Genomic DNA, 230,686 nt, shown 5'->3' on the forward strand with positions numbered 1-230,686 from the left:
CAGGCAAAAGCTTTGCCATAATTTGATACCTGCATTAGTATTTATTTAACATTTATACTAATATATATAACTTTACTACTATTAAAATTTTCTGTAAATTAAAGTTAAAAAACAAGATGCCAAATATTAATAATACGGTTAATTATGAAATTAATGTTAAACAAAAATACAGGGAATGTTCAAAAAGGACAAACAAAGGTTCAAAAGCCAGATGCAGAGAGTTGTATGGGCACAGTTTCAAAAACCACTAACAGGATAAAAGGCATACCTAATTCCTTGATAAATTCCTCCGTATCTGTTCAGCAGAGTGGCAAAATAAGGTAGACGAGAAAAGACAACTATAGGAAGAAATGGGTGTCATTTCAGTGCGTGACACTGGTTTCCATCCAAAAGGGTGTCATCCCAGTGCCCAGACACTGGGATCCAGAAAATTTGATTGTGTACTATACAACATTTTCGATCAAAAGCTGGATTCCAGTGTCAAGCACTGGAATGACATCACAGGGGCACTGGAATTTTTGTTTCAATATTTGACATTAGCCATGCATCTGAACAGATACATTCCTCCTATATTGCACAAGCATACATCAAACCGCCAGAAAATAGTTAAAGTAGGCTCTTAGCATAAAGCACCAGCTCCTCTTTTGTTAAAGTGTAGGAGCTGTCTTCCCAATGTTGTTTTAGCAACTCCAAGCTCCTACCTAAACTTTTTCCTGGCTGGTGACCTATACTTATTAAATCATCGCCAGATAAAGGAAATTTTGGAATATTGAATGTGTTAGCAAACGAAATGTATTTATCAACATTTTCTCCAGACTCAACACCACAAATTTTTACCAAATCACAATATAATTCTCTACCAAATAAAGATATGTATTTTTTTTGCTCTTTTTCTGAGAGTTCTGTTTTGATATCGTTGGATAATAAAAATAACAGCTTTTTCTTTTGCTTGTTTGAAAGACGTAGAAACTTACTTACATATTCTCCAAGACTTAGCCTGTCATTTTTGGTGGTCCTAAGGAGTAACGCTAATTTTACTAGTGCATCAGTGCCGAAAAGAAGTGACGAAGACAGAATTTCGCATTTTACTTCTTTCGGGATAATCTTTTGCAAAACATCAGATTCTTGCATGCTCTTAAGTGTTGGAAAAGGATCATTGCACTCCAGCAATTTAAGTATTTCATCTCTTATTCTCTCTCCAGAGAGGTTGTAAATCTTGTGCGAATGCTTTTTGCATATGCTTAGTATTTCATCACTCAAATCTCCGATACATATTTTTGCATGAAAACGAAATGCTCTTAAAATACGTAGATAGTCTTCTTTAATTCTATCTTCAGCGTTGCCTATAAAGCTTAACCTTCGCGCCTTTAAATCCTCTATACCACCAAAGTAGTCATATATATGGCCATGCTTATTTGCATATAGAGCGTTAAATGTAAAGTCACGCCTTGAAGCATCTGTTTGCCAATTATTAGTAAATTCTACTTTCGCATGCCTGCCATCACATTTCACATCATGTCTTAGTGTTGTAATTTCAAAAGACCTCTGATTTAAGATTGCAGTGATAGTTCCATGTTTTAAGCCAGTTGGAATAGTTTTTATATTACGGAGTTTTAGCGCTTCAATCGCTTGATTAGGAAGTAGATTGGTAGCGAGGTCAATGTCGTGAATGTCACGCTGCAGAATTGAGTCCCTTACACACCCACCGACAAGCCTTGCCTCACCACCAAATTTCTCTATAGCATCAATAATTACACTAATTTCGTGATCAATTTCCATATACATACTGCAAATCATATTACATGAAATGCGAAATTTTTGCAAAAAGTCCCATATAAAAATATATAGGTATCCGTTCAGGAGAGTGGTAAAATAAGGTAGGCAAAGTGATAGAGTAAAAGTAAGTTTACAACAAACGGTGTCATCCCAGTGCCCAGACACTGGGATCCAGGAATTTTATTAAATTTGCAAGTATAAAAGTAGCTGCTTTATGTTAAAATACAACGTTTCTGATGACTGATGGAAAAATGGATCCCAGTGTCAAGCACTGGGATGACACTATTGTATCGTATAAAAACATCTAAGCTTAAGTATTAGATAGAGAAGAAAAAAACTTTGAATAACTCCACCTTTACTTAAATCTTTGCACATTAACCATGCTTCTGAATAGAGCTATTATTTTACGAATATTTGTTGCTGCTGATCTTCTATTTTTACTTCTTCCATACCACATCTTGGGTTAAGAGACTGTGCATACTCTCGATCTTGAAGTTGCCTTGCAAACTTTTTCTCCTGATCTTGCAGTTGCTTTGCATAGATAAGATCTTCTTGCTCTTGAACTTCTCTTGCAAGCAAAGAATCTTTTTGTTCTTGCTCTTGAAGTCCCATTGCTAGCGAATAATCTTCTCTTTCTTGAAGTTGTTTTGCAAGTAAGAAATCCTGTTGCTCTTGTGTTTGTTTTGTCAAGATTTTATTCTTATCAAGTAGCGGTTCAAAATGATCATGGCCCCTATTTATTATATGTAAGACACTATTGTCATTATAATCTATCCTATTATACTCACCTGCATTTTTTGAACCTGAACTATCTATTAATTGATGCAAGAACGGATCTTGTTGCTTATCAATAGTATGCAATGGATTACTCTCCGCAGTGTGCAATTTTACACCATACTTTCCGCAAAGTATAAAAATCTCACTCCAGTCATATCTACCTTCTAACCCTAGCTTCTTGCTTTCCTTCTCTGCTACATTAGCTAAGTCTTTTTTGGAAACATCCTGCTTACTTTCAAATAACTTGTATAAAGCTTTGAAAAGTGATATCAAAGCAGTTCTGAAATCAAAGTTTTTTTCTTTTTTAATCGTATTGACTTCAATGTCATGTAAATCTATTATTGATTGTTGATTTAAGTTCATAATTTTAACCCTCAAAATATTAAGCTATATATTACTATACTAGTAAAAGTAATAATAAATCATTAATTAGGGCTAAGAAAACCTCACATTCTTATTTACAGAATGCCCCATATAGAAATATACAGGGCTATGAAGATTTACTTTACAAGTATTGGTTGCTGCTGATGAAATGCTTCTACCCTCGTTTCCTCCATACCACATCTTGGTAAACTTGAAGGGTTTTGCTTCTCAGAGCGCTCTATGCGCTGCTTTATATCACTAACGCACTGCTCTACAACATCACAAATTTTTCCATCAGCATTTTCTGCCAATAACTCATCAAATCTCTTCTCAACCTCTGCTCTCTCAGAGATATCCTTTGAAAGGTTGCAATACTCTAAGATCTCGTCTAGCTGAAGTTTTTTTGCTAATTGGAAATCTTCTTGTTCTTGAATTTCCTTAGTGATAACTTTAGCCCTAGAGTAATGATACCCTTCAAGATATATTGTTTCTTGCGCTTTACCACCCCATAATTCTTGATTTTTTTCATAGCTAACATTTACCATGTGTGGATCTGGTTGAATTTCTTGAACATAAGCAAGATCCGGAGAATGAATATCAATTTTAACATTAGCCAAAGATGCTAAAATAGGAACTTCCTCAACATAAACAAAGTAACCTTGTTTACTCATCTCATTCAAGTATCTTTTATATAAATTACTGGTATAGAAATGTAATTCTTCTGTTGGAAATACATTGTGAAACACTAATAATAACCTTTCTTTAAGGACTTTTGGCATTTTCGAATCGTTCAATGATTTAAACTGACTTAAAAATTTGTGCCATTCCATTCTCATATCTTGCGCTCTTTCAGCTTTATATGGACCAGAGCTATTATCACCAAACACAGCATGGAAAAAGCAATTGCCATCTCCTGCAGTACTATACTTAACTATTTGACTGCTAGAAAGTTTTTGTTCCACACCATTAACGGACTGCCCTACAACATCACTAAGTTTACCTTCAAAGAAATCATCAGGGTAAGAGTTACTATTTAAAGAAGTTACTTCACTCTCAACATTGTAAAAATTACTTAGTAGCTTCCGTTCCTTAGCTGTAGTCATGACCTTTACCTTAATTTTAGCTATATATTACTATACTAATAAAATTATTAATAAGTAACTAATTAAGTATAGCAAAAATTCTTAAACTGTGCAACAATTATAATTTTACTAGTAAATATGAGCTTTAACTGTGGCATAGTAGGGTTACCAAACATAGGAAAATCAACCTTATTTAATGCACTTACAGAGTCAAGTGCAGCCGAAGCTGCAAATTATCCTTTCTGCACAATTGAGCCAAATATAGGCAAGATTTCGATAAAAGATCAGCGTTTGAAACAAATCGCAGCAATTGCCGGTTCAGAGAAGGTAATCTACAACCAATTAGAAGTTGTGGATATTGCAGGCCTGGTAAAGGGCGCAAGCAAGGGTGAAGGGCTCGGCAATAAATTTTTAAGCCATATCAGAGAAGTTGATGCTATCGTTCATCTGCTCAGGTGCTTTACGGATGACGATATTAGCCACGTACACAGTAAAATAGATCCAATATCAGATGCTGAAGTGGTAGAAATGGAATTAATCCTAGCTGATATTGATAGCATAGAAAAAAGGCTTCCTCAATTGGAAAAGAAAGCAAAGCAAGGTGATAAAGAGCTAAAGAGACAACTTGAATTAATGCAAGAGGTATTAGCTACTTTAAAATTGGGTAAACCTGCAAGAAGCTTGGAGAATATCGATGGAGATGAGATGAAGTTGCTTCAATTGCTGACAACAAAGCCCGTTATGTACGTTTGCAATGTTGAAGATACGAATGTTATAACTGGCAATGAATTATCTAAAAAGGTAGAGAGAATGGCGGAGGAAAATAAAAGCAAATTTTATTGCATTTCAGCAAAACTTGAAGCAGATATTGCAAATCTTGATAGTGAAGAGGAAAAACAGAGTTTCTTGTCAGAATTTGGCTTACAAGAATCAGGCCTTGATGGAGTAGCGCGTATTATGTATGAAGTGCTGAGTATGATAACTTTCTTTACTGTGGGCCCCAAAGAAGCACGGGCATGGCCAGTAAAAATAGGATCAACAGCTGATAAGGCAGCAGGTGTAATCCACACTGATTTTGAGAAAGGCTTTATAAAAGCAGAGACAATAAGCTTTGCAGACTATATAAAATATGGAAGTGAATCAGCTTGCAAAGACGCAGGCAAAATCCGCTTCGAAGGCAGAGATTATATCGTGCAAGATGGCGATATAATGCACTTTAGGTTTAATGTGTAGTTTATTATGCAGCCACTTATTTAAAGTTAAGTTTTCTGGATCACAGTGTCTGGGCACTGGGATGACAAGAAAGGGAGCACTGGAATTTTTGTTTCAATATTTGTACATGAGCCATGCATCTGAACAGATACCTCCCCTAAACGGATACACTGTAGAAGGAGAGTTTCTTCTCCCCAGTAAAGACTAGATTCCAGACTGGAATGACAGCAGTCCTACGTCATACCGCGATTCATTCCATAGCTGTACGAACATTCATTTTTGAAGGTAAATTGCACAGCAAATGGTCAGTGCTTGGCACTGGAATAACGTCCTCCTTTGTCATCCCAGCGCCTAGACACTGGGATCCAGTTTTCCATATAATCTCATCGAAAATGTTGTAACCACTTTCTATGCTAGTTTGCTTGCTTACAAGCAAACTTTTCTGGATCCAAGTAGTCTGGGCACTGGGATGACAGGAGAAGGAGGCTATTTGCATGACACCATTCTTTTTTCTGGATCCCAGTGTCTGAGCACTGGGATGACGAGAAAGGAGCACTGTGATGACATCCTCCCTAGCGGAGATTGCTCTCAAATCACAATGTTCGTACAGTAAGCACTGACCACTTTGCTTCAATATTTGCGATGCCCCTGAACAGATACAAAAAATCTATTGTTTTTTTATAAATTAAATCCTAAGGCATTTTTTACTGTAGATTAATCATTTGATTATAGTATCATTTTAATTAAGCTTATGCTTGGGATATTTATGAAAAATATTTTATATTTTATATTATTAGCTGTTGTATTTGGATCACTGAGCCTATTTGCTGTAGAGCAATTTGAAGAAAAGAAAATTGAATCAGTTCAAAAAAACGAAAATGTAGGTGTAAGGAAGCAAGATAGCACAAATCAAAAAGATGAGTTAAAAAGCAACGTCGATGCTAAACAAACACAAGAGGCTGAGAGCAAAAGATTAGACGGCACTACCGATAAAGAGAAACTGCAACACAACGAGGACAAAGCTTCCGTGGTTGAAAAAACTATAAGTGAAGGTGAAAGGATTGATAAAGATTTGCCAAATGACCAGCTAGAAGGAAGCACAGACAAATTTGCTCAAAATTTACCAAATGTGGCCAATAAAGAAGTGAATAAAGATTTGAAACCAGAGCCTTTGCCTTTAAGTGCTGATTTAAATGAGAATACAACTGACCCGCAAAAAAATCTACAAGCTGATCAGAAGATTGATATAAAAGATAATGAACTTTCAAAAAGTGATGCGAGTCAATTATTAGAGGGAAAAAAAGAAAAAGTAGAGAATCAGTTTGAAGAAAAAAAAGTGAAAGAAACAAACAATAATTCTAAGGACCGCAATAGAGTAAAACCTATAACTAAAAAAGATGAAGAAGAGCAAAGTGAAAAGAAAAATTTACAAAAATGGACAAAGCTAAACAGAGAACCAATAAAAGAATGGGGTCATAAAGATATACAAAGCAAGTCAATATATAAACGACAATATGATAGCCTTAATGAGCATCTTCCTACAACTGTATTTATTGATGATTACAGTAAGCAATTTTTTTACTGTATTAAGAAAAATAACTTACCTTGCTTAAGAGGAATAATAAGTAAGCTAGAAAAAATTGGATTAACAACTCAAGAGATACTAAGGTTTAGAAATAAATTGGGTGATACTCCTCTCATTTATTCAGTTAAACAAGGTGAGGTAGACATAGTGCGCTTTCTCTTATTACAAGGCGCTGATCTTAGAGTAGTTAATAATAATTTTCAATCCCCAATTGATATAGCAATCGAAAAAAAGCAGATCAATATAATAAATGCGATTGCCGAAATGATGCCACACCTTTTGGAGGATAGAAAAATAGACAATAAAGAAAGCTCAGCAATGTACGATTGGGCTGTGAAAACGAAAGAAAACAATGAGTCGCAGTGCGATAAGCAAGATGATTAGATTTTTGATATTAATTTTAGTTGGTCATTTATGTTATGGAAACGAAACAAATGATGAAAAAAATCAGATTAGTGATTTTTTAAACGCTCTGCATGATGTAAAATACGTATCTTACAGCAAAAAAGACTTTGCTGAATTTTTGGTGCGGTGCCACAAAAATGGCGTGCCAGAAGATTTTAAGAAAGGTTTTGGCTCTAACTTAAATGGAGCTAATTTTAGCCAATTGTACCTAAGTGGATCTGTTTTTGATGGAGTAAGTCTGATTGGTGCTGATTTTTCTAATACTGATTTATCCGACGTGTCTTTCATTGATGTTGATTTACGTGGTGCTAATTTCTCCAATGCTAATTTACATGGCATTAAAATAAAAGGTACAAATTTGAGTTTTACAAAATTTGTTTCTGCAAACTTAACAGATATCGTATTTGATCAGTCTAATGTTAGTTATGCTGATTTTATCAGTTCCGATCTCAAAAAAGTAAGTATGCACAACGTAATTGGTTTGCATACTAATTTCTCGAATGTGAAAATGAATCTCTCCAACTTATCAAACTCGAATGTTGGCCACGTAAATTTTAGTGATAGTGAAATAAACGATACTGTTATGCAGAAAAACAACCTTGATAATGCAAGTTTCTTTGGATTGGATGCATATAAATTAAAGATACAATTTTCTTCATTAAAAAATGCTAACATATATGGTGCAGAGTTAAAAGAATCAGACTTTACAGGTAGCAATCTTTCCGATGCCTGCCTTAATTCTTCTATCATAATTAACAGTAACTTCGACGAAACTAATTTAAGCAACACACAAATTTCCTATGTGAATGACGATAATTCAAGTTTTGTTCAATCTATACTAAATGGTTCCAAGATAAAGCATACATATGTTTCTGAAGCAAATCTTCAGGATGCTGATTTATCCAATATTGATTTTAGTTTTAGTGAACTGCATCAAGTTAATGTCTCTAATGCTGACATTCGTCACGGAAAGTTTCATAATACTAAAGTTGCGAATTCTAACATGAATGGCTCATTTTTTGACCATTCACTATTCACCTCTGCGAAGATAGAAGATTCAGACCTTTCTACAACTTCAATGTATAAGATAAAAATCCAAGACTCTCAAGTTTATAACAGCACGCTTTCTCACCATAATATTGATTCCAGTGAAATAGAAAATTCAACATTCTTTAATTTATTAGCTAATAATTCAAGCTGGTCCAATTTAAAAGTAACTAATTCAAATTTTGTTGAAAGCGACTTCAGATCTTCTTTGCTTTACGCTAATGCCTTTAGGAAAACTAGCTTTTTTCTTAGCAATTTGAGCAATTCAACAATTAGTGATATGTCTTTTCACTCTTCAAGCATATATAAAAGTTCAGTTGCTGATGTTCACTTAACAGGTTGCAAATTTGATAATTCAATTTTGATTGACAATCAAGGGCAGGAGAAACTCACAGGTTCAGAAAATGCTATAACTTCAATTGGAGATTTGCAAGAGAAAATATCACAGGGTGAAAAATTTGATGTAAATTATTCTTACTTTGAATTTAAGAATATGAATTTAGAAAATGCTGATTTTTCTAATTCAACATTGAGTAGAGCAAAGTTTGTAAACGTTAATTTGAATAAGGCAAATCTTGAAAAAACCGATTTGCGCTATACTGTCTTTGATAACTCTTCTCTTATTGGCACCAACTTATCAAATTCTAATTTAGAAGGTTCTAGCTTTTTAAACTCTGATTCAAAAAGCACCATGTTAAAAAATGCAAAGAAAAATGACCGTAAAAAGTGAGGGCGTATTGTTGGTTCTATCCTCCCCTTCTGGAGCTGGAAAAACTACTATATCAGCAAAATTACTTGAGCGATCAACCAATTTAGTTAGGTCTGTTTCTATGACTACGCGCAAGCCTCGCTCCGGCGAAATAAATGGAAAAGACTATTTTTTCGTTACCGAAGAAAAATTTCACGAGTTATGCAAAGCTGGCCAAATGCTTGAATACGCCAAAGTTTTTGAGAATTTTTATGGTATACCAAAAGATTTTATAGAGCAAAACTTAAGCAGTGGAATAAGCGTTTTACTAAGCATAGACTGGCAAGGAGCATTTCACTTATTCAAGCTCATGAGAAAAAAAGTTGTGAGTGTTTTTATACTTCCCCCTTCAATGGAAGAGCTTAGGTTGCGTTTGCAAAAGCGTAATAGTGATGATGCGAGCGAAATAGAGCGCAGATTAGCCGAAGCTCAAAAAGAGATAAGCAAACGTGATAAATATGATTATGTAATAATCAATGATGATATTGATAAAAGTGTAGAAGAGATAAGCTCCATACTAAATAAAGAAAGACTTAAAAAACTAAAAGAAAAACCAAGCCTGGAAGACTGATAAAAACATCAATTTGCAGCTATAGTTTCTTATCCTATTTTAGCCAGTAGCACGTTTTGCAGTTTAGCTATATTTATTATTTTTTAAGATTAAATGGTTAAAATAGTAGACAACTGTTCAAGTGAGGTTTAACTATGACGGCAAACTTTCTTACAGAAATTAATTTTCTGCCTTCTTACCTGCCTTTCTATCTGTATTTCAACTACATATAGCTAAAAGTAACTTAGGTTTACCGAAATATGTTTATGGTTAATTATAGGTGATATCTTAAGGTGTCATTCCAGCGCTTGACGCTGGAATCCAGATCTTTTTAGACTGGATCCTATGGTCAAGCCATAGGATGACAGAAGCGGGCTTTGTTAGCTATATACAACGTTTGACTTAATTAAAAAAATTGAATCTTAGCTGACAACTTAAATAGCTTTTAATATTGAGGTTTTAGTATGAGTATAGATCTAAGTGCACTAGCTACTAATGCAAAAAAATTAGATGAATACATAGATAAAAATGAAAAGCGAGAGCAGGATAGAAAAGACGAGCAATTGTATGGCACTATAGAGAGAAAGGTAAAAAAAGAAGAACACAAGCGTGAAAAACCAAGAGGTCAAGATGGAACCCTCAAGAAGTGTAAAAGGTTATTCAAGGAAGGTGCTAGTCCTGAAGTATTAACTAAATTAGAAGAATCACTTAGAGAACAAGAAAAATATTATAGGTATTATGTCCAGTGCTTTCTTCCAGTGCTAGATGGAGCAATAGAACAATCGAAAAAAATACCAAATGAAACAAAAAAGCAAGTAATTTCTAAAATTACTGACAATAGCAGATATTGTTTTACCCACAACCGTAGGGACAGCGAAACAGAGAGTGGCTACGGCAGTGATGTTGAAGATGATCATAAAGTAGAAATAAGCAACGTAACAACGCATAATAATGTTCAATTACTAAAAGCGATCAAAAATGGAAATAACAGGAAATTAAAAAAATATCTCAAAGATTGCACGGATATTAGCAGCATAAAAGATGAAAAAGGAAATAATATTTTACACCTCATTGCGTCGCTCAAAAAGAAACAGAAATGCAAGTTTCTGGGTACCCTAATAAAAACGGTCACCAAGGAGGATCTAGCACAACTCATTAATAGTGAAAATCAGGACGCTTTTCAGGTAGCACTAATTAACAAGATAACAAAAGAAAAACATGAGTCTCATACGATCCAAAATAATGATAACACACTTAAGTTTCTTACAAAATTGTTAGAGCATGGAGCCAGCTCTGATAATTTAGGATTATCTACAGAAGAATTGCAAGACTTAAAAGAAGAGCAAAAGACATACTACCGTAATTTCTTAGAAAAATTAGCAGAGCAAGGAAAGAAATCTAAATTAAAGCCAGAAATAAAAATCAATACAGAAGCAAAAATTAAAGAAATCATACCACGTACCATAAATACTCCAGATAGTAATGATAATTATCAATTACATTTAGCAATTAAAGATAATGATAAAGAACTTTTTGGAGAGTTATTGCAAAAAGGGGCAGATATTAGCCTTAAAGACACAGATGGTAATAATGCTTTACACTTGATTGTTAAACCTAAAACAAAACAAAAACTTAAACTTCTCGATATATTGCTAGAAGCAAGCCAAAAAGAACAATTTATAAAAGCTGTAAATGATAAAAAAGAAGGGCAAACACCGCTCCATCTGGTACTCCAGCGCATACAAGAAAAGAATAAAGAACCTTCATTGAAAAATAAAATAAAAAATGTAGTAAAAAAAGAATTTAAGGATACTGGCAGGTATAAAGCCTTAGAGTTATTTCTACAAAATGGTGCAGATATTACTGTGCAAGATAAAGATGGAAAAAATGCTCTGCACTATATTGCTTCATTCAAAGGAGAACAAAAAGTTACATGTTTGGAATTGATTTTAGGTTTAGTAAAAAATGGAACAATATCTAAAGATAAATTAGGTAAAGCTATAAATGCTAAGAATGGAGAAGGGAACACACCCCTAGAATTGGCATTAAAGAAAAAAGCAGAAAAAAGAAGTATCGAATACCTACCGCAAGGAACAATTTTTGATACAGCAACTGCTTATGACAATACAACAAAATTTTGTACAATGCTGCTAGAAATAGGCGCTGATCCCTGTTCTCTGGAGCTGAAAGATCCAAAATTCCATACTAAAAAGTACTATTTAACTTTACGAGATCTAAAAGATTATTCAGGGACTCCACAGAAAGCACAGGAGAAAGCTAAAGAACTAAAAGAGAAGCTTGAAGAAAAATACCACTGTAAAACTGCTTCAAAAAAATGCAAGTCTGGCATTAAAGAAGCAGGTTCTGGTATAAAAAAAGGAGTATCTGCTGTAGCAGGATTCATAGATCCAGCAAAAAGGACCTGCGAACTGTTAGCAATCACGATAACGATTACTGTTATTGCAATGGTAACATTTGCTTTCTTTCAGGGTCAAATGGCAATTGGAGCAGCCATTCCTATCATAGCTGTTGCTGGAGTTATATGCCTTACTTTAACTTTAGGATTTAGTGGTATTAAGAAACTTTTTGAAAAATCAACCAACAAAGCACAGGACACATTTAACGACAAAAACCGCTCTAATTCAACAACAGAGCAGAATCAAGCTTCGAAGAACCTTGTTAATAATGATCAACAGAATTTAAGAAATGAGACTAAAAATCAAGCAGTACAAGAGTCACCAAATCAATCAGAGCATATAGAAAATCCAGCTACTAAAATGAGCGATATATCAATACTACGCCAATTTATAAATAAGCTAGTAGGGAACGTTCTATAGCTAGCTACAATTTGATATGCCGTCATTCTGCTACTCGTTAGCGCTGCGGTATAGCACATTTTGCACCTGTTCACTTAGCTATATACCAATATTTATCCTTTCTTAAAACTAAACATTTAAAATAGTAGATAATCGTTGAAGTGAGGTTTAACTATGATACTAGCAGAAACGCTCTTCTGCCTGTATTTCGATTACATATACAACATTTTAAAATTTAAATCTAACTTTTTAGTTGTTAGTTCTCAATCTCAAATTGTTAACACCTACAACTACAAGGATACATAAATAGTTAATTTTTAGCGAGGCTTTGATATGACAAAAAAAAATTCTACATCCGATGAGTTAGTATACAACAGTAAATTATTGAATATTATAATGGAAAAAGTAACAAAAGGAAAGCACAAACACCTAAACCCAGAAGTTGGGAAAGACGGGACTCTCACAGAATGCAAGAGGTTGTTCAAAAAAGGGGCTAGTCCTGAGGTATTAACTGAGGTATTAATTAAATTAAAAAAATCGCCAGAATATTATGAGTATTATACCCAACGCTTCCTTCCAGCATTGAAAGAAGAAATCAAACAGTCAAAAGAACTAGAGAAAATAAAGAAAGAGAAGATAGAACAAGTAATTTCAGAAGCTATTAACAAGGGCAGCAAAAAAGATCATCCTGATAACGTTGATCAAAATGAAACTGGTCGTAGAGGGAGTATGGAGAGTAAAGACAGTGGAATTGAAAGCGGCAACAGTAGTGAAGCTGAAGATGATCATGACGCTAGTAATACCAATTCCCATTACACGGCAAACAGATAGACAATAATAGAAGACAAGCCATAATGAAATAAGTGAAATAGTCGAGGTATAAATGGCACTAAGATCAAAATTATTGGATGAAGAAGTAGTAAAATCAGCAAAAAAAATGCTGAAGAAAGTAAGGAACAATGCATATGTTGCAAAAAAACTAAATGCTGTAATTGCAGCAAAAAAGCATAGTATAACGGCTGCAGCAAAAATATATTGCATTTCAAGAAGCGCACTAACTTCGTGGATAAAACTCTTGAAATTAGGCAGAGAAGAAAAATTGTTTGCTCCTCCACAACGGCGTAGAAAAACTAAATTAAATCAGGCTCAACTACAGCAAGTTGAAGCATGGGTAGGAGAAAATCCTAATATTACCATTAAAGAAATGAGAATAAGAATCCAGGAAAAGTTCGGCTTAAATATTAGCAAATCTACAGTACACCGCTATATGCAAAAGATGAAATTCTCTTATATTACACCAAGACCAGTACACAATGTACAAGATAAAAGAAAATAAGAGGAATTCAAAAAAAAATCTCAACGAAGTTATTGGCAAGTATCCTGAAAAAGAGCTGTTTTTCTTCGATGAATCGCGGTTTGGCACACATTCAAAGACCGGGCATGGATGGTTTAAAAAAGGCGTCAGAACAAAAGTTAAGGTAAAATTAGGTAGGGAAAATTTTTATCTCTACAGTGCAGTTAATCCTAGAAATGGGGAGAATTCTAGCTTGTTTGCACCGAATGTCAACACTGATTGTATGAATATATTTCTTGAGCAAATGTCTCAATATTTGGGACCACGAGAAGCCTTTCTTGTTATGGATTGTGCTAGTTGGCATAAGTCGAAAAGTTTAAAGGTACCTAAAAATATTGAGATTATATACCTACCACCATACTCACCTGAACTCAATCCAGTTGAGAGGCTTTGGTTGTATGTAAAACAGAACATTTTGCGCAATAAAATATACGATACTATTGCTTTGCTTGAGAGTGCTTTGTGTAAATTTATTACTTCTCTTACCTACTCCACAATTAAACAACTCTGCTATGTATCCTATTTGAATGACCAACAATGAGAATTGGTATAAGAAGCATTCAATCAGTAGTGCTAACACAATAAATGAAGATCAAGAAGTAGAGAACGGGATAACGAGTAACAGTGAAGACAGTGGAATTGAAAGCGGCAACAGTAGCGAAGCTGAAGATGATCATGCTGATGAGAAAGACCACATTTCGGATATACCAATTTCCCACACAGCAAATGAAGATCAAGAAGTAGAGAACGGAATAATGAACAGCAATGTTCAATATACTGATAAGATATTCAAAGTAATCAAAAATGGAGATCAAGGGAAATTTAGAGAATATCTGAAAGGTTGCACGAATATTAGCAGCATAAAAGATGAAAAAGGAAATAATATTTTACACCTAATAGTTACACAATTAGAGAAAAAACAAAAGTTTGATTTTTTAAATACAGTACTAGGCTCTGTGGACAAAATTTTAGAGAAGCCATATGAGAGCTCCAACAAAATTTAGAAATCCCATGTAAACCTCTGCGGTCTTGTCAAATCTGGAAAAAATGCGCCTAAAATTTTTAATTTTACCGAAAAAGCACTCAATCAAATGACGTTCTTTATAAATATGCTCATCATAGTATCTTTGCACTTTTCGATTCCTTTTTGATGGAATTACGATTTCACATTTCCTGTTTTCAAGGCTGACCACAAAAGCATTGCTGTCATAACCCTTATCAGCTACTACAATGGAGTTATAGACATTTTTTGTTAATACTTCAGCTTGTGTAATTTCATTCCTCTGGCCAGGAGTAAGTATAAATTTTAAAGGATTTCCCAATGCATCAACAAGTGCATGAATTTTAGTCGTAAAGCCACCTTTACTTCGCCCTAAAGCCTCTTGATCCTTCGAATCTTTTGTATATCCAGCCGAACATGGATGGGCTCTAATGATCGTACCGTCGATTATGACGGCTTCTAAATCTGGCTCTTGTTTTGTGTACTCCAATAAATTTTTCCAAATACCCCTTTCGCACCATCTCTTAAATCGTTTGTGTATACTTCTGTAATTGCCATAGATTTTCGGCAAAAGTCGCTATTGGCAACCACTTTGCGCCATATACCACACTGCTTCTATGAATATTCTTAAACGTTTTTCGTCTTTACTATGCATTCCTTTTATGCCTTTTATGAATTCTAAAATTTGTTTCCAATTTCTTTCTTTTATATAATATTCCATTCGGTAGTTTCTCCATTTTTATGTTCATTTGGTTAAACTACCACTTTTTTTCTCCCTCTTCATATTTTTTGTCCACAGAGCCTAGATGTGAGTAAGAAGGAAGAACTTAAAGCACAACTTGAAAAAGCTGTAAACGATAAAAATGGCAACGGTCAAACACCACTGCAAGCATTGTTACTTAGTAAAGTAACAAGAGAAAAACATAGTTTTGGGACTACACCTAGAAAAACTTTAACACCTTTAAAAAAACTTATACCACACTACGACAATACAATAGTATCTGCTATACAATTGCTCAAATTAGGAGCAAATATTGATGATTTGCAGTTGTCTAAAGAAGAATTACAGAAGTTAAGCGAAAAACAAAAAATATATTATCTTAACTTCTTAGAAAAATTGGCAGAGTCAGTAGAGAAGTCTGAATTAGAACCAGAAATAAAAACCAATACAGAAACAAAAATTAAAGAAATTATAGAGTATACCATGAGTACTCCAGGTAGTAATCTATTACATTCAGCAATTGAAAATAATGGTAAAAAACTTTTTGAGGAGTTATTGCAAAAAGGGGCGGATATTAGCCTAAAAGACACAAATGGCAACAATGCTTTACATCATATTGCTTTACTTAAAGGAGAGCAAAAAGTTGCATATTTGGAGTTGATTTTAAATTTAGTAGAAAAAGGAGTGATATCTCAAGATAAATTAAGAGAAGCTATAGATGCTACCAACCAGAAAAAAAACACGCCTCTACAAGTGGCGCTAAAAACAAAAGCGAGGAAAGGAGGAACTAAATATCTAAAGAAAGGAAAAATTTTTGATCCAACAGTTAGTTATAGCAATACAACGAAGTTTTGTGCAATGCTGCTAGAAATGGGCGCTGATCCCCGTTCTCTGGAGTTGGAAGATCAAGCATTTGATACTAGAAAGTATTATCTAACTTTATGTGGTTTAAAAGATTATCCGAAGACTCCGCATAAAGCACAAGAAAAAGCTAGAGAATTGAAAGAGGAGCTTGAGGAAGAATACCACTGTAAAACTCCTTTAAAAAAATGTCAGTCTGGTGTTAAAAGAACAGGTTCTTCTATAGGGAAGGCAGCATCTACGATAATCCATAAAGGGCCAGCATTAGCAATAATGTTTGCTGTTATTGGAATAGCAACTGCTGCTGCCTTTAATGGGGTAATGGCACCTGTAGCGGCCATTTGTATCATAGTTGCTGCTATATCTGCATATTTTATTTTCACTTCACGGAGTCGTATTAAGGAATTTCTTAAAAAATCAAGTAATGAAACAAAGGACCATGTTGACAATAAACAACAGAGAAAACGTGCAAGAAGACCAAAAAGTGAAGTAAAAGATACATCTATTAAAGAGCAACACACAAATGTGTTGAAGGTTTCCTAGTTATAAGCTAGTATACTCTCTTCTCTGGAGCGATGAAGTCAATTTCATCGCTCAGAGTTTTTTCAGCCACTTTTTTATAATCAATTTTTACATTGATCTGCCCTTTCTTTTCTTCAAGCCACACTATGGTGTGTTTCATCCAGTTTTTGTCATCACGCTCAGGAAAATCTTCACGAGCATGAGCACCTCTACTCTCCTCTCGATTGGCTGCGCATTCCATGGTAATAACCGCTTGTGGGATCATGTTAGCAAGCTCCAGTGCTTCAACTAAATCACTGTTCCATATCATACTGCGATCCTCAAGTGAAATATCAGGCATCATTTTTGCTACCTTTTTTATAGCTTTTTTACCTTCTTCTAAAACTTCAGCAACACGGAACACTGATGCGTACTTTTGCATAGTGTTCTGCATTTCGCTGCGTATTTTTGCTACTTTTAGCCCACCGGAAGCAAATCGCATTTTATTAAACCTATCTATTATCCAATCTGTACAATCTGAGCTCAATTTTTTATGTGGTGTACCGGATTTTAGCTTCTCTTTTGCTCTGAGCGCTGCAGCTCTACCAAAAACCACAAGATCAAGAAGCGAGTTAGAACCAAGTCGATTTGCACCGTGCACAGAGACACACGCAGCTTCTCCAATTGCAAATAGTCCATCTACCACTTCTTCCTTACCTTGCTTCAGCGTGATCACTTCTCCATGATAATTGGTTGGAATGCCACCCATGTTATAGTGAACAGTCGGAATGACCGGTATTGGATCTTTAGTGACATCAACTCCAGCAAAAGTTCTTGCGGTTTCGCTGATGCCCGGCAATCTGAGTTTTATTACTTCCGGATCAAGATGCGCTATAGTTAAATACATATGATCTTTTTTCGGTCCAACTCCCCTTCCCTCTCTAATTTCAATTGTTATTGCACGACTTACCACATCACGGGAAGCTAAATCTTTTGCTTTTGGTGCGTAACGTTCCATAAACTTTTCGCCCTGAGAATTAACGAGATACCCCCCTTCTCCACGGCACCCTTCTGTCATCAAGCACCCTGAGCCATATATTCCTGTTGGATGAAATTGTACAAATTCCATATCTTCAAGTGGTAACCCAGCTCTCACCACCATGCCATTACCATCACCTGTGCAGGTATGCGCACTTGTTGCAGAGAAATAAACACGTCCATATCCACCTGTTGCTAGCACCACCGAATGTGCGCGAAATTTATGTAATGTACCGTTGCATAGCGACCAAGCAAGAACTCCGCAGCATGCTCCGGTTTCGCTATCCATAATTAAATCAATCACAAAGTATTCAACAAAAAATTCAGCGTTGAATTTAAGACACTGCTGATATAGAGTGTGAAGGATTGCGTGCCCAGTTTTATCTGCTGCTGCACAAGTGCGTTGAGCTGATTTTCCTTTACCAAAGTGAGTTGTCATTCCACCAAAAGAGCGCTGGTATATTTTGCCATCTTCTGTACGAGAAAAAGGTACGCCAAAATTTTCAAGTTCAATAACAGCTTTAGCAGCGTTTTTACACATATATTCTATTGCATCTTGATCACCAAGCCAGTCTGAACCTTTTATTGTGTCATATGCATGCCAGCGCCAATCGTCTTCACCAATATTACCTAAAGCTGCACTAATTCCGCCTTGTGCTGCAACTGTATGACTTCGTGTAGGGAAAATTTTAGAAATGCAGGCAACTGAAAAATTAGTTGCAGCCATCCCAAGCGTTGCTCTGAGCCCTGCTCCACCTGCACCTATTACTACCACATCATACTCATGTTCTATGATCTCATACGCTGACTTATCCATATTTGCTTATTTTATTATTACAGGCTTATGATATCACAGAAGTAGAAAAAATCTATACAAGTTTTCTATAGCTTATATTTCATTAAAGTCATTTATCTTGAAACATAAGCAGGATTTTGTATAGTTGTTTCAATTTGGGTCTGTATATTGAAACAATGCGTGAAAATGACAGGTCATTGTACAAGAGGTACCTAATTTGCCGACAAGAATGCTAGATAAAGAAACTTACATTTCAATTATTTCATAATTTCTGTATAATCTTACAAGCTCAATTGGTACATTATGAAGATAATAATAGGTAATGCTAGTAAAGAATTAGGGGAATCAGTAGTTAACCGGCTAGATGTTCAACCATCCTCTGCTTGGATATCAAAGTTTACCGATGGCGAGGTAAATGTAGAAGTAGCAAATGATCTATATAATCAAAAAGTATATATAATACAATCTCTTTCTCCCCCTGTGAATGATAACCTTATGGAGCTTCTGCTTATAATTGATGGAGTAAATAGATTAGGAGCCAAAAGGATAGTAGTAATTATTCCTTATTATGGATATAGCAGGCAAGATAGAATTATCAAGAACAATAATGTGCAGTCTGCTTTAAGTGCCAAATTAGTTGCAAATCTTATTCAAACTGCAGGTGCAAGTAGTGTTGCAGTGATTGATTTGCACTCAAGTCAAATTGAAGGATTCTTTGATGTACCGATAACTAATTTGAACTGCTTTGAAGCATTTGTTGACTGTATACACACGGAAAATTTGGCAATTGTTGCACCTGATGTTGGAGCAATTGGCAGAGCACGTGCTTTTGCAAAGACTTTAGAGGAAAAGTACAAGATAGGGTTAAGTGATAAGATTATTGTAGTAGATAAATATAGGGAGAAAGCAGGCACATCTCAGGTAATGAACATAATAGGAGAAGTTGCGAATAAAAATTGTGTCATTGTTGATGATATAGTCGATTCTGGTGGAACATTGTGTAATGCAGCTCTTGCTTTAAAAAATTGCGGAGCAAAGTCCGTAATTTCATGCATCACACATGGCGTGCTTTCAGGAAGTGCAGTTGAAAAAATTTCTTCCTCTTCTTTAGATAAATTAGTGATTACGGATACTATACTTCACAAACTTGAAAAAACTGGTAAAATAAAAGTTGTTTCGGTCGTAGATATTTTAACTCACTTCATCCAAGGAGGTAAAGATGCCAGCTAAGTCAACAGAAGACGTTATTACTTCACTAATAGAATTTGCAAATAAGAGAAAAATAACAATTACCAGAGAAGAAATGCTTAAAATTGCACAGCTTGTAAGGATCAAGTTATCGGATGACGAGATTAAGCACTACTCTAAAGAACTGACAATGCTCGATTGGATACATGATACTTTATTGCAAGTTAATACTAAAGGCGTTTCTCCTATGCGTTATGGCAGTATAGACAAGGATATTCATGTACGCGATGATGTTATAAATTCTCAAAACATTAAAGAAGAGATATTGTCCAATACAAAACCTGAGCATGGGTATTTCGTAGTGCCAAAGGTTATAAACGATTAGGGTGAAATAAGGCTCATATCAATTCTATAATAGATCTACTTTCAAAGTATCCGTTCAGCAGAGTGGCAAAACAGGTATAGCTAACCCAGGAAGGTTTCCCTACGTCATACCGCCGCGGCGCTAACAAGTAGCGGAATAACGAATTTGTTGTTTTTCAAATTGTAGGTAAACCTAAGTCACTTTAGCTATAGTTTACTTGCCACATGATTTTCTTTATTATCAAACATTGCTTTAAATAATATGGAGGAGCACATTGTCAGCAATTGCCATTATTGATTTTGGTTCACGTACGATATCGGTAGTTAACATTAGCTACCTGAGGGTCAGAGTCGCCTTTCTTAAAGATATTTTAAGTATACTAGATGTATTATTGATACGTGATAATAAAACTGGAGGGTTTTATGGAAACATCTGAATTAACTTTACTCGACTTGCAGGACTTTTTTGAAAAATTAAAAGGGCATGTACGTAGTGAAGTAGAAAAATATGTAGATGAGGAGGCAAAAGAAATTAAGGACAAGGACAAAGCAGCAACATATATAACAAACAAAGTGTTAAATAATATGGTGGGTAATAAACCAAATAGATGTAGTAGGACGCAAAATGAAGAGGTTATCAAAGCTCTATTTATAGGTAAAACGCTTATTGGGGAACGTAAAAGAAGAGGGGAAAGGTATGAAGTTGTAGTTAGCAACGAAGGTAAGTTTATCTATAATGGGAAAAAGTATAATGCCCCTTCCACGGTTAGTGAAGAAATTACTGGTAAAAGCTCCGATGGTTGGGAATTTTTCAAGGTATGTCTTGACTCTGAAGAAGGGCTGAGAAAGTTGAGCTATCACCGTAAAAAGTTCTTCTTAGATAAAAATAGATCATAGCTAACGTTTAAGTCATATGTTAAAGCTTTTAAAGAGGTCTTGGTTTACTTGCTCCATTATTTTCTTTATTATGAGATATTGCTTTAAATAATATGGAGGGGTAAGTTGTCAGCAATCGCCATTATTGATTTTGGTTCACGTACGATATCGGTAGTTAACATTAGCTACCTGAGGGTCAGAGTCGCCTTTCTTAAAGATATTTTAAGTATACTAGATGTATTATTGATACGTGATAATAAAACTGGAGGGTTTTATGGAAACATCTGAATTAACTTTACTCGACTTGCAGAACTTTTTTGAAAGGTTAAAAGTATATGTGCGTAGTGAAGTAGAAAAATATGTAGATGAAGAGGCAAAAGAAATTAAGGACAAAGCAGCAACATATATAACAAATAAGCCTAAAAAAGTTAGGGTAGCTGAGAATCAATATACTGGAGCGCAAAATAAAGAGGTCATCAAAGCTCTATTTATAGGGGAAATACTTGTATGGAATCGCCCAGAGAGTGGCCAGAAATACGAAATTAAAGTTAAGGGAGTGGAAGAGTTTGTAGATAACAAAACTGGAAAAGTGATTGAGGCTAAGTCTCTATCCGGAGTGTGTAAAGCATTGGTTGGTGGTGGAAGTTATAGTGGTTGGGAAGAATTGGAAGTATATCTTAACCCTGAAGAGGGGCTGCAACTTCTGAAGTACCACCGTAAAAAGTTCTTTTTAGATAAAAATAGATCATAGCCAACCCACGCCGTCCGTTAAAGCTTTTAAAGAGGTCTTAGTTTACTTACTCCATTATTTTCTTTATTATGAGATATTGCTTTAAATAATATGGAGGAGCACATTGTCAGCAATTGCCATTATTGATTTTGGTTCACAGTTTACACAGCTTATCGCAAGACAAGTAAGAGGAATGGGCGTTTATTGTGAGATATTTCCAAGCAACGTCAGTTTTGAAACAATATCAAAATTCAATGGGTTTATTCTCTCTGGAGGACCACAATCTGTAAATGATGATTGTTCTGAAACAAGTAGAGTAGTACATGAAATTATAAAACTTAATGAGGCAACAAACGTTCCTATACTTGGAATATGCTATGGACAGCAACTCATTTGTCATTATTTTGGAGCAAAAGTAAAAGAGAGTTTCAAACAGGAGTTTGGTAGAACTAAAATCAAGATACTAAAAGAATCCCCCATTATAAAGGATACCTGGGATGTTAATTCTGAAGTGGATGTATTAATGAATCATGCAGACAGTGTTGATACTATACCACAGGGATTTACTGTTATCGCATCAGGTGTGATAAATCAAACAATTGCAATGATTGTTAGCGAACAGCGGAAGATTTACTGTACTCAATTCCATCCTGAAGTGAGGCCCACAACAAATGGCAGTAAATTGCTCTCTAACTTCTTGGATATTGCAAGTTGCGAGAGAGACTGGACAATGAAATCGTTTATTGAAAAGCAGAAGGAAAAAATCAAAAATGTAGTAGGAGAGAAAAAAGTAATCGCTGCAGTAAGTGGTGGGGTTGATTCAAGTGTTGCAGCGGCTCTCACACATAAAGCTATAGGAAAACAATTGAACTGTATTTTTATCGATACTGGGTTGTTACGCAAGAACCAGACTATTGCTATGTTGAAAGAGATTCCGATAAACTACGTTGATAAATCAAATTTATTTTTGAGTAGGTTAAAGGGAATAACTGATCCAGAAGAAAAGCGAAAAATTATCGGTAACACTTTCATTGAAGTGTTTGAAGAAGAAGCAAAAAAAATAGGTGATGTGGATTTTTTGATGCAAGGTACCATCTACTCTGATGTAGTTGAGTCAGGGCATGCCTCAGACAACACTAGTACAATTAAGTCTCACCATAATGTTGGTGGGTTACCAGAAAAGATGAACCTGAAGCTAGTAGAGCCTTTACGCTACCTCTTTAAAGATGAGGTAAGGCTACTTGGAAAAGAAATTGGGCTTTCAGACGAGATAATATTTCAACATCCATTTCCTGGACCCGGACTTGCAGTAAGGATTATAAGTGAAGTCGATGAAGAGAAGGTGCGAATATTGCAAGAAGTAGATGAAATATATATTAATACGATGAAAAATTACGATCTATACGATAAGATATGGCAAGCTTTTGCTGTATTATTACCAATAAAAACTGTAGGCGTCATGGGAGATGGTCGTACATACGGATATGTTTGTGCTTTAAGGGCTGTAACATCGTCCGATGGTATGACGGCTGATGCATTTCCATTTGAAGATAAGGATCAGCATTCGCTAGTGTTTTGGGACTTTTTACAGAATGTCGGCAGTATAATTGTTAATAACGTTTCCGGAGTAAATAGAGTTGTCTATGACTTAACTTCTAAACCACCAGCAACCATTGAGTGGGAGTAAATCAAAAAATCTAGTCATACCGCCGCGGTATCTCTTAGCCGCTAACAAGTAGCGGAATGACGATTGTCAGGGTGTCATCCCAGTGCCCAGACTACTTGGATCCAGGAAACTTAACTCTACATCAAGTAAATGTACAATAAGAACTAGATTCCAGCGTCAAGCACTGGAATCTCGGCAAACCCTACGTCATACCGCCGCGGTATCCCTTAGATGTACAGTCCCAGAGTGTGATGGTATGATAAAATGTAAGAAAAAAATACCATCGAAGGAGGAATTATGGTTACATGGGTGCGCCCGGACAACAGCGTAGAGCAATACAAAATAGTAAAGAGAGCATAAACTATCTCTGTTTTATCATGCTTCTTAAGTTCATCTTTAGACAAGCCTGTTGTTTGGAGAGTGATATCAACAGAAATACCCGCTTTAAGTAGATTCTTTGCTACTTCTGCTTTTTTACCTTCTTCTTCCCCCATCTGGATAGATTTATTTAATGCAGAGGCTATCTTATACCAATTCCCATTACACGGCAAACAGATAGACAATAATAGAAGACAAGCCATAATGAAATAAGTGAAATAGTCGAGGTATAAATGGCACTAAGATCAAAATTATTGGATGAAGAAGTAGTAAAATCAGCAAAAAAAATGCTGAAGAAAGTAAGGAACAATGCATATGTTGCAAAAAAACTAAATGCTGTAATTGCAGCAAAAAAGCATAGTATAACGGCTGTAGCAAAAATATATTGCATTTCAAGAAGCGCACTAACTTCGTGGATAAAACTCTTGAAATTAGGCAGAGAAGAAAAATTGTTTGCTCCTCCACAACGGCGTAGAAAAACTAAATTAAATCAGGCTCAACTACAGCAAGTTGAAGCATGGGTAGGAGAAAATCCTAATATTACCATTAAAGAAATGAGAATAAGAATCCAGGAAAAGTTCGGCTTAAATATTAGCAAATCTACAGTACACCGCTATATGCAAAAGATGAAATTCTCTTATATTACACCAAGACCAGTACACAATGTACAAGATAAAAGAAAACAAGAGGAATTCAAAAAAAAATCTCAACGAAGTTATTGGCAAGTATCCTGAAAAAGAGCTGTTTTTCTTCGATGAATCGCGGTTTGGCACACATTCAAAGACCGGGCATGGATGGTTTAAAAAAGGCGTCAGAACAAAAGTTAAGGTAAAATTAGGTAGGGAAAATTTTTATCTCTACAGTGCAGTTAATCCTAGAAATGGGGAGAATTCTAGCTTGTTTGCACCGAATGTCAACACTGATTGTATGAATATATTTCTTGAGCAAATGTCTCAATATTTGGGACCACGAGAAGCCTTTCTTGTTATGGATTGTGCTAGTTGGCATAAGTCGAAAAGTTTAAAGGTACCTAAAAATATTGAGATTATATACCTACCACCATACTCACCTGAACTCAATCCAGTTGAGAGGCTTTGGTTGTATGTAAAACAGAACATTTTGCGCAATAAAATATACGATACTATTGCTTTGCTTGAGAGTGCTTTGTGTAAATTTATTACTTCTCTTACCTACTCCACAATTAAACAACTCTGCTATGTATCCTATTTGAATGACCAACAATGAGAATTGGTATTACATAATTCCTGGTTCCTAAATTTTTTACATTCTCTAACTAGGCTCTGTGGACAAAAAATATGAAGAGGGAGAAAAAAAGTGGTAGTTTAACCAAATGAACATAAAAATGGAGAAACTACCGAATGGAATATTATATAAAAGAAAGAAATTGGAAACAAATTTTAGAATTCATAAAAGGCATAAAAGGAATGCATAGTAAAGACGAAAAACGTTTAAGAATATTCATAGAAGCAGTGTGGTATATGGCGCAAAGTGGTTGCCAATGGCAACTTTTGCCGAAAATCTATGGCAATTACAGAAGTATACACAAACGATTTAAGAGATGGTGCGAAAGGGGTATTTGGAAAAATTTATTGGAGTACACAAAACAAGAGCCAGATTTAGAAGCCGTCATAATCGACGGTACGATCATTAGAGCCCATCCATGTTCGGCTGGATATACAAAAGATTCGAAGGATCAAGAGGCTTTAGGGCGAAGTAAAGGTGGCTTTACGACTAAAATTCATGCACTTGTTGATGCATTGGGAAATCCTTTAAAATTTATACTTACTCCTGGCCAGAGGAATGAAATTACACAAGCTGAAGTATTAACAAAAAATGTCTATAACTCCATTGTAGTAGCTGATAAGGGTTATGACAGCAATGCTTTTGTGGTCAGCCTTGAAAACAGGAAATGTGAAATCGTAATTCCATCAAAAAGGAATCGAAAAGTGCAAAGATACTATGATGAGCATATTTATAAAGAACGTCATTTGATTGAGTGCTTTTTCGGTAAAATTAAAAATTTTAGGCGCATTTTTTCCAGATTTGACAAGACCGCAGAGGTTTACATGGGATTTCTAAATTTTGTTGGAGCTCTCATATGGCTTCTCTAAAATTTTGTCCACAGAGCCTAGATTTAATGTTTTTTCTACCTCACCTTTCTCTGATGCTGTCGATTCAGGCAGTAATTTTGCCATATCAATCATTAGTTCCACTACTATCATACAGAATGTAATGATCGAAATCGGATTTTCCCCTCGCTCATATCTGGACATTTGCTTCTCTAATACTCCGACTTTACTCCCTAGACCTGCCTGATTTGCTTTTCCCTCTCATGTTTTAATTTTTTCCCTACTTCGTAGTCTGTTAACTTTGTGTCAGTAGCCATTCATAGGGTTCTCTCTACTTTTTCTGGGTAAGGTCAGAATTTCCTCTTAAGCCTTTAGCTCCTCAAATACTTCATTTGCTCTATTTAAAACAGAATCAGGAAAACCAGCAAGTTTTGCTACATGTATTCCATATGACTCATCTGCAATGCCTTCAATTACTTCATGTAGAAAAATAACCTCTCCGTTCCACTCTCTTATTTTTACACAAAAACATTTCACGTTCTTCAAGTATTTGCTTACTTTAGTTAATTCATGATAATGAGTTGCAAAAATGGCGCGGCACTTATTTATGTTGTGAATGTGTTCAATTACTGCCTGAGCAATAGACAGGCCATCATACACTCCTGTGCCCCTGCCAATTTCATCAAGTATCACCAAGGAACGATCTGTTGCCTGATTTACTATCGTTGCTGTTTCGATCATCTCTACCATGAAGGTAGAATAACCAGCTGTTATATTATCCGTTGCGCCAACCCTGCTAAATATCTTGTCAATCACTCCAATATGCGCACTCTCTGCTGGCACAAATGACCCCATGTGAGCTAAAATTGCAATGAGAGCGTTTTGCCTCAAAAAAGTGCTTTTTCCCGCCATATTAGGCCCAGTAATTAGATGTATACCAGCTAAATTGATGCTATTTGCAATGAATTTATCGTTAACTTCAACCACTGGATGTCTTCCGCTACAGATATTGAACTCTTTGCTGTCATCAATAATGGGTTTTACGTAATTATTTTGCACTGCAAGCTCCGCAAACGTGGCTCTAATATCAAGTTTTGCCAAAGCATTTGCAGCAAGAGCAATTTTTTCAGATTCTTTAGCGACTTCACTACACAGTTCGCTAAAAATTTTCACTTCTAAGCCGATTGCAGCATCACGTGCCGTAAGAATTTTATTTTCTAGTTCTTTCAATTCATTAGTAGTATAGCGCATGCTATTTGCTAAGCTTTGCCTATGAATAAATATGTCCGAAGTTATTTTGTGATTTGCTGACACTTCAACGTAATAACCAAGTATGTTGTTGTGTAATATTTTGAGTGCGGCAATGCCAGTTAGGTCGCGATAAGATTCACGGAGTTTGGTTATTAGTTTATTACTATTATTTAATATGTAGGATAACTCAGATAATTCTGAGTTGTATTTTGGATTGATAAATCCTCCTTCTTTTACGGAACTGAGGTTGTTATCAAGTATAGCGCTGTTTAGAAGCTCGAATAGATCTTTATGATTACCAAGACTTTTATGTATTGTGCTTAGTTCACTCTCGTCACTACTTATCACCTGAGTAGTAAACACTGGTTCCTTTTCTCTGGTTAAGCACTGGAATGATATCTGAGAGTTAATTGCTGGTTTTTCACTTAAACAATAATTATGCAAGGTAGACAGAAACTCAGATAACTCTAAAGTTTTTCCTAGGCCTATTTTTAATAGGTTCATATCCTTTGGTGAACCACGTCCTAGTATTAAGCGCGATAAAGACCTCTCAATATCCGGAATGTTAGATAATATCTCTCGTATTTTTCTGCGTGGCTCATGATTATTTACAAAAAATTGAGCGGTGCTGAGCCTCAAATTGATTGCCTTGGAGCAAGCAAGGGGTGAAGCGAGCATTTGTTTGAGCAGGCGTCCACCAGAGGCTGTAACTGTGTGATCAATAACTGAAATTAGTGAACCTTTCTTTTCACCAAATTGAGTTGAAAACAACTCAAGATTTCTCCTTGCTGAAGCATCAATAAGCATGAAATTTTGTTGCTTATAGGTTTTTGGGAATTCAAGCCTTGGAATGGAGCCCCTTTGTGTTACTCTGACATATTCAAGCAGTGCACCGCACGCTATGATTTCTACTTTGCTGAAATTTCCTATACTCCCAAGTTCCCTGATTTTATAAAACTCGCACAACGTTCTGTGAGATTTACTATACTCAAAAAAACTCTGTGCGTGTTGTGTAATTGATATTTTATAATTTTTTAAAATCGATCTAATTTTTTCGTCCTCAATGAATTTTTCAGAAATTAATAATTCTCTTGGTGATATACGCAATAAATCACTATCTAGAGCTTTCAAACTCGTTAAAGTGTGAAAAAATTTTCCCGTTGATAATTCAAGCCAACTAATAGCATATTCGTCATTTTGTTCAACTATGGACGCGAGATAATTATTGCTTTTATCCTCCAGTAGCGAATCTTCTATAATTGTACCTGGAGTTACAACTCGTACTACATCACGTTTTACTATGGATTTATAGCCCCTCTTTTTTGCTTCATCAGCAGTTTCTAATTGGTCACAGATTGCTACTTTGAATCCTAAATCTATTAGCTTGTGTAGGTAAGATTCGCTACTGTGTGCTGGCACTCCACACATTGGTATGTCCTGCCCACACGAATTACCTCTCTTGGTTAGCACTATATTCAGCAATTTCGCAGCTTTAATAGCATCATCGAAAAACAATTCATAAAAATCTCCTAGCCTATAAAATAGCAGATGATCCTTGTATTGAGCTTTCAGGTTCAAATACTGCTCCATCACAGGGGTGTTTTTTCCTTTCACGAAGCTCATAATATTTTTTAATATATTGTATTGATAAACGTTATTATAGATTATATTGCACATACATAAATTTTAAATAGGTGTATAGAGGGAAAAATTTAAAACAATTAAATTTCTTGGATCCAAGTAGTCAGGACACTTGGATGACATAAAGAGTAGGAGTATTTGATGACAAAAAAACAAAAAACGCAGTTGTCATTCCAGCGCGTGACGCTGGAATCCAGCTTCTATGCAACCTCATCAAAAACATTCATTTAGTGTAAGATCAGCTACTTTCCATGCTAGTTTACAAGCAAACTTTTCTGGATCCCAGACTGGGATGACATCATAGGGGCGCTGGGATGACACCCTCCTTGTGTGTATTATAGCTAAAGTGACTTACGACAATTTGAAAAACGACACATTCGTCATTCCGCTACTAGTTAGCGGAATCTATACCGCGAATGAATCGCGGTATGACGTGTTGCTTGGGTCAGCTATATGTAGGTTGTGGCCCTTCTTTATCATTTGCGGCAGTTGTATCATCAACAGATATTTCAGAGCTAACAGTGCTAATAGTTTTTTCTATCGCTTTAGCCTGTTCATAGTCTTGACTCAAAAAATACATGGCCAGTCCAATAGCTATACTAGCAACAAGAGAAGATGCTATCATTACACCTAGTATCATACCACCAGAAAGACTTACTGCAACACACACACCAGCTCCAAATGTAACACCAAGAAAACCACCAATTATTACGCCAGGCACTAAACTGCCTATCATAGCGCTTTCTTTTTTCGTATTAGCTTGTTTTTTCATACTTTTAATAAGCACTTCTTTTGTTTCTCCTTGAGCTAAATCTAAAGGAATTTTATTATCCGCGTTTTGTATCAAAGGGTTTGCACTATATGTAACAAGAAGGGTAGTTATTTCTTCAGTTTTATTACCTATAACTGCATGATGTAGTAATGTATTTCCCTTTTCATCTTTAAAGTTTATATGAGTACGAAATTCTTCATCTAGATTTCTTATTGGGTTGTTTTTTGCATATATCCTAGATTGTATTGCTCTATCTAAGCATTGTATCACTTGTTCTAGTGATTGATTGCCAGTATTTTGTATAAAATGAAGCAGAATTTCGTGTACTATCGCTTCCTTTGTAGTTTTTGGGCATCGTAAAGCACATGCAAATGTGTCTTTATTAATAGTTATTTCTTTGTTTTGTTTAAGGAAATCTTTTAACTTTCCAACTCTATTTATACTGTTATTTTCGCTAGTAATTATCGATTGTAAAGTTTTTCTGTTATCGTCACCAGTCATGCTATCCTCCTTGGTTTGATTGCATTACTCATTAATAAATAATATAATAAATCCTGCTAAAAGTCAAGCAATTGATTAATAAGTTAATATAATCCTCCGAAAGGAGCTCCTTACTTTTTGTTCAGCATGTCCATTGGATCAGACTCTTTAAGCTTGCTGTTTGCTGAATTTATTCATCACAATAGCTACAATGTGCTATCGAAGTTCTCTGTAATCTTAGTTGGTTCTTCTAGAATATTCAAAATATCTTACGATTGCTCTTTGGGCTGTTGTAAATACGACACCTAAGTTTTCAACCACTTTCCTTATAGTAAAGTAAGGGTTTAAAGACTATTAACTAAATCATTGTCCCATTCAAATTTTGGTGGCAAGGGGCTTGATATAAATGCCTGATAACCAGCGACCTGATGGTGATCCTTTAATATACATTCATTCAACCTAGCACACTATTTTTATAGTATATATTATTTTCAAATAAAGTCAAAAATGAAAATAAGGCTTTATCTTATTTGCGTGCATGAAAATAAGAAACTCTCTTATTATTGATTTTGCTCAAAAACGAAAATAGAAGAAGCTGCTGAACTTTATATATCCTGTTTTTCTGGAGAACTGCTATAAAACTTCTGAGTGAAGTCACTTAATTTTTACACATCTATTGTAGAGTAAGAAGAACCGAATTTGAAACAAAAATGCTAACTGATGCTTGGACTTTACTGACACTTACACTACTTGAAACTATACTTAGTGTAGACAATTTAATCTTTATTTCCCTAGCAATAGATAAGGTACCAAATGTGCTGAGAGAAAGAGTGCGCCTTATGGGCCTTGGATTAGCGCTATTAATGCGTTTTGTAATACTATTTTTTACATCATCTATATTGTTAATGCAAAAACCTATATTTCACACTGCATCAGCAAGGGATTTACTTATGATTGCAGGGGGATTATTCCTTATTATTAAAAGCTCTATGGAGTTACGAGATGACATCTTTGTATGTAAGAAAAATAAAAAGAAAGCAAACGTTAAATCAAAATTTTTTTTAGTTGTGCTACAAATTATATTAATAGATTTAGTTTTTTCAGTTGATTCGATATTAACTGCTATAGCACTAACTTATAACATGATAATAATTGCCACAGCGTTTACATTTTCCATGCTAGCAATGCTGTTTTTATCAAGTTATACCGCCCAGTTAATCAAATCTAATCCAGGTTTAAAAGTAATTGCTATCTTATTTATTTTACTTGTCGGTGTGTACCTCATACTTCATGGATTTCATATAGAATTACCAAAAGGATATTTGTATTCTTCATTTATGTTTGCACTGCTTGTGGAAGTTATAAGCAAAATAAAGAAAACGTAGTGTGTACTCACTCAAGCGAGGTTTTCCTATGGATTTAAGGTGATAAGAGGAAGTAGTAATGTTTTTTCGGGGTGAAAGTGACCTCTTGTACAGGTTCTAAGAGGGACAACTGTGAAAACTAATATTGATGAGCCATGTGCGGGAAATCTGCAAGCACGGTTCTTTAGGGGGAGTTGTAGTAATAAAACTCAAACGAGAGGAGTAAAGCTACAGCTTCTACCAAAAAAATTGCTCACCTTAATAGCTATGTTACCTGCTATTTCTTTGTCAGGGGCGTGTTTTGGAGTTGATTCTATTGAAGAAGATAAAATCTTTATACTGTATGGCAGCACCAGATTTTTAAGCTTTGCTTATGCTCTTGGCTATCACTATACAAACAGCACCCAAGTTTCAATTGGGCCTAGTTGACTATTACTTAGAGAGAGGTCTGTTAAGCCGTAGTTACCTTCATGGGCCGGAAGTGGGAGTAAATTTTAACTTTTAAGGATTTAACATGTATGAAAACCTGTATGCAGTCTAAAAGACATGGTAGAGTAGGTATAATTTATATAGAAAATATGTGCGTAAGTCCATATTATAACTTAAAATGCAGACGTTAACATAAAAATTATATAGAATGCTCATGATTCCAACTATAGCAATTTTAAGTGGTGGATTTTCTTGCGAAAGAGAAATATCGCTTATGAGTGGAAAAGCAGTAAAGAAAGCGCTTGATAGCCTTTCGTATAATGCAATAGAAATAGATGTTGACAGCAACATTGCTGAAAAGCTTAAAAAAATCAATCCCCACCTTGCTTTTATCGCTCTGCATGGACCTTATGGTGAAGATGGCTGCATTCAAGGTTTATTGGAGATTTTAGGTATAAAATATACACACTCAGGAGTTATGGCTTCTGCTGTTGCTATGAATAAAGTGATGTCAAAACATATATTTCGATCCCTTAGTATTGACACTCCAAAAGGTTATGTAATTAGCCGAGAAGATCTACTAAAAAATAATATTAAAATCGATTATCCGTACGTTTTAAAACCAATTAACGAAGGTTCTAGCATTGGAGTACATATGATTTTCTCGCATGAGGATTACTTGAAGCTAAAAGATGGCAATTCTACCATCATGGAAAGAATGATCATAGAAGAATACATTCCAGGTGTAGAGTTACACACTGCTGTATTGCTAGATGAAGCAATTGGCACTATGGAAATACGACCAAAAAATAAATTCTATGATTATGAAGCAAAGTATACAGATGGATTTGCAGAACATATATTTCCTGCTGAAATTCCTGACAATATATATAAAATGACCTTGGAACACGCACTGAAAGTTCATCGATTTTTAGGATGCAAAACTATTTCCCGCTCAGATTTCCGTTATAATCCCAAAAATAACACTTTAAAAATGCTTGAGATTAATACACATCCTGGCTTTACTGAGTTATCGTTAGTGCCAGAAATTGCAAGATTGGCAAAAGGAATCAATTTTAATGAATTAGTTAAAATTATTATTGAAGATAGTTTGCAGCACAAAAATATTAGGGATTTAAGTCATGTTGAGCAGTATTACTAGAAGCCAAAGGAGTTTTTTGCGTAAGTGTGCCTTGGTTATTATCACAGCACTTTTTCTTACGCTAATACTCTACAGCTCACTTGATAAAATAATAAATCGATTTAATTACTACTTTACTTGGTATAATGACTGCCTATCCAGTTTATTACTCAGTAGTGGATTTTCAATCGACGAAGTAGTCGTGAGCGGCAATAAATTTACAAACAAAAAGGATATTCTAAGTTTGACAGATAGAACGCAACCTATCATGTATATATCACTTTCAAAGCTTGCCGGTAACATACAATCCGTAAGCAGATGGATAAAATACGTAAGAGTTCACAGAATTTTGCCCAATACCCTACATATTAATATAGATGAGCATAAACCATTTGCTCTCTGGAAAGATAATAACAAAACCTCGGTAATTGATTTCGAAGGCAAAGTGATCGTAGATGACTATCCAGTAGATGATCTTGTTGTAATTACAGGACAAAACTCGTTATCAAACCTAGAATTTGTTAGAGATGTGTTAGAGAGTAAAACTCAATTAAGTGACCACATTTCTTCTTTTGCTTATATAGGGAATAGAAGATGGAATATTATACTTGATAACGATTCCACAGTGAAACTGCCTGAAGATAACCCTTCTAGTGCATGGGACTATTTAAACCACTTACACAATACAACTGATTTTACTTTCAGCGATTGGAGTATTATTGATATGCGTATTACTGATAAAATTTTTGTGAAGAGGTGATCTGCTGTCATCCAAGTAGCCTCCTTCTCCTGTCATCCCAGTAGCCTCCTTTTTTTGTCATCCCAGTGCCCAGACTACTTGGACCCAGGAAACTTAATTGCAAGTAATGCATTGGGTTTGGTGAATATGGGTTTTGCGTTATAAAATGAAGCACTTTTTGTGAATTTGTAAAGAAAGCTGGATCCCAGTGTCTGGGCACTGGGATGACACCTGTAGCCCTACGTCATACCGCCGCGGTATCTCATCCGCTAACAAGAGATCCCGCTAACACGTAGCGGGATACTTGACCTTTACAGGGATGACGGTTGTCGTTTAGCTACAAACATTAAAAAATTTACCAAACGAAAAAAAAGGCAAAAGAAGCCCCGTGGTGCGAGTTTTGACCCTATATTACTGTAAGTGGCGCTATAATAATGTGCTAACGCTTAAAATAAGCGCGATTTGGCTGAATGTAGAAAAAATAAAAAAGACATGCAGCCGCTATAATTTTATGTAATCCGCCAATAAATACTCTGAGTTTTTTACTGAATTTTGCCATTGAGCCTGCAGGTCAAAAACAAGTTTTGAGTCATAAATACCCTTATTATCATAATAAGGGGGCTGGCGAGGCTTGTCAAGTAGTTTTTCGTTTAATCCGTTTCTATAAATCTGGATTTCAGCGTTATGCGCTGGAATAACAACGTAAGGTAAATTTTTCAACATCCCAAAATTACAGAATTTAGTCTGTTTAATTAAGTGTGAAAGGTTACGATCATGCTGAGTCATTAGGAAAGATTAGAATATACAGAAGCTATAAAAACTGTCTAATAGCGCTACCCAAAACCCTTATCTCCCACTCAAGTTCAACATTAAATTTATCCTTCACTGCATCTTTTACTCTGTTGCCAAGGTTTTCCAAGTCAGATGCAGTTGCATTATCGTAATTGAGCAAGAAGTTACAATGTTTCTTAGAGATTCTAGCTCCACCAATATTTAACCCTAGGCAGCCAGATTTATCAATTAACTCCCATGCTCGGTAGTTTTTTGGATTTTTGAATATGCACCCAGCAGTTTTTCCTCTTATTGGCTGGCTTTTATTTTTTTTCTCAACAATTTCCTTTAACCTTTGCAATATAAGCTCATACTCTGAGTTTACTCCTTTAAACTCAGCTTCAACAAAAATCCAATTTCCTTTTAGGCTATGTCCACGGTAAAAATACCCCATTTCTTCGCTGGAGAACTCATATAGGTTTCCATCCTCTAGATTCACTGCTTTTATGGATTGTACAACGCTTGCGATGTCACTACCATACGCACCTGCATTCATTTCTATTCCGCCACCAACTGTTCCTGGAATTCCAACTAGAAACTCGAGTCCACTAATTTGTTGCTCTCCTGCAAAGTAAGCAAGGTTCCTGAGCAGCGCAGCTCCCCCAGCTACAATAGAGTTGTTACCCTTACTTTTAATATATGCAAACTCCTTACCTAATTTTACTGTTATTCCTCGAATGCCACTATCTCGTACTATTATGTTGGATGTTGCACCAATAACACTAACTGGCAGTTCAGTATTTTTAATCAAGTATGTTAAATCTTCAATATCACATGGTTTAAATAACACATCAGCTCGTCCACCGACGTTTAACCACGTCGCTTTAGACATTAAGATGTCATAACGATAGACTCCACGTACTTTAGGTAAGCTTATAAGCATTTTGATTTCAACTCTAGTCCTGCATCCATACCCATTTTCTCCGCATCTTCTATAAATGAAGTGCGCTCAGTGAAGTATATATTTTTTCCACTTGCTAACATACAACAAAGGTATAGCATATTTTCGTTTACATATTCAGCCAAAGCTGCAAGTGGTGTAAAACATGAACCATTCACTGTCTTCATAAAACTGCGCTCTGATTTCACTCTTATAAAAGACATATTATTATTAATTTTCTCTAAAAGATCGATAATTTTTACATCATTCCTTCTACATTGAATACAAATCGCTCCCTGTCCCACCGCACTTAACATAACTTTTGGTGGCAATACCTCTGTAATTAAGTGATGCTTTTCTAATCTTATGAGTCCAGCTTCAGCTAAAATTATTCCATCAAAACTTTGATTTTGCAATCTAGTTGTTACATTTCCACGTAGCGGTACTATATTTAAATCTGGTCTAACATTTAACAACTGAACTTTTCTTCTTATTGAAGAAGTGGCAATAGTAGCCTGCTGTGGCAAAGACTCAAGGCTATTGTGTTTATGAGAAATAAACGCATCGCATGGACTTAGCCTTTCTAAAACACAAGGAATTGTTAAATCCCCTGAGAAAAACGCAGGCACATCCTTTAGCGAATGAACTGCCATATCTATATTATTTTCGAGCAATTCAGTCTCAATTTCTTTAATGAATAATCCTTTGCCTCCCATTTCAGCAAGATTTGCGTTTGCATACTTATCTCCGGAAGTTTTTATTTTAATGATCTGAGTAGATAAGTTAGGGAAAGAGTCCAGCAACTTTTGTTTTACTTCTAAAGCTTGAGCAATTGCAAGGCTGCTTCCTCTGGTACCTATTTTGACTAGCATGTGTAGGATTGTTTGTCTAATGTCATTCAAGTAGCTGACTACTTGGATCCAGTTTAATTCATTATATAAACCTTTGCATTTATTGTACTTTAACTTAAAACCAAAAGCAACTTTGACTTTACAAAATAATAATCTTTTATATGCATAAATAAGCTTACTGGATTCTAGTGCCCCCTATCCAAGTAGCTGACACTGGTTCCTTTATGACAGCAGCGCCCCTATCCAGTGTCAGCTACTCGGATGACAAAAAAAGGGGCACTGGCTGTAGCCCTACGTCATACCGCCGCGGTATCTCTTAACATAGATCCCGCTAACACGTAGCGGGATGACGAATATACCGCCACGAACCGTCATACCGCCGCGGTATCTCCTTAGCATAGATCCCGCTAACACGTAGCGGGATGACGATTGTCATGGTGTCATCCCAGCGCCTCCTTCTCCTGTCATTCCAGTGCTCCTTTTTTTGTCATCCGAGTAGCCCCTATGATGTCATTCCAGTGCTCCTTTCTCGTCATCCCAGTGCCCAGACACTGGGATCCAGAAAAGTTTGCTTGTAAGCAAGCAAACTAGCATAGAAAAACGTTTTCGATGAGATTATATGGAAAACTGGATTCCAGCGTCACGCGCTGGAATGACACCTTTTATGGGCTCTTAAATTGCAACTATAAATACTTAAGAAATTCACCAAACGAAAAAAAAGGCAAAAGAAGCCCTAGTCATTGTCTATTTTCAGTATTGGCGTTTTTTAAGTCTTAAACGCTGCAATTTAGCTGCTTTTAAACGGCAACTAACCTTAGCTTTAATATTTAAGAAATTTACTAGGCAGAAAAAAAAGGCATAGAAAACCCGTGGTAGCTAGTTATTACACTCTCTATTTTAAAATTTGACGTTGGGTGATGTCTTGAACGCTTTATAAGCGCGTTTCAGCTTATGTAGGTAAAAACCTAGAAATTTTATAAAGACATACGGTGCACATAGTGCAAAAAATTAAGCATGATTTACGCCAAATACATTAAGTTTTTTGTCATTAATCCACTGCAGAGATTGCGAAGATAAATAAATAGCTTCACTTTCATGATAAGGGGGCTGGCGGAGTTTGTCAAGGAAGTTTTTTCGTTTCTATAGCTACTTGGATAGGTTATTTGGACAATAGAGAATTTTACAAAAATCTATTTTTAACTTACAATCAATTATTACAATTTTAAACCTACACCTTATGTACAACAGGCTTATAGTCAAATCTTTTTCAGTATTATGCATCTGTTTACTTGCTTTATACATAACACTGCCAAATTTCTTTGATAATAAGCTTTTTATTTCGAAAAAAAGAATAAACTTAGGCCTTGACCTGAAAGGAGGGGCATCTTTGCTTTTAAACATAGACTTAGACTTCTATTTTAAGGAAAAGCTAAGCATGTTAGCAGGTGAGATAAAAGAGACATTGCTAACAAAAAATATTGAATCTAACGTACAAAATAGCGTTGTAACTTTAAATAATATTGATGATTATAAAAAAGCATCTGTGTTGATTAATGCGATAAATCCAAATTTAGAGCTAAATAGAAAAGATTCTTCAATTCTCATTTCGTATAAACCCCATTATAAAAATTCTTTGATCAGTGAAGTAGTTGCAGAATCAATAAACAATGTCCAGCGCCGTTTGGACAAACTTGGCACAAAGGAAGTCAGTGTTCAAAAACAAGGGCAGAATAAAATATTAGTGCAGGTGCCTGGAGTAGAAGACACCAAGCAGATAAAATCTCTGCTTGGCAAAACTGCTAAGCTAGCTTTCCATTTAGCAAACACCAGCGTGGCTAAAATGCAGGATGTAGATCACGAAACTACTGTCATGCTCAAGGATTCTTTAGGTAATTCTTATCCAATATTCCGCAAAACTGAAATAGGTGGTGATTCGCTGGTTAACGCATCAGTTAGATTTGGTCACTTAGGTAAACCAACAGTGCATTTTAAATTTGACAGCATAGCGAGTAAAAGATTCGCGAAAATCACTAAAGAAAATGTGGGAAAACCTTTTGCAATTGTTCTGGATAACACAGTCTTAACAGTACCTACAATACGTGAGCCAATTTTAAATGGAGAGGGAGAAATTAGCGGTAATTTCACTGAAAAACAAGCAAGCGAACTTGCAATACTTTTAAAATCTGGAGCACTGCCAGCACCACTTAAAATAATTGAAGAAAAAAACATTGGCCCAAGCCTTGGAGAAGAATCAATAAAGGCAGGGGAAATGGCAGCAACAATCTCTATTATAGCCGTGGCTTTATTTATAATTATCACTTACGGCAAATTAGGTATATTAGCTTCTGTTGCGCTTTTTTCTAATGTAATTCTTATATTATCAATTCTCACTCTGCTTGAAGCAACTCTAACTTTACCTGGAATTGCAGGTATTGCACTCACTGTCGGTATGGCGGTGGATGCAAATGTTTTAATATTTGAGCGAATTCGTGAGGAAATCAAATCTGGCAAGAGAGTGGAACGTGCTATTGAAGAAGGGTTTAAAAACGCTATAAAGACAATACTGGATTCAAATATCACAACACTCATTGCTGCAGGAATAATGTTCATTATTGGCAGCGGAGCAATTAGAGGCTTTTCTGTCACTCTATCAATAGGAATTTTATGTTCGATGTTTTCTGCAATCACAGTCACAAAACTCCTGATAGAGTTGTGTATGAACCCGAAGAAACTAGCGCTTTGTTAGTCAACCACCTTCATTCCCACAACATTATATCCTGAATCGACGTGCAAAATTTCTCCAGTAGTGCCACTACTTAAGTCGCTTAATAAGTATAGCGCTGCCTTGCCAACATCTTCTATTGTGACGTTGCGTCTAAGTGGAGAATTATTTCTATTCCATTCTGATATGAAGTGAAAATCGCTTATTCCAGAAGATGCTAAAGTTCTGATTGGACCGGCGGAAATTGCATTTACTCTGATATTTTGTGGCCCGAGATCACATGCTATATATTTTACACTTGCTTCAAGTGCTGCTTTACATAAACCCATAACGTTATAATTTGGCATAACTTTTTCAGCGCCATAATAAGATAAAGTAAGTAAACTACCACCACCTGACATCATTTTTTCAGCTCTTTGCGCTAAAGCAGTGAAAGAATAGCACGATATATGCATTGCATTGAGGAAGTTATTCAGTGAAGTATTGACATATTTACCATCTAACTCATTTTTATCGGAGAATGCTATTGCATGCACCAAAAAGTCAAGAGTACCCCATTTTTTCTCTATTATTTCAAAAGCGTTATCTACGATTTTTTCATTTGAAACGTCACAGTGTAATATTAGCTCCACATTTAATTCATCTGCTATTGGTGATAGTTTTTCTTTTATTATTTCATTCTGGTAGGTGATTGCAAGTTCTGCTCCGTGCTCTGAGAGAGTTTTTGCTATACCGTATGCTATCGATCTCTTATTTATTATTCCGGTTATTAATCCCTTTTTGCCTTGTAATAGACTTGCCGTCATAGAACTATCTGCTTTTTTATAATTTGAAGTATTAACTAGATAAAGTCAATTATGTTTTAAAACATTTTTTGCAGTAACTTGAAGTCTAATACCACTGTTAACAAAAAGGCAGCGATGAGATTTTCTAGCAGATGTCTATCTTAGATTGCTTCTTATTAAAAAAAATAAAGCTTTATTAATTAAATATTATAGTTAATAATTACACTTTCTTGACAAGTAATTAAAATAGTGTTAAACTACGTGTATAAAATAATCAGTGAGGTTTCAATATTAAGCAGTATTATAAAAGTAAAATTAGAGAAAAACTGTTGTCCTTTTGAGAAATTAGAAAACTTCTTTGTTGCAAAGGTATTTCATATAGATGATCGAAAAGGATTCAAAGATTCTTCAGTAAAGTTAGTTATCAAGAATCCCTACGATTCAACTTTAACTCTACCAAGAGAAGCAATACCTAATTCTTTCGCTTTAGAGCTTTTGTCTTCACTTTATAAAGAAAATGCGCTAGTTCTATTTGCCATATTTTGAAAAAACGTTTTATTTTACTCCAAAAACGTCTTAACTTTCTCTCTACTTTTTCTGGGTAAGGTCACTAGACACTTATGCAGATGTGCATAGAATGACAGAAGAGACTTGCGTTAGATATTGTTTATTTACTTTCGATCTTTTCTATCAATTTTTTAACTAAGCCTCTTAGTTTTTTACTGGATTCATCAAGCTCTTGAATCTGCGAGCTATGCTCTTTCATTAGTTCCTTATAGTTACCTCTTATGTAGTCAATCATTTCCTTCATCTGAGCAATCATCTTGTTAACATCCATACTGCCCAAATCAGGTATCATGCCAGGCATAGCCCCTTCTAACATACCGCCAGCCATAAGCTGCTGAGACATTTGCATAAATGGTTTTAAAGTCTGATTAAGCAATTCAGGATCCTTGGCTAATTTTTCTATTTGCTCTTTGCAAGTATCCATATACTGCTTCATAAATTCATCTTCTTGCCCTTTGTCTATCATAATTATAACCTACCTAAAAATACGTGTTCTTTATTATATATTATTTTAAAATTAAAAACAATACAAAATACCTGTCACAATTGCATTAATACTTTTTAAATAATAAAAAATGCTCCTTTGCTTATAAAGGGTCACATACCTTCTTTAACCATTCCTTATCTTTTACGCTATTTTCTAAGTTTTTATAGACAAATTGATGGTAGCCATTTATCCATTCAATTTCATCCTTAGTAAGCATTTGCACATTTATTAGTCTTCTATCATATGGAATAGAGGTCAGTTGTTTAAAGTTTAAGAAGCCATTCTCTTGCCTGTCAACATATATCAGATTTTCAATTCTTATTCCATACTCTCCCGGAATGTAATAGCCAGGTTCGTTGGAAAGTATCATCCCTGGCGTGAGTTTCACTTTATTACTTTTTGATATTGCTTGTGGTCCTTCGTGTACTGATAGGTAACTTCCTACTCCATGCCCTGTACCATGCATATAGTCCATTCCAAATTTCCATAAATGCGTACGTGCCAATATATCCAATTCTCCACCAGTAGTGCCGGGGGGAAAGACGACACTTGCTATAGAAATGTGAGCTTTCAACATTATTGTATAGTGGGTTATTTGCTCATTAGTTGGACTGCCAATTGCTACAGTTCTTGTCACATCAGTTGTGCCGTCAAGGTATTGGCCACCAGAGTCAATCAAATATAGTCCACTTTTCTGAATTACCTTATTCGTCTTACTGCTTGCACGATAGTGAATTATTGCTCCATTCTCATTAAATGCTGAAATTGTTGGAAAACTTAGTTGCTTAAACAAATTCTGCTCTTTTCTGTATTCTAAGAGTTTCTCTTCAGCTTCAAGCTCTGTACCAACATTATTTTCAAGCCAATGTAGAAAGTTTGTAACTGCCACTCCATCTCTGATGTGCGCATTTATAGCCCCAGCTATTTCAGTTTGATTTTTTACTGCTTTATGAATTAAACAAGGATCCTCTCTTTCAGCTACCTGTTTATCTTTTATTACAGCCATGATACTCATTGGAGTTGTGCTTGGATCTATAACTATTGAATTTAGCTTGTGCAGCGAATTTTCTAGCCCACTAATATCAAAAATATTTATATGGTTGCCTAAATTTGCTTCTATAGTTGAATGTTCTTTATCTTGAATAAACAAATCAACATTACCGCTTTTATACAATATAGCACGGCCCAATATACATGGAGTATATTTAGCATTTTCATTTCTTAAATTTAATAACCATGAAATTGAATTTGGATCAGTTAAAAGCACTGCTTCAGCTTCTTTATCTATACTTTTAGCGACTTTTTCACATTTGTCCTTACTACTTTCACCAGCATATTCAATAGAATGTAAAACCACTGCTTGTTTTCGATAGTCACTTTTTTTTCCAGCTAAACAGGGTATTAATTTACAGATATTCTCATACTTTCTTATATCTTCTATGGTAAAATATTGCAAATAATAACCTAGTGAGGCAGTCGATGTTAAGTTTGCTTTTATCCATTCGCGTGGATCCTCTTCTTGTATATTATATACTTGAAAATTGCCCCGATCGAGCTGATTGCGAGCTTGTGTGATATAGCGTCCATCCGTAAAAAATGGGCACTTGTTGTCTTTTGTAACGATAAGTAGCCCATTTGTTCCTGTAAAGCCACACAGCTTTGTTAGCTCCTCTGAATACTCATTTAAATATTCATCTTTAGTATGCAACATAAATGCATCAACGTTTATCTCGTGCATAAAAGAACGAAATTCTTCGATTTTTGACATAGAACACCTCATACAAAATTAGCAGCCACTTTCGTTTTCCTGTTTCTCAAATACACTAATATGCTCACTATCGCTGCAGGAGTGATGCCTTGTATTTGCTTTGCAATGCCAATCGTCGCTGGTTTTATCGTCTGCAACTTTTCTATTACTTCACTTGACAGGCCTTTAACTTGTGAATAGTTGAAATCAATTGGAATTTGAGTGTTAATTTCCTCTCGTAAAAACTTCATATCCGCTTCTTGTCTTATTAGATAAGGTTTGTATTTTGCTTCAATTTCAACCGCTTCGCATATTTCATTCTTAGCTCTATTATCCGCTTTGGTGTGTCCCATTTTGTCATTCCAGCGCGTGACGCTGCTTAACTCCGGCCATATTTCTTGTAATTTATTCCAGTCGATGTTTGGATAGCTGAGTAAATCTAGTGCCGTTTTTCTTATCCCATCATAAGATATTTTGATACCATAAGACCTAAGCTGCTCAGGAGTAATCGTCAGACTCCCTAACTTCTCTTCAAGTTGCTTAATGGATTTAAGTTTATTCTGTAAAACAGAGTATCTCTCATGCGAAACAAGGGAAATATCATAACCTTTTTGTGTTAATCTTCTATCTGCATTGTCTGACCTGATAGCTAGCCTATATTCTGCACGTGAGGTAAATAATCTATAAGGCTCGATCACCCCTTTGGTGACCAAATCATCTATCATTACACCGATATATGAATCTGTGCGGTGAAGAACAAAGCTTTCTTTTTTTTCAGATGCAGAGAGTGCTGCATTAATTCCGGCGATAATTCCTTGCCCTGCTGCTTCTTCATATCCAGTGGTGCCATTAATTTGGCCAGCAAAATATAGACCTTTAATTTTCTTAGTTTCAAGAGTATGGCTTAGTTCTCGTGGATCAATATAGTCATACTCAACTGCATATCCAGACCTCAATATTTCTGCGTTTTCAAGTCCTTTGATACTCTTTATCATTTTATTTTGCACTTCAACAGGCAATGAATTTGAAATTCCGTTTGGGTATACAGTATCATCGTCCAGCCCTTCTGGTTCTAAAAATATTTGGTGACTACTTTTTTCTGCAAATTTATTAACTTTAACTTCAATGGATGGGCAGTATCTTGGTGCAACAATGTCATCCAAATACGAAGAAGCTGACCTATGAAGATTTTCCCTAATTATTTTATGCGTATTTTCATTAGTATGGGTAATAAAGCATGATACCTGAGGTTGGTTAATTTTTTCTGTGAGATAAGAAAACGGCACAGGTGGGTTATCACCTACTTGTTCTTGCAATATTGACCAGTTTATAGTATTACGATCAAGCCTTGGTGGAGTTCCGGTACGCAGTCTACCTAATCTAAAATCATATCTCTTGAGCGTATTTGCAAGTTCTACTGCAGACTTATCTCCCATTCTTCCTGAAGGAGTTGTTTGCTTTCCTATATGAATCACACCCCGCAGAAAAGTCCCTGTAGTTAGAACAACTTTACTTGTTGGTATACATTCACCTGAGCTTATCATTACAGCTTTAATGCACGGTTCTCCATTGCCATTACTTTCTATAAGAAAATTGTCAACTGACTCTTCTTTTACCGTCAAATTGTTATAATTTAGAATAATTTCCTGTATTGCTTGCTTGTATAATTTTCGGTCTGCCTGTGCACGTGGACCCCATACCGCTGCACCTCTGCTGCTATTTAAAATGACTGAGTGTATGCTTGCTTGATCGATTGCTCTTCCCATTATTCCATCAAGAGCATCGACTTCTCTGACTACAACGCCCTTTGCAACTCCTCCAATTGCTGGATTGCAGGACATTTCTCCTATAGTTGAAATTTTATGAGTTATAAGCAGTGTGTTTGCACCAAGGCGAGCTGCCGAAGCAGCAGCTTCGCACCCTGCATGACCACCACCTACCACCACTACGTCATATTTATGCATGCTTTTTAAGTAATTCGTACCCTACTAATATTCCGATTATCAACGGTTAATGTCAAATCTTGTTATTCCAATGTTAGATGTACAGTCCCAGAGTGTGATGGTATGATAAAATGTAAGAAAAAGATACCATCGAAGGAGGAATTGTGGTTACATGGGTGCGCCCGGACAACAGCGTAGAGCAATACAAAATAGTATAGCAAAGCTTTCCAAACCTTAATCCAAAAACTATTGTCGAAAACGCTCATTCACTAAAGACGCTCAAAACATCCAAGATCAACTGTTCTAACTTTAGAAGAAGAAGGTCGCATTTCGGAAGCATACACTTCTACCACTAGATGATTGCCTTGCAGTCTACAATTCCGCACTTCTAGCCTGCATCGCTGTTATAACATTAGCAAACTGCCAGATGTTGATTAAACCAAAAAAGAAATTTAAAAAATATCCTATAGCATATTGATATTGCAGAAGTCAGAACAGAGGAGGGAAAACTATATCTATATATGGCCTACAATTATGCAAAGAGACTCAAAACTCTTAATGGTCTTATACCAATTCTCATTGTTGGTCATTCAAATAGGATACATAGCAGAGTTGTTTAATTGTGGAGTAGGTAAGAGAAGTAATAAATTTACACAAAGCACTCTCAAGCAAAGCAATAGTATCGTATATTTTATTGCGCAAAATGTTCTGTTTTACATACAACCAAAGCCTCTCAACTGGATTGAGTTCAGGTGAGTATGGTGGTAGGTATATAATCTCAATATTTTTAGGTACCTTTAAACTTTTCGACTTATGCCAACTAGCACAATCCATAACAAGAAAGGCTTCTCGTGGTCCCAAATATTGAGACATTTGCTCAAGAAATATATTCATACAATCAGTGTTGACATTCGGTGCAAACAAGCTAGAATTCTCCCCATTTCTAGGATTAACTGCACTGTAGAGATAAAAATTTTCCCTACCTAATTTTACCTTAACTTTTGTTCTGACGCCTTTTTTAAACCATCCATGCCCGGTCTTTGAATGTGTGCCAAACCGCGATTCATCGAAGAAAAACAGCTCTTTTTCAGAATACTTGCCAATAACTTCGTTGAGATTTTTTTTTGAATTCCTCTTGTTTTCTTTTATCTTGTACATTGTGTACTGGTCTTGGTGTAATATAAGAGAATTTCATCTTTTGCATATAGCGGTGTACTGTAGATTTGCTAATATTTAAGCCGAACTTTTCCTGGATTCTTATTCTCATTTCTTTAATGGTAATATTAGGATTTTCTCCTACCCATGCTTCAACTTGCTGTAGTTGAGCCTGATTTAATTTAGTTTTTCTACGCCGTTGTGGAGGAGCAAACAATTTTTCTTCTCTGCCTAATTTCAAGAGTTTTATCCACGAAGTTAGTGCGCTTCTTGAAATGCAATATATTTTTGCTACAGCCGTTATACTATGCTTTTTTGCTGCAATTACAGCATTTAGTTTTTTTGCAACATATGCATTGTTCCTTACTTTCTTCAGCATTTTTTTTGCTGATTTTACTACTTCTTCATCCAATAATTTTGATCTTAGTGCCATTTATACCTCGACTATTTCACTTATTTCATTATGGCTTGTCTTCTATTATTGTCTATCTGTTTGCCGTGTAATGGGAATTGGTATAAGTACACAACGTGGACGTGAGATAGTTATGGATTTAATCGATAAGGCTTTAGAGGGTAAAGATATTATGGATACTATGGAGGATCTTAGACGAACTGGGCTTTTTAAAACAAATGAAGAGCAATTTACACAAATAGCAGAGGCTCTATTAAAAGGAGATGCGGGTGTTGATGTACAAGATAAAGACGGAAGAACTCCTTTATATTATGCTGTTTATTACACTCATGGTGAACATCCAATAGCTAAATTATCAACATCCAAAAGTAGCAAAACTTCTACTAAATTATGGTGCAGATCCATCATGTATCCATAAACCTAAAGCTATAACAGCAGGAATTACTGTGGGTATATTAGCTGCCATTGTTGCTCCATTAGCACTCGTTTACGCTACTGCATTACCTGCACTAGCAATAATTGGAATTACTGTAGCATCTGCACTGATAGTTGGTGGTATTGCCTATGGAGTTGCATATAAGGTATCAGAACATTCGTTAAATAGCGAATTAAGTGAGGTTAGCTGCAGTAATATAGGTGAACATTCCCGCTGCTAATTCACCACAATAACCGCGCCGTGGCAGTGTTTGTACTTCTTCTTGGAGAAACAACTTCTAGATTGACATGATCCACTTCATATGCCATAATAAAGCTTTAAGATTTGGAGAGAAAAAATGCAGGAGTTAAGTAAAATACTAATGGCAGTCAATTTTAGCCAAGATCTGAATAAGGAAAATATAGCTGATAAAATAAAAGCTAAAATAGAAGCTAAGCTAGAAGAAAATTTAGATGAGCAAACTAAGGAAGATTTAGAAAAATATCTTGAGAGGTGGGAAAAAGATAATTTTGATTTAAAGAAATTTCCATATGGTGATTTACTAAAATTAGCAGCTGAGTTTAATTGTGAAAAACTAGCAAAGCCTTTGTTGGCAAATGGTTTTGATATTAATGATGGCTTTCCTTTGCATTGTGCTGCTAGAAAGAAAAGTCAAGAAGTATTGGTATTTCTGATACAAGAGGGAGCAAAGGTTAATCTACAAGGTAAAGATGGAAAAACTCCTTTGCATTATGCTGCTGAGAACGGGTATACACAAATAGTAAAAATCTTACTTGCAGTAAAAGCAGATGTTAATATACAAGATGAAAGTGGACTCACTGCTTTGCACTATGCTGTTTGTCGCTGGGATGAAGAGATAGAAATGGTGAAATCTCTGTTAAAGGCAGGAGCTACTAATGTACAAAATAAATATGGGAAAACTCCTTTACATTATGCTGCTCAGCTTGGATATGTGCAAATGGTAGAAGCCCTACTAAAAGAAGGAGGTGCAGATGTTAATCTGCAAGATAAAGATGGAAAAACTCCTTTACATCATGCTACTGATAGGGAAGGGGAACATATACAAGTAACAGAAATCCTATTACAAAAAGAAGCAAAGGTTGATGTACAAGATAAAGATGGAAAAACTCCTTTGCATTATGCTGCTGAGAATGAGTACACACAAATAGCAGAGGCTCTATTAAAAGGAGGAGCAGGTGTTGATGTACAAGATAAAGACGGAAGGACTCCTTTATATTATGCTGTTTATTACACTCATGGTGAATATCCAAGACTAAATTATCAACATCCAAAAGTAGCAAAACTTCTGCTAAATTATGGTGCAGATCCATCATGTATCCATAAACCTAAAGCTATAACAGCAGGAATTACTGTGGGTATATTAGCTGCCATTGTTGCTCCATTAGCACTCGTTTACGCTACTGCATTACCTGCACTAGCAATAATTGGAATTACTGTAGCATCTACACTGATAGTTGGTGGTATTGCCTATGGAGTTGCATATAAGGTATCAGAACATTCGTTAAGTAGCAAGTTAAGTGGGGTTAGCTGCAGTAATATAGGTGAGCAGACCACAGCTGCTAATTTACCACAGTAACCACGCCGTGGCAGTGTTTGTACTTCTTCCCAGAGTTGCAAGGACATTTGTCGTTTCTTGAGACTTTGGGAAGTCTGCTATTTCTAGCAGAGTGTAACCTATTGCCTATTTCTTGGTTATCTACCAACTTAAAGTGTGCTAAGCGGTGAATGGTGAGTTCCTTCCATTTTTCAAGCATTGACTCAAACATCAAGAAAGCTTCGCGTTTAAATTCATTCAGTGGATCTTTCTGCCCCATGGCACGTAAGCTTATGCTTTGTCTTAGGCTCTCTAGAACTGAAAGGTGTTCCCTCCATAAATGATCAAGTGTCATTATCATCACTTGCTTCACTATCGTATTCCACAAATCTGTAGTGTGCTGACTGTTGAAATATTTTTCTTTCTCAGTAAAAAATTCTTGTATCTTATCATTTATATAATTCAAAGCTTCTTGTTTATTCAAAAACTTTGCTAAATCTTCTTTATCAAGCGTTATTCCATACCTTGTATGGAATTCTTTGACTATATCTTCAATATAATCCTCATAATAGCCACTTTGGACTATACCTTCTATTACGCTCTCATTTACTTCGCTATATACTTCAAGTAAATCATTAATTTCGTTGCCTAAGATATTGTTTCTCTGTTTAAAAATAACTTTACGTTGGTTGTTGATTACGTCATCAAACTTAAGCAAAGACTTCCGCACATCATAATTTCTAGCTTCAACTTTCTTCTGCGCCTTCTCAAGTGCCTTATTGATCCATGGATGATGAATAGCTTCGTTATTCTTTAACCCTACTTTTTGTAAAAAGCTTCTCATTCTATCAGAACCAAATATTCTCATTAGATCATCTTCAAGTGATAAAAAGAACTTAGAAAGTCCAGGATCACCTTGACGGCCAGAACGGCCACGCAGCTGATCATCTATTCTCCTGCTTTCATGCCTTTCGGTTCCAACCACACATAAACCACCAGCTTTTATAGCAATTTCCTTATCTTTTTTTACTCTTTCGACTATTTCTTGGTATTTTTTTACTCTTTCATCATCATTTTTTATCTTCTTCAGCTCTACCTTTGCAATCATTTCAGCATTTCCACCAAGCTGAATATCAGTTCCACGTCCTGCCATGTTAGTTGCTATAGTAATGCTGCCTGGCACCCCAGCTTGTGCTATTATGTACGCCTCTTGTTCGTGATAACGAGCATTTAGTACTGAATGCTTAAGAGAATGACTTTGCAAAAGCGCAGAAAGTTTCTCAGAGTTTTCAATACTTACCGTGCCAACTAGGACTGGTTGAAGGCGCTTGTGGCATTCTTCTATAAATTTTAATACAGCATTAAACTTTTCCTTTTCTGTACCGTAAATCTCATCATCGATGTCTATTCTTTTTACAGGTACATTAGTTGGAATTTTTACTACATTTAGTCTGTATATATCACGAAACTCTTCTGCCTCTGTTGCTGCTGTTCCAGTCATTCCAGAAAGTTTATTGTACATACGGAAGTAATTCTGAAATGTAACTGAAGCTAAAGTTTGATTCTCATGCTGAATTTCAAGATTTTCCTTCGCTTCAAGTGCCTGATGAAGACCATCGGAATATCTCCTGCCCTCCATCATACGCCCAGTAAATTCATCAATAATCACTACCTTGCCATCCTTTACTATATAATCTTTATCAGCAGTAAACAGCTTATGTGCACGTAATGCTTGGTCTATATAATGAGTCATTATCATGCTGTCAGTATCATAGAGCGAGGAATTTTCAGGAATGAGATTGTATGACCTGAGTAGTTCTTCCACTCGTGAAATACCATCTTCAGTAAGGAACACTACCCTACCCTTCTCATCCACCTCATAATCAGAGTCAACTAATTTGGTTACTATTTTATTGATATGCTTATATATCTGATTGTTTTCCTCAATCTGGCCAGAAATAATAAGCGGAGTGCGAGCTTCATCAATGAGTATTGAGTCTACTTCATCAACTATTCCGTAGTGAAAGCCTCTCTGAACCATGTCTTCTTGAGAAAATTTCATATTGTCTCGCAGGTAATCAAAGGCAAGCTCGTTATTTGTGGAATACACGATATCTGCACTGTAAGCCTCTTTTCTCTCTTCGTCTGTCAAGTTATTCGTAATAAACGCAACAGAAACCCCAAGAGAATTATATAATTTGCTCATCCACTCTGTGTCTCGTTTTGCAAGATAATCGTTAACAGTTACGACATGTACGCCTTTCCCTTCTAAGGAATTTAGATATGCTGCTAAAGTTGCAACGAGTGTCTTTCCCTCTCCTGTTTTCATTTCTGATATCATGCCGTTATGGAGCACCATTCCACCGATCAGTTGAACATCGAAGTGTCTCATGTTAAGAAACCTTCGAGAGGCTTCGCGCACAACCGCAAATGCAGGTACGAGAAGATCATTTAACGTTTTCCCATTTTTCAATTCTCGTTTGAATTCTTCAGTTTTACCAGCAAGCTCCTCATCAGATAAGCTCTGCATTTCTGTTTCTAATGCATTTATTTGCTGAACAATTTTCCTAAAGGATTTTATTATCTTCTTATTTGTTGACCCAAATATCTTTCTTATAAAAAAGAATGACAACGTAAAAATGAAAAATATAAGAATGGCTGTCAAAATTAGCGGAGAATCTAGCATAAACTTAAGTAAAGTCTTATTTAATATGAGATTATATTACTAAATGCAGTCTACAGCAATGACATATTAGATTTGGGGAGTCTTTGGAAAGTCTTTTTTAAATCAAGAATTAAGAGTTTGCCAGGCAATTCCTACCCTCGAAGGCCTTTCTATCAACACATAAAGACTCTATTGCATTATTTTAGGTATTTGATAGACTTCTTTCAAAATTGTCAGAGTGAGTGTAATATGGTTAATCAAAATCTAAATAAAGCAGAGTCTTACTACATGGCTATGTATAACAAAAATTTTGATGAGATGGCTTCATATATTCATCCCCATGTCCTTTTTATAGGTCCTCTTGCAACTTTTAATGGTAAGGAATCTGTAGTTGAAGCTGCCAAGAATTTTTCAATGTTTTTCAAGAACTTTATAATCCGAGAAAGATTTACTTTCGGTGATAAGGTTATGCTAGTGTTAGATTTTGATTGTCCTGATCCTATCGGTACTCTTCGAGGTGCTTCATTTTTATCATTTGATGATGGTCTCATTTCTTGCATAGAATTATTCTACGATGCTCGTCCTTTTGAAAAGAAAAAAGATGAGATTTTTACTCAAAATTGAGCTATCCTTAACTAGTTGTAGCTACCTTATAATAATTCTATCAGTAACCGCAGTTTTTTATTATTATCCAGCAAAGCCACACTATCGACAAGTTTACTCTTTTTCCATTGATGAGATTTAAGGACTAAGCCTCAACCATCAAATTGAAATTGTCAACTTTCAGGAAAATGTGTGTAACTGTATTTGCTCAGCAATTCTTCGGTTTGTTGTCTACAGTGGTTATCTTGATGCAGTATAATACTTTTCTTTGTAAAAGTAAGTATCAAGTTTTATCATTTAGAATTTCATCAATAATTTCCTTTTGTTTTACAACTTCTGGTATAGTCTTATCTTTATTAAGTAGTGTAATTGTAATGAGAGCCTTCCATAAAGCCCAGCCGCTTGCTCTGGCCCACGTGTCTGGATCTAAACATAGATGTGACTTGAAGATTCTCCGACTTTCGCTGTCTAAAAGTGTCCAGGCAATTACCAAGTCACAAGCTGGATCACCGACAGCCATACATCCAAAATCAATTATAGCAGCTACACACGCATCTTTTACCAAGATATTTCCACTTGCAAAGTCACCATGAATCCATACTGGGTTCTTGCTCCATCTTGAGCTTATAGCTTTTTCCCAAAAGGACATTATAGTTCTAGCATCAATAAAACCTTGCAATTCCTTAATGGACGATCTTACCTCTGTGTCATAGACTGATACGTGATCGCCGCGCCAGAAGTTATGGAGTCCAGGACTAGGGCCTCCTTTAACATCAATTTTATGTAACTCATTCAAAAATTGTGCAAGCTGAGAAGCAATAATCTGTAAATCCAGATCATCTATAGACAATGCATTTATGCTTTCCCCTTCGATCCACTTATATATTGACCAATTCCAGGGATAATGCTTTGATGGTTGTCCCATTGCAAGTGGCTTAGGAATAGAAAATGACAAATGTGGTGCAAGTACCTCAAGCCATTTTTGCTCCTTTAGAACTTGTAGCGCATAATCTTCTGCGCTTGGTAGCCTGATCAACATCTCTTCACCCAAGCGAAAAGTTCTATTGTCTATACCACTGAGTTCAACAGGTTTGATCTCTAAGTGAGCCCACTTTGGAAATTGCTGTGCAACAAGTTCGGTAACAAGTAATAACCAAGAGCGACTATCAATTTTTGATGCCATTTGCCGGTTTCTCCTATTTTACCATCCGCCTTAGAAACCTTCTGATTCCAGAAAAACTTGCTTGTCATTTTTAATTGCTGACATTGTTTAAGTTAATACCAATTTACACTTCCAAAACTAATCTATTTGGATCTTCTATATAATTTTTTATTTTAACAAGGAAAGTCACTGCTCCTTTGCCGTCGACTATTCTGTGGTCGTAGGAAAGAGCAATGTACATCATAGGTCTGATCTCAATTGAATTGCCCACGGCAACTGGTCTATTTTGTATTGAATGCATTCCAAGTATTCCAGATTGCGGAGGGTTTATTATGGGAGTAGAAAGGAGCGAGCCGTATACTCCGCCGTTTGAGATAGTAAATGTTGCACCTTCCATTTCTGATACTTGTAATTTACCCTCGCGTGCTTTTTTACCAAGTGCAACTAAGGTCAACTCAATTTCGGCAAATGACATCTGATCGGCACTCCGAATAACTGGCACAACAAGGCCTTTGTCAGTACCAACAGCAACACCTATGTCATAGTAATGTTTATATATGATTTCATCGCCTGAGATCTCAGCGTTAATTTCAGGGATCTCTTTCAGTGCTTGCACCGCTGCCTTTATAAAAAACGACATAAAACCAAGTTTTATTCCATATTTTTTTTCAAAAGTGTCCTTATATTTTGCTCTTAGATCCATGACATTTTTCATGTCAATTTCATTGAACGTGGTCAGTATTGCGGCAGTATTTTGCGACGCCTTCAAACGAGCGGCAATTACTTGCCTTATTTTGCTCATTTTTACTCGTTCCTCTCTTTGCTCTCCACTTACTATACTTTTTGGCAATTCATATTGTTTTATTGCAGGCTGTTCAGCTTTGTTCATGTGGCCTATCACATCTGCCTTTGTTACTCTGCTTCCCATGCCAGTTCCTTTGACACTTTCTGCATTAATTGCATTTTCTTCCATAATTTTCCGAGCTGATGGAGCATCTTTTTTAGCAGAACTTTCGCTTTTATCTTCTTTTCTCGCTTCTTCTTTTACTTCCCCCACAGAAAGCTTCGCTAACAATTGATCAGGACTTATCACATCATCTTCCTTTACAAGAAATTCAGTTATTTGCCCTGAAGCTTCTGCAGTTAATTCGAGTGCTGTTTTGTCAGTCTCAATTTCAAAGATCAAGTCATCTACTTTTACTGCTTCTCCAATACTTTTCTTTATTTTTACTATACCTTCCGTAACTGACTCACCACCAAGAGTCTTTGGCGCTCTGATTTCTATAATTTTGCTCATAAAACAATTTCCGTATAAAACTTTCTATAGATTTATACATGAAAAGAGACATGTAATAAACTAATAAATTCATTGAGGCTCTTATCATTTAGAAGTGACAAACGGATAACATACTCCCAAATGTCATTCCAGCGCGTGATGCCAGGCCATCTTGACACATTTCGCCAACCCCGTCTCTCGGCTATGGTATTGCTAATCAAACAATGACTATGCAAAAGACCTAATAACATGTATAATCCATAAATAATTTTTGAGGTAAATTATGAAACTGGGCGTTAATATTGACCATGTTGCAACTCTTCGCAATGCGCGCGGAACTTCTTATCCAGATCCATTGAAAGCAGCAGAAATAGCTATTGATGCTGGAGCAGACTTTATTACCGTACACTTACGAGAAGATAGAAGGCATATCAGGGATGAGGACGTGTTTAACCTAAAAAAAAGCATTAACACTGAGCTAAATCTTGAAATTGCAGCCACAGAAGAGATGCTTGAAATAGCAAAAAAGGTAAAGCCCTATTCGATTAATATAGTACCAGAAAAAAGAGAAGAATTAACAACCGAAGGCGGTCTGGATATCGTTAATGTGTATAGCAAACTTTCTAGTATAATAGAGGAAATGCATAGCTCTAGCATAAAAGTCTCACTGTTTATCGATCCAAATATTAATCAACTAAAATATCTTGAGAAGCTAGAGATAAAACCTGACATAATAGAAATTCACACAGGAGATTACTGTGATAATCCATCAGAGAAAAAGTTACAGTTAATTACTAATGCTGCAGAGTACGTCAATAAATTAGGAGTAGAATGCCACGCAGGACATGGCATAACTTATAAACACGCTAAGAAAATGACAAGAGTACCTCACATCTCAGCTCTTAACATAGGCCACTATTTAATTAGCGAAGCTGTATTTTACGGCTTACACAGCGTAGTAAAAACAATGAAAATGACAATGTCTAACTAGCTGCTGCTTTTTCCTTCTCATTTAAAATACTTAAAAGAGTTTGGCTTGCTTTAAATTTTACCCTTGTCTTTTCAGGAACAGTCATGATCTCACCATTTTGAGGGTTACGACATTGTTTTTCCTGACTGATAGCAGTAGAAAATGTTCCTATCCCATGCAAACGTATTTCACCTTTCCCATGCAGCTCATCCTTTATTATTTTAATAAACGCATCATGAATCTTGCTCAAATCAGATTTTGTTATATCTATATTCTGATCAGAACAATCTTCCTTTAATTGTTTTATTATATCTTCTTTACTCATAAATTACCTTAATATTGAAAAAATCACACAAATAGCATATTATGTTGACACCGATAGTCAACTAAATTCATCACAAAAATAGAGGATATCATACACTTTTGCAAATATTTGTATAATACTTACAAAAAAACACCACTATGAAATAACTATCTCTTAGAAAATTGACACTTTTTCCGAGCTTTATGTTGACCATATTTCTTACGTTCAACAATACGTGAATCTCTAGTTAAGAATTCACCATTATGTAATATGGAATGCAAATCTTGGCTTACGCTACTTAAAGCTCTGCTTATTCCATGAGCTAGAGCACCTGCTTGACCAGATAGCCCTCCACCTTTTACAGTTGCAAATACATCATATTTGTCTAACGTAGAAGTTGCTATAAATGGCATTTTCACTATTTGGCACACCGATTCTCTTTTAAAATAAGAAATTAGATCGCCTTTTTTATTAACACTAAATTTTCCACTTCCCGGCTTTATCCATACTCTTGCTGCAGATTCTTTTCTTCGGCCTGTAGCATATAAACGACCAAGCGAATCAACTGCTGATTTAATTGTCTTTTCTGACCAGTCATTATTATTTATTGTAGAACTCTTCATTTTTACTCCATTACTTTTTATTTTTACGATTCAAAGAGGCAAAATCTATCTTTTTAGGTTGCTGCCCTTGATGCTTATGCTCTGAACCAGAATAAACATACAAATTTTCAAAGCGTCTACGCGCCATAGGGCCATCATCAAGCATCCTTTTCACTGCCATTTTTATTACACGCTCAGGAAATTTGCCATTTAAAATATTATCTGGAGTAGTTTTCTTCAAACCACCAGAATAACCTGTATGCTTATAGTAAATTTTATCTTTAAGCTTCTTCCCGGTAAAATGCACCTTTTCTGCGTTGATAATAATTACATTATCGCCACAATCCATATGAGGTGTATACTCAGGTTTATGCTTTCCACGCAATAGTGTCGCTACAAATGCTGCAAGCCTTCCTACCACTAATCCTTCTGCATCTATGACAAACCATTTTTTGTCGATTTGTTTCTCTTTTAAGAAAAAAGTTTTCATTGTAATTTAACTAAACAATAGTAAGCTACTATATACTTAATTTCTCAATAGTGTCAACAATATTAGTTATTGATTATTAAAGTAATTTATGTTAGTAATTGAGCTGCGCAACCAATATGCACAGGAAGTAGAATGTTTCGATTGATTATTACACTTGCGATCATTTTTGGTACTATAAGTTGCTATGCAACCGATGTGGGAGAAGTTATAAGCAAAGCGATCAAAAATAGCTCAAAAATAAAGTCTCAATTTTACCAATATAAAAGCGCAGAAAAACAGCTTAAGTCTTCTGGGTTAGCTGGATTTTTACCTGACATTAGTTTGCAGTACAATTTTGATAGTAATTTTAATCTTTATAATCAATCCAATTTACCTGGAAAACGTCTGATATTAAGCCAAAAGATAATAGATGGCGGTGGCACCTTTGCCACATTCAGTCGATCAAGTCATCTTCTCAAAGCAGAAAAAATGCGATTTCAGCAATTAAAACAAGAGGTTGCACTTAATGCTGTGAAAGCATATGTTGGTGTTTTACAAAAGACAGAAATATTAAAGCTCAGAGAACATAAAGAACGCGTTTCTTTGGAACATTTGTCAGCTATGAAAAAACGCTTTTCCCTTGGAGAGGTAACCAATGCTGAAGTTTCGTTAGCAAAAGCAAAATTTTCATCTTCTATATCCGAAAGAGTTGATGCTGAAGGTAAATTAAAATTGGCAAATATTGCTTATTATCATTTGATTGGCGAAGATGCTGATGACCTTTCTGAAGCTAATGATAAACTACCTTCTGTTCCAGAGCTAAATGAATGTTTACAATTAGCAAGAACCAATAATTTATCCCTAAAAGCAGCAATTTATCAAAAAAGAGCAGCCGGAATGGAAGTGATTGCTGAAAGCTCCAAGTGGCTTCCTTCTTTGAATCTTAGTGTAAATAAATATTTCGATGAGAAAGGCATTAACTTAAAAACGCTGTCAAACAATGTTAATGTGGTTTTTACTCTTGATGTTCCAATCTTTAAAAGAGGAGTGAATGCTTTTGGTGTCAGTAGAGCTAAAATGGATGCAAAAAAATCTACCTACGATTATTATGAAACGGTAAAAAATATAGAACAAGCAGTTGTAAATGCTTGGAATAATGTGCTAACAGCAAAAGCCATTATTAAAGCAAGTCAAGAAGCGGAAAAAGCAGCAGCTTTAGCATTGGAAGGAGTTGAGCAAGAGGTAAACTTAAGTTTAAAGAGTACATCTGACCTTTTGGACACTGAGGATGCATTATTTAAAGCACGTTCAGACTTAGTTGAAGCAAAAAGCAATTATGTGATTAGTGTTTATAATTTGCTTTTTATAATAAATAGTATAAATCTCTAAATTTAATGGTATTAGCACTATGCATGATGAACAAGGCAATCAATCTGTAAAAGATATTCTAGAAGATATAAAAAAAGCTATATCGGGTAAAAACGCAAGTAACGATAAAGCAGAAATAAAGGATGAAAATGATGATGTGCTATGCCTTGAAGAAGAGTACCTAGAAGACATGGAAGAAGATGGCAAAAAAGAAAATAGTGAAAAAGAGGACATTGATAATGATGACCAAAGTAAGGAAATGGCTTGCAACAATAACCAATTTAATGGCCATAGCTACAATTCAGAAGAAAAAAAAGATATTTATTTGTACGATAATATCCAAATGAGTAATAATACAGTGAGTAATAGTGGCTTACAAGCGCAAAGTAACGATCATCTAGTTTTAAAAGAGAATATGGAAGAGATCAAAGCGCTGCTTGGAAAAATGCAAAACGAATTGCAGCATAAACAACAAGAAAAAGCGAATCTTACTGTTGAAGAATTAGTTACATCTCTTTTAAAACCTCAGCTCTCAGAATGGCTGAATAAATATCTACATGCACTGGTAAAAGAAGTAGTTGAAAAAGAGCTCAAAGATATAATCAATAATAAGTAGGGTATTAGCAATAAAAACTAGAGTAAAGACGGCTAGAGGCAGAAAACTATCTTCAACAAGGTGGCTACATCGTCATTTGAATGATCAGTATGTGCGAAAAACTAGCAAGGATGGTTATAGGTCACGCTCAGCATATAAGCTGGTAGAAATGGATAATAAATTTAAATTATTCCAAGAAGGGCAAAAAATTATTGATCTTGGTGCTTCTCCTGGTGGATGGTCACAAGTTGCGTCTCAGAAAGGTGCAAATGTGGTTGCTCTTGACATAAAACCAATGAACGCAATTAATGGAGTAGAGTTTATACAATGCGATATTATCAATGGGCTTGAAATTTTAAGAGAAAAATTCAAGGATCAAAAATTTGATGTAATTTTATCTGACATGGCGCCCGAATCTTGTGGTTTAAAATCGTTGGATCATATCAGAATTATGCTTTTATGTGAGGCAGCGCTCAATTTTGCAAAGCATTTCTTGAGCCATGGTGGCACGTTTGTAGTAAAAATTTTCCAAGGAGAATCTGATAAAGATTTTTGTAACGAGCTAAAAAAAATATTTAAAACAGTAAAATACTTTAAACCAAAGTCAAGTAGATCTGAATCTACAGAAATGTATTTGGTAAGTTTAGGCTTTATTGGCAGCAGACCTCCTATATAATATTAACCCAGGTAGCCCGCAGAAACGAAAAAACTTACTTGACAAACTCCGCCAGCCCCCTTATCATGAAACTGAAGGTATTCAGTTATCTTCATCTGTGCAGATTAAACAGCAAGAAAACAACGTAGTTGGCGTCTTATTTTTAATTTTTTGCACTATGTGCACCTCATGTCTTTATAAAACTTTTAGGTTTCTACCTATACAAGCCGAAACGCGCTTATAAAGCGTTTAAGACATCACCCAACGTCAAATTTTAAAATAAAGAGTGGAATAACTAGCTACTCCGGGGGTTCTTTGTCTTTTTTTTCTGCCTGGTAAATTTCTTAAACATTAAAGCTAAGGTTAATTGCCGTTTAAAAGCAGCTAAATTGCAGTGTTTAAGACTTAAAGAACGCCGATACTGAAAATAGACAATGACCAGGGCTTCTTTTGCCTTTTTTTCGTTTGGTAAATTTCTTAATGCTTGTAGGCTCTGTGGACAAAAAATATGAAGAGGGAGAAAAAAAGTGGTAGTTTAACCAAATGAACATAAAAATGGAGAAACTACCGAATGGAATATTATATAAAAGAAAGAAATTGGAAACAAATTTTAGAATTCATAAAAGGCATAAAAGGAATGCATAGTAAAGACGAAAAACGTTTAAGAATATTCATAGAAGCAGTGTGGTATATGGCGCGAAGTGGTTGCCAATGGCGACTTTTGCCGAAAATCTATGGCAATTACAGAAGTATACACAAACGATTTAAGAGATGGTGCGAAAGGGGTATTTGGAAAAATTTATTGGAGTACACAAAACAAGAGCCAGATTTAGAAGCCGTCATAATCGACGGTACGATCATTAGAGCCCATCCATGTTCGGCTGGATATACAAAAGATTCGAAGGATCAAGAGGCTTTAGGGCGAAGTAAAGGTGGCTTTACGACTAAAATTCATGCACTTGTTGATGCATTGGGAAATCCTTTAAAATTTATACTTACTCCTGGCCAGAAGAATGAAATTACACAAGCTGAAGTATTAACAAAAAATGTCTATAACTCCTCATTGTAGTAGCTGATAAGGGTTATGACAGCAATGCTTTTGTGGTCAGCCTTGAAAACAGGAAATGTGAAATCGTAATTCCATCAAAAAGGAATCGAAAAGTGCAAAGATACTATGATGAGCATATTTATAAAGAACGTCATTTGATTGAGTGCTTTTTCGGTAAAATTAAAAATTTTAGGCGCATTTTTTCCAGATTTGACAAGACCGCAGAGGTTTACATGGGATTTCTAAATTTTGTTGGAGCTCTCATATGGCTTCTCTAAAATTTTGTCCACAGAGCCTAGCTAACATGAACAAACATTTGAGAGTAACTTCTGCTAGTAGGGTGTCATCCGAGTAGCTGACACTGGGATCCAGCTTTCTTTATAAATTCACCAAAAGTGCTTCATTCTATAACGCAAAACCCATACTCACCAAACCCAATGCATTACTTGCAACTAAGTTTCCTGGATCCAAGTAGTCAGGGCACTGGGATGACAAAAAAGGGGCTACTCGGATGACACCATTCTTTTTCCTGGATCCAAGTAGTCAGCTACTTGGATGACATCATAGGGGCACTGTGATGTCATCATAGGGGCGCTGGCCTGACAATCGTAATTCCGCTATGTGTTAGCGGCTAAGAGATACCGCGGCAGTATGACGTAGGACTGCTTTGATACCATTATAGAGCAAACCAGTGTCAGCTACTTGCATAGAAAATGTTTATGACTAATTTTTAGATCAAATATAGGATTTAGGTAAATTTAACTTCTTTATGGAACTATGCAGCAATAATAAATAAATTAGGTGTAAAAGTTATGGCAATAAAAAAGGAAAAGTTTTTTGAAATAATACGAGAAGTAAGTAAAAGCAAAGATTTAAGCAGTGATAATGTATTAAAAAAAGTACGAGATAAATTAAAAGAAAAGAGTGATGAGAACGGAATAGATTCTCCATATACAATAGTATATAACATATTTAAATCTAGCAGTTTTTATAAAAACCACGAATTTAAGCTGCAAATGCCAGATGGCACTACAGCACGAGGTACATTATTACATTTTGCTGTAGAATGCGGTAATGCATTAATGGTGAAGCTCCTACTGGAACACAAAGTAAGTGCTACTATGAAAGATCACTCTGGACTGACTCCTTTGGACATTGCTACTTCTAATGGTAATCAAGAGATAGTGCAGCTTTTACTAAGTGCTAACGCAAATCCTCAATTAGAAAAGAATAAAGACAAAACTCCAAGAGATATCATAATAAAAACTCCAGAAGATTTAGTTGTGAACAGAAATAATGCAGCTGCTGCACTAGAAAATGGTAATAAACAGACCTCTTTTAATTCTACTGATGAAAGTAGTGACAGTACAGTAGATGAGCAACGCCAAAGTGTTAAGGATATGATAAAAAATTTTGAGTCACCGCAAAGAAGAAATACTACATGTAGTGGTAAACAGACCTCTATCTCTTTAAATGAAAGTGGTAATAGTGACGACAGTGGAATATGTACTGAATCAGAAGATGGAGAAGACATTGATGCAAAAAATGAAGAATTGAAAAAATTAGAAAAGGAACTAACAGAATTGAGAAATTGTGTCACTGAACATGAGACTATATTGGAAGCACTGAAGAAACAAAACCAAAAAGAGAGTGAATCACTAAAACAAAAAATGCAAGTTCTAGAAAGTGAAAACGCAACGCTTATACCAATTCTCATTGTTGGTCATTCAAATAGGATACATAGCAGAGTTGTTTAATTGTGGAGTAGGTAAGAGAAGTAATAAATTTACACAAAGCACTCTCAAGCAAAGCAATAGTATCGTATATTTTATTGCGCAAAATGTTCTGTTTTACATACAACCAAAGCCTCTCAACTGGATTGAGTTCAGGTGAGTATGGTGGTAGGTATATAATCTCAATATTTTTAGGTACCTTTAAACTTTTCGACTTATGCCAACTAGCACAATCCATAACAAGAAAGGCTTCTCGTGGTCCCAAATATTGAGACATTTGCTCAAGAAATATATTCATACAATCAGTGTTGACATTCGGTGCAAACAAGCTAGAATTCTCCCCATTTCTAGGATTAACTGCACTGTAGAGATAAAAATTTTCCCTACCTAATTTTACCTTAACTTTTGTTCTGACGCCTTTTTTAAACCATCCATGCCCGGTCTTTGAATGTGTGCCAAACCGCGATTCATCGAAGAAAAACAGCTCTTTTTCAGGATACTTGCCAATAACTTCGTTGAGATTTTTTTTTGAATTCCTCTTGTTTTCTTTTATCTTGTACATTGTGTACTGGTCTTGGTGTAATATAAGAGAATTTCATCTTTTGCATATAGCGGTGTACTGTAGATTTGCTAATATTTAAGCCGAACTTTTCCTGGATTCTTATTCTCATTTCTTTAATGGTAATATTAGGATTTTCTCCTACCCATGCTTCAACTTGCTGTAGTTGAGCCTGATTTAATTTAGTTTTTCTACGCCGTTGTGGAGGAGCAAACAATTTTTCTTCTCTGCCTAATTTCAAGAGTTTTATCCACGAAGTTAGTGCGCTTCTTGAAATGCAATATATTTTTGCTACAGCCGTTATACTATGCTTTTTTGCTGCAATTACAGCATTTAGTTTTTTTGCAACATATGCATTGTTCCTTACTTTCTTCAGCATTTTTTTTGCTGATTTTACTACTTCTTCATCCAATAATTTTGATCTTAGTGCCATTTATACCTCGACTATTTCACTTATTTCATTATGGCTTGTCTTCTATTATTGTCTATCTGTTTGCCGTGTAATGGGAATTGGTATAACTGGAAGCTTCAGCTCAACTGACTTTTCTCGCGCTTTTATTCTTCTTCGAGAGTTGATTTGTGCCCTGACATGTTTGCTATTGGTATTAATTACGTGAGAGCTGCCACGTACGTGAAAGTTATGGAATTTACAGTAAAAAGAAGTTTCCTTGCCTTTTTTTGCTTGACTTTCTTTTCTATTAGAAACTATACTCATATGGCAGTAGTACTTTTCGTCGAAAAAAAAATACTACAAAGTTTTTCTCGTTGTGTAAAGTGTAAGTTTACACTTTACACAATTCTCTCTAAAATTAGCAATTTTAACCCATAGTGAGGTTCCTCTACGATAGGTTTACTACAAATCTTATGCTATGTAAAGCATAATTTTACGTTTTACACGAACTTTTCTGAGAGTTAGTGATTTCAATTTAGTAATGTTGACCTTAGTTTTTCAATCTCGTCGATTGGAAGACCGGTAGATTCGGCTATTAAGTCGACAGATATGCCAGCTTTAAGTAGATTTTCTGCCACTTCGATTTTTCCTTCGATTTTTCCTTCAATTCTACTTTGTTTGAGGCAAGATACATTATCATCCTCGTTTTTCTTAATCCATTCATACATAGCCTGTTCTTCCTTGGTCCAATTATATCCAACCAACTCATTATAAGCTTTACCGATAATTACATCACTTCCCACTATTTTTCTTAGATCCTTTTCACTAGTTTCACTTGCATACTTAAAAAAATAGCACCACTTTTCGACTATGTTTTCTAATTGATCTTCTTTTGTTTTTGGAAATTTCGGTAGCTCTATGAAAGTAAAACTAAAGTCCTTCAGGTCATGTTCGAAGGTTTTCTTATCAAGAATAACGTGATCGGATTTGTAGGCTGATTTATTAGGAAATAGAATAAAATCAGTGATAGCAATGAAGATAACTTCTTTAAGGTTTTGGTATTGGTCACCTACGCCAGCTTGGCTTGAATAAGCTTTAGAAGCATAGAATTGTGCACGTTTTTCAAAACCTCTTGTTCTAGCAACTTGCATCTCGCAAATAAATCGAACACCTGTGGAATCTCTACACAATACATCAACAATACTTTCCTTTTTAGCAGCAATTTCAGGATCTTGAATAGGACTTAGAAAAGCTACATCCTCTATTTTAGCTTCACCAGTGCGACCTAAAATATCATTAAGAAAATGAATGAGGATATCCTTATTTTTCTCAGTGCCAAAGATACGCCTAAAGGCATAATTGTTTTTTGGATCTAGAAATTTTGACAAAGCCATAAGAAATTCACTTCAAAATTATTAATAGTATACACTATTTTCCGCGATTTTTCAACTTAATATTCTCCCTGAGCTGGTAAATCTCTTTCATTAACTTTCTTTAGAAATTTGATTTTATAATGCTCTAATCCCACTTAATGTCTTCAAAATCAACTGTTTCTGCACCTGGAACATTGCGTTGAATGGAGAGCTTGAGCAGCGCCATATCTTCCTCATGTTCAACTGCTTCTTGTACTAACTCCTCTATTAGCTCCTGAACGGGCTGTTTTTTCACTTTAGATAAGCGGGTAAGGTCCTCTAAAGTTTCTTTACTGAGAGCTATACTAGCGTTTGCCATATGTTTTACCTAAAGTCTACTACTGTAATAATTATACAACATTTTTCTGAATTTTTCAATAAGGAAAGGAAGGAGTGGTGTATAAAAATATATACTATCTTTATAGTTTTCTATTATAATCTACTATCGGTTTTATAAATAATTATGGAGTTAACAATAGAAAAATCAGTTTTACATAAACTTGCTTATTTGGGTCGCTTGGATTTGATTAAGTTATTTGTAGAACAACACGGGTACAATGTTGATTTAAGGGATGGACATGGTCGTACTCCTTTGTTTTATGCTATTGCAAGAACTTGCGAAGATGTTGTATATTATCTAGTAGAAAATGGAGCAGATGTGAATGCCTGCGCTAATGATAAGATGACTCCATTAAATTTAGCTGTTTTAGATAGACATATGCGTGAAAAATATATTGAACAAGGTTATTATTGAAGATAGCTATATAAAAATATATTTAATGTTTATAGAACGTACTTATCTTTTGTAAATGTTATCTCTATGTCCTATCTCTGTGATAACCACTATATGTTCTGATTGATTTACTCTGTAAATCACACGATAGTCACCTACTCTTAACCTTCTACGCCCTTTTAGGCTATGATATAATGGTTCACCAAGGTTGATTGGATCAACTGTAAGCCGCTCATTTATTGCATTTATAACCCTTAACCTTACTGTTTTAGGAAGATCTGGAAGATCTTTCTCGAGAACATTGTCTAGGAAGATAATAGTGTATCCCAATCTACGTCCTCACTTTTAGTCATTTTTGCACCTTCAACATCACGCTCATCAGAAATTTTAGATACTAAAAAATCTTCCATTTCAAGCTTAACTGCTTCTTTGAATAGTTTTTCTGCTAGTTCTTGAGCAGGCTGCTTAGTAGATTCAGATAATTCAGTAAGATACTTTGAAGTTTCCGAATCAAGAGCTATATTAATGCCTGAATCTGCCATATGTTTTACCAAAATTTACTACTGTAATCATTTTACAACATTTTTCTGAATTTTTCAATAAAGAAAGTATGTAAAAAAAATTTCGCTACCAGTATTGACAAATAATTAAAGATTTGGCATATACTAAAACTAGCTTTTGCTCAGGAGAAATAGCATGGCACAGAGGTTAATACTAAGCATAGTATTGCAAGATATTATCAAGAATAAGGAAGGTATGCCAGCTAGCGGGTACTGGATGTATTTTTATGATAAAAGAAGTCCAACTACTTTACGCCATGCATACTATAAAAACCAAGAGGGAAATGCCGTACCAGCACCAAATCCGCTTCAGCTTGATGAAAACGGTGCCTTACCTCATAAGTTGTATTATTTTGTTGACGTTGATGATTCTGAAGATCGTTATACCGTAGAACTGAAGTGCAATTACGGCAACGCTGTAGCTCCAGAACTCATCTTTCAGGATTTGCCATATTTTCAAGAACAGCAGAGAGCTGATCCGGTTACTGCAGTGCTTTCTGATAACTTATTTATTGATGGTCAGTTTAATATTGGTCTGCAAATTGATGATAGAGGACAGGGACCTGGTTATGTTTCACCTGAATTTTCGCAAGTGCCAATAGCAGGGCTTTCATGGCAGTTTTTAAAATCTTATGCTGATTCAGTACCGATACAGGATAAAACTGATGTAGATAGGATTTTCATTAAAGATATTACCGAAGCTGAAAGGATTGATGAAGGCAATCCTCGTTTTTATTTGAACGTTATTTGCGAAAAATCCAGCGAAACAACGCCACCTCTGGAGAAAGCTATAGTATTTAAACATTCTAATGCCTTGTGGAATGCTATTGTCGGAAAATTTAAGCTAAAGTTTTATGCTTGGAAAGGTGGTGATGATATAGTAGTTAATTTACTGGCAATTCGTGATTTTGGTTCAAAATCATCAACACCGCCGCAAACTCATATAATAGATCAATTTTTAATTGATTCTGATACTCCGAGTGTTTACTACACTAGTTTAAGTTTAATTGACTTTGTAATACCTGCAGATATTGGCGATGATCAAAGTTTGACGTTGAAGTTTTTGTTACCACCGAATCGAGCATTTAATTTTAAAGCGACAAATTTTTATTGTGCAGAAGTTTCATCGCCAGTGTCAGTTGTTGATTTTAAATATCCAACACAAAATTCTGATTTAGCAAAATCTAATTTATTATTTTCTTCATTTCGAGCAAATAAATATAGCATTGATAACAGTTACAATGAGCTAGTTTTTGCAATTGATGGTCTTAAGTTTGTAGATAATATTGGTGAAATAGTTTACTACCCAAAAGGAGCAAAAGTCGACGAGGAAAAGATAAATCTGCTCAAGTGCGATGGTCGCGCACTTGATTCAACGGGCATTAGTCCAATAGGTATCGAATACAAAAGGCTATATGACAAGCTAGACCATGCTCCAGTGACATTTGATATATTAAAAACCAAGGATATACCAAATTGGTTTAATGCAATATCAAGTGAGTATATTAAGAATTTTGCTCTAAATCATAACGTTAAAGTCAGATTTGATGGAGAGGGAGTAGTAAATCCAAAGCCAGAAGGTGATGATATTGGTCATCTATGGCTAGAAACTACATTCTATGCTAATTCAGATGTTAACTATGATTTTCAATATGTTGCAGCAGCAAGTAACGTAGATCTTACTACTTGTTGTCATACGTTTGATATTAGCACTGATTATTTAAGTAGTAGCATTCTAATGACTAATATTACTTTAAGGGAGAGAAAATTTGCGGATTCTGGTTCTGATTTTCCAGGTTATTTTCGAACTATAACTAAATTAAATTCAATTTATAATTATACAAATAGTGTTGTGCCATACAATAAAGGTATTGATAAAATAACTGAGCAAACTAAAATAAATTACTCTGTTAAAAAGAATTTTTTTTATTTGACAGTAAGTCTTAATTATCAACAATTTCCTTATCCTTCCGGTTTATGTGGATTTTTTAATCCAGTTAATTTTAGTAGTAGAGTTTATGATATTGGTTTTCCTTTAAATATACCATCGGTTAGCGCTACTTTTTTGCAACAAAATAATAATTATACTAGTACTTCACAAAGTTACTTTTTATTTTCACCATGGTTTGTGTACTCAATGGCTTCAGTACATGGTACAGGTATTAGTTCTACTGGTGGAGATTACCCTAGTTTTATTCATGGTGATTCTGTTAATTTATTAATAAAATCATGGGGCAATTACGTTATTTACAAACAATCAGCAACTGAAGAAAGAACACCGGGAAAGCCTAATGTACTGTTTGGTACTAAAAATTCAGTGATAACCTATGCTATGCAGCACAAAGCGCTATTTACACAACGGTGTTTATATGTCTTGAAGTTTAAAGAAGTAAAAGCAGGAGACTTTATAGGTCTTAAAACATCTCATAACACCCAAGCTGGTAACAATTTTAATACAGTAATCTGGTGGAGTGTCGATGGTGATGGAAAAGCACCAACTAATGTTACCGCCAAAGAATTTAGAGAAGTCAAAGCAACAAAAAATACGACTACAGAACAACTTGCAGACATGATTGCCAATGATATTAACAATAAGGGAACAACTATATTCCACATTCCTAATATCACTGACGATAAGTATGACTACTACATAAGGTGCTAAAAATTTAAAAACAGGAGAAAAACATGATTGAACAAAACAGTAAAATCGATGAAATCGATGGAAAAAACATTGAAAAAAATGCTGAAATCGATGATTTTTACGAAGAAAGTGTAGAAAAAACGAAAAATATTATCGATGAGGCGATAGCCAAAGGGTATACGCTCGGTGATGATGATCGTAAAGTTTTAGAGCTGGTAAAGGCTAATGAGCAATTTGCTGAAAAAGTTCTAAGTGGTGAAGACTATCAGGATCTACAAGATTTTTGTGATACGCTCACTGTAAGTAAAGTTCGTTATATTAATGAGCAGATAGCAAGAGGCAAAAATAAAGCATCTTTTGTTAAAAAGATAGCTGATATTGCAAAGGATGATCAATTAGCTCAGGAACTGCGCAATAAGCCATTATCTAAGTTTAAAGAGGAAGTTGGTGGGTTAAAACAAGGGCTACACAAAAGCAGTAAAGCAACTGCCATACCCACTAATTATCAGTACAGCGATGTTCCAAGTAGCTTTGAAGAAGAGTTCAAGCAAGTACAAGATTATTTCAGAACTAGGGGGTATTGATGACTATTAAGACAAGTGCAACATATTACAGAACAACATTATTGTCGCAAAGGCTGATTGAAACTGTTTTGTTTTCAAGTCCACTCTTAGCTTATACTGGCCCTGGTGCTAATGATATTCCCAATCGCTATTCTGGACAGGATCATTTTTTAGTCCAGCCTCCTTTTATTCCTACAGCAGGAGGGTTAATCGATGATGGGGAATTTCTTACACATCATGATGACTTGAAAATTCACAAAGTTAAGCAAAAAACTATGAGAATTGACTATAAGAGAGTTTCTGGCGTGGCTGAAATTTTTGTCGATGACGTCAAATTTTTATTTAACCGCGATCAGTTCCCTAGCAATGTACCAACCAGTTTAACATCATTCATGGAGCGCGGTGAGCGCGTTTATCAGGAATTATTAATGCAGGTGATTAGGTCAATAAATGATTATCAATTTAAGACGATAGCATCACGTGGGTTTATCTGCGCTGGCTCTACTGATAATAATATGTACGACTGTATAGAGGGATATATACGTCAACTTATCGATTATATGATTCGGGTCAATGGTGGCGTACTTAGGACTTCAAGACTTGTGGGTTCAATGCCAAATTCTGCGATGGGACTTTTGCGTACCAAGTCAGGACTGAATTACACTCAGGCACCGAAAAGCGATATGTTTCTTAGCGACACTAAAAACATGCTATCACCACTGACATTTGATTGTGCTGATATTTATATCGATACGTCAACTTATTTTCATAAGGCAGGTCCGGCATCTAAAGGCGAGTTAACAATAAAAGAAATTGTTAAAGAGATGGATGAATATTGTTCTATGACTGTAACTTTTGGTTTTTCTGGGTCAGTAGAGATAGATAATCGTTTCAATCCTGTCTTTAAAAAAGGAGATATCATTCAACTAGAGGGCAAAGAGTGGCTAGCACGAGATAGGGATGAAATACCATCAGGGGTGCCAATAGCATTCACTGTAATGGAGGATAGCACGAATGCTACTGTACGGGTGTCACCAGGTATCACCTATGGTGTTGATGTTCCGGAGAAAGAGTATTTAATAGGCGCTAAAGGAAAAGTTGTCGGAAATCACTGTAAAGCATTCTTCTGGTGGCAACCGGCTTCAATATTTAAGATTGGACCAGTGCCTGCACCTTCAACTAACAAATATCTTTACAAGGAAATATCTGCTTCAAATGCTGCTTTTGGACCGACAAGAAATAATGCAATGTCGTTTTTGGTAGACAGCCAATATGTACTCATGAATACCCCATATGAATATGGTGAACTAATGGCTTACATGTATTCAGATTTCTTTCCGTTTTTTGTTGGCACTTTAATATTGCCACCTAATTCGCCAAAACCTGAAACTTACATTAAAACGATCAAAAATCTTTCTACTGCTGATAAGAAAGACGATAAAAAAGATGATAAGAAGGATGATAAGAAAGATGATAAGAAAGATGATAAGGAAAAGAAAGATGAATGAGATAAGGACTTACGATGACAGTTTTTCTAATTTACTTGTAGAAATACAGGGAATGCTGGGGATTAACTCGCGCCGTGATGCCTCTGAGCATTACGGTACGCTCGATTTAGTTAAGAGGCTATTTTGGGAAGCTTTTGATCAGTTGCATGAAAATTACTATTGGCTGGGTTCTGACGTTGTCCGGGAGTTTGAGTTAGAGCCTGGTCAAACAGTTGGTGGTGGCTATTTGTTTGATGGTTGTAATACCAATTCTCATTGTTGGTCATTCAAATAGGATACATAGCAGAGTTGTTTAATTGTGGAGTAGGTAAGAGAAGTAATAAATTTACACAAAGCACTCTCAAGCAAAGCAATAGTATCGTATATTTTATTGCGCAAAATGTTCTGTTTTACATACAACCAAAGCCTCTCAACTGGATTGAGTTCAGGTGAGTATGGTGGTAGGTATATAATCTTAATATTTTTAGGTACCTTTAAACTTTTCGACTTATGCCAACTAGCACAATCCATAACAAGAAAGGCTTCTCGTGGTCCCAAATATTGAGACATTTGCTCAAGAAATATATTCATACAATCAGTGTTGACATTCGGTGCAAACAAGCTAGAATTCTCCCCATTTCTAGGATTAACTGCACTGTAGAGATAAAAATTTTCCCTACCTAATTTTACCTTAACTTTTGTTCTGACGCCTTTTTTAAACCATCCATGCCCGGTCTTTGAATGTGTGCCAAACCGCGATTCATCGAAGAAAAACAGCTCTTTTTCAGGATACTTGCCAATAACTTCGTTGAGATTTTTTTTTGAATTCCTCTTGTTTTCTTTTATCTTGTACATTGTGTACTGGTCTTGGTGTAATATAAGAGAATTTCATCTTTTGCATATAGCGGTGTACTGTAGATTTGCTAATATTTAAGCCGAACTTTTCCTGGATTCTTATTCTCATTTCTTTAATGGTAATATTAGGATTTTCTCCTACCCATGCTTCAACTTGCTGTAGTTGAGCCTGATTTAATTTAGTTTTTCTACGCCGTTGTGGAGGAGCAAACAATTTTTCTTCTCTGCCTAATTTCAAGAGTTTTATCCACGAAGTTAGTGCGCTTCTTGAAATGCAATATATTTTTGCTACAGCCGTTATACTATGCTTTTTTGCTGCAATTACAGCATTTAGTTTTTTTGCAACATATGCATTGTTCCTTACTTTCTTCAGCATTTTTTTTGCTGATTTTACTACTTCTTCATCCAATAATTTTGATCTTAGTGCCATTTATACCTCGACTATTTCACTTATTTCATTATGGCTTGTCTTCTATTATTGTCTATCTGTTTGCCGTGTAATGGGAATTGGTATCACTATGGTGCATGTAACTTACGCTATACACAGTCGCTACGGATGCCATGGTTACCATCTTACATGTTACTCACGCGTGATACTTGTCGTGAAATTAAAATTTTGCCGGCTGTGAAATCATCTAAAAAATATGTAATTTACTTTAAAGAGGCTGGTTGTGAGAAAACGGGAATGGACGTACCAGTTGGTCTTGATGGATTAAAACGAGAATTTTTGAAATATTCTACAGCTTTTAAATTATCAGTGCGGCTGAATACTCCGCTGCCACAGGGTTTTAATGAACAGTATCATGAAATAAGAAATAGGCTTTGTGCTGGTCACAGTGTAGGAAGTCAAAGTATTAAGGAAACTATTTGGATAGACAATGAATTCTTTTGAAATTCCACTACTTAGAAACATTAAATATGGTCACTGTATTGATGATTTTACAGTAATGAACTTTTTGGCTACTCCTGAAGGTTTGCGACTGCGACCACCACTGTTTCCACTTTTTGATATTCCTTTTGCAATTGGCGATGTCATCGTTGGCTTTTACTACGGTAATGACGATACAATTTATTTAGCTAAGGTGAGTGCTACTTTTTTACTGACAATTTATAAAATTGATCTACCAAAAAGTAAATATAAATCAATATTTACTTTGGCGAGTGTCTCTAGGCTCTGTGGACAAAATTTTAGAGAAGCCATATGAGAGCTCCAACAAAATTTAGAAATCCCATGTAAACCTCTGCGGTCTTGTCAAATCTGGAAAAAATGCGCCTAAAATTTTTAATTTTACCGAAAAAGCACTCAATCAAATGACGTTCTTTATAAATATGCTCATCATAGTATCTTTGCACTTTTCGATTCCTTTTTGATGGAATTACGATTTCACATTTCCTGTTTTCAAGGCTGACCACAAAAGCATTGCTGTCATAACCCTTATCAGCTACTACAATGGAGTTATAGACATTTTTTGTTAATACTTCAGCTTGTGTAATTTCATTCCTCTGGCCAGGAGTAAGTATAAATTTTAAAGGATTTCCCAATGCATCAACAAGTGCATGAATTTTAGTCGTAAAGCCACCTTTACTTCGCCCTAAAGCCTCTTGATCCTTCGAATCTTTTGTATATCCAGCCGAACATGGATGGGCTCTAATGATCGTACCGTCGATTATGACGGCTTCTAAATCTGGCTCTTGTTTTGTGTACTCCAATAAATTTTTCCAAATACCCCTTTCGCACCATCTCTTAAATCGTTTGTGTATACTTCTGTAATTGCCATAGATTTTCGGCAAAAGTTGCCATTGGCAACCACTTTGCGCCATATACCACACTGCTTCTATGAATATTCTTAAACGTTTTTCGTCTTTACTATGCATTCCTTTTATGCCTTTTATGAATTCTAAAATTTGTTTCCAATTTCTTTCTTTTATATAATATTCCATTCGGTAGTTTCTCCATTTTTATGTTCATTTGGTTAAACTACCACTTTTTTTCTCCCTCTTCATATTTTTTGTCCACAGAGCCTAGGGACGATCGTCCTTCTATGTGCAATTGTAATAACTATAAATTTTGGTTGATATCGGGCAAACTTTATAAGCTCGTAGATGATACCTTTACTGAAATTGATATCTCAAAAGGCGATATAAAGCCAAAGGATATTGTAGATTTTGAGGTTATGAACTCAACTCTCTACCTGCTAAGTGGCAGCAAAGGAGAAGTGTTCTATACTAGTGATTTTGCTGAATTTAAAAAGTGGGAAGCATTTACCATTATTTCATATGCTGGCAAAGGAGTAGGTCTTGGTGTAATCAATAATAATCTCTGTATCTTTACCCAAAGTGGAATGGAAGTATGGTACGGACAACCAAGCAGTGATGGATTATTTCCACTTACTAAAAGACGAGAACTAAGTTTTCCCTATAAGCTAATCAGCAAACGTACTTTAGAAAATGATGGCAATTATCTAATTGGTGCATTTCATTTAATCGATGGCAAATTTGTAGTCATTCGTTTTGATGGTCAAGAAATGAAAATACTCGATAATGCTCCACTTTTTGATTATTTTAGGCTAGAGAGAAGCAGTATCGATTTAAGTGACCATGCGGTCAGTAGCATGTTCAATTATAACAATAATACTTATTATGTATTGTTTTTTAATTTGCCAAATGGTGATTTAAATAAAAAATATTATCCGAACGTTGCCTTCTGTCTGCATTTGGATTTAGGTATTTGGACACTGCTTAAAAACCAGAATAGTTTTTCTGCCAATTATCACATCAATGTTAAGCATAAAGTTTATAATTTACTCATCAATGATGGCAGCTCTGATATCACAATCTGCGAAGCTAGCGGTTTGTTAGAGCCCAATGTTGATAATGTTTTTACTTTTGATGGGATAATAATAACAGATTATTTTCCATCATCTAAGCCTTATGTTACTGAACAATTGACGTTCTTGTACTTCTATGAGAACACGATCAGTGAGCAGCTAAATTCCAAGGAAGGAGGCATGTTTATTGATATGTTTATTTCCTACAAGAGAGATTTTCCTCTTGAACCAGATTATCGATTAACAATTCTTGGCACTAAACTTGAAGATAGTAGAGAGAAAGTTATAAAACTTAATTATAATCTTTTTGGCATTGATGGTGGAGTTGTACGTTTTAAGTTCGAATTTAAAAGATACAACAGTTACAAGTTTAATTTTTTATTGAAAGGTATTTATGGAAAGGAAAGAATTTAATTTAGATTTATTAGCACCTAAAGATATTGTTTCGTATACCTACGAGGATAATTACGATACGTATTTTGCAGAAGCAACTAAGCGTTTGAACATTTTGTGGGCAGAATATTTAAAGAGGGGGAAAATGGAAACAGAGAATCAAAAAAGCACGAAAAGCCTTATACGTGAGGCAATCAATAAAGAGCTGCAAAATGTAATTAACTCTGCTGATAAAGAACAGAAAATGAGGCATTTAGAAAATGCTTTAATACTGAAACTTGGTCTTGGAGTTTGCGATGAGATTGATGGTGGTGAGCTGAAGAATCTAGTCTTTGCTCATGATAAGTTAAAAAGTGATAACAACTTATCAAGGAGCCAAGAAATGGTCGACGGCATTGTTGATGAGTATAGGGGAGATTTTGAAGGATGTTAGGGTTACTTAGTGGTCTTGGTAAAGGAGCGCTCGAAGGTAAATATGAGCAAAGACTTTTGGAGCGGAAACGCTTTGAAGAGTGGCAAAAACAATACATGGAGCAGCAGCTTAAAGCTCAGGAGTTGTTACCTGGTGAAAAAGAGTACATTGCAAATGTACCAAGATATCAAAGAGCGATAGATTTAGCTCATGAGAAGCTGAGTGCTGCGGAAGGTGCTTTGCCTGATTCTAGATTTTCCAGACTGCTCCATGGTGATAAAATTAATTCAGTTATGGATCTTGTCAGAGACAAATCCAAAGTCAATGCTCGCAATGAATTTGCCCGCTATTTAGAAGGTGAGCTTTTACCAGCAATTATGCAGATTGAGGGCTTGCCGATGAATGAATATTCAGTGAAGTCTTTCAAAGAAAAGTTTAACGTCAATAAACTCTCGGCTGAGAGTTGGAAAAAGTTTTTTGGTGAAACGAGGGAAAAACTCGATGCTCGAGCTGGAGATATTCAAAAGAAAATTAGAGGGCTAAATGAGACACAGCTTAGTCAGCTAATGCAAGATCCACAGATACAGGCAACCGTAAAGGAAGAAGCTACGAGAAAGCTTGATAGTCAGATTAAGGATTTCAGTGAGGTAGAGATGGATACCTTAATCAAACTATCAGGTAATTCTAAAATAATAGAAGAGCCGAAAGAGGTAAAGAAGAATTTTCTCCGGGAAATGGGACTGCAGATAATTGAAGATGTTCAGGCTGTTGCAATAGGAGCTACGCTTGGGGCACCTTTAGGACCTATTGGGATGTTTATAGGAGGCAGTCTTGGAGGTTTGGTGGGAGCATATGCTGGAACTGCTGCTGAAAGAGGAATAGCAGGTGATCCAAATGCGCTCTCTAATGCGTTTACTGACACACTGGAAGATGCACCGTTGATTGTTGCAGCCCATGGACTAGGTGGAGCGTTAGCTAAAGGTGGAAAAGCAGTAACAGGTCTGTTTAAACAAGGCAGAGAACCTGTACGCAATATAGTTAGTCGTGGTTTTGATGCTGCAATAAAAGACGTACCAAATATTAAAGTAAATGATGTAGGAGAGTTCTTGAAGAGTGCTACTAAGGAAACTAGCAATCCTTTTCAAAGAATTGTTGCTAAGGATTTAGCAAAGAAGTTTTCTAGTAAAGGTGGAAATTATACATCCAAAGAATTTGCCGATATATTATCAGGTCTCAGGGAATCCTCTCGAAATTTAGCCAAAAAGTATGATGTACCAGAAAGTCAGATCAGAGATATTGTAAGCAAACTAGAAGAACGCTTTTTACCGCTACGTGCCAATGTCAGTAAAACAATGGGGCTACTAAGCGGTGCAAGTAGTGCTTTAGAGAAAGGGAACGTTAGAAAAGTGGCTGAGATATTTGGCGAATTGCCAGAGAAGATTGCCATTGATAATGGAGTGTTTACTAAGGAGCAAGTAATCAGAGGTTTTTTACTGGAAAATGCAGATATAATTAGAAATAAGCACATAGCACCTGTTGCTTCAGAGAAATTGATGGAGTTTGTTGATAAATTAGGATCGTTTGGTCAGTTATCTGCAGGAGGTGTGCGATTGCTTTTAGCAAAAATAGGTCTCAATGGCTTTGCTGATGGAAAAATTGCTAAGTTATTTGCTGAGTATTCTTTTGGTTCTGCCAAAGATCCAGTAACACGAGAACTACTATCTGCTTTGCAAGGCAAGATTATTGAAGAACAAAGTGGTTTCATCTTAGAAATGCTTAAAAAAGCAGCGATGAGTGGTGGTAAGGTGGCACTTCGTGGGCAAGTAAAAGAAAATGACTAAGCTCGAGTATTTAACAAGACTGCGAAATAGCTGGTTTGATTATTGGAGTCAAAATGTCGAGCAGGCACGGCGGCAGCATAAGTTTGTGATCATGGGGCAGCAATATACTGAAAATGAACAGCGAGAGCTGCTAAATATTGGTGCAGAACCGATAGTTTTCAACGTCACATTTGCGATGGCTGAGAAGATTTTAAACACTGTTCGTGGTAAAAGATATGACTTGGAACTTAAGGTTAATGGTGAGAGCAGAGATCCGGAGATCATGCAATTGATGCATAATCAGGTTACCGATTTGATCTTCAGTCAAGATCACTATGTGGAATATAGCAAAGCATTAAAAGAAGCAATAATAGGCGGATATTCTGTACTTTATGTTGGTTTTGGTTATAACAACGAAGATATCGAAGATGATGAACTGACATTTAAAATCAGGGCAATAAACGGTACTGAAAGTTTCTTTTTTGATCCACACAGTAATGAGCCGCATAAGGGTGATGGATGTTACTGCGGTATTATTCATCGCTTATATAAAACAAGCCTAGAGAAAATGGGTTATTCCCAAATTGCCAGATTGGAATTTAAAGATAAAGACACTGTTCCTTATATTGAAGTTACTGATTTGTACTTAAAAAAGGATGATGGCATAACTTTTTATCGCTTTACTAATGAGGAGATTCTTGAAACTAAGGAATTGTATGGTCACAGACATTTGCCACTGGTATTTCATGGTGGCTGCTCTCATTATATTGATAATCATGAGGTAACCAGACCACTTGGTGTTATGTGCCATTATGCACAGAAAGCCTATAATCATTGTATGGCAATGATAAATTACGGTGCTAAATACTTTCAAAATCGCTATTTAATGCCACAAGCAAGTGTTAGCAATGATAAAGCTCAGCGCTTTGCTGATCCTCGTGAACTGTTACTAGAATATGCGCCAGTAGATGGTATGCAGCCTATTGTTATACCGCCAACTGGTTCTGATCCAAACCTCGCAATACTGATGCAACAAGCTTTGAGTCTGTTGTCGCAAATTTGGAGTGACACTACGAACATTGTAAAAGACAGCAAATATTCATCTGCTGCTGCTTTACGTGACAAGTTGAGGGAAAATGAAGGTAGCGTCACTTCCTACTATTTTGCTCATCAAATTACGCTGGGTCAAATAGGGAAAGTCCTGCTTTCCCTTTTGCCGTATCAATTAGCGCAAGATGATGAGACTTTGGAAATTTTAATTAATTTTAGTAGACAAACAAATGTAAAAATTAAAATCAGTGAATCTTTGGAAAAACAACGTGAAAAAGATAATGAACTGATGCTAAATGTCATGCAGTACCTTGGTGCGAATGGTCTTGCTAATCAGCAAATAAGTATCGAACTTATAGCGGAAATGTTCCTGAATCAAGATACAGTGAGCAGTAAGATTTTACGTGATAAAGTACTAAACGTTGGTCAACAGTTACAGGAACAAGCGCAGCAGCAGGCACAGCAGTTAGCAGAACAGGATATTAAATTACTTGAGATTCAAACAAAAAAAGAAGCTGCAGAACTGAAAGCCAAAGTTGACTTAATAGCTGAGCAGTTAGCTGTTTTGCGGGAGCAGATGCGTAATGCTCATGAAGAAAAAATGCTAAAGGAGAAGAATGGAGCTTAAAATACGAAAATTTCCATGTCCAAAAAAACTCCCTGAAAATGTTTTAAGCATTGATCTTGGTAAAAATGTCGGTTTTGCCTATGTGAAGGACAATACACTTTATTGTGGTAGCTATGTTTTAAACGTTGAAAAATGGCGGCTTGGTGGAGAGACATTGCGCCGGATTAGTGATGAATATCGGGGGATTATTGATTTATTACTGCATGGAAATCAAGAAATGGATTTAGTACTGCTAGAAGATAATCAGTATTTTTTCAAGCAAAGATACATTAAAGGTAGCCACATGTCGTATTACAAAAAGCTACAAATGGTGGTAGAAGGGTTATTTTGTTTGCACTGGAGAGGCAGAATTAAACGCTATTTTGGTGGTGCACTGAAAAAGAGATGTTTTGGCGCAGCACGTAAGGAGATTGTCAAAGAACGTATTAAGAAAATGCTCAATGTTTCCCGGCTATGTGATCACACAGCAGATAGCATAGCGGGTTTATTTGCTGTTTTAAAAAGGGAGGAATAATGTTTGGAGATTTATTTGATTGGCTCTTTGGTAGTTCTAAAGCTAATCGCCAGTTTGAAAAGAATATTGGAATACAAGAAGGATTATATAATCGATACAACCGCTTCATGGAGAATCTTGGGGGCTTAGGAAAAGGTGGCCAGATCAATCAAATAGCATCGCAATATCAAGGTAATCCTTACCAGCAGTTTATTAGCAATCAGATGAATACTGCGCTTGGCAACAACTTACGTGCCAGTGGACTTGATCAATCAAGCTATGGTTTATCGAAAGTTGCAAGTTTAAACTCTGAACTTGCGTCGCGTGGCTTGAATGACTTTATCGGCTCATCTTTAGGAGGGCTGCAAAGTCTTATTGGCGCTCATGGTCTTGGTGCGCAGATTGGTCAGAACTTAGGCGGTGGCTACACTTCTTACGGGAGGTCGATAAATGATCGCTGGCTTGCTATCAATCAGATGTTAGGTGGACTTGGTCAGGGTATAGGGAGAAATTTAGTTTGATTTTTTATGTTATACTTGGTATTATATTAATATATTAACGAAGTAAAATAATGTTTTTATTCTTTATTTTCATGTTGGGAGTTCTTTGTGGCTGCTCGAAATCTGTTCAGGTTATAATTGCTCATCTGCTGTCTTGGGCGATTGCTGGAGTATTTTGGGTAGTAATTGCGTTAGCAACAGCTGCATTAACGTGTGGGATATTGTTTCTTATAGGTAATTTCTTTACTTATATTTCTTCATTCATTCATATTCCTCTATGGATGGATAATATATTGCCTTTCGTTCCATTTACAATACTATTAAGCTGGTATCCATGGAAGGTGTGGAAAGCATGGAAAACTCAAGACAAAAAGACCTAGATTTATGCCGCAAAGACTTTGGCTTCTTTGCATTTCAAGGCATGCTGCGAGTATTTAATATCAGATTAAATTTAAAGAGATAGGGGGGACTTGGTGGAGCTATAGGTAAGGCTGCGATATAGCCAACTTTAGTTTTTCTTCCTATAAGATTCTTTTCTGTGTTTTATTGAAGTGATAGTTACTTCGCACTCTGCAATGTCTACTGTATAGATAATACGATAATCGCTAACTTGTAGCCTTCTGTGCCCTTTAAGTTCGTAGAGCAATGGTGTACCAACTTTCATTGGTTCATCTGCAATTCGCTCGTCTATAGCTTTTATAATACTTTTCTTGATTGGTGACGATAAAGCAGGCAAGTCTTTCTTAACGACGTTTTCTAAATAAGTAATCTTATATTTCAGTTTGTGCCCTCAATTCTTTTAGCTAATACCGTATCCCAGTTTATATCCTCGCTTCTAATCTTTTTTGCACCTGGAACATCAAGCTCAGCAGCACGCTCGATTAGTATTCTATCTTCCTCAAGTTCAATTGCTTGTTGCATTAACTTCTCTGTTAATTCTTTAACAGATTTGTTTCTTACTTCAGCAAGTCCAGTAAGGCACTTCGAAGTTTCTTTGCTGAAAGTTATACTAAATCTTGAATCTGCCATATATTTTACCAAAATCTACTACTGTAGAAAGTATACAACATTTTTCTGAATTTTTCAATAAATTAGTGTATGCTAAAATTAATTTAAAGGATGAAAAATGCTATCTCAGGAGGATATTGTTTTATGCCGCAAAGACTTTGGTTTCTTTGCGTTTCAAGGCATGCTGCGAGTATTTAATATCAGATTAAATTTAAAAAGAGAAGATGGTAGTAAAAACTATCTATGGGTGTTGTTCAGCAGCATTAATCGATTGGTGTTTGAAAAAGCACACAGTCAATGGTGGAACATACCACCAAGGTGTGCCAAGACAACACTGGGTTTTATATTTCATGTAGCATTTGCCCTCGGTAATAATCCAAGGGCAAAGTTTATGTATATCACGCACCAGAGGGATTTAATGCGTGAAAAAATCAATGAACTACATATCGTGCTTGAGTCTAAATTTTACCGGCAAATTTTTCCAAATGTCAAGGTAGTTGGTCGCAGAAGTACGCGAGTAATTAGAACGAAAGAAGGCGGTTTTGTTAATGGTTTTTCGATATCAGGGCATGTAACCGGTACAGGGGCAGGGGACAGTTCTCTTGATTTTGATGAAGGTCGTAAATATGGTGGTTGCATTATCCTTGATGATTTACATGATGCAAGCTGTGCTTATAGTCGAGTATCGCTGATTAGTGCCTGTCAAAAGTTTGAACAGTGCATAACCTCAAGACGTAATACTGCTGATACGCCGTTTTTAGTGATTGGTCAAAGAATCAGTGTTTATGACATATTTGGTTATTTAGAGAAAAAATCAGAGCGACAGTTTGAGAAGATCATAATACCTGCAGTACTTGAAGATGGCAGGAGTATTGATGAAAACAGACTGCCAATGCAGGAACTGAAAATCAAGGAAAAAGCAGAACCTTATGTTTATCAGTCGCAATATATGCAAGATCCTCCAGAGCCAAAATGGCGAATATTTAATGAAAAATACTTTAAAAAGATTGATTTTGCTTATAAGACAATCGGTGAAAAAGATTTAGTAGCATTTATAGATCTAAATAGCGGTTCAATAAAGACACTAGATAGAACGGCGGTGGGAGTATTTCAGCCGTTTTTTATGAAGAGTGAATTTTCATATGAACCAAAAAGGTGCGGAGTATGGGTAGACTTACTGGCAGCAAAGCTCGATCCTGCTACGGTTGAGCATGATATCCATAAATTCTTAAGAAAGTATGAACATAGGTTGCATGCCATAGTGGTAGAAGAACACGGTATAGGTTTTAAGGTTATAGCAGATTTACGGACGTTATTACCAAATACATTGATCTTATACCAATTCTCATTGTTGGTCATTCAAATAGGATACATAGCAGAGTTGTTTAATTGTGGAGTAGGTAAGAGAAGTAATAAATTTACACAAAGCACTCTCAAGCAAAGCAATAGTATCGTATATTTTATTGCGCAAAATGTTCTGTTTTACATACAACCAAAGCCTCTCAACTGGATTGAGTTCAGGTGAGTATGGTGGTAGGTATATAATCTCAATATTTTTAGGTACCTTTAAACTTTTCGACTTATGCCAACTAGCACAATCCATAACAAGAAAGGCTTCTCGTGGTCCCAAATATTGAGACATTTGCTCAAGAAATATATTCATACAATCAGTGTTGACATTCGGTGCAAACAAGCTAGAATTCTCCCCATTTCTAGGATTAACTGCACTGTAGAGATAAAAATTTTCCCTACCTAATTTTACCTTAACTTTTGTTCTGACGCCTTTTTTAAACCATCCATGCCCGGTCTTTGAATGTGTGCCAAACCGCGATTCATCGAAGAAAAACAGCTCTTTTTCAGGATACTTGCCAATAACTTCGTTGAGATTTTTTTTTGAATTCCTCTTGTTTTCTTTTATCTTGTACATTGTGTACTGGTCTTGGTGTAATATAAGAGAATTTCATCTTTTGCATATAGCGGTGTACTGTAGATTTGCTAATATTTAAGCCGAACTTTTCCTGGATTCTTATTCTCATTTCTTTAATGGTAATATTAGGATTTTCTCCTACCCATGCTTCAACTTGCTGTAGTTGAGCCTGATTTAATTTAGTTTTTCTACGCCGTTGTGGAGGAGCAAACAATTTTTCTTCTCTGCCTAATTTCAAGAGTTTTATCCACGAAGTTAGTGCGCTTCTTGAAATGCAATATATTTTTGCTACAGCCGTTATACTATGCTTTTTTGCTGCAATTACAGCATTTAGTTTTTTTGCAACATATGCATTGTTCCTTACTTTCTTCAGCATTTTTTTTGCTGATTTTACTACTTCTTCATCCAATAATTTTGATCTTAGTGCCATTTATACCTCGACTATTTCACTTATTTCATTATGGCTTGTCTTCTATTATTGTCTATCTGTTTGCCGTGTAATGGGAATTGGTATTAGGCTCAAGAAGAACCAGATCAAAGATGGAAGTGTTTCAGTCATGTAGTCAGTTTGTAGAGCAAAGTCACATCTTTCTTGAGAAAGCGGAACAAAATTTTCATTATTTGATATTTGATGAATTTGAAAAAATACATACTGAAACTGAATTTACCGATGATATAGCTGATGTCTTAAGTGAATTTATCATCTGGTTTCCTGAAAAAAACCGTCTAGGAATAGCTTGTCCTGAAGAGATGTACAATCATGCGGTGTTGAAGAATGACGCTGTAAGTGCCGTTTCTGTTCGAGCACGAGCCCCTTTTTCTTGCTTAAGCGTGTGTGATCATTACTAATGAGACTTTTTGTATTTGACTATTTACATAAAATATGGAATACTTAAATTATATTACTTTAGTGAGAGAAATTATGAACATTGATGATTGGGCAAAAAGATTTGTTGATGATATGGAAAGAAACTTGTTGGAAAAAAAACTGTTAGATAAAAGATTTAATGCGGTAGAAATTGTGAATACTAATGATTGGGAAAAAATATTTGATGCGATAGAAAGTGACAACAGCTTAAGTGAGCATAATGTAATCGATAAAATAAAGGAAAAATTACAAGATACATCTATTGTATACAAATTGTGGGAAATGGATAACTTTAATATAAATTATAAATTCACTATGCAACATATGTACAGTTCTTCAAAAAAAAGCTTGCTGGATATGTCTGCTGTACACGTGTATCCAAAAATATTACGAGCTCTATTGGATAAAGGAGCTAATAACGAAAATGCTTTAGATTCATACATGGGTACAACTTATATTAACTCTGATAGGCCGAACACTTTTTATACTCCTTTATCAGATAGTCGTAAAGAGGTAACAGAGCTCCTAATAACACATGAAATTAAGTTAAAAGCCTCCGAGGCAAAAAAGCCAAATTTCTCTACTCGTGATATTTTTGGAGACAGAATCAATTCTGATTTTGAAGAAGAAATGTCGGAATATTGGGATAGGTGTCTAGATGAAGTAGAAAAAATGAAAAAAGAAAAGATTGGTAATAATGTTACATTCTATGATATTTTGACAGGGAAGAATGATGAATTAGCATCTCACGTACGAAAGGCAAAAGCGTTGGAAGATGACTATAAAAGTAAATTTCCTATATATGCTAACGATCTAGAACGTCAATTCAAAATAGGAAATCAGAGACTGGATGCTTTAAAAGATACACTAGTAACTGAGGTTACAGGTAATGAAGGGTTACAAGAAGCTGTAGTAGGTAATCAAGATTTAAGAACTGCAGTAACAAACACTTTGAAGGATGATGGAAATTTTCAAGCTGCTGTAAAAAGAGATCATGATAAAGAAGCACGTAAGTCTTTAGAAATTGGTATCATTTGTGGTGTTATAGCTGCATTGGCAGTCGGTGTTGGGTGTGGTGTTGCCGGCGTTCAATTATCAGTATTAGCTATAGCTGGCATAGCTGTAGCTGCTGCGTTGGCAGTTGGGATTGTTGCTGGTGGTATTACATATGCAGTATTAAAACCTAGTAATAAACTAGATGAACCAGACTCAAACAAAGCAGCGAGTGTTGCTCATACCAATTCTCATTGTTGGTCATTCAAATAGGATACATAGCAGAGTTGTTTAATTGTGGAGTAGGTAAGAGAAGTAATAAATTTACACAAAGCACTCTCAAGCAAAGCAATAGTATCGTATATTTTATTGCGCAAAATGTTCTGTTTTACATACAACCAAAGCCTCTCAACTGGATTGAGTTCAGGTGAGTATGGTGGTAGGTATATAATCTCAATATTTTTAGGTACCTTTAAACTTTTCGACTTATGCCAACTAGCACAATCCATAACAAGAAAGGCTTCTCGTGGTCCCAAATATTGAGACATTTGCTCAAGAAATATATTCATACAATCAGTGTTGACGTTCGGTGCAAACAAGCTAGAATTCTCCCCATTTCTAGGATTAACTGCACTGTAGAGATAAAAATTTTCCCTACCTAATTTTACCTTAACTTTTGTTCTGACGCCTTTTTTAAACCATCCATGCCCGGTCTTTGAATGTGTGCCAAACCTGGATTCATCAAAGAAAAATAGCTCTTTTTCTGGATACTTACTAATAGCTCCATTGAGATTTTTTTTTGAATTCCTCTTGTTTACCTCTATCTTGTACATTATGAACCGGTCTTGGTGTAATATATGAGAATTTCATCTTTTGCATATGGCGGTGTACTGTTGATTTGCTGATATTTAAGCCGAACTTTTCCTGGATTCTTATTCTCATTTCTTTAATGGTAACATTAGGATTTTCTTCTACCCATGCTTCAATTTGCTGTAGTTGAGCATGATTTAATTTAGTTTTTCTACGACGTTGGGGAGGAGCAAACAGTTTTTCTTCTCTGCCAAATTTCAAGAGTTTTACCCACGAAGTTAGTGCACTTCTTGAAATGCAATATATTTTTGCTACAGCCGTTATACTGTACTTTTTTGCTGCAATTACAGCATTTAATTTTTTCGAAACATATGCATTATTCCTTACTTTCTTCAGCATTTCTTTTGCTCACTTTTTCATCCAATAATTTTGATCTTAATGCCATTTATACCTCAACTATTTTACTTACTTCATTATGGCTTTTCTTCCATTGTTGTCCATCTGTTTGCCCTGTAATGGGAATTGGTATTAGGTATTATTTTAGTAATGTAGGAAGCTACATTGAACTTTTCAATTATTTGAATGTAACAAGAGCTGATATTGTATACGAAGCTGGCTATGACAGTGTTCCTGAGCAGATAAAGCTAGGTATTATGCAGCATGTTTCTGCTCTTTACAAAAATCGTGAATCGGAGGTAAGTAGCCATTTGTCTGAAGTGAAGAAGGTGTACTCTCCGTTTCGCGAAGTGCGAGTTGTTTTGTAGGTAGGTATTACAGTAATTGCTGGCCACAACTGTATGAACATTTGTTTGCGAAGGCAGTATGTTAAACGTTATAGCCAGTTTTGCTCAAACACAAAGGTGTCATCCCAGTGCTTGACACTGGGATCCAGTTTTTATTACCTGGTGCGCTCATTTAGAGTTAAGTTTCCTGGATTCCAGTGTCAAGCACTGGAATGACACCATCATAAAGGAACAAGTGTCAGCTACTTGCATCTGCAAATTGCAATGTTCGTACAGCCGTGTGCGTGACATCAGTAAACCTTATCTGTCGAGGGTTAATCATGGAAAAAATTCAAGCTATAAACGAGTTGTACAGTAGCATTTATGAAGCACTAAAAGCAAACTCTGATTTAAGGAAATATGTTACTAATACCAATTCCCATTACACGGCAAACAGATAGACAATAATAGAAGACAAGCCATAATGAAATAAGTGAAATAGTCGAGGTATAAATGGCACTAAGATCAAAATTATTGGATGAAGAAGTAGTAAAATCAGCAAAAAAAATGCTGAAGAAAGTAAGGAACAATGCATATGTTGCAAAAAAACTAAATGCTGTAATTGCAGCAAAAAAGCATAGTATAACGGCTGTAGCAAAAATATATTGCATTTCAAGAAGCGCACTAACTTCGTGGATAAAACTCTTGAAATTAGGCAGAGAAGAAAAATTGTTTGCTCCTCCACAACGGCGTAGAAAAACTAAATTAAATCAGGCTCAACTACAGCAAGTTGAAGCATGGGTAGGAGAAAATCCTAATATTACCATTAAAGAAATGAGAATAAGAATCCAGGAAAAGTTCGGCTTAAATATTAGCAAATCTACAGTACACCGCTATATGCAAAAGATGAAATTCTCTTATATTACACCAAGACCAGTACACAATGTACAAGATAAAAGAAAACAAGAGGAATTCAAAAAAAAATCTCAACGAAGTTATTGGCAAGTATTCTGAAAAAGAGCTGTTTTTCTTCGATGAATCGCGGTTTGGCACACATTCAAAGACCGGGCATGGATGGTTTAAAAAAGGCGTCAGAACAAAAGTTAAGGTAAAATTAGGTAGGGAAAATTTTTATCTCTACAGTGCAGTTAATCCTAGAAATGGGGAGAATTCTAGCTTGTTTGCACCGAATGTCAACACTGATTGTATGAATATATTTCTTGAGCAAATGTCTCAATATTTGGGACCACGAGAAGCCTTTCTTGTTATGGATTGTGCTAGTTGGCATAAGTCGAAAAGTTTAAAGGTACCTAAAAATATTGAGATTATATACCTACCACCATACTCACCTGAACTCAATCCAGTTGAGAGGCTTTGGTTGTATGTAAAACAGAACATTTTGCGCAATAAAATATACGATACTATTGCTTTGCTTGAGAGTGCTTTGTGTAAATTTATTACTTCTCTTACCTACTCCACAATTAAACAACTCTGCTATGTATCCTATTTGAATGACCAACAATGAGAATTGGTATAACATTTATGACTACTTACCTAAACAGGTCACCATTCCTTACCTAAGATTGCGCGTAGTGAATTATAATAACCTGCATATGCTGTCCAATTTTGCTACAAAGGCAAGATTTTCATGCGACATATATACCTATCATATAGGCAGTATGTTTGCCATTATAAGGCATATTAACTTGATACTTAAGAGTATTGAAGGTTTTAATAATGAGGCCATTTTAGAAAGTAATTGTGCTATGGATCAGCACGATGAAATTTTACATTCAACAATTAATTTTGATATTTTAATAAAAGGAGGTGATAATGAGCAAATTACAGCTAAAAATTAAAGATCATGACAATAATTTTATCGTGTTAAATAATATACGAAACCTAAGGTTTACTTTGCGTAATAACAGAGAAGAGGTAAAAGATATTTCTTCTTTTGGCTGGAGAAAAGTATTGGATTCTGCTGGAAGCAGACACATTACGATAAAAATTAATGGAATTTTAGACTCTGTATTAGCTGATGAATTATTACGTAATTCTGCTATACTAAACTCTAATAATGATTATGAAATCAGTTTTAACACTAAGGAAAAGATTAGGCTCAGATGTTCAGTTGAATTGTATGAGAGGTATTATGACCCCGCTGCTTTTGACAGTTTTACTGTAGTTTTAGCCAGTGCTGAAGTTGTAAACGCTTTTCATTAATGTTAATTTAATTTTTTCATATATAATACTAACTGGTGAGAATTTTAACTAAATTAAAAAAATCATGAACGATGAAGACCTTTTCGAGGAAGACGGTGATGATATTGAAGAAAATAACGATGATAAAAGAGAGAAAAGTTTAGAAAATGAAAATCAGCAAAATCAAGAAGAGCAACACAAAGAGGAAGATAAGCAATACATAATACAGTATATTCAAGACTATTTAAAACTTTTTGAGGATATTTTAAGTCAAATTGATGAAGGAATCGATAATTTAGATAGTTACGAAAGGACTATGCAAATAAAGCGAAGCATAGACAGGCTCATAGAGACTTTATATAGTCAGGCTGCGTCTGAAGATATTGATGCAGAATTTGAAACCACAAAGCATACTCGCGATAAATCAGAATCTATGAAAAGAGTTAGAGAGAAAAGAAGGAAGCAAGCGATAGAAGAAGTGTTAAGTAGCATGTTTGCCCAGCAACAAAAGGAGCTAATGAACGCTAAACACTTAAGTCATGGACATGAAGCAGCAAGTGACGGAGATATTCAAAAGGCACGAATGAAGTCTTCAATCAGGGGAGTGCTATTTTCAGTTATTGCTCATAGGATGGACCCAAGAAGGAGAGCAGGAGAAACTGCTGACGATAACGAAAAACAAGCTCATATATATGGCAGGGAAGCAGTTGGTGGAGCTTTAGGTGCATTGTTAAAAACATTTTTAACAGCAGTTACTGCTGTTGTGCGCGAAATTGCTAAGCCACTTCAGCATATCAGCAAACAGGAAACATCTTTTGCAAAACAAGTTGAAGAAAGCAGAAACGCAGATTCACAAAAAGGTCGATCTGTGTAGACTTTTCCTTGTAATAATCTTTCGATTCTACTGTCTGTTAATTCATAATTAGGGTTATATAGCTAACTGAAAAAAGGTTACCCCAGAAGGGATAAAAAGGTATAAAATGGCTTTAGATAAGGTAGAATGATGCCAAAGTGAGGATCTGAGGGAACGTGTTTTGAAAGTAGTAGACGAGAAAAAAAATGACTATGGAGAAGATAAGCAAGAGAAAAGATAATTGAAAAATTTGGCAATATGTGCAAAGACAAAGATACTCGCCGGATTTAAATCCTTACTATTACCTGTTATTTTAATTGTGTGAAATTTAGTTTTGTGTTTCGTAATATTATACAATCAAATTGATAAAAGCTGTATTATCTCCTTGCAGCATTAAGTGTATATTTTTTGCTATTTTTTCCACTAAGGGAGTAACATTATCAAAATTTGAAAATTTTGATAACACATAATCTGCTAAGCTTCTTTGATCTTCAGGTCTACCCACTCCAAATCTCAAGCGCCAATAATCGTTGCCAATAAAACTATCTATGGATTTAAGTCCATTATGGCCAGCAGAGCTACCACCTTTCTTTATTTTTATTCTTCCAAGTTCCAAATCAGCGTCATCATGTATGACAACGATATTATCTAGCGATAATTTGTAAAAGTTTCGTATTTTTGCAACAGGAATGCCTGAATTATTCATAAATGAATAGGGCTTTATTAACATGATTTTATTATCATTAATTATGCCAGAGGTTATTAGATAATCGGCTTTTTTAGAAAACGACTGGAAATTCCAATATTTGTAAATTTTATCAACTACGATGAAGCCGATATTATGATGAGTTAACTCATATTGACCACCAGGGTTACCAAGTCCAACTATCAGATGCACTATTACTCTGTTTCTGCTTGAGGTTCTTCAACGTCACTATCGGCAGCAGAAATTGTAACAATAGTAAAATTTTCTTCTTCATGAGCTACAAACTTAACACCTTCTGGTAATTTTACATCGTTGATATGTATAGATTGGCCAATCATTTTACCAGATAAATCAACTTCTATAACCTGAGGTATTTTATCAGGAGAGCATTTAACAGTAATAGAACGACACAAAACATTAAGCACTCCACCTAACTTGATCCCTGGAGCTTTACTTTCATTCACAAATGATAGAGGTATGTCTATTTTAATTTCGCTGCCTTTATCAACAAATTGAAAATCAACATGTTGCACAGTATCCTTTACTACATGCAATTGGATATCGCGAACAAGAGCATATTCCTTTTTGCCCGAAATATTCAGCTCTATCAAATGTGCAGAAAGAGAGCCTGATTTATATTGCTTTGTGAATTCCTTTGCAGACAATGTCAAATTTACATTATCATGGCCCTTTCCATATATGATTCCAGGGATGTTTCCTTTCTTCCTTAGAGAATGCATCGCTTTTGTTTTTGTTATATCACGTAACTCTGCATTAATTGTTACTATTTCCTGTTGCGTCATCGGTTACTCCTATTCAGCTAATCCTTTTAATATAATTTAATAATAATATAACATAAAAATATTTATTTCAAACTTCATTCTTTCATACTAATTGTTTGTGAAAGGATTTATTTAGATATATATTTAAGCTTATTTAACAAGAACTATGGGCATTGACGATAAAGTAGTTTTTAGGATTTATAAACCAACAAAAACTGCAACACAATCTGGTTTAGGTAATACAAATCTCTGGCACCTGAAAATTGAATCTGGTTCTTACTACATTGAACCTTTAATGGGGTGGATTGGCTCAAAAGATCCAAAAAAACAGATTGTATTAAAGTTTGATTCTCTTGAAAAAGCAGTATTCTACGCAAAAAAACGCAACGTTAAATACGTAATTGAAATGCCAAAAAATGTTAAGAGGCTGCCAAAATCTTACGCAAGCAATTTCATACTAAAGTAAGTTGCACAACAAATGGTGTTATGCAAGTAGCTGACACTGCTCTCCTTTGTCATCCCAGTGCCCAGACACTGGGATCTAGGAATTTTATTAAGTTGGTAAGCATAAAAATAGCTGTTTTACGTTAAAATACAATGTTTTTGATGATTATGGAAAGGCTGGATCCCAGTGTCAGCTACTTGCATGTATCTGTTCAGCAGAGTGGTAAAATAAGGTAGACGAGAAAAGACAACTATAGGAAGAAATGGGTGTCATTTCAGTGCGTGACACTGGTTTCCATCCAAAAGGGTGTCATCCCAGTGCCCAGACACTGGGATCCAGAAAATTTGATTGTGTACTATACAACATTTTCGATCAAAAGCTGGATTCCAGACTGGAATGACATCACAGGGGCACTGGAATTTTTGTTTCAATATTTGTACATTAACCATGCATCTGAACAGACAATGGCGTCAACTTAAGGAAAAATATCGGTGATAGTGTATAAAATTTCTCTCTAAAATTTTTACCATTAAATTACCTAAAAGCTGCAATAAATAGCACTTTTGTTGCTGTTTTATTTCAACAAAGAAGTCTAAAATGTGTCCTTAAGTTGACGCCATTGTCTGTTCAGATGCATGGTTAATGTACAAATATTGAAACAAAAATTCCAGTGCCCCTGTGATGTCATTCCAGTCTGGAATCCAGCTTTTGATCGAAAATGTTGTATAGTACACAATCAAATTTTCTGGATCCCAGTGTCTGGGCACTGGGATGACACCCTTTTGGATGGAAACCAGTGTCACGCACTGAAATGACACCCATTTCTTCCTATAGTTGTCTTTTCTCGTCTACCTTATTTTGCCACTCTGCTGAACAGACAATGGCGTCAACTTAAGGAAAAATATCAGCGATAGTGTATAAAATTTCTCTCTAAATTTTTTATCATTAAATTATCCAAAGAGTGCAATAAACAGCACTTTTGTTTCTGTTTTATTTCAACAAAGAAGTCTAAAATGTGTCCTTAAGTTGACGCCATTGCCTGAACGGATACAAAGTAAGTTTTATTGTGATGTGCTCATCTGTAAAAAATAAGACTTAATCTCACTGTTGATCATGGATTTTAAGTTGTGCTAGCACACTGCGGCCATTTAAAGAGTCAAGATTTTTAACCTGGCTAGCCAGTATTAAAGAGTTATTTTTTAGGTATTTCTTTACAAGGCTTGCAAGTCTTTTTGGATTATTCAAATAGCTCCACTCTGCTTGTAAAACTTTTATATCACTTTGTACTAAATTAATTTCACTTTTTATTTTTATTAGCTCTCTATTTAACGACTGAACATGTAATTTTACCTTAAATAGTCCTACAATGCTAAGAAAAAACATAACTATTGAGATGATGCAGAAAGTTCTCACGACAACTTCTGTATAGCTCTTAGTTTTGCTGAGCGTGAACGCGGATTTGCACTTACTTCTTCTATACTTGCTTCGATCACTTTTTTATTTAGCAGAGAGAATGTCTTGCAATCAGTAGCACATAAATCTTTAAAAAAAGTTTTGACTATACGATCTTCTAAGGAATGAAAGGTGACGACAATTAATTTGCCATTCTCACTTAAAATCTCAGATGCAGCTTTAATGCCCCTCTCAAGTTCTCCCAGCTCATCGTTTACCCATATTCTGATTGCCTGAAATGTTCTGGTTGCAGGATCAATTTTGCTTTTTCCACGAAATACCACGGAACGTACAATATCCGCAAGCTCAAATGTAGTTTTGATAGTTTTTTTCTTCCGTGCACTTACTATTGCTCTTGCGATTTTGCGAGAATGACGTTCGCCTCCGTAGTTATATATAGTATTTGCGATTTCTTCTTCGCGTAAAGCGTTAACAAACGTTGAAGCGTTTATATAAGAAGAGTTATCCATGCTCATATCGAGTGGACCATCATGTAAAAATGAGAACCCTCTATCTCCGTTATCAAGCTGCATAGATGAAACTCCGATGTCAAAGACCACTCCGTTTGATGTCATTTCAGCGCGTGACCAGTTATTTTTTCCAGTATCAAGTACTGGGATGACAGGAGATGACTCAACGCTGCTTAGTATACTTTTAATATTACTAAACTTCTCAATGAATAGTTTTATTCTATCGGGATATCTAACGCTTAAATCATCATAAAACTTAGTTACCGTTTCATCTCTATCAATTGCATATACCTTGCAATCAGCTGACTCCAATATTGCTTTGCTATACCCTCCAGCTCCAAATGTGGCGTCCACGTATATACCACCATCCTGCGGTGATAGTAGTGATAGCATCTCTTTTAACAAAACTGGAGTGTGTGTCATATCAAAAAATTTAAGTACAGTTGGTGTAGATATCCTACTCTACTCTTCACATCAATTTTATTTATGTACATAGATTTTCTTGCCAAAATATGGTATCTTATCGGAATATATGAGCAATAATATTAAAATTAAGGTTTAATATTGTTAATATAATATTCACATAACGTTCACATTTTTTTTTATATATAAGATCAAACAGGCTATAGGGAAATTATGCAGCAAATAACAAAAGTAATATTTTCAAGTTTGATTTGTAACACTTTATTGTGGTATGACCACATGCTTTTTGGCCACTTAATAAACATAATAGGTGGTGTGTTTTTTCCATCGGATGATCAACTAACCAGCGTATTGAAGGCTTTTGGAGTGTTTGCAGTGGGTTTCTTAATGAGACCAGTCGGCGCTGCTATATTTGGTCACATTGGTGATAAACATGGCAGAAGAGTTGCCTTATTGCTCTCGATTATATTAATGACTTTATCAACTGTATTAATTGCTTTTGTTCCAGGTTATCAAAGCATCGGAATACTAGCATCAATTCTGGTAGTTTGTTTAAGGCTATTGCAGGGTATATCCCTTGGAGGAGAAGCAGGAAATGCACCATTTTTAATAGAACATGCTCCTAAAAACAAAAAAGGATTTTTTGGCAGCATTGAAGTATTAAGCGCAATTTTTGGTTCAATATTAAGCCTGATAGCGGTACTCATATGCAAAAAAGTATCTGATTTTGAATCTTGGGGGTGGAGATTACCTTTCATTTTCAGTTTAGCAATGGGATTAATCAGCATATATATGAGATATATACTTGATGAAAGCCCAGAGTATAAAAGACAAAAAAATCCGTCTAAATTGCCATTAAAAGAGTTATTAAACAATTACAAAAAGCCTGTTCTAATATCAATAGGTATTGACTTGGTTGAAAATGCGTCTCTCTATATATATTTGGTATTTTTCAATGTGCTTACGAATAAAATATTAACAGTAAATACTCATTTTAATCATATAGTGGAAATACTGAGTCAAATTGCGCTCGGAGGATTGACAGTATTGTTTGCAATACTTTCTGATAAGGTAGGAAGAGAAAAAGTTATGAAGTTTGCATTTATAGCTTTTGTAATAGTGAGTTATCCAGTTTTTTCAATGTTATGTAGTGGCAATTACTTGCTGGCACATATTCTTTTTATAATTCCAATAGCTGCATCGCTTGGGCCTGTTAGTGCACTGATGTGTGAATTATTCCCAACAAAGGTGCGATATAGTGGATTTGGTTTATCAAGAAATATAGCTGCTGGATTTTTTGGTGGCCTTGCACCATTTATATGCACAACAATTATCAAGGTTACAGGACAAGAGACTTCAGCTAGTTTTTACATGATTTTCTGTGCATTAATTGGGCTAGTTGCTATATCGCAAATTAAGGATTAGCTTTCTTCAAGATCCAAGTATAGTTGCAGTATAGCAGAATTAAAAAAAATCTAACTATAAGGTGGGAAATGCCAATTCTTAGGTGATAATGTGAATATTTCAGCACCATCTTTAGTTACTCCGAGCGTATGTTCAAATTGAGCAGAAAGTGAAAGATCGCGTGTTGTCACTGTCCAGTCATCGAGTTTACTGAGCAGAGTCTCATGTTTTCCAGCATTAATCATTGGCTCTATTGTAAAAAACATACCTTCCTTCAAGATGAGATTTTCACCTTGATCATAGAAATGCACTACATTTGGTGGAGCATGAAAGACTTTTCCTATACCATGTCCGCAGTAGCTGCGTACGATAGAATATCCAAAATCTCTAATATATTTCTCTATAGCAAGCCCTATTTCATTTAACTTATTGCCGGGTTTAACTTGTTTAATTGCTTCCATCAATGCATGATAAGTAGCGTCACACAAACGTTTTGCTTTTATTGATGGCTTGCCAACCCAAAACATGCGACTTGTATCACCATGCCAACCATTTAAAATCACCGTGACATCAATATTTAAAATATCTCCATCTTTAAGCGGTTTATCATCGGGAACACCATGACACACAACTGCATTTTTTGAAGTGCAAATCGATTTTGGATACCCCCTATAGTTTAGTGGTGCTGGAATTGCACCTGCATTAATTATAAAATCATGACACAGATCATTTAACTCATTAGTTGTTACCCCTACCTTTACGTACGGTGCAATGAAATCAAGAGTTTCAGCAGCAAGCCTGCCAGCCTTGCGCATAAATTCAAAATCTTCTTGTGAGTGTATAGTTATGTTCATATTATGAAAATAAGCCCTATGGACCCTAGTGTCAAGTCATTTGTATGAAAGGTGGTCAAGGTAGATATGATTCTCAAAACCACCTCTCTCTTGTTTTTTAGAGATACGCTTTTCTTCAATTTGTTCTATAGATAGTCCACTTTCTTTGCCTAATGCATGTATGACCTCAAGTAAATCAGCTAACTCTTCAAGGGTTTCATCTGAGGTTTTAGAGGCAATAACTTCCTTTGCTTCTTCTAAAAGTTTATCTTTGAGACGTTCAATGTATTCATCTTTTTCCATCACCCTCTCATAAACAATAATTCCGTGGGAACGTATAATTTCAGTCATATGATCACGAACAAGTTTATTAATTTTGAAACAATGTTTTTTATTCATAATGTTTCCTTTGATAGATATAAGAATTTCATTCAATAAAATTAAACTGTAACTTTTGATTTAACCCAATGGTACAACTTACTTATTTTACCATCTTGACCGAGCATTCCAGAGTTATTCTTATAAAAAGTGTCAACTATTAGCTTTATAGAACCTATAGCAGCAGAAAATACAGGATTTTTATCATATTCGCCATCAAGACCGCTACAAGACTCAGGGCACCCAATTCGAACTTGCTTATTGAATATATAGCCTGCAATTTCCTTCATGCTTGTGAGTTGACTAGTTCCACCTGTGATCACTACTTTATTAATTGGATCTTTCTGCTCTTGAAATTGCTCTCTTACCATTTCAAGTATTTCTTCAACTCTTGGTCTTATGATGTTAATAAGCTCAGATTTGAATACTTGAGTAGGTTCATCATTTTCGTTGTTTTGCATTGTAATGTACTCATTCTCATCTATTGAAGTTACGATAGTGCTGCCATACAGTATTTTTATATACTCTGCACGTTCTATGCTTGTGCATAGCCCGTAAGCAATATCTCGAGTGATATGAACACCACCAATTGGAACGCTGCTTGCATACACAAGTTTCCCTCTTTTGAAAATTCCAATTGCAGTGCACCCACCGCCTATATCAACAATAGCAGTCCCGAGCTCTTTTTCATCTTCACTGAGACACGCAAGACCTGCAGAATATGCAGAAGCAATACAACCTGCCATATTTAATCCACCATTATTGGTAATACAGTTTTCAATATTGGTAAGCGCTGGACGCGAAGCAGTGACAACATTAACATCAGCAGATAGTCTTTTTCCGTACAATCCACCAACTTCTTTTATGTCAGTCATGTCATCTAAGTGATATTTCAGTGGTATATTGTGAATGATAACATTTTCTTCAATATATTTCTCAAACGTCTGAAAAACTACACGTTTTATATCCCGGTCAGAAATTTCATGATTAGCTGCAATAATTTCATTATGTACATTAAAAGATGAGATGCCACATCCAGCAATGTTCACATATATCTGGTCTATAGTTTCCTCTGACACTTGCTCAGCTAAACCTATAGTTGATGAGATGGAGTAATTTGCGTGTTTTACATTAGTTATCGACCCACCGTTTACACCTTCTGCAATCTTATAGCCCGTTCCTGTCACTTTATAGCTGAAGTTGCCATTTATTTTAACGATTAGACAAATAATCTTTGTTGTACCTATGTCTAAAACAGCAAAAACGTTTCTCTTTGGTTTTGCTATTACTGCAGAGTACATTAGTTAACCTTATTACGCAATTTCATTTAAATTGTAGCTTTCTTTAATAATTTATATTTCTATTATAGATATAGCAACATTTTAATATACACTAAATTCTGGACAAAAGGAAAAGCAAAACATAGAATTATAATTTTTATGTCCATTTTACCAATTGTAATTGCCCCTGATGAAAGACTAATCACACGTGCCAGTGAAGTAACAGATATAAACGATAAAATTAAAGAATTAGTAAATGACATGTTCGAAACTGTGTACGATGCGGAAGGTCTTGGCCTTGCTGCAGTGCAAGTTGGAGTGCTGAGGAGAGTTTTTGTTATGGACATTCAGCTCTCTCGAGCTGAAGACGAGCCAGTAGGGTATGAATCGACTGGCAAATTTTGCATGATTAATCCCGAAATTACAGAATTATCGGATGAACAAGTAATTCTCAAAGAAGGGTGCCTTTCAATTCCAGAGCAAAGCTATGAAATTAAACGTCCAAAGTATTTAACTGTGAAATATAGAGACTTAAATAACGAAGAACAAACACTAAAAGCTAGTGGTTGGCTTGCAAGGTGCATTCAACATGAACTGGATCACTTAAATGGCATATTATACATTAGACATTTATCTAAATTGAAGTATGATATGGCCATGGAAAAAGCACAAAAGGTTAAAAGGAACTATGAGCGATGAAGATCTAGAATTATTAAAATTTTACCATGAAGTGGGCGTTGATTGTACGCTAACAGAAGGTGAAGAGGAAAAAAAGTTGGAGAGCAAAGAGGGTGTGCAAACCTCTGTTATCCAAACTGGGACCCAGAAGAAAGATGCAGATACGCGCTGGGGTGACACTAAAGATGGAAAAGACATGTTTCCAAGTGACTGGATAATTGAAGCAAGGAAACTTGCAGGTAAATGTGGTAGTGTGGATGAATTAAGAAGTGCAGTTGAATCATTTGAAGGTTGTGAGATAAAAAAAACTGCAACTAATACTGTCTTTTCCGATGGTAATCCAAACGCAAAAATTATGCTCGTTGGTGAAGCTCCAGGAGCAAATGAAGACCTTCAAGGCATACCATTTTGTGGTGCAAGTGGGATGTTGCTTGATAAAATGCTCGGTGCAATTAATCTTGATCGTACCAAAGTTTACATAAGCAATACCGTATTTTGGCGTCCGCCTGGTAACAGAAAACCAACTGACCTAGAACTTGATATGTGCAGGCCATTCGTTGAAAAACATATTGCACTGGTTTCACCGCAGATTCTAATTTTGGTCGGGGGAATTGCGTGTTATAGCCTACTTGATAGCACAAAAACTATATCGAATTTGCGTGGTAGATTTCATACGTACACTAACCAATATTTGTCCAATTCAATCACCACAGCCGCTATATTTCATCCAGCTTACCTACTTCGCCAACCGGCACAAAAACGTTTAGCCTGGGAGGATTTAAAGAAGATTAGGGAGTATCTTGATAACACCAATAACTGTACGAATACTTAACACCACTGGTGTCAAGTAAGTTTTTTCGTTTCTATGTTATCCGCTACTTGGATGACAGAAAAGAGTGTTGGAAGGGTATCTGTTCAGCAGAGTGGCAAAATAAGGTAGACGAGAAAAGACAACTATAGGAAGAAATGGGTGTCATTTCAGTGCGTGACACTGGTTTCCATCCAAAAGGGTGTCATCCCAGTGCCCAGACACTGGGATCCAGAAAATTTGATTGTGTACTATACAACATTTTCGATCAAAAGCTGGATTCCAGACTGGAATGACATCACAGGGGCACTGGAATTTTTGTTTCAATATTTGTACATTAGCCATGCATCTGAACAGACAATGGCGTCAACTTAAGGACACATTTTAGACTTCTTTGTTGAAATAAAACAGAAACAAAAGTGCTGTTTATTGCACTCTTTGGATAATTTAATGATAAAAAATTTAGAGAGAAATTTTATACACTATCGCTGATATTTTTCCTTAAGTTGACGCCATTGTCTGAACAGATACGTTGGAAGGAGGCAATATTAAAAACTTAATTTCAGTCCAGCCAAGAACACATAACCAGAGTTGTTATTTTCTATTTTAGGCTCTTTTGTACTAAACTTTACAATATCGAAATAGTATGAAGTACCTAAAAAAAGAGAATTTTCAAGACTTAAAGCATATGATGTTAACTCGTTTGTACCTTCGCCTGCAATATCCCTACCACTACTAAAATATGTTAAGCTCGATTTGTAAGAATCAGAACGGTAAGCGATACCTGCATTCATATAATACGTATTATTTGTTTCATGATTACGCTTCTCGCCTGATTTACCACCATTACCATATGAAAAAATGCAATCAAGATCAAACAATTTTAGCTTCAAACCAAAATTCCAGTGCAGTAATTGATTACGACATCCATAGCCTTCAAGAGTTCCATCTAAGCAACCAGTTAAATTTTCTCTTGCAAATTCACCAGTTAAGGCAGTAGTAAAACCTATATCATCTGACAAGCTGTTTTTATAGGAAAGGCCAGCAGCAATTAGATTGCTATATTGTAAGTTATTTTTTCCTGGGACGTAACTGAACCCGAGTTGAAAGTTATAGATTTTAGGGGAGATGTAGTTAATTGATGATTGTTTTAACCCTAGTTCGAGTCCATTATACTCACTGTAAATGTTGGGTTTTACCCAAAATACCTTGTCTTTATCATATCCAGGGCCATTATCTCTGTTTTCGTTACCACGCAAATTTGCATAGTTTGTCCAATGGCCATTTACTCCTCCAGCAGCTGCATAAATTTTTGAAGTGTTAATTAACATGCTCTGACTAACTAAACTTCTTTTACCATATTCAATTGATCCAAGTTCCTGATTTTTAATGATAAAATACCATTCCTCCATGTCTAACTTTTCTATGTCTAACGCTTTTAGGTTTGCAATACCAGAAACTCCTGCTTCAACATTAAACCCCATTTGAGTATTTGGATAAACTTGCTGTAAATAAAGAAAGCGCAAGTATGAATAACTTGAAGTTTTATCCTTAGGCTTAGCATTGAAAGAATCTCTGTTGAAGGCGTAGCCGAATCTCAAATCTATTTTTCCGTCTAGTTCTACATAAAATATTTCCTTATCCAAAATTGTTTTAGAGCTAGCACTATTCTGCAAAAACAATGATGAAAGCAGTGCTACCAGGTAGTACTTTAACTTCATAAATAAACTTAAATTTTTATAAAAATTTAAGTTTAAACTCAATATAAATAAAAAACAACCTTTCAGAAGGTGCCGCTGGTAGATTTTGCTGCCCGTTTTTGAGCTATATTCCCATAAATTATTGATATACTTGGTAATTTTCGCTTTAATAACTGCTTATTAATGGCAGAATGTATACGATTAATTATTTTAGACGTACTTTTTACATCGCAGTTAATCAAAACAAAAAGCACTTTATTCTCATCAATATACCCTAGAAAATCATCACTACGGCAATTTTTATAAAAATGTTCTATGATAACTTTCAGTGCATCATTTATCTCACTACAGCTACTATTTAAGCCGATCACTCCTATAGCTGCATTAATTTGATGTTGAAAGGCAAAATTTAATATAACATATAACTCTAGAATAGTAGACTCATTGTTTGGTATATCGAATAAGTTATGGTTTTTATATTTTTTACCCATTAGATATTCATCTCTAAAGATTCCTAATTTATGAGACAAGCTGATATCACGTATCAATAACTCATAATTTATTTTATTACTAGCAAATTATGTAGTGCGGAAAACTTTTACTTTTGTCTTTATATCTTCTCCTTTAGCATCAGTTAAGGAAAAACCTATCACTTTAGGTAATACATCAAGTAAATCGTGTCCATTTTCGGTATACTCTAAATAACTCTTCATGTCGTCAGCTGCTCTTGCACTTAAAATATTGATTAACGGCTTATTAAGTAAATTCCCTTCCTCGTATTTTAACAAATTCCTTGCGGCTTGATTGAGCCCTAAAATTAATACGTTTTTTTTCTTATTATCCTGACAAACAGATACCACAGCATCATCTTTCCTTCTTGCAGTTATGAAATCATCCATACTTTCATTCTATACAGCATATTTATAAGTATAATAAGATTATATTAAAATTTGCTTACTTATTAATATGCTTGATTAGATATAGATAAAATGTCATACGGGATGGCTTTGTTAGCTGTTTTAGGTGGTAATAAATGGATAGTCAAGCAAAATTACATTTGTAACTTTGCTTGACTTATCCGTTTTTTTTGAGCTTGACCATAAAATGATTCTTAAGAAAATAAATGCAATTTTTTGCAGGTTTCACGTATGATAAAAATTAACAGTTTTATTTTTAGCCAAATTAATTGAATCAAGCTATAAAACCTGCTAAAGTTAACTTTATGAAAGCACCCTTAGCTCAGTTGGATTAGAGCATTTGACTACGGATCAAAAGGTCGGGCGTTCAAGTCGCTCAGGGTGCACCACATTTTATAGGAAGCAGAAGTCACACTTGAAATTAATATATGCAATACCTATCTTTAAAGGTTAAGCACTAAACTATTATATATGAGTAAAAAAGACTACTATGAGCTACTGGAAGTAGGCAGAAATGCCAGTATTGATGAGATAAAAAAAGCGTATAAAAAATTAGCGTTAAAATATCATCCTGATAGAAATCCTGGCAATCAAGAAGCAGAGGAAAAATTTAAAGAAGTAACAGCTGCATATGAAGTTCTGTCTGACTCTGAGAAAAGAGCAGGCTATGACCGTTATGGCCACGAAGGTGCTTCTGGTGGATTTCAAGGCTTTAGCTCTGCAGGAGATTTTAGCGACATATTCAATGACTTCTTTGGTGGAGGATTCGGTGGTGGTGCAAGTAGATCGAGAGCAAAAAGAAGTACAACAGGAGTATCTGGAGCAGACCTACGTTATGATCTTGAAATTACCTTAGAAGATGCGTTTAAAGGAATACAAGCGCCTATACATTATGTGACAAATGTAAAATGTGATACATGCCAAGGCACAGGTGGCGAAGGAGCAATTAAACCAGTTCAGTGCCACACATGCCAGGGAAGCGGTAGGATTAGAACTCAACAAGGCTTTTTTACCATCGAAAGAACATGTACTACATGCTATGGGGAAGGAGAAATAATACAAAACAAATGTAAGAAATGTGGTGGAAGTGGACGTAGAAGAGATGAAGTAAATATATCCGTTTCAATTCCAAAAGGCATAGAAGAAGGAGCTAAGGTAAGGATAAGTGGTAAAGGAGAAGCTGGAACAAGAGGTGGAAAAAGTGGAGATTTATACGTATACGTGAAAATAATTTCCCATAAAATCTTTGCTAGAAATAAAGCAGATTTACACTGTAAAGTGCCTATAAGAATGACACTAGCAGTGCTTGGTGGTGAAATCGATATTCAATCAATTGATGGAGCTAGAATAAAAGTAAAGGTCCCTGAAGGCACTCAAACTGGTACCAAACTACGTTGTAGGGAAAAGGGTATGCCATATATGAACTCACATGCTCGTGGTGATTTATACGTACAGGTAATAGTTGAGACTTTAAATCCAAAAAATTTAACTAAAAAGCAAATTGAACTATTAAAAGCGCTTGAAGAAGAGGAAAATGCAAGTGTACAACAGCAATCTGAAGGGTTTTTTAGTAAAGTAAAAAAAAAATAAGAAATCTGCTAAATGACATAAAGGGGTAACTGTTTACGGGTTTTCATTTAATCCTGCAATTCTTTGACCTTATTAATGGAAAACTTAACAATAGTGTTATTATTAGCCAACAGAAACTTCTTAGTTCCTTAAAACTATGTAAAAGCAATAAATTTCTTTATTTAAGGTCGAAGTTTTGCTATTCTCAGGTTTTAATAATTTAAATTTAATGAATATAAACAAAAATGAGTTTTTATTTCTTCCGCTTGGGGGAGTAGGAAGAATCGGGATGAATGTTAGCCTATATCATTACCAAGGTAAGTGGATTATGATCGACCTTGGTGTTGGTTTTGCAGATGAAACTATGCCAGGTGTTGAGCTGCTCATTGCTGATATAGATTTTATTGCTCAAAGAAAAAAAGATTTACTTGGAATAATAATTACACATGCACATGAGGACCACTGCGGTGCAGTGCCCCACTTGTGGGAGGAGTTGCAGTGCTCCATATATACAACAAAGTTTACGGTTAATTTTCTTAAAGAGAAACTAAAAGAATTTCGATTGGAAGGTATAGTGCCTGTGAAAGAGGTAGACATAAATGGCAGCATAAATTTGGGTCCTTTTACCGTCGAGTTTATAAATGTAACTCATTCAATTCCTGAGGCAAATTCAATATTAATTAGCACTGAAATGGGTAGTGCACTCCATACCGGAGACTGGAAATTTGATCCAAAACCTGTTGTTGGATTAACTTCTAATATGGAGCGTCTAAAAGAAATTGGCGATAAAGGTGACCTGCTTGCAGCAATTTGCGATTCAACCAATATATTAAGCAAGCATCACCCTGAGTCAGAAGGTGAAATTTATAATAATATTTATAACATAATAAAGCGGTCTAAAAAATTAGTTGCTGTTTCGCTATTTGCTTCAAATGTGGCACGAATTGAAACGATAAGCCAAGCTGCAAAAGCACTAAATAGAAAAGTAGTTTTACTTGGTAGATCTTTATGGAGAATAGTGAAAGTTGCGCAAGATAGTGGTTATTTAACTGATTCTCCTCAGTTTCTTGAAGCAAAGGAAGCAGTAAATTTTCCAAGGGAAGAACTGGTGCTACTTTGCACAGGTTGTCAAGGTGAGCCACTGGCAGCTACCGCAAGACTTGCTGCTAAGAGTCATCAAGCATTTAAAATGCAGCAAGGTGATACCATGATCTTTTCGTCAAAAATCATTCCTGGAAATGAAACTCGTGCGCACAACATGCTCAATGCCTTTATTGAGATGGGGGTAGAAGTTATTACTGAAAAAACAGAGCATGTTCATGCTTCTGGGCATCCAACAAGAGAAGAGCTAAAGGAAATGTATTCTTTAATAAAACCGAAGATGTCTATTCCAGTTCACGGCGAATATATTCACACGCATGCACATGTAAAATTTGCTAAAGAGTGCGGTGTGGCAAAAGCAATAATGATTGCACCAGGTGATATTGTTAATTTGGAGAACGGAGAAAAGGTTGATTCAATTGATGTTGACTACTTTGGTATTGATGGTATGTTGCTACGTCATCCGGAGAGCAGTGTTATAAAAATGCGTAAAAGAATGAGAGATGCCGGAGTTATTGTGGTAACAGCAGTTGTAAACAAGAAAAATAAATTGCTTGCTAAACCAAAAGTATTTGTACCTGGTGTTTTTGAAGTGCTAGAAGATGCAGCTACCATACAGAAAATTGTCAAGAAAGTTGAGTCGTTGTTTAGTTTGCAGCCAACAAAAAAAATTAAAAATAAGATTGAAAGTTCAATATTGAGTATCTTAAAGGAACATTTACTAAAAAGACCTATAATTGAGGTTCAGATAGAACAGGTATGAAATGAATGAAGCTATTCGTTCATCTGGTGTTATTTATTTCGTTATTTATTCCTTATTTTACAAAAGCTGCTTTATATGTTGATATAAAAAAAAGCAGTGTTGGTAACATTGGTCTTGTTGTATCTAAATGTACATGTAAAACAGCGTTGGAAAGCGAATTAAGCGAAAATATTGCAAAGGTAATAGGAACAAATTTATCTAATTGTGGCTTATTTAATGTAAAACGTGGCGCGGAAGCTGAATCTAAATCTTGGAAAAGCGATACTGTAGTCACAGTAAGTTTAAGCGAAATATCTGGTAGTGCATTAGAGCTATCATTTCGTTTATTTGACACTTTTACAAAAAGAGAATTACTTACTCAGTCAGTTGTTTTTCCAGCAAAAGACTGGAGAAAAATTGGTCACCTCGTTTCGGATGTGATACATGATAGATTAATTGGTGAGAAAGGGCACTTCAACACAAAAATCACGTATATCGCTGAGGAAAAAGATAGCAACTACAAATCTGTGCGTAAAATTGCTGTGATGAATCAAGATGGAAGTAATATAAAATACTTAACAAATGGCGATAGATTTGTGTCAACACCGAGATTCTCACCAAATGGAAAGGGTATTGTTTATATCTCGTACGCAAATGGTAAAAGTTATATAATATTAAAAAATTTAAAAGATAACACTGAATCAATAATCAGCGCATTTGAAGGAGTTATTTCTGCACCAAGATTTTCTCCCGATGGTAAATCTCTTTTAATTTCCCACTCATTGGGTGGTGAAACGAATATATTATCTTTGGATTTAAGTAGTAAACGAACAAAAAAAATTACTAAAGGTTCAGCTATAAGCACTTCTCCCTCTTTTTCTCCAGATCAAAAGTATATGGCTTTTAGTTCTGATATAAGTGGGAGTCAGCAACTGTACGTTATCGATTTTACTAACAAAAGTAAAAAACCTAAAAGAATTAGTTTTGGAAGTGGAAGATATGCTACGCCTGTTTGGTCGCCAAAAGGAGATCTGATAGCTTTCACAAAGATTCAGTCAGGAAAATTTTACATAGGAGTTATGAAGCCAGATGGCAAAGAAGAACGTCTACTTTCAGAAGGGCATAAAATTGAATCTCCGGCATGGCTACCAAATGGTAGAGAAATCATTTTCACAAGAACAGAATCACCAAGCAACTCTAAACTATATTTAGTAGACTTAGTAAAGAAAAATCAAAAAATGGTTTCCACTCCCACAAATGCTTCTTTACCGGATTGGTCTTATTCTTGAACTACTGAGCTGCATGCTCCACAGCATTGATTTATTGCCACATTAATAAGATATCCCGCTACACCACCTACTATAGTACCAGCGATTCCTGACAACACAACAGTTGCAATTACTCCAATAGCAGCAATTTCAGGTATAATCCCATTGATAGGTATGCGGTTTACAACTACTTCAGTGACGAAAAAAGACAAATTTGTTGGGCACACTTGTTAAGGGATTTTGAAAGGCTATCTACCCACTTTAAATGGTGCTATATTGGGCCTTAACTTGATGCGTATGGTTTATTTAACACTCCCGGTTAAAATAATTACTTAGCAAACAATAGGTTTCATGTAATGGTAACCCTATAACGGAAGAGTAGGAGCCGCGTAAGAACAATACGAACATCCCAGCTAGGCCTTGTATATTGCATCCCCCTGCCCTATTTTTCCACTCTTCTGATGCTAAATAATACTTAATTTCTTGTTCACTGAGACGTTTAAATTTCACTATCGTAACCACAGTTCTAATATGTTGTTTAGATTGATCGGGAGTTAATAGACATACACTGGTGTATACTCTATGCCTTCTTCCTGATAACAAGCGAATGCATTTTTCTGCTTGCTCAACGTTTTCAGCTTTAAGCAATATCCTTCTACCACAAGCAACAACTGTATCAACACCAAGCACAAAGTAATTTGGATTTGAGCTTTGTATTTTCTCCGCTTTACTTTTTGCCATACGGATTGAGTAATCCTTCGGAAGTTCCTTTTTTAAAGGGGCTTCATCTATATCTGCTGGCAAAATTAAACCTGGCTCAATGTTTATTTGTTTTAGTAAAGCTATACGCCTTTTCGATGATGAAGCAAGAATAAGATTATTTAGAGATCGTTCTGTCACTTGTACCTTTAAGCCTTCTAATGATCCTACCCTTTCTCGCATTCCTATCGTAAATGCTCATCTCAACTAACACCCTATCCCCTATAATGATGCGTATTTTACTTCTTCTCACTTTCCCTGATACATGACAGATAATCTCATGTTCATTGTCCAGTTTCACTCTAAATTCTGCTGCAGGTAGTAAAGCAGTTACTGCCCCTTCCACTTTAAAAATTGTTTTCGATTTCTCGTCTTTTATCATATGTTATATTATAATTTAATAATCTTTTTTAGTCTACTATAGATTTTAAATTATTATCAACACAAAAGACCTTTTGCACCCCACTTAAGTTGCTACTTGACCTCCAATAACCTTACCTACGTTTCCTCTCTCTGCCACCTTCTCAACAGAACTTATAGAACTTATGTTGGAAGATAAATCATTATCACAATTCTCCTCATTGCTATCATATGCGCTATCATTGTCCCCTTCCTGTGGAACATAAGACTTATAAAATTCACTATCAAAGCTTGAAAACCTGAGCAATTTTTTCTTCTTTTTTTGTGGATTTTGTGGAACATAAGACTCATTATCAGATTCACTATCAAAGCTTAAAGATCTGGATAACTCTATCTTCTTTCGTGGAACATTATCAGGCTCACTAGAAATGTCTCCTGTTAGATTATAAAATCGATGGTTGAAGCTTCTTTGTTCAATAGAACTTATGTTAGAAGATAAACCATTATCACAATTTTCCTCATCGCTACCATATCTGCCATCAGAGCTTGAAGATCCGAGTAATGTTGTCTTTTCTTGCAGTGAAACACAAGACTCATTATCAAGGGGAGCATTATCAGGTTCATTAGAAATATTTCTTGTTGGAGTATAAAATTGATCGTTGAGACTTCTTTGTTCATCAGCATGAATTTTTTCTCCCAGTCCATCAACTATTTCTACAACTTTATCATCCCATTCATTCTCACACTCTAGCTTGCTTCTTAACTCTTCAACTTCCAATGCTAGTTTGCATATCTCTTGTTCATAAGATTCCAGTTGTGCGTTATGCTCATCTTCCAACTCTTGCACTTGAAGTTTTAAATTGCTTATATACTGCTCCTTTTCCTTCATTATGTGTGCTGCTTGGTCTATATCTTCTTCAAATTTTTTTAATTCGTCTCCTGATTTCTTCTTTTCTACGTTAACAATTTTCAGCTTTTCCTCTAGCTTTCCTTTTTCTTCATACATGCTTTTAAATTCTTCCTCATTCCTCTTCAGGTTTTCTTTGAGCTGCGTTAACTCCTTGCATATTTCATCTATTTCTGCCTTTGATTCTTGCTCCTTTTTTTTAAGTTTATCTTTTAACTCACTAGTTTGTTTTTCTAATGCTTCAATTCCTTGCTTAGCTTCTGCAAGTTCCTGATTCACTTCTTTTTTTTCTGCTTCAGCACTTTTTAACTTATTGGTTAATTTTTGGATTACCTCTTTCGAGCATGATAATTCTTTTTGCAGATCTAATACTTGTTCTGAAAGCTGTTCTTGGTTTCCATCCATCTTCTTATTCAAGTGTTCTAAATGGTCAAACTTGTCCTCTAAATTAGAATTTTCTTCCTGCACTTGACAAGGAGGAAGGCTATTGTCATCATCAACTTTAGGGTCTGGACCTTTCGATTCCCCCCCTGGTTCCTTATCTTGATAGACCGCTATAGATTCATTTTGAAAATTATTATTAGCAGTAGGTACAACATCAGCAGCCTTACCCTTTTCTAGTACAGCATCATATAAGGAGAGACCTTGAATATATAATTCATCGTTTTGCTTTATCAATTCTAAGATCTCCTCCGATAGCACAAAATCTTCATCATTAAATTTTAGTACTTCAGTTATGCCATCGCTACTCACATTCATAATCATGGTACACATTTCGGATCCATCCTTTACAGGCCAAGTGCTTGTCATTTTATAATATGCGCCCTCTTTAAATTTATAATGTCTTTCCTTACCTTTCCGATGAGCGTATATTTCATGTTTTTTATTGCAATAGATATTCAATTCTTTAATATCTTTCTCTTGCCGTAAAATATCACTAATCCTGGTTGGCTCACTTCTATTGTAATTAATAAGATTGATATTCAAAACTCTATGAGTGTTATCAGTTTCTGTGTAATAAGCTCGAAACTCTACGCCTTTCTCTCCAAGATATTTACTTGCAGCTTCTTTTCCCTGCTCTGCCAACTTTATGCATTTATCTATATCTTCCTTAAAGCTCTTATTAGCAGACTCTGTTACTGCTTTATCTATGTACGTTTGTTTAAAATCTCTATCGTTTATTAGGTCATAAAAACTCCACTCATCCCCAAAAGCCCCCTGCACGTAAGTGAAATTCTTTTTTTCCTTTAGTTTTCTTAAGAACCACACCTTTTCTTTCAGATTTTTCAGTTGAAAGCTTATCCTTGCCTTTACACTAGAGTTTTTGGCAGGAATATTCATTTCTTCTAATTCTTTAAATAATTAATTATCTTTTATAATTGAGTAGCAAAACTTTACAATAGCAGAATTTGCAAACAAAGGATCTTTTTTTATACCTTCATCAAGAATTTCTTTAAAATGTGCAAATTGAGGTAGAACATAAAAATCGATTATTTCTTTTTCTGATCTCGTTTTATTAGCATAAGAGATATCACCTAATTGTGAATATAACTCTTTCAATGTATGGTAGATAAGCGTAGAGTAATAAACTTCCCTATTCAGTGAAGTTGGTCCTATACAAAAATGCTTTTCAAATTGATCACCTGCCTCTGCTGCTTTGTCTCCCTTAGTCAAACCTGCAATCATAATATGCCCCTTATAACTATATTTATATTATAACATACATTTAAGAAAAATCACACTGCTCACTGTATGTTTACATTGCTACTTTGTATAATAGATTGTTTGAAGTCACACAAGTATCTTTCTTTATTGGATAAAAGTTAACAAGACGTTTTCATATATTTTTAAGCTTAATAACATCTTCTCTATTTGGACTAGTTGAAATTAGATGAATTGGTACGCCTATTAATTTTTCTAACCTGTCTATATATTTTATTAAATTAGTAGGCAATGCTTTAATCAACCTTTTACCTTGAGTGTTTTCTTTCCAGCCAGGAAATTCTTCATACACTGGCTCTAGTTCTTCTTGTATTGAATGTGATGCAGGTAAATAATCATACATTTTCCCGCTGTACTTGTAATCAGTGCATATTTTAATTGTATCAAAAGAATCAAGCACATCTAATTTGGTTAATACAATGCTTGAAACTCCAGAGAGTTGCACAGCCTGGCGGACTAAAGCTGCATCAAACCATCCGCAGCGCCTTCTTCTATTGCTCACTGTTCCAAGTTCCTTACCTATAGTAAACAAGCTATCTCCTACTTCATTTTTCTGCTCAGTAGGAAATGGGCCATTGCCTACTCTGGTTGTATAAGCTTTCGCCACACCAATAATGTTAGCATTCGAGAATAACCCTGAGCCTGTTATTGCTTGCGATGCTACAGTATTACTTGAAGTAACAAAAGGGTAAGTTCCGTGGTCGATATCTAAAAATGCGCCTTGGGCACCTTCAAATATTATTTTCTTACCTTCTTTCATCAAGTCATTTAATATCTTCCATACAGGTTTTTTATATGGAAGAATTTTTTCTGAAATCTCTTGAATTTCCTTTAATATTTCTTCTTTTTTAACCACCTGGTAGTTAAGGCCTTTTCTGATAGCATTGTGGTAATTCAGAAGAGTATCCACTCTTTTGTTGAGCTCATCTGCGTTTTCTAAGTCACAAAGGCGTATAGCTCTCCTGCCAACTTTATCTTCATAACATGGCCCTATCCCTTTGTTTGTTGTACCAATTTTGTGATTTCCGTTTAAATCTTCAAATAGCTTTTCCTTGTCCTTATGTACGCTAAGTATTAATGGACAGCTCTCGGATACCATCAAGTTGTTATAGTTTATGTCCACTCCTTTAACTTTCAATGACTCTATTTCTGAGACTAGAGCATGCGAATCAAGAGCAACACCGTTTCCTATAATAGATATTTTGCCCGTTCTCAAAACAGCAGAGGGCAGTAAATTTAATTTATAAACCTCATCATCTATTACTATAGTGTGCCCTGCATTATTTCCTCCCTGAAATCTCACAACTACATCTGCATTCTCAGAAAGATAATCTACTATTTTACCCTTGCCTTCGTCACCCCATTGCAGACCAATAATTACAATGTTATTCATCATTATTTTCTAAATTAATACATAAATATTAATGCAGTACGCTACAAATGGAAAGAGAAATCTACGCCTTTCCTACACCTCTTAAATAAAGAAATATACTGTCGATTTTCTTAATATATTACCAAATTATTCATCATTATATGATATAACTTACAGCATATTTACAGTAAGGTGTTATTTATGAAAGAGACAAAAGGAAAAAATAATAAGAGTCCAGTAGTTAGATTAAAGGCCACAGCTAAAGAGTTCAATTTTAGTAAATTAAGATCAGATCAAGATAATAAATTAGCGAATTCCGGTGAAACAATGTTCTTAGATTTTCAAAGGATGAATTTTATTATTAACGGAAAAGAAATAGATAAAAATCTTCTTGTTACACTGAGAGAAGGAGCTCAGGATTACAAAAGCGAGCTTTTCAGTAAAAAAGACGACATCTATAATCCTGAGAGCGAAAAAAAGAGAGAAATAGATACAGATCAGGGCAGAGCCTTTGTTGACTCAGTGTTGAAAGAGCTTAATCAGAATAGATTACCTGAAATTTGGGAAAACCACTGCAATAATCCTGACATTGCTGATCATCAAAAAACTGATACATACAAAAAAGAATTTGAGAGATTTTACAATGTAGGAAAGGAACATAATTACTTACTACTAAAGAAGGGAGAAAAAAATTATCGTCCGTTTGCAAAGGAAGTTTTTAAAGAAATGTTTAAATATGCTGAAGCAGAAGTTCCAAGTGATGCTATTTTAGAAGAGCTGGTCACCAATTGTAATCAAGCAGGGTATGGAGCTGGTATATTTAATGAATCTCATGCAGCACTCAGTAGTTGTAGCTTAACTCCACATAGTCCTAAAAAAGCGCTAAACATTTACTGCACTGACCACAATCGAATAAAAGTGAAATCTGATATGGCAATGCCTATAACCACGTTTGACAATCCGGAAGAGAAAATATGTGACCTATCCAGCTCATTAGAATTCACACTCGAATCTCAAGATGATAAAGATGATATAATATATAAAGAAGGTAAATTGTCACTTACTATTCCTAAAGAGTTAAAAAATTATAAAGATAATGGCAAGAGCTTGTTTGACATTATTAAAGAATATTTTCAGAAATTCTGTGCAAAATTAGGATTTAAACCTGAGACAAAAATACAAATAGAGCATAGCTTCGGTGCTCAAAGTAACTATTTAGATGGTACAATATCAACCACAGGATCAGATGCAAATGAAGAGTTTATCAATCTTTTAAGCGAAAATCTCAGAGATAGGTTGTTGAGATCAGGCTCTGCTCTAGAAGATGTTAATGATTTTGTTGCAATCAAGGTGTCTACCGCTATAGATCTATTGAGTGATTATGCTAAATTGGAAGATAATAAAGAAAACAGAGAGTTATTAATAAGTGAAGTAGCAGATAATTTAGGGATTTCATCTCAAGATAAAGAAGCATCAGGAGTAATAGGCTCTTTACCTTCTTTGATAAAAGGTCAGGTTAATCATAATCAAGTGCAGTCTGTTGTAAATACTTTTATTAAGTTAATTATTGAAGGGAAAAGCGAAGTATACAAAAAAGGAGGTGCGATTAATGCAATTGATGCAATTCATAAGGAGATAGATAAGGCAATTGTTGAGCAAGAAAAAAAAGCAACCAACAAACAAGATATAGAAAATGATAAATGGACAGATAGAATAAAAAAACAGAGATTATCTATGGAATCACATGAACATCTACCTTAAAGATACTAGTAGGCTCTCTAGCATATTCTTCTATATAATTGCAAGACCATCTAATACCGCACACTAATTTCTCTCTTTATCTTACATAAATTAATTAAGTAAAGCGAATACAGTATCCACACTACTAAAAAAAATGTGGCACAAAACATAAACATTACAACCAGTGGCAACAGCAGGGAACTTTCTATTGCTACTCCACCTCTTCTCAAAATGCTTGCTGGCTGATGGAGAGTAGACCATAAATTTACGGAAAATTTTACTATAGGAATATTTATAGCACTAAAAATGGCAAATACTGCTGCTGATTTTTCTGCCCTCGCTTCATTATCAAAAGCGCTCCACAATGAAAGGTAGCCAACATACAGGAAAAATAAAATTAGCATTGAAGTAAGCCTTGCATCCCATACCCACCAAGTGCCCCAGGTTCCTTTTCCCCAGATGCTGCCTGTGATTAAGCATATTGTAGAAAAAACTGTCCCTGCAGGAGCAGCAGCATGTGCCAAGATACTGGCAATGCTATTGTTCCACACTAATGAAATGAAACTGAGTGATGCAATGAGTCCATATATTCCAAGAGCAAGCCATGCAGAAGGCACATGAATGTACATGATTCGTACAATTTCTCCTTGTTTATAATCTTCTGGGGAGAAGAATAACGCTAAAAACATTCCAATTAAAAAACATGCGAAACAAATAACCCCAAGCCAAGGTAGTGCTTTTTTAGAAAAAGAAGTGAAATTTGTAGGCTTTAATAAAAACATTCATTTTGAGAATAATTGTGTTAAGAATTTACCAATTAGTTTGAGTTTTATCAACAGGATAGTTTTTCTATATTTACGTAGGTCAACAAATTAGCATAATTTGAGTAGCTTGCTATTATTTTTAGTATAACGTTGATGACCCTTAAAAAGCTTAATCTACACTTAGTATCAGATTCAAGTGGTGAAACTGTTATATCAGTTGCAAAATCAGCTCTGAAACACTTTCGTTCTGTAGAAACAATCGAATATGTTTGGTCTTTTGTGAAAGGAGAAGAGCAGGTTGACAAAATTTTGGAGGAAATTAATAAGAAAAGTGATGAGCATAACTTTGTTATATGCACTATTACTGATGATGAGCTAAGAAAATATCTAAAAGATAACTGTATAAAGTTGAAAATTCCCTATAGAGCAATATTATCACATATTATTAGAGAAATTTCGTCCTATCTTGAAATTGAAAAAGACGAAAAGCTTGACTTGCATACTGAGATAAATAACGAATATTTCCAGCGCATTGAGGCAATAAACTACACTATTAATCATGATGATGGACAAAATATTCAAGATATTGATAAAGCAGATATAATTTTGGTTGGAATTTCACGTACATCAAAATCTCCCACCAGTACGTATTTAGCTTACCGAGGCTATAAAGTTGCAAATATTCCTTTTGTTAGTGGAGTACCCTTTTATGTCGACTTGGCAAAATTAAAAAATAAACTAACGATAGGGGTAACAATAGACGTAAGTAGGCTAATAGAAATACGCAAAAATAGACTTACTTCAATTAACAACGAAGATAACAATATATATGCTAACCCTGAGAAAGTAGAAAAGGAAATTAAAGAAGCAGAGGAACTATTTAAGCAGAATAACTGGCCAATTATTGATGTCACGCAAAAGTCAATCGAAGAAGTATCAGCAACAATTATACAGTATTTTAATAAAATGTTATCAATTGACTAACTCTTGATAAGTGATTATAATGTAAAGTAATTTAATTCTTACTATAGATATGAAAGTCAAAGGGTCGCTAAAATCTCATCGTAACAGAGATAAAAATTGTAAAGTTGTGAAAAGGGGTGGTAAGATTTACATTATAAACAAGGTAAAGCCAAGATGTAAAGCACGTCAAGGTTCTTAGCTTTTTGTTCACCTTTTCATGTTATATATTTTTTATATGTGAAAGTACGGTGCTTATATCTAAAAAGAAGCAAAAGTTACTGTGTTTAAGCGCAGCCCTGCTCATTTCTTCTCTTACATTATATTTTAGCATTAGCACAATTACAGGTAAACGTGGTTTATTGACGCTAATAGACTTAAAAAAAGAAATCGAGTACAATAAACTTTTGCTAAAGGATGTCTCTTCTGAAAAGAAAAAGTTGGACAACAAAGTATTTGGCTTATATGAAAAAAGCTTAGATTTAGATCTGCTTGATGAGCAAGCAAAAAATGCTTTAGGTTATGTGAACCCTAATGAACTTATGGTTGTTCTTGACGTGGAATAGCGGTAGACTTCTTGCGTTACCTCCGTCATCCCAGTAGTTGATACTGCCCTCCTTTGTCATTCGAGTAGCTCCTTTCTCGTCATTCCAGTTCCCCTATGATGTCATTCCAGTGCTCCTTTTTTTGTCATCCTAGTAGCCCCTATGATGTCATTCCAGTGCTCCTTTCTCGTCATTCCAGTTCCCCTATGATGTCATTCCAGTGCTCCTTTCTTGTCATCCCAGTGCCTATTTCTTTGTCATCCCAGTGCCCAGACACTGGGATCCAGCTAAGTTAGTGAGTGTAAAAGTAGCCAACCTTACGTTAAAACACAACGTTCTTGATGAGATTGCAGGAAGGCTGGATTCCAGCGTCACGCGCTGGAATGACAAAAAAGAGTGGGCTTTCATGTGGTTATGCAAGCAGTCTAGTGTAAATCCAAGTTTTATCTACCACTTGAATTTTTGATCAAAAAGGAACAAGTTTAGTAAAAAATAATGATATTATTAATGGAACATAAAACAGTCCCACTGCAGTACTGATTAGAAGCAACAGAGTAGCTTTATCTGGTTGATAATTCAAAATATTAGCAAGTATTATACTGGACCCAGAAACTGGAATAATAGCCAGCAACATCAGTGCTTTATATATGCTCTCATCGTATATACCTATAACATGCTTGTCTAAAAGGACAATTCCTAAAACAAACAGTGGCCAGAATACGTACTTTGCTGTAATAGTGATCAAAGCAAGCTTCCAATCTATTTTAAAGCTTGTAATATTCGCAATGCTCACTCCAAGTAGCACCATTCCTAATGTGACAAATGTACTTCTAATATTCATCATAACATCTGTTAAAAAAGTAGGTATTTGTATATCGTATATACTTAAAAAGAAGCCCAGAACCATCGCATAAAGCGAAGGAAGTTTGAACAACTTTAATATGCATTCTTTTGCGGTATAAATACCATTTGCAGCTATGTAAAATCCTAAGCTGTTTTCAAATAGCGCCATTCCTATATAACAAACAACATATACAGATACTGAATCTTCATCAAATAAAGCCATGGCAATCGGCAGACCAAAATAACCCATACTTGTGCTGCCCGAGCTAAATGCTAATATGTTTCTCGTGTTATCCTTAAATAAAAAAGAAGAAAGATAATACACTGATAAGGACATAGTGCTACCTATAAACCATACCAAAATCGGCAGAGAAATTACTTTTAAATTAACTTCTGTATGAGAAACTCCATATAAAATCACTATTGGATTAGCTATATAAAAGAGTATTTGAGATATAGTGTTTCTATCAATTTTAAGACATTTTCCTGCTAAATAACCAATAAATATTGTAATATAAATAGGTAATATTTTTAGAAAAAGAGTAAAGAACATATTAGCCTATTGTGATATTTTTGATTGATAAAATGACATTAGATCTTAGGATATTGTAAAAGTAAACAAAATTTATTTTCCAATTTATCCAGCTCATAGTTAATTAAAAAAGATTCACTTAGTGCCAAAATTTGTTTTTACATAGGACTTAAGAATGACATTTTTATGATAAAATTATGTTAAGTTTCTATAAAGCTTCTTGCATATTTTTGAATAATGACATATTTACTAAAAATTAAACTGCTTGTAGCAATTTAGACGGACTGTTGAAAAAACACTCATCTTGAGTGGTTCTCAGGAATTCTTGCCTTGATCATTAAGATTGTACCATTGCTTTCCCTAATTTTTTTAAATCCAACTTTTTCGTAAACACGGATTGCACGAACATTTGCTGTATCTGGGTCAACAAAAGCATTTTCAGAAACTTTAAAGACAAATTCGTTTAAAAATATATTCAAAGCTTGTGGACCAATGCCTTTGCCCACATAATCCAGCTCTCCGATATACCAGTCTATAGCAGCACAGCTTTCTGGAAGCTCAGAAGTATCGTAGCCCTGCTCAGGTGGAAAATTATGTTTGTTATAGTATTGAATATAACCAATATCAACTCCATCACAATTAATAATGAATGCGTGCATTGGTTTTTCAATAATTTGTGTCTTAAATTTCAAACGTTTGAATCCTTTAACGTAGTTGCTATATTTTTTCTCAATTAACTCTGGTGTCCAATTTATATCCGCATCCCACCACTTCTTTACGTGAGGTGTTTCTAACCATTTTAATAACAGTAAAAAATGTTCTTCTTTTAACGCTTTAAATGTGATATTTTTATTCATTAATTGAAAATCTCAAATGTTACTACCATTTCTGTTAATCCTGTCTCTAATTGCCAAGTTCATTGAAATTGATATTTCCGTACCTAGTTTTCCTGATATGGTACACTATTTTAACGTATCAGAAGGCACAATTCAATTAACTATTGCTTATAATTTCCTAGGCTTGTGCATAGGAGGGTTATTTTTTGGTCCATTGTCTGAATGCTATGGCAGAAGAAGAATCATGATCATAGGCAGCACTTTGCTACTCGTCGGTGCTGTTGGCTGTGTTTTTGCGCTGTCAGTTTCTTGGCTTTTAATCTCTCGCTTTGTTCAGGGCATTGGTGTAAGCACATCTGTGGTTGTGTTTGCAATTATTGCAGACAGCTATAAAGGTAACGAAGCAGTGAAATTTATCGGAATCATGAATTCTGTTCTTACAGTTGTCATGGCAATTGCACCTGTTTTAGGAAGTTTTATCAATGGTGCTGTAGGGTGGCGTGGTAATTATGCAACTGTTGCAATACTTTGTTTGATCTCTTGGGTTTTGCTGCTTTTTCTGTTACCAGAAACAAAAAAGGACCGCGATATTTTCAGTTTGAAAAAAATGATGAAAGATTACAGAAAATTATTGTCGAGTTCAAGATTTGTGGCGCTGTCTTTGGTGTCAAGCCTCTTTTGTGCTGCATATATGTCATTCATCACTTGTGGACCTTTCTTGTATATGGAAACTTTTGGTTTATCTAGCACTATTTATGCACTACATCAAGGTGCAATAGTTGGGTGCTTCTCACTCATCAGTCTATTTGCTGGCAAAATCTTGCAGAAACTTGGAGCAATAAAGTGTGTAATTTCTGGCACGAGTGTAATCGTTATTGGATCTCTATTGCTTGTAATATTCAGTATAATTGCACCTCACTCTTTCTACTTAGTAACACTGTCTATGATGATTTTTTCTATCGGTTGTGCAATTTGCCAGGCAGTAGTTTTCAATGCATCATTAAATGTTTTCCCTGAAATTAAAGGTACAGCTTCTTCTGCAATCGCGTTCATTAGATCTTTTATTATAGCTATTTTTATCGGCTTAACAAGCTATGTTTACAATGGTCAAACAATCAGTGCAGCTATTCTTGTTTTTTCTGCAGTGGTACTAGAACTTATTTTTACTGTCTATCTATTGCGTTTAAAAGATCCTATGTAATTAATAAAGATATTCCATTGTAGGCTGCTAACTTTCCCCGGCCAATCTTTCTGCTTCATTACGTGAGATTAGTGCCTCAATAAATTCATCTAGTTCACCTTCTTTTATAATCTGCTCTAGCCGATGTGAAGTTAGATTAATTCTGTGGTCTGTTATTCTTGATTGTGGAAAATTATATGTTCTTATGCGCTCGGAACGATCACCAGAGCCAATCTGACTTTTCCTCATTGTTGACCTTTCCATTTCTTTTTTTTGTCTTTCAATTTCGTATAGCCTTGCCCTCAATACTTTGAGCGCTTTAGCTTTATTTTTGTGCTGCGATTTTTCATCTTGCTGTATCACAACTATCCCTGTTGGCAAGTGGGTGACCCTTACTGCGCTGTCAGTTGTATTCACTGATTGCCCTCCAGGACCACTGGATCTATAAACATCTATTCGTAAGTCTTTTTCTTCTATTTTAAAGTCAACTTCTTCTACTTCAGGTAATATCGCAACAGTAGCGGCAGAGGTATGCAACCTTCCTGAGGATTCAGTTTCTGGCACTCTCTGTACTCTGTGCACCCCTGATTCAAATTTCAACCTTGCAAAAACTTCTGTTCCATTAATGAGTGCAGAAGCTTCCTTATAGCCACCTATACCTGTATTAGAAATGCTTATTGGCTCGAACTTCCAATTTCTTCTTTCTGCATATTTTTGATACATACGAAATAACATTGCTGCAAATAATGCTGCTTCTTCTCCGCCTGTACCTGCTCTAATTTCTAATATTGCATTTCTTGAGTCATCTTCATCTTTGGGCAATAATGCTAACTTTAATTTTGCTTTTATTTTTGGTAATAATACCTTGTGCTTTTCGAAAAATTCTTCTTTTGCTAACTCTTTTATATCACCTTCGCTGTTTTCATCTTTCATTATTTCTTCTAAGTCTGAAATTTCCTCTTTCAGCGTGTTATATTCATCAATTATCTTGATTATTGGCCTGAGCTCAGAGTATTCCTTTGAAAGGGTAATGAATTCTTTTTGACTTAAATTGGTAGGATTTTCCAAATTCCTCTCTATATCATTAAATTTTTTCTTTAAGTCTTGTAAATTATTTTCCATATCCATATAGCACAGATCTAGCTAAGTAATATATACTGAAATAAAAAATTTCTTATATCAAGCAATAACACTATAATATACCTACTACCTTCTAGTTGAATATAATGGCAAAACAGATAACATCAAACTGCAATTTCATATTTGGAGCTTCGGACATAAAATCATTACCAAATGAGTCGGCTCCAGAGATTGCGTTTGCTGGTAGATCAAATGTAGGAAAATCCAGTCTGATCAACTTACTGATAAACAGCAAAAAAGCTGCCAGAGTTTCCTCTAAACCTGGATGCACTAGACAAATAAATTTTTACTCTATGTACGATGATAAGTTCAGACTTGTTGATCTACCAGGGTATGGCTACTCTCATGCAGGCAAGGAGGAAATTATACAATATTTAAACTTAATTGAGTATTATCTAATTCAAAGAAGAAATCTAAGAAGAGTGTTTGTGTTGATAGATAGCAAGGTAGGATTAAAAGAAATAGACAAAGACTTCATTTATTGGTTAATATATAATAATATTAACTTTAACGTTGTGCTAACAAAAATAGATAAAGTAAGTCAAAAAAGCTTAGGTGCTGTTATAGAAGATACTCAAAAATGGATTAATAATGAAAATGTGTCAATTCATCAAATAAGCATCCGTGTTAAGCATAAAATAATCAAGGTAAGAGATGAGTTTTTCAAGTTTACAAGATAAAAAAATGAAAAGTAGTGAATTTTTAAAGGGTGAAGTATCATTTGAACAAAAAGCAGAAATATTACTTGAAGTGCTGTCTAGCATACCTAGCTTTGTGGGTGAAACTTTTGTTATTAAATGTGGCAGCGTAACGATCTCAGATGAAACACTATTCTATACTTTTGTGCATAATGTTGTCTTATTAAAGCAGCTTGGTATAAATCCGGTGATAGTTCATGACGGAGAATATGAAATTAACTCAGTGTTAAAAATGCTGGGTATGGACAGTAAGTTTGTGAATGGTATCAGACTTACAGACAAAGACACTATGAAAATCATTGAAATGGCACTATGTGGTTCAGTTAATAAAAAAATTGTTCAGCATATAAATTCTGCTGGTGGTTCAGCTATTGGATTATGTGGAAAAGACGGCAACTTAATAAAAGCTGAAAAGATAAGCACTACCCTTAAGGAAGACAGATCAAATAACATCGAAAAAATACTAGACATGGGATTCATCGGTAGGCCCACTGAAATCAATCCTGATATATTATTTTTTATTGAAGAATCAGATTTTATACCAGTTATTGCACCAATTGGTCATGGAAAAAATGGGGAAACATATCATATTGATGCCGATAGCACTGCAAGCACAATTGCAATTGCAGTTTCTGCATCTAAAATGATAACCTTTAGCGATACAGGTGAAGAAATAGATAAAATTGGTGGCAGGAAGATATCTGTTAAAAATTTAAATGCATCGATTGATTGTGGCAAAATTCAAGGAGAAAAATTTATTGGAAGGCTTATGGCATATACTAAAATGGTAGAGGAATGTGCTGGAGTTGTTCACATAGTTGATGGTAGAATACCTAATATTATGCTTGATTTATTTACTGAGAATAATTCGAGCATATCAATTGTGAGTGATTTATAACTAGACAACTACACGAATAGACTTCTTGCATAACCATATAACATTGGGAATAGAAACGAAAAAACTTGCTTGACAAACTCCACCAGCCCCCTTATCATGAAAGTGAAGCTATTTATTTATCTTCGCAATCTTTGCAGTGGATTAATGACAAAAAACTTAATGTATTTGGCGTAAATCATGCTTAATTTTTCGCACTATGTGCACCTCATGTCTTTATCAAATTTCTAGCTACACAAGCTGAAATACGCTATTTAAAACATCAAAAAACGCCAACTTAAAAAATGGATAGTGAATAATTAGCTACCCTGGGGTTTCTTTGCCTTTTTTTCCGCTCAGTAAATTTCTTAAGTATTTATAGTTGCAATTTAAGAGCCCATAAAAGGTGTCATTCCAGCGCGTGACGCTGGAATCCAGTTTTCCATATAATCTCATCGAAAACGTTTTCCTATGCTAGTTTGCTTGCTTACAAGCAAACTTTTCTGGATCCCAGTGTCTGGGCACTGGGATGACAAAGAAATAGGCACTGGGATGACACCTACGCACGCTCACTTTGTCATTCCAGCGTGTAAAACATAGACCCCAAGTGTCAGCTACTTGAACAACATCACTTTGCTTTAAAATTGCAACGTTTGTACACGGTATGACGTTAGCTATTGTGCTACACCTTTCCCCTTTCCCCTGAAACTAAAATCTATATACTTAACTTTAGAAACTTCAAAATACGATGCGATCTAATATTAGAGAGTTATTTTGCTATATAAAGCCTAATCTATCTTATTTCATCATAGCTTTTATTGCAGTTTTATTTTCAGCCTTAACGATCCTCCTCTTTGGCAGAGGCTTAAGCAATATAATTGATTCTGGCACAGAGCACGATTTTACTACTAAGCTATTAGTTGCAATACTTATAGTTTTAGCCATTTCTCTCACTGCATTTACTCGGTTATATTTCATTGGCATTGGCAGCGAGAAAGTTATCGCAAGAATCAGATACGACTTATATAGCAGTATCACTGACTTGCAACCAAGTTTCTTTGAGGATACAGGTGTACAAGATGTTATCTCAGCACTCATTACTGATACCTCTGTGCTGCAATCAATAATAAATAGCAGCCTACTCACCATATTACGAAATTTTGTGATTCTGATTGGTAGTGTTGCCATGTTATTATATACAAATATACAACTAACTGCGTATGCAGCCGCAATAATACCTATACTACTCATTATCATGACCTCACTTGGAAAAAAAGTGCGTAGCCATGCACGCTTTGCCCAGGATAAATTAAGTGAGCTTGCATCACTTAGTGAGGAAAATTTTCGGTCTATCGTAACCATCAAATCGTTTGTACTCGAAGAAAACGAAAAAATCCGTTTTAAGGAACATTTAAACTCAGTATCAAAATCATACGTAAAATTAGTACTCTTGCGTGCTATTTTAGTAACTCTAGTTATCACGTGTGTGATAGGTTCACTAGTTGTTTTGCTCTTCTTCGGTATTAAAGAAGTCTTAAGCAATAATATAACTATTGGAGAACTCTCCTCATTTGTGTTTTATTCAGCGCTTGCGGCAGGAGCTATAAATAATTTGAGCGATAATATCAGTGATTTACAACGAGGTCTTGGAATAGTAGAGCGTTTATTTGAATTTAAAAATATGAAAAGCTCTATAGCAGATGCCAATGATCCTATAAAAATTTGTAGTGTTCAAAAAGGAATTTCGTTTAATGGCGTAACATTTTTTTATGAATCTCAGTCTGATAAGCCAGCGTTAAATAACGTATCATTTTCTATAGAGGCAGGTCAAGCAGTGTCAATTGTTGGCCCATCTGGCAGTGGTAAAAGCACCATTTTAAAACTTCTGCTCCGTTTTCATGATCCAAACAAAGGTAGCATTACTATCGATGGGCACAATATTAAGTCAATTGCGCTAAATGACCTCAGATCGTTGTTTGGCTTAGTGCCACAAGATCACATGATATTTTCTTGCTCAATAATGGAAAATATACTATATGGCAAACCTGGTGCTGAATATGAGGAAGTAAGGCAAGCAGCTATCGGTGCTTATGCAATGGAATTTATTGATAGGCTGCCTGATAAATTTGATACATTTGTAGGAAAAAGAGGATTAAAACTTTCTGAAGGGCAAAAACAACGTATTATAATAGCAAGAGCCATACTCAAAAACCCTCAGGTTTTAATACTGGATGAAGCAACCTCTGCCCTTGATTATAAAAGTGAGAACCTCGTGCAAAAAGCATTAAGCAAGTTAATGCAAGACAGAACAACGATCGTAATTACACACAGACTATCAACTGCACTTAAAACTGACAAGATTATAGTAATTAATCACGGAAAAGTAGAAGAAGTAGGGACTCATGACTCCCTAATAAGTAAAGACGGGTTGTATGCAAAACTGGCAAAGATACAGTGGAATTGAAAGAAAATTTAAATCATATCGTTAGTTGATATGCTAGATTTATAATCAAAATTATTAAATTTTTAATCATTTTAACTTATAATAACTTAATAGTATTTTTTAAGGATTATTATGGTTTACACTTTTTTACCACAACAACATATACCTTCTCATGTATCAATGCCAGCTTTACCAACACAAACGTTGATAAAAGTACCTTATACATCTGCATGTACAACACCTTACACTGTTAATCCATGTCAAAATAATTATGATCCATGTTACAATTATTTTGACCAATGTCATAATAATTATAATCCATGCCACAATCCTTGTGATGGATTTGGTTTTTTTTGTTAGAAGGCTATTTTAAATAATTTTCATATACGCACGTATTAGTGTATGTGCTTTATGTTCTTCTAAGAGTACATAAGTGTTATTCAAATATAACACTTATGTATTTCACATTTTACTTGAAAAGATAAGCAATTGTTATTCATATAGCAGTTCTACTACAACTTATTTCAGCAACACAACTAATTTTTACAACTTCTTCTTAAAATCTTATCATTATTCTGTCGTAGTAAAACTTCTGAACTCTAATATCTACTACATTAAAGTCGTATTTTGAAATGTACCGTAAGTTTATGTATGCTAGTTTTAATCTTAGAATTATTAAATCATTAACTTTTTTATCCTATAATAATTCAATAGTTACTTTTTAAAGGATTTTTATGACTTACAATTTTTCTTCGTATCCACATATGGATCCATGTATTTCTGCACGCACGGCTTGCATAACTGATCCACGGTACCATCATAACTTTGACCCACGTTGCCATAACCGCTTTGACTCGCGGCATGATGGACTCGAATTAAATATACAGCTTCCCGAATTCGATTTAAATATACCACCTTGTCCTGCTTGTCCCCCTGTTCCTGCTTGTCCCCCTTGTCCGCAACTTAAGCCTGACACTGACACTGGCACTAAGCCTAAAACTAAGGAGCCAATTGACATTTCAAAACTTACAATAAGAGTTCCTGTAGGGGGTGATGAGATTCTCGATGCTAAGACCGAAAAGCCAACAGGCTTGAGTGCTAAAGAATGCAAGAGAATAATTGAGAATCCTAAAAATGACCTTGAGATTGTAGACGGTAGAATTGCGGGCAATTGTCACGGCAATTCTGAGTGTGATAAATGCGTAGAGGCGGTGAATAACTCTATAGTAGATAAAGAACTTTTCTTTTCTGCTTACAATGCATCAGTGCCAGAAAGTACTGTTTATATTATATAAAAGTAATACAGTGTGTACATTGTTAGTACACACTTTCACTTTATAGTTAATTTTTTAATAATTTTATTTACTAATGGAGATATTTTATGCCAACGAATACTTTTTCTTGTCCAAGTCAAAAAAATGCAAATCATGTATGTCCATTGCCACTTGATGCGTGCTCTGTCAGTGACATGGTGAGAGTTAATTTGTTCACAAAGTTGGATGATTGTAAAGTCAATAAGAGTAAGTTGATTTATGATAAATGTGGTAAAGATCTTAAGTGTAAGATTGATGATAAGACTGTGAATGAATTGAAAAAATGTTTTAAGTTTGAGATTGATGATAAGACTAAGAATGAACTGAAAGAAAATATTAAGGATGAACTGGAGAAAGGTCTTAAGTTTGAGATTGATAATAAGACTAAGAATGAACTGAAAGAAAATATTAAGAATGAACTGAAGAAAGGTCTTAAGTGTGAAATTGATGATAAGACTAAGAATGAACTGAAAGAAAGTATTAAGAATGAACTGAAGAAAGGTCTTAAGTTTGAGATTAGTGATGAGACTAAGAATAAACTGAAAGAAATTATTAAGAATGAACTGAAGAAAGAGAAAGATCCTGATGATGTTAAAGATCCTGATGCTATCCAAGATCCTAATGCTGGTAATGATGATCACAGCGAAAGTATGACTTTCTCTTACCATGGTTACGGCAACGACTTAATATAAACTCTGATCCAGGAAGATAAAATAGTTAAGATAAACCTTCAACTAGCCCCACTTATTTGCTATATTGTTGGAGGTTTTCATAGTTTTTCTAGTTGATGAACATTTTCAAAAGGGCTTCTTCCTTAATTTTGAGTAAATTAAACGAGTTGAAGCAAAGGGGTATTATAAATACAGATACAACAAACTTTATCGTAGAACCCCCAAGTAACAGAGCACATGGAGACATTTACACAAACGTTGCCATGGTGCTTGCAAAGCATGAAAAGAAGAATCCCATTGAAATTGCAGAGGTTTTAGCCAAAGAATTTGAACTTTTTGATGAAGTTGCAAAAGTGGAAATAGCGGGCCCTGGTTTCATCAACATGCACTTAAAAATAGAAGTGTGGCATGGAATTTTAAAACAAATAAATGAGCTAAAAACAGAGTTTGGCACCCTAGATATAGGAGACAATCAGGCCATCAATGTTGAGTTTGTATCGGCAAATCCAACTGGTCCACTGCATATTGGCCATGCAAGAGGGGCAGTATTTGGTGACGTTCTGGCAAATTTATTGAAAAAAGTTGGTTATAAAGTTACTAAGGAATACTATATTAATGATGCTGGAGCGCAGATAGATACACTAATAAAGTCAGTATATTTGCGGTATAAGGAAGCTCTGGGAGAAAAAATCAGCATCGAAAAAGGTTTATACCCAGGTGAATATTTAAAACCGATAGGGAATGGGCTGGCCAAAAAATATGGCAAGGAGCTTCTAGAAAAGCAAGATAATCAGGTGATTAGGGAATATACTTTAAGTTCTATCTTAGAAATCATAAAGGAAGACATGAACTTACTTGGGGTAAGTCATGATGTTTTTACTTCAGAGTATGAGCTACAAAAAAGTGGCAAAATTGAAGAGAGTATAAAGATATTGTCTGACAAGGGTCTAGTGTATGAAGGGTACTTGAAGAAACCAAAAGGCAAAGAAAGTGAAAATTGGACTTCCAGAAAAGAAATGTTATTTCGCTCTACAAAATTTGGCGATGACGTTGACCGCGCACTGAAAAAAGAGGACGGCAGTTGGACTTATTTTGCCTCGGATATCGCTTATCATTTTGATAAGATATCACGTGGTTTTAAGAATATGATCGTAGAGCTTGGTAGTGACCACGGTGGTTATGTCAAAAGGCTAAAAGCAGTCGTCTCTGCGCTAGAAGCAAAAATAGAGGTAAAACTGCATAATATTGTGAATTTTTTTGAGAATGGCAAACCTGTTAAGATGTCCAAAAGATCAGGAAACTTCCTAACAGCAAGAGATGTAGTGGAGGAAGTTGGCAGGGATATCACTCGTTTTATAATGCTGACACGCAAGAATGATATGGTCTTGGACTTTGATTTTGCTAAAGTTAAAGAACAATCAAAAGACAACCCTATTTTTTATGTGCAATATGCGCACGCCCGTGCTCATTCATTGATGCGTAATGCTCCAAAAGAGTTGCCAAGTGCAGACCCTTCACTTTTAAAGACAGGTGGAGAGCTATTCCTCATAAAAACCTTAGCAAAGTGGCCAGATGTGGTAGAAACAGCGGCAAGGCTTTATGAGCCACATAGAATTACTTTCTACTTACTTGAAGTTGCAGAAGCGTTTCACGTTTTATGGGGGTATGGCAAGAGTGATTTAAACATGCGTTTCATACTGGAAGACAACTTAAACCTCACCGCTGCAAGAATGTTTCTCGTACAAGCCTTAGCGCACGTCATTGCTTCTGGACTTTCCATCTTTAATATAGAGCCTCTGGAAGAAATGAGTTGATTTTTTTTCGTCATAATGTATGATAATTAAAATGTTATTGAATTTGTAGGTAGAGCTATGGTAATGGATTATGCGCTATGGAAAGAAACATTATTTAAAGTTAATAATAATAAAAATTTAGAGAAAGGTAGCGTAATTAACAAAGTAAAAGATGCGTTGCGGCATGGACGTCATGGATATCTGGAATATCAAGAGTACTTGCCGTGGGAAAAAGCTAATTTTGATATAAATCACCAGTTTGAAGTTGAAAATAGTATATCTATTGAACATGAAGGCAGTAGATTTATTGGACATATAAGTACATCTTCTCAACCTGAAAGTAATAGACTTACGTTATTACATTTAGCTGCTCGCATTAATCTAGGAAATATAGCAAATGCTCTGTTGGGAGTAGAAAAAATCAATGTTAATGCATTAGATGAACATGGATGGACCCCTTTACATGTGGCTTCCTTATCTGGCCATATAGATATAGTAAATGCTCTAATAGGGGAAGGGACAAAGATTAATATTGATGCATCAGATGAAGATGGATTGACTTCTTTACATTGGGCTGTTAGAAATGGTCGTGCGAACGTAGTCAATGCTCTAATAGCAAATCATGCAAATGCTAATGCGGTAGATAACGAAGCAAGCACTCCTTTGCATTGGGCTATTCAATGTGGACACACCCCTGCCAATCATTTTGCTACTAAAAATGATTATATAGGAATAGTTAAAGTTTTGTTAAAAAACAAAGCAAATGTTAATGCAAAAGATAGAGATGGATCGACTCCTTTACATTGGGCTGCTGAACTTGGCTATACAGAGATAATAAATATTTTAATAGAAAATGGAGCAAACCCTTTGTTAAAAAATAAAGATGGTAAAACTCCAAGAGATTTAGCTAGAACTGGTGATATAAAGAAGCTTCTGGAAGAAGAAGAAAAACAGCTAAAAAAACTAAACGAAGAAAAAAACAATTTAACGCAAGATAAGGATGATAACAAGGATACAACACCTCTTCTGGAAGAAACAGAAAAAAAACAACCTACATCAGCAATTAAAAAAGGTCTTTTCGCCAGTGGTGCAGTCGCAGTATTAGGCACTGCTGTAGCAGTGGCACTTTTCGCAACTGGAACAGTTGCAGTTGAGTTAATACCTATAGTAATAGCAGTGGTTGCAATTGCAGCAGCAGCACTAGCAGTTGGTGGTATCACATATATGATGTTAAAGCCTAGTACTAAAATAGATGAAGTGGAAGAAGAACAAGGCATAACTGGGGATGAGCGGAAAGCTTGATCTGCTGGATTCCAGTGTCAGCTACTTTCATGACATCATCCTTTTTTCTGGATCCCAGTATCGGCTACTTGGATGACAGCTAGCCTGACAACCGTCATCCCGCTACGTGTTAGCGGCCGCGGCGGTATAGCTATACTTAAAAATATGGTTGAATAGTTGTGTGTACAATTATTAATCTTTTCTCAGTATTTTTACTATGGCTCTTTCTAAATTTCTCGATCCAAAGTTAGATTTAACATTTAAGAAAATCTTTGGCACTGAAAAAAATAAGAATATTCTTATCCACTTTTTGAACGATATTTTAGGATGTACTGAAGTCAATACTATACAAGAAGTAGAATTCTTAAGCACCATTATGGACCCTGAAATTGCTTCTGATAAACAAAGCATTGTTGATGTTCTTTGCAGGGATTCTAGTGGGAACAGGTATATAACGGACGAAGATCTCAGAAAAATTGCGGAAAAATCACCAATAATAAAGCTAGCATATGATGAATTAGATAAGTTTCACTGGAATGAAAAAGATCTAGTAGCTTATGAAGAAAGAATAATGGATCTGCGCAAAGAAGAAGCCATTCTTGAATACAGACTTGATCTTGCTAAAGAGGAAGGTAGAAAAGAAGGGGAAATTGAAGTTGCAAAAAATCTACTTAAAGCAGGGGTTTCTATTGATATCATAGCTCAAATTACTGGTCTTTCCATGAAAGAATTGCAGAATTAAGTGTGAATGGTTACGAAAAATATAAGTTTTTGCGATAAACGACATAGTGATGTATTTGTTGTTTAGCATGTCAGTGGAATATTTTCTGAAAAATTTCCACATAACTCTTTCAGATTTCATAATATCTCTTGCACTCATCTGAACAGATACCCATTTTGGAGGGATACCAATGTATCTGTTCAGATGCATGGCTAATGTACAAATATTGAAACAAAAATTCCAGTGCCCCTGTGATGTCATTCCAGTGCTTGACACTGGAATCCAGCTTTTGATCGAAAATGTTGTATAGTACACAATCAAATTTTCTGGATCCCAGTGTCTGGGCACTGGGATGAAACCCATTTGTTCCTATAGTTGTCTTTTCTCGTCTACCTTATTTTGCCACTCTGCTAAACAGATACATACCAATAATAGTTGTGAGCGGTACAAGTTTAGTCCATATACCTTCCAAGCATAACACGCTCACGAAACTTTAATGCGATAGCTTGGTTTCTACTGAAAGACAGCATTATGCCAAGTGCGATGCTCGAAGATAAAAGAGAAGAACCACCATAGCTAAGTAACGGCAGGGTTATGCCGGTGGTAGGAAAAACACTCAATGTTACCCCTATGTTTATTATGAATTGTGTGATGAATTGCATTGAGATACCGAGAATCACTAACAGATTAAATAATTCATTTTCCCTATATGCAACGTAAAGCAAGCGGGCGGAAATGATACCAAATAACATCAATGTGGCTAAGCACGTAATCAAACCAAATTCTTCTGCTAAAACAGAAAACACAAAATCTGTATGACAATCAGGAAGAGAGGCTTTTACGCTACCTTCACCAGGGCCGACACCAGTTAATTGACCTCTTTTGAATGCTTCTAATGATTTTGTGACTTGAAAGTTATCGCGCTGCGTAAAAAAGACAAAATTGTAAATCCTTTGCTTTATATGTGGGAGGCATAAGTAAGCTATTGTAGTTCCAGTTGTGGCCATTCCTATTATGCATAGAAAGTATAAAAATGGTATACATGCAATAAACATTTGACCAATAAAAGAATATGTTAAAAGCATGGACATACTGAAATCAGGTTGCAAAAGTAACAACACAAAAACTAACAGAAATATTATGATTGATATGTGCATTTTAAACCTCATTTCGCTGGCCAAGATACTAGCTATAACAACAGAAAAAAATGGCCTTACGAACTCAGATGGTTGAACAGAAATTTTGACAATATGTAACCATCGTTTCGCACCTTTTACCTCTATACCAAGTATTATCGCAATTGCTACTAGAATAGTAAATAAAATGAAACCTGCGAACGAGAGGTTAAGTATAGTTCTTGTGTTGAGAAAAGAAAATGTCACCAAGGTAATTAGTGACAGGACTATATAAATTGTATGGCGCCGTATAAAATAATCCTGTGGTAGAAAAAGACGCTGCGCAATTACAGGGCTTGCTGAATAAACAAGAATGAAGCTTATAGTGAGCAAAAAAAACACTAGAAGGATGAGATAATAATCCAGCGTTCTATACCAGAGTTTAATATTCATTTTGTTCCAATGTGTAATGCCACTATTCCATAGCTCATATTATGAAACTCAACATTCTTAAAACCTACCTCTTCAATCTCCATTTTAAAATCAGCCTGAGTTGGAAATTCTCTGATGCTCTTTACTAAATATTCATAAGAACTCTTGTCTTTAGCAACTATGCTGCCAATTTTAGGAATTACTTTAAATGAATATAAGTCATAAAGTTTGGTAAATATCTCATTTTGATAGTGCATAGGGGCAAATTCTAAGCAGATAAATTTTCCATGTGGTTTTAATACCCTGTGCGCCTCATTTAAAGCCTTCTTACGGTCAGAAACATTTCGAATGCCAAAAGCTATTGTGCAATAATCAAATTCGGAGTCTTCAAATGGTAAACTTTCTGCACTTGCACATACCCAATCAAAATTAATTTGGTTTGAATTTATAGCTTTATCACGTCCTCTGCTTAGCATATTTTGATTTATATCGCACACTGTAACCTTAGCACTTGGCTCTTTTCTTACTATTCTTATTGCTATATCTCCAGTTCCTCCAGTAACATCTAAAACCTTAGAGTTTTTTGTAAAATGCACACTATTTACCATTTTATCTTTCCACAATCTGTGCATTCCGAGGCTCATTATATCATTCATGGTGTCGTAGCGATTTGCTACGGAGTCGAATACCTCTTTAACTAATTGCGATTTCTTCTTGATTTTTATAGTAGACATTACGTAAAGTCGCTCAACTCCTTTATAATTAGTAAAAATTAATTTGAATTAACGCAAATGTCAACGACAAACCTTAAGCCTGTTAAAATCTTCTTCAGCGTGGTATGATGACCGAGTTAGTGGGCTTGATGCAACCACTAAGAAACCTTTGGAGTAAGCAACGTATTTATAATGCTCAAATTCCTCTGGGGTAACATACCTATCAAGTTTTGCATGTTTTGGAGTTGGTTGTAGATATTGACCAATTGTAATAAAATCAACCTCAGCACTGCGCAAATCGTCCATAACCTGAAATATTTCCTCTTTTGTTTCTCCAAGACCAACCATAAGCCCCGACTTTGTGAAAACTTTAGGATTAATCTGCTTTACCATCTTCAACAAATATAGTGAATGAAAATAGCGAGCTCGTGGTCTTATTTTTGCATACAATCTCGGCACTGTTTCAATATTGTGGTTATAGACATCAGGTGATGCAACAGCAATTGCTTCAAATGCTCCTTTCTTATTTAAAAAATCAGGAGTTAAAATCTCTATTGTTGTTTCTGAAGTTATCTTTCTAATTTCTTCTATGCACTGTATAAACTGATTTGCGCCACCATCTGGTAAATCATCACGATCAACAGAAGTAATAACAACATGCTTCAAGTTCAACTTTTTTATCGCTTTTGCTAAATTTTCTGGCTCATGAGGGTCTAGTTTATCAGGAATGCCAGTTGCAACGTTGCAAAATGCACAAGCACGAGTGCAAACAGAACCAAGAATCATCACAGTAGCGTGACGTTTATTCCAACATTCACCAATATTTGGACATGCAGCTTCTTCACATACCGTATGCAAGTTATGCAGTTTAACGATGTTTAAGGTTTCATTGAATACTTCACCGGTCGGAGCTTTTGCTCTGAGCCATTGAGGTTTGTTATGCATCTGAAACGGCTAACTCTACCTCTTGCTTTACTAAAACTTTTTTCAACCTTCTTTTTATCTTCTGCGCTTTCTCACTTAGTTTAATCGTTCTTGTGTTGAGCAAAAAAGCATCTAAATCACCTTTGTAATCTATAGTTCTCAAAGTTCTTGTTGCTACACGAAATCTAAACTTTTTATTCAATATATCACTTGTCAACGTAACCTTATGTAAATTTAAAAGAAAGGTACGCTTTGTTTTACGATTCGAATGTGATACCTTATTACCAAAAGATTTTTTTCTATTTGTTAATTCACAAACTCTACTCACTTCAATATACCAAATTATTCTATGTACTTAGATTACCTTATATAGTCAAATAGTCAATACTCTCTTGCTTAATTTTTATACCATATACTGCTTTATAACCAAAAAATATCGTAATTTTTTCTATTATAAGAGAAATCATATGCTGAATTTCCAATGCTTTACTGCCATTTGTTACTACCAGATGCAACACACCCGAATTTATATTCTGTGCATATGAGATCTTTTTCGGTTTTGTACACTCTGCTATTTCTTTCCCTACTATATTTCGCCAGTTTAAAATCAGACGTATTTCATTTTTACTAATCTTATTTTTCATGCATTTTAATGCATAGTTTTCAATTATAGACTTTAATTTTTTTGGACCGCTGTGTTTGAGCATTTTTCTGTTTTGTTTCTAGGCTCTGTGGACAAAAAATATGAAGAGGGAGAAAAAAAGTGGTAGTTTAACCAAATGAACATAAAAATGGAGAAACTACCGAATGGAATATTATATAAAAGAAAGAAATTGGAAACAAATTTTAGAATTCATAAAAGGCATAAAAGGAATGCATAGTAAAGACGAAAAACGTTTAAGAATATTCATAGAAGCAGTGTGGTATATGGCGCGAAGTGGTTGCCAATAGCGACTTTTGCCGAAAATCTATGGCAATTACAGAAGTATACACAAACGATTTAAGAGATGGTGCGAAAGGGGTATTTGGAAAAATTTATTGGAGTACACAAAACAAGAGCCAGATTTAGAAGCCGTCATAATCGACGGTACGATCATTAGAGCCCATCCATGTTCGGCTGGATATACAAAAGATTCGAAGGATCAAGAGGCTTTAGGGCGAAGTAAAGGTGGCTTTACGACTAAAATTCATGCACTTGTTGATGCATTGGGAAATCCTTTAAAATTTATACTTACTCCTGGCCAGAGGAATGAAATTACACAAGCTGAAGTATTAACAAAAAATGTCTATAACTCCATTGTAGTAGCTGATAAGGGTTATGACAGCAATGCTTTTGTGGTCAGCCTTGAAAACAGGAAATGTGAAATCGTAATTCCATCAAAAAGGAATCGAAAAGTGCAAAGATACTATGATGAGCATATTTATAAAGAACGTCATTTGATTGAGTGCTTTTTCGGTAAAATTAAAAATTTTAGGCGCATTTTTTCCAGATTTGACAAGACCGCAGAGGTTTACATGGGATTTCTAAATTTTGTTGGAGCTCTCATATGGCTTCTCTAAAATTTTGTCCACAGAGCCTAGTATAACTAATACCAATTCCCATTACACGGCAAACAGATAGACAATAATAGAAGACAAGCCATAATGAAATAAGTGAAATAGTCGAGGTATAAATGGCACTAAGATCAAAATTATTGGATGAAGAAGTAGTAAAATCAGCAAAAAAAATGCTGAAGAAAGTAAGGAACAATGCATATGTTGCAAAAAAACTAAATGCTGTAATTGCAGCAAAAAAGCATAGTATAACGGCTGTAGCAAAAATATATTGCATTTCAAGAAGCGCACTAACTTCGTGGATAAAACTCTTGAAATTAGGCAGAGAAGAAAAATTGTTTGCTCCTCCACAACGGCGTAGAAAAACTAAATTAAATCAGGCTCAACTACAGCAAGTTGAAGCATGGGTAGGAGAAAATCCTAATATTACCATTAAAGAAATGAGAATAAGAATCCAGGAAAAGTTCGGCTTAAATATTAGCAAATCTACAGTACACCGCTATATGCAAAAGATGAAATTCTCTTATATTACACCAAGACCAGTACACAATGTACAAGATAAAAGAAAACAAGAGGAATTCAAAAAAAAATCTCAACGAAGTTATTGGCAAGTATTCTGAAAAAGAGCTGTTTTTCTTCGATGAATCGCGGTTTGGCACACATTCAAAGACCGGGCATGGATGGTTTAAAAAAGGCGTCAGAACAAAAGTTAAGGTAAAATTAGGTAGGGAAAATTTTTATCTCTACAGTGCAGTTAATCCTAGAAATGGGGAGAATTCTAGCTTGTTTGCACCGAATGTCAACACTGATTGTATGAATATATTTCTTGAGCAAATGTCTCAATATTTGGGACCACGAGAAGCCTTTCTTGTTATGGATTGTGCTAGTTGGCATAAGTCGAAAAGTTTAAAGGTACCTAAAAATATTGAGATTATATACCTACCACCATACTCACCTGAACTCAATCCAGTTGAGAGGCTTTGGTTGTATGTAAAACAGAACATTTTGCGCAATAAAATATACGATACTATTGCTTTGCTTGAGAGTGCTTTGTGTAAATTTATTACTTCTCTTACCTACTCCACAATTAAACAACTCTGCTATGTATCCTATTTGAATGACCAACAATGAGAATTGGTATAAATAAGTAAGGTTTACCACTACATTGGATTTCTTAAAGCCCTGTCATTCCAGTGCGTACTGCACGAACATTGTAATTTGAGTCCACCAGGGAGGATGTCATCCCAGTGCTCAGACACATAGCTGTACGAACATTCATTTTTGAAGACAGCAAATGGTGTCATTCCAGTCTGGAATCCAGAAATTTTGCTTATAACTGAGCTGATGAGCTAAAGGTAGTTGTCTTACGCTAAAATAAACGTTTTTAATTAAGTTGCATAGAACCAGTGTCTGGGCACTGCCCCACTGGTGGCCCAAACTACAACGTTCGTACAGTTGTGTGCTCAGACACTGGGATCCAGAAAAATTGATTGTGCACTATACAACATTTTCGATCAAAAGCTGGATGCCAGTGTCAAGCACTGGCATGACACCATTTGCTGTGTTTAACAAAAATAAATGTTCGTACAGTTGTGTAGCTAACACTGGGATGACAACCTTCTAACTGCTTTACAAACCTCTAGCCTCACACCATAAAAGCAGTATTTTTATGTAAAATTTATCTCAACGTAGCACTTGTCAAGTAAGTCGTTCCATTCAAAAATTTTTGTTTTGCCTCATAATTAACCTTATAGCTGTTTTAATTGTAATTGGTTAAATTATTATTAACTTGCTAGGCTAGATCCAAAAAATAGCATTCAATATGCAAATTGCAATAGAAATCACATTTGCGTATGGTTTATTGCTATGTGGTCAATCTTTCCTCAATCCAAGCTGCTTGAATGGCCTCGAGTATTTTCTCGTTACAGCGTTTTTCATCATCATCAAATTCCTCTAAACTCAAGACCTTTTTTTTAAGCTCAGTGAATCTGATATTAATTATATTCTCATCTGGAAATTTTTCCTCCAGAGCTTCTACAATATCTTCTATATCAAGCCATTTCATACTTTTTTGTATTTATCTGCTAAGTTAAATTGGTGCCCATGGGGAGACTTGAACTCCCAAGGTCGCAAAACCCACGGATTTTAAGTCCGCTGCGTCTACCGATTCCGCCACACGGGCTTTTTTTTATCTATCTAGAGTAAAACTCTACTACTAAATTGACTTCCATGTCTGCTGAATAAGGAACCTCAGAATATTGAGGTGACCTCAAATACTTCACTGAATGCTCTTTACTATCTGTCTCTAAATAATCCGGAGCCTTGCGCTCTTGTTTTTGTTCAGCCTCTACTACTACAGGGATTTTTGCTGCCCTTTCTCTTATTTTTATTATATCACCTGGTTTCACTCGATAACTCGATATGTTGACCACCTTATCATTAACTGTAACGTGCTTATGAGATATGAGCTGTTTCGCTGCATAAATTGTTGGCACAAGACTAGAGTGGTATAGAACAGAACTGAGCCTTGATTCTAAAATACCGATAAAATTATCAGCCGTATAACCCCTTCTGTTATAAGCATCTAAAAATGTACGTCTGAGCTGCTTACTTGAAATCGCATAGTAAAACTTAAATTTCTTATGCGCAGCAAACTGCTTACCAAAGTCAGATAACTTCTTGAATCCAAGAGTACCATGTTGACCTGGAGGGTATTTCCTTTTGTTTACTGGGTCTTTAGCTCTACCCCATAAATTTACACCAAGCCTACGGCTGATTCTATACTTTCTAGTGATAACAGTTGTCATATAAAAATTCTCACGATTTAACTCTAGATTATTAAGGATTTCAGCACTCAGTGTCAACTTGTTTTTGCTGGTATAATCTTTTATACTTTATTTTTAAGTTTTTCTATGAATCATCTACCTTTGGAATCTATGGCAAACGCCATCCGTTTTTTATCAATTGATGCAGTACAAAAAGCAAACTCTGGACACCCAGGTATGCCACTTGGCATGGCGGATGTTGCAACTATTTTGTTTGCTAAATATCTGAATCATAATCCTGATGATTCTAAATGGTTCAATAGAGATCGCTTTGTTTTATCAAACGGCCATGGGTCAATGTTACTATACTCAATATTATATTTGACAGGTTATACTAGCATAGATGAGCTAAAAAACTTCAGGCAAATGGGATCCAAGACCCCAGGTCATCCAGAGTTTGGCTTGACTTCCGGGGTAGAGGCAACAACAGGCCCGCTCGGTCAGGGGTTTGCCGCTGCTGTTGGCATGGCACTTGCTGAATCAATCCTTAAAAAGCAATTCAGAATCAATCACTACACTTACGTAATGCTAGGGGATGGCTGTCTTATGGAAGGAATAAGCCATGAAGCAGCATCACTTGCTGGGCATCTTAAATTGAATAAATTAATAGCCCTTTTTGATGATAATGATATCTCTATAGATGGCGCTACTTGCCTTTCCTGCTCTGATGATGTAGAGAAACGCTTCTTAGCGTATGGATGGAATGTTGACAAAATTGATGGCCATGATTTTGATGCCATATCCCTGGCAATAGAGCGAGCACAAAAATCAGAAAAGCCATCGCTTATTTGCTGCAAAACCATTATCGGAAAATTTTCAAGCCGTGCTGGCACATCCTCTGCTCATAGTGGTGCTTTTTCGGAGGAAGACATCAAACAGATGAGAGAGAAATTAAACTGGAATTATGAACCATTCCATGTGCCAGATGATGTAAAAAATGCCTGGATGAAAACTGTTGAGAGAGCAAAACAAAATTACAATTCGATGTCGTTCCAGCACTTGACCAGTGAAGAAGAAAAAGAATGGATCCCAGTGTCAAGCACTGGGATGACAAAGAGTGAAACTGGGATAACAGAGGATTACGCAGAACTTCAAAAACAGCGTTTGCCGGATAATATCAACAATTCGGTGTCATTCCAGTGCTTGACACTGGAATCCAGTGAAAATAAAGAACTGCAAAGAAGACTTGCGAAACATTTACCAGATAATATCGATAGTGTTTTTGCTGGTCTAAAGAAACAAATATGTGAGCTAATGCCAAGTGAAGCTACTCGATCTTCTTTTGGCAGGGTGATGGAGCTTTTAGCACAACATATGCCAGAACTAGTTGGCGGTTCTGCTGATCTTACTGGGTCAAATTGCACTAAATATAAGCACATGCAGGTAATAGATAGTAATAATTATAGTGGTTCTTATGTCCACTATGGAGTGAGAGAACACGCTATGGCAGCATGTATGAATGGCATGGCTCTTCACGGCGCGATTCTTCCTTATGGTGGCACTTTTTTGGTATTTTCCGACTATTGCCGCCCTGCTATACGTCTTTCAGCTTTGATGAAACAGCAGGTCATATATGTCATGACTCATGACTCAATTGGAGTAGGAGAAGATGGCCCAACTCACCAACCAATAGAGCATTTAGCTTCTTTGCGCGCTATACCAAATTTGTATATTTTTAGGCCAGCCGATGCAGTTGAAACTCTAGAGTGTGTTAGCATTGCACTCGAAAAAAAAGAGTCACCCGCACTGTTTGCGCTCTCAAGGCAAAACGTAAGTTACATGCATTCTGATATCGATCAATCTGCTAATCTATCGAAGTTTGGTGCATATATTTTGTGTGAATGTTCAAAAGAATTAAAAGTGACAATATTTGCTACGGGGTCCGAGGTTGAAATTGCAGTTAAAGCAAGGGAGAAATTGCAGGAAAAGGGTATAGGTACAAGGGTTGTTTCTATGCCATGCTGGAGGCTTTTTGATGAGCAAAGTGATGAATATAAAGCGGCGATATTAAATAATGACAGCATCAAAGTTGCAATTGAAGCCGGAAGTGAAATGGGTTGGCATAAATATATAGGTTCAAACGGTATATTTGTTGGCATGAAAAGCTTTGGAGAATCAGCACCTTATAAAACACTTTATGAGCATTTTAATATCAGCGCAAATCACGTAGTAAAATGTGTGTGTGAGAAACTGGTTTACATTTAGTAGACCTCTTGCATAACCATATGAAAGCCCACTCTTCTTTGTCATTCCAGCGCGTGACGTTATTTCCATCCAAGATGGTGTCATCCGAATAGCTGACACTGGTTCCTTTATGACGGCAGTGCCCAGAGGTGTCATCCCAGTGCTTGACACTGGGATCCAGTTTTCTTTACAAATTCACCAAAAGTGTTTCATTCTATAACGCAAAACCCATACTCACCAAACCCAATGCATTACTTGCAATTAAGTTTCCTGGATCCAAGTAGTCAGGGCACTGGGATGACAGAAGGAGGTACTGGGATGACAGGAGAAGGAGGCTACTTCGAGAGGATGTCATTCCAGTGCTTGACACTGGTTTCCATCCAAGACGGTGTCATCCCAGTGCTTGACACTGGAATCTAGTAAACCTTTAGCTATATTATGTTATTTTCTCCTGAATCATTCGGTGATTCTGACACAACTGTTTGGTCAGATTCAGATGATGATTGTGTTGGCTCATCAGACCCAAACAACCATGAAAAAACCCCACCAAAAAATGATGCAATTAATGAAAAAGGCTTCATAAGTATACTAAACAAACTACCAAAAAAAGAGCTCGGCTGTTCTTCTGGTTGAACATTACCTTCTTGTTCCTCCTGATCTCCTTCATTATCTGTTGATGACTTACCATCATCAGTTTTTTCTGCGGCTTTTTTTAATAGAGCTTTTATTTCTCCGTTAGTAGTTAAACCTAAGGGAGTATTTCCATCTTCATCTTTTATATTAACGTTTGCCTTTGCTTCTATTAGAGCATCTACTATCTCTTTGTTGTTATTTTGAGCAGCTAAATGTAGAGGGGTCCTACCACGATTATCTACTACATCAACCTTCGCCCCTTTATTTAATAGCATTTCTACTATCTCTTTGTTGTTATTTTGAGCAGCCAAATGTAGAGGAGTCCTACCACGATTATCTACTACATCAACCTTCGCCTCTTTATTTAATAGCATTTTTACCATATCTTCTCTGCCATACTTGGCGGCTAAGTGTAAAGGAGTCCTATCATTTTTGTTTACTTCATTAACATCGGTCGCGTCTAACAACTGCTCCATAAAATTTTTGCTGTTTGTGTAAACAGCTAAATGTAAGAGATTCCCTACATTGTTACGCTCTTCTTCTTTAACAAATGCTTCTTCTATCGATTTGTTATGAATATCATCAGATTTGTTGGTGTAGGATACATCAGTAAAATTCTTTACATTATTTTCACCGATATCAGCCTTTATATGTATGTAACCTTGACCGTTTTTAACAAAATCTTTTCCTAATGATTGGTAATGATCAATAATTTTCTTTTCTATTGATTGATGAGATTCTTTGATATCTTCTATAATTTGACTTATTTCTGTTGGTGAGAAGCTAAAAACTTCAGGTTTATAGTAATCAAAAGCTTCCCCATGATCAAGGCTAAAAAATGGAGGATATACACGATAATTAAAACCTTTGTATTTGAATTGGAGTACACCAGTTCCAATAAATCCTAGATTGTGGTTCTCTTCCAGTTGTAATAAAAAATTATTCCATTTATTTTCATCGAACTGATGGTAATGAGGCCACGAGTAAATTAATACTTGATTTCCAAAATCAAAATTCACATGAATACTGTTCGGATTTTCAAAGTTATTTCTATTTTGTTTCAAGTTATCTTTAGCAAGAACTGTGACTGACATCTTATCGACATTATCGTTGATGCATTCTGAAAAGATTGTTCTAATACCAATTCTCATTGTTGTGCAGTCAAATAGGATACATAGCAGAGTTGTTTAATTGTGGAGTAGGTAAGAGAAGTAATAAATTTACACAAAGCACTCTCAAGCAAAGCAATAGTATCGTATATTTTATTGCGCAAAATGTTCTGTTTTACATACAACCAAAGCCTCTCGACAGTCAGGTGAATATGGAGGTAGGTATATAATCTCAATATTTTTAGGTACCTTTAAATTTTTTGACTTATGCCAACTAGCACAGTCCATAACGAGAAAAGCCTTTCGTGTCCCCAGATATTGCGACATTTGCTCAAGAAATACATTCATGCAATCAGTATTAACGTTTGGTGCAAGCAAACTGGAACTTTCTCCATTTTCAGGGTTAACTGCACTGTAAAGATAAAAATTATGCCTACCTAATTTTATTTTAACCCGAGTCCTAGTGCCTTTTTTAAACCACCCGTGTCCAACTTTTGAATGTGTGCCAAACCGCGATTCATCGAAGAAAAACAGCTCTTTTTCAGGATACTTGCCAATAACTTCGTTGAGATTTTTTTTTGAATTCCTCTTGTTTTCTTTTATCTTGTACATTGTGTACTGGTCTTGGTGTAATATAAGAGAATTTCATCTTTTGCATATAGCGGTGTACTGTAGATTTGCTAATATTTAAGCCGAACTTTTCCTGGATTCTTATTCTCATTTCTTTAATGGTAATATTAGGGTTTTTTTCTATCCATGCTTCAACTTGCTGTAGTTGAGCATGATCTAATTTAGTTTTTCTACGCCGTTGTGGAGGAGCAAACAATTTTTCTTCTCTGCCTAATTTCAAGAGTTTTATCCACGAAGTTAGTGCGCTTCTTGAAATGCAATATATTTTTGCTACAGCCATTATACTATGCTTTTTTGCTGCAATTACAGCATTTAGTTTTTTTGCAACATATGCATTGTTCCTTACTTTCTTCAGCATTTTTTTTGCTGATTTTACTACTTCTTCATCCAATAATTTTGATCTTAGTGCCATTTATACCTCAACTATTTTACTTACTTCATTATGGCTTTTCTTCCATTGTTGTCCATCTGTTTGCCGTGTAATGGGAATTGGTATAACATTATGAATATTTTGATCTAATGAAGCTCTGTTCACTATGAGTGAGGACTCACCAAACCATATTTTAACTTCCTTTAGATTGTCCGAGTAATCATGTTCACTATTGAGGGAATTTCCTCTATTATAATTCTGTACTCTGTTCTTGTCACCACTTACTTTAACAACAGTTTTAGGTCTATTATTACCTATTGAATCACTCATCCCACACCCCCCTGTAAAATTACATTATCACAGCAAAATCATTAATAACCCATGAACTCTATGTTCCTGGATCACGCAAATAATGCCCGTGTTTTTCGGTATATTTGAGCAGGCTGTACATAAGAATCGCAATTGTAGAGCATACTATTGTTAATAGTAAATTTGGTAAAATACCATAGGGAAAAAATTTTCCTACTATATATATTCCAATAGCCCCAAACATCATATTGCAGAATGAGAGGACTGCACTACCAAGCCCTATACCTTTGATCGTTTCTAAAGCAGAAGTTACGTTATTGCTTATTATTAATGCAAGCCCAATATTGGCTGGAATCCAGGCAACTTGAAGAATTAATATACTTAACTTGTCCGCGAAATAAAAATATACCAATAAACTATCGGATATTATCGGTAACACCAAACCTATTATTAGCATTTTGCTAACCCCTACTTTTGGTACATACCTTCTATTAATTAAAGTTCCAATTATGTAAAATATGACTATGATCGATATGAGGTAGCCAAAATACTGTACTTCAATGCCCATCGATTCAAATATGAAAGGATAGTTAGCAACGTATGCCCAAAGCCATATGAAAGTTAATCCATGAATGGCTGAAAACCCAAGGAAACGATAATTTCTAAATATTGATATATATTGTTTGAAGATATTAACAATCACATTAGTTGTATTTTTATTCACAGTGAGTGTTTCTTGTAACTTAAAGTAAATAAAAATAAGCATAGCAATTGCCACAAGTGATATAATAAAAAACAAAAATTTCCAATGATAACCATGTGAAATTATATAACTGCCCACCACTGGAGCTATTCCAGGTGAGAGTGCCACAACCATATTTAATTTTGAAATTACTCTCGAGTATTCACTACCCGAGTACATATCCCTTATTGCTGCATACCCAACAACACCTGCAGCACCAGCCCCTGTTCCTTGTATGAAGCGAATTAGTATCAAGAGCGCAATACTGTCGGCTATATAACACATGACACTTGCCAAAGTAAAAATTGTCATACCAATCAGCATCATTGGACGCCTACCATAATGGTCTGACAATGGCCCATAAATTAAGCCAGATACCGCAAATCCAACTAGATTTAAGCTAATTGTAAGCTGCACTACACTGCCTTCTACTTTAAAATAATTGGCAATGCTTGGTAGTGCAACTGAGTATAGGTCAGTTGCCATATCGACAATTGCTACAGACAATATCATAATAAGAGAGATGATATTTTGCGAAAGAGCTGTTTTCACTTAATGATTTACTGGATTAAATATACTTGATTATAATATATTTTTTTCATTAGTATATTAATTTAACTACTGAAATTAAGAGCAGCTATTCGAGAAAAAGCCTGTGAAGGCTCTATCCAGTAGGGTGTCATCCCAGTGCAATGACTACTTGGATCTAGTTTTTAATTTAACGTAATCAAGAACGTTGTGTTTTACTTTTATGCTTACCAAATTAGTTTACAATCAAAGTTTCCTGGACCCCAGTGTCTGGGCACATAACTGTACGAACATTGCGATTTGGACCTACCAGAAGGGCAATGCCTCTTATCCAAGTACCCTCTTCTTGTCATTCCAGTCTGGAATCCAGCCTTTCCATAATCATTAAAACGTTGTGTTTTAACATAAAACAGCTATTTTTATGCTTGCCAACTTAACAAAATTCCTAGATCCCAGTGTCAAGCACTGGGATGACACCCTCCTAGTGGATTCAAATCACAATGTTCGTACAGTTGTGTGTCTGGGCACTGGGATGACAGGAGAAGGAGGCTACTTAGATGACACCCTCCTAGTGGATTCAAATCACAATGTTCGTACAGTTATGTGCTTTGACACTGGAATCTTAAGCTCAAATCATAAAAAGCCTGAATTTCAATATCTTATCTTTAATTATTCAAGTTTAAGTTTAAATACTGAGCATCAGTTGTTCAGGACCTTTGCTTCCGTGTTATCCAATGAATCACCATAAGTCACTGCTTTCAGGTAAAATTTTCTCCCTGGTTGCACTTCGAAAGATCGGGCCATACAAAACTTTCTATCATCAAATCAATGATGATAGAAAGTTCCAAAAGTCTACTATAAACCTTTTATTTCAATGATAGCTTTTCCATTGCCATCTGGTCTGTTTTCGCCTCTTCTAGCTTGTTGTCTATATGATATAGATCTTTTCCCCTCATCCAGGATAAATCACTATTTGCTGGACTAATAGCATAGTTACCATTATTACAATTAAAAGAAAAAATGGACATTTGCTCACTTTCTCACCGTTTAATTGAACAGAAAGAGCTTTTAATGTACTCATTTGGGCAGAATTTAAGCTAAATTCACCAAGCAAGGTGTTAATATACTGAAAGTTTTCGATATTATATAGCTCTTGTATTCCGTTGCTTTCAAAGTCTGAAATACATTTTTTAATCTTTTCCTCTACTTGCTTAATTACTTTATTTTTGAGTTCTTCATCTTTATCTTTTGTGACTAAGGAGACTGCGATACCTAATACTTCTTTTTCTAAGATTGGAGATAAGTGCTTTTTAACCTCACTACAAGCTTCTTTTTGGCTTAGTATTCTATCTTTATAATCAGACAAAATGTTAACTGCTACACTTGAATTATTTATCGCAATGCAATCGTTATTTGAAGAGATACTCACATTTTTGTATTCATCATAACAACTTGAGTTTTTTACATCTACTGCATTTGCATAATCCAAGTTTCCCTCTTGATTAAGAAAACCGGCTATGACATTTCCTAATAAAATTCCCTCAGGGATTGTTATATCCCTTCCTATATGACCATTAATTGATTTTAAAGAATCAAAATCTATATATATTCCTTCTTTTTGTTTTGTAAATTGTTTTAAAAGAGCAAGAGCAACTAATCTAAAAGAATCTATTTCAACGGCAAAATACATTCTTTGCTCTTCTTTCATACTATACATATTCTTAAAGAAATCCTTTATGTTAATATCTTTTCCATCTATTTTCCACCCTGTATCTATTTCGCTCCAGTCATATTGATGCAAATCTACAACATATACTCCTTCAATTCTTTCTAGTTCACGTTTCAAGTCATCTATCTGATTTTGCTCAAACCCCGGGCCATTTATAACCAGATATATGTCCCTCTCCTCTTTATTTTTTAATTTATGATTTTTTATTATTTCTAAATAATTAAGGATACTGTTTTTACCGTCTGGTGAAGATGCACCATGTACTCTCGGCACCCAAGTTAGTATTATTGGTGCTTCATTTGATAATTCTTTTATACTATTAGACATCATTTCCTCACAAATATTATGTATATTGATATAACAATTAATTCTTAAATAAATATAAATAGATGTACTGCAACCTTGTAAATCATGAGCTATAATATTTTCACTTCCGTGTTATCTAATGAATCACCATAAGTCACTGCTTTAAGGAAAAGTTGTTTTCCTGGTTGCACTTCGAAAGATATTATTGAATCATCAAGTAGAACAAATTTTTCACCTGTGGCATCTTTAGTATCTTCTTGTCCTCTGATTAGGTTGCTAAGCTTATATTTATTTTTATCTATTAGTTCAGCACTATGGAATTTCACTATCTCTTTTCCGATTAATGCTGAATTTGAATCGATAATTCCTCGCAGCTTACCAAAACGCAACACTACTGTAATTCCCTCATTTGTTAATTCCATTACATATCCGTAAGTAGACTGCTTATTTGTGCTTGCGATAGGCTTATAATCCTTATCGTTGTACGAAATAAAGAGCGTTGCTCCCTTCCAATTCCTTTCCTCACCAATTAAAGTAAAGCTTGCGATATTACCTTTAACATGCGGTAAATCTATCATTTCTACGATGGTTTTGCTGATATGAGAAGGAGGGTATTCCTTCAGCATAAGAGACCTTGTTGAAGGAAAAGAAAGCTTATATATGGAGCTGTCATAACCAACACCACTTACTTGAATGGACATGCTTTCAAATTTTGTTTTTATAATTCTCACCGTATGCTTTTTCTCACCGTCTAAGATCGCTATCACGTCGCTTGGCGCAAGCCATGCATATTTTATCGGCAGCTTGAAATTATATATATTTCTCTCTTGCCACGAAGAATAAAGTAAAACCTCAGCGATATTTTGCGCCTCCCCCTCCTCCATAATCAGCGGTATTTCAACTGTTATAGTAGTGCCTTGCTTTGGCAACTCAGCGTATTTAACATCAATTGGATAGCCAAAATTGCGGTTAAAGTAAACGATGTTAACTTTATTGTTTAAATCTAATTGACTGATATTAGCAAGTTTTGAATTGTTACTGAAAACCGTTTCACCAATTGGCATTACAGTTGTAACTCCCCTGCCCTTTTGGACAAATTTCAGTTTAGAGCCCTGTTCAACCACATCAAAAAAATAGCAACTTTGCAGCATTTTAATAATTGAACGTACGGGTTGCTGGTCGTTTATCACATACCCAGACAATAACCCTTTGACGCCACCTGTATCAAACTGATCGCTTTTTAAACCTGCTCTTTGTAATAGATCCGATAAAACATCGGAAATATTAAGCTGTGCAAGCTTTCCCTGAATCCAATGTCCTGTCTGCCAATTATGGCAGTCAGTCCACATATCACACAAATTGGGGAAATAAGGAAATGGCCTTGCATCCCACGCCCAGAGAAACATTTTTTCTACCATTTCCGAGCTTTGCCACTTCTTTAGCGTTCCTTCAATTGCAATTTTTTGCGAAAGAAAGCTCACCTCTCCGTTTGAATATCGTGGATATTTGCTCTCTATGCTGCCTTTATCAACAAACACATTTGGCTCATTAGCGCAGCCGTTCATACTGGGAAATCCATACTCAGTAAACCATATTTTTTTCATTTTTGGTTGCCATTTCGTTTTACTACCACCTGGATTTATGTGAGTTTCACTCCACCATTTTGCTATGTTTTTCCACGCATACCTGCTGTCGTTATACTTTACTCTTTCAGGCTCACCCTTTGAGTAATCATAGAAATAATCATACCCCACTCCACTGCTCCAACCACCCATTACATCTTCCGCGGAATAACCAAAAGGAGGCTCTGGCCCATCAGTCAGTGGAAAATAAGCATCTATGCCAACAACGTCGATGTACTGTGAAGACCACAGTTCATCCATATTATACCAACCATCATATGAGTGATATTCGCTCCAATCCGCAGCGTAAGTTACCGTTACTTCTTTTCCAAGCTGAAGTTTTATTCGCTTTGCAAGCTTAACTAGCTCTGCCACTGCAGGGTAATTACCTTTTTCATCTCTGATTTTGGTAAGTTCAACAAATTCAGAACCAATGATAAACCCTTCCACTTTAGTTTGTTTGGCAATGCTTGCATAATGCTCTATAAATTTGTTATATTGATTCTCAAAAAAATCACTTATATCCCCAGGAGTCCCGCTCAATTTTCCTCGCCACTCTTTGTTCTTTGTGTCAAGCAAGGGCATTGGATAGAGCATCACCTTGTAGCCTCTGCTGTGTAGCTCTTCTATATATCTTATTAGCGCTGAATCACTAACTGTGCCACCATATCTTGGGTTTCCACTCGCATCTTTTGAAATTAGCTGAGCATTATCTCTGGTTACACACCCTACTTGCCAATCATCAGGTAATATTGCGGAATCATCTTGAAATTCAACTGCAGGATATATTTTACAATCTTTAATGTTCAGATCATTCACAAACCAATTGACTACTACCGATACCCACTCAACATTTGGTAAATCTCCCTTTAATTGATCCAAAGAAAGCATTGCATCGCTCTTTTTAGTGTGGTTGTTATGATTTACCCTTTGCGCCAGTCCATATGGGATATATTGGTTGCTGCTTATTTTCTCTTGCGCGATTTTCTTCTGTATTTTTGTATCATATACAAACTCACCTGAGCCTGGTATTATATTGATATTCCGAATATTTTTCGCTACTGAAAATTCATTTGACTTTAATGCAGTTTGCACTTCAAATGTAAATACCGGAACATGATTATTATAGTCTGCTAAAGGAAAATTCTTGATAACTATGTAAGATATTCCCCTATAAGCTGGTACATTCTTCTCACCTTCAATTGATGATATGAATGGATCAGGATTTTGGTCTTCTCTGCCGCTGTAAAAAGTATAATCTATTTCATCAAAGCTAAGTGATGTTGTATCTGCCCAGATTCTGTTTAATTTTTCTACTTTTCCCTTGCAGATCGCAATTGCAAGCGTTGCATAGTAATTATACTCAACATTCATACCTCTTCCAATTTTGCTTTTGGTGGTTATCGCCTCTTCTTTTATTGGCTGTGACCAAATAATGTTCCCTGCAATGCGAGCAGTGCCATAGATAATTGGGATCGTTCTGCCGTAGGTTGAGGTTTGAACTTGCAGATTTTTTAGTCTCGCACCATGCGTTACTTTCTGCTCAGCATCAAGGCTAAACATCGCACCATCAAGCTGCGCACCAAGAAGAGCACCGAGTTCTGAGCCGATAATCCGGCCAATTGGCCCAAAAATGCTGCCTGCTTGACCAAAAATTGATGATAAAATTATTGTAGACATGATAATCCTCCTTTTTGATAGATTTTTTTGAAATTGTTGAGAAAAGATCCAAGTGTCAAGCTACTTGGATGACACCTATAACCTTGTCATTCCAGTGCTTCCTCCTTTGTCATCCAAGTAGCTTGACACTTGGATCCAGGAATTTTGATTGGACAACGAGTTGGTAAGTGTAAAGGTAGCTAATCTTATGTTAAAACATAACGTTTTTAATGGGATTGCGTGAAGACTGGATTCCAGTGTCAAGCACTGGAATGACATCCTCTCGAAGTAGCCTCCTTCTCCTGTCATCCCAGTGTCCAGACACTGGTTTCCATCCAAGACGGCAGTGCCTTCCTTCTCCTGTCATCCAAGTAGCTTGACACTTGGATCCAGGAATTTTGATTGGACAACGAGTTGGTAAGTGTAAAGGTAGCTAATCTTATGTTAAAATATAACGTTTTTAATGGGATTGCGTGAAGACTGGATTCCAGTGTCAAGCACTGGAATGACACCATCCTTAGCTTACAATGAATAGTTGAAGTTTTTAATCAAGAAAAGCACATGATGTAGCTATAATCATTGTAAGCAACAATGAAAAAGTGCGGAAGTAGAAATTTGAGTTGACAAAATAAGAAAAAATATGGTATATTAAAAATATTGATACTAACTTAAACTAATTATGCCAGCAGTAGTAAATACACCAGACAACATACAAAGACCGTCAAAATTAAAAAAAGCAAAAGAAATTCTGCTAGCTCCTGTAAGGTGGCTAATCACAGGTTTATTTGTAGTACTTTCTATAATATTTGTTATTTCTCTCCTAGTGTTTTTCTTAATCGCCACGGTATTGAGTAAGCTATATCTTTTTGCAGGAGGCAAAATGCCGGAATGGTTAGAGCAAAGAGCTGAAGCATTTATGGAGGCAGCACGTATCCCACAAACAACGCATGATACTGATGTAAATGATGCAATTAATACTAACGTTCAAAAGCTAAAAGAAAACTATGGCGAGCCTGATGTTGATGATAAGTTTATAGAGGAAATAGAAGGATTTATTGATCAGTTAGAGTGCATAGCAAATGGCACACAAAAAGCTGCAGATAAAGATCAACTTACAGAAGATGAGAAAAAACATGCACTTGAGTGCTTGGAGCGTATGAAAAATAACCCTAGTACACATAGTGGAAGCGGGTTAACATTGAAGCAAGTTTTAAATTTAGCTTGGAAGGCTTGCAACGATCAAACTAGAGCAAATGCTGATTATAATATAGATATTAATACCCGCATATTACAGAGAAAATATCAACTGGTTAAACATTTAGTAGAATCGCAAACAGAATACGGAGTGCGTGGTGGTCGTGGTTCAAGTGCATGTTTTACTGGTACCTTCAACAGTATTGTCTCTTCCTTGTACATTTTTGAAGAGTTTTCCTTCTTGCAAAAAGCAGATAAGAATACTATAAAGCAGGAATTTGAAAATGAGCTGCAAAAAAAGGGAGAAGAACTATTTAATCAGCTTTCCAATGATAAAGAAAGAAAAGAAGTTGCAGAAGCTTTAAGTAATCCTCCTTCTACAAATTTCTTTTCAAGCTATGTAGAGTCATTTAAAAACCACTCTGCACGTGCAGTTTTAGGTGATAAAGAATGCGACAAATTAGTTAAAACTCATCTTAGTAATCTTAAGTACAATAGCACAATATCTTGCTTTACCTAAAGTAATCACTTCACCAGCGGCAAAGTGATACCATGCTGATTCATATATTTTCCTTTCATATCATCATATGATTTCTCACACTCACTTTCGCCGCTTAAAAATACGAATTGGCATGCGCCTTCATTAGCGTAAATTTTTGCAGGAAGTGGAGTGGTGTTTGAGAATTCGAGTGTGACATGACCTTCCCATCCAGGTTCTAAGGGAGTAACGTTTACTATAATTCCACACCTTGCGTAAGTTGATTTACCAACACAAATGACCAGTACATTCCTTGGTATACGAAAATATTCCACTGTGCTTGCAAGTACAAAACTATTTGGTGGAATTATGCATACGTCTGTTTCTTTATCTATAAAACTATTCTCAGAGAAATTTTTAGGGTCCACGATGGCTGAATTAACGTTAGTAAAAATTTTAAATTTATTATCCACTCTTGCGTCGTAACCATAAGATGATAGTCCGAAAGATATAACACCTTTGCTGCTTTTGTGATCCACAAAAGGCTCTATCATTCCAAAATTTTCAGCTTTTTCTCTTATCCATTTATCTGGCATAACTGCCATAATTGCCCCTTAAAGTTGTGTAATACTTACAATAATATAAAATAAAATTTAAATGTAAACTGTAGCTTTTGTCATGCAATTAAAGCTTTTCAGTTTGATCTTTTGTTACAATAATTAGATTTATGTTCTTAACTAAAAATAATGCTTAGAAACTTTCTCCTGATTTTTGTATTCGTATTATTCACGCCGCTATCAAATGCTGATGCTAGGAAATACATCAGAATTGTTGGATCTTCAACCGTTTTTCCTTTTATCTCATTTGTAGCCGAGGAGTTCAATCGTGTATTCTCTTTTAAGACTCCAGTTGTGGAATCGATAGGAAGTGGATCAGGGTTCAAAATGTTTTGCTCAGGAATAGGGGAAGACACGCCAGACATCACCACTTCATCTCGCCCTATGAAGGAAGTAGAAAGAGAACTATGTAAAAGGAATAAAATTAATGAAGTGATAGAGATCATCATTGGCTATGATGGAATTGTCATTGCAAATTCAAATCAAAGCCATAGATTTGATTTCACAAAGAAGGACTTATTTGAAACTTTATCTGCATATTCTCAAGAAAATGATAAATTAGTAAAAAATAATAAGAAGTTTTGGTCTGATGTAAATCAAGCCTTACCAAAAACAGAAATTGAAATTTATGGTCCACATCAAAATACAGGCACATACGAAACTTTGGTTAATTCTATTATGCTTGATCAATATTCATGCATGAACTCGAGAATTTTCAAAGAGAATTACAAAGATCAGGAAGAAAGAAAGAAAGCATGTGGTAATATAAGGGATGACGGAAGGTATATAGAAGTTGGAATTAATGAAAACATAATAATACAAAAATTGAAAAGTAACAAGAACGCCTTAGGGATATTTAGTTTTAGCTTTTTAATGAGAAATCAAGATAAAATACAAGGGAGCACAATTGCAGGAATTGAGCCAACTTATGAAAATATATCATCAGGAAAATATATATTAGCAAGACCTCTATACCTTTACATAAAGAGGGAACACCTGGATACTGTTGATGGATTAAGAGAATTCATAAAAGAAATTATAGATTCGATCGGTATTGAAGGTGGTTACCTATCTAGGCTTGGTCTAATCCCACTTTCAAGTGAAGATATAAAGAAAGCTTCAGCAAAAGTTTATGATGTGTTTTTGTTCTAGCAAGTAGTCAGGTATCCGTTCAGGATAGCGGCAAGACCATAGAGTAAAAGTGAGTTTACAACAAATGGTGTCATCCCAGTGCTTGACACTGGGATCCAGGTTACTATATATGAAAAGTTATTATGTTTATATACTTGCAAGTGAACGAAAAAGAAAGCTTCAGCAAAAGTTTATGATGTGTTTTGTTCTAGCAAGTAGTCAGGTATCCGTTCAGGATAGCGGCAAGACCATAGAGTAAAAGTGAGTTTACAACAAATGGTGTCATCCCAGTGCTTGACACTGGGATCCAGAAAATTTGATTGTGTACTATACAACATTTTCGATCAAAAGCTGGATTCCAGTGTCAAGCACTGGAATGACATCACAGGGGCACTGGAATTTTTGTTTCAATATTTGTACATTAGCCATGCATCTGAACAGATACCGTCACATAGTAAACGATGTCATGCAAGTAGTCCCTTCGGTATCATTCCAGTGCTTGACACACAACTGTACGAACATTGCGATACAAGAGACCAAGAAAGATGTCATCCCAGTGTCAAGCACTGGAATGACACCCTCCTAGTGTACTTCTTGTTGTTGTGTAAACTGTTTTTCTGCACTTGGATCTTCTAAAACCTTAGCAATACCAGCACCCATTAATATAACTGCTGCCAAAACTGCTAAAGCCAGTGCAACTGCAGGATACGCCAACATATAGGCTGCAATAGCACCAGCTGTGCATACGACAGTGGCACCTAGAGCAATCTTCCCTTTGTGTTCACTCCAGAAGGTTGTATCGTTCTTTTCTGGGGTTTTGCTATCAGTAGTTGGTGCAGGGCTTATTTCGCTGCTATTTGCTGGGGTTGTAGTTACACCCTGAGCATCAGTGAAGTTTATATCGTTATTTTCTGGAAGTTGTCCATCAGTAGACAGAGCAATCTCTTCAATTTGACATTCCAATGCATATTCTGCATCGCGTTCTTCTAGTGATATTTTGCCACTTGTTTCATCTGGCACTGTTGGTATAGTGCTTTCTGCTTCACCTGTCTGCTTTAAGTTGTCTATATCAGTGCTTGTAGCTATTTCAGGAGCTGTTTTTTTCTTTTCTTCTGAAGGAGCCTTTAGAATATTTATTATATCTTCCACATTTACTACGTGCCCTTTATGAAGCTCAGCCCACTCTAATAGAGATTCACCATATGGAGGTTTTACATCAACCTTAGCCTTTTTTTCCATTAGAGCTTTGAATGTCTCTAAATCGCCACGTTGAACAGCCTTAGATATTGGAGTCATATTTTCAACTGCTGCTGCGTTAACATCAGCCTTTGCTTCCATTAGAAGATCTACTAGAGCTTTATTAGAAGGTTTATCACATTTCTTTTCAATAGCCATAATCAATGGAGTCCATCCATTTACACCCACTGCATTAACATCAGCCCCTACTTTTATTAGAAAATTTGCCACCTTTAAATCTGCACGGTTTAAAGCAGTCGTTAATAATGTGTGTTTGTGATCAGGAACAGTAGTAAACACATGATCTAAACTAAATTTCCCTTTTTCCCACTCTTTATATACATCTAAATCTGATGGTAATTGACTTTTTATTGCTCCAATTACGTTATCCTGATTCAGACTTTCGTCAGAACTTATGGACTTTAATGCGTTGTATAATGCTGCAAACTGTTCATATTCCATATTTTACCTCTATTTTTTATAATAATCTTAATTATCACACATATTTACAAGTAAGTCAAGTATATTGTTAATAACTTAATAAAGGCCAACAAAATGCTTGACGTTGTTTATGGCTTTGTGTAGCTAGGTCTATGAAAAATCATCAACGTTTACAAAATTTGCGTTCAATTGTATTTATTGTGGGAATATTCCTATTGTTATTTAGCTTAGCAATGCTTATTCCTGCTATTACTAATAAATGTCTCAGCTACGAATGGAAAAATTTTCTCGCTGGATTCATAATTACCTGCACATCTGGCGTAATTTTTATTTTACTCGGTAAATTAAATGGCACGCCGGCAATTTTTGCGATTACTAGTTGCACCTGGATTGCCTTGCCTTTGTTTGCAGCTATTCCTTTCTATTTTGATAATCTGAGCTATGTTGATGCATTATTTGAAACGATATCTGGCATCACAACCACAGGGGCAACTATATTTAATGATATTGAAAAACAATCTCCAGGAATATTGCTGTGGAGAGCAATGCTACATGGCATAGGGGGTTTTGGTGTAATCACTTTAGGAATTGCAGTTTTCCCTATGCTTAAGATTCTCGGCCTAAATAATTTACTTTATTCTGAATATTCAGATGCCACCAAAAGAAAATTGCCGAATACGCGAAGTGTAGTGATTCATGTTACAGCAATATATTATAGCCTAATTTTATTATGTATATTTTCTTATTATCTAGCTGGTATGCCACTGTTTGATGCAATATGTCACGGAATGTCCTCTGTATCAACTGGTGGATTTGCTAACTATAATGATTCTATAGGGCACTACAATAACCCTATGTTAGAAGTCATAACGATCATTTTTATGATTTTGGGTTCTCTGCCTTTTCTTAGCTATTTAAAAATTATAAGACGGTTAGACATTTGCCATGATGAACAGGTTTCTTACTTTGTAAGGGTAGCTATTGTTTCATCTTTATTTGCTTGTTTTTGGTTGTATCAAAATGTTGATTTAGGAGTGTCATTATCATTTAGATGCAGCACATTTACCATCACCTCCTTAATTACGTCAACTGGTTATGCAATCTGTAATCATATAGATTGGAGCTTCATTTCAGTCTTAGCTTTTTTTCTAACCTTTGTTGGTGGATGTAGTGGTTCTTCAAGTGGTGGCATCAAAATCTTTCGTTTGATCATTTTTCTAAAGTCTATAGGAAATCACTTTTGCCTTTTATTGAACCCAGGCGCAGGCGATAGGGTAAAATTCAATGGAAAAATCCTGGAGAATGATGAAGTTCACTCTGTCTTTATATTTTTTGCAATTTTCATGTTAACGTTTACCATTTCATCAATAGTGATGTCTTACTTAAGCAATGCAGACTTTATAACTAGCATCAGCTCAGTCTCTGCAACGCTTACAAACTCTGGCCCGGGATTTAGTAATTTAATAGGTCCTTTGGGTAATTATTCCTCTTTCAGTAATGAAGTAAAATTATTTCTATCGTTTTTAATGCTGCTTGGCAGACTTGAAATATTGCCAATCTATTTTTGTATAGGTAATTTATTCTTATTTAATAGAAAAAAATAGGTATCCGTTCAGCAGAGTGGCAGTAAGGTAGACGAGAAAAGACAACTATAGGAACAAATGGGTGTCATGCCAGTGCGTGACACTGGCATCCAGCTTCTATGCAACCTCATCAAAAACATTCATTTAGTGTAAGATCAGCTACTTTCCATGCTAGTTTACAAGCAAACTTTTCTGGATCCCAGTGTCAAGCACTGGGATGACATCATAGGGGCTACTTGGATGACACCATCTGCCACGCAAATTGCCTGCAAATTGCAATGTTTGTACGGTTGTGGGCGGTATAGCTATAGATAGTATTAGCTATTTAATAAAAAGATCGTAGCTAAACCAAGAAATATAAGAGCTGAGAGAATATCAGTTGTTGCCGATGTTAGGATTGAAGAAGAAACGGCAGGGTCAGATTTTAAGCGATGAAGCATTATAGGAATGAAAGTTCCGATAAACGTTGCAATAATTGACATCATAATCATGGAGACCACAAAAATCATCTCCACTTTGAAGCTGTGAAACCTTATTGCTAACACTACTAATGAAATAGTAGATAAGATCACCCCGTTTATAAGACCTATTAAAAATTCTTTCATCAGTATTCTTTTTGCATTTTGCTCAGTTAGATATTTTGTTGCGATTGCCCGGATGGTTAGCGTTACTGTTTGGGATCCTGCATTTCCGCTCATTGATGCAATTATCGGCATGATTATTGGCAGTACTATAAAACTTTTTATTACATCATCGAAAAAGCCAACTACTATGGAACACATTGTTGCAGCTAAGAGGTTAAACAGTAACCAAGGTAGCCTTTTAATTATAGTTTTATGTATAGGGGCATTTATATCGGCTTTAGAAGATACACCGCTTATTTTTAGTACATCCTCTTCTGTTTCTTGTTGAACAACTTTTATCACATCTTCAATTAAGATCACACCAATAATTTTACCATTCTTATTTACTACCGGAGCCGATAATAGAGAGTAATCTTTAAATATTCTTGCTACTTCCTCTTGGTCTACTCCAGTTTTAATGATCTTTATTTCATGATCCATTATCTCTTTTATTATTGTATCTCCTGAGTGAGATATTACCTTATTTAAATTAACACTGCCTATAGGCTCTAATTTTGAGTTGATAATGAATATCTGGTGAAATCTTTCTGGTATTTTTTTATAGTTGCACACAAATTCTGTCAGTTGATTTATTGTCCAATAATATGGAGCTATAACCATATCTTTATGTATCAGCCTTCCTGCACTTTCTTCTGGGTATGATAGCAACTCCTCTACTAATTTTTGAGTTGCATTGGGTAAGTAGTTAAGTATGTTTTCTATAGACTTTCTATCCAAATCTTTCACTATGGTTACTATATCTTCTACATCAAGGAGCATTAGTAACTTTGCTGTATTTTCTATTCCCAATGTTTCTATGATCTCTCTTTGTAAATCTGGCACTACATGCACTAGGGCATCACTTAACAAATGTTGATCGAGGATATTAACTAATTTCTCCCTGTGATCACTGATTGAAGTAGATAAAAAATAAGCTAACTGAACGCTATCTATCGTTTTTACAATATTACGAACATTTTCTAGCTCCTCGTTATCAAGTGACTCTATTAAGTCATCAATAGCCTTTTTGTCTAGACCATAATGAGAACTTATTTTAATATTCATTGCTTTACCTTATTTTTTAATAAACATATACACTTGATTTCCTTAAACATTAAAGTATAATGAAATTATTTTGAATTAACTATCATATGGTTAAATTTCTATTTTGTTTGCTGTTATTGTTAGTAATAGTAAATATATTAAAATCTAAAGTATAATGAAAACTTATTCAGAAATTTTCGAATACTTTCAAGGCTTAAATAAAAGTATTTCTCTTATCAGGAGGTGTCTTTGACATAGAAAAATTAAAGTTGCGTCTTGAAGAGCTGGATTCCCAAGCGTCAAATGATAGTCTGTGGCAAGACAATCAAAAGGCACAAGAAATTTTAAAAGAACGTTCTAAAATTAAGCATGACATAGAGTCGTTTTCAAAGCTGGAAAGCGATTACAACGATGCCATTAGCTTAATGAAGTCTGCTATTGATGAGAATGATGAAGAATTTTTCTCTGAAGTTGAAAATGAATTAGCTAAGCTAGAGAAATTAATCAAACTTAAAGAGACAGAATCCTTATTTACTGGTGAAGCAGATAACAATAACTGTTTTTTAGAAATCCACTCAGGAGCTGGCGGAACAGAGAGCAATGATTGGGCTGAAATGCTGATGCGCATGTATGTAAGGTGGGCAGAAATTTATCACAACTTTAAAGTTGAAGTTGTAGAAAAATTAGAAGGAGAGTCGGTTGGTATAAAGTCTGCAATGATAAAAATCGTTGGAGAAAAAGCTTACGGGTGGGCAAAAAGTGAAAGTGGAATTCACAGGCTGGTTAGAATATCGCCGTTTGATGCAAATGGTAAACGTCATACCAGTTTTGCAAGTGTAGGAGTAACTCCAGTGATCGAAGATTCAATTGATATTGCTGTGGATGAAAAGGATCTAAAGATCGACACCTACCGAGCTTCTGGAGCAGGCGGTCAGCACGTGAACAAGACTGAAAGTGCGGTACGCATTACCCATATTCCAACTGGTGTTGTAGTTCAATGCCAAAATGGTCGTTCTCAACACAGAAATAAAGATGAGGCGTTAAAATTACTCAAAGGCCGTTTATACCAAATTGAACTGGAAAAGAAAGAACAAAAGATGGCTGAAGAGTATGGTAAAAAATGCGATATAGGCTGGGGCAATCAGATCAGATCGTACGTTATGCATCCATATCAAATGGTGAAGGATTTAAGAACCGGGCATGAAGTGGGCAATATAAATTCTGTTTTTGATGGTAATATAGACTGTTTCATAGTTAGTGTGCTTACTAAGCAAAATTAGGTAGGGTTGACTTTCTTGCCATAATATATGATAATTAAAATATTGTTAAAGTAGGAGTAAAGTTATGACAATGAAATATGATCAGTGGAAAAGAATATTAAGTGCAATCGATAATGAAGCAGATTTAAGCAAAGATAATGTAATTGAGAAGATAAAAGAGAAATTATCACAATATTCAGATGAATATACTCAGTTGAGCGAAACTGGTTTTGATGCGAGTCTCACCTGCTTAAATATAGAGTATACTAGTAGTTGCATAGAACCTGGATTTTTTGGCTTACCACCCATACGTAACCAAGTGGAAATCCATCATAGAACATTATTTATTTTAGCTGCTATTACTGGTCATGTGAAGATAGTAGAAGCTCTAATAGAAAGAGGGATAGACATTAATACAGTAGATAAAGATGGTTTGACTCCTTTACACAAGGCTGCTGGTAATGCTCAGGTGGAAGTGGTTAATGCTCTAATAAAAAAAGGAGCAAATGTTAAAGCGGTAAGTAAAGATGGAATTACACCTTTACATTGTGCTGCTTTGAGTAGCAATAATAAGGAGATAGTAGAAATTCTAGTAAAGGAAGGAGCAGATGTTAACGCATCATTAGATGAATCTATGATCACTCCTCTACATATGGCTGCTAGAGGATATAATGCTAATCAAGAAGTTGTACAGGCTCTAATAGAAAAAGGTGCAAATATTGACGCAGTAGATAAAGATGGTTTGACTCCTTTACACATGGCTGCTTCACGTGACTTCAGTGGAAAGATTGTGAAAACCCTGATAAAGGGGAAGGCGAATATTGATGCGGTAGATAAATGTGGAAGGACTCCCTTACACTTTGCTACAGATTGCTTCAGCAGCACAAATATTGAGATTCTAATAGAAAACGGAGCAGACTACTCATTAAAGAATAAAAATGGTGAAGCCCCAATAGACTTTAATGAACATGTGGCACAGCTTGCAAGGGAAAAAGAGCAAAAACAAGCTGAAAAAAATGCAAGAGAGAAAGGAATTTTTGCAGGCTGTGCAACTGCGGCACTTAGTACTGCTATAGCAGTGACACTTTTTGCAACCGGGACAGTTGCAGTTGAATTGATGTCCGTAATGATAGCAGCAGCTATCATTACAGCAGCGGCACTAGCAGTTGGTGGTATTACATATAGCATATTAAAACCTAGTACTAAAATGGATGAAACGAAAGAAGCGCAAAACGTAAATGGAAATGTGCCAGAAGGTGGCAAGGCGGCAGATTGACACAGTTTATAGTATCAAGTTAAGCTTAAAATATGATTGAATAGTTGTTAATAATAGTGTATAATTATTAATCTTTTCTAAGCACTTTAGCTATGGCTATTTCTAAGTTTCTCGATCCTAAGAACGACTTTGCCTTTCGGCGTATTTTTGGCTCTGTAAATAATAAGGACATTCTTATTCACTTTCTTAATGATATGCTAGGCCTTACTGGTGTTGATCAGATAGAAGATGTTTCTTTTTTAAGTCCCATTCAGGATCCTGATATTGCTTCTCAAAAGCAGAGCATTGTTGATGTTCTCTGTACTGATTCTGCTGGAACCCAGCTAATTATTGAAATGCAAGTTGTTAAAACTACAGGCTTTGAGAAACGCGCTCAATACTATGCTGCTAAAGCTTATTCAAGTCAAGCTCACAAAGGTGATCAATATCAAGATCTTAAAGGAGTTATTTTTATTGCTATCGCCGATTTTATCTTATTTCCTAACAAGCTGGCTTACAAATCTGATCACGTTACTTTTGATAAAATTACCTATGAACATGATCTCAAAGATTTTAGTTTCACTTTCATCGAGCTACCAAAGTTTAATAAGACAAAAGAAGATCAGCTTTCAAATATTGTTGAAAAATGGATTTATTTTTTTAAGTACGCCGATGAAACTAGCGAAGAAGATCTACAGAAAATAATAGGTAGTGATGTTATTATTGGTAGAGCTTATGATGTGTTAAATCAATATAACTGGAGTAAAGAAGAACGTTTTGCTTATGATCAAACTAAGAAACATATTGATGATTATCTTTCTTCTATTCAACAAGGAAAAATTGAGGGAAAAATTGAAGGCATCAAAATTGGTGAAGAGAAAGGTAGGAAAGAAGGTAGAGAAGAAGGAAAAATTGAAGGAAAAATTGAAGTTGCAAAAAAAATGCTAGCCAATAATATTGATGTTAACACTATTGTCAAGTGTACTGGCCTGTCCATTAGTGAGATTGAAGAATTGCAGAATTAAGTGTGAACGGTTACGGTTTCTCGTCTCCACCATGCTGTATAGAAAAAAGTCTGGATTCCAATTTGCATGACAATGTGGAGTATCTGCTTCTGTCATCCCAGTGGGATCTCTTATTCCATGTATCCGTTCAGGATAGCGGCAAGACCATAGGGTAAAAGTGAGTTCACAACAAATGGTGTCATCCCAGTGCTTGACACTGGGATCCAGTCCTTTCGCACAGTTCCATCAAAAACGTTTAAAGGATTAACCGCTTTCGTGTTTATCAACTTAGTGCCCAATCTGGATCCCAGTGTCAAGCACTGGGATGACAAGAAAGGGAGCACTGGAATTTTTGTTCAGTATTTGTACATTAGCCATGCATCTGAACAGATACTATTCCATTTTATCAACAGTTTGTTTTGTAGTATCAAACAATTTTAATCCTATAATCCCGAATGTAACTAAAATAAAGCATATTACTTCGAATAAATTAACTGGTTCATTAAATAGGTAAACTCCAAGTATCGAAGCTCCTATAGCACCTACTCCAGTCCAAATTGCATAGCATACTCCGATAGGTATAGAACGTATAGCGAGCGAAAGTAAATACGTACTAAGAGCCATGGAGAGTATGCTAATTATTGATGGTACGAGATGAGTAAATCCACAACTATGCTTAAGTGTTATGACCCAGAACACTTCAATTAGTGACGATAAGAGTAAATATATCCAATTCATGCATAAATTTTTAGGTTTAAATAGAGAGCTTTAGCCCTATGGTTCCTATTACAATTAAAATGATACATAAAACTTGAGATAAATTAATATTCTCTGTGAAAGCGGTTGCACCAATTATAGTTATTCCAATTGTGCATATTCCAGAGGAAACTGCATAGCATACTCTAATAGGTAGAAAGCATGCTGCAAGAGATAAAAAATAAATGCTAATGATCATAATTACCAATGTTGCAATCGAAGGCACAACCTTAGTAAAACTGTTACTAAACTTTAGCGTTACAGCCCACAGTATCTCTAGGATACTAGACAGCAACAAATATAACCAGCACATTCTCGTAACATTTCAATCTTGTATTGTAACAGAAATTGTTAGTTAAAACTACACTAAAGTGCAATAGATCTCTCTTTCGAAATTGCTTTGAAAGCCAATATATTAAACTTAAAATAACATTCTAAAAAACTTTTCTACGAAATTCAATTCCTGTACGTCATTTGCTGCATAAAGAGGTGTAGTTTGTTGCTCAATACCTGGTATTTCTACAAAAACTTTGCCCACTTCTTGACCTTTTTTAATGGGTGCAGGTATCATATCTTTATATTCAATACGCACCTTAATTTGGTCATGCAATTTGCGGTTGTAAGTTATGGCAACATCGTTTGCAACTGTAATAGGCACTTTTTTATCTTTTCCATAGAGAACATTTACTTCCTCAACTACACTGTCTTTAGCAAATATTTTCTTAGTATTAAAATGATTTAAGGAGTATTGTATCAGTCTTTTTGCTTCTTCTATTCGCTCTTTCTCAGTGTTTAAACCATTTACGACAGCAAAAATTCTCCTATCATTTCGTTTTGCAGATGCTACAATGCCATAACCACCAGCATTCGTATGACCGGTTTTTAAACCGTCAACCCCAATGTCGTGAAAAAGTAGAAGATTTTTATTCTTTTGTGCAATTTCGTTATATGTCAAATATTGTTCAGAAAATAAATCGTAATATTCAGGAAAATCAGTGAAAATCCTTTTTGCCAGCATTACCAAGTCTTTTGCGCTCATAAAATGATCTCCATCTGGCCACCCGCTTGAGTTGACAAAATGACTGTCATTCAGGTTCAAATTTTGTGCAACCTCATTCATTTCAGCCACAAAATTCTCTTCTGATCCTGCAATACCTTCGGCTAGTGTTATGCAGGCATCATTACCTGAGACTATTGTAATTCCTTCGAGTAATTCCCTCACCGTAACGGATTGACCTTCTTTTAAAAACATAGAAGAGCCTTTTCTTTCCCACGCTTTTCTGCTTACTCGAAATTTATCCTCCATATTTATTATTCCAGCTTTTAGATAATCGAAGGCTATATATAAAGTCATTAACTTACTCATTGAAGATGGGGCCATTTTTTCATCGGAATTATGGTCAAAAATGAGCGAGTCCGAAGCTAAATCTAAGACTACTGCTTGCTTTGCTTTGGTTCTAAACTGGTATGAGTATGAAGAAAAAGGAAGTATAAAAACTAATAGCAAAATTACCAATCTGCTTAACATATCTATAATTTTAAATTTATAGTGCACTAATTAATAGTATAATTTTACAGGGGCATTTCAATAGATCTCTTGTATAAAAATTCCTTGACAAACTCCGCCAACCCCCTTATCATAAGGATAGTGAATAATTAGCTATTCTAAGTTTTTTTTGCCTTTTTTTCGTTTGGTAAATTTCTTAATGTTTGTAGCTAATTGCGATTATGAAACAACAAATGGTGTCATCCAAGTAGCTGACACTGGAATCCAGCCTTTACGCAATCTCATCAAGAACACTGCTTTAACATAAGATTAGTTTGCTTGTGAATAAGCAAACTTTCCTGGATCCCAGTGTCAGCTACTTTGATGACACCATTTACTATCTTTAAAAATGAATGTTCTTACAATTGTACGTCATGCGCTTTATTAAATATTTTACTTAAAAATCTAATTTCTTATTATACAAGAGATAAGCAATTCATTGATGATGAAAAATTACAAAAAGGGGCATAGAAAGCGCCTAAGAGAGAAAATTATTTTAGATAATGGACAATCATTACTTGATTATGAAGTTTTAGAGCACATTTTATATTCAGCATATAGTAGAATTGATGTAAAACCGGTGGCAAAGAGTTTGATAGAAAGTTTTGGCAGCTTAAATAAAGTTTTTAATGCTGACCTGGAAGCACTGCAAAATGTTGATGGTGTCAGCAATGCAGCGATATCTGCCATCTTTTGTGTAAAACAAGCCTTTGTTCGTTCTGCAAGAGAAGAAATAAAAAACCTGCCTGTAATCGATAACTGGGAAAAATTGCTTGATTATTTAAGAATAAGTATAGGAAGCCTCAATAAGGAAAATTTTCGCGTCATCTATATGAATAAAAAGTATCGTCTAATAGCGGAAGACCTGCAAAACGTTGGTACAGTAGATCAAACTCCTCTTTATGTCAGAGAGATCATCAAGCGCGCACTTTTGATTGGTTCAACATCCATTGTAATATCTCACAATCATCCAAGCGGAGATACACAACCTTCAAATAGCGATATATCTCTCACTAGACAACTAGGCTCTGTGGACAAAAAATATGAAGAGGGAGAAAAAAAGTGGTAGTTTAACCAAATGAACATAAAAATGGAGAAACTACCGAATGGAATATTATATAAAAGAAAGAAATTGGAAACAAATTTTAGAATTCATAAAAGGCATAAAAGGAATGCATAGTAAAGACGAAAAACGTTTAAGAATATTCATAGAAGCAGTGTGGTATATGGCGCAAAGTGGTTGCCAATGGCAACTTTTGCCGAAAATCTATGGCAATTACAGAAGTATACACAAACGATTTAAGAGATGGTGCGAAAGGGGTATTTGGAAAAATTTATTGGAGTACACAAAACAAGAGCCAGATTTAGAAGCCGTCATAATCGACGGTACGATCATTAGAGCCCATCCATGTTCGGCTGGATATACAAAAGATTCGAAGGATCAAGAGGCTTTAGGGCGAAGTAAAGGTGGCTTTACGACTAAAATTCATGCACTTGTTGATGCATTGGGAAATCCTTTAAAATTTATACTTACTCCTGGCCAGAGGAATGAAATTACACAAGCTGAAGTATTAACAAAAAATGTCTATAACTCCATTGTAGTAGCTGATAAGGGTTATGACAGCAATGCTTTTGTGGTCAGCCTTGAAAACAGGAAATGTGAAATCGTAATTCCATCAAAAAGGAATCGAAAAGTGCAAAGATACTATGATGAGCATATTTATAAAGAACGTCATTTGATTGAGTGCTTTTTCGGTAAAATTAAAAATTTTAGGCGCATTTTTTCCAGATTTGACAAGACCGCAGAGGTTTACATGGGATTTCTAAATTTTGTTGGAGCTCTCATATGGCTTCTCTAAAATTTTGTCCACAGAGCCTAGCAGAAGCTTGCCAAAGTATAGGAATAGAATTAATAGACCACATTATTATTACATTCAGTAGCTATTTTAGTTTCAAGGAAAATAGGTTGTTGTGAAAGCTTTCCGCTACGTGTTAGCGGCTAAAAGATACCGTGACGGTATGACGGTTCGTGGCGGTATATTCGTCATCCCGCTACTTGTTAGCGGGATCTCTTGTTAGCGGCTGAGATACCGCGAATGAATCCACAACTGTACGAACATTGTGATTTGAGAGCAATTTCCACTAGGAAGGTGTCATTCCAGTGCTTGACACTGGAATCCAGTTTTTTTTACAAATTCATCAAAAGTGCTTCATTCTATAACGCAAAACCCATACTCACCAAACCCAATGCATTACTTGCAATTAAGTTTCCTGGATCCCAGTGTCTGGGCACTGGGATGACACCGTCATAAAGGAACCAGTGTCAGCTACTTTCATGACACCCTTCTGGTAGGCCCAAATCGCAATGTTCGTACAGTTGTGGAATGAATCGCGGTATGACGGCTTGCGGTGGTATGACGTAGTAGCTATTTCTTGCAATCAAGTTTCATCAAAAGTCAGATTGCAGAGTTAAATCTTCCACCCAAATAACCACGCACTCTACTTGCTTGTTTGGATATATTTCTTGTACTAAGGTTTTATAGATTAACATCTGTTTTTTTATTTCATTTAATAAGGAAACAGAAACGTTACGGTGTGATTTGTAGTCAATTATGATTGCTTTATCTTGCGTTATGCATAGCCTATCTAGTCGTACTAATACTGACTTGCCATCAATTGTTCCACTCAGTGTAATCTCTGATTTGCCTTCCAAGTCAAACAAATAGCCATATTTTTCATTAAAGGCTAATATTTTACTGTAAATTTCATCCTTATCTTCACTGGTGTTTATATTGTTAAGATATTTTCTGACCCAGTTTTTTCTCCTTTCTTTTTCTATCTTGGGCATATACTGCAATATGCTGTGGATTATTAAGCCTCTTGTATAACCATCTGTCATCCCAGTGCTCCTTGTTGTCATTCCAGCACTCTCATCTGTCATTCCAATACCCCTATTTGTCATCCCAGTGCTTGACACTGGGATCCATTCTGCTCCTTCTTTTTCACTGGATTCCAGCGTCACGTGCTGAAATGACATCGAAGAGTGAGTAGCTGATGCTGGCTTTTCTTCTTTTTTACTGGATCCCAGTGTCAAGCACTGGGATGACAGGAAAGGGTGTTGAAATGACGAAAGAGGGCACTGGAATGACATTGATAGGTTTGGCGGAAGCGAAATCACTGGAACGTCAAAATAATCACGTTTTTTATAAATGTAAGGGTAGTTTGCGTTCACACATAGCACTTCAACTTTTTCTTTAAATATTGGCTGTAAGTATGCTTGTTTCTTTTCATATGGTTCTCCATATCTTGTGATTAGATCATACCAAGAGCCCTTTTGCACTGGCTCTTTACTTAAGATGTATAACTCATCTTCAGCACGTGTGAGTGCTACGTATAATAAACGCAAATATTCATTATAATCCTCTAGTTTTTTCTCTCTTTTTACTTGATCGCAATAGGCGTTATTGTTTTTTCCACACCAAAATGGCACTTCCGTTCCATCAAAGATAATGCTTTCACTGTCTCTTGGCACTGTATTTGTATCAACCAAAAATACTATGGGAGCTTGCAGACCTTTTGATTTGTGAATTGTCATTATTCGCACAGCATTGCGTTCTGATTGCATATCATTCTTAATTTCCGGGTTATTCTCCTTGATCCACTGAACAAACGCTTGAAGAGATGGGTTTTCAAATTGCAACACAAGGTTCATAAATTCGTCTAGAACCTCGAAGCACTCAAGACCTAGCCTTGCAGCAAATTTCTTCTTACCTGTACGCAATATATGTGTAAATAGTGCAAGAGGAGACTCTATGCGAGATAAGTTAATGAGATAGTTTAATTCACTATAGATAACCACAGAATAATCCTGAATTCTTTCCCATAGTGAATGCTCTTTACGGTCATATGCAATGTTAAATAAATCATCCTCGGTAAAATTGAATAACGGTGATTTTAAAGCATTTGCAAGAGCTAAATCATTTGCCTGGAGGAGTAAAAATTCGGCCAAAGCTATTAAGTCCTGCACGGCTATATAGTCCATAATTCTAAAATAATCCCGGCCTACAACTGGCACGTTTGCTTTTTTAAGTTCGCTTATTATGTAATCAACTAATACGTTTCGTTGTCGTACCAGAACCATAATGTCTCTTGGTTCTATATGGCGATCTTTAGCGACTAAAATCCGCCCTTCGTTTAACCAATTGTGAATTCTGTTAGCTATTGTTTGAGCAAGTAATCGATCTGCTATTGTATAACCTTCCTTGCATGTCAGAGGAATTTGTAAAGCTTGCTGTTCTTTCTCTTTGCGCCTTGGTAACGCTGGCCAAATTTCAATATATCCTTGGTCATTTTCTCTATGTGGAACATGTTTTATTTCATTATCATTAAAAGATATTTCTGCGCGGAAGTTATTAAATATTCTATCTACAAGCATCAAAACTTCTGGAGTTGAACGAAATGACTTTTCAAGTTGGCATGATATCCAATCTCTGCCACCAGTTTTCGTATGAAAGTATTGTTGCATGTAGTTGAATAGATGGGGATTTGCTCCTTGAAATCTGTATATGGATTGTTTTACGTCACCAACTACAAATAAGGTTCGCTTTTCATCATTACCGGCAAAAAATTCATCGCAGAGATTTGTTATAATTTTCCACTGGCTGATGCTATTGTCTTGCGCTTCATCAACAAGAATGTGATCTATTTTTTGATCTAAGTTAAACAATACCCAATCTTTATAATCTGGATTGCTGAGAAGATTTGTTGCTAAGTTGATTATATCATTGTAGTCAAGCAGTGCATTTTTTGATTTTTCACTATTATATAAATCAACATATACTTTAAATACACCAAGTAAGCTACTGGTTCTCTTGAATATTTGATAAGAGTTCATGTCTCTTATATGAGTAAACACTGCATTCTGAATGTTTTCTATTATTTGCTCTGCATCTTTGAATTTCTCCAAAATACTTTTTGTTGCAATGGATGATATGCTCTTTTTTTCGTGCGATTCTGATTTTAGAAATACCTTGGCTAGGTTTTCTACTTTAGTGTCATTCCAGCGCGTGACGCTGGAATCTACTAGGCCTGATGTCATTCCAGTGCGTGACACTGGAATCCACATATTTTCTTTCTGGATCCCAGTATCAAGTACTGGGATGACAGTAGAATAAAGTATTTCACTATAACTCTGATCTCTTTTACTGCCTTCACTTAATATCTCGGCTAGTCTTCCCACGTGCTCAATTGTTTCACTCTGTAAGTCATGAATTTCATCTGGGGCGCTCAATTTATCTTTGATATATTTCGAATCATTTGCTGACATCGATCTTTTTACACATAAAGTATAAAGCAAATCGCGTAGTTTATTTTCATCAAATTCAGCTGCAATAAGATTGATATCATCCTGCACAGTTTCATTATTAAGCACTTTATTGAATATGATAGAATGTAATTCTTTACATTCACTCAGTGTACAATTCGGAGCAATGCCAGCTTCTATGGGAAAGTTGGAAATTAATTTGTAACAGAAAGCGTGTATGGTTTGTATAGTTAGACCAAGATTTTCCAATTCAGAGAAAAGCCTTCTTGCTCTTGCTAAATAACGATCAAGTGCTTCATTTTTTCTGGATCCCTCCGTTATCCCAGCACTCTCCTTTGTCATCCCAGTGCTTGACACTGGGATCCATTCTTCCTTTTTTCTGGATTCCAGCGTCACGCGCTGGAATGACACCGATTCCTCACTTAAATGCAAGAGGTCTAGTTGTTCCAGATCCATTATTAATTCACTCTCTGAGCATATTGCCCACTTACTGAGTATGCTGTGAATGCGATTCTCCATCTCGTTTGCTGCAGCGTTGGTAAATGTTAAGCAAAGAATATTTCTTTTGTTTTCTAATAAAAGTCTCAATACTCTGTCTATTAAGATTTTTGTTTTGCCTGTACCAGCAGATGCATTTACCCACACAGAGAAATTAGGATTTATGGCATTTTTTCTCATCAGAAGTGCGAAAACCTTATAGAAGTTGACTAAAATAGCATTATACATATAATGTAAAAATAATCTTAGTGAAGATATATAATGAAAAGTTTTTGTGTAAAGGCGCCTGCAAAAATCAATCTTTTTTTGCATGTTGTAAATAAGAAGGAAACAGGATATCACTTGATTGAAGGTTTATTTGTCTTTGCTAATCTCTCTAATTTTTTGGAAATAAAAGTAGGTGAGAAGGACTCTAGATACGATAACTCTACAGTTGAATTTATAAACTCCGAGTCTAAAATAAATACCAGGTATAACACTGTAACAAAAGCGATTAATCTGCTGCTTAGACATGCTCCTATACGCACTAAAGTCACTGTAAAAGTTGTAAAAAATATACCAATTGCTGCAGGACTAGGTAGCGGATCCTCAGATGCTGGAGCTGTGGTACGTACGCTAGGGAAGCTGTGGAAGATTGATAGAACGATTTTAAATGAAATAGCCTTAAACGTTGGTGCTGATGTTCCCGCAAGCGTAGATAGTAAGCCAGTTTTTGTTAGAGGTATTGGCGAAGAATTATGCCACATTAAAAAATTCTCTTTACCTACAAATGTGGTGCTTGTGAAACCGAAAAAAAGGTTTTTGAGTACACCAGAGGTATTTTCCAAACATGAAGGAAAATTTTCTGAGCCAATTAAATGGAGCGATGACGCTGAAAAGGATTTGTTGAAGCTTCTTAAAGAGACGAGAAACGATCTTCAAGAAATAGCAATAAGCCTTGTACCTGAAATTAAGGATGTGATATCAACACTTGAGTCACAAGAAGGCTCTATACTTTCTCGCATGTCAGGCAGTGGTGTAGCATGTTTTGGAATATTCGATAGTGAGGAAAATGCAAAAGCTGCTGCAGTTAATATCAGAGAAAAGCAACCGGAATGGTGGGTATGTGACACTCAATTAATAGTTTGACTTTATGCCCTTAATTTCCGAGAATAAAAATCTTATAAATGGTTACAGGGAAGGAAAATTTTTGGTAAACAATCAAGAATATTATGGCTCAATCATAATTTTTCCTGAAAAGGTGATTAAATTGAAAGAAAGTGATATAAATAGCAAGGAACATTTTAAATCTTTTTTAACAGAGGAAATAGAAATTTTGATAATAGGTACTGGTAAAACACGCAATATACCAAGTTCTTCAGTGAAGTCCTATCTTATGGAACAAAAAGGTTTAAATTTTGAATTTATGACAACCGGTGCAGCATGCAGAACCCATAACGTTTTAATATCCGAAGATAGATTTGTTGTCAGTTATCTAATAGCCATATAGCATGCTTACCCAGGACTTTTTCATCAATAGTCTAGTTGCAGTAGTCGTAATTAGCCTAGTAACAGGTGCTTTAGGATCGTTTATGATATGGCAAAGGTTATCTTATCTTGGTGATAGTTTGTCCCATTCTTCGTTGCTTGGTGTTGCACTTGCTTTAATCTTTAAGATTAGCCCATCGCTTAGCATAATGCTCATTGCAATTACATTTGCTATACTACTTTCTCTTAATTTTAACAGATTATATTCTGCTGATACGATATTGAACATTGTTACCAATGTAGTTTTATCATCGAGTTTAATACTTATGTCTTTTCTTCCATCGGGCAATAATAGTATTATTAGCTCACTGTTTGGTGATATATTAACGCTCGATCAAAGTGATATAATATTGATTTTTTTAATCTCTGTAATAGTTACTTTGATATTAATATTTAGATGGCGTTATTGGTTAATGATTTCAATTAATCAAGATTTAGCAGTAGTTGAGAAGATTAATGTTAATTTTGTTAGACTAGAATTTTTAATCACTCTTGCTATATTTATAGCAATTGCTGCCCAATTAATAGGAATATTACTCATTGCTGCATTTTTGCTAATACCAGCAGCATCTGCAAGGCTCATTTCGAAAACTCCAATGCAGATGATTATTGTTGCAACAGTTTTTTCTGTGATCTCTGGGATATCAGGTCTCATGTTATCTGCAAGTTTTGATTTGTTAACTGGACCTGCAATTATACTTGTTGCAGCCGTATATTTAATTATCGCTTATTTTATAAGGCTAGTATTAAGCAGGTTGGCTTAATTTTAATCTCGAATGTTAATAATTTTGTAATATACTCATTATAAAACATCACTATCTTAGCACAAAATAGTTTTTGCTATACTATTATTTATATGCTAATGATAAGTTGTTAATTTTATGGAGTAAGCAATATGAGCGAAGAAGGATTTTTTTCTAAATATATAGTACAACCTATGAAAAATTTTTACAATAAGTGTGCTTCTTTTTGGAGGAAGGATGCGTCAGATGATGTGCAGAGTACGGCAGATGATATTGTACAAGAAAGCTCAGAGTCTTTTGATGCTAATGTACAATCAAATGAGAATGATATCATATAGATAGCATGAGGGTCACACCATCCAAAGTTAAAAAATTCCTAGAGAAACCTGATGCTTTAAGTGGTGTGTTAATTCATGGAAGTGATAACAGTAAGGTTGGTTTTTATGTACAAGAAATAATTGCTAATTTGGATGAGTATTCAGTTCAGGTGATGGATTTTGCAATAGTGAATAAGTCACCCGGTTTACTGTTTTCTGAATTGGCAAACATTTCGATGTTTACCAGCAAAAAATTAATTAAGCTGATAAATGTAAGTGGGAGTATATCCAAAGAGTTAAAAAATGTATTAGATTATAATGCAGGCGATCACTATGTAATGATGGTAGCAAGTGATCTTCCATATAATTCTGCGACTAAAAGTTATATGGAGAGTTCAAAAATTTTTGGTGTAATTGCTTGCTATAAGGACAGCAACAGTAATCTTTATGATATTATATCAAGTTACTTAAAACAAAATGATATAAAATGCACAAATGAGATAATCTACCATTTGCAATCTTACTTTAATCATAGCAAGCTGCCTATATGTTCAGAACTTGAGAAGTTAGTTTTGTACTTAGGGGAGAGAAAAGACCTAAAACTTACTGATATAGAATTATGCTTTTCAACTTCCGGCAACGACTATGCTACACTTGATGATCTATGCTCTGCCATAGCAAGTAAAGATATGTCGCGCTTCATTAGAATTTCTGATGCATTGATATCGCAAGAAAATTTTTCACCGATAGCGCTAATTCGCATTATATCAAATTATTTCCTACGCCTTGAAACCGTTTTGCTGTCAGTGCAAGGTGGAATGAGTGAGCAGGCTGCGATTGATCAGCTAAGCCCTCCATTGTTTTTTAAACAATTGCAGAGTTTTAAATCTCATTTGAAAAGTTTGCAACTTTCAGAACTTAAGAAGATCTTGGAAAAATTGATAAGCTTAGAAGTTACCTGTAAAAAAACTGATTTAGATCATAAAATGATTTTTCAGCAGGTGATTTGTCATATTACAAATACAATTACTTGCTATAGCTAACAAAGATAAGGTGTAACCAGACTGCATTTTGTGATTTTTAGCAAAGCACTATCTTTCATTTGAGCTTTCTTCAATTTAAAATAAATACAGAAAATTGCTGCCTATAGCTAAACTGACTTACGACAATTTGAAAAACCGTCATTCCGCTACTAGTTAGCGCCGCGGCGGTATGACAGTTCGCGGCGGCATCCTCGTCATCCCGCTACTTGTTAGCGGCTAAGAGATACCGCGGCGGCATAGCTATCTTCAAAAATATGGTTGAATAGTTGTTAATAATAGTGTATAATTATTAATATTTTCAAGCATTTTTGCCATGGCTCTTTCAAAATTTCTCGATCCTCGCAATGATTTGTGTTTCAAAAAAATCTTTGGAACGGAAAAAAATAAGAATATCCTGATCCACTTTTTGAACGATATTTTAGGGTTTACTGAGATAAATGCAATACAAGAAGTTGAGTTTCTTAGCACTATTATGGATCCCGAAGTTGCCTCTGATAAACAAAGTATTGTTGATGTTCTCTGCAAGGATTCTATTGGTAATAGGTTCGTGATTGAGATGCAACTGGCTCGTGATAAAGGTTTTGAGAAACGCGCTCAATTGTATGCCGCTAAAGCCTACTCAAGACAATTAGATAAATCTGGCAACTACATTGATTTAAAGAAAGTCTTCTTTATTGCTATATCAAATTGTACCTTACTTCCTGAAGAAGTTGATTATATTTCTACTCACAATATACGTGATATAAAAACTAACGGCCATTACTTAAAAGATTTTCAATTTGTCTTTATTGAGTTGCCTAAATTCGCAAAAAATAAAGTAGAGCAGTTAGAAAGTATAGTAGAAAGGTGGTGTTTCTTTTTTAAATACGCAGAAGAAACAACAGAAGAGGACTTAAAAGAGATAGCAGAAAAAGCGCCAATAATAAAGCTAGCATATGATGAATTAGACAAGTTTCGTTGGAACGAAAAAGATTTAGTAGCTTACGAAGAAAGAATAATGGATCTACGCAAAGAAGAAGCCATTCTTGAATACAGACTTGATCTTGCTGAAGAGAAAGGTAAAAAAATTGGTAAAGAGGAAGGGAAAATTGAAGTCGCAAAAGCAATGCTGGCTAATAATGTTGATGTCAACACTATTGTCAAGTTTACTGGCCTTTCTATTAGTGAGATTGAAGAATTAAGCGGAAATCTGTGAACGGTTACACTTGGAAAACCTTTGTGGCATAATTTAAGTGGGCAGCGTAGTCTACGATTACCGCATAATTTACTATATAGATATTCCAGAACATACAAACTTCAATTGAACACAGAAAAGATTCTTATCAAAGTTAATTACCCTTATTGTCAATAACTATTAGCTACAGACCAGTTCTTGTTAAGTTACAGTAAAGAAATGAGTCATATATAGCTAAACTGACTTACGACAATTTGAAAAACCGTCATTCCGCTACTAGTTAGCGCCGCGGCAGTATGACGTGTTACTTGGGTCAGCTATAGAATATAGATCAGAAGTGACAAAGCCTAAAAAAAGGCCTAATATAACACAAAAAGCTTTATGAAAATCAGAGTTGGAGTAATAGGCTGCTTAGGCAGAATGGGCAAAAAAATACTCAATGAATTAATTACAAATACCAAAGTGGAAATAGCAGGTGCTGTTGCCCGTTCAGGCAGTAAGTACATAGATTCAGATATTGGACCAATTATAGCCAATCTAGGAATCAAGGTTACAAGTTCTATTAGTGGCATATTTGAGTTATCCGACGTTGTAATAGATTTTACAACTAAAGAATGTATGTTAGACTGCCTTAAAGCAGCTGTAAAATTTAAAACACCGCTGGTTAGTGGCACAACTGGAATAGAAGGTGTCGATTTGAAAGAATATGCTGCTGAAGTTCCAATATTATGGTCAGCAAATATGAGTGTTGGGGTTAATGTGTTGCTGAAATTGGTAAAAAAAGCTGCTGAGCTTTTAGGTAATGAATATGACGTTGAGATTTGGGAAATGCATCATAACTTAAAAAAGGATTCACCATCTGGAACAGCTATAGAACTTGGCAAAACAATTGCTAACGCTTCAAAAGTGGATTTTCAGTCCAATCAATATTTACATAGTGGTTCAAACATAAGGAAAAAGGGGGGAATAGGTTTTGCAGTATCTCGTGGAGGTGGAGTAATAGGAGATCACAGCGTGATGTTTGTTAATTCTGATGAACGGATAGAACTAAACCACAAAGCAATTGATCGCACAACATTTGCTAGAGGAGCTGTTCAAGCAGCAGTATGGCTATACGAAAATAAAAGAGAAATTCCGGGGCTCTATTCAATGCAGGATGTGATATGAGCAATACACGTGCCTCTGTTAAAGATTTAAATCTCTGGTATGGCTCTAAGCAAGTTTTATTCGATATAAATTTGAATATTTATAAAAGAAAAGTTACTACTTTTATCGGACCATCCGGGTGCGGTAAATCAACATTTTTGCGTTGTTTTAATCGTATGAATGACTATGTACCAGGTTGCAAAACTGTTGGTGAATTAGATATCGATGGGCTGGGTGATATATATTCACGCGATATGGATGTTGTACTACTTAGAGCAAAAGTTGGTATGGTATTTCAAAAGCCAAATCCTTTTCCAAAATCAATATATGACAATGTTGCTTATGGGCCAAAACTGCATGGTATGGTGAAGGATAAGCAAAAATTGAATGAGATGGTGGAAAATAGTTTAACTAAAGTTGGCTTATGGGAAGAATTAAAAGACAGATTGCAAGATAGTGCACTCGATTTATCCGGTGGCCAACAACAGAGGCTATGCATCGCTCGCGCAATTGCAGTGAAGCCAACTATTTTATTAATGGATGAACCGTGCTCCGCTCTTGATCCAATGGCAACCAATGCAATCGAAAATCTTATACAAGAGCTGAAATTAAGATTTACTATAATTATGGTGACTCATTCAATGAAGCAAGCTAAAAAGTTATCTGATAGTATAATTTTCTTTCATAATGGCAAGATCGTTGAATCTGGAAGCACTCAAGAAATATTCGAAAATGCTCAATCTCCCTTAACAAAGGAGTATATCCTGGATCATTAGGTTTCTGTCATCAAAGTAGCTTGGCTACTTTAAAAAATGTATCCGTATGCCGTATCTGTCGTTCAGCATGGTATAGCTAAACTGACTTAGATTTAACGACAACCGTCATCCCGCTGGCGGGATCTAGAGATACCGCGCAACTGTACGAACATTGCGATTTGGGCCCATCAGATCCGAGTAGCTGACACTGGGATCCAGGAATTTTATTAAGTTGGCGAGCATAAAAATAGCTGTTTTATGTTAAAATACAATGTTTTAATGATTATGGAAAGGCTGGATTCCAGACTGGAATGACAAGAAGAGGGTACTTGGATAAGAGGCATTGCCCTTCTGGTAGGCCCAAATCGTAATGTTCGTACAGTTATGGAATGAATCACGGTATGACGTAGGGAAACCTTTCTTGGGTTAGCTATAGTGCAGAAGTCTAATCTACTTTCAATTCCCCAGTATGTAAACTGCGCGGTAAGGACTCTAATTCCTTTGCAGCACTTAAACTTTTATTTTTTGCATGTATACCAAGCTTATTGAATTCTCGGGCAGAGGAAACACCCTTGCTTCAAGCGAACCAGCAGTTTTATTATAATGATCGACAGCACTTTTTAAGCTCCTGCGCAAATTATCAAAGTTTTCGCCCATTGTGCAAATGCGCTCATATAAAATATGACCTAGTTCACTGATCTTTTTCGCACTTTCAGCTATCATCTCTTGCTTCCATCCATACGCTATTGCTCTCAGCAACGCAATTAGAGTGATCGGTGTTGCAATGATCACTTTTTTTTCCACTCCAATCTCTATCAAAGCAGGCTCATATTCCAGTGCTGCACTAAAAACCCCCTCCCCTGTTAAGAAAAGCACCACAAGTTCTGGCGTATTTTCAAATTGATTCCAATACTCTTTTTTACCCAAGTCATTTATGTGTTTTTTTATTGCCAGGGAATGATTCTTTAATTTCTCCTTTTGTATTTGCAAATCATTTTGTGATATAGCATCCATGTAGGAATCCAGTGGCACTTTAGCATCTATTATTATTTGCTTTCCAGATGGCATTTTAATTATTAAATCAGGACGCAATAAATTATCCTCGTTTTTATCAACCACTGACGGCTGAGTAAAAAAATCGCAATATTCAATCATTCCTGCTATTTCTACCACTCTTTTGAGTTGCATTTCACCCCACTTTCCTCTAATGTGGGGCTTTCTCAAGGCATTAGCAAGGCTGGAAGTTTGGTTCATCAGTGCTCCAATTTGCTCCTTTAAACCTTCATAGGCCCCTACCCTCTCTTTTTCTAGCTCACGTATTTCATTATCGAATTTTTCTAATTTTTCTTTTATTGGAGTTACAACTTCGTTGATCGTTGCTTGTCTTTTTTTAAAATCGCTTTCCGTTTCTTTTAATTTACTATCAATTACTTCCTTCGCTAAGTTCAGAAAATTATTGTTATTTGTCTGCAAAGCATCAAGAGAGAGCGCTTTAAAAGTGTTTGTTAATCTCTCCTCTGCTTTTGTTAGTAATTCTATTTCTTTTTTCTTTTCCTCACGTTCTTTTTGCAGAGTTACTTCAAGTTCTGCTCTTTTGATCTTTAAATCAACTATTTCTTCATTCTTCGTAAGCAAACTTTGCTTTGTTTCTTGCTCTAATTTACATAAATTAACTTCAAGGTTTGCTTTCTCTTTACTCAGTTTTCTATTCTTTTTTATGATAATACAGAGAAATAATAGTAAAGAGAGGCTAAGAACTATAGAATTGAAAAGCATCAGAATAAAAAAGCTGCATTTACAATTCTATATGATTTCTGTGTGTATAAGAAAGAAAAAAAGAGCACCTGAAGGGGTGCTCTTTTTGAAGGGTTTGTTATAGTGGTTATTGATTAACGAGAATGATATTATCAGCAGCTTGTTCTGCTGTTGATTGAGTAAATAATGAGCTCGGTACCACCTTGCAAGATAATATTTCTCTTTTCAAGCTTGCTTCTAGCAAATAGTTGTATAATTCTGGAGAAGGGTGCAGTCTCTTTTGATCATGTGGCATTTGATACAGCACAACAGCACCATTATTGCTACCATTTTTAGTTTCACTAGGACTTGCTACTTTTGGTAGCGTACCATTAGTAGGAGCTTTAGACGAGGAGACAGGAGTTGATTGTTCTACTGCTGGGTCAGCAGTTAATGATCTTGGTTGTGTAACTCCATCATCTTCTGCATCAAAAAGCTCCTCTGATTCAATAGTCACTTCCTCATTGTTAACCACTTGTTGTGTCGTAGTAGTATTGAGCTTAGGTTGTTCCAACGTTGGAGCTCCAAATGGCTTGTTAGATATTCTAGTTATTTCAACAAACTTTCTGTTCTCATCTAAGCCTACTTTATACATCATTTCTGATGGATCACTTGACACAAGGCTTTGAGGATTTTGTTTCCTTACTGAAGTTATAGATACAGATTTCTTTCCGCCACTCACATTTTGCTGTGAGTCATAAGAACCAGTAATACAGAAATCTTCATCATCACACCTTACAAATACACGAAACTCTCCAGGTATAACTTTACCTTCTTGGTCTTCATTTTTATATTTCGCTTCAAGATCTTTATAATTCTTGTTTGTTGTAATAAATAATAATTTGTTATCAGTAAGCTCTAAGTAACTTTCTGGCTTTGTGTTTTGTTGAACAAAATTAGGTTCATTAGAATCTGCCGTAGTAAATTGGCTACCACTAGGACTTGCTACTTCACTACCAGAAACTGGTTGTTCCAACGTTGGAGCTTCGAATGCCCTGTTAGATATACTATCTACTTTTTTAACCATTGCATTACCTAGAATTTCTTTTGCGCTGATTTTTTTAAATTGACCATTTTCATTTTTCTTCTGTATTGATTCTATCGATATAATTTTCTCATCAACACTATTGCCAGTAATGCGATATTCATTTGCATCACATTTTATATATATAAGCAGTGCATTTAATCTTGTAGCTTCACTATTCTTCTTACATTTTGCTAACTGTTCTGGAGTTAGAGTTAATAACAACTTTCCACCATCTCCAACTTTGAGATTAGGTGTCGGAAAATTTTCTGGTAGCTCCTTAGCATCTGTTTCAGATGTATTAATTACAGGTTCTTTAGGTTTACCTGGTGGTGTTGGTTGATCAAGATTAACTTCATTATCCAGAGTTTTTGGTGCTGTAGTGTCCTTTGATTGATCATTTGCTTGAGCAGGTTCCTGTTTCTCATTATCTAAACGCTCCTCATGCTGTGATGTATTTTGTTGAGTAGTATTCGCTTTACCACCAAACAACCACTTCCAGCCTGATGAAATTTTTCTTGCAATCCATGAAATTCCTGTGTGATCAGCAATCCATTTAAAAAAGTTTTTTATTTTTTCCCACATATTTTACTCCTATAATTAATAGTAAATTAACTCGATTATTTCATGAATAACATAATATGTCAACTATTTTTTACTTTCAAGAGGAAAAGGAGAAAAAAGATGTCATTCCAGTCTGGAATCCAGATTGGACACTAAGTTAAAAGTAGCTGGAAAATAAACACTTTTGACATGGAAAGCTGGATCCCAGTGTCGGAGCACTGGGATGACACCTTTGTGTTTGAGGTAAAACTGGCTATAACGTTTAACATACTGCCTTCACAAACAGTGGAAGTTTTTAGTACTTGCTCGCAACTTTCAACAATTTAATAGCACTGGTGTTTACAACCTCTCCGCCGACACGCTTAGTGACAAAGAACCTCACATAAGGTTTATTCGTACAAGGGTCTCGTAATATTCTCATTCCTCTGTTATCTACAATCTTATAAGCTTGTTTGAAATCTGCCATTGCGATTACCGGCAACTTGCTTGGCGCAAGTGGCATATCGGCAGATTGATATACTGGTATTCCCATTAAGGTATCTGGAGCTTCAAGCGACAAACTTGGTTGCCAGAGATATTGGCCCTCTTGAGATTTTAGCAGCCTAATGTTCTTCAACGTACTCCTGTTCATCAAAAATGATGCATTTTTGGAATAATATTCATCCAGAGAGTAATACAATATCATTATTGAATCGCTATCCAATTTTTCAGTTTTAACTTGCTCTATTTTATTGTAGCCCTTTCCATCATCATAAGCTAAAATTCCTTTGGGTTGAAAAGTGCCATCACCCTTAATGAAGGCTTCGTTTTCTTTCTTACTAAAAGTCTCGGCAATCTTTTCCACCAGCCAACTCTCAACATCAACAAACGCATCATCGAGTAACTTTTGCGATATCTGTGGTTGAGCATATAACTCGTAAGTCGTGATAGAAATCTTTTGGATTTTAGGCGTGTCCGTATCTTTTGCAAAATCATACTTAGATTTATTGCCACCGTCCTCATCATCTACTGTTTCACTGCTCCAACCTGCACCGGCACGGTCAAAATCTTCTATAATGTAATCCAATGTTTCAGTAGAGATTCTTTGACTGGAGCATATTTGTCGCATTGGGGACGAATCAGTTACGCGCTTGTTTATGCGTTTTACAATATGCGGAGTAACTAGATACCCTCCGATATCATTATCATCTCCACTGAGGGTTTTGTGTGATAAACCGCTTTCCATTCCCTTGCGGATATAATCAGAAAAATATTTATCACTTGTGCTAAAATCTGTATTTACTTCTGGACGTTGAGCTGCAGTTTCGATCAAGTCTAAACGCTCTTTGCAACTATCAATGGCATTATTTACCTTGCATAGCTGCTCAATCGTTGCAGAATCAGCACGCCCTTTGCTTTCAATTTCTTTTAATTTGCGATCATTTATTAATTTAAATTGCTCCCATGAAGAAGCGAGTTCATTAATACGGTGAGCGATATCGGTAAGTGACATAATAGCCTCCTTTGAAAATAAAATTAGAATGGAAATAAGGTAATAGGAATGGCACCCATAGATGTTTCCCACAGTTGTACGAATATTGCAATATGGTACATAGTAAACGATGTCATTCCAGTGTCTGGGCACATAACTGTACGAACATTGTAGTTTGGAAGCAATTCCCTACCAGTGGGGTGTCATCCCAGTGCCCAGACACTGGTTCTATGCAACTTAATTAAAAACGTTTGTTTTAGCGTAAGACAACTACCTTTAGCTCATCAGCTCAGTTATAAGCAAAATTTCTGGATTCCAGACTGGAATGACATCATCTGTTGTGCAATTTATCTTCAAAAATGAATATTCGTACAGTTATGTGCCCAGACACTGGCATGACATCATTTGTTTATCTGTTGAAAATGTAAATCGGAAAATAGCGTGGCACTTTGTACCACGCTTAGTGATGTAAGCTTAATTCAGTAATTAAATTAAGCGAGGTAAAATGAAAGATAATAGCACTATATAACGTTTGTTTTTTTGTGTCAAGCACTTTTTTTTATCTACTTCAATTAGATAAGGGATTTCAGTATTAATTCTGCACTACTTGCAGTTTTTGTAATGGGTCTGCCAATGACGATATAATCGGCTCCTAAATTTATTGCTTCTCTTGGTGTTGCTGTTCTTTTTTGGTCGTCATGACCTGGATCTACACGAATTCCTGGAGTAATAATTTTAAAGTCTTCACCGCATTCTCGGCGCACTTCTTGAGCTTCTAGTGCAGAGCAGACTATTCCATGAAGTCCAATCTTTTTTGCAAGTTTTGCAAGCAAAATTACCTGTGATTTTGCCTCTCTTGCTATTCCAAGCTCACTCAAATCCTCATTGCTCATACTAGTTAGCACTGTCACTCCAATCAGCTTTATTTTTGTGCCTTGCAACACACTTAGCGCTTCTTCAAGCATTTTTGTTCCACCACTGATGTGCAGAGTTAACATTTCAATGCTCAGAACTTTTATTACTTCAACCGTTTTAGCTACAGTACTCGGAATATCGTACAATTTCAGGTCTAAAAAAATTGGTACATTGCATTTTGCAACTTCTTGCACTCCAGAAAGACCTTGAGCAGCAAAAAATTCTAATCCCAGCTTTACCATGCCAACTTTACCACGCAGAGTATTAGCTAGAGAAATAGCCTTATTTAAGTCTTGTGTATCCAGTGCACATATTATTGGGTTCATTATCTTGTACAATTTTTTTTTATAATAAGACTAATTGTTGTATTGTCAAGTTCTTGCACTCTGATTGGATTGACTGTATTCATTACATACTTCCTTTAATAGAGATGAAGGTTTGGTCGGAGTGGATGAGCGACTGTTATATCCAGAATCTTCCTCGGACTTATATCCAGGATCTCCTGCATGTAAAGGAACAGATGTTTCACCTGGCAATGATGCATATATAAGATCTCCTAGTGAAGAAGCAGGCGTTTCGTTTCGCAAATCTTGTATAACTTCTTCTAACATAAACCTTATTACTGGAATCTCCTGTAATATTACTGCCTTATCATCATCTTTGATCACTTTACTTCTTTTTATTGATCCTTCTAACTTGCGTATCATATATTCTTTCATATTTTCTATATAAGACACTTTTTCTTCTCTCTCTCAACAAATCTTCTTCAAGTTGTTCTATTTGAGTGTCTTGCTTCAAAAGTAAATTTTTTAAACCTTTTACCTCATTGTTACAATCTTTTCTTATTCCGTCTAACTTAAAAGACTGATTTTCAATTAAACCATTTGCTTCATATAACTCTGCGAATTTCTTTTTTAATTCTTGAAATAAGTTTTTATTTTTCTGATTAATTTCTTTAAATCTACATTGTAATTCATCTAATTCTGCATAAAGTTCTTCTTGTCTTTTATACAATTCTTCTTTTTTATTATATAATATATGTTTTTCTTTACATAGTTTATTTATTTCCTCATCTAATTTCTCTTTTTCTTTAGATAATTTTTCTACTTCCTCATTCAATTTTTTATTTTCTAATTCTTTGCGTTGATCATTGTCTATTTTCTCTTTCAATTCTGTTATACGTTCTTCTTTTTCTTGTAAATGTTCACACAAACACGTGATTTCATAAAGTAATTCTTCTTCTTGCTTACCAAGCTTATCTATTTCCTCTTTTGTTTTGCCCAATTCATTGTCTATTTCAAACGTACGATTCTTTGCTGTTTCTAATCTTTTCTCTAAAGATTTTTTTTCTTCAAGAAGAGATTCTCTCTCAACTTCTGATACCAATTCCCATTACACGGCAAACAGATGGACAACAATGGAAGAAAAGCCATAATGAAGTAAGTAAAATAGTTGAGGTATAAATGGCACTAAGATCAAAATTATTGGATGAAGAAGTAGTAAAATCAGCAAAAAAAATGCTGAAGAAAGTAAGGAACAATGCATATGTTGCAAAAAAACTAAATGCTGTAATTGCAGCAAAAAAGCATAGTATAACGGCTGTAGCAAAAATATATTGCATTTCAAGAAGCGCACTAACTTCGTGGATAAAACTCTTGAAATTAGGCAGAGAAGAAAAATTGTTTGCTCCTCCACAACGGCGTAGAAAAACTAAATTAAATCATGCTCAACTACAGCAAGTTGAAGCATGGATAGAAAAAAACCCTAATATTACCATTAAAGAAATGAGAATAAGAATCCAGGAAAAGTTCGGCTTAAATATTAGCAAATCTACAGTACACCGCTATATGCAAAAGATGAAATTCTCTTATATTACACCAAGACCAGTACACAATGTACAAGATAAAAGAAAACAAGAGGAATTCAAAAAAAAATCTCAACGAAGTTATTGGCAAGTATCCTGAAAAAGAGCTGTTTTTCTTCGATGAATCGCGGTTTGGCACACATTCAAAAGTTGGACACGGGTGGTTTAAAAAAGGCACTAGGACTCGGGTTAAAATAAAATTAGGTAGGCATAATTTTTATCTTTACAGTGCAGTTAACCCTGAAAATGGAGAAAGTTCCAGTTTGCTTGCACCAAACGTTAATACTGATTGCATGAATGTATTTCTTGAGCAAATGTCGCAATATCTGGGGACACGAAAGGCTTTTCTCGTTATGGACTGTGCTAGTTGGCATAAGTCAAAAAATTTAAAGGTACCTAAAAATATTGAGATTATATACCTACCTCCATATTCACCTGACTGTCGAGAGGCTTTGGTTGTATGTAAAACAGAACATTTTGCGCAATAAAATATACGATACTATTGCTTTGCTTGAGAGTGCTTTGTGTAAATTTATTACTTCTCTTACCTGCTCCACAATTAAACAACTCTGCTATGTATCCTATTTGACTGCACAACAATGAGAATTGGTATGACTCATTTACTTTCTGAGCCAATTTTTTTACTCTCTTGTCTAAATTTTGCTTTTCTCGAGTTAATTCATGTTTTAATTTTTCCACTTCTTTGTTTGCAGCTTTTTCAGCTTCCTTTCCTAGGCTCTGTGGACAAAAAATATGAAGAGGGAGAAAAAAAGTGGTAGTTTAACCAAATGAACATAAAAATGGAGAAACTACCGAATGGAATATTATATAAAAGAAAGAAATTGGAAACAAATTTTAGAATTCATAAAAGGCATAAAAGGAATGCATAGTAAAGACGAAAAACGTTTAAGAATATTCATAGAAGCAGTGTGGTATATGGCGCGAAGTGGTTGCCAATGGCGACTTTTGCCGAAAATCTATGGCAATTACAGAAGTATACACAAACGATTTAAGAGATGGTGCGAAAGGGGTATTTGGAAAAATTTATTGGAGTACACAAAACAAGAGCCAGATTTAGAAGCCGTCATAATCGACGGTACGATCATTAGAGCCCATCCATGTTCGGCTGGATATACAAAAGATTCGAAGGATCAAGAGGCTTTAGGGCGAAGTAAAGGTGGCTTTACGACTAAAATTCATGCACTTGTTGATGCATTGGGAAATCCTTTAAAATTTATACTTACTCCTGGCCAGAGGAATGAAATTACACAAGCTGAAGTATTAACAAAAAATGTCTATAACTCCATTGTAGTAGCTGATAAGGGTTATGACAGCAATGCTTTTGTGGTCAGCCTTGAAAACAGGAAATGTGAAATCGTAATTCCATCAAAAAGGAATCGAAAAGTGCAAAGATACTATGATGAGCATATTTATAAAGAACGTCATTTGATTGAGTGCTTTTTCGGTAAAATTAAAAATTTTAGGCGCATTTTTTCCAGATTTGACAAGACCGCAGAGGTTTACATGGGATTTCTAAATTTTGTTGGAGCTCTCATATGGCTTCTCTAAAATTTTGTCCACAGAGCCTAGAGTTATTTTATTTTCTAACTCTTGCTCTTTTTGAGCGAATTTATTTCTCTCAATCTCTATTTTCTTATTATTACGAATTATTTTATATAAAAGTGCAAGCACCAAAACAGATAATGCAGCTAAAGCGAGAGTTAGAGGAAGAGGCACATTAGAAGTTACAGTAAGCGCTAAAGATGTAAGTAACGTAAGAGTAGCTAAGGAACTAGCTATAAAATAAAATGTGTTAGCCTCACTAAGCAAATTGCTCATTACTCCCCTCCTCCCCCCACGTTCAGCAGTCTTGTATATATTTATTAAAATTCTCTTATCTGTGATAGTGCTGCACCTACAACAAACTTCCCATTTTCAGTCTGCTAGCTAAAAATGGCTAAGGTCTTATGTATCGAGTGTATAACTGTACTCAAAATGTGTGGTAGCTATTGGTTCGGGTAGAACATCCACTGAAATATCCGGAATCACATGAAGCATCATTCAGCTCTTTATATGGCGGTCTTATTGGAGTGGGTATATAAGGTGGTTTTGGTTTCGGGAACTGTTTATTAACAGACTCATTTTCACCTATTCCTTCAAGTTCTGATAAATGTTCACTGCTTAGATCCTTTATCATTTCCAGTGAATTAGCTGCTTCTTGTACTGCATTTCCTTGTAATAAATCTTGTTCCAGCGTGTTTAGCAGTTCCTCTGCATTGTTAAGACGTTCGTTGTGCTTCTCTTCCGTTTTTAGAGATTTATCAAAAAGAGCTTTATCAATATTAGAATTTTCAGATGAACGCTTTTCGTTTTGTTTATGTAAATCAACATTTTTACTTGTCATATTGTGGTATGCCTTCAGACGTTCTATTTCTTTTTCTATCTCTTCATTTTTATTTTCATCTCCGCCTTTCCCTTCTGATTCATCATATAGTTCTTCTTGTTGGTCCTCTAACCACCCTATTTTCTCGTTTAGCCTTTCAACTTCACTTTCTAAATTCTGCTTCTCTTGAGCCAGTTCATTCAATTGATTCTGTAATACTTTCACTTGTTCATTTACAGCTTCTTTAGCTTTTTCTCCCAGAGCTATTTTACTTTCTAACTCTTGTACCTTACTCTCTGATTGTTGTTTTACGCTTTCTAACTCTTGCTCTTTTTCAGCAAATTTATTTTTCTCAACCTCTATTTTCTTAATCATCTTGCATGAAAGTGCGAGTATCAAAGTAGATAGTATAGATAAACTCAAGGCAACAGGAAGAGCTACATTAAAGGCTGCAATTGGAGATAAGAATGCAATATAAGGAGCAACAGCAAGTGTCCCAGGCAAGCAATACCAAAGTAGCAAAGGCACCAGCTATAAGATAAGGTGCATTGGCTTTATTATATAAATCCCTCATTATTCCCTCACACTAATAATGATTATAATAGCATGGATATTAAAGGAAGTAAAGCTATAAAAATCAGTATAAATCTATATTCACTATGTATTTTCTGTCTTCAGTTTCAAGCTCAGACTGCATCCACTCTATCGTTTCCGCATTGCAAACTGCCTGCAAATCATTCTGTGCGGATTGATTCAATTTATCCTCTCGTAGATCTGCTTTTATCATCAACTTTTTTATCAGATGCTTAACTGATACATTATTATCTGCCTTTATCTTTCTGATAATGTTTAATATCTGAATAACATTATCTCCCATTTCCTCTGAATATTTATCGTAGATAAGTTCTTCTTTGCTCGGCCAATTGCTTTGATTGTGTACAGAATTATAACTATACAACTGGTGGTATATCTCTTCTGTAATGTATGGCAAAAAAGGTGCAAATAACCGCAAAATAATATTCAGTACATATGCCAAGCTTTGTTTTGCACTTAAACTGCTTCCGTACGCACGTTTTTTTACTAACTCCAAGTAACTATCACAAAAATCCTTCCAAAAAAATTCTTCTACTGCACTCAAAGCTTCGCAGTATTCAAACTGTAATAGGTTATTCGTTGCTCTTTCTATAACTTTGTATAACTTAGACAATATCCACTTATCCACTGTCTCGTGAGCAGAATTTATGCTCATTACTTGATGCTTTTCCATGAACATGGAAACGAACTTGCTAGCGTTCCAAAGTTTTGTAACGAGGCGCTTGCCAATTTTGAATATATTTTCAGAGTAGACTGTATCAACTCCAAGCCTTGAGTTCGCTGCCCAATAGCGCACTACATCAGCTCCATAAGTTTCAAGTATTACATGAGGAGTGATGATGTTACCCTTTGATTTACTCATCTTTTTCTTATCATCTGCTAAACACCAACCGCTGATCATAATGTTTTTCCAAGGTAAAGAATCTGCATGATAATGTGCCTTTAAAATAGTATAAAAAGCCCAAGTTCTTATTATCTCATGGCTCTGGCTGCGCAGATCTGCAGGAAATATCGTATTATAGCGATGATTTGGTAAGCTAAACTCACTATTTACTGCCAGTGCACTTAGTTGAGGAGTAATTGAACTTGTGGCCCAGGTATCCATTACATCTTGATCTGGAATAACCTCTTCTTTGCTATACCCTTTTGGCAAATCTTTGAATGGATCTATAGGCAGGTTCTTTACTTCAGCTAGAATAATTTTACCTTCTTCACCCTTACGTTTGGAATACCACGCTGGAAATGGCACACCAAAATAGCGCTGTCTTGAGATGCACCAGTCCCAATTTAGCCCTTCTATCCACACTTCCATACGTTTACGCATATTGCTTGGATGCCAATTGCATTCTTTTACTTTATCTAATACTTGAGCTTTTTGCTCTAAGGTCTTGATAAACCATTGATAAGTAGGCAATATCTCAAGTGGTGCACCAGATCTTTCTGCGCACTTAACAGAATGAGAAATGTTAGTGCTTTCTATCAAAAGTCCTCTTTGAGTTAGGATTTCGATTATCCGCTTTCTTGCTGCTGTAACTTTCAATCCATTTATTTCATTTAGTATATCGTCTGTCATCCGAGTAGCTGACACTGGGATCCATTCTTCTTTTTTCTGACCATACGCTGACATGATATCTTCCTCTGTCATCGCTGGCATTGGCTCTTTTTCCTGGATTCCAGTGTCAAGCACTGGAATGACATCATAAAGGCTTATTCTCCCATCCTGATCGATGATAATTTTCATCGGCAGATTATGCTTTTGCTGCCAATATATGTCAAGCTCATCACCGAATGTACAACACATAACAAGCCCAGTGCCTTTATCTACTTTAACCTTATCATCAGCTATTATTGGAACTTTTTCCTTTATTATTGGCACTATGGCTGTTTTTCCGATCAGATGAGTGTAGCGCGCATCCTCTGGGTGGCAGAAAACCGCAACACATGCGGGAAGTAACTCAGGACGCGTAGTTGCAATGTTGATCTGCTCATTTTCTTCAGTAGAGAAAACTATCGTATTTAAGGATGACTCAAAAACTTTATCTTCTATTTCTGCTTGCGCAATTGCGGTTTTATCAACCGGATCCCAAAGAATAGGTTGCATTTTTCTATATGCATACCCTTTATTATATAGATCAATAAACGACATCTGTGAAAGCGTCACAGTTTCCTTGCTGATCGTGTGATATTCCAAATCCCAGTCATAACTAATGCCGACCGATTTAAATAGTTCCTTAAATTCTTGCTTTGATTTTTCAATAACTTCATGGCACATCTCTATAAATTTTTCCCTGCCAACTTCTTTTGCGCGGGTTTTATAGGTTTGCTCAACCAATCTTTCAGTGGGAAGCCCATTATCATCAAACCCAATTGGATAAAACACATCTTTTCCCAGCATGCGCTGAAACCTTGCAATAAAGTCCGTATGGCAATAGCTAAATATATGGCCAATATGGAGTTTTCCCGATATTGTCGGTGGAGGCGTGTCTATAGTGAAAGTGTTATCCTTTTTACCATTCCATTTATAAACTTTACTACCTTCCCATAATATGTTGTATTTCTTCTCGATTTCTTTAAAGCCGTATTTTTCTTTTAACATAAATATTTCTCAATTTTAAACCATAGCTAACTATATATTAACTAAGTTTCCTGGATCCCAGTGTCAAGCACTGGGATGACACCCTACCATAACGCCTAAAACCATGTCATTCCAGCGCGTGACGCTGGAATCCCACTTATTGCTTTAGCTATAGCACAATTAAGTAAATACGGCTACGCCAAAATTTTACGAGCATAACACACTATGGAAAATATTACTTGACGTTAAGTTTTAAAGGCATCATACTGCCTAAATATTATTTATATTGAGGTTTAATATGCCATCTATCAACGGTCAAATAAAAACTACTGATTCGGGCTTAGGGCTTGTTCTAGAAAATCAGCATATAATCGAATTGGAACAAAATATAACCAATACAACGGAACAAAAGTTTGATAAGTTTTTTTCACATAATAACAAACAGTACCATATTCAGTTTGATTTGAAAAAGAAAGAAAAGGAAGAAGGTGATAATTTTGTCATTCCTATAAATTTACTTCAAAGAGAGGGTGAAAAAGAGCTGTATGACATAAACATGAAAAATGCATTTAGTTTGAAGAGTAGTAAAAAAGGAATTTCAGTAGAGCTTCATTCCTTCCAAAAAGATAAGGAAGCATCAGCAAATAGAACGCCTCCACGGTCGGTAAGTTCTTCACCAAAAAATGTTTCACCAAGAAATTCTTTATCAGGAAGTTCTTCATCTTTAGAATTAAATAAAACTTCTACGGAAAACAATGCTAAAGTTGAAGAGTTAGAGCAGGAAAACACAAACTTACAAACTAAATTGACTCAAGCTGAGCAGGAAAAAGCAGACTTACAAACTAAATTCGATGCAGCCGAGAAGGAAAAAACAGAATTACAACAGCAACTAGACAATTTAACAAAAGATGATACTGCAATTGAGGATTTATTTGCAGACGGTTCAATAAAGACAGAGATAGAAGGTCTAATTGGATCCACAAGTCAAGAGTTAGAAGGCAAAATTAAGGACTTATGTGATGGCAAATTAAGGAGTAAATTAAAGGAAATGTTTTATGAACGGTTTCAGAAAGAACTAATACAATTTATAAAGGGTGGTAAAAGTACAGGTGAAATTGAGAAGTATATTAAGGAAGCGTTAAAACATTTCAATAATGAAAGTAAAATTGCGGACTTACAGCAACAGTTAAAAGCTAAAGATGAGGAAATAACAGCATTAAAAGCTCAACCAGATGATGCTGTTACGAAGTTAGAGGGTGAAAAAACAACACTAACAAATAAAATAAAAGATTTAGAAGCACAGTTAAACAACCAAATGCTGCTCAGTTAAAAGATAAAGAGGATAAGATAAAAGAATTAGAAGCTAAAATAAACCAACCAAATACTGAAGTTGAAAGCCTAAAGAAAGACTTACAAGCTCGAAATGATCGAGTTCAGCAATTAGAGAAGGAAAATAAAGAACTAGAAGCTAAAAACAAAACAACTGAGCAACCAAAACAAGGCAATGGAGCGAAGTATACCGCTACTGTTGGTATGGGTCTTGCTGCTGGACTGATAGCATTTACTGCACTTAAACGTACAGTGAGATTAGAGATGTTAGTAATGATTGGTATAGCAGTAACATCTGCACTCGTAGTTGGTGGTATTACATATGCAGTATTACCTAGTACTCAAGTAAATGGAGCGAAAACACAAGAAGTAAATGAGGATGGGAAAGGCAAGTAACAAAGGCGCTGGGATGGCATCATTATAGAGTGAACTAGTGACACCCTGACAATCGTCATCCCGCTACTTGTTAGCGCCGCGGCGGTATGACGGTTAATCATTCCGCGCGGCTCACCATGTCATTTGAGTAGCGGACACTGGAATGGCTTTGTTGCATCGCTAGTAGCGGAATGACGGTTTTTCAAATTGTCGTAAGTCAGTTTAGCTATATATGTTTAGGTTGCAAAATCCCAAAAAGCAACCACAATGAAATAAGCAAACATTTACAAATAAAATTTAGTGTACAATCAACAAACAAGGGTGTTGATATCAACCATACTCTGCAGAATCGCAATATGGTATGACTACATGCTCTTTATTGATTTGATTAACATAATCAGCAGAGAGTTTTGTTTTGCAAAAGATGTCTACAGTAACATACTGCAATTATTTGGAATTGTAGGGCTAGGTGCAATTGTAAGGCCACTTGGTGCATTCATATTTGGTCACGTTGGTGACAGGTATGGAAGGAGGATAGCATTAATAATTACTATCTTGCTAATATCGATACCATCAAGTCTCATTGCATTTATTCCAAGTCACAATCAAGTAGCTACTATATTGCTTCTTGCAATCCATATAACACAAGGAATTGCACTTGGTGGTGAACAAGGAAGTTCTGTTTATCTTATAGAGCATTTATCCAGTAGGAAAGAGAACTTAGGGATGTATTTTGGAATAATGGGTTTTGGCCGCTCCATTGGTATCTTGCTTTCTGCGGTGATAGTGATTATCTGCAAAAAAACTACTGATTTTTGTACCTGGGGTTGGAGATTGCCATTTATTTTCTCAGCTATTTTAGGATTAATTAGCGCGTATAGCATATACACATTGGGAGAAACTCCAGCATATGAAAAAAATCGAAAACAAAGAAATTTACCTGATTTGCCAATAATAGAGCTTATAAAACGCCACAAGAGAGCTCTTATACTTGCTATTTTAATATCTGTACCTGTTAATGTTGCTGTTGGATTTACCATATTTCTTCGAACTCTCGCAAAGGAAATAGCATCAGTGGATGTTTATGTAACAACATATATCAACGAAATTGTATTGATTATAACCAGTGTATTAATGCCGATATCTTCAATAGCGTTTGGAATGTTGGCTGATAAAGTTGGAAAAGAGCGCACTGCAATCTTATTTATAGCAATTACAATGGCACTGTGTTGTCCTGCGTTATCTATTGCATATTACTATAAAAATTATCTTGTGATTGCGTTGAGCGTAATGGTTCTCTCTATAATAGAAAGGGGTATAGTTCCCATAGGAATAGTTGCATCTGAACTCTTTCCTACCAATGTTAGATTTAGTGGTGTGAGCTTATCACGCAATATCTCTTATGCGTTACATGGAGGATTTACTCCTATGGTTTGTATTTGGTTGACTGTAACATTCCCTCAAATAAACTTTGCTGCTGGGCTTTATATAGTCTTCTGCTTGTTGGTCAGTGTGGTAGCAATATTGCAAATAAAGCCACAAGATAAAAAATGTGATTGGTCTTAGTTTTCTCCTATGTGATTTGATAGACCGGGAAAGGGTTTCATCTAAGTAGCTGACACCCTGACAACCGTCATCCCGCTGCTTGTTAGCGGGATCTAGAGATACCGTGACGGTATGACGTAGGACTGCTGTCATTCCAGTCTGGAATCCAGAGAAAAGGATGATGTCATCCCAGTGTCCCTGTAATGTCATTCCAGTGCTTGACACTGGAATCCAGCCTTTATTATGCAGCCACTTGGTTAAAATTAAGTCTTCTGGATCCCAGTGTCTGGGCACTGGGATGACAAAGGAGGGCAGTGTCAGCTACTTGGATGACACCCTGCTGGTGGACAATGTTTGTATAGTTGTGCGTCACGCGCTGGAATGACGAATTACTTAACCGCCATACCGTCACGGTATCTCCTAGCATAGATCCCGCTAACACATAGCGGGATGACGATTTTGTATCGGAAAACAAGTAGCATGACGATTTATCAAATGTTCCTTAGTTTCCCAAAAAAATCCTTTAACAAAAAAGAGCATTCTGTTTCTAATATTCCACCATAAACTTCAGGTATATGGCTGCAAAATTGAAATATCTTAGCACCATTTTCAATTCCTCCACCTTTTGGATTATAAGCTCCAAAGTACAATCGTTTAATCCTGGCAAAGGAAATAGCTTGAGCACACATCGGACATGGTTCTAATGTTACGTATATGTCAGAATCATAAAGCGTTGAAGTTGAGAGCAACTCACATGCCTGCTTGATCGCTAACATCTCTGCATGTGCAGTTGGATCGTTGGATATGTTGTGTGCAGAAGAAACGACATTGCTTCCACTAACTATTACAGCACCTATGGGAACCTCATCATCTTTCTGAGCAAGTTTGGCTTGCTCTATGGCAAGCTCCATATATTGATGCTTGAACACTTTCCTTTGCTAATCTTCTTCTTTTAAATTTTATTAACTGCTGCCTTAATAAATGATACAAAAAGAGGATGAGGAGAAAACGGCTTTGATTGAAATTCTGGATGAAACTGCACACCAATAAACCACGGATGACTCTCTAACTCCACTGCCTCTATGCACGTTCCATCTTCTGATATGCCACTGCATAGCAGCCCATTTTTTTCCAAATCATCTTTATAATCTGAATTGATTATGTATCTATGCCTGTGTCTTTCTGAAATAGTAGTGTTACTATATGCATCCATCATTTTAGAGTTTGCATTTATATTACATTTGTATGCCCCAAGTCTCATGGTTCCACCAAGATCGTCATCTTGATCGCCAGCTAACTTAACGATTGGATGTTTACAGTTACGAAATTCTTCAGAGTGTGCATCTTCAAGCTTAACAACATTACGAGCAAATTCAATAATTGCAAGCTGCATACCAAGGCAAATTCCGAAAAATGGGATATTATTTGTACGGGCATAATTTATTGCTAATATTTTACCCTCTACTCCGTCATCACCAAACCCCCCTGGAACAAGGATTGCATGAGAATTCTGTAATTTCTCTCCTATAAGTTTTTCATTTATAGGTTTTTCTTCCTTCTCTCTTGAGTTAACCCAATTTATCCTTACTTTGACTTTATTACTAATCGCACCATGATTTAGCGCTTCAACTAGTGATTTATACGCATCAGGGAATTCGGTGTATTTTCCCACTATAGATACAGTAACTTCCTGTGTTGGGTGCCTTATGGAATGCACTATTTGATCCCATTCAGTCAAGCTTGGTTTTGGCTTACTTAAATGAAAGTGCTCCAAAATTTGCGTATCAAGCCCACATTGGCTATACAACACCGGTAACTCATATATATGACTCACATCAGGGGCAGGTATCACATTGGATAAAGAAACATTGCAAAGCTTAGCTATTTTCTCTCTTTGATTATCGAAAATTTCTTTCTCACTGCGGCATAATATAATATCTGGTTGTAACCCCGCGGAATTTAACTCTCGAACTGAATGCTGCGTTGGTTTTGTCTTTAATTCTTGCGCTGCGGTAAGATATGGTATTAAAGTTAAGTGAATCAGGATAACTCTTTGTTTTCCTAATGTGTAGTTAACTTGGCGTATAGCCTCCAAAAATGGTTGGCTTTCAATGTCACCTACAGTTCCGCCTATTTCACATATTACAAAATCTAAACCTTCCGTACCATTAAAAATGAACGATTTGATCAAATCTGTCACATGAGGAATGACTTGCACAGTTTTGCCCAGATAATCACCACGCCTCTCTTTCTTCAATAACTCATGATATATCTTACCAGTTGTTATATTGTCATCTTTTGTTGCTTTAATTCCAGTAAAACGCTCATAATGCCCAAGATCCAAATCAGTTTCAGCACCATCTTCGGTAACAAATACCTCTCCGTGCTGAGTTGGGTTCATTGTCCCAGGATCAATGTTGAGATACGGGTCAAGTTTTCTGATACGGATCTTAAAACCGTGAGCTTGAAGAAGCGCACCAACACTTGAAGCAACTAAGCCTTTACCAAGCGACGATACAACTCCACCTGTGACAAAGATAAATTTAGCTTCCTTCATTAATTTTCAAATGGAACAGAAGTAGATTCACTTTCTTGCTTTTTTTCTAATATAATTTTTTCTGCGATCGATTTTTTATGTACGTCTTTTGAACATAATCCTGACAATAGCAATGTGTTTATAATAAACAATCCAGCAACAATAGCCGTTATTCTGCTGAGCGGGTTTTCAGAAGATTTCACCGGAATCATCGAATTGACCCCCTGTTGTGTATTACTAAAACCACTTAACGAACTACTTCCAGGCGGCTGCAAGAGCACTAAAATTACTAACACAACAACCAATATTATTTGAAATATACTTAATACCGCTACTGACATTATAGATAGGGCTGAAAATAAAAATCTTAGCAGTACAAAGCACGTAAGTCAAGAACATCTGTCACCCAAGTAGCTTGAAATCTAAGTATGTATTTACTGCCTACCTTATTTTGATTAACATATGCATAAGACTTTGGGCTTAATATGTATCACATTTTAAAATACAAAAATTATGAACCAAAAATAGACGAAAGTGCTTTCATCGCAGGTGGTTCGCATATCATAGGCAAGGTTGAAATAGGAAGAGATGCAAGCATCTGGTTTAATTGTGTGGTCAGAGGGGACGTTGGATCAATAAAAATAGGTGATGGAACAAATATTCAAGATGGAACGGTAATTCATGTGGATAGAAACCCAGGTGGTGACACAATTATTGGCAGTATGGTAACAGTGGGACATTTTTGTATGTTGCACGCATGCACGGTGCATGATAAAGCGTTTATTGGTATGGGCTCTACCGTGATGGACCATGCAGTTGTGGAGCCTGAAGCTATGGTAGCTGCTGGCTCACTGGTAACACACGGAAAAGTGATAAAAAGTGGGGAAATATGGGCTGGCAGGCCAGCAAAATTCTTCAAAAAAATGTCAAATGAAGAAATTAAACATATTACACAATCAGCACAAAATTATATTATGTTAATGAAGGAATACAAAAACTGAAGTTCGCGTGAGGCTAATTTATACTACCAACCCTATTGAGGAACTGCATAGACAGATTAGAAAATTCACTAAAACTAAGGGCTCATTTACTGTATCTGTTCAGATGCATGGCTAATGTACAAATATTGAAACAAAAATTCCAGTGCCCCTGTGATGTCATTCCAGTCTGGAATCCAGCTTTTGATCGAAAATGTTGTATAGTACACAATCAAATTTTCTGGATCCCAGTGTCTGGGCACTGGGATGACACCCTTTTGGATGGAAACCAGTGTCACGCACTGAAATGACACCCATTTCTTCCTATAGTTGTCTTTTCTCGTCTACCTTATTTTGCCACTCTGCTGAACAGATACCCCTTATTGCCTGTTTTTACAATTTTGAATTGATTCCTTAGGTTATGCAAGAGGTCTATTGAGCAAATCCAATAATATCCTTGATTTCTTTTATATTATGGGTTGCAATTTCTGCTGCTTTCTTTGTACCTTTTTTTAATATTTCATGTAAATGGAATTGGTCTTTTAAAAGATCATTCATCCTCTCACGTATGGGTGATATAACACTGATAATTAAATCAGCTAACTCTTTTTTGAAGTGCTTCATATCATGTTTGTTCACTTCTTCACATGCTTTTTCCACATTTACATTACTAAGCACTGAATAAATGTTTATCAAATTGCTTATTTCTGGGCGGCACTCTAAAGTAGCAAAGCCTAGAATTGAATCTGTTTTTGCTTTTTCTATTTTTTTGACAATTAAGTCATCCGTATCATCAAGGTTAATGCACGAATGTTCTGAAGGGTCAGATTTACTCATCTTGCTTGTACCATCTCTTAAGCTCATTATTCTTGATGTGCAATCCAAAGTTAAGATTTCAGGTACGATGAAATAATCCAGTTTATAATGATTGTTAAAAGCTGATGCAATATCACGTGCAAGCTCCAAATGCTGTTTTTGATCATCACCAACAGGAACGTATTTAGTTTGATACAACAATATATCTGCAGCCATAAGTACTGGATAACTATATAATCCAAGAGAGGCTTTTTGCTTATCATTGCTAGCCTTGTCTTTAAATTGAGTCATGCGACTGAGCCAACCAATTGGCGTGTAGCACCCAAGTAGCCAACAGAGCTCTGCATGCCCACTAACTGTAGACTGATTAAAAATAATGGACTTTTCTGGATCTATTCCACATGCAATATAAGCCGCCGCTGTTTTGAAAATATTACTTTTTAATTCACTTGCGGGAAGCTTATTTGCTGTGATTGCATGTAGGTCGACAATACAAAAAAGAGATTTGTATTTATCCTGTAAGTCTATCCACTGTTTGATTGCACCAAGATAATTACCTAAATGTAGTACGCCACTTGGCTGGATACCTGAAAAGACAATACTTGTCATTATACATTTACCTCATGCTAATCACTTCCACAATCAGCAGATTTCTTAGAAAGAATAACCATTGCAGGACGGAGCAACCTATTTTTGATAGTATAACCAGTTTGTAGTACCTCTACAATGGTGCCAGGCTTTTTTTCATCGTCCTCTCTTTCCACAACGGCTTGGTGTAAATTACTGTCAAAAAGCTCACCAAGTGGATCTACTTCTTCTATTCCATGTTTTTTTAGATCATTTATAATTTTTTGATAAGCTACTTTAATCCCCTCATGAACAGGATCACCGTCTTTCAAAATTTCCATTACTCTTTTTAAATTGTCGCACGAGTCGATCATATCACGTGCAAGTTTTGTGACTGCGTAGTCACTTGCATCGCTAATTTGCTTTTGCATTATACGTTTGACGTTTTCATTATCTGCAACAGCACGGCGTAAATGATCTTCAAGCTGAACTGCACGTTCTTTTAATGTATTGAGATCTTCATTTAAATCATCAGTTTGCTTATGGTTATCACTTTGTTGGTCGTCACCTTTCTGCCTACTTACCATATCAGCAAACTTCTTCTTTTTCTCTTTACTGCTATCTGACATATTATTACCCTTAAGAATCTAATAAATATATAGCAATTAATTCGAAAATATCAAGCGCCAGCTACATTCGTCTTTCTATGCTCGCATTTAAAAAGTCAATTAAAGTAGTTTTATAAAAAGAATCAGAAAAAGTACTAATATCATTTTGTGCCATATTAATGTAGTGTCTAGCTTTTTCCATAGAAAGCTGAATGGCATTATGGTGATTAATATAGTGTAATGCTTGGTCAAAATTGTGTCTAGCTGAAGAAAAGCATTTTTCCCAGAATTTTTGCTCTGCTGGACTGCCCTTTTCGTATGCTATAATAGCAGGTAAGGTGACTTTACCTTCGAAAAAGTCTTTTCCGACTTGCTTTCCAGAAGTGCCTTGATTAGCAGTATAATCGAGCATATCATCAACTATTTGAAATGCCATACCAAAATTAAAACCAAAATTCTTTAGCCTCTCTGTTTCGTCATTTGTTGCACCAGATACTGTTGATGCAGCTTCACAGCATGCAGAAAATAAAGATGCTGTCTTCTCTCCAATGATATCAAAATAATTTTCCCTGACTGTGTGGGGGTCAAAGCGTGTTGTCATCTGCTTTATTTCACCCTTCACAAGTAAATGCGATGCTTTAGATAAAATAGAGAGAATATTTAAATTTCCACACTCTATAAGCCATCTAAATGCTAGAGTCAACAATAGATCACCAACTAAAATGCTCGATTTATTTCCCCAAATTTTATTCGCTGTTTTAACTCCATGGCGTGCCTCACTTTCATCGAGCACATCATCATGAAGTAAAGTAGCATTGTGTATAAACTCTACCGATGCAGCAACGTTGATCCTATCCTCCCCAGAATAGTTTAGCATTTTACATATAATAAAAACTAGTTTAGGCCTTATTTTTTTTCCACCTGAACTAACAAGATGAGATATAATATCAGTAGCAAGCTTAGCACCTTCATCATTGACATTTTTGAAGATAAAGTCCTTCATAGCTGATAAATCAGAAGATACGACATCGTCTAATTTACCATTATTTGTTAAATCAGTATTTAGCATTTTAAAGAGACTTATGCCTCTTGCCCTTGTGCTTTCTCGTTCTCTACTTTCTTCTTTTCTGTTTTCTTTGGTTCTGTTTCTAAAGTTACTATGCCTTTTTTGATAAACCACAGTACTCTTTCAGTTGCCTGCGCGCCTACACTTAGCCAATGTTTTAATCTATCAGCCTTCACCACAACACGATTTTTATTGTCTTTTGGTAACATTGGATCATATTGTCCTATTTTCTCAATAAAACGCCCATCTCTTGGTGCTCGTGAATCAGCTACAACTATCCTATAAAAAGGGTGTTTCTTTGCGCCAAACCTCGCCAACCTTATTTTAACTGCCATGTTAACCTTTATTCATATATTAGCCACAATTTTATACAATGAGCCGTTTTAAGTCAAATGAATTATACAACTTTTGCACCTTATAATATAATTACCAATAATGTAGGGCAGTGCCGGGCGCACAGCTATACGAACATTCATTTTTGAAGACAGCAAATGGTGTCATTCCAGTCTGGAATCCAGCCTTTTTTTAATCATTAAAACGTTGTATTTTAACATAAAACGGCTACTTTTATGCTTACCAACTTAATAAAATTCCTGGATCCCAGTGTCTGGGCACTGGGATGACATCCTTTCTAGTGAAGATTGCTCTCAAATCGCAATGTTCGTACAGTTGTGTGTCTGGGCACTGGATGCGTTTGAAGCAACTTATAAGATTTTTGATTATATATCATCAAGTATAGCGTGATTAACTTCGACTTTATACTTTGATTCCAGATAGCTAATTAATTGCTCTTTTAGCGATATCATCACACGTTTTCCGGTGTCAAGCATGTTTAATTTACCATTTGATGAATGCATTTCTTTTAGAACACCTATTATAATTTCATTATTGTATTGAATAGGGTCTGTCACTGAACCAGTTGTTTTCATATTGAAAATCTCTTCTACAAAAGAAAAGGGGTAGTTTTGTTCATTGCGGTGCATCTGCTGACCTTTAACTAATTCCATACCTTGAATTTCTTCCAAATCTGTTTTTTCTCTTAGTTGAACTGCAACCTCTTGCCCAATTTTAAACATTCTTTCTTTTATAAACTCACTACGCCAAAGCTCTACCACTAATGCCCTGCCTTCTTCAAAACTTTGCAATTTGGGTGGAACGATATCAATGATTTTTACACTAACAACAGCGTCCCCAACGCCCTTGAAATAACCTTTCTGATCCTTTTCTCGCGAAAAAATGAAAGAAATCAAATCACTAGAATTTCCTACGTTATTACCGCTTTGATCTTTTCCACTCGCATCTACTGGACCAATAGTTTGTATAGGTAAACTATATTCACTCAATATTTCTTCAATTGCTGAACCATTGTATATCTTATAGTTCACTTGGTTTATGAAATCATTGACTCTTTCAAAAGACTTTTGGTTAGTTAGAACTGACTTTATGTCTTTTTTTAAATCAACTAAGTCTTCATCAGAGATTTGATGCGCACTTTCCACTTTTATTATGTGCCAACCAAAACTGCTTGCTAAAACTTCACTTACTTCACCTACTTTGAGAGCAAATACCTTTTCCCTCACGTCTTCTGGTAAAAAATCCTTAGTTATATTATTTACTCTAGTTTCCTCAAGTTTTGCTTTGCCAAACTCTTCTACTATCTGTTCAAAGCTTGTTTTACCCTCCTCAAATACTCTTCTTGCTGTCTCAGCTTCTTCTTTGGTAGAAAATATTACATTGAATATATCTCTTTGATCTTTAAGTTCTTGTTGTTCTATTATACCATCAACTTCTTCATCTGAGATCTTGATTTGATCTTCAAAATACTTTTGGCCTAGGGAAATATATTGCGCAGTTCGATACTCAGGATAATAAAAATGGGATTTATTTCTTTCGTACAAATCAAGTAAGGCTTGATCATCTGGTTCAGGAATGTTTGTAACTGCATCTTCAGTTATTTTAACAATATCAACTACTCTAGTTTGGTAGCGACTTTTGTATATCTGCTCATCAATTTTCTCGCCAAAAGTTACTGGATAATTATCTTTAAATAACGAAGTCATAAACATCATTGCAGGCAGAACTTTCTCTAGCTTTGCTATATACTCTTTTTCTGTCATATGCAGGTCATTTAGCGTTTCATGGAATTTATTTTTGTCAAATTCGCCTTTATCATTTTGAAAGTATTTGGTATTTTTAATATGGTTTTTTATAGACTCTTCTCCAACTGTCAACCCCAGCTCACTAATTAGGTTAAACAATAATTTTTGCTCTATAAGTGCGTTAAGCAAATCATATTTCAGCTTTTTTACTTGTTCTCTACTCGCATCAGATCCAGAAATTTGCTTTTTATAATTTTGATATAGTGATTTATACTCATCTGACGTTATAACTTCTTTTCCAACCCTAGCTACCTCTTCTTTTTCATCATCACCTGATAAAAGGTTGCCAATTCCCATGAAGACTAATAAGCAAGCTAAAAGGACAACGGTTACTTTAGTGAAAAAATTTTTAACATTCATTTTAAACTCAGTTAATTAATGGTTAATTATAGAATAGTGATAATTTAATTCTTGTAAACCTGTTGCTTTATTAGCCAATATATATAATATTACAATATATTAACTTAAAATCTAACTCTTTTCTTAAATAGAAACATATGTTTGACTGAGTTATACTATACCTTAAGAAGGGAAAATATTTTTTTGAATCGTTTAAAATATGCTTAAACGTAAGCGCATTTAATTAACTTAAGAGGTGGAAAGTGACGAACAAAAAGTCATTGAATGACAAAATTAATGACAAAATTAATGCTTTTTTAGTTTTAATAGCTTATATTTTAGTTCTGTATAACAGTAAGGGATACTTTAAATGGGAGATGCTTTTTTAATGTCAATGGAATCTTCTAAGGGCAATAACGATAGAAATAAACAGTTTCTAATGCAAATAGCTGCTTGGTTAGTAGACAACACTGGTTTAACTTTTAATCAAATAGCACAATGCTGTAGGTTGGCCCTTGAAGAAGTACAAGACATAGCTGATGAGGAAATAGAAGTTGAAAAATATAACCCTATTATTTCTGGGGTAATTACTGAAAAAGAAATCGATGATTGCAAAAAAAATTCAAACCGTGTACCAAATTTGATTATAAAAAATATAAAGAAAAGGAGTAAAGCGATTGGTAGCATTCTTGGCTTTGCTTCTACGGCAAGGCGTAGAGATAAACCTGATGCGATTTATTATTTAGTAAAAAAATTTCCTATCTTGGATAATAACGTTATAGCTAAATTAATTAGTACAACAAATTACACAGTTGAGCAGGTAAGAGATGGATCTCATCATAACATGCAAAATATAAAACCCCAAGATCCTGTACTACTTGGCTTATGTAGTCAAGAAAATTTAGAAGCAGAAGTGGAAAAAGCAAAAGTAGAAGAAGAGAAGCAAGAAAGGTTAAAAAATATAAAGAATAGCTATTGAAAATCCTCAAATTTTTGTACTTTATTAACATTAAATTAACTTGACTTGCTAGTATTTATGAGTATAATGTAAGTAAAGTACGGGGTTTAATGATAATTAAGCTTAATACGCACTAAAACTAGCTCAGCCTAATTTATTATCTTATAGTCACATTTTAGGTTAGTAAGCATCAATTAAAATTTTTGGAGGATTATGACAACAATCAATGAAGATGTTTTGGCAAAAGGAAAGGTTACAGCTCAACCTGAAAAAAGTGAGCAAATTCACAATAACGATACAGTAAAACAGATGGTCAATGAAGGTGCTGAGAAAAACAGAAAAACATTAGATCTGAGCGAATTAAAAGAGAAAACAGCAGAAGAATTGTTAGAGTTAGCTGAAGAAAGAAAAATTTCAACTAACGGCAAAAGCAATGGTAGAATGCTAAAGCAGGAAATGATATTCAGTTTAATGAAGAAAATGAGCGAAGAAGGAGGCATAACCACAGGGAGTGGAATAGTGGAAATATTGCCTGATGGTTTCGGTTTCTTACGCTCAGCAAGTGCAAATTATGCTCCAAGTACCGATGATGTCTATATTTCTAATGGGCAAATAAAGAAGTTTAATTTACGTACAGGAGATATGGCATGTGGAGAAATAAGGCCACCTGGTGATAAAGAAAGATATTTTACTTTAACTAAGGTTCAAAGTATAAACTCTACTGAAGTCAGTGAATTAAGAAAGTACGTCCATTTTGATAATTTGCTTCCTCTTTATCCTGAGGAAAGCATAGTACTTGAGTGTAATAGTGGTGATGATAAAAAAGGCTTAAGCATGCGTGCTATAGATATAGTAGCTCCTCTTGGAAAAGGGCAAAGAGCGTTAGTAGTTGCTCCACCTCGCACAGGAAAAACTGTATTGCTTCAGCAAATGGCTAACTCTATAGCTATAAATCACCCTGAAATAGAATTAATAGTGTTACTTATAGATGAAAGGCCTGAAGAAGTAACAGATATGATACGTTCTGTAAAAGGTGAGGTAGTAAGTTCTACGTTTGATGAGCCTGCTTACCGTCACGTACAGCTTGCTGAAATAGTAATAGAGAAAGCTAAAAGAATGGTTGAGCATAAAAAAGATGTGGTAATTCTACTTGACAATATTACTAGACTTGCACGTGCTTATAATGCTGTTATTCCTTCGTCTGGAAAAGTTCTAACTGGTGGTGTAGATTCAAACGCACTGCAGAGACCAAAACGCTTTTTTGGAGCAGCTCGTAATATTGAGAATGGGGGTTCTTTAACTATAATCGCCACAGCTCTTATAGAGACTGGCTCAAAAATGGATGAAGTTATTTTTGAAGAGTTTAAAGGTACAGGAAATGCTGAGATCATACTTGATAGAAAACTTTCTGATAAACGTATATTTCCAGCTATTGATATTACAAAATCCGGAACAAGGAAGGAAGAGCTATTAGTTGATAAGGCTATACTAAATAAAATATGGGTGTTGCGTAGAATACTCAATCCTATGGGACCTGTTGAAGCAATGGAATTTTTGCGTGACAAACTACTTTTAACAAAGAGCAATGCTGACTTTTTTAACTCCATGAATCACTAAAAGTAAGCCAGTTATGATGGATATGCTGAGCAAAAAGTAAAACGCTTTTATAGTTAAAATAATTGTATCCGTTCAGGCAATTGCGAACTTAGGGAGCGTTAAATAAACTATACGCATCAAGTTAAGAAGCAAAGGTAAGAAAATTCAATGAACTTAAGGTGGATACTCCAGTCTTTCTATATCTGTCTTTCACAGAAAATTGTGACCAGTTTGTGGCAAGTTTTTTCAGGAAAATTCTCAAATTATTAACTTTGCTGCTTAACACTAAAAACAAGTAACCGTTCACGGATTGTGAGAATGAATAAAGAACTAAGCAGTCGTAACTTTTGGAAGGGATTTTGGCCATTGAGACGTGATGTCAAAAATATCGACAACATTCTTCCACGAACCTTTCCCCACGTTCCAACCAGGTGAAAAAGCTGTTTTTACGATAGCCGTCTAATTTGCCGTTCTGCAAGGTTGTTGATTGACTTCAGGCTTTCGTAAAAACTTCCACACCATATCCTTGACCTTAACATCTTGTATCTGTTCAGATGCATGGCTAATGTACAAATACTGAACAAAAATTCCAGTGCTCCCTTTCTTGTCATCCCAGTGCTTGACACTGGGATGACACCATTTGTTGTGAACTCACTTTTACCCTATGGTCTTGCCGCTATCCTGAACGGATACAACATCTTAATGGCCATTCTCAAACCATTCTCGTCATTTCATGAAAAAACCCTTCTTTCGCATTAGTTGTGTAGCATCTTTTAATATTAACAAGGCCTATAATAGTGCAGCACTGCCTTACGTATTGCCAATCCAAATTCTACTTGCTGTAAAATAACACAATCTGCTACATCGCTGCTAATCTCAATTCCTCTATTTATTGGCCCTGGGTGCATAACAATCGCATCTGGTTTTGCGTATGATAGCTTTTGTGAATCAAGTCCATACAAATAAAAATATTCTTTCTCTGAAGAACTATTATTCATGCGCTCTTTCTGCAATCTCAAAAGCATAATTACGTCAGCATCCTTTATACCTTCAATTAATGAATAATGGACTGAATCTACTTCAGGAAAATGCTTACAAATCAAAGTTGGTGGTGCGACCAAGCTTATCTCTGCTCCAAACATTTTTAGCAACCTTATATTTGACCTTGCAACTCTGCTGTGCAGAATATCTCCACATATCACAACTTTGAGGTCCTTTATTTGCTTTTTGTGATTGCTGATTACAAGATAGTCTGCAAGAGCTTGAGTTGGATGTTCACTACTTCCATCGCCTGCATTGATTAGCGAGCAGTTAACATACTTTGCCAGTGTATTAATGATACCACTACTTTTATGCCTGATTATTATGTAATCAGGATTCATTGCATTTAATGTTTTGATCATGTCTTTTAGATCTTCTCCCTTGTTAATAGAAGAAGATCTTATTGGCAAAGTTACAACATTTGCTCCAAGGCTTTTTGCTGCTATTTCAAAAGACGCAAGTGTACGCGTTGAATCTTCAAAGAATAAATTTATTACTGTCTTATTTTCCAAGATATGACTATTTGCAGCTTCTTTTTTAAGGTACTGGTTAGCCAACTTAGTTATATTTTCTACATCATCGACTGTAAGGTCTGAGATGTTTAACAAATTCCTTCTCTTGTGCATAGTTTCCTTTTCAACTACTTGAACCTATTCTACTTTCTTATTATTATTTTTCAATAGACCTCTTGTGCAGCAATTGTTTTGGTGAAAAAACAGAAAAAGACAGTAAAGTCAAAATTAAGTTAGAAGGAAGAAAAAGTTCAGCGAGTCAAGAGTAAGGTACATTAGCATAAATCCTTCATCCCAGTGTTCAGTGGCACTGGGGATTACTTCCACTTACATTCATCCGCTATCATAACAGCCTCAAAAAGATGCTTCTCAAGTTCACTTAGAGGTAAATCATTTTGTGGATAATTTCCCCAAGACTTTAGTATATCGGAAGTTTCAACGCCTTCAATAATAGGGTATTCTTGGTTTTTTTTAGCGTATAGCTCTTGAGCCTGTTTGCTTACTAAAAATTCCAGCAAAGCTATAGCATTTTCTCTGTTTTTTGTATTTTTTGTTACTGCTGCGCCGCTAACGTTCACCATTACGCCATGATCGTTACGATTAGGAAAAAAAGCCCCTAGTTTGTCTGCAACATTCTTTTTATTTTTATGTTCTGATGAAAGAATTCTTGCAAAATAATAACTATTCACTATTGCAACATCTCCTTCACCAGCAGCTACAGCATAAATTTGGTCAGTATCACCACCACTTGGTTTTCTTGCCATATTACTCACAATTCCACTTACCCATTCTTTCGTCTTTTCAAAACCATTATTTGCAATCATAAAAGCAATCAATGACCGGTTATATGGACTTGTAGAAGAACGCACTAATATTTTCCCTTTCCATTTTTCATTTGCTAAATCTTCATAAGTACTTAAGTTTTTAGGATTTACTGACTCTTTATTATAAACCAATATTCTGGTTCTTTTTGTAAGGCCAAACCAATAATCTTCACTATCTCTAAATTTTGCAGGTATAACACTTTTTAAAATCTCTGAATCCACTTGAGATAAAAGCCCTCTTTTTTTTGCCAAAATCAGGTTCACTGCATCTGCAGTTAAAAGTAAGTCAGCTTCACCGCCATTTTCCATGCGTGAAAGTAGCTGAGAATAATCATCAATGATGTAACATACTTTAATGCCTGTATTTTTTGTAAATTCATCAAATAAAGTACGTACTAATTCTTCTTTGCGCGATGAATAGACATTCACTACTTGTGAATTGTCAGTTCCGCTGTTTTTATACAAAAAAGTAATGACTATTAATACAACTGCTATTAAGGATGTGAATATAAAGGCTTTTTTCATATTGGATAAAAAATAACTTCTTTCAGTTAAAGATACTCAAATAGCGCAATCTTAGCAAGTGTAAAATTCGTTATACCAATTCTCATTGTTGGTCATTCAAATAGGATACATAGCAGAGTTGTTTAATTGTGGAGTAGGTAAGAGAAGTAATAAATTTACACAAAGCACTCTCAAGCAAAGCAATAGTATCGTATATTTTATTGCGCAAAATGTTCTGTTTTACATACAACCAAAGCCTCTCAACTGGATTGAGTTCAGGTGAGTATGGTGGTAGGTATATAATCTCAATATTTTTAGGTACCTTTAAACTTTTCGACTTATGCCAACTAGCACAATCCATAACAAGAAAGGCTTCTCGTGGTCCCAAATATTGAGACATTTGCTCAAGAAATATATTCATACAATCAGTGTTGACATTCGGTGCAAACAAGCTAGAATTCTCCCCATTTCTAGGATTAACTGCACTGTAGAGATAAAAATTTTCCCTACCTAATTTTACCTTAACTTTTGTTCTGACGCCTTTTTTAAACCATCCATGCCCGGTCTTTGAATGTGTGCCAAACCGCGATTCATCGAAGAAAAACAGCTCTTTTTCAGAATACTTGCCAATAACTTCGTTGAGATTTTTTTTTGAATTCCTCTTGTTTTCTTTTATCTTGTACATTGTGTACTGGTCTTGGTGTAATATAAGAGAATTTCATCTTTTGCATATAGCGGTGTACTGTAGATTTGCTAATATTTAAGCCGAACTTTTCCTGGATTCTTATTCTCATTTCTTTAATGGTAATATTAGGATTTTCTCCTACCCATGCTTCAACTTGCTGTAGTTGAGCCTGATTTAATTTAGTTTTTCTACGCCGTTGTGGAGGAGCAAACAATTTTTCTTCTCTGCCTAATTTCAAGAGTTTTATCCACGAAGTTAGTGCGCTTCTTGAAATGCAATATATTTTTGCTACAGCCGTTATACTATGCTTTTTTGCTGCAATTACAGCATTTAGTTTTTTTGCAACATATGCATTGTTCCTTACTTTCTTCAGCATTTTTTTTGCTGATTTTACTACTTCTTCATCCAATAATTTTGATCTTAGTGCCATTTATACCTCGACTATTTCACTTATTTCATTATGGCTTGTCTTCTATTATTGTCTATCTGTTTGCCGTGTAATGGGAATTGGTATTAGATGTAGCTAATATAATTTGGATTTACCGAAGTCAATGTATGAAATAATCGAAATTGTCATTCCAACGCGTGACGCTAGGCCATAAAACTTACTTTACAAACTCCACCAGCCCCCTTATCATGAAACTGAAGCTATTTATTTATCTTCGCAATCTCTGCAGTGGATTAATGACAAAAAAACTTAATGTATTTGGCGTAAATCATGCTTAATTTTTTGCACTATGTGCACCTCATGTCTTTATAAAACTTTTAGGTTTCTACCTATACAAGCCGAAACGCGCTTATAAAGCGTTTAAGACAGCAAAAGACGTCAAATAGACAAGGGAGAATTTGAATACTAGCTACCCTAGGGTTTCTTTGCCTTTTTTTCCACTTAGTAAATTTCTTAAATATTTATGGCTAAAGATTGCACGAATGTTGCAATTACAAAAACGATTTCTACTAGGGTGTCATCCCAGTGCTTGACACTGGGATCCAGCTTTCTTTATAAATTCACCAAAAGTGCTTCATTCTATAACGCAAAATCCATACTCACCAAACCCAATGCATTACTTGCAACTAAGTTTCCTGGATCCAAGTAGTCAGGGCACTGGGATGACAAAAAAGGGGCTACTCGGATGACACCATTCTTTTTCCTGGATCCAAGTAGTCTGGGCACTGGGATGACATCATAGGGGCGCTGGCCTGACAATCGTAATTCCGCTATGTGTTAGCGGCTAAGAGATACCGCGGCGGTATGACGTATTACTTATTATAGCTATAGTTCTACATGAATTACAAAAGTAATATTTACTAGATCTTAATATTTTAGATCTATATTTTAATAAATAATAAGCTGTAATTAGTATGAATGATCCATTTAAAAGTGAGAACTATAAAAAAAATCTCGACTCCTTGATAGAAGCTATAAAGCTGAAAAATATTGGTGAACAATATAATAAAACAGTGAGAGATTTATCCCAGACATTAGAGAGTTTTACAGATAAGGCAGAAGATGTAGCTAATACCAATTCCCATTACACGGCAAACAGATGGACAACAATGGAAGAAAAGCCATAATGAAGTAAGTAAAATAGTTGAGGTATAAATGGCATTAAGATCAAAATTATTGGATGAAAAAGTAGTAGAATCAGCAAAAGAAATGCTGAAGAAAGTAATACCAATTCTCATTGTTGGTCATTCAAATAGGATACATAGCAGAGTTGTTTAATTGTGGAGTAGGTAAGAGAAGTAATAAATTTACACAAAGCACTCTCAAGCAAAGCAATAGTATCGTATATTTTATTGCGCAAAATGTTCTGTTTTACATACAACCAAAGCCTCTCAACTGGATTGAGTTCAGGTGAGTATGGTGGTAGGTATATAATCTCAATATTTTTAGGTACCTTTAAACTTTTCGACTTATGCCAACTAGCACAATCCATAACAAGAAAGGCTTCTCGTGGTCCCAAATATTGAGACATTTGCTCAAGAAATATATTCATACAATCAGTGTTGACATTCGGTGCAAACAAGCTAGAATTCTCCCCATTTCTAGGCTCTGTGGACAAAAAATATGAAGAGGGAGAAAAAAAGTGGTAGTTTAACCAAATGAACATAAAAATGGAGAAACTACCGAATGGAATATTATATAAAAGAAAGAAATTGGAAACAAATTTTAGAATTCATAAAAGGCATAAAAGGAATGCATAGTAAAGACGAAAAACGTTTAAGAATATTCATAGAAGCAGTGTGGTATATGGCGCGAAGTGGTTGCCAATGGCGACTTTTGCCGAAAATCTATGGCAATTACAGAAGTATACACAAACGATTTAAGAGATGGTGCGAAAGGGGTATTTGGAAAAATTTATTGGAGTACACAAAACAAGAGCCAGATTTAGAAGCCGTCATAATCGACGGTACGATCATTAGAGCCCATCCATGTTCGGCTGGATATACAAAAGATTCGAAGGATCAAGAGGCTTTAGGGCGAAGTAAAGGTGGCTTTACGACTAAAATTCATGCACTTGTTGATGCATTGGGAAATCCTTTAAAATTTATACTTACTCCTGGCCAGAGGAATGAAATTACACAAGCTGAAGTATTAACAAAAAATGTCTATAACTCCATTGTAGTAGCTGATAAGGGTTATGACAGCAATGCTTTTGTGGTCAGCCTTGAAAACAGGAAATGTGAAATCGTAATTCCATCAAAAAGGAATCGAAAAGTGCAAAGATACTATGATGAGCATATTTATAAAGAACGTCATTTGATTGAGTGCTTTTTCGGTAAAATTAAAAATTTTAGGCGCATTTTTTCCAGATTTGACAAGACCGCAGAGGTTTACATGGGATTTCTAAATTTTGTTGGAGCTCTCATATGGCTTCTCTAAAATTTTGTCCACAGAGCCTAGGATTAACTGCACTGTAGAGATAAAAATTTTCCCTACCTAATTTTACCTTAACTTTTGTTCTGACGCCTTTTTTAAACCATCCATGCCCGGTCTTTGAATGTGTGCCAAACCGCGATTCATCGAAGAAAAACAGCTCTTTTTCAGGATACTTGCCAATAACTTCGTTGAGATTTTTTTTTGAATTCCTCTTGTTTTCTTTTATCTTGTACATTGTGTACTGGTCTTGGTGTAATATAAGAGAATTTCATCTTTTGCATATAGCGGTGTACTGTAGATTTGCTAATATTTAAGCCGAACTTTTCCTGGATTCTTATTCTCATTTCTTTAATGGTAATATTAGGATTTTCTCCTACCCATGCTTCAACTTGCTGTAGTTGAGCCTGATTTAATTTAGTTTTTCTACGCCGTTGTGGAGGAGCAAACAATTTTTCTTCTCTGCCTAATTTCAAGAGTTTTATCCACGAAGTTAGTGCGCTTCTTGAAATGCAATATATTTTTGCTACAGCCGTTATACTATGCTTTTTTGCTGCAATTACAGCATTTAGTTTTTTTGCAACATATGCATTGTTCCTTACTTTCTTCAGCATTTTTTTTGCTGATTTTACTACTTCTTCATCCAATAATTTTGATCTTAGTGCCATTTATACCTCGACTATTTCACTTATTTCATTATGGCTTGTCTTCTATTATTGTCTATCTGTTTGCCGTGTAATGGGAATTGGTATAAGTTTGTTATATGTAGTGACTTGAATAATTATATAGAACCGGTGAACAAAAAGTCATCAGGTTTTTTGGGAATATTCAAGGTAACATTTAATAAAATCTTGGGAAAAAATGCTTCAATTCAGGATAACGATATAAGAAATTTTGCTAATGATAAATTGCCCAGTCTTGCTGAAAAAATAACATTCGAATACCTAAATGTTTTAAAGAAAATTTCAGATTTAGAGCAAAGTAAAAAAAATCAGGAGGAACATAGATTGTATGGAGTGAACTTAGAGGATAGAACAGCATCAAAGCAAGAAGAAAATCCTTTATATGATCTACAAGCAGGAGATTCAGGCTATGGAAGTTCATTAAACGAAGAGCATGAATATGAAGACATATCAAATTATCAAGAGAAAAAGCAAAAGGAAAATCCTTTATATGAGCAGAGAGAAGATTTAGGCTATGGAAGTTCATTAAACGAAGAGCATGAATATGAAGACATATCAAATTATCAAGAGAAGAAGAGTAAAATTTTAATGGAAAATTCGCAGAGTTCAAAATCGTCCAAAGAAGAGCCAATTTATGCAACAGTTTCTAAAGAACATATAGAAGCAAAAAGAAAACGTAAGCAGAAACAACAACCTCAATCCCTCGTACTACCAAAACCACCAAGAGCACCGCAAGTGCCAAAAAAAATGTTTACTACTGGTCAAGAAATTAGACAAGAATCGAAAGTGGTAGTCAAAGATAAACCTGCAGTACCGCCAAAGCCTAAAAATCTAAGCCGTGCTGATCAAAAAGTAAGCACAGAGCCAAAAGTAGTAGAAGTAATTCTTAAAAAATCAGCTGAAAGAGTACCACTAAAATCTAAAAATCAAGACAATAGGAAATCAGCACAAAAAGCTGCTGGTAAGGCAATACCAAAAGTAGCAGCAGCTACTATGAAAGGAGGAGCTAATCGCGAGATGGGCAGTAAAGTAAAGGCATTAAAAGAAAAATTTGAGCAAAATCAAGCAAAAGGAAATGCTAATGTACGGCTTGCTGAAAGCAAAACTACCCCAGCAGCACAAGCGGATATCGGTATGAAGAAAAAACAATCTCATTCATTTCTAACAGAGAATAAAAGATCTGCAACGAAACACATAACAGCAAAATCTGATCCAAAATCTCATGTCAGCAAAAATCCTCCTTCCACACAAGTAAGTGTTAAGGAAATGGTTGCACAAATTGAGAAAGGAAAAGGAGGAAGATAGTAACATTTGGGAAAAAAACATATGTGTCAAGTCAAGAGATTGTGAGCAAACTTAGGAAATTATAGCTAAACTGACTGTGTCTGTTCAGAGGAGTAGCTAATGTACAAATATTGAAGCAAAGTGCATGACTCACAGCTGTACGAACATTGCAATATGGCACATAGTAAACGATGTCATCCCAGTGCCCAGACACTGGGATCCAGTTTTCCATATAATCTCATCGAAAATGTTGTAATCACTTTCTGTGCTAGTTTGCTTGTGAACAAGCAAACTTTTCTGGTTCCCAGTGTCAAGCACTGGGATGACATCATAGGGACACTGGGATCTAGGGAATGTTCAAAAAACTTTGTCAAATCAACTCATACACTTCATTACCAACTTCATGATGAAGTTCCGCAGTTGGATGGAAATAATCAAAAAAGAAATAATCCTTTAGTGTTTCTTTGCTACACCCAGGGTTATAGTGAACGTCAAGTTCCCCTTTAAATATAAACTTTAAGAGTATTTTTATATTTTCTTTAAATCTCCCAACTTGGTCTGCAATGTTCGATGTGCATGCATCTTGACAATTAAAACCTTTGCTCTTGTATTCGCTAAACATACTTCTCATTTTAGAGTTAAGATCAAATGCTTTTATTTCAAGATTTGTACTTTTCTTCATATAATCTAAGCCTTTAGCCAGTTTTGCATTGAAACTCTCCGTGAGCTTTGTAGCTAGTTCCCTTGCTTCTTCATCTCTATTAAAAGCTGGTATTAAGCCAACTTCAGGTGCGTTTGCAACAACTACATGCTTAACACCATGTTCATTTAGAACCTTAAGTGCATTACATATTTCACTCACTGCTTGTTCCAACACTTCTTCAGCTTTAGTATCGTCATAAGCAGTGGCAACCATAATATCATTTCCGCCGATTATGATGCAAAATAAATCTTCTTTACCTATACCTGGATGATGTTTAATTACCGCATCTAGCTGGTTAGCTAAACGAAATTTATTGAAGAAATAAGAAAAAACAGGGCCAAAAATTTCAGATGCTGTTGCACATGAAACCGCATAGTTTTGACCTTGCTGTTCGTGGCATCTACCAAAAAATGAATAACTCCACCCAGGTTTAAATTCGTCTAAATCTAAATATTTTGCTACATATTCAACAGCAGTAGGGCCATTGCTAAAAGATCCTCCTTGATAAAAAGGGTCATCAAACTTTACGCTTTTTGCAAAGGATAAGTTATTTAAAATTCCAATGATTGCGCCATTATCGGATAAACTATCACCCAGAACATAAAAATTTCTATACTTTGAATTAGAATTGTCATTTTTGTTTGTCATAATATTTACCGTAGATTAGCATGCTGTTTCATTAGATTCATAAAAAAAAATAGCAGTGCAACTTTTTTACAACCCCATTTTAAACTTTATTGTGCATTTCCTTCATATCATACCTTTTTGAAAAAACGTTTTATTTTAAAAACGCTCTGACTTTTTCTCCACTTTTTCCAGGCAAAATCAGCTTCTTCTTAACTTGACACGTATACTTAAAAGAACCCTCTAAGTTTTCTAGCGCGGCTTGGATGTTTCAACTTGCGCAGTGCTTTTGCCTCTATTTGCCTAATTCTCTCACGTGTTACATTAAAAATTTTTCCTACTTCTTCTAAGGTATGCTCCTTCCCATCTTTACCAAGGCCAAAACGCATTCTTAGAATTCTTTCTTCCTTTGGTGTTAAAGTTGCAAGAACATTGGTTGTAATGCCACGCAAGTCAGCAAGTATTGCAGCATCCTCTGGTCTGGAGACTCGCTTATCTTCTATACAATCACCGAAGGTACTACTATCATCCTTTCCTGTTGGAGCTTCAAGACTTACTGGGTCCCTTGCTATTTTCATAACTTTGCGTATTCTTTCCAGTGGCATTGTCAGTTCTACACTTAATTCCTCTAACGTCGGCTCTCTTCCCATCTCATGAGTCATTTTTCTTAATGCTCTGTTGATTTTACTGATAATTTCTACCATATGCACTGGTATTCTAACTACCTTAGACTGCTCAGGTATTGCCCTAGTGATTGATTGTCTTACCCACCAAGTGCCATAAGTTGAAAATTTATATCCACGTTTGTAATCAAACTTATCCACGGCCTTCATAAGACCAATATTGCCTTCTTGTATCAAATCAAGCAGATCAAGGCCTCTTTTTGAATACTTCTTAGCAATGGAAACTACTAGCCTTAAGTTAGCCTTAATCATCTCTTGCTTTGCTTCAGAGACTTCTCGTTCATGTTTTTGTATTCTCCTGATTAGCTCCTTAAATTCTTGCACGTTATCTTCCTGTATATGCTGCTTAATACCGTTCAAAGTATTAGCTATATGTTCAGAGTTATCGTCTATAAACCTTAAAAATTTGTTTTTTAATTCACCTGTAAAAGAGGACTGATTTTCATTGGCCTTAAAAAGACTTATCTTTTTCAATTCGTGCTTTAAAAGCACGTCATCATAAACTTTATAGAAACTTTCTCTATCGATATCGTATTTTCTAGCCTCAGCAATAAGATTAGCCTCTTCAAGCGTGATGGATCTATTTATCTTATAAAGTTCTTGTGTAATTCTGGCAACAGCAGCATCACTTAACTTAATTTGTAATGCTATAGACCATATTTGACTATATAAATTCTCTAGTTCATCAGAGGAATCTTTAGAATTTTTTCTTAATACCAATGCTTCACTTGTTAAAGTAATTATCTCATCCAATGCAACTATGACCTTTGGCAACAAGTTACTTTCCATTTCAAGAATAGAAACATTTAAATTCGCTGAATTTACATCTTCATTATCACCGTCTTTCTCATCATCACTTTTTTTACTATCTTTCTCATCATCACTACAGTACTCAGCATCTTCAGAAACATCCTCAGAATCCTCAACATCTTCAGCACTTTCTTCACTCTCTTCTTTGGGTACCACATTAAAGTCAGAGTTATAAATTGCATCCAGATCTATAATTTCTCTCAGTAAGAGAGCTCCACTACTTAAATCATCACGCCATACTTTTATCACCTTTAATGTTACTGATGTTTCAATTATTGCACGTAACATGTTATGCTTTTCAGATTCAATTTTTTTTGCTATCTCGATTTCATCTGCCCTTGACAAAAGCTTTACAGAGCTCATGTCTTGTAAATAAATCCTCACTGGATCATCATTTTGTACTAAAGTTGCAGTAACATTTGGCAATGTGTCATCATCATCAAGTTTACTATCATCACTGTTGGAAGGAATATCTTCTTCATCTTCGCTACTTTCAAGCACATTAATCCCGGAATCCTGCAATAAAGATATAGCATCATCTATAAAATCAGACGAAAAATTTTCATCTGATAATTTATCATTTATATCATCAAAGGTGACAAAACCACCTTTTTTTATACTCTTAGTTACCAGATCTTTGATAATTTTTTTCTTATCTTCTGCATCATTAATAGTTGACATCATTACCTTTATAGTTTATAATTTTATTTCTCATTAACAAATAAACTTACAACGAGCAAGTCTATAATTTTACTTTTAACTTGTGGCTATTTGTTACTTCATATAGTTTAAGATACTGTTAATTTATGTACACTTGTCTTGATCAATTGTTCCATACTTTTCTTCCATTTTTACTGCTATGGACAATCCAACTGAAAATGTTGCAATTCCAACCACTATAGCAGTAAGCATTAAAACATGAGGTATAGGATTGCTATATGAATAAAAATTTGAAACCAATATAGGAGGCAAAGAACTTTTTATATATCCTAGAGATATGTAAAACAACAAAACAGATGCTTGGAAGACGCTTACCCCTATCATTTTCTTGATTAAATTTTTATCGTTTACAATAATATATAAACCTAGTACCATTAATACAATAATAATCGTATAATTATATAAAGTCATTGTTTTTTCCTACGAGCAAAATTCATATATATAATTAACATAGAGGAGCAGACAGTAAATGTTACACCTAATTCCACCAAAAAAATACCTAATTTTTGACCGGTTCTATTATTGGCTGACAAGATATCATAGGATAAAAAATTTTGGCCAAGTAAAGTTGTTGCAACGCCCGTTCCTCCATAAATTAAAATACCTAACACGTTAGTCAATCTAATCACAGAATAAGGTATTGCTTTTAGAGTTGTAGATACACCAAATAGCATTGAATATAATATTATCCCGGAGGCAATAATTATTCCTGCTTGAAAACCTCCACCAGGAGTATAATCACCGTGAAATTGTATGTATAAACCAAATAAAATGATAAAAGGTATCATCAAAAATGTTACTGCATTTAATATCGGATCTTTAATCATTTTCTTTTTCTTCTTTTAATATCAACGTTATACAAAGCGCAGCAGTAAAAACTACTATAGTTTCTCCAAACGTGTCATAACCACGAAAGCTTGCCAAAACAGCTGTCACTATGTTAGGAATACCGGTAGCTTTTTCGGTATTTTCCACATAATAAGGAGCAACATGCAAGTGGATCGGAGCATTGTGGCTGCCAAAATCTGGCAATTGAATCATAAAATATGACAAACATACAGCCAGAAATAACATGAAAAAAAGCGTTATAGGGTTATGAGATAGATTTACTTTATGATTCTTTATCAAGGAGAGTGCTGCAAACTTAAAAATCGTACTGAGCCCCGCACCAACAGAAGCTTCAGTAATTGCAACATCAGGTGCATTCATAATTAAGTATATAAGCGCAATAAGTGAACTAAATACACACATTAGAACAGCACTTACGACTAAATGTCGCGAGAAGACTATAAAAACCGTAACTGTTAGTAACAACAAAAGTAGCACTACATTTAATATTTCTAACACCTTAACCTTCTTTAACAGTTTTTTTCTTAACTTTATAATAAGTGCGCGCTAAAATATAGCTATTAGTTGAGTTAGCTGCCCATATTATAAGAATTAATAATATTATTTTAATAGTATTGATTGAAAATTCATTCTGCAGAGCAAAACCAATTAATAACAATGTTGTACCGCTAGAATCTGTAATACCTGCTGCATGTAATCTAGTATAGAAATCAGGAAATCTGATCACCCCTATATTTGAAATAATTATCAAACAAATACCTAAAAATATGAAAATGGATCCTATCATAAATTATTAAAACAACATTAATCTCATTAGTGCTATAGTTGATATAAAGCTAACGCTAGCATACAACAATGCTATATCAATTAAAAAAAAATTATTCAGAATGATTGATATTGCTGTTATGAGTACAACTACTTGCGTTGAGAAATTATTGAACGCTAAAACCTTATTGTACACATCACTTGACTTAGACACTATGCGGCACAACATTATACTCATACAGAACAACAGTGTATAGATAGCAATGTGAAGCATTTAAAGACTATGTAACTTCAGTAGATTTCTAAACGGATACTTCTTCATCGCCATCTTGATCATTTATTTCATCATCTATTTCACCATCCACTTCATAATCTTGGCTTTCTTGACTTGCATCAAGATCTGTGTTATCAGAAAAATTTAATAAATTCGCTAGCTTACTTGTATTACTGCTGTAAACATTATTCATATTTCCTTTCATGTACTCCTTGCATCTACCTACCAAAAGGTTAAATAGCTCATGAGTATCCACCTGTTTTTCTGCTATTTCATGTAAGGAAACTATGATATTTTTATGGTCTTTAAACTGAGCTGTTTGAACTGGATTACTTGCTCCTGTATTTAAATCATGTGTTCTTTGACTTGCCAACAGAACCAATTTGAAACGGTTACTTACCTGTTCTGTACACTCTTCTACAATAGATTCAGCCATAAGATACTACCTTAATAAGTTTTATACTATATCACAAAAAACAAGTTGTCAACTTGTATCTATTGCGATTCAACTTCATGTTTCACTTTTTCTGCCTCAGATTTTATTTCTTGGCTTTCTGTCATCGTGATTGTTATTTCATGATCAAGTTTTTTTAGAAATCCTAACAATCGCTCTAAAGAAAAACCATCTATTTTACCATTTTTAATTTGCGATACCTTTGGCTGATCAATACCAAGTTTCTCAGCTGCAAAAGCCTGAGTCCAAGCATTTTTTTCTATAATTTTATTTATTATATAAAGCAACTTTGTTTTTATTCCTGCACTGTCTAAGTTATTTAACGATATTATTTCCATAATTCTTACACTCACATATCAATTAACTTTATTAAACATTATAATATAATATTTAATATACCAAGATATTAATATCATATAACTTGTCAATAATTATATGATATCAAATTTAAAACTTTAAGTTGATTGTATATTAATATTTCAATCAAATTTCTAGTAATTTTAAATTACCATTCTACTATCAGCCTATCTGAAAAAATCATTTACAGAAAGAACAAGCTAAAATTACAAAGCTTGAAATACAAAAATAATTATTTATAAATTTATCTTACATAAGAAGTTTATATCTCTATATCTTCACATAGATATTTATTTAAATTTTTAAAATTTCTATTTTAACGAGAATTCTATATATTATATTTATAATATAACTTAAATATTTGTTGCTTTTTAGCTGGAACATTATTTAGTTAGTAAGTAAAATTGTGTTGAATATGACAAAAATAAAAAAAGATGTTGCTGTTATCATGGGAAGTGAGTCAGATTACACCACTATGGTCCATACTGTTGATATGTTAAAAGCATTAGAAGTTTCACATGATATATTCATAATATCTGCACATAGAACACCAGAAAGGCTCTTCAATTTTGCTAAATCTGCACAAGAAGAAGGTTTTAAGGTTATTATAGCTGGTGCAGGAGGTGCAGCTCATTTACCTGGTATGGTTGCGTCACTAACTTGTTTACCAGTTATCGGCGTTCCTGTGCATAGTAAACAATTAAATGGGCTGGACAGTCTACTCTCTATAGTTCAAATGCCAAAGGGTGTTCCAGTTGCAACCATGTCTATAGGAGAAAATGGAGCATATAATGCTGCCATTACCGCCGTATCTATATTGTCAATTTCCAACAGTGAAATTGCAGGTAGGTTAAAAAATTGGAGAGAGAGACAAACCAAAGAAGTAAAAGAAAAACCAGTTTCATAATAAATCTATGGCAATAATTCTTCTAGACACAAAAACCATAAACCGTATAGCAGCGGGGGAGGTGATAGAAAGGCCAGCAAGTGTAGTAAAGGAATTAGTGGAAAATGCAATAGATGCTGGAAGTTTAGAAATAGAGATCAAAATAGAAAGTGGTGGGCGTAACCTTATTATTGTGACAGATGATGGTAACGGAGTAGAAAAAAACGATTTAGAACTTGCGTTTATGCGCCATGCTACTTCAAAATTGAGCGATAGTGAGTTGATAGAAATCAAGCATCTTGGCTTTAGAGGAGAAGCTTTACCTTCAATTGCAGCAGTAAGTAGGATAAAATTATCGTCTAAAGCAAGCGGAGCAAGTGAAGCATGGTCTATAAGTTATGAGGGTGGAGAAAAGATGGGGGAGCTAACTCCTTACTCTTTATCACAAGGGACACATATTGAAGTACGAGATTTGTTTTTTGCTACCCCAAATAGACTAAAATTTCTAAAAACCGAAAGAGCAGAAACTCAAAGCATTGTTGATATTGTAAATAACCTAGCAATGATTAACTATCATATAGGGTTTACTCTCACTTCAGGTAATAAAAAGCTCTTAAAATACGCTAAGCAGCCTTCGTTATTTCATAGATTGTGTGAAGTAGAAGAAGAATTTCAGGGCAATTCTTTGGAGGTCAATGAAGAAGAAGACGGGATTAAACTTACAGGACACATCTGTAAACCGACCGTCAACCGTGGTAAGTCAACTCAGATCTATACGTTTGTTAATGGGAGGCCAATCAAGGATAATCTACTCGTTGGCGCGATTCGTTATGCGTACCATGATTTTATTCCAAGTGACAGATATCCGTTTACGGCATTGCACTTAGAAATACCATACGATCAAGTAGATGTAAATGTGCATCCAAATAAATCAGAAGTAAGATTTCAGAATAAGAAGCTCATATATGAGATAGTGACAAGAGGATTAATTAAAGCATTGTCAAGAAGGATAGGCACCTTTCTAGCGCATGACCAGAAAATGGATTCAACATTGCCAGATCCTTTTGATAAACCTAATGTTCAAAATGAAAGAAGGCCAAGTCCTTTTGAAAATCAACTAATAAAAGAATTTGCTTCTCCAAATGAAAGAGTAAAAAGCTTATCAGAACAGTCAAAATCGTTTGATTATACCGGCATACAGAAATTCCCATCACAAGCGGAGACTATGGTTCTAGAAAAAAAAGTGTTAGAGCAAGTTGATTTGATAGAGAGCCACCCGCTCGGGTTTGCACGCTGTCAGGTCTATAATACTTACATTATTGCCGAGGTAAGAGACAAATTGATTATAGTTGATCAGCATGCAGCCCACGAAAAACTAGTATATGAATGCCTAAAACAAAAATCAAGTATAAAAAGACAAAAACTACTTCTTCCTGAAACGGTTGAAATCAAAAATCAAGCTGGAATGGAGATGATTGAAATCTATAAAGATAAATTATTTGAAATGGGTTTTGATATTGAAATCAAATCAGAAAATAAAGTGATAGTAAAAGAAATCCCTGCAATTTTGGGAGCAATAGATGTAAAAGAGATGCTAATTAATATAGTCGATAGATTAACGGAAATAGAAGATACATTGCCAGTAGAAGATAAAGTGAACAAAATATTGGCCACTATCGCTTGTCATGGATCAATTAGAGCGGGTAGAAAAATGAGGTTAGAGGAGATGAATGAGCTGCTGAGACAAATGGAAAAAACCCCATATTCCGGGCAATGCAACCACGGAAGACCAACTTATATAGAAATGAAACTCAGTGATATTGAAAAACTTTTTGAGCGGAGGTAAGAGGTTGCCATAAATATGTAAGTGCTCCTTCCCCATCATCCAAGTGGCTCATAGAAACGGATTAAATGCAAAACTTACTTGACACATTTTGCCAGCCCCCTTATTATGGCATTAAGGGTATTTATGACTCAAAACTTGTTTTTGACCTGCAGGCTCAATGACAAAATTCAGTAAAAAACTTAGGGCATTTTTTGGCGGATTACATAAAATTATAGCGGCTGCATGTCTTTTAAATTTTTTCTACATTCAGCCAAACCGCGCTTAAACTAAGCGTCAGCACATTATTACAGCACCAATTTACAGTATTAGAGAGTCAAAACCAGCACCACGGGATTTTTTTACCTTTTTTTTCGTTTGCTTAATGTTTATAGCTCAAAGAGAGGTGTCATTCCAGCACTTGATGCTGGAATCCAGGAATTTTATCAAGTATAAAAGTTATGTTAAAATGCACCATTTATGGAAAACTAGATCCCAGCACTGGGATGACAAGAAAGGAGCACTGGGATGACATCATAGGGGCACTGCCATTATAGAGTGAACCAGTGTCAGCTACTTGGATGACAAAGAAAGGAACACTGGGATGACACCCTTTCCTAGGCTCTGTGGACAAAATTTTAGAGAAGCCATATGAGAGCTCCAACAAAATTTAGAAATCCCATGTAAACCTCTGCGGTCTTGTCAAATCTGGAAAAAATGCGCCTAAAATTTTTAATTTTACCGAAAAAGCACTCAATCAAATGACGTTCTTTATAAATATGCTCATCATAGTATCTTTGCACTTTTCGATTCCTTTTTGATGGAATTACGATTTCACATTTCCTGTTTTCAAGGCTGACCACAAAAGCATTGCTGTCATAACCCTTATCAGCTACTACAATGGAGTTATAGACATTTTTTGTTAATACTTCAGCTTGTGTAATTTCATTCCTCTGGCCAGGAGTAAGTATAAATTTTAAAGGATTTCCCAATGCATCAACAAGTGCATGAATTTTAGTCGTAAAGCCACCTTTACTTCGCCCTAAAGCCTCTTGATCCTTCGAATCTTTTGTATATCCAGCCGAACATGGATGGGCTCTAATGATCGTACCGTCGATTATGACGGCTTCTAAATCTGGCTCTTGTTTTGTGTACTCCAATAAATTTTTCCAAATACCCCTTTCGCACCATCTCTTAAATCGTTTGTGTATACTTCTGTAATTGCCATAGATTTTCGGCAAAAGTCGCCATTGGCAACCACTTCGCGCCATATACCACACTGCTTCTATGAATATTCTTAAACGTTTTTCGTCTTTACTATGCATTCCTTTTATGCCTTTTATGAATTCTAAAATTTGTTTCCAATTTCTTTCTTTTATATAATATTCCATTCGGTAGTTTCTCCATTTTTATGTTCATTTGGTTAAACTACCACTTTTTTTCTCCCTCTTCATATTTTTTGTCCACAGAGCCTAGATGGAGATAAATTACAATGTTTGTACAGTTATGGGATTGCGCAGTGGATGCAGTTTAACATAAAAAGCTTTGCTTTTTGAAATTTTGGGTTATACTTCACTTAAGATATTTCAGTAGGGGATTTATTGTGAATAGAAAGGAAGCTTTAAAAATATTAGGCTTAAATGCGAACCCCAGTGAACGAGAAATTACAATAGCATATAGAAAATTAGCTCTTGAATATCATCCTGATAAACATTCAGGTGAGAGTAAGGATGTGCAAAAACAAAATGAAGAGAAGTTTAAAGAATTAGGTGCTGCGTATAAATTTCTTACCGGAAAGGATGTAAAAGAAGCTATAACATTTAGTGGTGAAGATTTAGATAGAGTTAGTTCTACCGATGATTTATTAATTCTTTTGCACCTTGCTATTTTCAATAAGCAAAAGGATTTTTTAGAAAAGTTACTTTCTAGGTTTAAAAGTGGTGAAGGCGAAGAGTTTGGTGATTATATTAACGAAAAGAGCTTTACAATATTTGATGATTCACCGTTATACATCGCTTGTTTGCTGGGTTATACTGATATTGTAACACTACTCTTAAAACACAAAGCAAACCCTGACTTATCAAAGGATTATACGCCATTGCTGACAGCATGTTCGATGGGTCATGCTGGTATTGTCGAAGTACTCTTAAAATACAAGGCAAACCCTAATTTATCAAGCGGACCGAACAATTTTAGACCGCTGTTTACTGTTATTTGTTCATATACGAATGATAGTGATAAAGAAAATTACATTAAGATTACAGAGCTATTGCTAAAATATGGTGCGGATCCCAATACATCAGTAGAAGACGATATTAGAGTTATAGAGTGTACTGAAAGCAACATCTTGAAGCGTACATTTATGCTGCATGGCAATAATAAGATTAGAAAATTAATGGTGCAATATGGTGGTGTTGACCGTCATTACCTCTTTACTTGCGGGTTATTTGCCACTTGTTTTACTTTATGTATGATAATCCACGTTTCGTCTATTTATAAATTAAGCAACTATGAAATGCCTATTTGCGTGTTTGCTATACTATTCTGTACATATAGGGCTTTAGAGGCAGCGTTTTTCGCAAAAACAAAAGAGCCTTCTCCTGAATTTGCTGAAGTTATTACTGAAAAAGTAGTAAATAATGTTGGGCTAAATGCCGAGGACAATTCTCAAGAAACTGGTAATGCATTAGCTTAATCTACAGAGATCAAAAAAGTTCTTTTTTAAAAAACTTAAGTTATACTTATAATATTTGATACCTTTTATAGTGATTATGTCGAGTTTAAGCTGCCTTTATGGTGATAATGCAGAATTTGTGGAAGAAATGTATAGCCGTTATCTGCAGGGCGATAAATCAATCGGGAAAGATTGGAACAGAATTTTTTCAAGTAATTTAGAAGTTAAGAAAACGGAGACCTGCAATGTAACCAAGACGGATGATTCGGCTTCTGATTTGGCAAATTTCTTTAGGTCCTACGGTCATTTTTTTGCAGACCTTAACCCGCTATCACCAAATGAAAATCAAGAAATAGATTATCAAAAATATTCAAATTTATCTCCAGCACGTGACGCTGGAATCTATAGAGATATTTACTGCAAGAACATCGGTTTTGAATTTATGCATATCTCCTCTTATGAAGAGAAAATGTGGCTGCAGGAAAAGATCGAAAATCAAACCTATACGCTGAGCTCACAAGACAAAAAAGAAATACTGAGGCACTTGGTCGAATCCGAAATGTTCGAGCAATTTCTCCATATGAAATTTCCTGGATATAAGCGTTTTTCTATCGAAGGTGGAGAGGCAGCTATTGTTGCAATTGAAAGAGTTATTAGTGATTCTGCAGCTTTTGGTATTGAAGAAATAGTTCTTGGCATGGCTCACCGCGGACGACTCAATGTTCTAACCAAAGTTATGGGGAAAGAATATGCGGCAATGCTGTCTGAATTTCAAGGCAACCTTGCATACCCAAGTGGTCTTGAAGTGTCTGGTGATGTTAAATATCACCTTGGTTACTCCTCTGATCGAGCACTTGCCGGTGGTAAAAAAATACATTTAAGTTTATGCCCTAATCCATCTCACCTTGAAGCGGTAAATCCGGTTTTGGCTGGAAGAATAAGAGCAAAACAGAATATAAGATCTGTGCTTGGCATATCAATTCATGGTGATGCGGCTTTCATCGGCCAAGGAGTGGTTGCTGAAACTCTAACCTTAAGCAATATTGAAGGTTATAAGGTAGATGGCATTGTGCACATTGTTATTAATAACCAAGTTGGTTTTACTGCTAATCCGTGTTATGCGCGATCCTCTTTTTACTGTACTGATGTAGCAAAATCAATAGAAGCTCCAGTGTTTCACGTTAATGGAGATAACCCTGAAGCTGTGAGTTTTGTTGCGAGTTTGGCGATGGAATATAGGCAGAAATTCAAAAAGGACGTAGTGATTGATATAATATGCTACCGCAAATACGGCCATAATGAAGGCGATGAACCGAATTTCACTCAGCCACTTATGTATAAGACGATATCAAAGCATAAAACTCCAGGAACACTGTATGAAGAGAAGTTGATCGCAGAGAAAGTATTAAGTGGTAATAAATTGCGCAGTGAGTTCAGGGCAAAATTAGATAAAAGTCTTGCTGAATCAGTGACTTACACTCCAAAAAAAGCTGACTGGTTCGGTGGAGTGTGGTTAAAACTAAGAAGAGCAAAGCTGAATGATTTGAACGAATACTACACGAATTCTGGTGTTTCACCGAGTGAGCTAAAAAAACTAGGTGTGCATATAAATAGCAACATCCCAAGCGGTTTTAATATCAACAATAAGGTTAGAAAAATACTCGATGGAAGAATAGACAGCATAAATTCTGGTAGCAATATAGACTGGGCAACTGCCGAAAGTCTTGCATTTGCGTCACTGCTTACAGAAGGAATAGGAGTGCGTTTGTCAGGCCAAGACTCTGGTCGTGGGACTTTCTCGCACCGTCATTCAAGGCTTGTTGATCAGGTAACAGAAGAAGCGTTTATTCCGCTAAACAATATAAATGAAAAGCAAGCTCACTTTGAGGTCATAGATAGCGCTTTATCAGAGTATGCTGTAATGGGCTTTGAATATGGATATAGTCTTGATTCTCCGTATTCACTGGTGCTCTGGGAAGGACAATTTGGTGATTTTGCAAATGGTGCACAAATCATGATCGACCAGTTTATCGCATCTGCAGAAACAAAGTGGTTGCGATCAAGCGGTCTAGTTTTATTGTTGCCTCATGGTTATGAAGGGCAAGGACCTGAGCATAGCTCCGCACGTATAGAGAGGTTTTTGCAACTCTGTGCAGAAGATAACATGCAAGTTGTTAATTGCTCTACTCCAGCAAATTATTTTCATGCTTTACGCAGGCAAATCCATCGAGATTTTCGCAAGCCTTTAGTAGTGTTTACACCTAAATCACTATTGCGTCATAAAAGAGCAGTTTCTAACCTATCTGACTTTGAAGGAAAATTCCTCACGGTAATCCCAGAATATAGAACAAATTTGGTTCCAAATGATAAAATACGTAAAGTTGTAATATGCAGTGGTAAAGTTTATTACGATATAATTGAAATGCTTGAAACACAAAAAATAAACGATATAGCAGTGATACGTTTAGAACAATTCTATCCGTTTCCTGCCGATAAATTAAGTAGCGAACTTGAGAAATACGAGAACGCTGAAATTATATGGTGTCAAGAAGAACCAAAAAATATGGGAGGATGGTTTTTTGTCAACCCATTGATAGAGGAAGTGTTATCCAGTCTCAATATTCAAGCAAAAAGACCTAAGTGCATTGCAAGACCCGCTGCTGCATCTCCTGCATGTGGTTATGCTAGTGTCCATGCTCAGCAACAAGAGGAGATTTTAAAGCAAGTTATGCAGGGGATCTAGTACAATTGTGCAAATATTGAAGCGAAAGCTGGCAAGCGAACATTGTTCATCAGATCTTGACGCTGGGCACTGCAGCCAGGCGCGATAGAAAACGTATCACACCAATCAAACCTCTTTGATGCTCAGACAAATATAAAAAGACTTTCATTCGTATCTGTTCAGGATAGCGGCAAGACCATAGAGTAAATGTGAGCTTACAATAAATGGTGTCATCCCAGTCTGGGATCCAGCTTTTGATCGAAAATGTTGTATAGTGCGTTTGTTTACAATTTTTCTGGATCCCAGACTGGGATGACACCTTTGTGTTTGAGGCAAAATCGGCTATAACACTTAACATACTGCCTTTGCAAACAAATGTTCGTACAGTTGTGTATCACGCACTTTGCTTCAATATTTGTACATTAGCCATGCATCTGAACAGATACTTTCATTCTATTAAAAAGCTACAATATTTATTAAAATTTTCATTTATTTTTATTTAAAAAGTAAATATCATTAATATTTACTTTAATTAATATAGGATATATATGAATACAGAAATATTTGAGAGGTTAATAGGGCAAACTAGTCTACGCAGCAATAGCAAAGCTGAGATCATACAGCTAAATAGAAATGAAAAAGCTTTCATAGATGAGGATAAAAAGTCTATCGAATTAGCTGAGGCCATTTTTGAAAAGAATAATATGTTTCGTTTCCGCAAATCAGGTCCTGCTATGGATTACATTTTGCACAAATTAATAAATGATAGGAAGCTTTTCGAGGAAATGAAAGATAGAGGTACAAGTATAATACGTCTTTTTTCTTTGTTATCAATGTATCATGGTCGTCTCAATTGCTGTGTTATAAGAAAAGGAGGGTGTATTACTGAGTGTGGCATACTTGATTACGCTGGCACCTATCCAGAACTAGTGCCTTTAGAGGACTTTATACTTATTGAGCCTTCCTCGTACCTCGAGTACATTGTGTTTGACAATGAGAATATCAGAAATAGGTTAGCTGAAGACTTAACTGAAGATAAAACAAAATTAGATATCTTTTTGAATGGAATTTTAGCAACAAAGAATTCGGATTTAGTATTATCTTGTATTAACAAGATAGAGGTTCTTAATGAGGGAGATAGATATTTTGTTAATCTCTTACAGAAAAACGGCATGCTAGACTACATCTTAAACAAAGATGATACAACACTTGCAAAATCAACTCTAAAGGAGTTGTTGAAGCTTTCTATTTTGCAGGAAGAAAAAAGCACTGAGTTAGAATCTCCCCAAGCTTCAAGTGTAAATGTTAGCAAAGCTCAGCAACATTGTAGTATATAGCTGGTGATAAAGTTTAAAATAATTGCATATACTAAGGCTCATTTAAATATAGAGCCTCAGTGGTGCTTAATTTTTTCAATTGATGGTGACTATTAGCCCTACTATGATGTGGATCTATGCTCGCTTATAACTAAAATTTCACTTCCACCAAGGGGATATTATTCCAGCTATTGCTTCCATAGTCATCAATCGAAGCGTTTAAGTAATCTGTATCAAAGCGCACGGGCACATCAAATTCGAAGCTCGCAGTGATTATCGCATCTTTTACTGGTGGCTCCATAAATGTTATTTCTCCCGTTGAATAATTTACTGAATATTCACTCTCTTCTTTACCATTTAAATAAATCTTTACTGTCCCATGTACTGGCTTTTTGATCATGCGTATATGCTTATCTTCCCCACTTACATAAGTTTTGATTAGCTGAAAAGTCGTTTTTTTGTTATCTCCTATACCAATCTCTTGATTGATGGCTATAAAATCCGACCAGTCCTTAAAACGAAACCCTATTGCTTTACCTTTTCGTGCATGAAAAAATGTTATGAGTTCTGTTAGCTGCTCGTTTGATCTGACCCCGTAAGCTATGTTGTATCTAGTGCGTGCATGAGACCAATTGATGTTGCGCTGTTCACAACCGTTATGAGTTGTTACAACTTCAGTGGAAAATTCCGGTCCTCCAGTGGAACCATAAGATATATTTTCTGGAAATCTAATTTCTGTGAATGACATATGTCCTCCTATGAAAGTAAAATTAAAGTAATTTGAGCTAAATAACACCAGGTCATCCTGATTAAAAAGTACAATTATTGATGTCTGTGCTTGAGAGAAAACTTGCTAATTGAATAGTATCTTAAGTGTAATTTAAACACCACAACTACGGTACATTGTACTCAGGTTCATTTGAGTTGTCAAGCAAAAAAAATAAAATTTTATGGCAAACTGTAACTAGCCTTGCTTGTGACTTAATTCATCTACTTTTTTGCGTAATACATTCAAATCAGTTGCTCCTACAAACAGACTATCTCCAATTATTAAAAAGGTGTACCACCTACTCCCAAATCTCTTACTAGAAGCCTACTGTTGTTTATCATTTGCTCAATTTTGTCTGCATTATTTTTCATGGAACTATTAAAATCATCCTCATCAATTCCTATGCTTTTCACTATATCCAATATGCTTTCGTCTGAAAATCCTCCTTTGTGACTTAAAGCAGCATGGTGAAAATCGAAATATTTTTCTTTATCAATAAAGTAAACAGCTAAAGCACTTTTTGCTGCCTTTAAAGAAGCGTTACCAAGTATTGGAGCATCCCTAAAGATATACTTAATTTTGCCGTCGTTAATTAACTGCTTTATATCATTCTTTATAGCTTTGCAATGTCCACAAGAATAGTCAAAGAAGCCTGCAGCTACAACACTACTATTTTCATTTCCGGAGTAAGGATAAGTAAGGTCAAATATTTGATCCTTGTATTGTGAAATTTTACTTTTGGTTACATTATCTCGAGCAGCGTAACTACTTTTAATCGACTCCTCTTTGAGAGTTTTTACGATCTTATCAAAATTTCTACTTATATAATTATCTAATTTCTCACCTATATAATCATCGTTTAGCATTTGGCTGCGATTTGAGAGCCAATTATTTATTATCGGCAAGCTTGCTATTGCTATTATTAAAATTAATAAAAACGATACCCTAGACATACAATTTATTTAAAAACCTACAACATAAAACTTTTAGTACACATTTATCTATATATTAAAAGAAGCATCTAATGTTAATACATAAAAACATTTGTATCAAGTGTATTTTATAGCCAATTTTGCTGCAAGTACAAACTTTACGTACAATGAAACTCAAGCACATTACCACAAAGTTCATCAGAAGACTTGGTAGCAGAGGCGCGCGGAGCATAGATTTAAGTTGTTTGTTTTATTCCGCTGTGTATAATTTTGATAAACTCCGCGGAATAAACATATGAACGAGCCAATAATTGGTAGAGAAAAAGAAATAGCTATTCTACAAGACAAATTTCTTTCTCAATCAGCCGAATTTATTGCTGTTTATGGTCGGCGTCGTGTAAATGTTGTATTATCTGCATTTTATCAGCATAATATAGAAATAATGTAATGCAGATATTATGCCGATGCCAAATTATACGATTACTTCTAAAATTGCTAATTGCCTTATGAGGATTGAAGCAGCAAAAGAAAAAGTGTTACATTTGCCACTCACTGTATCGATGCTCTCGTCCCTTCGTGAAACCGCACGGCTTTATACCACACACTATTCTACTATGATTGAAGGAAATCGACTTGAGCCTAAACAGATTGAAGAGGTTTTAAGTGGTAAAAGCCACTTTCCAAAATATAGGAGAGATGAAAATGAGGTTAAAGGATATTATGCAGCTTTAACCCAAGTTGAACAATGGGCAGCGAGAACTATCCCTATTACTGAGAAAGCCATTCAAACGCTTCATATGGCAAGTGGAAAATCTAAAGTGAAGCCAACCTCTTATCGTGATGGTCAAAACGTTATTCGTGATAGCCGTACACGTGCAATAATTTATATGCCACCTGAAGCAAAGGATGTACCAAAGCTCATGAGCAGTATGATTGATTGGATTCGTAACAGTGAGCAAGTGCCTTGCCCAATTATTGCAGGTATTGCGCATTATCAATTTGTAACAATTCACCCTTACTATGACGGTAATGGTCGTACTGCAAGATTGTTGACTACATTAATTTTACACCTTGGTGGATATGACCTAAAAGGACTTTATTCATTGGAAGAATATTATGCCAAGAATCTAGGAGCGTATTATGAAGCAATTAGTGTAGGGCCATCGCACAACTATTACATGGGACGAGCTGAAGCAGATATCACTAAGTGGGTGGAGTATTTCGTAGAAGGTATGGCAAATTCATTTGAGAACGTTTTACAACGTATAAATGAAGAAGAATACCACACTGATCAGACTGATCTTATACGTAAGCTTGATCCTAAACAACGCAAAGCTCTTGAGCTCTTCCAGGAGTTTTCCGCTATTACAGCTAGTCAGGTTGGCGAACTATTTAATTTTAAGCCTCGTACCAGTGCGCAACTTTGTAAAAAGTGGGTGGAAATGGGGTTTATCAAGATTGTAGATTTTTCCAATAGAGGAAGGAAATACAAACTTAGTAAGCAATATGAGGATTTGATCTCAAATTAACTGAAAGCTCGCTAGGCAGGAAAGTAGTGCATAGGTCAAATTTCAATAAAGTGCTTGAAAACTAAATGTAAACTTAAAATTTTAAAAACTGGAATATGTACAACAACTTACGCGATTTCATCTCTGCTTTAGAAGAAAAAAAAGATCTGATTAGGATTAAAAAGGAAGTTTCAACAGTTCTTGAAATGACAGAAATTCACCGTAGAGTTCTGTCAAGCAAAGGACCAGCAATCATTTTTGACAATGTTGTCACAGAAAACGGCAAAAATTCGATTTCAGTTTTGGTAAATTTATTTGGCACTATCGATAGGATAGCTTTAGGGCTGAACATAAATCCTGGTGAACTAAGAGATCTTGGTAAACTTCTGGCGTTTTTGCAATCTCCTGAGCCACCAAAAAGCCTCAAAGATGCTATGAAGATGTTTCCTCTGCTAAAAGTTGTGTTGTCGATGCGAAGTAAAGTCGTGAGCAAAGCTCCATGTCAAGAGGTAGTGCTAACCGAAGATGAAGTGGACCTAAGTCTACTGCCCATTCAAACATGCTGGCCAAATGAACCTGCACCACTTATCACC

General features: G+C 35.4%; 240 protein-coding genes, 2 tRNA genes and 18 pseudogenes (1 of these 260 running past the window's edge). 138 read left to right on the forward strand and 122 right to left on the reverse strand.

Translation table 11 applies throughout. From position 1 onward, the window contains the following. The first annotated feature begins 369 nt into the window (after positions 1-369). Positions 370-534 (forward strand): WPE palindromic element domain-containing protein, encoded by a 165-nt coding sequence (locus tag ACWHVF_RS02245; protein WP_082860905.1) that lies wholly within the window; start codon positions 370-372, stop codon positions 532-534. A gap of 72 nt (positions 535-606) precedes the next feature. Here ACWHVF_RS02245 and ACWHVF_RS02250 read toward each other — a convergent pair whose 3' ends face one another. From ACWHVF_RS02250 to ACWHVF_RS02260, 3 genes are all read right to left on the reverse strand, one after another. After that, on the reverse strand, positions 607-1,779 hold the full coding sequence (locus ACWHVF_RS02250) for a CCA tRNA nucleotidyltransferase (protein WP_447933115.1): 1,173 nt from the start codon (positions 1,777-1,779) through the stop codon (positions 607-609). 396 nt (positions 1,780-2,175) lie between these two features. Continuing rightward, a complete protein-coding gene (locus tag ACWHVF_RS02255) occupies positions 2,176-2,916 on the reverse strand; it encodes a hypothetical protein (RefSeq protein ID WP_064124903.1) in 741 nt (246 codons plus the stop codon). Between the two features lie 137 nt (positions 2,917-3,053). Further along, a complete protein-coding gene (locus ACWHVF_RS02260; protein ID WP_064124904.1) occupies positions 3,054-4,019 on the reverse strand; it encodes a hypothetical protein in 966 nt (321 codons plus the stop codon). A gap of 117 nt (positions 4,020-4,136) precedes the next feature. Here ACWHVF_RS02260 and ychF point away from each other — a divergent pair, with 117 nt between their 5' ends. After that, entirely contained in the window at positions 4,137-5,231 is a 1,095-nt protein-coding gene (gene ychF / locus ACWHVF_RS02265; protein ID WP_064124905.1) for a redox-regulated ATPase YchF, read from the forward strand. Positions 5,232-5,460: 229 nt separating this feature from the next. Here the strand turns inward: ychF and ACWHVF_RS02270 are convergent, their stop codons facing one another. After that, complete coding sequence (locus tag ACWHVF_RS02270; protein ID WP_179945560.1) at positions 5,461-5,844, reverse strand: hypothetical protein; 384 nt, start codon at positions 5,842-5,844, stop codon at positions 5,461-5,463. A 132-nt stretch (positions 5,845-5,976) separates the two neighbouring features. Here ACWHVF_RS02270 and ACWHVF_RS02275 point away from each other — a divergent pair, with 132 nt between their 5' ends. The 7 genes from ACWHVF_RS02275 to ACWHVF_RS02305 all read left to right on the forward strand — a co-directional run bounded on the left by ACWHVF_RS02275 (position 5,977) and on the right by ACWHVF_RS02305 (position 14,719). Then, entirely contained in the window at positions 5,977-7,179 is a 1,203-nt protein-coding gene (locus ACWHVF_RS02275) for an ankyrin repeat domain-containing protein (protein ID WP_064124908.1), read from the forward strand. Beyond that, a complete protein-coding gene (locus ACWHVF_RS02280) occupies positions 7,172-8,977 on the forward strand; it encodes a pentapeptide repeat-containing protein (RefSeq protein ID WP_064124909.1) in 1,806 nt (601 codons plus the stop codon). The genes ACWHVF_RS02275 and ACWHVF_RS02280 overlap by 8 nt, the downstream gene beginning before the upstream one ends. Beyond that, complete coding sequence (gene gmk / locus ACWHVF_RS02285) at positions 8,961-9,566, forward strand: guanylate kinase (protein WP_064124912.1); 606 nt, start codon at positions 8,961-8,963, stop codon at positions 9,564-9,566. Before ACWHVF_RS02280 ends, gmk begins: the two co-directional genes overlap by 17 nt. Before the next feature lie 443 nt (positions 9,567-10,009). Next, positions 10,010-12,382 carry an ankyrin repeat domain-containing protein gene (locus ACWHVF_RS02290; protein ID WP_064124910.1) on the forward strand — a complete coding sequence of 791 codons (2,373 nt, stop codon included), beginning with the start codon at positions 10,010-10,012 and terminating at the stop codon, positions 12,380-12,382. Positions 12,383-12,694: 312 nt separating this feature from the next. After that, complete coding sequence (locus ACWHVF_RS02295; protein ID WP_447933116.1) at positions 12,695-13,192, forward strand: hypothetical protein; 498 nt, start codon at positions 12,695-12,697, stop codon at positions 13,190-13,192. Between the two features lie 52 nt (positions 13,193-13,244). Then, positions 13,245-14,256 (forward strand): IS630 family transposase gene (locus tag ACWHVF_RS02300; protein ID WP_447933022.1). Its coding sequence is split into 2 segments (ribosomal slippage): positions 13,245-13,694 and positions 13,696-14,256, totalling 1,011 coding nucleotides; the frame shifts between segments, so codons are not numbered across the junction. Next, complete coding sequence (locus ACWHVF_RS02305; protein ID WP_064124997.1) at positions 14,243-14,719, forward strand: hypothetical protein; 477 nt, start codon at positions 14,243-14,245, stop codon at positions 14,717-14,719. Before ACWHVF_RS02300 ends, ACWHVF_RS02305 begins: the two co-directional genes overlap by 14 nt. On the opposite strand, the pseudogene ACWHVF_RS02310 reads toward ACWHVF_RS02305, so the two are convergent. Next, positions 14,684-15,436, reverse strand: a pseudogene (locus tag ACWHVF_RS02310) (IS5 family transposase). The gene ACWHVF_RS02305 and the pseudogene ACWHVF_RS02310 overlap by 36 nt on opposite strands. 87 nt (positions 15,437-15,523) lie before the next feature. Here ACWHVF_RS02310 and ACWHVF_RS02315 point away from each other — a divergent pair. Continuing rightward, positions 15,524-16,840, forward strand: a complete 1,317-nt coding sequence (locus tag ACWHVF_RS02315; protein WP_447933117.1) for an ankyrin repeat domain-containing protein — start codon at positions 15,524-15,526, stop codon at positions 16,838-16,840. Between the two features lie 7 nt (positions 16,841-16,847). Here the strand turns inward: ACWHVF_RS02315 and sdhA are convergent, their stop codons facing one another. Beyond that, a complete protein-coding gene (gene sdhA, locus ACWHVF_RS02320; protein ID WP_064124943.1) occupies positions 16,848-18,653 on the reverse strand; it encodes a succinate dehydrogenase flavoprotein subunit in 1,806 nt (601 codons plus the stop codon). A gap of 282 nt (positions 18,654-18,935) precedes the next feature. Here sdhA and ACWHVF_RS02325 point away from each other — a divergent pair, with 282 nt between their 5' ends. The 7 genes from ACWHVF_RS02325 to guaA all read left to right on the forward strand — a co-directional run bounded on the left by ACWHVF_RS02325 (position 18,936) and on the right by guaA (position 23,476). Then, positions 18,936-19,862, forward strand: a complete 927-nt coding sequence (locus ACWHVF_RS02325; protein WP_064124944.1) for a ribose-phosphate diphosphokinase — start codon at positions 18,936-18,938, stop codon at positions 19,860-19,862. Then, positions 19,852-20,205, forward strand: coding sequence for an Asp-tRNA(Asn)/Glu-tRNA(Gln) amidotransferase subunit GatC (gene gatC / locus ACWHVF_RS02330; protein WP_064124945.1), 354 nt, complete (start codon positions 19,852-19,854; stop codon positions 20,203-20,205). Before ACWHVF_RS02325 ends, gatC begins: the two co-directional genes overlap by 11 nt. Before the next feature lie 253 nt (positions 20,206-20,458). Continuing rightward, complete coding sequence (locus ACWHVF_RS02335) at positions 20,459-20,620, forward strand: hypothetical protein (protein ID WP_156488180.1); 162 nt, start codon at positions 20,459-20,461, stop codon at positions 20,618-20,620. Then, positions 20,607-21,080 carry a DUF2924 domain-containing protein gene (locus tag ACWHVF_RS02340; protein WP_064124946.1) on the forward strand — a complete coding sequence of 158 codons (474 nt, stop codon included), beginning with the start codon at positions 20,607-20,609 and terminating at the stop codon, positions 21,078-21,080. Before ACWHVF_RS02335 ends, ACWHVF_RS02340 begins: the two co-directional genes overlap by 14 nt. A 105-nt stretch (positions 21,081-21,185) precedes the next feature. After that, positions 21,186-21,347 carry a hypothetical protein gene (locus tag ACWHVF_RS02345; protein ID WP_156488180.1) on the forward strand — a complete coding sequence of 54 codons (162 nt, stop codon included), beginning with the start codon at positions 21,186-21,188 and terminating at the stop codon, positions 21,345-21,347. After that, positions 21,334-21,810, forward strand: coding sequence for a hypothetical protein (locus ACWHVF_RS02350; protein ID WP_064124947.1), 477 nt, complete (start codon positions 21,334-21,336; stop codon positions 21,808-21,810). The genes ACWHVF_RS02345 and ACWHVF_RS02350 overlap by 14 nt, the downstream gene beginning before the upstream one ends. 103 nt (positions 21,811-21,913) lie before the next feature. Continuing rightward, positions 21,914-23,476, forward strand: coding sequence for a glutamine-hydrolyzing GMP synthase (gene guaA / locus ACWHVF_RS02355; protein WP_064124948.1), 1,563 nt, complete (start codon positions 21,914-21,916; stop codon positions 23,474-23,476). A gap of 359 nt (positions 23,477-23,835) precedes the next feature. On the opposite strand, the pseudogene ACWHVF_RS02360 reads toward guaA, so the two are convergent. Beyond that, positions 23,836-23,961 (reverse strand): annotated as a pseudogene (locus ACWHVF_RS02360) (Rpn family recombination-promoting nuclease/putative transposase); the annotation flags it as partial. A gap of 105 nt (positions 23,962-24,066) precedes the next feature. On the opposite strand from ACWHVF_RS02360, the gene ACWHVF_RS02365 reads away from it, so the two are divergent. Together ACWHVF_RS02365 and ACWHVF_RS02370 are read left to right on the forward strand one after the other, a co-directional pair. Then, positions 24,067-25,078, forward strand: a protein-coding gene (locus ACWHVF_RS02365; RefSeq protein ID WP_447933038.1) for an IS630 family transposase whose coding sequence is annotated in 2 segments (ribosomal slippage) — positions 24,067-24,528 and positions 24,530-25,078 — 1,011 coding nt in all. Because the reading frame shifts where the segments join, the coding sequence is not laid out codon by codon here. 134 nt (positions 25,079-25,212) lie between these two features. Then, on the forward strand, positions 25,213-25,965 hold the full coding sequence (locus ACWHVF_RS02370; RefSeq protein ID WP_064085756.1) for an IS5 family transposase: 753 nt from the start codon (positions 25,213-25,215) through the stop codon (positions 25,963-25,965). Here the strand turns inward: ACWHVF_RS02370 and ACWHVF_RS02375 are convergent. The 3 genes from ACWHVF_RS02375 to ACWHVF_RS02385 all read right to left on the reverse strand — a co-directional run bounded on the left by ACWHVF_RS02375 (position 25,930) and on the right by ACWHVF_RS02385 (position 30,088). Beyond that, positions 25,930-26,127, reverse strand: coding sequence for a hypothetical protein (locus ACWHVF_RS02375; protein WP_064085799.1), 198 nt, complete (start codon positions 26,125-26,127; stop codon positions 25,930-25,932). The genes ACWHVF_RS02370 and ACWHVF_RS02375 overlap by 36 nt on opposite strands. Positions 26,128-26,286: 159 nt before the next feature. Beyond that, complete coding sequence (mutS, locus tag ACWHVF_RS02380; protein ID WP_447933118.1) at positions 26,287-28,797, reverse strand: DNA mismatch repair protein MutS; 2,511 nt, start codon at positions 28,795-28,797, stop codon at positions 26,287-26,289. Between the two features lie 463 nt (positions 28,798-29,260). Beyond that, positions 29,261-30,088: an ankyrin repeat domain-containing protein gene (locus ACWHVF_RS02385; RefSeq protein WP_447933119.1), complete on the reverse strand. Its 828-nt coding sequence runs from the start codon at positions 30,086-30,088 to the stop codon at positions 29,261-29,263. Between the two features lie 689 nt (positions 30,089-30,777). Between ACWHVF_RS02385 and ACWHVF_RS02390 the strand changes: the two genes are divergently transcribed. The 4 genes from ACWHVF_RS02390 to ACWHVF_RS02405 all read left to right on the forward strand — a co-directional run bounded on the left by ACWHVF_RS02390 (position 30,778) and on the right by ACWHVF_RS02405 (position 33,761). Further along, entirely contained in the window at positions 30,778-31,452 is a 675-nt protein-coding gene (locus ACWHVF_RS02390; RefSeq protein ID WP_447933120.1) for a TerC family protein, read from the forward strand. Between the two features lie 111 nt (positions 31,453-31,563). Continuing rightward, positions 31,564-31,860, forward strand: a complete 297-nt coding sequence (locus ACWHVF_RS02395) for a hypothetical protein (RefSeq protein WP_064124832.1) — start codon at positions 31,564-31,566, stop codon at positions 31,858-31,860. A 208-nt stretch (positions 31,861-32,068) separates the two neighbouring features. After that, positions 32,069-33,022: a D-alanine--D-alanine ligase gene (locus ACWHVF_RS02400; protein ID WP_064124831.1), complete on the forward strand. Its 954-nt coding sequence runs from the start codon at positions 32,069-32,071 to the stop codon at positions 33,020-33,022. Then, entirely contained in the window at positions 33,003-33,761 is a 759-nt protein-coding gene (locus ACWHVF_RS02405; protein ID WP_064124830.1) for a cell division protein FtsQ/DivIB, read from the forward strand. Before ACWHVF_RS02400 ends, ACWHVF_RS02405 begins: the two co-directional genes overlap by 20 nt. A 7-nt stretch (positions 33,762-33,768) precedes the next feature. Here ACWHVF_RS02405 and ACWHVF_RS02410 read toward each other — a convergent pair whose 3' ends face one another. The 4 genes from ACWHVF_RS02410 to hemC form a co-directional block, all read right to left on the reverse strand. Further along, positions 33,769-33,915 (reverse strand): hypothetical protein, encoded by a 147-nt coding sequence (locus ACWHVF_RS02410; protein WP_156488165.1) that lies wholly within the window; start codon positions 33,913-33,915, stop codon positions 33,769-33,771. 326 nt (positions 33,916-34,241) lie between these two features. Beyond that, positions 34,242-34,526: a hypothetical protein gene (locus ACWHVF_RS02415; protein WP_447933121.1), complete on the reverse strand. Its 285-nt coding sequence runs from the start codon at positions 34,524-34,526 to the stop codon at positions 34,242-34,244. A 25-nt stretch (positions 34,527-34,551) separates the two neighbouring features. Beyond that, the gene (murB, locus tag ACWHVF_RS02420) at positions 34,552-35,454 is read right to left on the reverse strand and encodes a UDP-N-acetylmuramate dehydrogenase (RefSeq protein WP_064124711.1); all 903 of its coding nucleotides are present in this window, start codon (positions 35,452-35,454) and stop codon (positions 34,552-34,554) included. Further along, on the reverse strand, positions 35,445-36,323 hold the full coding sequence (gene hemC / locus ACWHVF_RS02425) for a hydroxymethylbilane synthase (protein WP_064124712.1): 879 nt from the start codon (positions 36,321-36,323) through the stop codon (positions 35,445-35,447). The genes murB and hemC overlap by 10 nt, the downstream gene beginning before the upstream one ends. 401 nt (positions 36,324-36,724) lie before the next feature. On the opposite strand from hemC, the gene ACWHVF_RS02430 reads away from it, so the two are divergent. Both ACWHVF_RS02430 and secD read left to right on the forward strand, forming a co-directional pair. Next, a complete protein-coding gene (locus ACWHVF_RS02430) occupies positions 36,725-36,880 on the forward strand; it encodes a hypothetical protein (RefSeq protein ID WP_447933122.1) in 156 nt (51 codons plus the stop codon). A gap of 659 nt (positions 36,881-37,539) precedes the next feature. Further along, a complete protein-coding gene (secD, locus tag ACWHVF_RS02435) occupies positions 37,540-39,048 on the forward strand; it encodes a protein translocase subunit SecD (RefSeq protein ID WP_064125378.1) in 1,509 nt (502 codons plus the stop codon). Here secD and ACWHVF_RS02440 read toward each other — a convergent pair. Beyond that, on the reverse strand, positions 39,045-39,830 hold the full coding sequence (locus ACWHVF_RS02440; RefSeq protein ID WP_064125379.1) for an enoyl-ACP reductase FabI: 786 nt from the start codon (positions 39,828-39,830) through the stop codon (positions 39,045-39,047). The two genes, secD and ACWHVF_RS02440, sit on opposite strands and share 4 nt — an antisense overlap. A gap of 240 nt (positions 39,831-40,070) precedes the next feature. On the opposite strand from ACWHVF_RS02440, the gene ACWHVF_RS02445 reads away from it, so the two are divergent. Beyond that, on the forward strand, positions 40,071-40,355 hold the full coding sequence (locus ACWHVF_RS02445; RefSeq protein WP_064125380.1) for a hypothetical protein: 285 nt from the start codon (positions 40,071-40,073) through the stop codon (positions 40,353-40,355). Positions 40,356-40,476: 121 nt separating this feature from the next. On the opposite strand, the gene ACWHVF_RS02450 is transcribed toward ACWHVF_RS02445, so the two are convergent. The 3 genes from ACWHVF_RS02450 to mnmG form a co-directional block, all read right to left on the reverse strand. Then, positions 40,477-40,842 (reverse strand): hypothetical protein, encoded by a 366-nt coding sequence (locus ACWHVF_RS02450; protein ID WP_064125381.1) that lies wholly within the window; start codon positions 40,840-40,842, stop codon positions 40,477-40,479. 121 nt (positions 40,843-40,963) lie between these two features. Further along, entirely contained in the window at positions 40,964-42,631 is a 1,668-nt protein-coding gene (locus tag ACWHVF_RS02455; RefSeq protein WP_064125382.1) for an aminopeptidase P family protein, read from the reverse strand. 8 nt (positions 42,632-42,639) lie between these two features. Beyond that, positions 42,640-44,574: a tRNA uridine-5-carboxymethylaminomethyl(34) synthesis enzyme MnmG gene (mnmG, locus tag ACWHVF_RS02460; RefSeq protein ID WP_064125383.1), complete on the reverse strand. Its 1,935-nt coding sequence runs from the start codon at positions 44,572-44,574 to the stop codon at positions 42,640-42,642. 102 nt (positions 44,575-44,676) lie between these two features. Here mnmG and ACWHVF_RS02465 point away from each other — a divergent pair. Further along, positions 44,677-45,080: pseudogene (locus ACWHVF_RS02465) on the forward strand (hypothetical protein); the annotation flags it as partial. Between the two features lie 49 nt (positions 45,081-45,129). Here the strand turns inward: ACWHVF_RS02465 and ACWHVF_RS02470 are convergent. Further along, positions 45,130-46,141, reverse strand: a protein-coding gene (locus tag ACWHVF_RS02470) for an IS630 family transposase (protein ID WP_447933057.1) whose coding sequence is annotated in 2 segments (ribosomal slippage) — positions 45,130-45,678 and positions 45,680-46,141 — 1,011 coding nt in all. Because the reading frame shifts where the segments join, the coding sequence is not laid out codon by codon here. A 70-nt stretch (positions 46,142-46,211) separates the two neighbouring features. On the opposite strand from ACWHVF_RS02470, the gene ACWHVF_RS02475 reads away from it, so the two are divergent. The 3 genes from ACWHVF_RS02475 (at position 46,212) to ACWHVF_RS02485 (ending at position 48,153) form a co-directional block, all read left to right on the forward strand. Beyond that, positions 46,212-46,538 carry an ankyrin repeat domain-containing protein gene (locus ACWHVF_RS02475; protein ID WP_447933123.1) on the forward strand — a complete coding sequence of 109 codons (327 nt, stop codon included), beginning with the start codon at positions 46,212-46,214 and terminating at the stop codon, positions 46,536-46,538. A 28-nt stretch (positions 46,539-46,566) separates the two neighbouring features. Next, complete coding sequence (locus ACWHVF_RS02480) at positions 46,567-46,776, forward strand: hypothetical protein (RefSeq protein ID WP_447933124.1); 210 nt, start codon at positions 46,567-46,569, stop codon at positions 46,774-46,776. Between the two features lie 141 nt (positions 46,777-46,917). Then, entirely contained in the window at positions 46,918-48,153 is a 1,236-nt protein-coding gene (locus ACWHVF_RS02485) for an ankyrin repeat domain-containing protein (RefSeq protein ID WP_447933125.1), read from the forward strand. Here ACWHVF_RS02485 and secA read toward each other — a convergent pair. After that, positions 48,137-50,797, reverse strand: coding sequence for a preprotein translocase subunit SecA (gene secA / locus ACWHVF_RS02490; protein ID WP_064124889.1), 2,661 nt, complete (start codon positions 50,795-50,797; stop codon positions 48,137-48,139). The genes ACWHVF_RS02485 and secA overlap by 17 nt on opposite strands. A gap of 228 nt (positions 50,798-51,025) precedes the next feature. Here secA and ACWHVF_RS02495 point away from each other — a divergent pair, with 228 nt between their 5' ends. After that, positions 51,026-51,400, forward strand: coding sequence for a nuclear transport factor 2 family protein (locus tag ACWHVF_RS02495; protein ID WP_156488174.1), 375 nt, complete (start codon positions 51,026-51,028; stop codon positions 51,398-51,400). Positions 51,401-51,662: 262 nt separating this feature from the next. On the opposite strand, the gene ACWHVF_RS02500 is transcribed toward ACWHVF_RS02495, so the two are convergent. Together ACWHVF_RS02500 and odhB are read right to left on the reverse strand one after the other, a co-directional pair. After that, positions 51,663-52,562: an aminoglycoside phosphotransferase family protein gene (locus tag ACWHVF_RS02500; protein WP_064124891.1), complete on the reverse strand. Its 900-nt coding sequence runs from the start codon at positions 52,560-52,562 to the stop codon at positions 51,663-51,665. 103 nt (positions 52,563-52,665) lie between these two features. Beyond that, positions 52,666-53,838, reverse strand: a complete 1,173-nt coding sequence (gene odhB / locus ACWHVF_RS02505) for a 2-oxoglutarate dehydrogenase complex dihydrolipoyllysine-residue succinyltransferase (RefSeq protein WP_064124892.1) — start codon at positions 53,836-53,838, stop codon at positions 52,666-52,668. A gap of 262 nt (positions 53,839-54,100) precedes the next feature. Here odhB and ACWHVF_RS02510 point away from each other — a divergent pair, with 262 nt between their 5' ends. Then, positions 54,101-54,808, forward strand: a complete 708-nt coding sequence (locus tag ACWHVF_RS02510; RefSeq protein WP_064124893.1) for a pyridoxine 5'-phosphate synthase — start codon at positions 54,101-54,103, stop codon at positions 54,806-54,808. Here ACWHVF_RS02510 and ACWHVF_RS02515 read toward each other — a convergent pair. The 3 genes from ACWHVF_RS02515 to rplM form a co-directional block, all read right to left on the reverse strand. Then, positions 54,801-55,112 (reverse strand): HU family DNA-binding protein, encoded by a 312-nt coding sequence (locus tag ACWHVF_RS02515; RefSeq protein WP_064124894.1) that lies wholly within the window; start codon positions 55,110-55,112, stop codon positions 54,801-54,803. The two genes, ACWHVF_RS02510 and ACWHVF_RS02515, sit on opposite strands and share 8 nt — an antisense overlap. A 146-nt stretch (positions 55,113-55,258) precedes the next feature. Beyond that, positions 55,259-55,714, reverse strand: coding sequence for a 30S ribosomal protein S9 (rpsI, locus tag ACWHVF_RS02520; RefSeq protein ID WP_064124895.1), 456 nt, complete (start codon positions 55,712-55,714; stop codon positions 55,259-55,261). 10 nt (positions 55,715-55,724) lie between these two features. Further along, entirely contained in the window at positions 55,725-56,183 is a 459-nt protein-coding gene (gene rplM / locus ACWHVF_RS02525; RefSeq protein WP_064124896.1) for a 50S ribosomal protein L13, read from the reverse strand. A gap of 132 nt (positions 56,184-56,315) precedes the next feature. Here rplM and ACWHVF_RS02530 point away from each other — a divergent pair, with 132 nt between their 5' ends. The 3 genes from ACWHVF_RS02530 (at position 56,316) to ACWHVF_RS02540 (ending at position 58,801) form a co-directional block, all read left to right on the forward strand. Further along, positions 56,316-57,551, forward strand: coding sequence for a TolC family protein (locus tag ACWHVF_RS02530; RefSeq protein WP_447933126.1), 1,236 nt, complete (start codon positions 56,316-56,318; stop codon positions 57,549-57,551). 19 nt (positions 57,552-57,570) lie between these two features. Next, on the forward strand, positions 57,571-58,146 hold the full coding sequence (locus ACWHVF_RS02535) for a PopZ family protein (RefSeq protein ID WP_064124898.1): 576 nt from the start codon (positions 57,571-57,573) through the stop codon (positions 58,144-58,146). 76 nt (positions 58,147-58,222) lie between these two features. Then, complete coding sequence (locus ACWHVF_RS02540) at positions 58,223-58,801, forward strand: RlmE family RNA methyltransferase (protein WP_064124899.1); 579 nt, start codon at positions 58,223-58,225, stop codon at positions 58,799-58,801. Positions 58,802-59,178: 377 nt separating this feature from the next. Here the strand turns inward: ACWHVF_RS02540 and ACWHVF_RS02545 are convergent, their stop codons facing one another. Continuing rightward, positions 59,179-59,331 carry a hypothetical protein gene (locus tag ACWHVF_RS02545; RefSeq protein ID WP_447933127.1) on the reverse strand — a complete coding sequence of 51 codons (153 nt, stop codon included), beginning with the start codon at positions 59,329-59,331 and terminating at the stop codon, positions 59,179-59,181. 20 nt (positions 59,332-59,351) lie between these two features. Here ACWHVF_RS02545 and ACWHVF_RS02550 point away from each other — a divergent pair. Continuing rightward, positions 59,352-60,106 (forward strand): annotated as a pseudogene (locus ACWHVF_RS02550) (IS5 family transposase). A gap of 534 nt (positions 60,107-60,640) precedes the next feature. Next, complete coding sequence (locus tag ACWHVF_RS02555) at positions 60,641-61,585, forward strand: ankyrin repeat domain-containing protein (protein ID WP_064124766.1); 945 nt, start codon at positions 60,641-60,643, stop codon at positions 61,583-61,585. On the opposite strand, the gene ACWHVF_RS02560 is transcribed toward ACWHVF_RS02555, so the two are convergent. The 4 genes from ACWHVF_RS02560 to ACWHVF_RS02575 all read right to left on the reverse strand — a co-directional run bounded on the left by ACWHVF_RS02560 (position 61,542) and on the right by ACWHVF_RS02575 (position 64,242). After that, positions 61,542-62,553, reverse strand: a protein-coding gene (locus ACWHVF_RS02560; RefSeq protein WP_447933038.1) for an IS630 family transposase whose coding sequence is annotated in 2 segments (ribosomal slippage) — positions 61,542-62,090 and positions 62,092-62,553 — 1,011 coding nt in all. Because the reading frame shifts where the segments join, the coding sequence is not laid out codon by codon here. The two genes, ACWHVF_RS02555 and ACWHVF_RS02560, sit on opposite strands and share 44 nt — an antisense overlap. A 45-nt stretch (positions 62,554-62,598) precedes the next feature. Continuing rightward, a complete protein-coding gene (locus ACWHVF_RS02565; protein WP_064125356.1) occupies positions 62,599-62,835 on the reverse strand; it encodes a hypothetical protein in 237 nt (78 codons plus the stop codon). Positions 62,836-63,041: 206 nt separating this feature from the next. Next, positions 63,042-63,905 (reverse strand): Rpn family recombination-promoting nuclease/putative transposase, encoded by an 864-nt coding sequence (locus ACWHVF_RS02570; RefSeq protein ID WP_064125357.1) that lies wholly within the window; start codon positions 63,903-63,905, stop codon positions 63,042-63,044. 124 nt (positions 63,906-64,029) lie between these two features. Beyond that, positions 64,030-64,242, reverse strand: a complete 213-nt coding sequence (locus ACWHVF_RS02575) for a hypothetical protein (protein ID WP_064125358.1) — start codon at positions 64,240-64,242, stop codon at positions 64,030-64,032. Between the two features lie 144 nt (positions 64,243-64,386). Here ACWHVF_RS02575 and ACWHVF_RS02580 point away from each other — a divergent pair, with 144 nt between their 5' ends. After that, on the forward strand, positions 64,387-64,677 hold the full coding sequence (locus ACWHVF_RS02580) for an ankyrin repeat domain-containing protein (protein WP_064125359.1): 291 nt from the start codon (positions 64,387-64,389) through the stop codon (positions 64,675-64,677). Positions 64,678-64,719: 42 nt separating this feature from the next. On the opposite strand, the gene ACWHVF_RS02585 is transcribed toward ACWHVF_RS02580, so the two are convergent. Together ACWHVF_RS02585 and ACWHVF_RS02590 are read right to left on the reverse strand one after the other, a co-directional pair. Next, positions 64,720-64,986, reverse strand: a complete 267-nt coding sequence (locus ACWHVF_RS02585; protein WP_064125360.1) for a type II toxin-antitoxin system RelE family toxin — start codon at positions 64,984-64,986, stop codon at positions 64,720-64,722. Continuing rightward, positions 64,962-65,198 carry a hypothetical protein gene (locus ACWHVF_RS02590; protein WP_064125361.1) on the reverse strand — a complete coding sequence of 79 codons (237 nt, stop codon included), beginning with the start codon at positions 65,196-65,198 and terminating at the stop codon, positions 64,962-64,964. The genes ACWHVF_RS02585 and ACWHVF_RS02590 overlap by 25 nt, the downstream gene beginning before the upstream one ends. A gap of 154 nt (positions 65,199-65,352) precedes the next feature. Between ACWHVF_RS02590 and ACWHVF_RS02595 the strand changes: the two genes are divergently transcribed. Genes ACWHVF_RS02595 through ACWHVF_RS02610 form a run of 4 tightly spaced genes read left to right on the forward strand, consistent with a single transcriptional unit; the run spans position 65,353 to position 70,202 of the window. After that, positions 65,353-67,878 carry a hypothetical protein gene (locus ACWHVF_RS02595; RefSeq protein WP_064125362.1) on the forward strand — a complete coding sequence of 842 codons (2,526 nt, stop codon included), beginning with the start codon at positions 65,353-65,355 and terminating at the stop codon, positions 67,876-67,878. Between the two features lie 23 nt (positions 67,879-67,901). Further along, complete coding sequence (locus tag ACWHVF_RS02600; RefSeq protein ID WP_064125363.1) at positions 67,902-68,441, forward strand: hypothetical protein; 540 nt, start codon at positions 67,902-67,904, stop codon at positions 68,439-68,441. Further along, on the forward strand, positions 68,441-69,928 hold the full coding sequence (locus ACWHVF_RS02605) for a hypothetical protein (RefSeq protein WP_447933128.1): 1,488 nt from the start codon (positions 68,441-68,443) through the stop codon (positions 69,926-69,928). Before ACWHVF_RS02600 ends, ACWHVF_RS02605 begins: the two co-directional genes overlap by 1 nt. Continuing rightward, the gene (locus ACWHVF_RS02610) at positions 69,921-70,202 is read left to right on the forward strand and encodes a hypothetical protein (protein WP_447933129.1); all 282 of its coding nucleotides are present in this window, start codon (positions 69,921-69,923) and stop codon (positions 70,200-70,202) included. Before ACWHVF_RS02605 ends, ACWHVF_RS02610 begins: the two co-directional genes overlap by 8 nt. Here ACWHVF_RS02610 and ACWHVF_RS02615 read toward each other — a convergent pair. Further along, positions 70,181-71,192, reverse strand: a protein-coding gene (locus ACWHVF_RS02615; protein WP_447933026.1) for an IS630 family transposase whose coding sequence is annotated in 2 segments (ribosomal slippage) — positions 70,181-70,729 and positions 70,731-71,192 — 1,011 coding nt in all. Because the reading frame shifts where the segments join, the coding sequence is not laid out codon by codon here. The genes ACWHVF_RS02610 and ACWHVF_RS02615 overlap by 22 nt on opposite strands. 30 nt (positions 71,193-71,222) lie before the next feature. On the opposite strand from ACWHVF_RS02615, the gene ACWHVF_RS02620 reads away from it, so the two are divergent. Further along, positions 71,223-71,654 (forward strand): hypothetical protein, encoded by a 432-nt coding sequence (locus ACWHVF_RS02620; protein ID WP_156488184.1) that lies wholly within the window; start codon positions 71,223-71,225, stop codon positions 71,652-71,654. Further along, positions 71,641-71,967: a hypothetical protein gene (locus ACWHVF_RS02625; protein ID WP_064124983.1), complete on the forward strand. Its 327-nt coding sequence runs from the start codon at positions 71,641-71,643 to the stop codon at positions 71,965-71,967. Before ACWHVF_RS02620 ends, ACWHVF_RS02625 begins: the two co-directional genes overlap by 14 nt. On the opposite strand, the gene ACWHVF_RS02630 is transcribed toward ACWHVF_RS02625, so the two are convergent. After that, positions 71,951-72,703 (reverse strand): IS5 family transposase, encoded by a 753-nt coding sequence (locus ACWHVF_RS02630; protein ID WP_064085756.1) that lies wholly within the window; start codon positions 72,701-72,703, stop codon positions 71,951-71,953. The genes ACWHVF_RS02625 and ACWHVF_RS02630 overlap by 17 nt on opposite strands. A gap of 20 nt (positions 72,704-72,723) precedes the next feature. Between ACWHVF_RS02630 and ACWHVF_RS02635 the strand changes: the two genes are divergently transcribed. The 7 genes from ACWHVF_RS02635 (at position 72,724) to ACWHVF_RS02665 (ending at position 79,349) form a co-directional block, all read left to right on the forward strand. Then, a complete protein-coding gene (locus tag ACWHVF_RS02635; RefSeq protein WP_447933130.1) occupies positions 72,724-74,004 on the forward strand; it encodes a hypothetical protein in 1,281 nt (426 codons plus the stop codon). Further along, positions 73,985-74,416 carry a hypothetical protein gene (locus ACWHVF_RS02640; RefSeq protein ID WP_447933131.1) on the forward strand — a complete coding sequence of 144 codons (432 nt, stop codon included), beginning with the start codon at positions 73,985-73,987 and terminating at the stop codon, positions 74,414-74,416. Before ACWHVF_RS02635 ends, ACWHVF_RS02640 begins: the two co-directional genes overlap by 20 nt. Next, entirely contained in the window at positions 74,410-76,236 is a 1,827-nt protein-coding gene (locus tag ACWHVF_RS02645; RefSeq protein ID WP_447933132.1) for a hypothetical protein, read from the forward strand. The genes ACWHVF_RS02640 and ACWHVF_RS02645 overlap by 7 nt, the downstream gene beginning before the upstream one ends. After that, a complete protein-coding gene (locus ACWHVF_RS02650; protein WP_447933133.1) occupies positions 76,229-77,893 on the forward strand; it encodes a portal protein in 1,665 nt (554 codons plus the stop codon). Before ACWHVF_RS02645 ends, ACWHVF_RS02650 begins: the two co-directional genes overlap by 8 nt. Next, a complete protein-coding gene (locus tag ACWHVF_RS02655; RefSeq protein WP_447933134.1) occupies positions 77,883-78,407 on the forward strand; it encodes a hypothetical protein in 525 nt (174 codons plus the stop codon). Before ACWHVF_RS02650 ends, ACWHVF_RS02655 begins: the two co-directional genes overlap by 11 nt. Next, complete coding sequence (locus ACWHVF_RS02660; protein WP_447933135.1) at positions 78,407-78,907, forward strand: hypothetical protein; 501 nt, start codon at positions 78,407-78,409, stop codon at positions 78,905-78,907. Before ACWHVF_RS02655 ends, ACWHVF_RS02660 begins: the two co-directional genes overlap by 1 nt. Before the next feature lie 313 nt (positions 78,908-79,220). Next, positions 79,221-79,349: a hypothetical protein gene (locus ACWHVF_RS02665; RefSeq protein ID WP_447933136.1), complete on the forward strand. Its 129-nt coding sequence runs from the start codon at positions 79,221-79,223 to the stop codon at positions 79,347-79,349. A 45-nt stretch (positions 79,350-79,394) separates the two neighbouring features. Here the strand turns inward: ACWHVF_RS02665 and ACWHVF_RS02670 are convergent, their stop codons facing one another. The 3 genes from ACWHVF_RS02670 to ACWHVF_RS02680 all read right to left on the reverse strand — a co-directional run bounded on the left by ACWHVF_RS02670 (position 79,395) and on the right by ACWHVF_RS02680 (position 82,251). Continuing rightward, complete coding sequence (locus ACWHVF_RS02670) at positions 79,395-79,622, reverse strand: type II toxin-antitoxin system RelE family toxin (RefSeq protein WP_447933137.1); 228 nt, start codon at positions 79,620-79,622, stop codon at positions 79,395-79,397. Positions 79,623-79,663: 41 nt separating this feature from the next. Then, a complete protein-coding gene (locus tag ACWHVF_RS02675; protein ID WP_447933138.1) occupies positions 79,664-79,915 on the reverse strand; it encodes a hypothetical protein in 252 nt (83 codons plus the stop codon). Between the two features lie 1,324 nt (positions 79,916-81,239). Then, positions 81,240-82,251, reverse strand: a protein-coding gene (locus tag ACWHVF_RS02680; RefSeq protein WP_447933038.1) for an IS630 family transposase whose coding sequence is annotated in 2 segments (ribosomal slippage) — positions 81,240-81,788 and positions 81,790-82,251 — 1,011 coding nt in all. Because the reading frame shifts where the segments join, the coding sequence is not laid out codon by codon here. Positions 82,252-82,361: 110 nt separating this feature from the next. Between ACWHVF_RS02680 and ACWHVF_RS02685 the strand changes: the two genes are divergently transcribed. Continuing rightward, positions 82,362-82,670 carry a hypothetical protein gene (locus ACWHVF_RS02685; protein WP_064085520.1) on the forward strand — a complete coding sequence of 103 codons (309 nt, stop codon included), beginning with the start codon at positions 82,362-82,364 and terminating at the stop codon, positions 82,668-82,670. Between the two features lie 73 nt (positions 82,671-82,743). Next, entirely contained in the window at positions 82,744-83,955 is a 1,212-nt protein-coding gene (locus ACWHVF_RS02690; RefSeq protein ID WP_128081713.1) for a hypothetical protein, read from the forward strand. On the opposite strand, the pseudogene ACWHVF_RS02695 reads toward ACWHVF_RS02690, so the two are convergent. Beyond that, positions 83,934-84,937, reverse strand: a pseudogene (locus ACWHVF_RS02695) (IS630 family transposase). The gene ACWHVF_RS02690 and the pseudogene ACWHVF_RS02695 overlap by 22 nt on opposite strands. A 70-nt stretch (positions 84,938-85,007) precedes the next feature. On the opposite strand from ACWHVF_RS02695, the gene ACWHVF_RS02700 reads away from it, so the two are divergent. Beyond that, complete coding sequence (locus ACWHVF_RS02700) at positions 85,008-85,256, forward strand: head-tail connector protein (RefSeq protein WP_447933139.1); 249 nt, start codon at positions 85,008-85,010, stop codon at positions 85,254-85,256. Between the two features lie 61 nt (positions 85,257-85,317). Here ACWHVF_RS02700 and ACWHVF_RS02705 read toward each other — a convergent pair whose 3' ends face one another. Beyond that, the gene (locus ACWHVF_RS02705) at positions 85,318-85,407 is read right to left on the reverse strand and encodes a WPE palindromic element domain-containing protein (protein WP_156488153.1); all 90 of its coding nucleotides are present in this window, start codon (positions 85,405-85,407) and stop codon (positions 85,318-85,320) included. Further along, positions 85,404-85,526, reverse strand: coding sequence for a hypothetical protein (locus tag ACWHVF_RS02710; protein ID WP_447933140.1), 123 nt, complete (start codon positions 85,524-85,526; stop codon positions 85,404-85,406). The genes ACWHVF_RS02705 and ACWHVF_RS02710 overlap by 4 nt, the downstream gene beginning before the upstream one ends. 201 nt (positions 85,527-85,727) lie before the next feature. Here ACWHVF_RS02710 and ACWHVF_RS02715 point away from each other — a divergent pair. The 4 genes from ACWHVF_RS02715 to ACWHVF_RS02730 all read left to right on the forward strand — a co-directional run bounded on the left by ACWHVF_RS02715 (position 85,728) and on the right by ACWHVF_RS02730 (position 88,290). Further along, a protein-coding gene (locus ACWHVF_RS02715; RefSeq protein ID WP_447933057.1) for an IS630 family transposase occupies positions 85,728-86,739 on the forward strand; the annotation gives its coding sequence in 2 pieces (ribosomal slippage) (positions 85,728-86,189 and positions 86,191-86,739; 1,011 coding nt in all). Beyond that, a complete protein-coding gene (locus ACWHVF_RS02720) occupies positions 86,726-87,073 on the forward strand; it encodes a DUF3168 domain-containing protein (protein ID WP_447933141.1) in 348 nt (115 codons plus the stop codon). Before ACWHVF_RS02715 ends, ACWHVF_RS02720 begins: the two co-directional genes overlap by 14 nt. Then, positions 87,048-87,437, forward strand: coding sequence for a phage tail tube protein (locus ACWHVF_RS02725; RefSeq protein ID WP_064125517.1), 390 nt, complete (start codon positions 87,048-87,050; stop codon positions 87,435-87,437). Before ACWHVF_RS02720 ends, ACWHVF_RS02725 begins: the two co-directional genes overlap by 26 nt. Before the next feature lie 64 nt (positions 87,438-87,501). Further along, entirely contained in the window at positions 87,502-88,290 is a 789-nt protein-coding gene (locus tag ACWHVF_RS02730) for a hypothetical protein (protein ID WP_064125516.1), read from the forward strand. A 328-nt stretch (positions 88,291-88,618) separates the two neighbouring features. Here ACWHVF_RS02730 and pth read toward each other — a convergent pair whose 3' ends face one another. Together pth and ACWHVF_RS02740 are read right to left on the reverse strand one after the other, a co-directional pair. Next, positions 88,619-89,167, reverse strand: a complete 549-nt coding sequence (gene pth / locus ACWHVF_RS02735) for an aminoacyl-tRNA hydrolase (protein WP_064125515.1) — start codon at positions 89,165-89,167, stop codon at positions 88,619-88,621. A 2-nt stretch (positions 89,168-89,169) separates the two neighbouring features. Then, entirely contained in the window at positions 89,170-89,778 is a 609-nt protein-coding gene (locus ACWHVF_RS02740; protein WP_064125514.1) for a 50S ribosomal protein L25/general stress protein Ctc, read from the reverse strand. A gap of 145 nt (positions 89,779-89,923) precedes the next feature. Between ACWHVF_RS02740 and ACWHVF_RS02745 the strand changes: the two genes are divergently transcribed. After that, positions 89,924-90,223 (forward strand): ETC complex I subunit, encoded by a 300-nt coding sequence (locus ACWHVF_RS02745; protein WP_064125513.1) that lies wholly within the window; start codon positions 89,924-89,926, stop codon positions 90,221-90,223. 260 nt (positions 90,224-90,483) lie between these two features. After that, positions 90,484-90,681, forward strand: coding sequence for a WPE palindromic element domain-containing protein (locus ACWHVF_RS02750; protein WP_447933142.1), 198 nt, complete (start codon positions 90,484-90,486; stop codon positions 90,679-90,681). 126 nt (positions 90,682-90,807) lie between these two features. Here ACWHVF_RS02750 and ACWHVF_RS02755 read toward each other — a convergent pair whose 3' ends face one another. The 3 genes from ACWHVF_RS02755 to rsmH form a co-directional block, all read right to left on the reverse strand. Next, complete coding sequence (locus ACWHVF_RS02755; RefSeq protein ID WP_447933142.1) at positions 90,808-91,005, reverse strand: WPE palindromic element domain-containing protein; 198 nt, start codon at positions 91,003-91,005, stop codon at positions 90,808-90,810. Positions 91,006-91,303: 298 nt separating this feature from the next. After that, positions 91,304-91,615, reverse strand: a complete 312-nt coding sequence (gene ftsL, locus ACWHVF_RS02760) for a cell division protein FtsL (RefSeq protein WP_007548286.1) — start codon at positions 91,613-91,615, stop codon at positions 91,304-91,306. Beyond that, the gene (gene rsmH / locus ACWHVF_RS02765; protein ID WP_064125392.1) at positions 91,612-92,547 is read right to left on the reverse strand and encodes a 16S rRNA (cytosine(1402)-N(4))-methyltransferase RsmH; all 936 of its coding nucleotides are present in this window, start codon (positions 92,545-92,547) and stop codon (positions 91,612-91,614) included. Before rsmH ends, ftsL begins: the two co-directional genes overlap by 4 nt. 213 nt (positions 92,548-92,760) lie before the next feature. Between rsmH and ACWHVF_RS02770 the strand changes: the two genes are divergently transcribed. After that, entirely contained in the window at positions 92,761-93,972 is a 1,212-nt protein-coding gene (locus ACWHVF_RS02770; RefSeq protein ID WP_064125393.1) for an MFS transporter, read from the forward strand. A 50-nt stretch (positions 93,973-94,022) separates the two neighbouring features. Here the strand turns inward: ACWHVF_RS02770 and map are convergent. From map to ftsA, 3 genes and pseudogenes are all read right to left on the reverse strand, one after another. Continuing rightward, positions 94,023-94,817 (reverse strand): annotated as a pseudogene (map, locus tag ACWHVF_RS02775) (type I methionyl aminopeptidase); the annotation flags it as partial. A 24-nt stretch (positions 94,818-94,841) separates the two neighbouring features. After that, entirely contained in the window at positions 94,842-95,219 is a 378-nt protein-coding gene (locus ACWHVF_RS02780; RefSeq protein WP_447933143.1) for a MazG-like family protein, read from the reverse strand. A gap of 5 nt (positions 95,220-95,224) precedes the next feature. Beyond that, on the reverse strand, positions 95,225-96,463 hold the full coding sequence (gene ftsA / locus ACWHVF_RS02785; protein ID WP_064125396.1) for a cell division protein FtsA: 1,239 nt from the start codon (positions 96,461-96,463) through the stop codon (positions 95,225-95,227). Between the two features lie 138 nt (positions 96,464-96,601). On the opposite strand from ftsA, the gene def reads away from it, so the two are divergent. The 3 genes from def (at position 96,602) to ACWHVF_RS02800 (ending at position 98,303) form a co-directional block, all read left to right on the forward strand. Further along, on the forward strand, positions 96,602-97,141 hold the full coding sequence (gene def, locus ACWHVF_RS02790; RefSeq protein ID WP_064125397.1) for a peptide deformylase: 540 nt from the start codon (positions 96,602-96,604) through the stop codon (positions 97,139-97,141). Further along, the gene (locus tag ACWHVF_RS02795) at positions 97,131-97,952 is read left to right on the forward strand and encodes a uracil-DNA glycosylase (protein ID WP_064125398.1); all 822 of its coding nucleotides are present in this window, start codon (positions 97,131-97,133) and stop codon (positions 97,950-97,952) included. Before def ends, ACWHVF_RS02795 begins: the two co-directional genes overlap by 11 nt. 153 nt (positions 97,953-98,105) lie before the next feature. Then, complete coding sequence (locus tag ACWHVF_RS02800) at positions 98,106-98,303, forward strand: WPE palindromic element domain-containing protein (protein WP_447933144.1); 198 nt, start codon at positions 98,106-98,108, stop codon at positions 98,301-98,303. A 173-nt stretch (positions 98,304-98,476) separates the two neighbouring features. Here ACWHVF_RS02800 and ACWHVF_RS02805 read toward each other — a convergent pair whose 3' ends face one another. The 3 genes from ACWHVF_RS02805 to ACWHVF_RS02815 form a co-directional block, all read right to left on the reverse strand. Beyond that, a complete protein-coding gene (locus ACWHVF_RS02805; protein WP_064125243.1) occupies positions 98,477-99,649 on the reverse strand; it encodes a porin in 1,173 nt (390 codons plus the stop codon). A gap of 62 nt (positions 99,650-99,711) precedes the next feature. Beyond that, positions 99,712-100,176, reverse strand: a complete 465-nt coding sequence (locus ACWHVF_RS02810) for a hypothetical protein (RefSeq protein WP_447933145.1) — start codon at positions 100,174-100,176, stop codon at positions 99,712-99,714. Positions 100,177-100,206: 30 nt separating this feature from the next. Continuing rightward, positions 100,207-100,527: a hypothetical protein gene (locus tag ACWHVF_RS02815; RefSeq protein ID WP_447933146.1), complete on the reverse strand. Its 321-nt coding sequence runs from the start codon at positions 100,525-100,527 to the stop codon at positions 100,207-100,209. Between the two features lie 329 nt (positions 100,528-100,856). Between ACWHVF_RS02815 and ACWHVF_RS02820 the strand changes: the two genes are divergently transcribed. The 5 genes and pseudogenes from ACWHVF_RS02820 to ACWHVF_RS02840 all read left to right on the forward strand — a co-directional run. Then, positions 100,857-100,934 (forward strand) — tRNA-Arg (locus ACWHVF_RS02820). Between the two features lie 82 nt (positions 100,935-101,016). After that, positions 101,017-102,135, forward strand: a complete 1,119-nt coding sequence (gene dnaJ / locus ACWHVF_RS02825; RefSeq protein ID WP_064125244.1) for a molecular chaperone DnaJ — start codon at positions 101,017-101,019, stop codon at positions 102,133-102,135. A 208-nt stretch (positions 102,136-102,343) separates the two neighbouring features. After that, complete coding sequence (locus tag ACWHVF_RS02830) at positions 102,344-103,978, forward strand: ribonuclease J (protein ID WP_064125245.1); 1,635 nt, start codon at positions 102,344-102,346, stop codon at positions 103,976-103,978. A 5-nt stretch (positions 103,979-103,983) separates the two neighbouring features. After that, positions 103,984-105,246: a protein TolB gene (locus ACWHVF_RS02835; RefSeq protein ID WP_447933147.1), complete on the forward strand. Its 1,263-nt coding sequence runs from the start codon at positions 103,984-103,986 to the stop codon at positions 105,244-105,246. A 146-nt stretch (positions 105,247-105,392) separates the two neighbouring features. Beyond that, positions 105,393-105,479: pseudogene (locus ACWHVF_RS02840) on the forward strand (IS66 family transposase); the annotation flags it as partial. Between the two features lie 52 nt (positions 105,480-105,531). Here ACWHVF_RS02840 and ACWHVF_RS02845 read toward each other — a convergent pair. The 5 genes from ACWHVF_RS02845 to ACWHVF_RS02865 all read right to left on the reverse strand — a co-directional run bounded on the left by ACWHVF_RS02845 (position 105,532) and on the right by ACWHVF_RS02865 (position 110,366). Beyond that, a complete protein-coding gene (locus tag ACWHVF_RS02845) occupies positions 105,532-106,125 on the reverse strand; it encodes a Maf family nucleotide pyrophosphatase (RefSeq protein ID WP_064125248.1) in 594 nt (197 codons plus the stop codon). Continuing rightward, positions 106,103-106,366, reverse strand: coding sequence for a translation initiation factor IF-1 (infA, locus tag ACWHVF_RS02850; protein WP_064125249.1), 264 nt, complete (start codon positions 106,364-106,366; stop codon positions 106,103-106,105). Before infA ends, ACWHVF_RS02845 begins: the two co-directional genes overlap by 23 nt. 84 nt (positions 106,367-106,450) lie before the next feature. After that, the gene (locus tag ACWHVF_RS02855) at positions 106,451-108,592 is read right to left on the reverse strand and encodes a hypothetical protein (protein ID WP_064125250.1); all 2,142 of its coding nucleotides are present in this window, start codon (positions 108,590-108,592) and stop codon (positions 106,451-106,453) included. 21 nt (positions 108,593-108,613) lie between these two features. Further along, on the reverse strand, positions 108,614-108,937 hold the full coding sequence (locus tag ACWHVF_RS02860) for a hypothetical protein (RefSeq protein WP_064125251.1): 324 nt from the start codon (positions 108,935-108,937) through the stop codon (positions 108,614-108,616). A gap of 151 nt (positions 108,938-109,088) precedes the next feature. Continuing rightward, on the reverse strand, positions 109,089-110,366 hold the full coding sequence (locus ACWHVF_RS02865; protein ID WP_447933297.1) for an adenylosuccinate synthase: 1,278 nt from the start codon (positions 110,364-110,366) through the stop codon (positions 109,089-109,091). A 180-nt stretch (positions 110,367-110,546) separates the two neighbouring features. Here ACWHVF_RS02865 and ACWHVF_RS02870 point away from each other — a divergent pair, with 180 nt between their 5' ends. After that, positions 110,547-112,106: a hypothetical protein gene (locus ACWHVF_RS02870; protein WP_064125502.1), complete on the forward strand. Its 1,560-nt coding sequence runs from the start codon at positions 110,547-110,549 to the stop codon at positions 112,104-112,106. Positions 112,107-112,156: 50 nt separating this feature from the next. On the opposite strand, the gene ccmC is transcribed toward ACWHVF_RS02870, so the two are convergent. Continuing rightward, entirely contained in the window at positions 112,157-112,867 is a 711-nt protein-coding gene (gene ccmC / locus ACWHVF_RS02875) for a heme ABC transporter permease CcmC (RefSeq protein WP_064125501.1), read from the reverse strand. A gap of 135 nt (positions 112,868-113,002) precedes the next feature. Between ccmC and ACWHVF_RS02880 the strand changes: the two genes are divergently transcribed. The 5 genes from ACWHVF_RS02880 (at position 113,003) to ACWHVF_RS02900 (ending at position 114,820) form a co-directional block, all read left to right on the forward strand. Then, positions 113,003-113,833 (forward strand): pyruvate, water dikinase regulatory protein, encoded by an 831-nt coding sequence (locus ACWHVF_RS02880; protein WP_064125500.1) that lies wholly within the window; start codon positions 113,003-113,005, stop codon positions 113,831-113,833. 49 nt (positions 113,834-113,882) lie between these two features. Then, a complete protein-coding gene (gene ykgO, locus ACWHVF_RS02885) occupies positions 113,883-114,011 on the forward strand; it encodes a type B 50S ribosomal protein L36 (protein WP_006279631.1) in 129 nt (42 codons plus the stop codon). Positions 114,012-114,060: 49 nt separating this feature from the next. Continuing rightward, positions 114,061-114,375 carry an FtsB family cell division protein gene (locus ACWHVF_RS02890; protein WP_064125499.1) on the forward strand — a complete coding sequence of 105 codons (315 nt, stop codon included), beginning with the start codon at positions 114,061-114,063 and terminating at the stop codon, positions 114,373-114,375. Positions 114,376-114,470: 95 nt separating this feature from the next. After that, positions 114,471-114,650 (forward strand): hypothetical protein, encoded by a 180-nt coding sequence (locus ACWHVF_RS02895; RefSeq protein ID WP_447933148.1) that lies wholly within the window; start codon positions 114,471-114,473, stop codon positions 114,648-114,650. Continuing rightward, positions 114,575-114,820, forward strand: coding sequence for a hypothetical protein (locus ACWHVF_RS02900; RefSeq protein ID WP_447933149.1), 246 nt, complete (start codon positions 114,575-114,577; stop codon positions 114,818-114,820). Before ACWHVF_RS02895 ends, ACWHVF_RS02900 begins: the two co-directional genes overlap by 76 nt. Here the strand turns inward: ACWHVF_RS02900 and ACWHVF_RS02905 are convergent, their stop codons facing one another. Both ACWHVF_RS02905 and ACWHVF_RS02910 read right to left on the reverse strand, forming a co-directional pair. Next, positions 114,821-115,750, reverse strand: a complete 930-nt coding sequence (locus ACWHVF_RS02905; protein ID WP_064125553.1) for an AEC family transporter — start codon at positions 115,748-115,750, stop codon at positions 114,821-114,823. A gap of 278 nt (positions 115,751-116,028) precedes the next feature. Then, positions 116,029-116,586 carry a GNAT family N-acetyltransferase gene (locus ACWHVF_RS02910; RefSeq protein WP_064125554.1) on the reverse strand — a complete coding sequence of 186 codons (558 nt, stop codon included), beginning with the start codon at positions 116,584-116,586 and terminating at the stop codon, positions 116,029-116,031. A gap of 16 nt (positions 116,587-116,602) precedes the next feature. On the opposite strand from ACWHVF_RS02910, the gene ACWHVF_RS02915 reads away from it, so the two are divergent. Then, entirely contained in the window at positions 116,603-117,766 is a 1,164-nt protein-coding gene (locus ACWHVF_RS02915; protein ID WP_447933150.1) for a multidrug effflux MFS transporter, read from the forward strand. A 27-nt stretch (positions 117,767-117,793) separates the two neighbouring features. Here ACWHVF_RS02915 and prfA read toward each other — a convergent pair whose 3' ends face one another. Next, complete coding sequence (gene prfA, locus ACWHVF_RS02920) at positions 117,794-118,873, reverse strand: peptide chain release factor 1 (protein ID WP_007548640.1); 1,080 nt, start codon at positions 118,871-118,873, stop codon at positions 117,794-117,796. Between the two features lie 95 nt (positions 118,874-118,968). Between prfA and yihA the strand changes: the two genes are divergently transcribed. The 8 genes from yihA to ACWHVF_RS02960 all read left to right on the forward strand — a co-directional run bounded on the left by yihA (position 118,969) and on the right by ACWHVF_RS02960 (position 128,700). Beyond that, positions 118,969-119,565 carry a ribosome biogenesis GTP-binding protein YihA/YsxC gene (gene yihA / locus ACWHVF_RS02925; protein ID WP_447933298.1) on the forward strand — a complete coding sequence of 199 codons (597 nt, stop codon included), beginning with the start codon at positions 118,969-118,971 and terminating at the stop codon, positions 119,563-119,565. Positions 119,566-119,569: 4 nt separating this feature from the next. Continuing rightward, positions 119,570-120,481, forward strand: a complete 912-nt coding sequence (gene argB / locus ACWHVF_RS02930) for an acetylglutamate kinase (RefSeq protein ID WP_064125223.1) — start codon at positions 119,570-119,572, stop codon at positions 120,479-120,481. 724 nt (positions 120,482-121,205) lie between these two features. Then, positions 121,206-122,921: an ABC transporter ATP-binding protein gene (locus ACWHVF_RS02935; RefSeq protein WP_064125219.1), complete on the forward strand. Its 1,716-nt coding sequence runs from the start codon at positions 121,206-121,208 to the stop codon at positions 122,919-122,921. Positions 122,922-123,634: 713 nt separating this feature from the next. Continuing rightward, complete coding sequence (locus ACWHVF_RS02940) at positions 123,635-124,195, forward strand: hypothetical protein (protein WP_064125218.1); 561 nt, start codon at positions 123,635-123,637, stop codon at positions 124,193-124,195. Between the two features lie 86 nt (positions 124,196-124,281). Then, entirely contained in the window at positions 124,282-124,905 is a 624-nt protein-coding gene (locus ACWHVF_RS02945; RefSeq protein WP_064125217.1) for a hypothetical protein, read from the forward strand. A gap of 95 nt (positions 124,906-125,000) precedes the next feature. Continuing rightward, entirely contained in the window at positions 125,001-126,698 is a 1,698-nt protein-coding gene (argS, locus tag ACWHVF_RS02950) for an arginine--tRNA ligase (protein WP_064125216.1), read from the forward strand. A gap of 57 nt (positions 126,699-126,755) precedes the next feature. Further along, entirely contained in the window at positions 126,756-127,979 is a 1,224-nt protein-coding gene (locus tag ACWHVF_RS02955) for an ankyrin repeat domain-containing protein (RefSeq protein ID WP_082860923.1), read from the forward strand. Between the two features lie 196 nt (positions 127,980-128,175). Continuing rightward, positions 128,176-128,700 (forward strand): PD-(D/E)XK nuclease family transposase, encoded by a 525-nt coding sequence (locus tag ACWHVF_RS02960; protein WP_064125214.1) that lies wholly within the window; start codon positions 128,176-128,178, stop codon positions 128,698-128,700. Positions 128,701-129,131: 431 nt separating this feature from the next. On the opposite strand, the gene ACWHVF_RS02965 is transcribed toward ACWHVF_RS02960, so the two are convergent. The 5 genes from ACWHVF_RS02965 to ACWHVF_RS02985 are packed head-to-tail and all read right to left on the reverse strand — an operon-like array spanning position 129,132 to position 132,570. Continuing rightward, positions 129,132-130,247: an FtsW/RodA/SpoVE family cell cycle protein gene (locus ACWHVF_RS02965; RefSeq protein WP_064125524.1), complete on the reverse strand. Its 1,116-nt coding sequence runs from the start codon at positions 130,245-130,247 to the stop codon at positions 129,132-129,134. Then, positions 130,244-130,960: a bifunctional demethylmenaquinone methyltransferase/2-methoxy-6-polyprenyl-1,4-benzoquinol methylase UbiE gene (gene ubiE / locus ACWHVF_RS02970; protein WP_064125523.1), complete on the reverse strand. Its 717-nt coding sequence runs from the start codon at positions 130,958-130,960 to the stop codon at positions 130,244-130,246. Before ubiE ends, ACWHVF_RS02965 begins: the two co-directional genes overlap by 4 nt. A 60-nt stretch (positions 130,961-131,020) precedes the next feature. Beyond that, positions 131,021-131,884: a lipoyl synthase gene (gene lipA, locus ACWHVF_RS02975; protein WP_064125522.1), complete on the reverse strand. Its 864-nt coding sequence runs from the start codon at positions 131,882-131,884 to the stop codon at positions 131,021-131,023. Next, positions 131,877-132,191 (reverse strand): 50S ribosomal protein L28, encoded by a 315-nt coding sequence (gene rpmB / locus ACWHVF_RS02980; RefSeq protein WP_006279619.1) that lies wholly within the window; start codon positions 132,189-132,191, stop codon positions 131,877-131,879. The genes lipA and rpmB overlap by 8 nt, the downstream gene beginning before the upstream one ends. 37 nt (positions 132,192-132,228) lie before the next feature. After that, complete coding sequence (locus ACWHVF_RS02985; RefSeq protein ID WP_064125521.1) at positions 132,229-132,570, reverse strand: DUF721 domain-containing protein; 342 nt, start codon at positions 132,568-132,570, stop codon at positions 132,229-132,231. Between the two features lie 100 nt (positions 132,571-132,670). On the opposite strand from ACWHVF_RS02985, the pseudogene ACWHVF_RS02990 reads away from it, so the two are divergent. The 3 genes and pseudogenes from ACWHVF_RS02990 to ACWHVF_RS03000 all read left to right on the forward strand — a co-directional run bounded on the left by ACWHVF_RS02990 (position 132,671) and on the right by ACWHVF_RS03000 (position 135,041). Further along, a pseudogene (locus ACWHVF_RS02990) lies at positions 132,671-133,423 on the forward strand (IS5 family transposase). A gap of 113 nt (positions 133,424-133,536) precedes the next feature. Further along, a protein-coding gene (locus tag ACWHVF_RS02995; protein WP_447933057.1) for an IS630 family transposase occupies positions 133,537-134,548 on the forward strand; the annotation gives its coding sequence in 2 pieces (ribosomal slippage) (positions 133,537-133,998 and positions 134,000-134,548; 1,011 coding nt in all). 262 nt (positions 134,549-134,810) lie between these two features. Then, positions 134,811-135,041, forward strand: coding sequence for a WPE palindromic element domain-containing protein (locus ACWHVF_RS03000; RefSeq protein ID WP_447933151.1), 231 nt, complete (start codon positions 134,811-134,813; stop codon positions 135,039-135,041). Between the two features lie 240 nt (positions 135,042-135,281). Here ACWHVF_RS03000 and iscX read toward each other — a convergent pair whose 3' ends face one another. From iscX to rpsD, 3 genes are all read right to left on the reverse strand, one after another. Beyond that, a complete protein-coding gene (gene iscX / locus ACWHVF_RS03005) occupies positions 135,282-135,482 on the reverse strand; it encodes a Fe-S cluster assembly protein IscX (RefSeq protein WP_064125440.1) in 201 nt (66 codons plus the stop codon). A 30-nt stretch (positions 135,483-135,512) separates the two neighbouring features. Beyond that, positions 135,513-135,599, reverse strand: a tRNA-Leu gene (locus tag ACWHVF_RS03010). 10 nt (positions 135,600-135,609) lie between these two features. After that, entirely contained in the window at positions 135,610-136,224 is a 615-nt protein-coding gene (gene rpsD / locus ACWHVF_RS03015; protein WP_064125441.1) for a 30S ribosomal protein S4, read from the reverse strand. A 105-nt stretch (positions 136,225-136,329) separates the two neighbouring features. On the opposite strand from rpsD, the gene ACWHVF_RS03020 reads away from it, so the two are divergent. Both ACWHVF_RS03020 and ACWHVF_RS03025 read left to right on the forward strand, forming a co-directional pair. After that, entirely contained in the window at positions 136,330-138,447 is a 2,118-nt protein-coding gene (locus ACWHVF_RS03020) for a transketolase family protein (protein ID WP_064125439.1), read from the forward strand. 183 nt (positions 138,448-138,630) lie between these two features. Next, complete coding sequence (locus ACWHVF_RS03025; RefSeq protein WP_447933152.1) at positions 138,631-138,846, forward strand: hypothetical protein; 216 nt, start codon at positions 138,631-138,633, stop codon at positions 138,844-138,846. Positions 138,847-138,857: 11 nt separating this feature from the next. On the opposite strand, the gene ACWHVF_RS03030 is transcribed toward ACWHVF_RS03025, so the two are convergent. From ACWHVF_RS03030 to ACWHVF_RS03045, 4 genes and pseudogenes are all read right to left on the reverse strand, one after another. Continuing rightward, entirely contained in the window at positions 138,858-140,210 is a 1,353-nt protein-coding gene (locus ACWHVF_RS03030; RefSeq protein ID WP_064125438.1) for an ankyrin repeat domain-containing protein, read from the reverse strand. Further along, positions 140,207-141,210, reverse strand: a pseudogene (locus ACWHVF_RS03035) (IS630 family transposase). The gene ACWHVF_RS03030 and the pseudogene ACWHVF_RS03035 overlap by 4 nt, the downstream one beginning before the upstream one ends. Then, a complete protein-coding gene (locus tag ACWHVF_RS03040) occupies positions 141,211-141,498 on the reverse strand; it encodes a hypothetical protein (protein WP_447933153.1) in 288 nt (95 codons plus the stop codon). Positions 141,499-141,556: 58 nt separating this feature from the next. Then, entirely contained in the window at positions 141,557-142,771 is a 1,215-nt protein-coding gene (locus ACWHVF_RS03045) for a multidrug effflux MFS transporter (RefSeq protein ID WP_447933154.1), read from the reverse strand. 397 nt (positions 142,772-143,168) lie between these two features. On the opposite strand from ACWHVF_RS03045, the gene ACWHVF_RS03050 reads away from it, so the two are divergent. Continuing rightward, entirely contained in the window at positions 143,169-143,495 is a 327-nt protein-coding gene (locus tag ACWHVF_RS03050) for a hypothetical protein (RefSeq protein WP_064125497.1), read from the forward strand. A 204-nt stretch (positions 143,496-143,699) separates the two neighbouring features. On the opposite strand, the gene ACWHVF_RS03055 is transcribed toward ACWHVF_RS03050, so the two are convergent. Beyond that, the gene (locus ACWHVF_RS03055) at positions 143,700-144,806 is read right to left on the reverse strand and encodes a hypothetical protein (protein ID WP_447933155.1); all 1,107 of its coding nucleotides are present in this window, start codon (positions 144,804-144,806) and stop codon (positions 143,700-143,702) included. 86 nt (positions 144,807-144,892) lie between these two features. Next, entirely contained in the window at positions 144,893-148,084 is a 3,192-nt protein-coding gene (locus ACWHVF_RS03060; RefSeq protein ID WP_064125496.1) for a glycoside hydrolase/phage tail family protein, read from the reverse strand. 14 nt (positions 148,085-148,098) lie between these two features. On the opposite strand from ACWHVF_RS03060, the gene ACWHVF_RS03065 reads away from it, so the two are divergent. From ACWHVF_RS03065 to ACWHVF_RS03075, 3 genes are all read left to right on the forward strand, one after another. Further along, the gene (locus ACWHVF_RS03065) at positions 148,099-148,251 is read left to right on the forward strand and encodes a hypothetical protein (RefSeq protein ID WP_156488236.1); all 153 of its coding nucleotides are present in this window, start codon (positions 148,099-148,101) and stop codon (positions 148,249-148,251) included. A 42-nt stretch (positions 148,252-148,293) separates the two neighbouring features. Further along, on the forward strand, positions 148,294-148,443 hold the full coding sequence (locus ACWHVF_RS03070; RefSeq protein WP_447933156.1) for a hypothetical protein: 150 nt from the start codon (positions 148,294-148,296) through the stop codon (positions 148,441-148,443). Positions 148,444-148,742: 299 nt separating this feature from the next. Beyond that, positions 148,743-149,777, forward strand: a complete 1,035-nt coding sequence (locus ACWHVF_RS03075; RefSeq protein WP_064125495.1) for a hypothetical protein — start codon at positions 148,743-148,745, stop codon at positions 149,775-149,777. A gap of 5 nt (positions 149,778-149,782) precedes the next feature. Here ACWHVF_RS03075 and dcd read toward each other — a convergent pair whose 3' ends face one another. After that, the gene (dcd, locus tag ACWHVF_RS03080) at positions 149,783-150,340 is read right to left on the reverse strand and encodes a dCTP deaminase (protein ID WP_064125494.1); all 558 of its coding nucleotides are present in this window, start codon (positions 150,338-150,340) and stop codon (positions 149,783-149,785) included. A 141-nt stretch (positions 150,341-150,481) separates the two neighbouring features. On the opposite strand from dcd, the gene ACWHVF_RS03085 reads away from it, so the two are divergent. The 3 genes from ACWHVF_RS03085 to ACWHVF_RS03095 are packed head-to-tail and all read left to right on the forward strand — an operon-like array spanning position 150,482 to position 152,119. Continuing rightward, positions 150,482-151,504, forward strand: coding sequence for a substrate-binding domain-containing protein (locus ACWHVF_RS03085; protein WP_064125493.1), 1,023 nt, complete (start codon positions 150,482-150,484; stop codon positions 151,502-151,504). A gap of 49 nt (positions 151,505-151,553) precedes the next feature. Further along, positions 151,554-151,742: a hypothetical protein gene (locus tag ACWHVF_RS03090; protein WP_447933157.1), complete on the forward strand. Its 189-nt coding sequence runs from the start codon at positions 151,554-151,556 to the stop codon at positions 151,740-151,742. A 2-nt stretch (positions 151,743-151,744) separates the two neighbouring features. Further along, entirely contained in the window at positions 151,745-152,119 is a 375-nt protein-coding gene (locus ACWHVF_RS03095) for a hypothetical protein (protein ID WP_447933158.1), read from the forward strand. Here ACWHVF_RS03095 and ACWHVF_RS03100 read toward each other — a convergent pair. After that, complete coding sequence (locus ACWHVF_RS03100; protein ID WP_064124967.1) at positions 152,066-153,181, reverse strand: ankyrin repeat domain-containing protein; 1,116 nt, start codon at positions 153,179-153,181, stop codon at positions 152,066-152,068. The genes ACWHVF_RS03095 and ACWHVF_RS03100 overlap by 54 nt on opposite strands. A gap of 131 nt (positions 153,182-153,312) precedes the next feature. Between ACWHVF_RS03100 and ACWHVF_RS03105 the strand changes: the two genes are divergently transcribed. After that, positions 153,313-154,764, forward strand: coding sequence for a TrkH family potassium uptake protein (locus ACWHVF_RS03105; RefSeq protein WP_064124966.1), 1,452 nt, complete (start codon positions 153,313-153,315; stop codon positions 154,762-154,764). A 296-nt stretch (positions 154,765-155,060) separates the two neighbouring features. Here the strand turns inward: ACWHVF_RS03105 and mgtE are convergent, their stop codons facing one another. Continuing rightward, a complete protein-coding gene (gene mgtE, locus ACWHVF_RS03110; protein WP_064124965.1) occupies positions 155,061-156,431 on the reverse strand; it encodes a magnesium transporter in 1,371 nt (456 codons plus the stop codon). A 154-nt stretch (positions 156,432-156,585) separates the two neighbouring features. Here mgtE and prfB point away from each other — a divergent pair. The 4 genes from prfB to ACWHVF_RS03130 all read left to right on the forward strand — a co-directional run bounded on the left by prfB (position 156,586) and on the right by ACWHVF_RS03130 (position 160,104). Continuing rightward, positions 156,586-157,690, forward strand: a protein-coding gene (prfB, locus tag ACWHVF_RS03115) for a peptide chain release factor 2 (protein ID WP_156488182.1) whose coding sequence is annotated in 2 segments (ribosomal slippage) — positions 156,586-156,660 and positions 156,662-157,690 — 1,104 coding nt in all. Because the reading frame shifts where the segments join, the coding sequence is not laid out codon by codon here. A 70-nt stretch (positions 157,691-157,760) separates the two neighbouring features. Continuing rightward, positions 157,761-158,945: an ankyrin repeat domain-containing protein gene (locus ACWHVF_RS03120; protein ID WP_064124964.1), complete on the forward strand. Its 1,185-nt coding sequence runs from the start codon at positions 157,761-157,763 to the stop codon at positions 158,943-158,945. A gap of 92 nt (positions 158,946-159,037) precedes the next feature. After that, positions 159,038-159,949 carry an Rpn family recombination-promoting nuclease/putative transposase gene (locus ACWHVF_RS03125; protein WP_064124963.1) on the forward strand — a complete coding sequence of 304 codons (912 nt, stop codon included), beginning with the start codon at positions 159,038-159,040 and terminating at the stop codon, positions 159,947-159,949. Positions 159,950-159,951: 2 nt separating this feature from the next. After that, a complete protein-coding gene (locus ACWHVF_RS03130) occupies positions 159,952-160,104 on the forward strand; it encodes a hypothetical protein (protein WP_447933159.1) in 153 nt (50 codons plus the stop codon). A 217-nt stretch (positions 160,105-160,321) separates the two neighbouring features. On the opposite strand, the gene ACWHVF_RS03135 is transcribed toward ACWHVF_RS03130, so the two are convergent. From ACWHVF_RS03135 to ACWHVF_RS03145, 3 genes are all read right to left on the reverse strand, one after another. After that, entirely contained in the window at positions 160,322-160,666 is a 345-nt protein-coding gene (locus ACWHVF_RS03135) for a DMT family transporter (protein ID WP_064124962.1), read from the reverse strand. Between the two features lie 16 nt (positions 160,667-160,682). After that, complete coding sequence (locus ACWHVF_RS03140; RefSeq protein WP_064124961.1) at positions 160,683-160,997, reverse strand: DMT family transporter; 315 nt, start codon at positions 160,995-160,997, stop codon at positions 160,683-160,685. Positions 160,998-161,105: 108 nt separating this feature from the next. Beyond that, the gene (locus ACWHVF_RS03145) at positions 161,106-162,212 is read right to left on the reverse strand and encodes a D-alanyl-D-alanine carboxypeptidase family protein (protein ID WP_064124960.1); all 1,107 of its coding nucleotides are present in this window, start codon (positions 162,210-162,212) and stop codon (positions 161,106-161,108) included. A 163-nt stretch (positions 162,213-162,375) separates the two neighbouring features. On the opposite strand from ACWHVF_RS03145, the gene ACWHVF_RS03150 reads away from it, so the two are divergent. The 5 genes and pseudogenes from ACWHVF_RS03150 to ACWHVF_RS03170 all read left to right on the forward strand — a co-directional run bounded on the left by ACWHVF_RS03150 (position 162,376) and on the right by ACWHVF_RS03170 (position 164,542). After that, positions 162,376-162,498 (forward strand): hypothetical protein, encoded by a 123-nt coding sequence (locus tag ACWHVF_RS03150; protein ID WP_447933160.1) that lies wholly within the window; start codon positions 162,376-162,378, stop codon positions 162,496-162,498. Positions 162,499-162,675: 177 nt separating this feature from the next. Then, complete coding sequence (locus ACWHVF_RS03155) at positions 162,676-163,299, forward strand: JAB domain-containing protein (RefSeq protein ID WP_064124968.1); 624 nt, start codon at positions 162,676-162,678, stop codon at positions 163,297-163,299. Positions 163,300-163,336: 37 nt separating this feature from the next. Further along, positions 163,337-164,089: an IS5 family transposase gene (locus tag ACWHVF_RS03160; RefSeq protein WP_064085756.1), complete on the forward strand. Its 753-nt coding sequence runs from the start codon at positions 163,337-163,339 to the stop codon at positions 164,087-164,089. 11 nt (positions 164,090-164,100) lie between these two features. Further along, positions 164,101-164,205, forward strand: a pseudogene (locus ACWHVF_RS03165) (JAB domain-containing protein); the annotation flags it as partial. A gap of 97 nt (positions 164,206-164,302) precedes the next feature. Continuing rightward, complete coding sequence (locus ACWHVF_RS03170; RefSeq protein ID WP_447933161.1) at positions 164,303-164,542, forward strand: hypothetical protein; 240 nt, start codon at positions 164,303-164,305, stop codon at positions 164,540-164,542. 137 nt (positions 164,543-164,679) lie between these two features. On the opposite strand, the gene ACWHVF_RS03175 is transcribed toward ACWHVF_RS03170, so the two are convergent. Beyond that, the gene (locus tag ACWHVF_RS03175) at positions 164,680-168,231 is read right to left on the reverse strand and encodes a UvrD-helicase domain-containing protein (RefSeq protein WP_064124874.1); all 3,552 of its coding nucleotides are present in this window, start codon (positions 168,229-168,231) and stop codon (positions 164,680-164,682) included. Between the two features lie 81 nt (positions 168,232-168,312). Between ACWHVF_RS03175 and ACWHVF_RS03180 the strand changes: the two genes are divergently transcribed. From ACWHVF_RS03180 to pstB, 8 genes are all read left to right on the forward strand, one after another. Continuing rightward, positions 168,313-169,179: a 4-(cytidine 5'-diphospho)-2-C-methyl-D-erythritol kinase gene (locus ACWHVF_RS03180; RefSeq protein WP_064124873.1), complete on the forward strand. Its 867-nt coding sequence runs from the start codon at positions 168,313-168,315 to the stop codon at positions 169,177-169,179. Between the two features lie 4 nt (positions 169,180-169,183). Beyond that, entirely contained in the window at positions 169,184-169,540 is a 357-nt protein-coding gene (locus ACWHVF_RS03185) for an Mth938-like domain-containing protein (protein WP_064124872.1), read from the forward strand. Position 169,541: 1 nt separating this feature from the next. After that, positions 169,542-170,342 carry a metal ABC transporter permease gene (locus tag ACWHVF_RS03190; RefSeq protein ID WP_064124871.1) on the forward strand — a complete coding sequence of 267 codons (801 nt, stop codon included), beginning with the start codon at positions 169,542-169,544 and terminating at the stop codon, positions 170,340-170,342. Between the two features lie 131 nt (positions 170,343-170,473). Next, positions 170,474-170,659, forward strand: coding sequence for a hypothetical protein (locus ACWHVF_RS03195; protein WP_064124870.1), 186 nt, complete (start codon positions 170,474-170,476; stop codon positions 170,657-170,659). 5 nt (positions 170,660-170,664) lie between these two features. Further along, the gene (gene holA / locus ACWHVF_RS03200) at positions 170,665-171,681 is read left to right on the forward strand and encodes a DNA polymerase III subunit delta (RefSeq protein WP_064124869.1); all 1,017 of its coding nucleotides are present in this window, start codon (positions 170,665-170,667) and stop codon (positions 171,679-171,681) included. 313 nt (positions 171,682-171,994) lie between these two features. Beyond that, a complete protein-coding gene (locus ACWHVF_RS03205) occupies positions 171,995-172,876 on the forward strand; it encodes an Rpn family recombination-promoting nuclease/putative transposase (protein WP_064124868.1) in 882 nt (293 codons plus the stop codon). A gap of 360 nt (positions 172,877-173,236) precedes the next feature. After that, entirely contained in the window at positions 173,237-174,022 is a 786-nt protein-coding gene (dapB, locus tag ACWHVF_RS03210; protein ID WP_006279993.1) for a 4-hydroxy-tetrahydrodipicolinate reductase, read from the forward strand. Then, positions 174,019-174,777, forward strand: a complete 759-nt coding sequence (pstB, locus tag ACWHVF_RS03215; protein WP_064124867.1) for a phosphate ABC transporter ATP-binding protein PstB — start codon at positions 174,019-174,021, stop codon at positions 174,775-174,777. Before dapB ends, pstB begins: the two co-directional genes overlap by 4 nt. 424 nt (positions 174,778-175,201) lie before the next feature. Here the strand turns inward: pstB and rmuC are convergent. From rmuC to ACWHVF_RS03230, 3 genes and pseudogenes are all read right to left on the reverse strand, one after another. Beyond that, positions 175,202-176,532: pseudogene (gene rmuC / locus ACWHVF_RS03220) on the reverse strand (DNA recombination protein RmuC). Between the two features lie 106 nt (positions 176,533-176,638). Then, on the reverse strand, positions 176,639-178,159 hold the full coding sequence (locus ACWHVF_RS03225) for a hypothetical protein (RefSeq protein ID WP_064124866.1): 1,521 nt from the start codon (positions 178,157-178,159) through the stop codon (positions 176,639-176,641). A gap of 274 nt (positions 178,160-178,433) precedes the next feature. Continuing rightward, positions 178,434-179,630, reverse strand: coding sequence for a phage major capsid protein (locus ACWHVF_RS03230; RefSeq protein ID WP_064124865.1), 1,197 nt, complete (start codon positions 179,628-179,630; stop codon positions 178,434-178,436). A 74-nt stretch (positions 179,631-179,704) separates the two neighbouring features. On the opposite strand from ACWHVF_RS03230, the gene ACWHVF_RS03235 reads away from it, so the two are divergent. Continuing rightward, on the forward strand, positions 179,705-179,854 hold the full coding sequence (locus tag ACWHVF_RS03235) for a hypothetical protein (RefSeq protein ID WP_179945556.1): 150 nt from the start codon (positions 179,705-179,707) through the stop codon (positions 179,852-179,854). A gap of 327 nt (positions 179,855-180,181) precedes the next feature. Here the strand turns inward: ACWHVF_RS03235 and pyrF are convergent, their stop codons facing one another. Genes pyrF through ACWHVF_RS03250 form a run of 3 tightly spaced genes read right to left on the reverse strand, consistent with a single transcriptional unit; the run spans position 180,182 to position 181,910 of the window. Then, positions 180,182-180,850, reverse strand: coding sequence for an orotidine-5'-phosphate decarboxylase (gene pyrF / locus ACWHVF_RS03240; RefSeq protein WP_064124864.1), 669 nt, complete (start codon positions 180,848-180,850; stop codon positions 180,182-180,184). Between the two features lie 45 nt (positions 180,851-180,895). Next, complete coding sequence (locus ACWHVF_RS03245) at positions 180,896-181,231, reverse strand: hypothetical protein (protein WP_156488170.1); 336 nt, start codon at positions 181,229-181,231, stop codon at positions 180,896-180,898. Then, entirely contained in the window at positions 181,194-181,910 is a 717-nt protein-coding gene (locus tag ACWHVF_RS03250) for a hypothetical protein (protein WP_064124862.1), read from the reverse strand. Before ACWHVF_RS03250 ends, ACWHVF_RS03245 begins: the two co-directional genes overlap by 38 nt. Positions 181,911-181,987: 77 nt before the next feature. Between ACWHVF_RS03250 and ACWHVF_RS03255 the strand changes: the two are divergent. From ACWHVF_RS03255 to ACWHVF_RS03265, 3 genes and pseudogenes are all read left to right on the forward strand, one after another. Continuing rightward, a pseudogene (locus ACWHVF_RS03255) lies at positions 181,988-182,991 on the forward strand (IS630 family transposase). After that, entirely contained in the window at positions 182,988-183,167 is a 180-nt protein-coding gene (locus tag ACWHVF_RS03260) for a hypothetical protein (protein ID WP_064124767.1), read from the forward strand. The pseudogene ACWHVF_RS03255 and the gene ACWHVF_RS03260 overlap by 4 nt, the downstream one beginning before the upstream one ends. Before the next feature lie 37 nt (positions 183,168-183,204). Further along, entirely contained in the window at positions 183,205-183,957 is a 753-nt protein-coding gene (locus tag ACWHVF_RS03265) for an IS5 family transposase (RefSeq protein WP_064124816.1), read from the forward strand. Here the strand turns inward: ACWHVF_RS03265 and ACWHVF_RS03270 are convergent. From ACWHVF_RS03270 to ACWHVF_RS03280, 3 genes are all read right to left on the reverse strand, one after another. Then, positions 183,922-184,227, reverse strand: coding sequence for a hypothetical protein (locus ACWHVF_RS03270; protein ID WP_064124815.1), 306 nt, complete (start codon positions 184,225-184,227; stop codon positions 183,922-183,924). The two genes, ACWHVF_RS03265 and ACWHVF_RS03270, sit on opposite strands and share 36 nt — an antisense overlap. Positions 184,228-184,378: 151 nt before the next feature. After that, on the reverse strand, positions 184,379-185,293 hold the full coding sequence (locus tag ACWHVF_RS03275) for a hypothetical protein (protein ID WP_447933162.1): 915 nt from the start codon (positions 185,291-185,293) through the stop codon (positions 184,379-184,381). A gap of 115 nt (positions 185,294-185,408) precedes the next feature. Next, complete coding sequence (locus ACWHVF_RS03280) at positions 185,409-187,961, reverse strand: valine--tRNA ligase (protein WP_447933163.1); 2,553 nt, start codon at positions 187,959-187,961, stop codon at positions 185,409-185,411. A gap of 277 nt (positions 187,962-188,238) precedes the next feature. On the opposite strand from ACWHVF_RS03280, the gene ACWHVF_RS03285 reads away from it, so the two are divergent. From ACWHVF_RS03285 to ACWHVF_RS03295, 3 genes are all read left to right on the forward strand, one after another. Further along, the gene (locus ACWHVF_RS03285; protein WP_064124812.1) at positions 188,239-189,270 is read left to right on the forward strand and encodes a hypothetical protein; all 1,032 of its coding nucleotides are present in this window, start codon (positions 188,239-188,241) and stop codon (positions 189,268-189,270) included. A gap of 251 nt (positions 189,271-189,521) precedes the next feature. Further along, positions 189,522-189,665 (forward strand): hypothetical protein, encoded by a 144-nt coding sequence (locus ACWHVF_RS03290; protein WP_447933164.1) that lies wholly within the window; start codon positions 189,522-189,524, stop codon positions 189,663-189,665. A 279-nt stretch (positions 189,666-189,944) separates the two neighbouring features. Continuing rightward, entirely contained in the window at positions 189,945-191,210 is a 1,266-nt protein-coding gene (locus tag ACWHVF_RS03295; RefSeq protein WP_064124810.1) for an MFS transporter, read from the forward strand. Between the two features lie 183 nt (positions 191,211-191,393). On the opposite strand, the pseudogene ACWHVF_RS03300 reads toward ACWHVF_RS03295, so the two are convergent. The 4 genes and pseudogenes from ACWHVF_RS03300 to secG all read right to left on the reverse strand — a co-directional run. Further along, positions 191,394-191,504: pseudogene (locus ACWHVF_RS03300) on the reverse strand (WPE palindromic element domain-containing protein); the annotation flags it as partial. Between the two features lie 176 nt (positions 191,505-191,680). Continuing rightward, complete coding sequence (locus tag ACWHVF_RS03305; RefSeq protein WP_447933165.1) at positions 191,681-192,100, reverse strand: nucleoside deaminase; 420 nt, start codon at positions 192,098-192,100, stop codon at positions 191,681-191,683. Positions 192,101-192,141: 41 nt separating this feature from the next. After that, positions 192,142-193,746 (reverse strand): CTP synthase, encoded by a 1,605-nt coding sequence (locus tag ACWHVF_RS03310; protein WP_064124808.1) that lies wholly within the window; start codon positions 193,744-193,746, stop codon positions 192,142-192,144. Beyond that, entirely contained in the window at positions 193,746-194,066 is a 321-nt protein-coding gene (gene secG, locus ACWHVF_RS03315) for a preprotein translocase subunit SecG (protein WP_007548880.1), read from the reverse strand. The genes ACWHVF_RS03310 and secG overlap by 1 nt, the downstream gene beginning before the upstream one ends. A gap of 144 nt (positions 194,067-194,210) precedes the next feature. On the opposite strand from secG, the gene ACWHVF_RS03320 reads away from it, so the two are divergent. Beyond that, positions 194,211-194,726: a gamma carbonic anhydrase family protein gene (locus tag ACWHVF_RS03320; RefSeq protein WP_064124807.1), complete on the forward strand. Its 516-nt coding sequence runs from the start codon at positions 194,211-194,213 to the stop codon at positions 194,724-194,726. A gap of 86 nt (positions 194,727-194,812) precedes the next feature. Here ACWHVF_RS03320 and ACWHVF_RS03325 read toward each other — a convergent pair whose 3' ends face one another. The 6 genes and pseudogenes from ACWHVF_RS03325 to ACWHVF_RS03350 all read right to left on the reverse strand — a co-directional run. Continuing rightward, complete coding sequence (locus tag ACWHVF_RS03325) at positions 194,813-195,001, reverse strand: WPE palindromic element domain-containing protein (RefSeq protein WP_447933166.1); 189 nt, start codon at positions 194,999-195,001, stop codon at positions 194,813-194,815. 133 nt (positions 195,002-195,134) lie between these two features. Then, positions 195,135-196,127, reverse strand: coding sequence for a tryptophan--tRNA ligase (gene trpS, locus ACWHVF_RS03330; protein WP_064124719.1), 993 nt, complete (start codon positions 196,125-196,127; stop codon positions 195,135-195,137). 17 nt (positions 196,128-196,144) lie between these two features. After that, positions 196,145-196,714: a nucleotide exchange factor GrpE gene (locus tag ACWHVF_RS03335; protein ID WP_064124720.1), complete on the reverse strand. Its 570-nt coding sequence runs from the start codon at positions 196,712-196,714 to the stop codon at positions 196,145-196,147. A 61-nt stretch (positions 196,715-196,775) separates the two neighbouring features. After that, positions 196,776-197,762, reverse strand: a complete 987-nt coding sequence (locus tag ACWHVF_RS03340) for a polyprenyl synthetase family protein (RefSeq protein ID WP_064124721.1) — start codon at positions 197,760-197,762, stop codon at positions 196,776-196,778. Between the two features lie 11 nt (positions 197,763-197,773). Beyond that, positions 197,774-198,094, reverse strand: a complete 321-nt coding sequence (gene rpsP, locus ACWHVF_RS03345) for a 30S ribosomal protein S16 (protein ID WP_064124722.1) — start codon at positions 198,092-198,094, stop codon at positions 197,774-197,776. Positions 198,095-198,478: 384 nt separating this feature from the next. Beyond that, positions 198,479-200,281 (reverse strand): annotated as a pseudogene (locus tag ACWHVF_RS03350) (SurA N-terminal domain-containing protein); the annotation flags it as partial. Positions 200,282-200,627: 346 nt separating this feature from the next. On the opposite strand from ACWHVF_RS03350, the gene ACWHVF_RS03355 reads away from it, so the two are divergent. Then, positions 200,628-201,236: a cell cycle transcriptional regulator TrcR gene (locus tag ACWHVF_RS03355; RefSeq protein ID WP_064124724.1), complete on the forward strand. Its 609-nt coding sequence runs from the start codon at positions 200,628-200,630 to the stop codon at positions 201,234-201,236. A 192-nt stretch (positions 201,237-201,428) separates the two neighbouring features. After that, positions 201,429-202,832 (forward strand): transcription termination factor Rho, encoded by a 1,404-nt coding sequence (gene rho / locus ACWHVF_RS03360; RefSeq protein ID WP_064124725.1) that lies wholly within the window; start codon positions 201,429-201,431, stop codon positions 202,830-202,832. 121 nt (positions 202,833-202,953) lie between these two features. Here the strand turns inward: rho and ACWHVF_RS03365 are convergent. Further along, a pseudogene (locus ACWHVF_RS03365) lies at positions 202,954-203,106 on the reverse strand (IS4 family transposase); the annotation flags it as partial. Between the two features lie 263 nt (positions 203,107-203,369). Here ACWHVF_RS03365 and ACWHVF_RS03370 point away from each other — a divergent pair. Further along, positions 203,370-203,570, forward strand: coding sequence for a hypothetical protein (locus ACWHVF_RS03370; RefSeq protein WP_156488142.1), 201 nt, complete (start codon positions 203,370-203,372; stop codon positions 203,568-203,570). Between the two features lie 20 nt (positions 203,571-203,590). On the opposite strand, the gene ACWHVF_RS03375 is transcribed toward ACWHVF_RS03370, so the two are convergent. The 3 genes from ACWHVF_RS03375 to ACWHVF_RS03385 all read right to left on the reverse strand — a co-directional run bounded on the left by ACWHVF_RS03375 (position 203,591) and on the right by ACWHVF_RS03385 (position 206,807). Continuing rightward, a complete protein-coding gene (locus tag ACWHVF_RS03375) occupies positions 203,591-204,478 on the reverse strand; it encodes an aspartate carbamoyltransferase catalytic subunit (protein ID WP_064124726.1) in 888 nt (295 codons plus the stop codon). 203 nt (positions 204,479-204,681) lie between these two features. Continuing rightward, positions 204,682-205,713 carry an extracellular solute-binding protein gene (locus ACWHVF_RS03380; RefSeq protein WP_064124727.1) on the reverse strand — a complete coding sequence of 344 codons (1,032 nt, stop codon included), beginning with the start codon at positions 205,711-205,713 and terminating at the stop codon, positions 204,682-204,684. Positions 205,714-205,795: 82 nt separating this feature from the next. Continuing rightward, a protein-coding gene (locus ACWHVF_RS03385; protein WP_447933057.1) for an IS630 family transposase occupies positions 205,796-206,807 on the reverse strand; the annotation gives its coding sequence in 2 pieces (ribosomal slippage) (positions 205,796-206,344 and positions 206,346-206,807; 1,011 coding nt in all). A 481-nt stretch (positions 206,808-207,288) separates the two neighbouring features. Here ACWHVF_RS03385 and ACWHVF_RS03390 point away from each other — a divergent pair. Then, entirely contained in the window at positions 207,289-207,474 is a 186-nt protein-coding gene (locus ACWHVF_RS03390; RefSeq protein WP_447933167.1) for a hypothetical protein, read from the forward strand. On the opposite strand, the gene ACWHVF_RS03395 is transcribed toward ACWHVF_RS03390, so the two are convergent. Continuing rightward, positions 207,405-207,584, reverse strand: a complete 180-nt coding sequence (locus ACWHVF_RS03395) for a hypothetical protein (RefSeq protein WP_447933168.1) — start codon at positions 207,582-207,584, stop codon at positions 207,405-207,407. The two genes, ACWHVF_RS03390 and ACWHVF_RS03395, sit on opposite strands and share 70 nt — an antisense overlap. 155 nt (positions 207,585-207,739) lie before the next feature. Between ACWHVF_RS03395 and ACWHVF_RS03400 the strand changes: the two genes are divergently transcribed. Both ACWHVF_RS03400 and ACWHVF_RS03405 read left to right on the forward strand, forming a co-directional pair. Beyond that, the gene (locus ACWHVF_RS03400; RefSeq protein ID WP_064124788.1) at positions 207,740-207,952 is read left to right on the forward strand and encodes a hypothetical protein; all 213 of its coding nucleotides are present in this window, start codon (positions 207,740-207,742) and stop codon (positions 207,950-207,952) included. 28 nt (positions 207,953-207,980) lie between these two features. After that, entirely contained in the window at positions 207,981-208,103 is a 123-nt protein-coding gene (locus tag ACWHVF_RS03405; protein WP_447933308.1) for a hypothetical protein, read from the forward strand. Here ACWHVF_RS03405 and ACWHVF_RS03410 read toward each other — a convergent pair. Beyond that, positions 208,060-208,431: pseudogene (locus tag ACWHVF_RS03410) on the reverse strand (IS630 family transposase); the annotation flags it as partial. The gene ACWHVF_RS03405 and the pseudogene ACWHVF_RS03410 sit on opposite strands and share 44 nt — an antisense overlap. An 80-nt stretch (positions 208,432-208,511) precedes the next feature. Between ACWHVF_RS03410 and ACWHVF_RS03415 the strand changes: the two are divergent. Beyond that, positions 208,512-209,264 (forward strand): IS5 family transposase, encoded by a 753-nt coding sequence (locus tag ACWHVF_RS03415; protein WP_064124816.1) that lies wholly within the window; start codon positions 208,512-208,514, stop codon positions 209,262-209,264. A 16-nt stretch (positions 209,265-209,280) separates the two neighbouring features. On the opposite strand, the pseudogene ACWHVF_RS03420 reads toward ACWHVF_RS03415, so the two are convergent. Beyond that, positions 209,281-209,926, reverse strand: a pseudogene (locus tag ACWHVF_RS03420) (IS630 family transposase); the annotation flags it as partial. Between the two features lie 30 nt (positions 209,927-209,956). On the opposite strand from ACWHVF_RS03420, the gene ACWHVF_RS03425 reads away from it, so the two are divergent. Continuing rightward, positions 209,957-211,246, forward strand: coding sequence for a hypothetical protein (locus ACWHVF_RS03425; protein WP_064124913.1), 1,290 nt, complete (start codon positions 209,957-209,959; stop codon positions 211,244-211,246). Positions 211,247-211,419: 173 nt separating this feature from the next. Here ACWHVF_RS03425 and ACWHVF_RS03430 read toward each other — a convergent pair whose 3' ends face one another. The 10 genes from ACWHVF_RS03430 to ACWHVF_RS03475 all read right to left on the reverse strand — a co-directional run bounded on the left by ACWHVF_RS03430 (position 211,420) and on the right by ACWHVF_RS03475 (position 217,445). Further along, a complete protein-coding gene (locus ACWHVF_RS03430; RefSeq protein ID WP_447933169.1) occupies positions 211,420-211,599 on the reverse strand; it encodes a hypothetical protein in 180 nt (59 codons plus the stop codon). Then, positions 211,596-212,576, reverse strand: a complete 981-nt coding sequence (locus ACWHVF_RS03435; RefSeq protein WP_064124914.1) for an SGNH/GDSL hydrolase family protein — start codon at positions 212,574-212,576, stop codon at positions 211,596-211,598. The genes ACWHVF_RS03430 and ACWHVF_RS03435 overlap by 4 nt, the downstream gene beginning before the upstream one ends. 206 nt (positions 212,577-212,782) lie before the next feature. After that, the gene (rpoD, locus tag ACWHVF_RS03440) at positions 212,783-214,726 is read right to left on the reverse strand and encodes an RNA polymerase sigma factor RpoD (RefSeq protein WP_064124915.1); all 1,944 of its coding nucleotides are present in this window, start codon (positions 214,724-214,726) and stop codon (positions 212,783-212,785) included. A 123-nt stretch (positions 214,727-214,849) separates the two neighbouring features. After that, a complete protein-coding gene (locus ACWHVF_RS03445) occupies positions 214,850-215,176 on the reverse strand; it encodes a cation:proton antiporter subunit C (protein ID WP_064124916.1) in 327 nt (108 codons plus the stop codon). Then, entirely contained in the window at positions 215,173-215,592 is a 420-nt protein-coding gene (locus ACWHVF_RS03450) for a Na(+)/H(+) antiporter subunit B (protein ID WP_064124917.1), read from the reverse strand. Before ACWHVF_RS03450 ends, ACWHVF_RS03445 begins: the two co-directional genes overlap by 4 nt. Further along, positions 215,585-216,112: a DUF4040 domain-containing protein gene (locus ACWHVF_RS03455; RefSeq protein ID WP_064124918.1), complete on the reverse strand. Its 528-nt coding sequence runs from the start codon at positions 216,110-216,112 to the stop codon at positions 215,585-215,587. Before ACWHVF_RS03455 ends, ACWHVF_RS03450 begins: the two co-directional genes overlap by 8 nt. Position 216,113: 1 nt before the next feature. Then, positions 216,114-216,401: a monovalent cation/H(+) antiporter subunit G gene (gene mnhG / locus ACWHVF_RS03460; protein WP_064124919.1), complete on the reverse strand. Its 288-nt coding sequence runs from the start codon at positions 216,399-216,401 to the stop codon at positions 216,114-216,116. 6 nt (positions 216,402-216,407) lie between these two features. Further along, on the reverse strand, positions 216,408-216,653 hold the full coding sequence (locus ACWHVF_RS03465) for a monovalent cation/H+ antiporter complex subunit F (protein WP_082860906.1): 246 nt from the start codon (positions 216,651-216,653) through the stop codon (positions 216,408-216,410). 28 nt (positions 216,654-216,681) lie between these two features. Continuing rightward, complete coding sequence (gene rpoZ / locus ACWHVF_RS03470) at positions 216,682-217,089, reverse strand: DNA-directed RNA polymerase subunit omega (protein ID WP_064124920.1); 408 nt, start codon at positions 217,087-217,089, stop codon at positions 216,682-216,684. Between the two features lie 59 nt (positions 217,090-217,148). Beyond that, entirely contained in the window at positions 217,149-217,445 is a 297-nt protein-coding gene (locus ACWHVF_RS03475; protein ID WP_010081926.1) for a helix-turn-helix domain-containing protein, read from the reverse strand. Between the two features lie 434 nt (positions 217,446-217,879). On the opposite strand from ACWHVF_RS03475, the gene purE reads away from it, so the two are divergent. After that, entirely contained in the window at positions 217,880-218,371 is a 492-nt protein-coding gene (gene purE, locus ACWHVF_RS03480) for a 5-(carboxyamino)imidazole ribonucleotide mutase (RefSeq protein WP_179945562.1), read from the forward strand. A gap of 7 nt (positions 218,372-218,378) precedes the next feature. Then, positions 218,379-220,196 (forward strand): DNA mismatch repair endonuclease MutL, encoded by a 1,818-nt coding sequence (gene mutL, locus ACWHVF_RS03485; RefSeq protein WP_064124922.1) that lies wholly within the window; start codon positions 218,379-218,381, stop codon positions 220,194-220,196. A gap of 454 nt (positions 220,197-220,650) precedes the next feature. Here mutL and ACWHVF_RS03490 read toward each other — a convergent pair whose 3' ends face one another. Continuing rightward, complete coding sequence (locus tag ACWHVF_RS03490; protein WP_156488178.1) at positions 220,651-220,806, reverse strand: hypothetical protein; 156 nt, start codon at positions 220,804-220,806, stop codon at positions 220,651-220,653. A 4-nt stretch (positions 220,807-220,810) separates the two neighbouring features. After that, entirely contained in the window at positions 220,811-221,563 is a 753-nt protein-coding gene (locus ACWHVF_RS03495; protein WP_064124816.1) for an IS5 family transposase, read from the reverse strand. A 212-nt stretch (positions 221,564-221,775) separates the two neighbouring features. Here ACWHVF_RS03495 and ACWHVF_RS03500 point away from each other — a divergent pair, with 212 nt between their 5' ends. Together ACWHVF_RS03500 and ACWHVF_RS03505 are read left to right on the forward strand one after the other, a co-directional pair. Next, positions 221,776-222,867: an ankyrin repeat domain-containing protein gene (locus ACWHVF_RS03500; protein ID WP_064124845.1), complete on the forward strand. Its 1,092-nt coding sequence runs from the start codon at positions 221,776-221,778 to the stop codon at positions 222,865-222,867. Between the two features lie 76 nt (positions 222,868-222,943). Next, a complete protein-coding gene (locus tag ACWHVF_RS03505) occupies positions 222,944-225,589 on the forward strand; it encodes a 2-oxoglutarate dehydrogenase E1 component (RefSeq protein WP_064124846.1) in 2,646 nt (881 codons plus the stop codon). Between the two features lie 49 nt (positions 225,590-225,638). Here the strand turns inward: ACWHVF_RS03505 and ACWHVF_RS03510 are convergent, their stop codons facing one another. Then, entirely contained in the window at positions 225,639-225,926 is a 288-nt protein-coding gene (locus ACWHVF_RS03510; protein ID WP_156488167.1) for a hypothetical protein, read from the reverse strand. 190 nt (positions 225,927-226,116) lie between these two features. Between ACWHVF_RS03510 and ACWHVF_RS03515 the strand changes: the two genes are divergently transcribed. Then, positions 226,117-226,905 (forward strand): hypothetical protein, encoded by a 789-nt coding sequence (locus ACWHVF_RS03515; RefSeq protein ID WP_064124847.1) that lies wholly within the window; start codon positions 226,117-226,119, stop codon positions 226,903-226,905. 130 nt (positions 226,906-227,035) lie between these two features. Here ACWHVF_RS03515 and ACWHVF_RS03520 read toward each other — a convergent pair whose 3' ends face one another. Beyond that, on the reverse strand, positions 227,036-227,632 hold the full coding sequence (locus tag ACWHVF_RS03520; protein ID WP_064124848.1) for a TIGR02217 family protein: 597 nt from the start codon (positions 227,630-227,632) through the stop codon (positions 227,036-227,038). Between the two features lie 216 nt (positions 227,633-227,848). Next, positions 227,849-228,606: pseudogene (locus tag ACWHVF_RS03525) on the reverse strand (DsbA family protein). A 274-nt stretch (positions 228,607-228,880) separates the two neighbouring features. Between ACWHVF_RS03525 and ACWHVF_RS03530 the strand changes: the two are divergent. The 3 genes from ACWHVF_RS03530 to ACWHVF_RS03540 all read left to right on the forward strand — a co-directional run. After that, the gene (locus ACWHVF_RS03530; protein ID WP_179945552.1) at positions 228,881-229,033 is read left to right on the forward strand and encodes a hypothetical protein; all 153 of its coding nucleotides are present in this window, start codon (positions 228,881-228,883) and stop codon (positions 229,031-229,033) included. Between the two features lie 16 nt (positions 229,034-229,049). Further along, a complete protein-coding gene (locus ACWHVF_RS03535) occupies positions 229,050-230,114 on the forward strand; it encodes a Fic family protein (protein WP_447933170.1) in 1,065 nt (354 codons plus the stop codon). 95 nt (positions 230,115-230,209) lie between these two features. Beyond that, positions 230,210-230,686, forward strand: partial view of a UbiD family decarboxylase gene (locus ACWHVF_RS03540; RefSeq protein WP_064124850.1) — the beginning only. 1,011 nt of this gene lie beyond the right edge of the window; the window shows 477 of its 1,488 coding nt (coding positions 1-477); its start codon is at positions 230,210-230,212; its stop codon lies beyond the right edge, outside the window.

The organism is Wolbachia endosymbiont of Dactylopius coccus (assembly GCF_977011065.1).

Excerpts from the sequence above, each read along its gene's own strand:
- ACWHVF_RS03280 (WP_447933163.1), bottom strand. The coding sequence starts at position 187,961 with ATGTTAAAAGAAAAATACGGCTTTAAAGAAATCGAGAAGAAATACAAC.
- ACWHVF_RS02835 (WP_447933147.1), top strand. The coding sequence starts at position 103,984 with ATGAAGCTATTCGTTCATCTGGTGTTATTTATTTCGTTATTTATTCCT.
- ACWHVF_RS03195 (WP_064124870.1), top strand. The coding sequence starts at position 170,474 with ATGAGCGAAGAAGGATTTTTTTCTAAATATATAGTACAACCTATGAAA.
- ACWHVF_RS03425 (WP_064124913.1), top strand. The coding sequence starts at position 209,957 with ATGGCTTGTCTTCTATTATTGTCTATCTGTTTGCCGTGTAATGGGAAT.
- ACWHVF_RS02895 (WP_447933148.1), top strand. The coding sequence starts at position 114,471 with ATGATGTCATTCCAGTGCTCCTTTTTTTGTCATCCTAGTAGCCCCTAT.
- ACWHVF_RS03070 (WP_447933156.1), top strand. The coding sequence starts at position 148,294 with ATGGGATTGCGTGAAGACTGGATTCCAGTGTCAAGCACTGGAATGACA.
- ACWHVF_RS02720 (WP_447933141.1), top strand. The coding sequence starts at position 86,726 with ATGACCAACAATGAGAATTGGTATAACATTTATGACTACTTACCTAAA.
- secG (WP_007548880.1), bottom strand. The coding sequence starts at position 194,066 with ATGTCAGTAGCGGTATTAAGTATATTTCAAATAATATTGGTTGTTGTG.
- ACWHVF_RS02635 (WP_447933130.1), top strand. The coding sequence starts at position 72,724 with ATGTTCATTTGGTTAAACTACCACTTTTTTTCTCCCTCTTCATATTTT.
- ACWHVF_RS02815 (WP_447933146.1), bottom strand. The coding sequence starts at position 100,527 with ATGGATGATTTCATAACTGCAAGAAGGAAAGATGATGCTGTGGTATCT.
- ACWHVF_RS02485 (WP_447933125.1), top strand. The coding sequence starts at position 46,918 with ATGGCAGTCAATTTTAGCCAAGATCTGAATAAGGAAAATATAGCTGAT.
- ACWHVF_RS02575 (WP_064125358.1), bottom strand. The coding sequence starts at position 64,242 with ATGGCAAACGCTAGTATAGCTCTCAGTAAAGAAACTTTAGAGGACCTT.
- ACWHVF_RS03475 (WP_010081926.1), bottom strand. The coding sequence starts at position 217,445 with ATGGAAATAATATCGTTAAATAACTTAGACAGTGCAGGAATAAAAACA.
- ACWHVF_RS03380 (WP_064124727.1), bottom strand. The coding sequence starts at position 205,713 with ATGAAAAAAGCCTTTATATTCACATCCTTAATAGCAGTTGTATTAATA.
- ACWHVF_RS02255 (WP_064124903.1), bottom strand. The coding sequence starts at position 2,916 with ATGAACTTAAATCAACAATCAATAATAGATTTACATGACATTGAAGTC.
- ACWHVF_RS03495 (WP_064124816.1), bottom strand. The coding sequence starts at position 221,563 with ATGGAATATTATATAAAAGAAAGAAATTGGAAACAAATTTTAGAATTC.
- ACWHVF_RS02580 (WP_064125359.1), top strand. The coding sequence starts at position 64,387 with ATGGAGTTAACAATAGAAAAATCAGTTTTACATAAACTTGCTTATTTG.
- ACWHVF_RS02705 (WP_156488153.1), bottom strand. The coding sequence starts at position 85,407 with ATGAGCGCACCAGGTAATAAAAACTGGATCCCAGTGTCAAGCACTGGG.
- prfA (WP_007548640.1), bottom strand. The coding sequence starts at position 118,873 with ATGGATATGGAAAATAATTTACAAGACTTAAAGAAAAAATTTAATGAT.
- ACWHVF_RS03125 (WP_064124963.1), top strand. The coding sequence starts at position 159,038 with ATGGCTATTTCTAAGTTTCTCGATCCTAAGAACGACTTTGCCTTTCGG.
- ACWHVF_RS02745 (WP_064125513.1), top strand. The coding sequence starts at position 89,924 with ATGGGCATTGACGATAAAGTAGTTTTTAGGATTTATAAACCAACAAAA.
- ACWHVF_RS02400 (WP_064124831.1), top strand. The coding sequence starts at position 32,069 with ATGCTCATGATTCCAACTATAGCAATTTTAAGTGGTGGATTTTCTTGC.
- mutL (WP_064124922.1), top strand. The coding sequence starts at position 218,379 with ATGGCAATAATTCTTCTAGACACAAAAACCATAAACCGTATAGCAGCG.
- ACWHVF_RS03260 (WP_064124767.1), top strand. The coding sequence starts at position 182,988 with ATGAGAATTGGTATGACTCATTTACTTTCTGAGCCAATTTTTTTACTC.
- ACWHVF_RS02690 (WP_128081713.1), top strand. The coding sequence starts at position 82,744 with ATGAACATTGATGATTGGGCAAAAAGATTTGTTGATGATATGGAAAGA.
- ACWHVF_RS03060 (WP_064125496.1), bottom strand. The coding sequence starts at position 148,084 with ATGTCTACAATAATTTTATCATCAATTTTTGGTCAAGCAGGCAGCATT.
- ACWHVF_RS02805 (WP_064125243.1), bottom strand. The coding sequence starts at position 99,649 with ATGAAGTTAAAGTACTACCTGGTAGCACTGCTTTCATCATTGTTTTTG.
- odhB (WP_064124892.1), bottom strand. The coding sequence starts at position 53,838 with ATGAGCAAAATTATAGAAATCAGAGCGCCAAAGACTCTTGGTGGTGAG.
- ACWHVF_RS03100 (WP_064124967.1), bottom strand. The coding sequence starts at position 153,181 with ATGGAATATGAACAGTTTGCAGCATTATACAACGCATTAAAGTCCATA.
- ACWHVF_RS03520 (WP_064124848.1), bottom strand. The coding sequence starts at position 227,632 with ATGTCATTCACAGAAATTAGATTTCCAGAAAATATATCTTATGGTTCC.
- dapB (WP_006279993.1), top strand. The coding sequence starts at position 173,237 with ATGAAAATCAGAGTTGGAGTAATAGGCTGCTTAGGCAGAATGGGCAAA.
- pstB (WP_064124867.1), top strand. The coding sequence starts at position 174,019 with ATGAGCAATACACGTGCCTCTGTTAAAGATTTAAATCTCTGGTATGGC.
- ACWHVF_RS03265 (WP_064124816.1), top strand. The coding sequence starts at position 183,205 with ATGGAATATTATATAAAAGAAAGAAATTGGAAACAAATTTTAGAATTC.
- gatC (WP_064124945.1), top strand. The coding sequence starts at position 19,852 with ATGCCAGCTAAGTCAACAGAAGACGTTATTACTTCACTAATAGAATTT.
- ACWHVF_RS02675 (WP_447933138.1), bottom strand. The coding sequence starts at position 79,915 with ATGGCAGATTCAAGATTTAGTATAACTTTCAGCAAAGAAACTTCGAAG.
- secD (WP_064125378.1), top strand. The coding sequence starts at position 37,540 with ATGTACAACAGGCTTATAGTCAAATCTTTTTCAGTATTATGCATCTGT.
- ACWHVF_RS02415 (WP_447933121.1), bottom strand. The coding sequence starts at position 34,526 with ATGACTCAGCATGATCGTAACCTTTCACACTTAATTAAACAGACTAAA.
- ACWHVF_RS03020 (WP_064125439.1), top strand. The coding sequence starts at position 136,330 with ATGAATCATCTACCTTTGGAATCTATGGCAAACGCCATCCGTTTTTTA.
- ACWHVF_RS03225 (WP_064124866.1), bottom strand. The coding sequence starts at position 178,159 with ATGTGGGAAAAAATAAAAAACTTTTTTAAATGGATTGCTGATCACACA.
- ACWHVF_RS02535 (WP_064124898.1), top strand. The coding sequence starts at position 57,571 with ATGCATGATGAACAAGGCAATCAATCTGTAAAAGATATTCTAGAAGAT.
- ACWHVF_RS03340 (WP_064124721.1), bottom strand. The coding sequence starts at position 197,762 with ATGCTAAATACTGATTTAACAAATAATGGTAAATTAGACGATGTCGTA.
- mutS (WP_447933118.1), bottom strand. The coding sequence starts at position 28,797 with ATGAGCTTCGTGAAAGGAAAAAACACCCCTGTGATGGAGCAGTATTTG.
- infA (WP_064125249.1), bottom strand. The coding sequence starts at position 106,366 with ATGATAAAAGACGAGAAATCGAAAACAATTTTTAAAGTGGAAGGGGCA.
- ACWHVF_RS03465 (WP_082860906.1), bottom strand. The coding sequence starts at position 216,653 with ATGCTTCACATTGCTATCTATACACTGTTGTTCTGTATGAGTATAATG.
- ACWHVF_RS02570 (WP_064125357.1), bottom strand. The coding sequence starts at position 63,905 with ATGGCTTTGTCAAAATTTCTAGATCCAAAAAACAATTATGCCTTTAGG.
- ACWHVF_RS02375 (WP_064085799.1), bottom strand. The coding sequence starts at position 26,127 with ATGTCCAGATATGAGCGAGGGGAAAATCCGATTTCGATCATTACATTC.
- ACWHVF_RS03285 (WP_064124812.1), top strand. The coding sequence starts at position 188,239 with ATGCCATCTATCAACGGTCAAATAAAAACTACTGATTCGGGCTTAGGG.
- ACWHVF_RS02275 (WP_064124908.1), top strand. The coding sequence starts at position 5,977 with ATGAAAAATATTTTATATTTTATATTATTAGCTGTTGTATTTGGATCA.
- ACWHVF_RS02915 (WP_447933150.1), top strand. The coding sequence starts at position 116,603 with ATGTTACTACCATTTCTGTTAATCCTGTCTCTAATTGCCAAGTTCATT.
- ACWHVF_RS02250 (WP_447933115.1), bottom strand. The coding sequence starts at position 1,779 with ATGGAAATTGATCACGAAATTAGTGTAATTATTGATGCTATAGAGAAA.
- ACWHVF_RS02510 (WP_064124893.1), top strand. The coding sequence starts at position 54,101 with ATGAAACTGGGCGTTAATATTGACCATGTTGCAACTCTTCGCAATGCG.
- def (WP_064125397.1), top strand. The coding sequence starts at position 96,602 with ATGTCCATTTTACCAATTGTAATTGCCCCTGATGAAAGACTAATCACA.
- rpoD (WP_064124915.1), bottom strand. The coding sequence starts at position 214,726 with ATGTCAACTATTAATGATGCAGAAGATAAGAAAAAAATTATCAAAGAT.
- ACWHVF_RS02565 (WP_064125356.1), bottom strand. The coding sequence starts at position 62,835 with ATGAGTATAGTTTCTAATAGAAAAGAAAGTCAAGCAAAAAAAGGCAAG.
- ACWHVF_RS03040 (WP_447933153.1), bottom strand. The coding sequence starts at position 141,498 with ATGAGTGATTCAATAGGTAATAATAGACCTAAAACTGTTGTTAAAGTA.
- ACWHVF_RS03030 (WP_064125438.1), bottom strand. The coding sequence starts at position 140,210 with ATGAGAATTGGTATTAGAACAATCTTTTCAGAATGCATCAACGATAAT.
- ACWHVF_RS02405 (WP_064124830.1), top strand. The coding sequence starts at position 33,003 with ATGTTGAGCAGTATTACTAGAAGCCAAAGGAGTTTTTTGCGTAAGTGT.
- ACWHVF_RS03135 (WP_064124962.1), bottom strand. The coding sequence starts at position 160,666 with ATGAATTGGATATATTTACTCTTATCGTCACTAATTGAAGTGTTCTGG.
- rpoZ (WP_064124920.1), bottom strand. The coding sequence starts at position 217,089 with ATGGCTGAATCTATTGTAGAAGAGTGTACAGAACAGGTAAGTAACCGT.
- ACWHVF_RS02940 (WP_064125218.1), top strand. The coding sequence starts at position 123,635 with ATGACTTACAATTTTTCTTCGTATCCACATATGGATCCATGTATTTCT.
- ACWHVF_RS02610 (WP_447933129.1), top strand. The coding sequence starts at position 69,921 with ATGAATGAGATAAGGACTTACGATGACAGTTTTTCTAATTTACTTGTA.
- ACWHVF_RS02260 (WP_064124904.1), bottom strand. The coding sequence starts at position 4,019 with ATGACTACAGCTAAGGAACGGAAGCTACTAAGTAATTTTTACAATGTT.
- iscX (WP_064125440.1), bottom strand. The coding sequence starts at position 135,482 with ATGAAATGGCTTGATATAGAAGATATTGTAGAAGCTCTGGAGGAAAAA.
- ykgO (WP_006279631.1), top strand. The coding sequence starts at position 113,883 with ATGAAAGTCAAAGGGTCGCTAAAATCTCATCGTAACAGAGATAAAAAT.
- ACWHVF_RS03105 (WP_064124966.1), top strand. The coding sequence starts at position 153,313 with ATGAAAAATCATCAACGTTTACAAAATTTGCGTTCAATTGTATTTATT.
- ACWHVF_RS02660 (WP_447933135.1), top strand. The coding sequence starts at position 78,407 with ATGTTTGGAGATTTATTTGATTGGCTCTTTGGTAGTTCTAAAGCTAAT.
- ACWHVF_RS03050 (WP_064125497.1), top strand. The coding sequence starts at position 143,169 with ATGCTTGCCAACTTAACAAAATTCCTAGATCCCAGTGTCAAGCACTGG.
- ACWHVF_RS02620 (WP_156488184.1), top strand. The coding sequence starts at position 71,223 with ATGGCTTGTCTTCTATTATTGTCTATCTGTTTGCCGTGTAATGGGAAT.
- ACWHVF_RS02725 (WP_064125517.1), top strand. The coding sequence starts at position 87,048 with ATGAGCAAATTACAGCTAAAAATTAAAGATCATGACAATAATTTTATC.
- ACWHVF_RS02295 (WP_447933116.1), top strand. The coding sequence starts at position 12,695 with ATGACAAAAAAAAATTCTACATCCGATGAGTTAGTATACAACAGTAAA.
- ACWHVF_RS02985 (WP_064125521.1), bottom strand. The coding sequence starts at position 132,570 with ATGCTCAAACACAGCGGTCCAAAAAAATTAAAGTCTATAATTGAAAAC.
- ACWHVF_RS02640 (WP_447933131.1), top strand. The coding sequence starts at position 73,985 with ATGGAAAGGAAAGAATTTAATTTAGATTTATTAGCACCTAAAGATATT.
- ACWHVF_RS03510 (WP_156488167.1), bottom strand. The coding sequence starts at position 225,926 with ATGTTAAGTGTTATAGCCGATTTTGCCTCAAACACAAAGGTGTCATCC.
- ACWHVF_RS02685 (WP_064085520.1), top strand. The coding sequence starts at position 82,362 with ATGGAAGTGTTTCAGTCATGTAGTCAGTTTGTAGAGCAAAGTCACATC.
- ACWHVF_RS03400 (WP_064124788.1), top strand. The coding sequence starts at position 207,740 with ATGAATGATCCATTTAAAAGTGAGAACTATAAAAAAAATCTCGACTCC.
- rpsI (WP_064124895.1), bottom strand. The coding sequence starts at position 55,714 with ATGAAGAGTTCTACAATAAATAATAATGACTGGTCAGAAAAGACAATT.
- ACWHVF_RS02530 (WP_447933126.1), top strand. The coding sequence starts at position 56,316 with ATGTTTCGATTGATTATTACACTTGCGATCATTTTTGGTACTATAAGT.
- trpS (WP_064124719.1), bottom strand. The coding sequence starts at position 196,127 with ATGACAAGTATTGTCTTTTCAGGTATCCAGCCAAGTGGCGTACTACAT.
- ACWHVF_RS03160 (WP_064085756.1), top strand. The coding sequence starts at position 163,337 with ATGGAATATTATATAAAAGAAAGAAATTGGAAACAAATTTTAGAATTC.
- ACWHVF_RS02605 (WP_447933128.1), top strand. The coding sequence starts at position 68,441 with ATGACTATTAAGACAAGTGCAACATATTACAGAACAACATTATTGTCG.
- ftsA (WP_064125396.1), bottom strand. The coding sequence starts at position 96,463 with ATGTACTCTGCAGTAATAGCAAAACCAAAGAGAAACGTTTTTGCTGTT.
- ACWHVF_RS02385 (WP_447933119.1), bottom strand. The coding sequence starts at position 30,088 with ATGACTGGTGACGATAACAGAAAAACTTTACAATCGATAATTACTAGC.
- purE (WP_179945562.1), top strand. The coding sequence starts at position 217,880 with ATGACAAAAATAAAAAAAGATGTTGCTGTTATCATGGGAAGTGAGTCA.
- mnhG (WP_064124919.1), bottom strand. The coding sequence starts at position 216,401 with ATGATAGGATCCATTTTCATATTTTTAGGTATTTGTTTGATAATTATT.
- ACWHVF_RS02955 (WP_082860923.1), top strand. The coding sequence starts at position 126,756 with ATGGTAATGGATTATGCGCTATGGAAAGAAACATTATTTAAAGTTAAT.
- ACWHVF_RS02870 (WP_064125502.1), top strand. The coding sequence starts at position 110,547 with ATGAAAGAGACAAAAGGAAAAAATAATAAGAGTCCAGTAGTTAGATTA.
- ACWHVF_RS02545 (WP_447933127.1), bottom strand. The coding sequence starts at position 59,331 with ATGTTCATTTGGTTAAACTACCACTTTTTTTCTCCCTCTTCATATTTT.
- ACWHVF_RS02455 (WP_064125382.1), bottom strand. The coding sequence starts at position 42,631 with ATGTCAAAAATCGAAGAATTTCGTTCTTTTATGCACGAGATAAACGTT.
- ACWHVF_RS03145 (WP_064124960.1), bottom strand. The coding sequence starts at position 162,212 with ATGTTAAGCAGATTGGTAATTTTGCTATTAGTTTTTATACTTCCTTTT.
- ACWHVF_RS02770 (WP_064125393.1), top strand. The coding sequence starts at position 92,761 with ATGCAGCAAATAACAAAAGTAATATTTTCAAGTTTGATTTGTAACACT.
- ACWHVF_RS02655 (WP_447933134.1), top strand. The coding sequence starts at position 77,883 with ATGGAGCTTAAAATACGAAAATTTCCATGTCCAAAAAAACTCCCTGAA.
- ACWHVF_RS02280 (WP_064124909.1), top strand. The coding sequence starts at position 7,172 with ATGATTAGATTTTTGATATTAATTTTAGTTGGTCATTTATGTTATGGA.
- ACWHVF_RS03335 (WP_064124720.1), bottom strand. The coding sequence starts at position 196,714 with ATGTCAGATAGCAGTAAAGAGAAAAAGAAGAAGTTTGCTGATATGGTA.
- ACWHVF_RS02880 (WP_064125500.1), top strand. The coding sequence starts at position 113,003 with ATGACCCTTAAAAAGCTTAATCTACACTTAGTATCAGATTCAAGTGGT.
- ACWHVF_RS03120 (WP_064124964.1), top strand. The coding sequence starts at position 157,761 with ATGAAATATGATCAGTGGAAAAGAATATTAAGTGCAATCGATAATGAA.
- ACWHVF_RS02370 (WP_064085756.1), top strand. The coding sequence starts at position 25,213 with ATGGAATATTATATAAAAGAAAGAAATTGGAAACAAATTTTAGAATTC.
- ACWHVF_RS02730 (WP_064125516.1), top strand. The coding sequence starts at position 87,502 with ATGAACGATGAAGACCTTTTCGAGGAAGACGGTGATGATATTGAAGAA.
- ACWHVF_RS02350 (WP_064124947.1), top strand. The coding sequence starts at position 21,334 with ATGGAAACATCTGAATTAACTTTACTCGACTTGCAGAACTTTTTTGAA.
- ACWHVF_RS03175 (WP_064124874.1), bottom strand. The coding sequence starts at position 168,231 with ATGAGAAAAAATGCCATAAATCCTAATTTCTCTGTGTGGGTAAATGCA.
- ACWHVF_RS02475 (WP_447933123.1), top strand. The coding sequence starts at position 46,212 with ATGGGAATTGGTATAAGTACACAACGTGGACGTGAGATAGTTATGGAT.
- ACWHVF_RS03180 (WP_064124873.1), top strand. The coding sequence starts at position 168,313 with ATGAAAAGTTTTTGTGTAAAGGCGCCTGCAAAAATCAATCTTTTTTTG.
- ACWHVF_RS03270 (WP_064124815.1), bottom strand. The coding sequence starts at position 184,227 with ATGAGCAATTTGCTTAGTGAGGCTAACACATTTTATTTTATAGCTAGT.
- ACWHVF_RS02595 (WP_064125362.1), top strand. The coding sequence starts at position 65,353 with ATGGCACAGAGGTTAATACTAAGCATAGTATTGCAAGATATTATCAAG.
- lipA (WP_064125522.1), bottom strand. The coding sequence starts at position 131,884 with ATGCATAACAAACCTCAATGGCTCAGAGCAAAAGCTCCGACCGGTGAA.
- ACWHVF_RS02645 (WP_447933132.1), top strand. The coding sequence starts at position 74,410 with ATGTTAGGGTTACTTAGTGGTCTTGGTAAAGGAGCGCTCGAAGGTAAA.
- ACWHVF_RS02590 (WP_064125361.1), bottom strand. The coding sequence starts at position 65,198 with ATGGCAGATTCAGGCATTAATATAGCTCTTGATTCGGAAACTTCAAAG.
- ACWHVF_RS02430 (WP_447933122.1), top strand. The coding sequence starts at position 36,725 with ATGACGATTGTCATGGTGTCATCCCAGCGCCTCCTTCTCCTGTCATTC.
- ACWHVF_RS02450 (WP_064125381.1), bottom strand. The coding sequence starts at position 40,842 with ATGATAGACAAAGGGCAAGAAGATGAATTTATGAAGCAGTATATGGAT.
- rpsD (WP_064125441.1), bottom strand. The coding sequence starts at position 136,224 with ATGACAACTGTTATCACTAGAAAGTATAGAATCAGCCGTAGGCTTGGT.
- ACWHVF_RS03320 (WP_064124807.1), top strand. The coding sequence starts at position 194,211 with ATGTATCACATTTTAAAATACAAAAATTATGAACCAAAAATAGACGAA.
- ACWHVF_RS02500 (WP_064124891.1), bottom strand. The coding sequence starts at position 52,562 with ATGGCATCAAAAATTGATAGTCGCTCTTGGTTATTACTTGTTACCGAA.
- ACWHVF_RS02855 (WP_064125250.1), bottom strand. The coding sequence starts at position 108,592 with ATGAATATTCCTGCCAAAAACTCTAGTGTAAAGGCAAGGATAAGCTTT.
- ACWHVF_RS02650 (WP_447933133.1), top strand. The coding sequence starts at position 76,229 with ATGACTAAGCTCGAGTATTTAACAAGACTGCGAAATAGCTGGTTTGAT.
- ACWHVF_RS03405 (WP_447933308.1), top strand. The coding sequence starts at position 207,981 with ATGGCATTAAGATCAAAATTATTGGATGAAAAAGTAGTAGAATCAGCA.
- ubiE (WP_064125523.1), bottom strand. The coding sequence starts at position 130,960 with ATGTCTACTATAAAAATCAAGAAGAAATCGCAATTAGTTAAAGAGGTA.
- hemC (WP_064124712.1), bottom strand. The coding sequence starts at position 36,323 with ATGCTAGTCAAAATAGGTACCAGAGGAAGCAGCCTTGCAATTGCTCAA.
- ACWHVF_RS03075 (WP_064125495.1), top strand. The coding sequence starts at position 148,743 with ATGCCAGCAGTAGTAAATACACCAGACAACATACAAAGACCGTCAAAA.
- ACWHVF_RS02960 (WP_064125214.1), top strand. The coding sequence starts at position 128,176 with ATGGCTCTTTCTAAATTTCTCGATCCAAAGTTAGATTTAACATTTAAG.
- ACWHVF_RS03445 (WP_064124916.1), bottom strand. The coding sequence starts at position 215,176 with ATGACTTTATATAATTATACGATTATTATTGTATTAATGGTACTAGGT.
- ACWHVF_RS02860 (WP_064125251.1), bottom strand. The coding sequence starts at position 108,937 with ATGATTGCAGGTTTGACTAAGGGAGACAAAGCAGCAGAGGCAGGTGAT.
- ACWHVF_RS02935 (WP_064125219.1), top strand. The coding sequence starts at position 121,206 with ATGCGATCTAATATTAGAGAGTTATTTTGCTATATAAAGCCTAATCTA.
- ACWHVF_RS03370 (WP_156488142.1), top strand. The coding sequence starts at position 203,370 with ATGGCTAATGTACAAATACTGAACAAAAATTCCAGTGCTCCCTTTCTT.
- ACWHVF_RS02325 (WP_064124944.1), top strand. The coding sequence starts at position 18,936 with ATGAAGATAATAATAGGTAATGCTAGTAAAGAATTAGGGGAATCAGTA.
- ACWHVF_RS03535 (WP_447933170.1), top strand. The coding sequence starts at position 229,050 with ATGCCAAATTATACGATTACTTCTAAAATTGCTAATTGCCTTATGAGG.
- dcd (WP_064125494.1), bottom strand. The coding sequence starts at position 150,340 with ATGGCAGTTATGCCAGATAAATGGATAAGAGAAAAAGCTGAAAATTTT.
- ACWHVF_RS02600 (WP_064125363.1), top strand. The coding sequence starts at position 67,902 with ATGATTGAACAAAACAGTAAAATCGATGAAATCGATGGAAAAAACATT.
- mnmG (WP_064125383.1), bottom strand. The coding sequence starts at position 44,574 with ATGCATAAATATGACGTAGTGGTGGTAGGTGGTGGTCATGCAGGGTGC.
- rho (WP_064124725.1), top strand. The coding sequence starts at position 201,429 with ATGACAACAATCAATGAAGATGTTTTGGCAAAAGGAAAGGTTACAGCT.
- ACWHVF_RS02515 (WP_064124894.1), bottom strand. The coding sequence starts at position 55,112 with ATGAGTAAAGAAGATATAATAAAACAATTAAAGGAAGATTGTTCTGAT.
- ACWHVF_RS03230 (WP_064124865.1), bottom strand. The coding sequence starts at position 179,630 with ATGTCACTTACCGATATCGCTCACCGTATTAATGAACTCGCTTCTTCA.
- ACWHVF_RS03355 (WP_064124724.1), top strand. The coding sequence starts at position 200,628 with ATGGGAGATGCTTTTTTAATGTCAATGGAATCTTCTAAGGGCAATAAC.
- ACWHVF_RS02945 (WP_064125217.1), top strand. The coding sequence starts at position 124,282 with ATGCCAACGAATACTTTTTCTTGTCCAAGTCAAAAAAATGCAAATCAT.
- ACWHVF_RS03140 (WP_064124961.1), bottom strand. The coding sequence starts at position 160,997 with ATGTGCTGGTTATATTTGTTGCTGTCTAGTATCCTAGAGATACTGTGG.
- ACWHVF_RS02555 (WP_064124766.1), top strand. The coding sequence starts at position 60,641 with ATGGCAATAAAAAAGGAAAAGTTTTTTGAAATAATACGAGAAGTAAGT.
- rsmH (WP_064125392.1), bottom strand. The coding sequence starts at position 92,547 with ATGACACACACTCCAGTTTTGTTAAAAGAGATGCTATCACTACTATCA.
- ACWHVF_RS03085 (WP_064125493.1), top strand. The coding sequence starts at position 150,482 with ATGCTTAGAAACTTTCTCCTGATTTTTGTATTCGTATTATTCACGCCG.
- ACWHVF_RS02305 (WP_064124997.1), top strand. The coding sequence starts at position 14,243 with ATGACCAACAATGAGAATTGGTATAAGAAGCATTCAATCAGTAGTGCT.
- ACWHVF_RS02390 (WP_447933120.1), top strand. The coding sequence starts at position 30,778 with ATGCTAACTGATGCTTGGACTTTACTGACACTTACACTACTTGAAACT.
- ACWHVF_RS03435 (WP_064124914.1), bottom strand. The coding sequence starts at position 212,576 with ATGACAAACAAAAATGACAATTCTAATTCAAAGTATAGAAATTTTTAT.
- ACWHVF_RS03055 (WP_447933155.1), bottom strand. The coding sequence starts at position 144,806 with ATGATGTCTAATAGTATAAAAGAATTATCAAATGAAGCACCAATAATA.
- ACWHVF_RS03185 (WP_064124872.1), top strand. The coding sequence starts at position 169,184 with ATGCCCTTAATTTCCGAGAATAAAAATCTTATAAATGGTTACAGGGAA.
- ACWHVF_RS03310 (WP_064124808.1), bottom strand. The coding sequence starts at position 193,746 with ATGAAGGAAGCTAAATTTATCTTTGTCACAGGTGGAGTTGTATCGTCG.
- mgtE (WP_064124965.1), bottom strand. The coding sequence starts at position 156,431 with ATGAATATTAAAATAAGTTCTCATTATGGTCTAGACAAAAAGGCTATT.
- ACWHVF_RS03155 (WP_064124968.1), top strand. The coding sequence starts at position 162,676 with ATGAAAAATTACAAAAAGGGGCATAGAAAGCGCCTAAGAGAGAAAATT.
- ACWHVF_RS03245 (WP_156488170.1), bottom strand. The coding sequence starts at position 181,231 with ATGATACGCAAGTTAGAAGGATCAATAAAAAGAAGTAAAGTGATCAAA.
- ychF (WP_064124905.1), top strand. The coding sequence starts at position 4,137 with ATGAGCTTTAACTGTGGCATAGTAGGGTTACCAAACATAGGAAAATCA.
- ACWHVF_RS02830 (WP_064125245.1), top strand. The coding sequence starts at position 102,344 with ATGAATATAAACAAAAATGAGTTTTTATTTCTTCCGCTTGGGGGAGTA.
- sdhA (WP_064124943.1), bottom strand. The coding sequence starts at position 18,653 with ATGGATAAGTCAGCGTATGAGATCATAGAACATGAGTATGATGTGGTA.
- holA (WP_064124869.1), top strand. The coding sequence starts at position 170,665 with ATGAGGGTCACACCATCCAAAGTTAAAAAATTCCTAGAGAAACCTGAT.
- ACWHVF_RS02910 (WP_064125554.1), bottom strand. The coding sequence starts at position 116,586 with ATGAATAAAAATATCACATTTAAAGCGTTAAAAGAAGAACATTTTTTA.
- ACWHVF_RS02630 (WP_064085756.1), bottom strand. The coding sequence starts at position 72,703 with ATGGAATATTATATAAAAGAAAGAAATTGGAAACAAATTTTAGAATTC.
- secA (WP_064124889.1), bottom strand. The coding sequence starts at position 50,797 with ATGCTAGATTCTCCGCTAATTTTGACAGCCATTCTTATATTTTTCATT.
- rpsP (WP_064124722.1), bottom strand. The coding sequence starts at position 198,094 with ATGGCAGTTAAAATAAGGTTGGCGAGGTTTGGCGCAAAGAAACACCCT.
- ACWHVF_RS02865 (WP_447933297.1), bottom strand. The coding sequence starts at position 110,366 with ATGAATAACATTGTAATTATTGGTCTGCAATGGGGTGACGAAGGCAAG.
- rplM (WP_064124896.1), bottom strand. The coding sequence starts at position 56,183 with ATGAAAACTTTTTTCTTAAAAGAGAAACAAATCGACAAAAAATGGTTT.
- ACWHVF_RS03375 (WP_064124726.1), bottom strand. The coding sequence starts at position 204,478 with ATGCACAAGAGAAGGAATTTGTTAAACATCTCAGACCTTACAGTCGAT.
- argB (WP_064125223.1), top strand. The coding sequence starts at position 119,570 with ATGAAAAGTAGTGAATTTTTAAAGGGTGAAGTATCATTTGAACAAAAA.
- ACWHVF_RS02495 (WP_156488174.1), top strand. The coding sequence starts at position 51,026 with ATGGTTAATCAAAATCTAAATAAAGCAGAGTCTTACTACATGGCTATG.
- ACWHVF_RS02440 (WP_064125379.1), bottom strand. The coding sequence starts at position 39,830 with ATGACGGCAAGTCTATTACAAGGCAAAAAGGGATTAATAACCGGAATA.
- ACWHVF_RS02905 (WP_064125553.1), bottom strand. The coding sequence starts at position 115,750 with ATGTTCTTTACTCTTTTTCTAAAAATATTACCTATTTATATTACAATA.
- ACWHVF_RS03450 (WP_064124917.1), bottom strand. The coding sequence starts at position 215,592 with ATGATTAAAGATCCGATATTAAATGCAGTAACATTTTTGATGATACCT.
- ACWHVF_RS02625 (WP_064124983.1), top strand. The coding sequence starts at position 71,641 with ATGAATTCTTTTGAAATTCCACTACTTAGAAACATTAAATATGGTCAC.
- ACWHVF_RS03190 (WP_064124871.1), top strand. The coding sequence starts at position 169,542 with ATGCTTACCCAGGACTTTTTCATCAATAGTCTAGTTGCAGTAGTCGTA.
- ACWHVF_RS02290 (WP_064124910.1), top strand. The coding sequence starts at position 10,010 with ATGAGTATAGATCTAAGTGCACTAGCTACTAATGCAAAAAAATTAGAT.
- ACWHVF_RS02700 (WP_447933139.1), top strand. The coding sequence starts at position 85,008 with ATGGGAATTGGTATTAGGTATTATTTTAGTAATGTAGGAAGCTACATT.
- ACWHVF_RS02965 (WP_064125524.1), bottom strand. The coding sequence starts at position 130,247 with ATGAATATTAAACTCTGGTATAGAACGCTGGATTATTATCTCATCCTT.
- ACWHVF_RS03505 (WP_064124846.1), top strand. The coding sequence starts at position 222,944 with ATGTCGAGTTTAAGCTGCCTTTATGGTGATAATGCAGAATTTGTGGAA.
- dnaJ (WP_064125244.1), top strand. The coding sequence starts at position 101,017 with ATGAGTAAAAAAGACTACTATGAGCTACTGGAAGTAGGCAGAAATGCC.
- argS (WP_064125216.1), top strand. The coding sequence starts at position 125,001 with ATGAACATTTTCAAAAGGGCTTCTTCCTTAATTTTGAGTAAATTAAAC.
- pyrF (WP_064124864.1), bottom strand. The coding sequence starts at position 180,850 with ATGAACCCAATAATATGTGCACTGGATACACAAGACTTAAATAAGGCT.
- ACWHVF_RS02665 (WP_447933136.1), top strand. The coding sequence starts at position 79,221 with ATGGAAGGTGTGGAAAGCATGGAAAACTCAAGACAAAAAGACCTAGAT.
- murB (WP_064124711.1), bottom strand. The coding sequence starts at position 35,454 with ATGCTTATAAGCTTACCTAAAGTACGTGGAGTCTATCGTTATGACATC.
- ACWHVF_RS03515 (WP_064124847.1), top strand. The coding sequence starts at position 226,117 with ATGAATACAGAAATATTTGAGAGGTTAATAGGGCAAACTAGTCTACGC.
- ccmC (WP_064125501.1), bottom strand. The coding sequence starts at position 112,867 with ATGTTTTTATTAAAGCCTACAAATTTCACTTCTTTTTCTAAAAAAGCA.
- ACWHVF_RS02795 (WP_064125398.1), top strand. The coding sequence starts at position 97,131 with ATGAGCGATGAAGATCTAGAATTATTAAAATTTTACCATGAAGTGGGC.
- ACWHVF_RS02740 (WP_064125514.1), bottom strand. The coding sequence starts at position 89,778 with ATGACGCAACAGGAAATAGTAACAATTAATGCAGAGTTACGTGATATA.
- ACWHVF_RS02710 (WP_447933140.1), bottom strand. The coding sequence starts at position 85,526 with ATGTCACGCACACGGCTGTACGAACATTGCAATTTGCAGATGCAAGTA.
- ACWHVF_RS03415 (WP_064124816.1), top strand. The coding sequence starts at position 208,512 with ATGGAATATTATATAAAAGAAAGAAATTGGAAACAAATTTTAGAATTC.
- ACWHVF_RS03205 (WP_064124868.1), top strand. The coding sequence starts at position 171,995 with ATGGCTCTTTCAAAATTTCTCGATCCTCGCAATGATTTGTGTTTCAAA.
- ACWHVF_RS02340 (WP_064124946.1), top strand. The coding sequence starts at position 20,607 with ATGGAAACATCTGAATTAACTTTACTCGACTTGCAGGACTTTTTTGAA.
- gmk (WP_064124912.1), top strand. The coding sequence starts at position 8,961 with ATGACCGTAAAAAGTGAGGGCGTATTGTTGGTTCTATCCTCCCCTTCT.
- ACWHVF_RS03305 (WP_447933165.1), bottom strand. The coding sequence starts at position 192,100 with ATGGAGCTTGCCATAGAGCAAGCCAAACTTGCTCAGAAAGATGATGAG.
- ACWHVF_RS03390 (WP_447933167.1), top strand. The coding sequence starts at position 207,289 with ATGGCTAAAGATTGCACGAATGTTGCAATTACAAAAACGATTTCTACT.
- ACWHVF_RS03530 (WP_179945552.1), top strand. The coding sequence starts at position 228,881 with ATGAACGAGCCAATAATTGGTAGAGAAAAAGAAATAGCTATTCTACAA.